Consider the following 230,686-nt stretch of genomic DNA (forward strand, 5'->3'; position numbering starts at 1 on the left):
CTTTAATTCATTTGCCTCTCCCCTCGTATCAGAAAATTCAATGGATCGTTTTGAGACTGATGCTGAGTTCATTTTTTTACGCTCAAATGAAAATCCCTACGGCCCCTCTCCATTAGCACGAAAGGCATTTGCCGACAATGTGAATATCAGCAACCGATACCATTGGGATGTTGCGGAACAACTGATTGCAGACCTTGCAAAGAAAAATAGCGTTAAAGACGAAAACATATTATTAGGAGCCGGTTCTACCGAAATTTTAGATTTGGTGGCAAAATATGCATCACTGGACAAAGGACGCGAACCGAAGGTGACCGGTGCAAATTATGTCATTGCAGACCCAAGCTACGACTATTGGACGGTTACATTGGATAATTTAGGTTTAACGAAAAATAAAGTACCGCTTACAACCGATAAGAAAATTAATTTGCAAGCGATGCTGGAAACTGTAAACCAGGATACAAAACTGGTTTATATCTGTAATCCAAACAATCCAACAGGAACCATTTGTGAAAGGGAAGCATTGGCAGGATTTGTGACCAGGATTCCTCAAAATACCATTATATTGATTGACGAAGCTTATCTGGACTTTACTCAACAGCAATCGCTCAGTAATATGGTAAATGATCACAAAAATATTATTATCGCCAAAACATTTTCCAAAATATATGGGCTGGCCGGAGCAAGGATTGGCTACGCCATCGGGAACAAAGCAATAATTGATGATTTGGCAAATTTGCAGTCCAATACCAACAATAGCGTGAGTGTATTATCAAAACTTGCTGCTATAGCTTCGTTGAAAGATGACAAATTTGTTTCAGATTGCTACTTGCTGAATGAAAATGTAAGGCAATATACTATCAGTGAACTCAGAAAGTTAGATTGCGAGTGTATTTCTTCTAACACAAATTTCATCTATTTTTCACTCGCAAAATACCACAAGGACTATTTCAGGCAATTAGAAGACCACCATATTGAAGGTGGAAGAATATATGAAGAGCAGGGCAAATGGACAAGGATCACAATAGGTAAAATGGACGAAATGAAGGCGTTTATTAAAGCAATGCAATAAAAACTGCTATCGATACGCGCCGGACGCGATCGCTCCCTGCCCGGTTTTGTCCGCTTTTTTCCTATTTTCGTTTTCTCCTGGTGGAGAAATCTCAGTTTCCAAGCCGCGACAGCTTCTGACGCGGGAACGTTAGCCGTAATTTTGCAAACTATGCCAAAATCGAAATCCACAATCAATAAAATAATCCTGACTGCAATTTCTTCATTTGCAAGTTGCATCGTGTATTCCCAAATTAAAGATGTTGAAAAGGTAATTTCTGGAGATTACAGCAGTATTAAAAATAATAATATCAAAATAATCCGCTTAAAATCCGATAGTGGCGAAACAATTAACGAGGTACTTGTAAGCGCGGAAAAAGATGAATTGCTTGTCACGAATAACAATCATTCTTTTCTCTATAAACTAAATGAATTTGGAAATCCGCAATATATCATTATCGGACAAAATTGCTTTTCAATAAACTATTTTGATAAAAGTATGGCTAAAAGTATAACCAAAACCTCGATGGACGGTTATTCAATACAATCCACATGCTATCCTGATTCCAAAAATCTATTAACCGTATACAACAAATCATTAAAAATTTCGGAGAAAAATTCCTTATATGTAAAAAGCCATAATTATATTCACAATGCCATAAATCCCGAATTAAGTTACACGGAAAATATTGACAATTCTAAGATACTCAGAGACTATAAAAATGGAAATAAAGTTGTCCTCATCAATAATGATCAATTTCGCTCCATTGATTCTACCTACCTAAACAACAATAAATATTACAGATATTATCATTTCAAAGAAAATGATAAAGACAGCATTGTTAATGAGAAAGACTCTGTTTTTACGCAAGTAATGAAAAACGGAAAAATTACTTATGAAAATTCGTATTTCGAATCGGATATCATATTCGAAAAAAAATATAGCGATGGCATCTTGATTTCTGATACAGAATATTTTTACAGGCCTTATTTTGAAAATAAAATCGACGCTATTCCTAATGGAATTGTTTTATGGGAAGTAAAGACAACCTTAAAAGACAAAAGATCCGAAAGTGAATTTCCTTTAAAAAAGTATTATAAATTAAAGAATGGGAAATTAATTGAAAACCCAAAAAATAAATTAGTCCATGTACAAGCCTGCGGCGTACCTCAGCGGGAAAATAAGCGCTATTATCGTTTTCAAACTTATAATATATCATCTGTTTCTATAGTATTTGATAAAAAATCTCTGGAAACTATTCAAAGATCAATAAACATCGATAGTGAAAATGAATTAAATTATTGTCGATATGATTTTCAACAGGGCAAGTGCATTTTCCAAATTGGTGAAAAATTCAGAGTAACAAATAGAATAATTACGTTTACTTTAGGCCAAATACAATCAAAAAATTACAAAATTGAAATTATAAAGGACGATAATACAGTTTATCCCTATAAACTAAATGATTTTATTAATTTAATCGGTCCAATTGTTGATATCATAAGCATCGAAGAGGAATAGATAAAACTGATTAACGCCAGTTTAACTCATCAGAGCAACAACGAACAAAGCGACACTAATTGCTGCTTCCGCGTAAAAGGTAAACGCTTTTTCCATAAATTCGTTCTGTGCAGCCGGGTCCCGTCGCTTTTGGTCAGCTTCAAAAGCCGCAACCTCTCAAAACCTCCAAACAACCGATACCATGACATTAAAACTACTCCTTCTTACCTTCCTCACATCCCTATCCGCCACCGCACAAACGGAAGGCTCCATAATCGTATGCAATCCCAAAAACAAAGTGGAACTCAAGACCTTCATGGATACCTATGAGCAATCTGAAACGATATTCAGGACGCTCCACACGACGAAAAAATTACATGCAAATACCTACCTGGCAAGCAGTGACAAGAAGCTGGAGTGTTTTTTCAATATTTATGCGACCGCGTCGGGGTCAGAAATCTATAAATTTTATGACAGCATCATTCCGCAGCCCAATGAAATACTGTTCCTGTTTGAAAACGACGATCCTACAGGCGAGTTTTCAGACCAGTCGATCTTCTTTAAATTCGGTAAGGACATCGTTAGCGCCCTGAAGAACAAAACGCTGAGTGAGGACAAAATCATCGGCTTCCTGAAATGCACCGTTTTTCCTGACGCACCCTTTTTTACAATCGCCAAGGTCAGGCAGGGCTTCAGGAATGGTGTGGAAAAGGCTGGAAATTAGGCTCGATAAAGATACATCCCACCATGAGCAGCAGCGGCAGCGAACAATAAAATAAACCCGATACCGTTTCTTTACAATCATAAACCAACCCTACCAAAATGAAAAAATATTACATTACCCTACCCATCCTAGTTGCAAGCCTTTTCTTCAGCATCAGCAGCCATGCCCAAAACACCGTTAAGGATAAAGTTGTCGGCTGTTGGAAAATCGATGCCGTAATTGCTGCCGACAGCGGCCAAAAAATGGACATCCCGGACAGCCAAAGCAGTCTGGTATGCCTTAAGAAAGACGGCAGGTTTACCACCACCACCTCAGGCCGTACCGTTGAAGGTGATTATAAGGTTTCTGAAGATGGGAAAACCATGACCCAGAAGATGGATGGCGGAATGGAGGAAGAAGGAGCGATTGCAGTTACTGATGCCGCACTCGAAATCAAAACCCCCGAGGTCATCATTAAACTGGTAAGGGTTAAGGAATAAATCAATCCGCCGGTTTTAAACATTATTTTTCGTACAGGCATTTTTTGCTTAATTTTAAATTGAACTTTATATCATAAGACTCCTCATGCAACGAATTTTCACTTTCTTTATCCTATTCCTTAGTTGTTGCCTCGCATCGGCACAGGATGTAAACAGCATCAACCTTTGCGAGCAGACCATTACCTTCGCTGACGGCATCAAGGTCAATCCTGAATTCCAATCCATCTCCGCCGACAATTTCCTGCTGTCATGGATGTATATCGAGAACCACCCCGGAGAAAAAGCAAACGTCCGCCTAAATGAAAATGGGGAAATCATTTACCGTTCCGGGAACAAACTGACTGAAATCATCAAGAGTGGTTTTGACATCGAAAAGCGGCAACAGGACCAGGTCAGTTTTAAAGACATCACGGTTATCGTATTGGGCAAACCGCTTGCTGGCAACAGCGTAACGATAAAGAGGGACAATGAATTGATTTGTTACCTGATCGCCGCCGGAAATATCTGCGGCCGCGATATGCTCTTCCAGGCAAGGCTTGGAAAAGAGCCTGTATCGAATGATGTACTTCCGGAAGCGCTGAAAAAAGTAATCACACTTGGCAAGGAATGATTGCCGAAATCCATAAATTACTGGTGAAGATCATTATATAAGAAAGGAACTATCCATTCATGTTGCATTATCGCTGCCAGGCATTTACTTCATCAGGATTTTTCGCCTGCCTACGATTTTCTTATCCGCATCCATCAATTGCAAGGAATACATCCCTGATGCAAAAGCACTCACGCTGACACTCGGAGTATATTTACCGGCATAAATTTCCTTCCCTTCCATACTGATAATCGAAATCCAGTACACGCCTGTATCAGGCTCGATGTGAATTAAATTGCCAGCCGGGATGGGATAAACCACTGCTTTAGAGGCATCGGGATTTTGAATCCCTAAAGCATTATTCTTCAACTCAATAATCCTGTCGTCGGCAGCAACCGGTGTGCCTGCATAATCCCTATTTGACGTACAGAGGAACACGCGCCCATCCGGTATTACAAGCACATCGCGTAGCCTGCCATAAGTATTTGTAAGGTAAATATTCTGCTGTGTGATTTGTGTGCCGTCCTCACTGAGCTTGAGTTGTATCAGCTGCTTATTTTTCAGAACCGCTACCAACAGCGAATTGTCCCATTCCGGAATGGCCGTATTCTGGTACAAATCGATTCCGGCCGGCGCAATGGATGGCGACCAGGTTTTAATGGGTTCCTTGACGTTGTTGGCGTTGCAGAACGTGATTTCGGCTGCAGTATTGCACACGCCTTCCACAGTAGGCCATCCATAGTTCCTACCTGCTTCAATGATATTGATTTCATCGTTATTGGCGGTTCCATGCTCTGAACTGTACAACATGCCGTTGCCATAACACATGCCCTGTGGATTCCTGTGACCAAGCGTCCATAGATAACTTCCCGCTGTCGGGTTGTCATCCGGAATGCTGCCGTCGAGGTTCATACGTAGTACTTTACCGTTTATGGAGCTGGTATTTTGTGCCACAGCCGGTGTGCTGTAAGTATCCCCGAGGCAAATGAATAATTTATCACCCAATATCACCATACGCGACCCATTGTGCGAAACACCTGCAGGAATATTGCCGAGGATGATTGTGGGGTTGATCAGCGTATTGTTCAGTGCATCATATTCATACCTTACGATTTTCGATGTGGTATTCGTATAAGCATAATGCACGTACAAATAGTGTGTATTATTGAAGTCCGGATCCATTACAATCGAATGCAGCCCCACACTGAACCCGAATAACGCTACGTCGCCAATCGTAAATACCTGCTCGATTTGAAAAGTATCGGGGTTCATCCGCTTGATGTTTCCGCTAAGCTCTGTAAACCAGATCCAGCCATCTGCGCCATAAGCCATGTCCCAGGGCACATTTAAGCCGCTGGCCACAACAGTATGCTGCAAGATGGTGCTACCGAGATTGATCTGCGACCGACTTTCAGCAGCTATAAAAAAAGCGGTCAGGGTAATGAATGTGGTAATTTTTCTCATGCTTTCCGTGTTTTAGGTTGATGGATTCAACATATAAAAACATTGGCAATCCGATTGGCTCCCCCGAAAATACCGGCAACCAATCGGAACAACCAAATAAAGATAAAGCAATTTATTATAGAACAACTTAAAAGTGTTCCACCCTACTTTTCGTTAAAATCCCTTACTTAAGCGTAAGTACTAAAAGTCCGGCAATAATCAGGCCGCCTCCTACTGCAATCTTCCACGTAAACTGTTCGTTCAACAGGAAAAGCGACAACAAAATCGTGATGATGATGCTGCCTTTATCGATCAGGGCTACCTGTGCCACATCGCCTAATTTTACGGCACGGAAATAAAAGACCCACGACAATCCGGCTGTAATTCCCGAAGCGGACAGTATCAGGATGTCATTAGTCGAGAGATTCTTAAAATCCTTTGCCGACTGAAAAAAGAATGCATTGATGGCCACGATGATCACGACTGAGATTGTCCTGACCGCCAATCCGGTATCACTGCTGACATTCTTCAGCCCCATTTTCGCAATAACCGATGTAAGCCCGGCAAAAAACATTGAAATAAGCGCAAGGACGATCCAGTTTTTCATTTGGAAAAATTTAAGGTGTCGGATAAATTTATGAATTTATTCGACACCCTGGATTTTCAGACTCCTTAAGAATTCTTAGATTTTGCCTGTAACGCAACTTGAAATTGAAAACCGGACATTATTTCACTACCAGCTTCTTAACCGTCGACTTTCCTTCCGAAGTCACTTTGGCAACATACACACCCGCAGGCAAATCAATGTTTACCGCATTGTATTCGCTAAATACAGATTTCAAAACCTTCGCGCCGGTCATGCTGTACACTTCAATATCTCCGGCCGCAACCCCTGAAACTGTCAGTTTATCATGGGCGGGATTCGGGTATAAACCCACTTTAACATCTAAATTATCGCTGGTCGATAAAGCGGCGAACCAGGTTTCGCCTGCATGACTGCCCCAGATGTATTCGGCTAAAAGCGGATAGTCAATAAATGGATTTCTGTTCTTTTGCCAGTTGTACACCACATTATTGCGGTTCATTTCATAATCATCGGAGGCATCTGCCATATTCCATGTAAGCAATGTTGCCAAATCACCAATATAACCGTCAGGATCGTTTGCCGGATCGCCGTTCACGACATTCAGTCCGTTGTAGCGCACGCACATGTAGAAAATCGCGCGTGCCACATCGCCATGCCAGCTGCCTGCGCTGCCTGCCGGTCCGTTATAATCTACACCGTAATTGCGCTCGCTCCTCAGGGAATTCTCCGGACTGTCTTCAGCACGGATGTGGTGCCCATCGGCATGGCCGGCCATGATATCGTCGGCATTTGTGGTATTCCAATTATCGATTCCGTTCGCAGTGCTTGATGTGCCGTTTGTAAAACCGCCGCGCGACTGCGCATAAATATGCTCACGGTTCCAGAAACCCGCAGCGCCGCTTGTCCCGGTCTGATAGTCGATTTTAGACCTTGGCTGTTCTACATACATCAGCCAGACCTGGCTGCCGTTCTCCGGATTTTGGTCGGCTTCCTTTAATATATCAAAAATGTCCCCATAATTCTGCGCATGCACCACGGCCGGATTGGCAATAATGTCCTGTATGGCCTGTTTCAATACCGCACCCGATTTTCCTTCGAGCGAAGCATAATAACCCGCTGGCGCGGTACTGGTCGCCAGTCCGTGCGTCGGGTTCAGCGGCGTACCCCATGGCTGCACGATATAATCATTGTCGTGTACACGGAATTCCACATTGTCATTTAATTTGGAATAACCGGATGGTACGCTTCCCATAGACACTTTCATGATTTCATCGCCTTCATCGGCCGCATCGTCCGTAAGCAGGAACGCTTTGTTTACCGTCGTCGCTCCTGCAGGGATCACGGCGGTAAGCGAACCACTGTAATCGGATGTGGTGAAGCTGCCATTGGCCAATGTGAATGAAAAACCAAGATCGGCGGTCACGGCGGTTTGTGTTGTAAAAGTGACGTTGAAAGCACTGCCTTCGACAAGATTCAATGGCGTTACGGAAATCGTGATGCCATTGGCCCCTACCCCGCTGCCGTCATTGTTCATCCCGGGCGTAGGTGCCTTTACTTCAAATGTGCCGTCGTTTTTCCTTTGGATGGATTGTGTTGCGGCAGCACCGTTTACATTCTCATTGGTAAAAGTCGACAAATTCATCGCCGTCATCAACGCCGTAGGCTGCACGGTGTTGCTGTTGCTGTAGGCTACCCCATGAATGAGGTTTGTAGTTGTAGCAACCGTATTGTTTGGAAAATTCGAAGCGTTGCCCAAATAAATCCCGGCTCCGTCCGGGCCATTTTGTATAGCACCGTTATTTACGACAATGGACGGCGAAGGCGAAACCTGTGAATTTCCTATCATGAAAATCCCGTTGGCATCGGTAACGTAACCGTCAAGGTCAAGTGCCAGGTATGAGGTGGCTGCATCGCCATTAGTGGTTCCGTTGAACAGCACCAATACGTAACCGTCGAGGGCGAAATTGGGTGTCGCCGACTTCAGCTCTACAAATTCCATAACATCCGTTGAAGGGGTATCCGCTTCAATCTCATTGATCACGATCTGGGAAAAACCCGTAAAGCCGGTCAGCATGAAGGCTGCCGCAAGTAGTATTTTTTTCATGCCACTGAAAATTAATTATCGGCTGCAAATGTATGTATTAAAATGAATTACAGGCAGGAATTTTAGTTAAGATACTTATTTCCAGTCGCAGTGGGCAGTCGCAGCAGGCAGTGGAAAGCGCTTACATTGACACGGATGCCCTAGCCCTGATGGAAGCGGCATCCTTTTTCCTGCTCCTTTAGCAGGGAAAAGATACAGCGGACAGCAGGAAAAGCTCCTGAATAAACAACAATAATTTAACTTTAAAGCACTTGCATTCAATAAATTAAAAAGTGTACTTTTGCAAAAATTTTTAAAAGGCATTTTGTTGCCGGAATATAAGCATATTATGAAAAAAATCGCTGAATACAGGACGCTGCTCAATGTCGACAAGACTGTGGAACTGAAAGAATTGAAGACCATTTACCGCAACTCGATGAAGGAATGCCATCCTGATAAATTCCAGGGTGACGATGCCGGACTGGCAGCCGCGGAAGCACAGAGTAAAAACGTTATTGAAGCATATCATTTTTTGGTAAGCATCCATCCTGACACTATAAAACTGGGACAGGAAGAGTATAATAATACGATCGCGACGGCTACGTTGGTCGATTTCAATTATGAGAACATCAGGCTCAAAGCGGTTTTTTCAAACGGCAGCAGTTATGAGTATTTCAGCGTGCCAAAAGCGACTTACATCAAGATGATCAACGCCGATTCGCCGAACCGTTTTGCGAAAAGGCATATTTTCCAGGCTTTTCCGTATAGGAAACTGACGAATCAGGAATAATTACGAATTACGAATTATTAATTACGAATTGCGAAATGCTACGTCCGTAATTTCGTAATTCATAATTCGTAATTTCCTCACCTTTTCTACGTAATTTTGCAACCTTAAAACACGATTGTATGAAAATCGAGCAAATTTACACCGGCTGCATTGCGCAGGCCGCCTATTATCTGGAAAGCAACGGAGAGGCTGCCATATTCGACCCGCTCCGGGAAGTGCAGCCATACATAGACAAAGCCAAAAAGGATGAAGCGCAGATCAAATACATTTTTGAGACGCATTTTCATGCCGATTTCGTTTCGGGACATCTGGACCTCGCCAGGAAAACGAATGCTCAAATCGTTTATGGCCCTACGGCATCCCCGAAATTTGATGCCATCATTGCCAGTGACAACCAGGAATTCAAAATAGGGAATTGCACTGTCAAAACGATCCATACGCCAGGACACACTCTGGAAAGCACCTGCTACCTCCTGATTGATGAAAATGATATCCCGCAAGGCATCATTACCGGCGATACCTTATTTATAGGTGATGTAGGGCGTCCGGACCTGGCACAGGAAATGGCTTCAGACCTGACGCAGGAAAAACTCGCATCTGAATTGTTTGATTCGCTTCGCAATAAAATCATGGTTTTGCCTGATGAACTGACGGTTTACCCTAGCCATGGCGCAGGAAGTGCCTGCGGAAAAAACATGAGCAAGGAGACCACCGATAGCCTGGGCAACCAGAAAAAAACCAATTATGCTTTGCGCGCCGATATGACCCGCGAGGAATTCATCACTGAATTATTGGACGGTTTAGGCCTTCCTCCTGCTTATTTCCCCCAGAACGTTGCGATGAATATTGAAGGTTATGAAAGCCTCGATAATATTATAGGTAAAAGCTTAAAAAAACTCGATCCGCAGGCTTTTAAATCGATCGCCGGAGAAACTGATGCCATTGTACTGGATGTGCGCAATGAGAATGACTTCGTAAAATCGCATATCCCGGGATCTGTATTTATAGGTATTGATGGGAATTTTGCGCCATGGGTGGGCGCTTTGGTAATGAATGTCAATCAGCCACTATTAATAGTAACGCCGGAAGGCCGCGAGCAGGAAACCATTACACGGCTATCGCGTGTCGGGTTCGACCATGTCCTGGGATACCTTGAAGGCGGGATTGAAGCCTGGGCTTCGGCAGGATTTGAAACCGATTCTATGGAATCCATCAGCCCTGAAGAATTTGCAGGTCGCTTTGCTGCAGAAAACACCATCGTTGATGCCAGGAAACCGGGTGAATACAGTGCCGAACATATTCCCGGCGCTTTGAACATCGCCCTGGATTCCGTAAATAATGAGATTAACAATATTCCAAAGGAGGCGTTTTACCTGCATTGCGCAGGTGGATACCGCTCGGTGATTATGGGATCGATATTGAAATCAAGGGGCATCCACAATTTCATCAATGTAGAGAAAGGCATCAGCGGGATCCGCAAAACCGATATCCGTTTGTCAAACTTCGTATGCCCTTCGGAAACAAAACAATAAAGGCCGAAAACCATAAATTTTACTAAAAAAAACACCAGTAAACTTAAAAATAAATACTTTTGCACTCTAAAATTAAAATCCAACAAATGAAAAAAGTCCTTTTGATATTACTTGCTTCGATGGCGGCAGTATCGTGTAAAAAAGCAGGTGAGAATGAATTCATAATTACAGCCGACGCTAAAGGTGTAGCGGACGGCACTGAAGTTTTCCTGGTAAAACAAGACTCTACCGGAAGGATTGTCAATGTGGATACCGCAAAAGTGCAGGGCGGTAAATTTGAATTTGAAGGCAAAGTGACAGAGCCGACACAGCATTACATCAAAATGCAGGAAAAAGGAAAAACAGAACAGCAAAGCAAATATGCCAATCAGGGCTTTACTTTAATCCTGGAACAAGGCGATATCAATGTTCAGGTTGACAAAGATACCTTACAGAAAAGTAAAGTTACGGGAACACTCAGCAATGACAGTTTTGCAGAGTACCTTGAATTGCCTGTATTGAAGAAAGTAAAAGCTTACGAACAGGCAAATCAGAAAAAATATACCGCAGCAATGCAGAAAAATGATACCGCCACTATGGGGGAAATCATCAGGAAATATAAGCCTTTGTCAGAGGCAGTGAAAAAAGAATCCCTGAAATTCATCGAAAAAAATCCAAAATCTTACTATTCCTTATTGTTCCTTAGCCAAAACTTAAGGGAAAAGGATGCTGACCTGAACAAACTACAAAAGGATTTTGACAATCTTGACCCTTCCCTGAAGAAGACCTATATCGGTAAAAAAGTGAAGGAAATGATTCCTCAGATCAAGCAATTCCAGGAAGCCAATGCAAAATCAGGCCCGGCTGTAGGGACTGCGGCGCCTGAATTCAGCGCACCAACCCCTGATGGCAAAACCCTTTCACTGAAACAGGCTATGGGAAAAGTGACCTTGGTTGATTTCTGGGCTTCATGGTGTGGACCATGCAGGAAAGAAAGCCCGAATGTAGTAGCGCTTTACAATGAATTTCATGCAAAAGGGCTTAATATCATCAGTGTATCACTGGACCAGGATGCCGCCAAATGGAAAGAAGCTATTGCTGCCGATAAACTGGCATGGGCACACGTTTCGAACCTAAAGCAATGGAAGGAACCTATTGCAATGCAGTATAATGTAAAAAGCATCCCCGCTACCTTCCTGTTGGATTCACGCGGGATAATCGTTGCTAAAGATTTGCAGGGTGAAGCCTTAAAGGAAAAAGTGGCATCACTTTTGAAATAATAAAATTAATGCTGTAATCATGAAAAAAGTAACATTCCTTGTTTTAATGGCCATCGGACTGGTTTCATTTACGGTTCTTGATGCTGATTTTACGATTACGGGAACTGCTGCCGGAATCGAAAACGGCAAGAAAATATACCTGCAGAAACAGGATGAGAAAAAGGCCGGTAGCTTCATCAATGTGGACTCGGCTAAAGTGGAAAACGGAAAATTCGTTTTCAAAGGAAAGACCGTCGAGCCTTCCATCCATTTTTTACAGGTTGATAAGAACGAAGGAAAAGTAGTTTTCATCCTTGAAGGCGGAAAAATCAATTTTACGATATACAAGGACAGTATAGGCAAAAGTAAGATTGGCGGGACACGCAGCAATGATGACCTGCAGGTGTTCAATGCTGCTGCAATGAAAATCCAGGACAAAATGATGAAGTACCAGGAAGCCAATAATACCAAATGGGCTGAAGCCAATAAAGCCAAGGATACCCTGGTGATGAACAAACTGATGGCTGACGTAAAGGTATACCAGGACCAGATGGTGGCACTCTCTTCAGAATTTCCGGAGAAAAACCCGAAGTCTTTCCTATCGGTACTTTTCATAGACAACATGTTTAACAATCCTGAAGTGGATATCCAGAAAATCCGCAAAGCGTTCGACAACCTGGATCCCCCGTTGAAAAACACCAAAACAGGCAAACTTATACAATCGAAAATTTCCAACTTTAAAGCACTTGCTGTCGGCAATGAAGCGCCTGATTTTTCAGGACCAGGCCCGGAAGGGCAAACCGTTTCGCTGAAAAAATCATTGGGCAAAGTGACGATCATCGACTTCTGGGCTTCATGGTGCGGACCCTGCAGAAAGGAAAACCCGAATGTCGTGGCTTTATACAAGGATTACCATGCAAAAGGACTCAACATCGTCAGTGTGTCTCTGGATAAGGATGCTGTGAAATGGAAAGAAGCCATTGCAAAAGACGGGCTGGACTGGATACACCTTTCGAACCTGCAATTCTGGGAAGAACCCATTGCCGTGATGTACAACATCAAGAGCATTCCCGCTACCTACATATTGGATGAAAAGGGAATGATTATTGGTAAAGATTTGCGTGGAGCAGAATTAAGGGCGAAAATTGCTTCAGTTTTAGACAAATAATAATAGATTTAGATATCGATAAAAGGCTTCACGAAATTGAAGCCTTTTTTATTGGCTTAAAATCCAAAAGATTAGAAATAATCCCGAAATATCTGGCATTTAAGTTTGCAAACACCAAAAGTGTTTTTATATTTGCAACCGTCTTACGACACGGGGAGATACTCAAGCGGCCAACGAGGGCAGACTGTAAATCTGCTGTGAGAACTTCGCAGGTTCGAATCCTGCTCTCCCCACACAATATTTTAAATAATAAAAAACCACAAGCTCGCTTGATGGTTTTTTTGTTTTAAAATATTGCGTAAGGGTCCTACCCTTACGGATCATGTAATAATCCTGCTTTCCCCACAAACCAAAATCAGGTAACCTAAAGGGAAATGTATTGTAAATTCCACAAGCCATTGCAATAGGCTTTTTTGTTTCGTTGAATCAGGAACTAAAAAATCACCCTTTTACATCGTAAAGATTTTGTAACGTTTTTTACACTATTTTAGTCGCATATTTAAACTCAAATAATGAAACGCATTATTACTTTTTTATTCCTCGCTTTATCATTTACAGCTTTTTCGCAACAGGCAGATTATGCCCCGAAGCAGTTCATTGCCGACATAAAACTTCCTGCGGGAAAAGATGCGGTAACGTATTTCTTAACCCATGCTGCTTTGTCCAGGCTCAACGATTCATTGAAGCTCGAGTCGGTCCGGGTTATTGGCAATAAGAAAACAAACAGCACGCTATTGCTTAAGTTTAAAGACGAAATAAACGTACTGCCTGCAATTACTGCTTACAGCAAAACAGGGCTTTTCGAATATGTAGAACCTGATTTTATTGGCCACGGGCATGGAATCAAACAAACTACGCCCAATGACCTCTATTTTTCAAGCCGTCAATGGTCGCATGTGAACAATGGTACTTTTGACCTTTCAGCTGTAGCCGATGCTGATATTGATACTGACATGGCCTGGGACATCACACAAGGCGATCCCAACCTGATCGTGGCAGTCCTGGATACCGGCCTAAGGCTGACCCATCCGGAATTTGCCGGGCGGATTGTAGATGGATGGGATTTTGTAAATAATGATAATAATCCTACTGATGATTACGGGCATGGCACAAATGTAACCGGGATTGCATTGGCAACCGGCAATAATGCGGTCGGGTATGCAGGGGTCAACTGGAATTCGAAAATCATGAGTTGTAAGATACTTGACCAAAATAACATCGGCTATTACAGTAACTGGGCAGATGCGATTTACTATGCCGTAGACCATGGCGCTAAAGTTATCAACCTGTCCGCGGGAGGAGACGGCTCGTCAACAACCTTGCTTAATGCTGCCAACTATGCTTATAACAACAATGTCAGCCTTGTCGTATCAACGGGTAACCAAAATGGCACCATACAATATCCTGCAAAATACAACAGCACGATTGCGGTTGGGGCTACCGACTCGAACGATGTACGCAGCAACCCGTTTTTCTGGAGTGCCACCAGCGGCAGTAACTTCGGTCCTGAAATTGACGTGGTAGCTCCGGGAAATTTCATCTATGGTCTGGATTATGCCTCCGATACGCAATACGGATACTATTGGGGTGGTACATCCCAGGCGGCTCCGCATGTGGCCGGAGTAATATCGCTGATGCTTTCCGTCAATCCTGATATTACCGTGAATGAAATCCGGCAGATTTTAATGCAATCAAGTGAAGACCAGGTCGGGGATGTACTCCATGATACCCCCGGATGGGACGAATATTATGGCCACGGCCGATTGAATGCATACAACGCACTTATAAGTCCGCTCTTATCCGGTTCAGAATATATAGCTGAATCTAAAAACATACAGGTATACCCGAATCCAGTCACCTCAGGTAGTTTTGAAATCGGCGGGTTTTCTCCCGAATCGCATTATGATATCAGGCTGCTTACCCTGGATGGCAAAACAATAAAGACTGTAAAATGTACAGGCGCAACAAAAGCCTCAATCGAATGCACCGCTTTATCTCCGGGAACCTACCTTGCCGTTGTAAGCAATACGGCCCGCAAACATACATTCGTAAAAAAGGTAATCAGGAAATAACAGCCAGCGCCTAATTGTCAATCTTCAAAATACTCTTCCTTAAACCCAATCAAATACAACTTGTCTTTTGCCCTTGTCATCGCCGTATAAAGCCAGCGGACATAATCGCGGTTCGGGCCGTCGGGCAGGTATGGCTGCTCGATAAAAACGGTACTCCATTGCCCACCCTGTGATTTGTGGCAGGTGATGGCGTAAGAGAATTTTACCTGCAATGCATTGAAATATTCATTTTCCTTTACTTTGATGAGTTTGCGGAACTGCGCCTTCTCATCTTCATAATCTGCCATCACTTCCTGGTAAAGGCGGTTGGATTCTTCGTAAGTAAGCGATGGCGATTCACTGTGGATCGTGTCCAGCAGTAGCACAGTATCAATCGGGAGCTGGTCAGGATAATCAATCATACGGATGCGTACTTTGGCGAATTTGAAGCCGTAGAGGTCCTTGAAGCCATAAATCTGCAACACTTCCACAATATCTCCATTGGCAATGAAGCCTGCGGCATCAGTGTCCTTAAGCCAGAAATAATTGTTCTTGACGACCATCAGCAAATCGCCTGCCGAGAGGTCGCTTTCCTTATCCAGGATCCTGGTGCGGATTTGCTGATTGTATTGGTTCGCGCGCTTATTTGAACGTACTATAAAAGCGGTGTCCTCGATGCCGATATTGCCGTACGCGGAGTGGATCGCATCCTGGATATCATCGCCATTATTAAGGCGTACAATGTCTTTAAAACCATCAAGGCTGAAATGGAAATCCTCAAAGAAATCTTCCTGCAGCATGTCGCGCAATACCGTGGCGTTGTAAAGTATTCCGGAATTTTCCTCCTGGCGCATGACTTCATCAAGCTCGATATGGAAAATTTCCTTGTAATAATTTGCCGCAAGGCTGTCGGTATCAAGTGCCGGTGAGATTTCGAGATTTACGGGCGGCAACTGCGCCGTATCGCCCAATAAGATCATCTTGCAGCCGCTGCCGGAATAGATATATGAAATCAGGTCATCGAGCAGCGAACCGTTCTGATACATCTTGCTGTCGGAAGCGGAATCAGAGATCATCGAAGCCTCATCGACGATGAAAATGGTATTCTTATGTTTGTTGGGCTGAAGCGTAAAGGATACACCTCCGGCTTGTTTCTTAGGGAAATAAATCTTTTTGTGGATGGTTAAAGCCTGCTTGCGCGAATAATTTGCGATGACTTTTGCGGCGCGGCCGGTGGGTGCCAGCAGCACATACTTCTTCCCTATTTCGGGCAGGTTGTTTACGATGGCGGAAATCACAGTGGTTTTGCCGGTACCGGCGTAGCCTTTGAGGACAAAGATTTCGTCAGGGTTCCTATTGGTCACGAATTCTGATACCTGCTGAAAGAAAATATCCTGCTTGAATGTAGGCTGGAACGGAAAATTTCGGGAAAGGACGGAGTAGAATTCGCGTGCGGTCATAGGCGCAAAGGTAAGGGAATAGTCCGGAAGACTGGAAGTCCGGAAGACCGAAAGTTTTACAAACTTGCTTAAAAATTTACATTTAAAAAATGAATCTATTAGCGCGCCATTCTTTCGGACTTCCGGACTTCGACTTTACCAACTTCTAATAAAAAAACCGTAAGTTTGCCACTCTCAATCCATCCTATGTCGAGCAGCATCACTGAAAAAAATTACCGGAAGTTGATTATCCGTGCGGGGCTTGAAGGCTTTTCGTTTGCCGTGGGCGATACGCTGAATGAGCGCATACTGTCGTTTGAGGAGGTTGATTTTTCAGCTTATACGAAAACCCACAAGGTGGAAGAACATTACTGGAAAGCGTTCCTGGAATACCGTGAACTCACGCGCATGTATGATGAAGTGGTAGTGCTGCACGACAACAACCTGAACACTTTTGTACCGTCGGCGTTGTTTGATGAAGCGTATGCGGGGAGTTACCTGCAATACAATACCAAGGTTTTTGAGACAGATTTATTTGCATTTGATACGATTGAAAGCCCGGAAATAAAAAATGTATATGTGCCTTATGTGAACATCAATAATTTTTTGATTGACCAGTTTGGGCCCTTTGAATACAGGCATTCGAATACCGTTTTGGTTTCAGCTTTGCTTAACCTTTCGAAAAATGTGGAAGAAAAGCTGGTATTTGTGCATTTCGATGAAAAATGCTTTGAGATTGTCGTGGTACAGAACAGGAAATTGTTGCTTTTCAATTCGTTTGAATACCAGAATGCAGCCGATTTCATCTATTATTTATTGTTTACATGCGAGCAACTGAACCTGAATCCTGAAAACCTGAAACTGCAATTGCTCGGAAAGATTACTGAAGAAAGCGAGTTGTTCCGGATGGCTTACAAATATGTACGAAATGTTTCACTGGCAGATGTTTCGACACTGCAACGCCGCAATGATTTTTCAATCAGCCAGAATTTACAGCATTTTATACTGTTCCAATTATGAGAATCATTTCAGGCAAATATAAAGGAAGGCGCATCAGTCCGCCCAAGAACCTGCCGGTGCGCCCTACGACCGACATGAGTAAGGAAGCGCTGTTCAATATCATCAACAACCATTTTAATTTTAACGGATTGAAGGTGCTCGACCTTTTTGCAGGAACCGGCAACATCAGTTATGAGTTTGCATCGCGCGGCAGTGCGCCGATAGTGAGCGTTGACGGTGATTTCGGCTGCATCAGGTTTATAAAGCAGACGGCTTCGGAATTTGATTTTGATATTACCCCGATAAAAAGCGACGTGTTCAAATTCCTTGAAAAGCACAAAACATCCTATGATTTTATTTTCGCCGATCCGCCATATGGATTGGACCAGGCATCGTTTGACAAAATCGTGATGATGATTTTTGAAAATGGATTGCTCGAAGAAGACGGCATGATGGTCATTGAGCATTCCAAATATACGCCGCTGAACCATTTGCCGAATTTCTCATTTCAGAAAAGCTACGGCGGTTCGTTCTTCTCGTTTTTTGAATTTGAATCAGATGGAAACGATCTGGAAGACGAGGAAGATGATTCCGAAGAGGAATAAAATTACGAATTTCAAATTGTGGATTACGTGCAATACGTCATTTGAAATTCATAATTAAAAAAAGCAGGCCTGTAAGCCGGATTCTGTATCCTGATCCCCTTGCGGGAAAGACAAGATCCTTATCATTTATCTGGTCTCGTTGTTACCAGCGAGATCTATCTTTCTACCCTTCGGCAACGGACGGGAAGCCCTTAAATGCCGATATACTTGAAATTTCACCACATAGAGTTTACCTGGTTTCACTACAGCTTAACCTGTACATACTTTCTGTTGCACTTGTCCTTGCCCCGATTTTAATGTCGAGACCGACGGGCGTTACCCGCTATGCTTCCCTATGGTGTCCGGACTTTCCTCTCCCGATTTGCATCGTTAGCGATAAGGCGGCCTGCGGCGCAAAGCTACGATAAATTGCAAAACTATAAGACTGCAAGATTATAAGATTACAGTTCGGGATTTCACAAGTCGGCTATACTTGTATCATTACACTTCCTATCCTACTGTCTTATAATCTTGGTCTTACAGTCCCTATCGATTCAATATGATGGAAATAGTGTAAACCCATAACAAAATCTCATAAACTCATTTAACACTTCATTCATCACATCTGAAAAGTGAAGTTGTAATTTTATGACTACAAGTTTTATCAACCTAAAAATAATCAGTCATGGAACGTCAAATGTATCATTATGCCACTGTTTCTAAGGCATTGGAAGAATTAAAGGAGAAAGGATTTACGACAGATTTTAACATTCAGGAGAAAAGGATTACCGACAATCCTGATGATTTTGAAATCGTGCACATATACCGTTATGAAGGGGAAAGCGATCCCGGCGATGAAGCTACAGTTTATGGCATCAAAGCCAGCGATGGCGAACGCGGCGTATTTGTTGCCGGGGATTTATCGATGGGTGAAAAAAGCGCTACCCGTGTACTAAACGATTTGAGCATCCGTGGCAGGGAAGACCGCCCGGAACAAAATTAAGCATAGCATGAACAGGCTGCAATCCAAACTCGAGAAAATCGGGCGTGATCCAAAAATCACCGCCAAGGCTGTAGGGCTTCGATACGCAGCAAATTTCAACAAAGGCTATCACAGGATCAAAACTGATGATGGCTTTTATTATTTGGATGAAGCACGGAAGAAAGTCAGGAATAAGGCTGTGCTCGAACGTTTTAAGAAACTCGTGATTCCGCCTGCGTGGGAAAACGTCTGGATTTCGCCTTATGAAAACGGCCATCTGCAAGTTACGGGAATAGATGCCAAAGGCAGGAAACAATATCGTTATCATGCCAATTGGAACAAGATCAGGAACCAGTCGAAATTTCACCGCCTGCAAAATTTTGCCGCCGCATTGCCTTTGATACGCGAGCAGGTTGAAGCCGATCTGAACAGAAAGGGACTGCCTTATGAAAAAGTTGTGGCTCTGGTGGTAAAGCTCATTGAGCTTACGAACATCAGGATTGGGAATGATGCGTATAAGAAACTGTACGGATCATTCGGATTGACAACGCTTCAGGACAAACACGTAAAATTTGACAAATCGAACATCTATTTCCAGTTTGTCGGAAAGAAAGGCGTGAAGCATAAAATCGGGCTTAAGAGCGTGAAATTATTAAACCTTGTTAAAAAATGCCGCGACATTCCGGGACAGGATTTGTTCCAGTATTATGATGATGACGGGAATCATCATGTCATAGGCTCAGCGGACATCAACGGTTACCTGAAAAATATTACGCAACAGGATTTTACGGCAAAGGATTTTCGGCTTTGGGCCGGAAGCGTGAATGCTTTGTGTGCGTTTCAATCCATCGGTGAACCAAAAAACGATACTGACTGCAAGCGTAAGATTGTTGAAGTGATGGATTCGGTGGCGCAGAAACTTGGGAATACGCGATCCGTATGCCGCAAATATTATGTCCACCCGACAGTGATTGCAGCTTATGAAAAAGGTTCTATCTGGAAATACAAACCCATCACCAAGCCATCTTCATTGAATGAAGAAGAACGGATATTGATCAATTTACTAGAAAACGAAACCATTGCCGAAGTAATCGCATAATTACCTACATTATGAAAACCTTCTTTTTATTAATTTTTGCCGCTTTAGCCTTCAGTTGCTCAAACCGGGAAAAAACCAATGCCACTGAAAAAAATGACACCATTGCAGCCATAAATACTGCTGCTGAAATCAAGCCTGAATTGCTTATTACACCTGGAATCGCGATAGGACTTACCGCGATAGAGGACAACACCTCAAAACTGGAAACGCTGGGCACACCGGATCAGTCAGATGCGGCTATGGGGAAAGCCTGGATGACCTGGTACGGAAAAAAAACAGATACCACGCGTGATGAACTGAACATTTATACGACTTATAAAGACAATGAACTCAAGGAAAAAGTAGTTCGACAGATCAGGGTAACATCACCTGATTTTAAAACCAAAGACGGCATCAGTACAGAAAGTTCCTTTGCTGAAATCCAACAGCAATATCCCAAATTGCAGACTGTCGGAAAATACGACAATTCCGATACAAAAATTGAGACCACCATTTATGACGACGTAGCATCCGGCATCGCATTTGAAATCAAAAACCCTTACGGAAACAGCCATTGTTCGGCCATTATTGTACATCCAAAAGGTAAAAAAGTCACCGATGAATACATTTACCTGAATCCCTATATGATTGTGCTGTAACCGTGGATAACTTTTGATTTTTTGGCACCTTAAAAAATTTCAATCTTTAAATTTTAAAAGTATATTTGTCGACCAATAGGCATTTATGGAACAATTTGTAGTATCGGCAAGGAAGTACCGCCCACAGACATTCAAGGATGTCGTCGGGCAACAGGCCATTACGAACACTTTGCTCAATGCCATCGAAACCAACCACCTGGCTTCGGCTTTACTTTTTACGGGACCGAGGGGTGTCGGCAAGACCACCTGTGCCAGGATTCTGGCCAGGAAAATCAACCAACCCGGTTATGACGATCCGAACGAGGATTTTGCATTCAATGTTTTTGAACTCGATGCGGCATCTAACAACTCAGTCGATGATATCAGGAACCTCATCGATCAGGTAAGGATTCCGCCACAGACAGGGCAATTTAAGGTCTATATCATCGACGAAGTACACATGCTGTCCTCGGCGGCATTCAATGCTTTCCTGAAAACGCTCGAAGAACCGCCTAAGCATGCCATTTTTATTTTGGCTACGACCGAAAAACATAAAATCATCCCGACGATTTTGTCGCGTTGCCAGATTTTCGACTTTAAAAGGATTACGGTAAAAGATGCCAAAGACCATCTCGCCGAAGTGGCGGCAAGCCAGGGCGTAGTTTTTGAAGACGATGCACTGCATATCATCGCCCAAAAGGCAGATGGCGCGATGCGTGATGCGCTTTCGATCTTTGACCGCGTGGTGTCCTATTGCGGCAATAACCTGACCAGGCAGGCTGTTACAGAAAACCTGAATGTACTTGATTACGAAACTTACATCAACATCACGGGACTTATTTTAGAGAATAAAATCCCGGAATTGCTAGTTGCTTACAATGAAATCCTTGCAAAAGGGTTCGATGGGCATCATTTTATTTCAGGATTGGCTTCACATTTCAGGGATTTGCTGGTTTCCAAAAATCCTGCTACTTTGTCTTTATTGGAGGCAGGAGAACAGGCCCAGAAATTATACGGCGCACAAGCTGTGATAGCATCCCAGGATTTCCTCCTGAAAGCCATTGACATTGCAAATGATTGCGACCTCAAATATAAAGTCTCGCAAAACCAGCGCCTGTTGGTTGAATTGTGCCTGATGCAACTGGCCTCTATCACTTTTGATGGAGAAAAAAAAAAGCTGACGGATATATAATCCCCGCCAATCATTTTTATGGGCGCGTGATGGAAATTGCGGTGGAAGCACCCGAAATCCTTGATTCACCTGTCGTTAAAGAATTGCAATCAGCCATAATCCCTGAGGAAAACCCAATACAGGAAAATATTCAGATTCCAAAAACCAACGCTGATGCTCCCGTTGCAAAAGTTTCTGCATTATCACTGGCCAGCATCCGTGCGAAAAAAGAATTAGAGCAATCCGGAAAAGCCGCCGCAAAAGAAACGACAGAATTACCTACTGAAGCTTTTTCAGAAACCGATATGCTGCTACAGTGGAATAAATATGCGCAACGTTTAAGCGATAAAGGCCACAAGATCATGGAAGCTTTGTTGCTGATCAACGACCCGAAACTGGAAGGAACCACAATCAAGCATGAATTGCCTAATGAAGGTTCGGCCATTGATTTTGAAAGCGGGAAACTCGAACTTTTGGGATATTTACGCGGCAAGCTACACAACCACGACATTACGATTGAAGTTATCGTGAACGAAAATATCAGCAGCCGCAAAGCATTCACCCCGCAGGACCGTTACAACCGATTGAATGAAATCAATCCGAGCCTGGAATTGTTGCGGAAGACTTTTGATTTGGATTTTTAACCTACTGCTTCTCCAGCAGCCTTTCTATACGCTTGTCCGGTACCAGCCACATCAGCGCCACAAAAATATATACCGCTCCCGAAAGCCATTCATTGAAAAAAGAAAAAATGATCCCAATGGTATACAACACGGGTGATGACAAACCTTTAAAATCTTTTCCAATGGCTTTTTTCAGGATTGAATTCTCGCCCTGGCTGCCTATAATCAGGCTTTGCAGCAACCAATAAGCCACACCTGCCATCAGCAATATTACACCATACACTGTCATCGTAGCTTTTGCAAAATGGTTTTCACCCATCCAGCCGGTAGCAAACGGTACCAGCGAAAGCCAGAAAAGCAGGTGCAGGTTGGCCCAGAGAATTTTACCATTCACACGCGTGACACTGTGCAGCATATGGTGGTGGTTGTTCCAATAAATGCCCACATAAATGAAACTCAGGATATAGCTTATGAAAACCGGAAAAACTGCCTTAAGCGCTTCGAATGTCGCTTCCTCAGGAACTTTAAGTTCCAAAACCATAATCGTCAGGATGATGGCCAATACGCCGTCACTGAATGCTTCGAGCCTGTTTTTATTCATAAGTTATATTTTTCCGTAATACATGGCTTTTACGATACCGTCAGAAAGCCCGATCTTAGGCACATATATGCTTCTCGCACCGCTCCATTTCATGGCATTTAGATAGACACGCAACGCCGGAATGATTACATCAGCGCGGTCAGGGTTTAGGCCTAAAACTGAAATGCGCTGCTCGTAAGAAAGGGAATTCAGCATCGCATACTGGGAATTCAGGTGGATGTAGGACAACGGTTTTTCTTCCTGCTTTCCCGACATCTTAAATAGTTTATTGATATTCCCACCGGAACCGATCAAGGTCACAGTATCATATTCCTGTGTATTGGTGCGGATCCATTTTTCGATTTCCTGCCATACAATGTCGCTTACGACTTCATTCAGGAGTCGTACCGTACCGACTTTAAACGATTTTGAGGCTACAATTTTACCATCTGCAAAAAGTGAAAATTCAGTACTGCCGCCGCCCACATCAACATACAGGTATGTCTTGTCTGTTTTCACCAAATGATGCAAATCGGTTGCTGCGATGATGGCCGCTTCTTTTTTACCATCGATAATCTCAATTTTAATGTCGGCTTTTTTCTTGATGAGTTCCGCTACTTCACGCCCATTGTAGGCTTCACGCATTGCAGAAGTAGCGCAGGCCATATATTTTTCAACCTTATGGACTTTCATCAGCAATTTAAAAGCTTTCATCGCGTCAATCATCCGTTCGATATTTTCTTCGGTAATTTCGCCGACGGTGAATGCATCCTGCCCGAGGCGTATCGGCACGCGGACCAGGGCACTTTTAGAGAATTGCGTTTCTTTGCCTTCTTCTTCGATAATATTGGATACGAGCAACCGCATGGCGTTTGAACCGATGTCTATAGCAGCATATTTCTTGACGGTGATCATTAATTGCTTGTATTTATTATAATTCTTCTGTGGACGCTTCGAGCAGATTGCGATAGAAATTGTAGGTCTCCAATTGGGCCCTCCAAACCGGATTTTGTCCGCGGACCCTGTACTTATTATCCAGTTTTTCAGAATGGAGGCGCGCTTTTACATTTCCTTTCCAGCTCACGTGGAAGCTGTCGATCAGCTCCTTACGGACATCAAGATCGTAAATCGGGCAACTCACCTCTACCCTGCCGTCAAGGTTCCTCGTCATGAAATCGGCGGAAGAAATATAGACTTCCGGATTGCCATCATTCCCGAAAATATAAACCCTGGAATGTTCGAGGTAATTGTCTACGATACTGATCGCTTCGATATTATCGCTCATGCCTTTAACGCCCGGAATCAGCGAACAGATCCCACGGACGAGCAATTTAATCTTCACTCCTGCCCTACTCGCTTCATACAATTTATCAACCATCTTAAAATCGGATAAACTGTTCATTTTAAGATGAATGTAGGACTCCCTGCCCAGTTTTGCATACATGATTTCCTTGTCAATCAAACGGTAAAAACGCGTGCGGCTGTAATGCGGCGAGACGATCAGGTGCTTGTAACGGTGGAGCCTGTAATTGACATTGAAGAAGTCAAAGATCTTTGAGACATCCTTTAAAATCTGCTGGTGCGCGGTAAATAAAGTCACATCTGTGTAGACGCTTGCCGTCGCTTCGTTGAAATTCCCGGTGGAAATGAATCCGTATCTCTTGTTTTTTCCGTCTTCAATCCGCTCGATGACGCAAATTTTGCTGTGCACTTTCAGGCCTTTGATCCCGAAAATCAGTTCAATGCCCTCTGTCTGCATCTGTTCAGCATAAGAAATGTTGCTGGCTTCGTCAAAACGCGCCTGCAGCTCAATCTGTACTGTAACTTTCTTACCGTTCTTCGCCGCATTGATCAGCGAGCTGATGACCTGTGAATTCTTCGCCAATCGATACAATGTAATCTTAATGGTGGTTACCTGCGGATCCAAAGCCGCTTCACGGAGGAATTTTATCAGGTATGAAAACGACTGGTACGGTGCATTGACCAGGTAATCCTTCCCGCTGATCTTATCAAGTATACTCCCTTCAAGGCTTAAACCAGGAATTGGCAAAGGCGGATTTTGCTTATAAAGCAGGTCAAAACGGCCCAGATTCGGGAAATCCATATAATCGCGGCGGTTGTGGTAGCGGCCGCCTGGAATAATGCTGTCGGTAGCATCAATTCCCATTTTGCTCAGGAAAAATTGCAGCGTATCCTTGCTGATGGATTGATCGTAAACAAAACGTACCGGCTCACCGATCCTGCGGTCACGCACGCTCGTCGCGATTTTCTCCATCATGCTTTTACTCAGGTCGCTGTCGATTTCGAGCTGTGCATCGCGCGTAATCTTGATCATGTGCGCTTCGACGCTTTCATAATCAAAAATGTTGAAAATCTGTCCGAGATTGTAACGGATCATATCGTCGAGCAGCATCACCGATTGTGTACCTTCTTTTGAAGGCAGGACGACGAAACGATTCAGGGTTTTCGGGATTTCGATCAGCGCATAACGCACTTCAGGTTTCGCTTTCGTAAATCCCAAAAGTGACGGTTTTGCCTTGGTTTTCATGACCAGCTTTACGGCCAGATAGCCGGAATTGTCCTTTAGCATTGGAAATTCAGCCAAATCATTAAGGATAATCGTGACCAGTGCCGGGCTGATTTTCTGTATAAAAAAATCATTGACGAAACTTTCCTGCTCCGCCGAGATTTCATTTTCGTTCAGGATGAAAACATTTTCTGCTTCGAGTTCCTTTTCAATAATGCTTAAGATCCGGAGGCTCTCTGATTGCTGACGGATGACGATTTCAGTGATTTCACGCAGCAGCTTTTCGGCTGAAATCCCACCCAGTATTTTTTCGCCGGAAACCCCGGAAAGGCTCAGGCGGCGCACTGCGGCAAACCGTACCCTGAAAAATTCGTCAAGGTTGTTCGAAAAAATCCCGATGAAGCGCAGCCGGTCCAGCAAAGGCACGGTAGAATCCCCGGCTTCCTGCAACACCCTGGCATTAAATGCCAGCCAGCTTTTTTCGCGGTCTATATATCTGTTTTCTGTCATTATCTTAAATCTCTTGGAAATACTATTTTGTCGGTTTCACCTTTACTGAAATCCCGCCATGAATCGGTGTCAAATTGGAGTGAAACAAAACCCGATGTCGGCACATTATCAATAAAGATGCTTCCAAATGTATTGACAAAATCCGTTATCGCTTCATTGTGCCCGAAAATAATAACACAATCATAACTGTTGGGAATCGTGCGCACGATGCTTTCTAGTTTCGATGAATCAAAAGTGTATAATTCGTCCTTAAATTCTATCGCAATATTTTCCGGGAAAACGGCCTTGAAAAGATTCGCGGTCCCCATGGCCCGTGTCGCTGTACTGCTCCAGGCATGGAATTTTGCAGGCAGGTAATCCGCAATCTTTTCTGCGACAAGCGCAGCATCACGTGCGCCATTTATAGTCAGCGTCCTTTCTTTATCGCTTACCGGAGAATCCCAACTGGATTTTGCATGCCGGATAATAATGAGGTTTTTCATTGATTTTCTGATTAAACTTAAGGGGCAAGCCTGTCAATTTTCCAGGAATAATCATCCTGAAGATGGTACCTGATGCGGTCGTGAAGCCTGTTGGGCCTGCCCTGCCAAAATTCCACCTGAACAGGGCGTACAAGATAACCGCCCCAGTTTTTTGGCCTTGGCACTTCTTTTCCGTCATACTGCTTTTCGAGTGTTGCCAGTTTTTCTTCAAGGAATTCCCGTGAAGGAATCACTTCACTCTGATTGGAAACTGCCGCACCCAGGCGGCTTCCATGTGGGCGGCTGTCGAAATAATTATCGGACAGGGCTTCGGGAACTTTTTCGGCTTTGCCTTTTATAATCACCTGACGTTCTAAAGCCGGCCAGAAGAATGACAGGCACATATTCGGATTTTGAGCAATCGCTTTTCCTTTTTCGGAATTGTAATTGGTATAAAATATAAAGCCGTCTTCGTCATATTTTTTTAGCAAAACCACGCGCGATTTCGGGAAACCGTCAAGCCCGAAAGTAGACACAGTCATGGCATTTGCTTCTCCGGAACCGGTTTCATCGGCCTGGTGGAACCATTTTTGAAATAGGTTCATTGGGTCTTCGGGAATCGCATTTTCGGTTAGCGAATCCTTTTCGTATGATTGTCTGTAATTGCTTAAATCTTCCATAATATCAGCTTTCGCTAAGGTAATGATTAAAATTCAAAAACTTTGCCGTCGTCCGCGAGATCTGTGGCCGGGAAAATGGTTTGGGCTTCTTCCCTGAAACTTTCGATGGAATCGTATCGGGTAGAAAAATGCCCGAGGATCAATTGTTTTGCATGGGCTTTAAGCGCAATTTCAGCAGCCTGTTTTGCGGTACAATGCATCGTTCTTTCAGACAAATGCGCTTCAGTTTCCAGGAAAGTAGATTCATGATACAACACATCGACGTCTTTTATGATATCGAGATAGGATTCAGTGTAAACCGTATCAGAGCAGAAGGCGTAGCTTTTTGGTGCAGGCGGGTCAAAACTCAATTTTTCATTTGGGATTACAGTTCCGTCATCCAGCTTGATATCTTTACCGTTCTTGATGTTCTGGAAATAACAGATCTCGATTTTATGTTCCCTTACGGCATTGGAATCCAGTTTCCTTTCGGCCGGCTTTTCCCTGAAAAGGTAGCCATTCGTATACACACGATGCTTTAGCGGAATGGTGCTCACGATGACCTTATCATCTTCAAAAACCACTTCGGATTCCCTGGATTCCAGTTCGTGGAAGAAAAGCTGGTAACCGGTGTAGGAATTGGCATAGCGTAGTTGCAGCAGGATAATTTCCTTGATGCCTTTCGGGCCGTAAACATGAAGATCGTTGGTACGGTTGAGCAGTGTAAAACTCGAAATCAGTCCAATCAGCCCGTAGAAATGATCGCCGTGCAGGTGCGAGATAAAAATATGGCTGATCTGCGTGAACTTGATTTTATTCTTTCGCAGCTGCACCTGAGTTGCTTCGGCACAATCGATCAGGAAGTGATGGTTACGGATTTCAAGTACCTGTGAAGTGGGATTCGTAAAAGTGCGCGGTGTGGCGGCGTAACAGCCGAGTATGGTGAGTTTCATTTGCAATTAATAATGGATAATTAACGATTAATAATTTGGCAACTTATAATCCTGACTAGTGAAATCAGCCATTATTAATTACTAATTGTTAACTATTATCCTTTAGAATCCGAGGTCGCGTTCGATTTCTTCCATTTCGATGATATCGTGTGCTTCGGTTTTCGTCGGAACTACTGAAAGTTTGTCGGAAACTTTATTGAAATCGATGTCATTTGCAATGACTACGAACGATTTTTTTGCTTTTTTATGTTCTTTTGACAAAGGCAAAAAACCATTGATTTCCTTTACCGAAAGTCCTTTCAGGTTCGAGATATCGATGATCAGGTGTTGCTTTTCAAAAGACTTGTACTCGTGTGTAATTTTCATAAGGAAAGCTGTGAAATCACCTTCAGTTTCCTTGATTGTGGTCATGTTCGCTTTCTTTTCTACTTTCATTTTCGCGGAATTTGTGGAGTAGCTAAGATAGTCATTTTTCGTATTTATTGGATTTTGGAGGCCAAAAGATAAATCACCGCCATGCGTACGGCAACACCGTTTTCGACCTGGTCTAAAATCACGGACTGCCCTGAATCTGCCACATCAGACGTGATTTCGACACCACGGTTTATCGGGCCGGGGTGCATGATTACGATCTCTTTATTTAAGGAATCCAGCAACGCTTTATCGACTCCATATTGTTGTGCATATTCACGCGTGGAGGGAAAATAATTGACATCCATGCGTTCATTTTGCACGCGAAGCATATTCGCTACATCGCACCATTCCAATGCTTTACGTAAGTTCGGCTCCACTTTTACACCAAGGCTCCCTATATATTTCGGGATTAGCGTTTTGGGGCCGCATACTTTTACGTCGGCACCCTGCAGCTGCAATGCATAAATGTTGGATAATGCCACGCGCGAATGCAATATGTCACCTACGATCACTACTTTTTTTCCTGCCACGCCGCCCAACCTTTCACGGATCGAATAACTGTCAAGCAGGCCTTGTGTCGGGTGCTCATGTGCTCCGTCGCCCGCATTGATGATGCTCGCTTTCACATTTTGGGAAAGAAAATAGGCAGCGCCGGGATTCGCATGGCGCATCACGACCATATCGACTTTCATCGCCAGGATATTATTTACCGTATCGATCAGTGTTTCGCCTTTCTTGACTGAAGATTGCGCCGCGGAAAAACTGATAACATCTGCAGAAAGCCTTTTTTGGGCCAGTTCAAAAGACAATTTCGTACGGGTGCTGTTTTCAAAAAAGATGTTGGCAATCGTGATGTCGCGCAACGAAGGCACTTTCTTGATCGGGCGGTTGATGACTTCCTTAAAATGATCGGCGGTTTCAAAAATCAGGTCAATGTCATCTTTGGTGATGTATTTGATTCCCAGTAAATGATTTACGCTTAATTCTTTCATCTTTTTTATTTTTCCCGTAATCGTAATTCCTAATTCTTAATTCCTAATTAAATAAACCGCATCTTCGCCTTCATTTTCGGTCCAGCAGACTTTCACTTTTTCATTATTGATGGCATCCACCTGCCTGCCACGATAATCGGGCTGGATGGGCAGGTCGCGACTGAAACGCCTGTCGATAAGCACCAAGAGTTCGATCACGGACGGCCTTCCGAAGGACTGGATTGCAGTCAAGGCGGAACGGATGCTGCGACCGGTAAACAACACGTCATCTATGAAAATCACCTTTTTTTCTTCCACCAGAAAATTGATATCCGTTTTATTCGCTTCGAGGGGCTTACCCGTACGCCGGAAATCGTCCCTGAAAAAAGTGATATCGAGATAACCCAGTGAAATGTCCGTCACTTTGTATTCCTTTTCGAGCATATCCTTAAGCCTTTCGGCCAGAAATGCGCCACGCGGCTGGATTCCGATAAGGATGGTTTCTGAAAAATCAAGGTGTTTTTCAATCAGCTGGCAGGCCAAACGGTGCAGAATGATATTGACTTCTTTTGAAGTGAGCAATACTTTTTGACTCATGACGAAGCGTGGTGTTTGGTTTGTAAAAGTACTGAAATAAGCAATACCTGAAAAATTTATTTATCTGAAAATTTCATTTTTGATAACCCTATGCGGTATTAAATCTGATTATATTTTACTACTTTTAAAGCCTCGAATCTTTTAGCATAGACCATGACTATTTTCCTTACAGACGATGACAGTGACGACTGCATGCTTTTCTCGGAAGCATTGCGCGAATCGCACTCGGATGTCAGCCTGAACGTTACTACCGACGGAGTGAAGCTGATGGAGATGCTGCATGAAATGCCCCCATCCCCGCCGATGGTTTTATTCCTCGATCTGAACATGCCCAGAAAAAATGGTTTCGAATGCCTTGATGAAATCCGGAAATCCCCGAATTTGAAAGACATCCCGATCATTATCTTTTCGACCTCTTCGAATACGGACATTATTGACCGTACATACAGTCAGGGCGCTAATTATTTCATTTCGAAGCCCAACTCTTTTGTGCTGCTTAAAAAAGCCATCGAACACATATTGTCATTTGATTCCACGCAACTGAATAAAAAGCCCCTGCGTGAAAAATATGTGATTAATGTAGCCTGACAGCAATGAGGAAACCGCGACATATACAAATCAGGGTCATTTTTATATTTGCAGTAATTTTCCTGCTTTCGCTTTCCATTTATTGCTATAACAGGATCAGCGAGCTTACAAAATCCTATTATCTGGTTGACCATACCAATACGGTGAAGCTGGAACTTGAAAAATATGCGTCGACGATAAAAGATATCGAATCGGCACAACGCGGTTTTCTTTTGACAAAAGATTCGATTTATTACAATGAATTCAATGACCACCTCCGCAAGATAAAACCGAAAATAGATTCCGTCAGGCGACTCACAAAAGACAGCAGGTTGCAACAGCTATATGTAAATGTCCTGGAGGACCTTACAGAAAAACGAATTGCTGTAATGCTGCAAACAATGGCATTAGGGGACATCAATAAAATCCCTAAATCGCAACGGCTTAAGAACAGGGCGCAACGCATCTTCTTCCGTAAACATATCAACAAAATGATGGCGGTGGAAGAGTCTTTCTTAAAAAAGCGGACAATTTTGATGGAGCGTCAATCTTCATTAACCCCGCTGTTTACCGTTTTGCTAATGATTTCGGCATTGATTGCATTGATCTTATCCTATTATGCCATAAACCGCGAGCTTAAGATTTCGGACCGCCTGAAAGGCAATCTCGAAGAAAGCAAAAACGAACTGACACAGAAAAACATTACACTCCAGGGAAACAATGAGCAGTTGGAAGCGGTTAATAAGGAACTTGAGGCATTCACTTACATCTCCAGCCATGATTTGCAGGAACCTTTGCGTAAAATCCAGACATTGATTTCTTTGGTGCTTGAAAAAGAATCTGCAACACTTACTGATACCGGAAAAAATTACCTGGAACGCATCCGGAATTCTTCAGAGCGTATGCAGGACCTGATTAAGGATTTGCTGGCTTACTCAAGGGTTACCACAGAACATTTCCATGTTGCTCAAGGCAATTTGAATGACATTGTAAACGAAGTGATTTCCGATCTTGAGGAAGAACTGACAGCTAAAAATGCGGTTATTGAGGTTCAGGGCGAAGAAAAGGTCTTTATGATCGAAACGCAATTCAGGCAATTGCTTACAAACCTGATTTCAAATGCTGTAAAGTTTTCCCGTGAAAACATTACACCACGTATAGTTGTAGAAAATAAAACGATCAAAGGCACCATGGTACCCTTTGAAAAAGCCATTCCTGAAAAAAACTATTCCTTGATTACCATCCGTGACAATGGCATCGGGTTCGACATGCAATACCGGGACCGCATTTTCGAGGTATTCCAGCGGCTTTATTCCAGCCAGCAATATGCAGGAACGGGTATTGGATTGGCTATCGTAAAGAAAATCGTTGAAAACCACTCGGGTTTTATTGCTGCAGAGAGCATTGAAGGTGAAGGCACTGTCTTCAACGTTTATTTGCCTTGCTGATTTTTGTAAGCTTCACCTTATCAAATTCCGTAACAATTTTTACAAATTCCGTAAGGCGATTTTTGATTGATTTTGACAATTTTACAATATCAAAAACAACAGAATCTAACCACTAAATCTGAAAATCATGAAAGCGAAATTATTGAGAATGTTCGTCCTGATCGCAATATTATTCACATTTACGAACTGCGAACTCGTTGAAGGAATATTTAAGGCCGGCGTTGGCGTAGGCGTGTTTATTGTACTGGCGGTGCTCGCCTTTATCATTTACGTCATCAGCCGTTTCGGAAAGAAATAATGGCATGAAAACAAGAAAAAATCCTGCTTTAAAGCGGGATTTTTTTTATCATTTTAAAAAAATTCTACTCCATCAGGCCCCACATATCCGATAAATATATTGTCTTCGTTTTTTATTCCTATTACGAACAAATCTTTTCGCTGCTGGTAGTTTCCGTATACAAAAGACGGCTTTTTCTCAAATACAGCCTCAGAAATGTAAACTTGTCCATAACTTTCATTTACAATTCCATATTTATTATTAGCGGTAAATCTGTAAAATGTATCATAATCAGCTTCAACCAATTCCATTTCATCCTGTGCGACAGGAACCAGTATGTCGTTTTTGAAATTGATTAACCCGAACTTTTCGCCACTTTGTACAATCCACATTTCCAGTGGGAACGCATTCCGTTCTGAGTACCATTTGTCATTCCAGACGATGCTGTCATAAATGATGGGCACGATAACGCTTCCGTCGGCAGCGATACTGCCATATTTTAGTTTTCCATTGCTATCCTTTTTTGAAACGATAAAGCAAATCCTGTCCCCTTCAAAATAAGAAAGCTGGCTTATACTTTCGTAAACTGCAGGAATGACGGTTTCATTACACACCAGGCCATACTTGCCGTTTTGCCTGAACCTGATATAATTTTCATAAACGATTTCATCATTGCCTGATTTGCGATGAAGCTTCTCTTTCAGGTATTTGACCGTTTCTACAACATCCGCTTTGAGCCTGATATCCGGATAACGGGATTGGGATATGATGTCGCTGCCATCGGCATTCTTTAACTGGTTTGGGTTGGCATTCCTTTCAATCTGTTCATCGATTGAAATTTTTCCATTCTCATATTTATATGCGACATTGATATACCTGCCGGCCCCAAATCCTACGCCTACATCCGTCATGACGTTGCTGTCATCAGCGAATGGGTCTTTGTCACGGTCGTTTTCCGTTTGATAAGGCATGATCCTGTATTCCTTGTCCTTGTATGCACCCCAAACGGTCATTTTTGGGGAATCCGCATTTTTCTTCAGTGTAATTTCCCCGGAACGATTGACACCTTCGATCTTGTGGTAATCCTGCAAAATCCACTTTGTGATGGATTCTTTATCCACATCGTATTGGAATAAGCCTTCGAGGCCATTCATTTTCTTACACCAGAATACAATTATCCGTGGCAGGTCACGGTATTTTACGCTATGCCCGAACCGTCCGGCATCAGCAAGATCAATAAATCCTTCGGGGTATACTACCTTGCCTTCAAGCCCGAACAGCATTTCGTGCTTTACCGCAGGAAATCCGGGACCAATGATATCACCCTTACTCTCTTTTCGCTGCTTCCCGATAATGACTGCCTCATGAATAAAGAAGAAGCGGTCATAATTGCTTTGGCTTATGATTTGATTTGATTCGTGAAAAAGTCCTGTTTTGCCCTCTTTTACGCAGAAAAAATAATTTTCCGGAAATTGCTTATCACACTCCATCCTATCATATTGCGGCGCGACCCTGATTATTTTTTTAAGAGTGCACAGCCCCCATTTTTCGGCATTGCGGTAAGGCACTAAAATATCCTGGGCGCTTACTATTGCTGAGGATAAAAATATCAGGAAGCAGCATATATTTTTCAAAAAAATCAGGTTTAAGTTATTTTAAAAATAAAAACTCCCGCAATATAATAACGGGAGTTCAATTTATTTTTTATGAATACATTTTCTTGCGAAGCTCCTGTACTTTTTCATCATCAAGGTATTCATCGAAAGTCATGTAACGGTCGATGGCACCATTCGGGGTCAATTCAATAACCCGGTTTCCTACAGTCTGCGCAAATTCATGGTCATGCGTAGTGAAAATCACCGAACCTTTAAAATTTTTCAGTGAATTGTTGAATGCCGTGATCGATTCCAGGTCGAGGTGGTTCGTAGGTTCATCGATCATCAGGACATTGGCGCGCTCCATCATCATCCTTGACAGCATACAGCGTACTTTTTCTCCACCGGATAATACACGGCTGGTTTTCAGCGCTTCTTCACCGGAGAAAATCATCTTGCCTAAAAATCCGCGGATATACACCTCGTCGCGCTCTTCCTCGGTTTTTGCCCATTGGCGCAGCCAGTCCACCAATGACAAATCATTTTCGAAAAAATCGTGGTTTTCCACCGGAAGGTATGCCTGGTTTGTGGTCACACCCCAATCAAATGTACCGGCGTCCGGTTTAATATTGTTGTTCAGGATTTCGTAAAATGCTGTCGTAGCTCGGGAATCCTTTGAGAAAAGGACAATCTTGTCACCTTTTGCCATATTGACATCGACATCCTTGAAAAGCGTTTCGCCGTCAATGGATGCGCTGAGATTTTTTACATTCAGGATCTGGTCGCCGGCTTCGCGTTCCTGATCGAAAATGATGGCAGGATAACGGCGGCTGGAAGGCTTGATTTCAGAAATGTTCAATTTGCTGATCATTTTCTTACGCGAAGTCGCCTGTTTTGATTTGGCTACGTTGGCACTGAAACGGCGGATGAATTCCTCCAGTTCCGCTTTCTTTTCCTCAGCTTTCTTATTTTGCTGGGCACGCTGTTTGGCGGCCAATTGGCTTGATTCATACCAAAATGTATAATTCCCGGAATAATGGTTGATCTTGCTGAAATCAATATCCGAAATATGAGTACAAACCGCATCCAGGAAGTGACGGTCGTGCGAAACGACAATCACCGTATTTTCATAATTCGCAAGGAAATTCTCAAGCCAGCCAATGGTTTCGAAATCCAGGTCGTTCGTCGGCTCATCCATGATTAACACGTCCGGGCTTCCGAAAAGTGCCTGTGCCAGAAGCACACGTACTTTCAGTTTACCGTCCAGATCTGCCATCATCGTGTAATGCATGTCCTCGCCGATGCCTAGATTAGAAAGCATTGCGGCGGCATCGGAATCGGCATTCCAGCCATTCATTTCCTCAAACTGCACCTGGAGCTCCCCGATACGGTCAGCATTTTTATCGTTGTAATCAAGGTACAATTCGTCCATTTCCTTTTTTACCGCATACAAGACCTTGTTGCCCATCATGACCGTTTCCAGGACGGTGTGCTCATCGAACATGTTGTGGTTCTGGTTCAGCACCGACATCCGCTTGCCGGGCTCAAGGAAAACGTGGCCTGAAGTGGGGTCGATATCTCCGGCAAGGATTTTTAAAAAGGTAGATTTTCCGGCTCCATTTGCCCCGATGACACCATAAATATTGCCATGGGAAAAGGTTGTGTTTACTTCGTCAAACAAAATCCTTTTGCCAAACTGTACCGATAAATTATTTACTGTTAACATGAATTGCTTCTTTATAAAATTTTTGCAAAAGTAGAAAAAATAGTGGAGATTTACCGATAACAATATCTCATGTGATCCCGAACAACAATGAAGCTGCCTTTCGATTTTCCTTTATTTCAAAACCCTGGCCTTGTGCATTATGTTTTCGAGACCATGGCATTTGTTGTCGGGATGCAGGTTTATTATGCCCACCGGAAAAAGATTACGGACCATATTTCAGATAAAAACAGACTGCTGATCCTAGCAGGAGCCATATCAGGAGCATTGTTGGGTTCACGCCTGGTGGCGGTGCTCGAAAATCCCCAGGCCATTGCTTCCCTGACTTTATCGGAAATTTATCAAAGCAAGACTATAGCAGGCGGCCTTGCCGGGGGGCTGTTCGGGGTCGAACTCATTAAAAAATGCATTGGTGTCAATACGGCTTCAGGTGACCTGTATGTGTTGCCGATTATTACCGCAGTCTTTATAGGGCGCATTGGCTGTTTCCTTTCAGGGGTGGCTGAGCCTACTTTTGGTATTGAAACCACATTTTTTACGGGAATGGATCTTGGAGACGGTGTGCAAAGGCATCCTATAGCATTATATGAGATGTTTTTTCTGCTGCTGCTCTGGATCGTATTCAGAAAAATCAAAAATTACAGGATCATAAACGGCGACAGGTTCAAGTTGTTCATGATATTGTATTTCCTGTTTCGGTTCCTGGTTGAATTCCTCAAGCCGTTCCACCCGCTGATTGCCGGCCTGAGCAGCATCCACCTTACATGCCTGTTCATTTACATCTACTATCACCGATTCCTGTTAAGGATCACCAATTTAAAATCGCATGAAGACCAGAGACTACGTTTATTATGATTATACCAAAAGCCTGTGCCCTGATTGCCTGAAGCTTGCCGATGCCAAAATAGTATTTCAGGACGGTGCAGTATGGATGCTGAAGCATTGCCGCGAACATGGCGACAGTAAGGTGATGATTGCTGACGATATTGAATATTACAAACAGATTCGGAATTACAACAAACAATCAGAGATTCCATTGAAATTCAATACCAAGGTGCACTATGGATGTCCTTACGATTGCGGACTTTGTACCGACCACGAGCAACATTCGTGCCTAACGGTCATAGAAGTTACCGACCGCTGCAACCTTTCCTGCCCGACCTGCTATGCCAATTCTGCGCCAAATTACGGCAGGCACCGCACCCTTCAGGAAATCGAATGCATGCTCGATACCGTTGTTGACAACGAGGGCGAACCCGATGTGGTCCAGATTTCGGGTGGTGAGCCAACCGTACATCCTGATTTCTTCAAAATCCTCGACCTGGCCAAGTCGAAGCCCATAAAACACCTGATGGTAAACACCAATGGGATACGAATTGCCAAAGACATAGCATTTGTGGAAAAACTTGCTGCCTACATGCCTGATTTTGAAGTATACCTGCAGTTTGACAGTTTCCGTCCCGAAGTATTGAAAAAACTTCGCGGGGAAGACCTTACCGAGGTCCGGCTTAAAGCCATTGATAACCTGAATGCTTTTAATATATCGACGACATTGGTCATCACGCTTCAGAAAGGGGAAAATGATGATGAAATCGGACAAATCCTCGACTATGCGCTGCAGCAGCGATGTGTCAGGGGTGTCACATTCCAGCCAACGCAGGTTGCAGGCCGGAATGAAAATTACGACGATACGACAGGACGCATCACACTCACCGAGGTAAGGCGTAAGATTTACGAGCAGAGCAGTGTGTTTACGCCCCAGGACCTCATCCCCGTGCCCTGCAATCCTGACGCATTGTGTATGGCCTACGCACTGAAGGTGGATGGCGAAGTGATGCCAATGACACGCTTCATAAACCCGGAAGATTTACTGAACAATTCAAAAAATACTATTGTTTTCGAGCACGACGAACGCCTCAGGGAACATATGCTGACGTTGTTCAGTACGGGAATTTCAGTAGACTGTGCCGAAGATGCCTTCGGGGAATTGCTTTGCTGCCTTCCGCGGGTACAGTCGGACACTTTGGGATACGACAATTTATTTCGTATCATTATCATGAATTTTATGGATGCCCACGATTTTGATGTCAGGGCGGTCAAGAAATCCTGTGTGCACATCGTGAGCGATAAGATGAAGATCATCCCCTTTGAAACGATGAACCTTTTTTACAGGGAAAAACAAATTGATGCATTGCGAAAAGAACTAAAACCTATTTGATATGGGCTTACTGATATTACTCCTGATTCTGGCCATACTGACGCCGCTTACACTTATTATAAGCCTTATCGTATACCTTACGACAAAAAATGAGGCAACGAAGAAAACGGCGCTCACCTGGCTCAATACGAGCCTCATTATCTTCTTGATTGGATTCGGGGGATGTATTGCGATGCTATACAGCTGACATTTTACATTTAACTATGCCTTAACAATATAATCGCCTGTAACTGAATATTTTTGCTTACTATATCTTAAACAATGCGATACCCCTACGTAATCATAAGACTTATTTTCCCTGCTTATTTTGTTCTGTTGTTTGGTTCCTGTAATAAACCATTCGGGAATGATGACTACACCGCGTATTTCGGTGGGGAGGTTTCCAATCCAACAAGTCCTTATGTCCTTTTTTGCAAAGACACGAAAGTGATTGATACGATTATGTTAAAGGATGACAACACTTTCTTCGTAAAATTCGATTCGCTTACACCGGGACTTTATACTTTTAAGAATGAGCCGGAATACCAATACATTTATTTTGACAAAAATGACAGTATTATGGTGCGGATCAACGCAAATGATTTTGATGAATCTATTGTTTTCTGCGGACGCGGCGAAGAAAAAAACAATTTCCTGATGGAGTTGTACCTCAAAAACGAGCATGAGAAGAAAAAGATTTACGACGTTTTTGAATACGATTACCCAAATTTCAAGAAGAACATTGATTCTGCTTACGCTTCAAAGGAAAAATTCTACAAATCCAAAAAAGAATCCATTCAATGGAACGATGATTTTGATTCGTATGCCAAAGCAATGCTGGATTTCAATTATTTTTCTAAAAAGGAAATTTACCCCGTAGTCCATGAGATGCGTACCGGCGTTGAACTGAAAAGGACACTGCCAAAGGACTATTACGCACACCGCAGCAATATAGATTACAACGATGCAAAGCTGACTGAATTTTCGCCTTATGTCAAATACCTGACCTACATGCTCAGCAATATGGCTCTGGAAAAGGATTTCCCGAATGTTTCCGAAGCGGACAAATCACTTGAAATGAGCGTACGCAAGATGGATATCGCCGATTCGCTTTTCAAAAACCAGTCCATCAAGAATACCATCCTGAACAATATCGCCTTTACCTATTTGCTTGAGGACCAGAATATCGTCAATAATAAAAAGTTCCTCGACCAATACCACAGGCTTTCCACCGACAAAAGCAAACACAACGAAATCCTGAAAATCGGGGATGCCATTCAGAACCTGAAAGAAGGCAATGAACTGCCCCAAGTAAGCCTGGTAAACCTCAACAATGAACCGGTCGATTTCAAATCCCTGATCCATAAAAAAACGGTATTGTTTTTCTGGACCCAAAACCTCGAATCACATGTCATTGCAGCCCATAAAATCATTTTGGAACTGATTAGAAAACATCCTGATTATCAATTTATTGCCATCAATGTAGACCGTGATCAGGAAGAATGGAAAAAGGATATGAGTAACTACAAATTTGACGGCATACAGGAATACCGCGCCGCGGATTTCGACAGCATGAAGGAAAAATGGGTCATCAATAAAATCCACCGGACGATGATCCTGAACGCCGACGGCACGATCAACAATGCATTTGTGAGTTTATTTGATGCGAAATTCGAGGAACATTTGAGATAGTTTGCAGTCGCAGTCGTAGTTTTCAGTCTCGACATTGTCTATAAATAAAAAAAGGGATTCAAAAATGAATCCCTTTTTTTATAGGTTCTGATTTGTACTGTTAACCGCGACTGAGACTGCCTACTGATTCCCCTTCTGGTAATCCGCAATAAACTGCGCCAGGCCAATATCCGTCAAAGGATGCTTCAACAATCCAAGGATAGCGGAAAGCGGCCCTGTCATCACATCCGCACCGATTTTTGCACAGTTTACGATGTGCATCGTATGGCGTACCGAAGCGGCAAGGATTTCAGTTTCATAACCGTAGTTATCGTAAATTCCGCGAATTTCCTCAATCAGGTTCAAACCATCCGTAGACACATCATCCAATCGTCCGATGAATGGCGAAACATATGTCGCACCGGCCTTCGCAGCCAATAACGCCTGTCCTGCCGAGAATACCAACGTTACATTGGTCCTTACGCCTTTTTCCGAGAAATATTTACAGGCTTTCACGCCGTCTTTTGTCATCGGGAGTTTCACGACAATTTGGTCGTGCAGGTCTGCGAGTTCTTCGCCTTCACGCACCATTCCGTCATAATCAACGGCATTCACTTCAGCGCTTACATCACCATCGACGATGTTGCAGATGTCTACATAATGCTTCAGGATGTTGTTTTTCCCGGTGATGCCTTCCTTGGCCATCAGCGACGGGTTTGTCGTAACGCCATCCAAAACGCCTAGTGCCTGTGCTTCCTTAATGTCGTTCAGGTTGGCCGTGTCGATAAAAAATTTCATGTTTAAATATTTAGAGAGTTGTGTTTATTTTTTTTGTGGCGATGCCTTCGGCCCGGGCTGTCCGCTTGTATCTTCCGGCTGATGCCGAAAGGATACCGCTTCCATCCCTATCGCAGGCCCGCGGCAAAATTACGATTATCCTTCCAAGTGACAAAGTACGAGTTTAATAAAGTTTCTGAGCTACTGAGTTTCTAAGCAGCTCAGAAACTCAGTAGCTCAGAAACTACAATTTATAATGATTCATCAACATCTTTTCATACATCCTGTCCGGCAAAATACGCTTCAGGATGATTGAAAAACGCTGCATAAAAGTGCCTACCTTGTAATGGATTCCCGGATCTTGTTTTTGTATGATCGCGTACACGGCCAGTCCCATGTCATCAGGGTTTGCGCCACTGTCGACATGCGCATCCATCGTTTTGAGGATGCTTCCGTATGCCTTTTCATAAGCCGACCCTGGGAGCAACGGCGAATGGAAACGTCCTGCGGCAATATTCGTTGCAAAATCCCCCGGAGCGATGTTCGTTACTTTAATCCCGAACGATCTGACTTCCATGCGCAATGCCTCGGTAATCAGTTCGAGTGCGCCTTTTGATGCCGAATAAATTCCGCGGTACGGCAAGCCCATATAACCGGCAATCGATGTGATGTTGATGATGAGCCCGGATTTTTGGGAACGCATCTGCGGCAGCACGGCTTTCATCATTTCAATCGGGCCGAAGAAATTCGTATCGAAATTATTCTTCATTTCTTCCAAAGGCATCTCCTCTATCGGGCCGGTGATGCCTACGCCGGCATTATTGACCAGGACATCAATACGGCCTTCTTTGGAAATCAGTTCGGAAACGGCGTTTTGAATGCTTTGCGGATTGCGAACATCCAGCGCCAATAAGGGGAAAACAGAATCTTTAATCTTATCGGGATTGCGGCTTGTACCGTAAACTTTATAATCTTTAGCGCGCAGGAATTCGCCGATGGCTTTTCCAAGTCCGGAGGAACCGCCGGTAATGAGGACAACTTTGTTCATGGTGGGTCAGGTTTTAGCCCTGATGGAAGCGGCATCCTTTTTCCTGCTCCTTTAGCAGGGAAAAGATACAGCGGACAGCAGGAAAAGCTTCAAATTAATATCTGCCTAAAATAAAAAAATCTTCCTCACGGAAGATCTCAAAAAAAGAAAAAATGGCAAGCGACCTACATCGCACCGCTACAACCGCGTACCCTTGCTATGTTCCCATCCTGGGGGATTCTGCAGGAGCTGGTCGTGTAGGACTTGCCGTTGCAAATATACAATCTTTTTGTATTTTCGCAAGGCTGATACCAATAATCGTTGGCACCATTAACTTTTTGATTTAAAAAATTACCATGAAAAAATATAACCTGCTCGCAGTCATTTCGTTAAACTTACTGATCCTTTCCTGCGGTGATGGGAATAAAACGCATTTTGCTTTTGATGAAACCAAAATAGAGGCCCATTACACGAATTCTGAAACGGTTTCTCTGACGGTTTTGAATGCCGACAATAAGGAAATCGACAGTATTGCTTATTTTGTGAATGATAAAAGGGTGGCCAGCGCAAAAGATTTCAAACCGGTAAGTTTCAAACTGAACGCTTATAAACTGGGCTACCAGGATGTTTTGGCGAAAGTATATTACGAAGGAAGGACCGAGGAAATCACAAGCCGTGTGGAAGTGGTCTCGGAAATCACTCCAAAATTACTGACCTACAAAGTTTTGAATACCTATCCGCATGATATTTCGTCTTTTACGGAAGGTCTGGAGTTTTACCGTGACACTTTACTGGAAGGAACGGGACAATATGGTTCCTCAAAATTACTGAAAGTGGACTATAAAACGGGCAAGATCCTGAAAAGTGCCGATTTGCAAAGCCAGTATTTCGGGGAAGGGATTACGGTAATCAATGGAAAAATCTACCAGTTGACCTACAAGGAGAAAACCGGTTTTATTTACAATGCTGACACCTGGAAAATCGAAAAAACCTTTACGTTCGACAAAGATATCGAAGGCTGGGGCATGACCCACGACGACAAATTCATTTACCAGACTGACGGTACCGAGAAAATCTGGAAAATGGACCCCGCCACGCAGAAAATGGTCGATTATATTAATGTGTATTCTTCCTCGGATAAGATCAAGAGCCTGAACGAGCTGGAACTGATTGACGGCGAAATGTACGGCAACATCTGGCAAAAAGACCTGATTGCCATTATTAATCCTGCAACCGGGGAAGTTACCGCTGCCATTGACTTATCGGAACTCCGCAAATCGCTTACCAATCCTGCGGCGGAAGTGTTGAACGGCATCGCTTACAATCCCAAAACCAAAACGATTTTCGTAACCGGAAAAAACTGGGATAAGGTATTTGAAATTAGCGTGGTGAGATAATAACTGAAATGTTTATCTTCGGGATCATAAACTTTTCCGTTGAAAAACAAGATCCATATATCTGTACCGAAACCTTGTCATGATGTTGGAATCAAAGAGACGGAAATTACAGTAACTCAAAATAACACTTACGATATTAAATTTCAACTTGCGGATTATTCAGTTACAGGGGAAATAATCTTCGTTAAAAACCGTACCTTCTTCGGTCGCATCTTCCACTCCATCGGCAATATATTCCGCCCAACAGATTGATTACCATAAAATACTTAAAAAATAGTTAAATAACTATTTTTATAGTTGTGTAACTAAAAATATAGTTGTAAGTTTGGTTCAAATATTACAGCGATGCAAAACCTCACGAATAAGGAAGAAGAAATCATGCACATCTTATGGAAGCTTAAAAAGGCTTTCGTAAAAGATGTTATGGCGGAAATCACTACAGAACAGCCACATTACAATACTTTGTCCACGATTGTAAGGAATCTGGAAGAAAAGGGTTATGTGGCTCATACCGCTTATGGAAATACACACCAATACTACCCTATTGTCGCTTTAGAGGATTACCGTAAGAAATTCATGAATACCGCAATAGAAAATTATTTCAACAATTCTTATAAGAATATGGTTTCGTTTTTTGCGCAGGAAGAAAAAATTTCTGCGAAGGAACTTCGTGAAATCCTTGATATCATCGAAAAGAAATAGCTATGGAAACGCTGCTGCTTTACCTGATTAAATCCGGGGCTTTGATGGCCCTGTTCTACTGCGGCTATCATTTGTTGCTGCGCCAGGACACTTTTTTCAATGCCAATCGGTGGTATTTGCTGGGCGGATTGTTTATTTCAACAACACTTCCCTTGTTTTTTATCAGAAAAGTGGTTTGGGTTGATGCGCCTAAGTTCACTACGGAACAGCTTACCGCTTTATCACAAACCGCCATGCCGCAGCAGGTCAAAATTCCCGTGGAACCGGCAACCGACTGGACGCAAATGTTATTGTATTTATATATCATCATCTGCGGAGCGCTCACTCTAAAAGTCATTGCCAATGTCATTTCGCTTTTCAGGCTGCTGCACAAGCAGGAAGTGGTGAGGAACGGCACTTTCGCCTTTGTGGATTTAAATAAAAATGTGGCCCCTTTTTCGTTCTTTAATTACATCGTCTACAACTCTGCCTTGTATTCGGAAGAAGAATTGCAAAGCATCCTGAACCATGAAAAAGTCCACAGCAGCCAGAAGCATTCAGTCGACGTATTGCTCATGAAAATATTCAGTATTTTATTCTGGTGCAATCCATTCATCTGGCTGTACAAAAAAGCCGTTCTGCAGAACCTCGAGTACATCGCCGACAGGAAAGCCATCAGTGAAACGCATGATAAAAGGATTTATCAGTTTGCCCTGCTCCGCGCCGTTACCCAACCGAATTGTTTATCAATTACCAATAATTTTAATCAATCATTAATCAAAAAACGAATCGTTATGCTAAACAAAAAACAATCAAAAAACAGGAATCTCTGGAAGTATGCGTTAATTCTTCCGTTATTGGTTGCTTTCATGCTGTATTTCCAGGTGAAAGTGATCGCGCAGCAAAAACAGGCACCCATTGTTGCCGACAAGTCATTTTCAGGCCAGCACGCCGATCCCGATCATTTTAATTTCGTCATCGACAAAAACACTTCCGATGAGGAAATAAAAAACGAAACCAAAAGGCTGAAAAAATATGGCGCTACATTAAAGGTTTCTAAAGTGAAAAGGAACAGCGACGGAGAAATTATCGCAGTAAAGATCAATTACAAGGACAAAACCTCAGCTATTGAAAAACATGTAAACGGCAAAGAGCCGATTGAGCCGATTTATTTCAGTAAAAATAAGGATTTCACGGGATTCGGCGAACCACAAAAACGTTTTGCCATGATGAAAGAACGCCGTAACGGTGATGAAGAAGGAGATTATGATGAGGATTTCTCTTTCTCGTTTAATGATAACGAAGCGCCGGAAGCACCCGAGCCGCCAGAATCAATCGAAGCGCCGGAAGCGCCGGAACCGATGGATTTCAATTTCGATTTCAACAATGACAATGTCATCGTAAAAAGCATTACAGGAAAAGACGGCAAAACAATTGTCACCGTAAATGGCAAAGTAGTCGCTGATGTAGATGTCGATAAAATCATGGCGGATATGGCACCGATTGTTTTAGATGGAGAAACGGTGTATGCAGGAAGCGGAAAAAGCGGAAAAAAAGCCATCGTTATAAAGACTAAAGAACTTAAAGAGCAGGCAAAACGCGCCATGAGGCAGGCAAAAATCCAAATGGAACAAGCTGATATGCAACGGGAATCCAGTGAAGATATGAAGGCCGATTTTCAGGAAATGAAAGCCCAGCAACAGGAACAAATGCAGAAGATGAAAGCCGAAATGGATGCCATGCGCGCAGAGCTGGAAAAGGCAAAAGCTGAAATCAAGAAGCAGAAATAGTTAATCAGACAAGGCCGTATCCAGCGGCCTTTTTTTATTTTTACAGAAAAAGAAGACTATGTTCACGTTATTGGCCAAAATAAACAAATACCTGTTGCCCAGCTTTACCAAAAAAGGGCTTGATCCGGCCAAGGCAAAAAAATGGCAGCTGGCATTGATTGCATGGCGGTATTATGTGACGGTGAGGGCGCTTGAAGAAAAATCTGAGTAAACGGTTCCGCTAAGCATTGAGAGCCGTGTCATGAAAAATATTCAAATTACGTGTAAATGCCAACCAAACGCATAATTACCTTGCAAAGCAACAGCAAATATGACTTTCAAAAAAATATTACTCCAAAGCTTGCAAATATGGTATTTTCACCTATCTTTGCACCCGGAATTAAGGCCTCGTGGCGCAACTGAATAGCGCACTTGATTACGGCTCAAGAGGTTACTGGTTTGAATCCAGTCGAGGTCACAAAATAAATCCTTAAACTATTGATTTTAAATAGTTTAAGGATTTTTTTATTCAATGCAGATTGAATTGAGCTATCGGTTGTCGTATGTTTTACCCATGCCTGCTATAAAACCTCCAATCGCTGCTCATATAAATCATACGTAGGTTTTTCCATTTATCTACGGTGATTGAATCGATGTTAAGGTGCCTGTGGGTCTTATCTTCAAAGATTCTGGAAAAGGTGCTGATGATCTCATCGGTTTTGGAATCTAAATCAACCACACTAAAGACTGAATGCGTAATATTCAGGCTTGCGAAAACACAATCGTGATACTCTGTAACGTCCTTATTAAGGTAATGCATGCCATTTTTATCTTCTTGATATCCAATATATTCTATAATAAAATCACCACTACGGACTAGTTGCAATACGGTATCCATAATGCCCTGCCGGAATTTTTCGCGATTGCCTTCGGGGGGTGTTTCGATGGTTCCGCAAATTTTCACAATCATTGTACTGCTTGCCGGAATTGGTGAATCATTGTAATCTGGTACTTGGTTTTTCATAGCATTTTCCTGGTACTGATGTATCCTTTCACAAAGGGAGCCATTTATTCACTGTAATCCTTATAGGATAAAAACAAATACTTATAAATAACGCATTCTGTTGATTTTCAAGAATTGCTTGCTGTGCCAAAAAATCGAATAGCCCTAGTAAAACCTAATTTTATAATTATTCAGATCCGACCAGTTATTATCTTTAGAAATAGAAATCTGGAAGAAGCAAACAAACCTATTATTGGGTAGAAAATATGAATATCAGTAATCGAACTTTGATCCGCAAGGAAAGATTTTAAGATTTTTACCACTTATTTTGTGCAGATCAAGCATTTTTGTACCGGATCTTTTTTATTAAGGTATTGAAAAATAATTGTTTATTAAAATTGCTTAAAAAACTCGCATTATTCATCCAAACATGCCGCGCGGTAAAAGAAACTTTTTTATATTTACCGTTACAATTTAGACCAAATTGACATTTTTACATGAAATTAAACAGAGAAAAGGTTAATATCATTTTTACGGATGATGATATTGACGACTGCAACATGTTTGCAGATGCATTGAATGAGGTGGGTATAAACCATAAGCTGGATTTGTTCCATGATGGTAAGGATTTGTTGGCTTATCTTAATAAAGAAGAAACGAAGGTCCCGGATATCCTGTTTCTGGATTTGAACATGCCGTTTACAAATGGTCTGGACAGTTTGAAGCAGATCCGGTCGAATAAGAAATACCGTGACCTTACCATTGCGATCTATTCAACATCCTCTTCAGAAAAGGACCAGGAAGAAACTTTTATAGCCGGTGCAAACGTTTACATCCGTAAGCCTAATGAATTTTCAACCTTGAAGCGTGTTTTAAAAGAAGTGCTGGAAATCAACTGGCAATATTATTCCTCAAATTTAAATAAGGATACCTTCTTTCTTACGATATAAGTATTAATGCAGAATAAAAAAAACCAGTTGAGTAAAATCACTGGTTTTTTTTTGAAAAATAAGTACATTTTACAGATCGCAATTATTGCTTAATCACTTTGATGGTCTTCACTTCATCCTGTGCATTAACTTTTACAATATAACTTCCGGCTGCGAGGGCAGACATGTCTATTTGCGCCGCATTGGCATTGATAGTCCTTGTCAGGATCTGCTGCCCTAATATATTAAATACCGATACTGAAGACATATTCACAGCGTTTAGGTTGAGCACATTAGTAACCGGGTTCGGATGGTATGAAAAATTTGCAAAAGCAGGATTTTCAACTCCAAGGCCTGTATTTTCCAAACGCAGGCTGAAAGTCCCTTGTTCTAATGCACTAGACCAAACCTGTATGTAATAAGTCTCTCCCTCGTTAAGGAGGCCTGCAAGATTGGCTGTCGTTTGCTGGGTTAAATCAGTATAGCAGTTGAAACCGACATCAGTAAGGGTACTGCAGTCACCACTGTAAATATTGAAATTCAACGAAGTCATGGTGCCATTAGTTAAAATACAATCCACACTATCAGATGGTGCTATAAAAGAAAACCACACATCCTGTATACTGCCGAAATCATCACAATCCGGCTGCGTAGCGCTAACATCACCGAAGGAATTGTCTGAATCGATTACACTACCATCCGTAGGGATTTCAAGCGCGGTGGCACAGGTTTGATTGGCAACAACCGGAGGCGTTACGACATCACAGCTTATATCCATAGAATAATCACCATTTGCAAAATCAGTATATCCTCTTACATCGATATAATATGTCGTCACACCGTCGGAGATAAAATTGACGAATGAATGTGTCGGATAATCAAAACAGGCTTCTTCTCCCCCATCATCATTCCCTGCAACTACTGTAAGGTTCCCGCTGGTCCCTGTGTAAACCAAAACAGCCGTATCGTATGAGGAGTCGCATAACTGGAGTGTAATGGTTTCAGGACTGGAACCCGTGTAGGAATACCACACATTCCTTGAAGTATCCGTAACGCCAAATGCTACTGGAGCAGATGCCTCGTCAATGGTTGCCAAAGTGGTGCTTCCTGTGACGGTCGACCCGCAATTGATGGGAATGGCATTTGCAAAATTATCATTTACCGGAGGGCATTCGAATTGGTTGAGCTCATCACTTGTAACACTGCAGTCAGGGCTTTGATCATTGGTCACTGAGAAAATCACAGGCGTGTTATTGGCATAAGGCCCAAATTGCACTGTTCCGGTAGCAGTAACCTGTTGTGTAGCACTGTTCTGGTCGTCCGCAATGGATAGCGATGTTGCCGAACCCATATCTGTAATGTCCACATTGATCAGAAACTGGTCGCCGTTGGCACAATCAGGAACTACGCTAAAAGCAGCTGCTGGTTGTATACAGTTGAGTATTGACCAGGCCAGCGTGAAGTTCCCGGCATCGGCATCATATCCGTCCTGTACCCAGTAAACGGTTTGATCGCTACCGGTTTGATTGATCCATGTCACCTGAGTATAATCACCATCATCGAAACAGGCAATCTGTGCAGGATTGCTGCAATCACCATAAAATGCGATATTAGTAGAGTCATAATCGTTATCAGTCTGGCCAATAATGAGTGTTGAGCCATTTGGCACCATGATAGAATAATACACATCAGGCGCAAAGCTTTGCTGTGGATCACCATCGAAATTACAATACGTAAGATTGTCATTCAAAGCATATGCAGTATTGCCAGTAATCGGAGAAATTAAATTGGCAAGGTCGATCGCATTGGCACAGGTATCATTTTGCGGCGGACAGGCGGCTAAATTCTGGGCTGGGCTTACAATAAAACAGTTCGCATCCTGATCGTTTAATGTCGTAAAAACCACATTTGTTCCATTAGCATAAGGTCCAAACTGAACCGTCCCTACTCCAGTAACCTGCTGCGGTGCGCTACCCTGATCGTCTGATACGGTTAATGATGTTGCTGAGCCAAGATCCTGGATGGCTACATCTACCAGGAACTGCTCACCATTGGCACAATCCGGAACAATCGTATATCCTGCCGTAGCGTTGGTACACGCAATTAACGACCATGCTAGTTCGAAACTTCCCTGTTCCGTATCATATCCATCCTGCACCCAATATACGGTTTGATCGGAACCGGTATCGTTTGACCACGTAATGGTTTGGGTATCACTGTCATCAAAGCATGCAAGGGTTGTTTGGGAATTACAATTCCCAAAAAACATGTAGTTTTTTGAGTCATAATCATTGAACGTCTGCCCAATTGTGAGTGTTGAACCGGCCGGCACCAATATATAGTAATAAAGATCTGCTGCAGCATTCTCTCCACATGATGGGTTTGAATCATCAACAGCTCCCGTAGTATTACCTGTGATTGGAGAGCTCAATGCACTCAAATCAATGGCAGTATTGCAAAAATCCCCTGCGGCGAAAGCTGCTGTTGTAAAAGAATATTCCGGTACATTTGCTGCATCTCCATTAGCGTTGTAGGGTGTTATACGTATGAAGTATTGTGTGCTTTCATTCAAATTTCCAGAAATGTCGTAAGTAGTGACATTTCCCACATCGAGGTTATTGACAATTTGATTTCCACCAGACGTTGTCCCCACTGAAAGCTTATAACCCATCACGCCGCCGGATGCATCACTCCATGTCAGGACTCCATTCAGGGCAGCGTCTGTAGCACCGTCTGGCGGGCTGATTAATACCGCATCAGCATTTGGGGAAGTCGCTACGGTGTAATTGACCGTGATGGTTAATGACATGGATATAAAATCATCTGCGGTATCCAGATCTGTTGATGTTATTGACATTGAAGAAAATGTAGTGATGTCCATTCCTATTAAATCTGATGCGCACATACTAGTGACACTTCCATCAATATCTACATTGAACGAATACCATTCCCCGCACCAAAAATCACTTCCAAGGGTTGCATCGCTAATGGTGATCGAATTAATTGTACCACCATAGCAGGCCAGGTCGGCCATGTTCACTGATAATACTAACGGATCGGTATCAAAACCAGCCACCGAAAATGTTTGCTCACAAGTTTGCCCGAAGGATAAAAAACTGATAAGCATTACTACCAGAAATGTAATTTTCTTCATAACTGAAATTATTAGATTATAGCTAACTAAGTTAAATAATAATCTGCATTTTGTGAGTAAAAAAATATCTTAATTCAAAAAAAAACTCCGGAACAAAGTCCGGAGTTCTTGAGTAAAAATACTATTGATTATTTTTTCAGCACTTTGATGGTTTTTGTTCCATCGACTGTATTTACAATAACAAAGTAAGCGCCTGCTGAAATGTTAGACATATCGATTTGTCCCGTATTGGCATTTAACTTTTTAGTCATTACTTGCTGCCCAAGTAAATTGTAAACTGCAACATCAGTAATGTTTTGTCCGTATGATACAGTAAGGATATCAGTTACCGGGTTAGGGTAAGCATTGAATTTGCTGTGATCTACCCCAGTTACCCCTAACATAGACTCATCATAAGCTGTAAGGCCAAAAGCTCCCGCATTGTCGTTGTTGTACTCATAAATCCTCAGGTAAAGCATATCACCTGGTGTTTGTCCTGTAATTACAACTTTTGAGTAAGCCCCTGTGTCAGCATCATCATCGTCACAATCGATTTGGGTAAGATTACCACAAGTGCCGGTATAAACGGTCACTACAGTATCTACACCCGTATCTCCTGAAGAAGAATTCGAAGTTTCGATTATAACGTTTCCTGATGGAGGAACCATAAGCGTGTACCAGACATCGCCTCCGGCATAACCTAAACAAGTTGTAGGAGTAGCTTCAGGCGAACCTGTAGCACCTACATTGGTAAGGTCGTTAATGATTTCATTTACTGCAGATCCTGCAAAAACCTGAATAGCAGCATCACACTCATCATTTGAAGGAGGACAAGCTACCTGGTTTTGTGTTGGACTTGTTAATGTACAGGCTGGATTTTGGTCATTCGCTACAGTAAAGATTACTGGTGTATTGTTTGGGAAAGGGCCAAAAGAATAAGTTCCGGCTGCGCTGGCGGTTTGTGGCGCGCTTCCCTGATCATCACTGATGGTCAATGATGTTGCAGATCCCATATCATTTACGATTACAGTTGCAAAGAATTGCTCGCCATTGGCACAGTCTGAAACCACATCATAAGTGACAGCTGCATTAGTACAATCAAGGTACCAACCGCAAAGGCTCCATGAACCGATTCCGTCGTTTGCATAATCCCACATCCTGTAGTAGTAAGTTTCACCAACTGTCAGGCCAGTGTAAGCTTTTGTCGCAGTATTACCGCAGTTACCAACTTCAGTAAAGTTACCCGGAGTACCTGAGTAAAGTGCTGTGGAAACAGAAAATATGTTCCCCTGGATATCTGAAGTATTTAGAGTAAGTTCACTTGAAGGCGCTACAAAATAGAACCAAAGGTCCCCATTGCCATTTGATGGATTGTATTGGTCCATACAGGTTGGATCAACTTCACTGTTAGAGCCTGAAGTGGATGCATTGGAAATATCGGTGATCTTGTTAGGCCCGCATGAAGTTCCTAAATCCAAAGTCAATAATACTGCTCCGGCTGGCTCATCATTTACAGGTGGGCACTGGATGATGGTCTGTGCTGGGCTTGTGATTACACATGTCGCATCATTATCGTTTGAAATCGTATAGATTACATTGGTGTTATTTGGGTAAGGACCAAAAGTAAAACTTCCGGTTGAAGTAGTCTGTTGCGTTGCACTTCCCTGGTCATCAGCAATGGTAACTGATGTTGCAGTTCCCATGTCTGTAATATTTACATCAACGAAAAATTGCTCGTTTCCATTCGGACAGTCAGATGTAAGTGTATAAGTCGCTGCACCATTGTAACATGTTGGAGGACACTTAATTTTAAAGGTTGCGGTTTTCTCACCTGTTCCTTCGCTATCCAGTAAGAACAAGTAGGTAACTCCGGCATCAAGCATTCCAATCGGGTCTATGCCTGCACCATTATTGTCATCGATACATGTCCAGCCGGTTTCGTCACAGCTTCCTGAAGCCTCTTTCCAGAAATAATCAATATAGCCACCTGTAGCTGCAGTAATTTCAAGACTGTATTCTCCGGTTTCAACAGGAGTGAATGAATAAACAAACTCAGTACCAAGTGTATCATATCCACAGCTTCCTGGATTCCATGCTCCTTCTCCTTCAACAAGAGTTACCATTACTTCATCGCCGCAATTGGCAATTGGCGTGGCAGCGGTACAATCAGGAGGACATGTCGCCTGTGTAAGTGTATTTGAAGTAAGTGTACAAGCAGCATCCTGGTCGTTAGCTATTGTAAATACAACTGGAGTGCCATTAGCAAACGGACCAAACGATAAAACACCTGTAGCCGATGTAGCCTGGGCATCACCCTGGTCGTTGGTTACAGTCAGTGAAGTAGCAGAACCAAGGTTGGTGATGTCTACATCGATCATGAATTGAGGACCGTTAGCACAATCCGAAACCACCGTATACGTTGCCGTAGCATTAATACATGCAATAATTGACCATTCCAGTGTAAAAGAACCACTGTCAGAACCATAACCGTCCTGGATCCAATATACCGTCTGATCGCTTCCGGTATCATTTGCCCAGGTTACTGGTTGCAAATCATCATCGTCAAAACATTTGATCTCTGTACGGTTCGTGCAATCGCCATAAAACAATACGACTGTTGAGTCATAATCATTCGCACTCTGCCTGATGTTCAATGTGGAGCCTGATGGCACCATAATGTAAAAATACTGATCAGGAGAAGTGTTGGTGTAAGCTGTTCCATCGTTTCGACAGCTGATAAGGTTATCATCCGTATTTGTGGAGGTATCTCCATCATAGGGCGATGTAAGTGTTGCTAAATCAATTGCAGTGTCGCATGTTTCCTGGGCTTTTGCCTGAAAACATAGAAATAGCACGATTAGTAATAAGTAAGATTTTTTCATAAAACGTAGTTAGTGTTAATAGTGACGTAATTTACTTAAAATACTTGTCTTAATAAATTATTTTTCCAATTTTATTTACACATTTATTTATATAGCGAAACATCAGATACATTTTACCTGATTTTATTGGGCATCGTAAATTTAAATATCTAACATTATATAAGCCAGGTAATGATATAAAAAAGACTCCGGCATTTCTGCCGGAGTCTTCAGTATAAAAAAACACGTTTGTTACTGTTTTACCACTTTAATGGTTTTCACATGATTTTCTGCTGAAACTTTTACAAAGTAAGTTCCAGAAGCCAGATGTGCCATATCAATCTGACTCTCATTCGCATTCACATTTTTGGTCAGCATTTGCTGTCCAAGCATATTGAAAACGGAAACACTTGAAATATTTTTGGTTCCTGAAAGATTCAATATGTTCTTCACAGGATTAGGATACACCTTAAGCGTAGTAAACACATTGTCTCCAACATTCAATGCCGTGGAAGTTACTTCAATATCCATTACACCTTCAAGACTATTTGTAGCACCGCTGTAATGTCCTGCATTGATATAATACATTGTCCCTGGAACAGAGCCTGTAATAGTGTAAGTCTCAGGATCACCGGCAGCAAAACCGTTATCAACAGTGCCGACACATACCAAAGCTCCGCAGGTTCCTGTATAAACTCCTATTTGAGGATCCCAGGCTGTAGGATTTAAATCAATCGTGATATCTCCACCGTCTCCAACAACTGTATACCATACACCATCGTTCATCGCATTGGTACAGGTAGTAATAAAGCCGGCATTGTTGGTAGCACCAGTTGCATCCTGAGTGTTGCTGTAAGGTAACGACGTTATTGCAATGGCATTGGAACAATCATCATTCGAAGGAGGACACGCAACTTGTATCTGTGCTGCGCTGGTAAGCACACAAGCTGCATTCTGATCATTTTGTACTGTAAAAATCGCAGAAGTTCCGTTAGCGAAAGGACCGAAAGTATAAGTTCCGGCAGCATTTGCTGTCTGAGGAGCACTTCCCTGGTTGTCTGAAATAGTCAGCGATGACGCAGATCCCATATCCGTAACATTCACGTCTACAAGGAATTGCTCGCCATTGGCACAATCAGAAACCACGCTGTAAGTTGCCGTCGCATTGACACAATCAAGGTACCATCCGCAAATACTGAAAGTACCGATGCCGTCATTTCCATAATCCCATACCCTGAAATAATAAGTATCCCCTGCCGTCAGGTCAGTGTAGGTCTTGGTAGCTGCATTTCCGCAAACCCCGACTTCAGTAAAATTACCTGGCGTACCTGAATAAAGCACATTGGATACTGTAAAGATTCCACCCGCAATATCAGAAACATTAAGGGTAACTGTAGAAGATGGCGCTACAAAATAATACCATAGATCGCCATTTCCATTTGAAGGATTGTATTGATCTGTACAAGAAGGATCAACTTCAGCATCTGAACCAGTTGTTGCTGCATTCGATATGCCCGTAATTTTATTAGCACCGCAGGATGTCCCCAGATCAAGTGTCAATTCAATAGCACCTGCAGGGTCATCATTAACAGGAGGACAGGCACTTTGAAGCGTTCCACTGTTAATAGAACAAAAAGTGCTTTGATCATTTGCAATAGTAATCACTACAGATGTTCCTTCAGGATATGGTCCGAAAGTATATGTGCCGGCAGCACTTGCCGACTGGTTTGCACTACCCTGGTCATCAGAAATGGTCAATGATGTTGCAGTACCCAAGTCTGTTACATCAACGTCAACATTGAATTGTGCATTGGCACAGTCGAACGCCGGAGTGAAAGTTGCCGTTGGATTCTCACAATCGATATACCATCCACAGATACTGAATGTACCAATACCGTCATTAGCATAATCCCAAACCCTCAGATAGTAAGTATCACCGGTATTCAGGTTGCTGTATGTCTTTGTAGCGGCATTTCCACAGGTTCCAGTTTCCGTAAGATTTCCAGGTGTCCCCGAATATAGCGCACTTGAAACTGTAATGATCTGTCCGGTAATGTCCGAAATATTAATCGTAAAAGACGTAGCCGGAGCCTGGATCATATACCACATGTCGCCATTCCCGAATGATGGATTGTATTGGTCCATACAGGTAGGATCGATTTCAGCTGATGGTGTCGTATTGGCATTCGAAATCCCAGTAATTTTACCGGCACCACAAGCTGTTCCGATGTCCAGCGTTAACGGAAGTGCTCCGGTAGCATCATCATTTACAGGTGGCGGGCCAAGGGTAGTAAAATCTGTACCTACCCAGGTACTTACATCACCGCCGCCACAATTGGCACGTACCCAGAAATAATAGTGGGTCAGTTCGCTAAGCGCAGAAAAGTCTACCGTCAATGTTCCCGCTGGCAATGTTGCATCAGGCGTTGAATTGGCATCAGGAGCCGTGCTGTCTTGCGTAAGGATATAGTCATAACCGTCAGCAGGCCCCGTGTTTGAGGCATTCCATATCAAGGTAGCGGTATCCAGACCTACAGCAGAAACATCCGCACCGCTCGCAGGCAAACAGCTCGGAGGTGTTCCACAAATCATTTTTCTGACGCGGAAAGTAGTGCCGTCACCCGCACACGTATTGTCTTTATGTGTGTAAAACCTGACCACACCATCCACATCAGATACCCAAAGAACATAACCGTTTTCACCATACGCCAAAGAAGTAGTACCTTCTTCATCCGAAATCGTGATTACGTCGCTGGCAACAGAGCTTGAAAATTGGTAAGTCTCACCAGAAACAACATTCACCTTGGAGTATTCATCCGCGAATCCTAAGGTGGTGACATTGTTTACGGTATTACCATCACAGGTAGCTGCCGTGTAAGTCGCCGCGGGGTATTGCCCGTTGGTTGAATTCAGACATTGCGCCGAAATAAACGACGAAAAGCCTAAAATAAAAGTTAATAAAGTAATTTTTTTCATAAAAAAGTTTTAGATTAAGGGAGCTAAAATATAGAATAAGAAACAAACTCACAATCAAAAAACGGTATGCAAACGTTAAATTTCGATTTTTTAACTAAAAAAAGCGGCTCATTTCTGAACCGCTGCTACTTTTTTCATCAAAAATATGCTTTTTATGGTATGCTTTCCACAGAGACCATTTCGTTTGCATCGGCCATATAATCCACTCCAGCGAATTCAAACCCGAATAAATTCAGGAAATCGTTCTTATATCCCGCCAAATCGCCTATTCCAGGCAGCGTTTCCGTCGTAGACCGCTCCCACAATGCCGCCACTTTTTCCTGCACATCGTCGCGCATTTCCCAGTCGTCGATCCTGATCCGGCCTTGGTCATCAGTCGGGATTCCGCCGTCAGCATAGAGCCTGTCCTGGAACAGCCGCTGGATTTGCTCGATACAGCCTTCGTGAATACCTTTTTCTTTCATGATCTTATAAAGCAGCGAGATATACAGCGGAATCACCGGAATCGCAGAACTCGCCTGCGTCACCAATGCCTTATTCACTGAAACATACGCTTTCCCGCCGATATCCTTCAAACTGTCCGTGATCGAAAATGCCGTCGCCTCAAGGTGGTCCTTCGCACGCCCGATTGTCCCTTTCCTGTACACCGCTTCCGTAACCGCCGGCCCGATATATGAATACGCAATCGTCATCGCACCCTGTGCCAAAAGGCCTGCAGCTTTCAACGCATCGATCCACATCGCCCAGTCTTCTCCGCCCATTACTTTTACTGTATTGGCAATTTCTTCTTCGTTCGCCGGCTCAATACTTACCTGCGTTACGTTTCCGGTATGGAAATCGACGGTCTTGTTTGTAAATGTATTCCCGATCGGCTTCAAAGTCGAACGATGTAGAATGCCCGTCTTCGGATCGGTACGCACCGGCGAAGCCAGGCTGTAAATCACCAGGTCTACCTGGCCTAAATCAGCCTTGATCATATCCATCGCCTGCTGCTTCACCTCGTCAGAAAAGGCATCGCCATTAATGCTTTTGGCATAAAGGCCTGCACTTTTGGCTTCTTTTTCAAATGCCGCCGAATTGTACCAGCCCGGTGAAGCAGTCTTGCCTTCGCTTGGTGGTTTCTCAAAGAAAACCCCAATGGTTGCTGCCCCTGACCCAAAAGCACTTGTAATCCTCGACGCGAGTCCAAATCCTGTAGAAGCCCCGATCACCAAAACCTTTTTGGCACCGTCAACGCTTCCCTTCGATTTCACATATTCAATTTGATTCTTAACACTCTTCGCACAGCCGTCCGGGTGCGCCGTAAGGCAGATAAATCCGCGCATTCTTGGCTCTATTACCATAAATTATATAATTATCGGTTATTGATTTTTAATTTTTTTAGATCGCACGAAGTTAACAAAAAATCCGCATATTGCCTACTGCAACTGCCAACAGTAGGCTGCCGGTGGCGTGCCCCTGCGGGTCGGGCTTTCGGCTTTAGTCCTCGCTGCGCTGCGGGCTATCGCCTTAATCCCTCACGCGGTCCCGTGTCCAAATGATGCATCAGCCCAACAACGCCATCGCGTGGTTCCGCGCCGATTCGGAAATATCTTTACCGGAAAGCATTTCCGCAATTTCCATAATGCGCTCGTCCATGGAAAGTTGTTTCAAATCAGATTGCGTCTGCCCGTCCGACACCGATTTGTACACTTTAAAATGCTCGTCGCCTTTCGCGGCAATCTGCGGCAAATGCGTGATGGCAAAAACCTGCATGTCGGCGCTCATCGCTTTCATGATTTCGCCCATCTTATTCGCAATTTCACCGGAAACGCCCGTATCGATCTCATCAAAGATAATGGCGGGCAGTTTGGAATATTTCGCCAGAATCGCTTTTACAGCCAGCATAATCCTCGACATTTCGCCGCCAGAAGCCACTTTTTTCAACAACCCGAAATCCGAACCTTTATTTGCTGAAAACAGGAATTGCAGTTCGTCTTTCCCATTGCCATAATAATTTGAGGATGCCGTCAACTGCATATTGAATCGGGCATCGGGCATGCCCAGTTGCGACAATATGCCGGTCAATTGCGCTGACAACAACGGAATGGCTTCGCTCCTGCCCCTGTGTATGGCATCAGCCTTTGAATCCAGTTCCGACGCACTTTGCTCAATCTGCCGTTCCAGGTCCCGAATCGCCGACTCGAGATGATCCGCCGCGATTACCTTACCCTCAAGCTGCTCACGGATCGAAATCAATTCCTCGACACCGCCCACCTGGTGCTTTTTCTGCAGATTATAAATCACCTGCAACTGCTGGCCGACCGCTTCGCGCTGGGCAGGGTCATCCACCAGTTTTTCGACGTGTTTGTTGATTTCCGAAACCACATCGTCAATATCAATCAGCGCGATGTTGATTCTTTCGGATAGTGATTCGTAATCTTTTGAAACACCGGCAATCTTTTGTAGTGATGCCCTGACCTCCTTGAGATTTTGCACCACACCGAACTGCTCATTATCTGCAAGCGAAAGCGCTTTTGAAAATGATTCCTTTATATTTTCAACATTGCTTAACTGTTCATGTAAACTTTCCAATTCCTGCTGCAAACCGGGTTTAAGTGTAATCCCCGACAATTCTTCCAGCAAAAAAGCATTATAATCCTGTTCCTTATTCGCCTCCTGAAGCTTAGCGGTAAGTGCTGCAATGTCGCTTTTCTGGCTTTTATAATTTTTCAACAATGCCGCGAATTCACTTATTTTTTCCTGATTTCCCGCAATCGCATCAATAATCCTGAACTGGATCTGCTCGTCAGAAAGTTCCTGTGTCTGGTGTTGCGAATGGATGTCGATCAGGAAATTACCCAAATCCTGGAGTTCCGGCAGGTTTACCGGGCTGTCGTTTATGAAGGCGCGCGATTTTCCTGTAGGAAGGATTTCCCGGCGCAGTATCGTCAGGTGCTCGTAGTCTAAATCGTTTTGTTCGAAAAATTCCTGCAATCCATAAGCAGCAATATCGAAATGGGCTTCAACAACGCATTTTTCTTCTTTTCTACGCAGCGAGGAAAGGTCGGCGCGTTTGCCTAAAACCAATCCCAGCGCACCGAGTAAAATGGATTTACCTGCCCCGGTTTCACCTGTAATAACAGAAAATCCACCGGAAAAATCGATGGATAATTTTTCAATCAGGGCAAAGTTGCGGATGGAAAGCGAAACGAGCATTGTATGGCTTTTAAGTGGATTACAATATTAAGCATTCATCCGAAAAAAACCTACTGATGTAATATGCTAAAATTTAATAGAAGACCATTTACTGGAATTCAGCGGGGAGAGCTTGTTCAGCATTTCCGTAAGGTCTGAAATATTTACCGATGGCCCTGCTGAAAAAATCGACAGGATTTCATCTGCTTTGGCATCGAAAAAAACACGTGTCAAAAACGCATTTGGCCTCAAATCATACACCTTCTGGAGTGACATCAGTGCTGTCTTGATTTTTTCTTTTCCGGCCTTGGTGTTATCGCCAAAAGTATCCAGCGCACCCAAATGATAATCATACATCACTTCACGGATTGGCGCAAAAGTATTCGACAGCAGGTCATTGATCAGGAAATAACGGTTCTGGTTGCCATCCTGCTGGCTCCACCCCTTATAACCGCCTTGCTGCGCGGTACTGGCTATGGATTGCGCAGCAGTAAAATAATCGGTGCCACCCAACGGGGAATAGGTATCGGCATCCATCCCGATGATGATATTGGCATAAAAAGCCATCACCGAAATCAGGTTCGAATCAAAGCTGTTGGGATTGAAAAACAGGTTCTCAAACTCAACATATTTAAAATTAAAGTCCTTATCGTTGAAGTTAAAAACCGGCGTGGCATACGTCGAATTATAAATCGGGCGTGAGGATTGTATCTGCAATGTTGCCGAAAACTGGTCACCACTGTAAGAGGCCACATTGATGAACATCGTGCAATCGATACGCTCTTTTGCCTTATATTCTGTTTCCGACCACTTTGTCTTGTTGATGAATTCGTTCAGGGATTTTTCGAGCGTCCTGAAGATTTGCTGGTTTGTTGCGCCAACACGTTCAGAATTGACCCGAACCTCACAATTGAGCTCCTGCGCATTGGCAAAGCCCGTTACAAGCAATAAAAAACAGATAATTCTACGCATTGAAATGTGTTATTACTTTATTTAAGATATCTTCAGCAACGGCTTCCTTTGATTTGAGATCCATCGGCTCGATATTGAAATCCTTATCTATGAATGTGATCTTGTTTGTTGGCTTACCAAAACCTGCGCCTTCATCACGAAGCGAATTTAAAACAATCAAATCTAAGTTTTTTTTCGTGATTTTCAGCTTGGCATTCTCAATCTCATTTTCAGTTTCCAATGCGAATCCGATCAGGAACTGGTTTTTCTTGATTTGTCCCATCGAAGCAAGGATGTCCTGTGTCTTTTCCATTTCGATCGTAAACGCTTCAGCGGTTTTCTTAATCTTTTCCTCCGCAACAAATTTCGGCCTGTAATCGGCGACTGCAGCTGCGGCAATCGCTACATCTACATCGCCATAAAACTTGTGGCAGGCTTCATACATATCATTTGCAGAAATAATCCTAACAGTGTCAATGTTCGGATTTTTAGCTGAAAAATGCGTCGGACCCGTAATCAAAATCACTGTTGCCCCCAATCCTGCTGCCGTTTCCGCAAGGTCAAAACCCATTTTCCCTGAAGAATGATTCCCTATAAAACGTACAGGATCTATTGCTTCGTATGTAGGACCCGCAGTAATCAGTATTTTTTTTCCTTTTAAGGGTAATTTGGATTCAATATCCTTTTCGATAAACGCAATGATATTCTCGGGTTCGGCCATACGGCCTTCTCCTGAAAGTCCGCTTGCAAGTTCTCCGCTTTCAGCCGGAATCATAATGTTCCCGAATTGTTTCAATGCATGGAAGTTTTGCAGCGTCGATTGATGCCTGTACATATCCAGATCCATGGCCGGGGCAAAGTAAACCGGGCATTTCGCAGACAGATAAGCCGCCATAAGCAGGTTATCGCATGCTCCGGAAGCCATTTTCGATAAGGTATTTGCAGTAGCGGGAGCGATGAGCATAAGGTCTGCCCAAAGTGCTAAATCGACATGATTATTCCAGACGGCCTCTTCGCTGTCTTCATTATAGAAAGTGGAATGAACCGGATTTTTGGAGAGTGTGGAAAGTGTCAGTGGTGTGACAAAATCCTTAGAAGCAGGCGTCATGATCACCTGGACCTGTGCGCCTGCTTTTATAAAAAGTCTTAATAAACCTGCAGTTTTATATGCGGCGATGCCACCAGAAACACCCAGTAATATTTTTTTACCGCTTAAAACTGACATTATATATTATTTAGAGGAATCTTTGTGGTAGATCTTATTATCCAGCCATTCCTGTACTGCCAAAGCATGTGGTTTTGGAAGTTTTTCATAGAATTTAGACACTTCAATCTGTTCTTTATTTTCGAAGATTTCTTCCAGACTGTCATTGTAAGTAGCAAACTCTTCCAATTTTTCTGTCAGTTCCTTTTTGATTTCAGAATTGATCTGGTTTGCCCTTTTAGCCATAATCGTGATTGCCTCATACACATTTCCGGTTGGTTCCTCAATCTGACTTTTGTTATAAGTGATTGTGTTTACCGGAGCATTCGTCTTTTTTAAATCCATGACTTTTTTATTTAGAAAATTGTTTTAAATCTGTTTCAATCCTGGCCAGCATCTCGTCGGCCTTGCTTTTATATTCTGTTGACGCATTAAACTTCATAAGGCTGGCATAAGCGCTTTTTGCTACAACAAGCCTTTCCTGCATTTTTGCAGGCACACTGTTGATGGCAAGATTATAAGCAGAATCCAGTTTATAATACAATGCTTTCTCTTTATAAGGCGTTCCAGGAAAATCGGCTATAAAATTATCCAGCGCGATCAATGCCGATTTATAATCGGAAATCGTATTGTACTGTTTTGCGATTTCGAAGTTCTTCTTTTCAATCTTTTCCCTCAATTCCTTTGCGATACGGTTCGCTTCCGGAAGGAATTCAGAATTCGGGTAATTATTAATAAAAGACTGCAGTTTATCAATCGCTTTGTAAGTATCCACCTGGTCTAGACTGTAACGCGGAGACAGCTTGGAAAAACTGTAAGCGCCCAAATAGGCGGCTTCTTCCGCTTTCTCGCTTTTTGGATAAGTCGATGAAAATTTTTCAAATTGGTAACTCGCAGGATAGTATTGCTTTTCAGCGTAAAATGACTTTGCATACATGTAAAACAATTTTTCAGCCTGCGGCTTTCCCTGATACGAAGGGGCAATCTGTTCGAAAAGCCTCAATGCTTTACTGAATTTGCCTTTTTCGTACATTTTGGTTCCAACCTCAAATTTCTTGGCGATATCGTCATTCTTGAGCGCTTTCTGGTATTCGCTGCAGGAATTCAGTACCAAAAGGACAAAAAGCAGAGAAATAAATTTCTTCATTATAATTTTTAAGTTTAAGATTTTTCGCCTGAATGATATTCGCTGAAAATCAAGCTGCAAATTTAGTTATTAATTACAGACTACAAAACATTTTTTTGAAGCCTGCAAGGCATGGGTAATTGTTATGATTTAGTATCCCAGGGATTTCACGAAACTGTCGATCCTTACCGCAAGTTCCTCGTTTACTTCCACCAACGGCAAACGCACGGTATGTTCCGAAAGCCCCATCGCTTTGTGGATTTGCTTGATGCCGCCCGGATTTCCCTGCTCGAAAATCATATCAATAGAATCGGCAATTTTATAGTGGACTGCATAGGCTTCGTCCGTTTTACGCTGCAACCCGAGACGGATCATTTCCGAAAATTCTTTCGGGAAGCCTTCACCAATTACAGAGATCACTCCTGCCCCACCAGCCAATACCATTGGCAACGCAATCATATCATCACCTGAAATGACCAGGAAATCTTTTGGTTTGTGCTGTATGATTTTCATCGCCTGCACAATGTCTCCTGCCGCTTCTTTTACGGCAATGATGTTATTATACTCATTTGCCAGCCTCAAAATCGTGGACGGCAACACATTACTTCCCGTCCTTGCAGGCACATTGTAAAGGATTACCGGCAAAGGTGAAGCCTGGGCAACTGCGCTGAAATGGCGGTAAATGCCTTCCTGCGTCGGTTTGTTATAATATGGAGAAACTGACAATATCGCTGAAAATCTTGAAAAATCTCGTGTCTTTAATTCGTTGACCACGGCAGCCGTATCATTCCCGCCAACGCCCAATACCAACGGGAGCCTGCCGTTATTGGCTTTAGCTATCGTATCAATCACCAATTCTTTTTCGTCTTCAGTCAGCGTGGCCGGTTCTCCGGTTGTCCCCAGGACTACAAGATATTCAACACCACCTTCGATAACGTGGTTGACGATTCTGACTAAAGCTTCCGTATCGACGGAAAAATCTTTTTTGAAAGGAGTGACCAGCGCGACACCGGTACCGATGAATGATTGCATAGTTAGATTTTGTTTAATATTATAAGGTAACGGAATAACTCGGAGGTGAATACTTCGTAATTTTCCGCTACGGTGTTGATCATGAAATGATTCAGGCGTTTGTCTGTGGTTGAGAAACCAGTCTTAAAAGCGGCTTTTGACCTGTGGGTCACAAATAAAAGCGGGGCCTTTTCCACGTCATAATAGCTGATAAGCAGGTCAAATGGGGTTTGGATAAATGCATTCACAGCCTCGCTTTTGAAAACACCATCCCAATCGATATCTTTTATAGTGAAAACAGGATAGTCAAATTGCTCATTCTTTTTTATCTTATCCTTGTGGGCCAGTACGCTGATATTTTCTTTTTGGACGCCATTGCGCACCAATGCTACGATCAGGGCCTCACGGTTAATAAAATAGCTTTCGTCAATCAACAAGCCTACAGTTTTTATTTTTCCGGCATTAAAATTGTTCTTAACATTCGAAAGGCTATTTTTTAACTTTCTTTTTAATAAAAAATGCTTTAGAAACTTTAAAAACATAGTACTTTTACTTGGTTTACAAATTTACTCAAATAGTGGCTAAAAATCGATGGTAAATCTAAAAAACTATAACGTTACCCTAAGACATTTTGTTTTATTCTTAACATTTCTATGTTTGGCAGGTTGCAGCCAGCAGAAGCAATATGTGACACGTATTGAAGGCAAGCAAATCGGAATTACGGCTGCACAGCCTGAAACCAATTCGATTGAATCATTCATAAAACCTTACCGCGAGCATATTGATGAGGATTTGAGCGCAGTTTTGGCATATTCACCGGAAACACTTGAAAAATCCAAAGGCGAATGGCAGACGAATATCGGGAATTTCATGGCCGATGTGACGCTGAAAAAAGCCAGGCCGGTTTTCGAACAGCGCGAAAAAAAACAGGTTGATATCTGTTTACTCAATCATGGCGGAATCCGTGCCATGATTCCGAAGGGAAACGTGACGGCGAGGACCGCTTACGAAGTGATGCCTTTTGAAAACAGCCTGATCATCATCGCGCTCAAAGGCGAACAATTACAGGAAATAGCGGCATACATCATTAAGGAAAAGAAACCGCATCCTTTGTCAGGATTGACATTTACAATTGCAAAAGATGGCAGCGCCAGGAAGATCCTGGTTAACGGCAAGCCATTGGTTACAGATAACATATATTACGTTGCTACTTCCGATTATTTATCGAACGGTGGCGACAACATGGCTTTCTTTAAAAAAGCGGTCGCCTCCTACGACATGGATTACAAACTACGCAATATACTGATCGATTATTTCAAGGAAACCGATACGCTGGAAGTCAACCATGACAAACGGATATCAATTGAACAATAAACCCTAGCCCGGATGGAAGCGGCATCCTTTTTTATTTTTGCGGAGTGCAACGCAGTAAAATAAAAAAGATATAGCGGACAGCCGGATAAGCTTCTAAAAAAATGAAAAGAAGGGATTTTATACAAAAAACAGCAGCGGGTACCGCCTTTCTAGCATTGCCTGCACCATTGGTATCTTTTACGAACGATGTAAAACACCTCGTCATCCTGCATACGAACGATGTACACAGCCACATCGATCCATTTCCGCCCGATGACCCGCGCAATGCCAATATGGGCGGTGTTTCCAGAAGGGCCTCGCTTATCGAAAGCATCCGGAAAGAAAACGCAAACGTGCTCTTGCTTGATGCCGGTGATGTATTCCAGGGCACGCCTTACTTCAATTATTATGGTGGCGAACTGGAAATGAAACTGATGAGCATGATGCGTTATGACCTGGCTACGATGGGAAACCATGATTTCGACAATGGGATTGAAGGGTTTTACAAACAGTTGCCGCATGCCAGTTTCGATTTTGTTTCAGCGAATTATGATTTTAAACATACCGTGCTCGATACGATCGTGAAGCCTTATAAGATTTTCATGAAAGATGGCATTAAGATTGGAGTTTTCGGGCTGGGAGTAGAATTACAGGGCTTGGTTGATAAAAAGAATTACAAGGAAACGGTATACCTTAATCCTGTCGAAATTGCCACGGATGTAGTGAAGACACTGAAGGATAAAGAAAAATGCGATTTAATCATCTGCCTTTCACATTTGGGATATGCTTACAAGGATGATGCCGAAAAGATCAGCGACCTGAAGCTGGCGGCACAAACCAGGGACATAGACCTGATTATTGGCGGCCATACGCATACTTTTCTCGAAAAGCCTACAGTGGTAAAAAACCTTGCCGGAAAAGAGGTGCTGGTAAACCAGGTGGGCTGTTATGGAATCAACCTTGGACGGATTGATTTTTATTTTGAACACGACGAGCAGAAGGCAAACAATGCCAAGGTAATCACAGTGTAATCAGGAATTGACCATATGATCGGTCCTCAGGAAATAACGTACGATAAAGAAATAGCACAAAACCTGCGCCGAGATGTTAATCAGCTCAAAGATGTAGATGGGGAGGTAAAAATGGTACAGCATATAAAAGATATCTGACAGCGCAAAGCAGGTCCACATCAATACGCTGCTGATGGTTTGGCGGCTGCCCTTGGCGATGTAATTTACGATGGCCAGTTTACCCATTACAGCCAGTACGACCCCATGGAAAAGGAAGAGAAAAAAGAAACGTCGCTCATTCATAAAGTCCAATGTCATCATCGTGACGAGCAGGTAGGTGATAAAAATCAGCGCGACGGCAATCGGGATGGCATCTTTTTTCCTGAGCTTACTGGTGACGAAATCCTTAATTACATATCGGATAATAATAAGGTAGACCATGACCACACAACATTCCGCAACTATAAAAGAACTGTCAAAACCCATTAGTATATACATATCCGCAATAAAAGACAGTATAAACACAGCGGCCTTATCTACGGTTATTTTATGATTATTATTGATGTAATAATAGTAAAAAATTGAGGGCAGTACGGCAGCTTTGGGGTATATCACCCAGTTGTCAAGATTCAGCGAATAAAAAAGTACGCACAGGAAAGATGCTATAAAATAAAGTATTAACGGTGGCGTATGGGGTTTCATTGAAGCATGTTGATAAAATCGGTTTCTGAAATTACCGGAACATTCAGTTTTGTGGCTTTTTCCAGTTTTGCCGGTCCCATATTCTCTCCAGCTACAACAAAATCGGTTTTTGCAGAAATGGAACTTCCTACTTTACCTCCGTTGTCTTCAATGGCTTTCTTGAGTTCATCGCGGGAAAAGGTTTCAAAGACACCTGACACCACGAATGTTTTCCCTTGGAGCTTGTCAGTCGCGTCAGGATTAATGCGTTCGATGGTTTTGAGCTGTACATTATAACTTTGCAGTCTTTGGATAATTATCCTGTTTTCCTCATTTTCAAAGAATTCCAAAACGCTTTGTGCAATCCTTTCCCCAATCTCATCGACCAAAATCAAATCTGTCAGGCTTGCATCGGCCAATGCATTGATATTTTTATAATGTTTTGCCAGTTTTTTAGCTACAGTTTCCCCCACATAACGGATGCCCAAAGCGAACAACACCCTTTCAAACGGAATTTCCTTTGATTTTTCTATGCCTTTGATCAGGTTCTCGGCTGATTTTTGCGCCATACGCTCCAGCGGAAGGACATCTTCCACTTTCAGTTCATACAAATCCGCATAGTTATGGGCCAGCCCATGATTATAAAGCAAGGCCACGGTTTCCCCTCCCAAACCTTCAATATCCATCGCTTTTCTTGAAATAAAGTGCTGGATACGCCCGATAATCTGCGGCGGGCAACCATAAAAATTCGGACAGTAGTGTTGTGCTTCTCCGGCATTCCGAATCAATTCGGTGTGGCATTCAGGGCAATGTGTGATGTATTTTGTAGGTTCAGAATCTGTGTTCCTTTGCGATAAGTCTACAGCAATGATTTTAGGGATGATTTCGCCGCCTTTTTCTACATAAACAGTATCACCAATGCGGATATCGAGTTTTTCAATCTGGTCCGCATTATGGAGCGAGGCGCGTTTTACAACGGTTCCGGCCAATTGCACGGGTTCCAGATTTGCCACAGGAGTAATGGCACCGGTCCTTCCTACCTGGTAAGAAATCGAATTAAGTTTTGTGGAAACCTGTTCTGATTTGAATTTGTAGGCAATGGCCCATCGCGGTGATTTCGCCGTATACCCTAATTCCTCCTGATAATGCAGCGAATTCACCTTGATCACCACGCCGTCCGTTTCATACGGAAGATGGTGGCGGTGGATGTCCCAATAATCTATAAATTCAAAAACTTCCTTGATATTTTTCGTTAATTGTGCTTCTTTAGGGACTTTGAACCCCCAGTCACGTGCATGCTGTAAGCCTTCAAAATGCGTTGTAAAAGGCAGCTTGTTGCCGACAATGGAATACAACAGGCAATCCAACGGACGCTTTGCCACTTCTGAACTGTCCTGCAATTTCAGGCTTCCCGACGCGGTGTTTCTCGGATTGGCGTAAGGTGGCTCACCTATTTCAATAAGCTCCTGGTTCATCTTCTCAAAACCGGCTAAAGGCAGGATGATTTCGCCGCGGATATCAAATTTTTCAGGATGATCGCCTTTAAGGTATAATGGAATCGATCTGATTGTCCGAATGTTCACCGTCACGTCGTCTCCCTGAAAACCATCACCCCGGGTAACGGCTTTATTTAATTTCCCATTTTCATATGTCAGGTTGATCGAGGCCCCGTCATATTTCAGTTCGCAGGTAAATTCGGGATTTACTTCACCCAACACCTTCAATATACGTTTTTCCCAGTCGGCCACGTCTTCTTTGGAATAGGAATTATCGAGGGAATACATCCTTTGCTCATGGACAAGGGTATTGAAATTTTTCGTCACCATACCACCGACACGCTGTGTAGGGGAATTTTCATCAAAAAATTCAGGATGGGCGTTTTCCAGTTCCTGCAACTCCTTCAGCAGCGTATCAAACAAGAAATCAGAAATCACAGGGGCATCGAGAACATAGTAATTGTAGTTATGCCCATTAATTTCTTCGCGAAGCGCCTGAATCTTTTGCCTGATTTCCATAGGTTAACGTTACTGTTTTGAATTTTAAAACAATGCCCAATTTAGTAAATAAATCGCGATATCAGTAGCTCAATAAAAGAATTGCGAATGAAAAAAAGCAACCTTCATTTTTAAGTTTTTTCTTAATAAAAATAAAAACATTTAGTAAGAAATGGAAAAAAAAGTGCTTTTTTTGTAATCAATTTCAAAAGGGTTAATTAATATGTTATATTTGAAGTACTTAATCATAAAATAGACGTTGCATTTTGTGAGTTTGAAAATAGAAACCCCCAAATCTATTTATAAACAGCACAAATAGAGAATTTTACAAATTTTCTGTTTTTTGAAATATTTCTTCCGGGTAAACAGTAGGAGAATTGAATGCCATTAAATGAACACACCTAACACAATTCTCATTTAAACATTTAAGAAATTATGCAAGAAGAAAACATCATCGACGCCGGTTTAATCATTCAGAAACTAAAGAAGGCATTAAAAATTAAGCGTGATATTCACTTATCACAAATCCTTGACATCAGGCCAAACACGATTTCCACATGGAAAAAGAGAAATACGCTTGACTATCCTGCAGTAATTGCGGTTTGTAGGGACTATGACCTGGACCTCAACGAAATTTTACTCGAAAAAAAATCCAGAAAATCAAATGACCTTGAGAATCCGGGTGAAACCAAACTGGTAAGCCGTGAAATGCAGTTCCAATATTGCATGGCTCCGGAAGAATTGCTGGAAAAGCTTCCAAAATACAATTTCCCTTTCATTAAAGGTGATAATACCAGGGCATTCCAGGTTTTGAGCAACAACATGTTCCCGATGATAGAAGAAAATTCGTTTGTCGTTTGTGAAGAAGCGTCGCTCCAGGATATTCCTGACAATAGCCTGACTGTGATTATCAGCAGGACAAAAGGGCTTTTTATCAACCGCATCCACCGCATTGCCGATAAAAAGGATGTGTATTTACTGACAAGCGAGAATACTTTTTTCAATAATGTAAATATGAAGGCTGAGGACATTGATGAAGTCTGGCTTATCAAGGCGGCACTTTCATACAATATGAATGTCGAGAACAAATTCAAGTTCATCAATGACAGCATTAAGGTCATTGACCGCGCTTTGCTGGATTTTAAGAGTTCATAACCGATTTAATCTGCTTATAAAGCTGGCCATCGCTCAAGAAAGCGCCTTGCTGAATTAATGCAAAAAGAGACCCATTGCGATCGGCATCAAAGTTTTTGGTGCCGATTTTCATTTCTATATGGTCCGTGAACATATGGTCTCCGAGCCATTGCAGCCCTGGTTTGGTTAAGAAATCGATATCATTGTCTAGTGATTTCAGGACAATGGAATGGATTTGTGTGTCCCCGCAATGAAAAAGGAAAATATGGCTTTTGGAAAAATGCTCAAGATATTCGGCACGGGTTAAAACACCTTCCCATATCAAATCTGAAAAAACATCGAGTTCCTGTTCAGCAACCTGCGGATTTTCGGATTTGATCTTATCCCATTCGGTTTTGTCGATGGATTGTGTGGCAAGGAAATTTACGAATTCCGGGTGAAGTTCTTCGAATTGTTCTTTGGTGAGGCGGGAGTACTTCATTTTTTGGAGTGGCAAAGTTACAAAGTTGCAAAGTTACAAAGTTTTTTATTGTGACGACAAACTCCTAGCCCCGATGGAAGTGGAAATCCTTTTTGTTTTTTCTTTAAAAACAAAAAGATTGCAATGGACAGCGGGGATTAGCTCCATAAAAAAATCCCGAAATAAATCGGGATTTCTATTCTTAGGCACTAAGGCACTGCTGCGCTTTTTTACTTCTCAGCTACAATCTCATAAGGAAGGTCAACCACAACATCACGGTGCAGACGCACGGTAGCGTTGTATTTCCCTGTACGTTTCACTACACCGCTGGTGATGAATTTTCTGTCGATTTCATGACCCGCCTTAGCCAAAGCTTCAGCAAGGTCGATGTTTGTAATCGAACCGAAAAGCTTCTCTCCACCTGCTTTTGCAGATAATTTGATTTCAAGTGATTTCAGGGTTTCAGCTAAAGCTTTAGCGTCGTTAACGACTTTAGCTTCTTTGTGAGCCCTTTGTTTCAGGTTTTCAGCCAAAACTTTTTTAGCTGAAGGCGTTGCCATGTGGGCAAATCCCTGAGGAATTAAAAAGTTACGCCCGTAACCGGCTTTTACTGTTACGACATCATCTTTAAAACCTAAATTCTGAACGTCTTTTTTTAAGATCAATTCCATGTTGTTGTCCTTTGTTATAGAAGTTAGTCTCGTTGCAATGCAACAAGACAACAACTGTGTTTTTAATTATTTCAATAAATCGGCCACGTATGGCATTAAAGCTAAGTGACGTGCTCTTTTCACAGCTACAGACACTTTCCTTTGGAATTTCAATGAAGTTCCTGTCAAACGACGTGGAAGGATTTTCCCCTGCTCGTTTACGAATTTCAATAGGAAATCCGGATCTTTATAATCTACATATTTGATTCCGGATTTCTTGAAACGGCAATATTTCTTAGTCTTATTGGTTTCAATGTTCAAAGGCGTAAGATATCTGATATCCCCGTCTTTTTTCCCTTTTGCTGATTGCTCTATCGTAGACATAATTATGCTTTTGTTTTGTTTTTAGCTCTTCTTCTCTCAGCCCATGAAACGGCGTGCTTGTCAAGTGTTACAGTTAAGAAACGCATCACTCTTTCGTCACGTCTGAATTCGGTTTCGAAAGCGATCAGGTGCTCTCCGGCAACTTTGAATTCAAATAAATGGTAAAAACCACTTTTTTTGTTCTGGATTTCGTAAGCCATTTTTTTCAGGCCCCAATCCTCTTTTGATACCATCTCAGCTCCTTTTGCCGTAAGAAAATCTTCAAATTTGCTTACTGTTTCCTTTACCTGAACTTCAGATAAAACGGGATTTAAGATGAAAACAGTTTCATAATGATTCATAAAAAATTATTTTAAATTGGGTGCAAAAGTAATCAATTAATTTAATTGCACAAGCATATCTCCATTATTATCGACGAAAGGCAATTTTTGACTATAAATATTAGTTTGTTTAAAATATTTGATATACTTTTAAAATTCCCAAAATTTAAGAACAGAGATTTATGAAGTTGAATTGTGTAATTGTAGATGACAGCTCTATACAAAGGATGATTGTCGGAAAACTGGTCAGCAATCATATCAACCTGAATTTAGTCGGTGAATTTTCAAACGCTATCGAAGCGAAGAATTTTATGTCTTACACCGCAATAGACCTGCTTTTCCTTGATGTTGAAATGCCGATTGTCAGCGGCTTTGACCTGCTTGACGGATTGAAGGCAAAACCCCAGGTAATCTTTATTACCTCGAAACCCGAATATGCAGTAAAGGCTTTCGACTATGATGCTACCGATTATTTGCAAAAACCGATTACGAACCTGCGTTTCGAGTCGGCCATCAAGCGCGCCCTCAACCTGCACAATATGCAGAAGGAAACCAGCGATGAGGAAGGCGATCATATTTTCATTAAGAGTAAACTTAAAAAACTCAAAATATTCACTTCAAAAATCAAGTGGATAGAGGCGTATGGCGATTATGTGAAAGTGGTTACAGAGGACGAAAACCATTTGGTGCTTTCCACCATGAAATCTTTTGAGAATGACTTGCCCGCCGACCGTTTCGTGCGCGTACACAAATCCTATATCGTCAATATTGACAAGGTGGATAAATTCAACAGTAAATTTGCCGAAATCGGGCCGACGAAAATTCCTTTAAGCCGCAATAAGAAAGAGGATCTTAAAAAAGCGCTTGAAGTCACTCAGTAAAAATCAACATTCACGATTACCTTAATACTACGGTATTGTGCAATGGTTTCAAAACTGTTGAGCACTTTACGGATGGTCTTCTTCGTAGTTCCCAAAGCTTTCTCCTGCGGAATCTTCACCATAATGGTGCGGATGTACTCATTTCGGATGCGGCTGATGGAAGGTTCTTCCGGACCTAACACCGGAATATCCAGGTTTTGTTTCAATACTTCATAAAGCCAGGACGAACCCGATTTCAGTCTTTCATAATCCCGGTGCTTCAATGTCAATCGAATCAGCCTGAAATAGGGCGGATATTTGTATATGTGGCGTTCATAAAGCTGTTCCTTATACATGCCCTCATAATCATTCCGTGTCACCTGCTGTATGGTATTATGCATCGGATTAAACGTCTGGATGATCACTTTGCCGCGTTTTTGCGATCTTCCTGATCGTCCTGACACCTGCACCATCATCTGGAAGCTGCGTTCGAAAGCCCTGAAATCGGGATAATACAGCATATTATCGGCATTCATGATTCCTACTAACGACACATTATCGAAATCAAGGCCTTTGGCAAGCATCTGCGTTCCTACCAAAATATCAATCTCACGGTTCTTGAAACTATCGATCAGTTTTTCAAAACTGTATTTGCCACGTGTGGTGTCCTGATCCATACGGGCCGTTTTTGCCTGAGGGAAAATTTCTGATAATTCCTGCTCGATCTGCTCGGTACCGAAACCTTTTGTTGTCAAATCGATACTGCCGCATTGATGGCAATTGACGGGCATCGCAATATGGTGCCCGCAATAATGGCAGCGCAACTGGTTCTTGAATTTATGATACGTAAGGCTAACATCACATTGCGGGCATTGCGGCACATGGCCACACGTCAGGCATTCCACTACAGGCGAATAACCGCGTCGGTTCTGGAATAAAATCACCTGTTCGCCCAACGACAATGCTTCAGCAATATATCCCGTTAAAGTATCGCTGAAATGGCCGGTCATGGCTTTCCGGAAATATTTATCCTTAATATCGACAAGTTCGATATCGGGCATCATCACGTTTCCAAAACGTTCGGTGATTTCAGCGAGACCGTATTTGCCGGATTGTGCGTTATAGTATGTTTCCAGAGAAGGCGTGGCAGAACCCAGTAAAACCTTCGCCTGATGCTGCGATGCCAATACAATGGCTGCGTCACGGGCATGGTATCTTGGTGCGGGATCCTGCTGCTTGAAAGTCTGTTCGTGCTCTTCGTCGATGATAATCAGGCCCAGATCATTAAATGGTAAAAATAAAGCCGACCTTGCTCCTATTACAATTTGCGCTTTATCCGAACTTTCCAACACGCGGTTCCACGTTTCCACCCGTTCGTTGTTGCTGTATTTGGAATGGAAAACGGATACTTTATTACCGAAATGTTTTTGCAATCTTCCGACAAGCTGTGTCGTCAAAGCGATTTCAGGCAAAAGATACAATACCTGTTTTTTGTCCTTAATATATTGCTCAATCAGTCGCAGGTAAATTTCGGTTTTCCCCGAAGCCGTCACACCGTGCAGCAGGCAGACTTCCTTTGCTTCCAAAACCGATTGGATGTCTTTCAAAGCGGTTTGTTGTGCCGGACTGAGATTCAGGGTATTATTCCCCTCATCATCCCCGAAATCCACACGATCTTCACGGATGAAATAGTCTTCGAAAATGCCTTTTTCAACCAAGCCTTTGATTACAGCAGCTGAAGTGCCCGACATTTCGGAAAGGCGTTTCAAAGGAACCGGCTTTTTTTCTGCGGAAAGCTGAAAGTAACTCATGACAGCATCTTTTTGCTTTTTTGCCGATTTTAAAACCTCCAGCAATCCCTGTAAATCGGAAGCTTCACTGTAATCAGGATGCAGGCGGATGTATTTTACAAGCTTCGGAGTGTAGATCTCATGTACTTCCTCGCGGATGGAAATCACATTGTTTTCCATCATTTTCCGCAGTACTGGAAAAATATTTTTTTTATTAAGCAGTGACATGATCTCGGCAACTTTCAGGGAGGACTGATGCATCAATGCCTGGTAGACCAAAAACTCCTGATCACTAAGATTGTCTTTTTCGAAATACGAATCGCCTTTAAGTGAAATAAGGGTCTCACTTTCAAGCAGTAAAGCAGAGGGCATGGCACCGCGGTATACATCGCCTATGGCACACATATAATAAGATGAAATCCAGAACCAGTGCGCCAACTGAATTTCAGTAACTATCGGCTTTTCATCAAGGATTTGGCTGATGGGCCTTGCTTCATACAATGACGGTTCATTTTCATGGAGTTCAATAACCAGGCCCGTATAAATCTTATTCTTCCCGAATGGAACAGCCACGCGCATACCTTTTTGCAAAAAATCCCACTCGGCAGCGGTCACACTGTAAGTGAAAGTGCGGGAAAGGTTTAACGGGAGGATGACTTCGGCGAACATTTCTTTCTATGGAAACAATTAGGATTAATAGGATTGTAAGATATTAAGATTTTCTGCAACTGAACACTGCAACTGCCTACTTTACCCTGTGCCAGTATTGTGTCCTTCCGAACAGCGAAATGCCAATATAGCCGCGTACTTTAAGTTTGTCCTTGTTTTCCAGGTTGATATAGCATTTATACAATTTGCCGCTTTTGGGGTCGAGGATTTTCCCGCCATTGTATTCGTCGCCGTCTTTCTTCAAACCTTTCATGATGGTAAGTCCGAGAATGGGCTTGTCTTTGTCATCGCCTGAACAATTTGTACAGGTTTTGCTCCGGTCCTTTGGGTTCAGGATTTCGAGGACGCGTCCGTAAACCTTGCCCCCTTTTTCATAAATTTCGACGACACCGAGCGCTTTTCCGGTTTCGTCGTCGATGGTTTTCCATTTCCCGATGACCGATTGCGAAAAGAGCAACGGGCATAGGAGCAGTACAATTATGGTAAATATTTTCTTCATGGGTACAATTTAGCCCTGATGGAAGCGGCATCCTTTTCCTGCTTCTTTAGCAGGGAAAAGATATAGCGCACAGCAGGAAACAGCTCCTAATTTAACTTATTCTTCTTTTTAAGCCTGTTGATCGTTACGTTGAGTTCAAACCCAAGCAGCAGTATCATACAATTGATCCAAATATAAAACATTACGATGAGTAATGTCCCGATGGAGCCGTACAATTCGTTGTACTTTGAAAACTCAACGACCCAGATCCCGAAGAAATACGATGATACGATGACCAAAGCGGTTGTAAAAACAGAGCCGACGGAAATAAATGCGCGTTTTGAAGTTCGTTTTGTCCCGAATTTAAAAAGGATTGAAATCCCGATTAAAATCATGAGCACGACAAAAATGTAACGGCCGATGACAATGAGCGGAATGTTATCACTGATGAATTCCGGGATGTCCCTGCTTTGTATGAAAACCTCGAAGATTACGATGATGGCAACGGTCAGGATCAATACGCAGGTGAGCAAAAGCGACATGCCCAGTGCGACCAGATATTGCCGCAAGAAGGTACGCTTGGCTTCGATATGCTGTGATTTCTGGAAACCGACCAGCACCGCATTCAATCCGTTTGCCTGCAAAAATATCGACAATAAAAAACCCGACGACAGCAGTCCCTGGTAACTGTTGTGCATGATATCATTGATGATGGCAGCAATGGCGTCGTAGGTATTCGGCGGTACGCCTTCTTCCACAAACTTCAGGAAATCCTCCTGGAAACCCGAAATCGGGATGTATGGAATGAGGTTCAGGATGAACAGCAAAAACGGAAACAGTGCCATGAAGAAACTGAATGCGATGGCGCTGCAACGGTATGGAAGCGCGCCCTCCCCTATTCCTGTGATGTATAATTCGAGCAGGTCGTAAAGCGTAAACCCGTTGAGCCACGGCAGTTTGATGCGTTGCAACACGTGGACAAGATTCCTGACGATTGGAATTTTCTCGAGTCGGGATGATATTTGGGGTTCAGGGTTCAGGGTTCAGGGTTCAGGGTTGAAAATTAATAAACTTCCGGTCTTTTGACTTTCGGCTTTCTACTAAAAAGCTTTTAGGCTCAGATCCATATTATAAACGGAATGTGTCAAAGCGCCTGAGGAAATATAATCCACTCCGCATTCGGCATATTGCCGGATGGTATTTTCATTAATGTTCCCGGACGATTCAGTTTGGCATCGATCTCCGATGAGCTCGACTGCTTTTTTGGTATCTTCAAAATTGAAATTATCGATCAGGATGCGGTGCACACCGTCGTTTTGAAGTATTTCACGGATTTCGTCGAGTGTACGCGCTTCAACAATGATTTTTAAATCCAGGCCATTTTCTTTCAAATATTTTTTTGTCATGGTGATGGCGTTTGTAATCCCTCCAGCGAAATCGTTGTGGTTGTCCTTAAGCATCACCATATCGTATAGTGCAAAGCGATGGTTTTCGCCACCACCGATCGTGACTGCCCATTTTTCGGCGGCCCGGAAACCGGGTGTGGTTTTCCTGGTATCGAGGATTTTGGTATTTGTTCCTGACAATAATTGCACGTACTGGTTGGTTTTGGTGGCGATGGCGCTCATGCGTTGCATCGAATTGAGCACGACGCGTTCCGATTTCAAAATGGATTGCGAACTGCCGGAAACATGGAAAACGATGTCTCCATATTTCACTGGCGCGCCGTCTTCTATAAAAACTTCGATAACCAATGACGGATCGACATGGTTAAAGACCATTGCCGCGAAAGCGACACCTGCAATGATCCCATCCTGTTTTACAAGCAATTTCGCCTTACCATCTGCGGAAGCGGGAATACACGCCAGCGAACTGTAATCGCCCGGACCGACATCTTCACGGATCGCATTTTCGATGATTAATTGTAATTCGGTGCGGAATTGTGATGCTGAAATCATGGACTTTGAATTTGTGCGGCTAAAATACGAAAAAGCACAATGAGATAATTAGATAATACGCCAATTAGGAAATGTATTAACTTAGTCGTTATTTTATCGGCATGGAAACACATTATCTAATTATTTAATTGAAAAAAGATGGAATACGATCCGCGCATCGACGAATACATAGACAAAGCACAGCCTTTTGCACAACCCATTTTGGAACATTTGCGCGCTTTGGTGCACAAAGCCAATCCAGACGTGACGGAAACCATTAAGTGGGGGTTTGCTTCGTTTGATTATAAAGGACCATATGTAACGATGGCTTCGTTCAAGCAGCATGCCGTTTTTGGGTTTTGGAAATCGTCATTACTGCAGGATCCGCATGGCTATTTGGGTGAGAATTCGAATAATGGAGGCGAAGCGATGGGCAATCTGGGCCGCATTACGTCTCTTGAGGACCTTCCGCCGAATGCTGTGATCATTGATTTCATCCGCCAGGCGAAAAAACTCAACGATGATGCGATCAAAGTGCCTGCCAAACCTAAGGCAGCACCGACAGCGATTGCCGTACCTGATTATTTTACCAAAGCATTAAAAAACAATCCTGCAGCGTTTGAAATCTTTGAAAACTGGCCTGCCGGAAAAAGGAAGGAATACATCCTTTGGATTACCGAAGCCAAAACCGAAAAGACGCGCAACGAACGCATGGCAACAGCTGTGGAATGGATTTCAGAAGGTAAAATCAGGAATTGGAAGTATGTGAAATAGTTTGCAGTCGCAGTCAGGCAATGCCGCTGGCCCATAATACGCGATTGTATATTCCTAAAAAAACTCACCAAAGTGCCACAATACTCCCGAAGGATCATGTAAAAAACACTCCCTTCCCCAAGGCTCATTGCGAATTGGCGTTAACTTTACACCTATATATTTTTCCGGGAGATTCAATGCTGAAAGCGCCTCATAAAACTTGGCTGTATCAGCCACTTCCATAAACAGCATCGTATTATCGACCCAATCCTTGACATAAGCACGTTGCAGGTAAAAACTGAAATCCTGCATCCGGAAAACCGACATTTGCGGACCCAGTTCTGATTCCTCAAACCCCAGATCGCGGTAAAATGACCTTGATACGTCAAAATTTTTGGCACCGATAAACGGACGCAGGGAAAGTATTTTTGTATCCATCATCCGGAATATTATGTAAGTACCATTATTTGAAGTTCGCGCTGCAGCCTGTCAAAATTCTCTTCATTTTTATCGACGACAAATTTCTTCAGCTTTTCGCATTCGGTGGCAGTTTCGAAAATCATCCTGAAGGTAAGCCTAGCCTCTTCCGCTGAAATTTCTTCAAAAGTAGCCTGCACATTGAACAACGGCTGGGAATGCCTTTTCCAGGCAATAAGGTTCGGTTCTTCAATTTTCAGGAACTCGACAAGGTTGTTGTAGTTGCCTTTTTCGGGGCCGTGCATCGTGAAATCCCATTTTCCGCCTTCCCTGAAATCAAATTCATGGAAAGTATTGGTAAAACCTTCCGGCCCCCACCAGTTTTTCAAATGACGCGGATTGCTCCACGCTTCAAATAGCAATGCCTTGGGGAAATTAAAAACCCTTGTGGTTACGATTTCACAGTCGGGTGTGGTCTGGAAGAAATTTGTTGCCATAAATTGTTACTGATATATTATAAATGATCCTGCCCGGTGTTTCCCATATCCAGCGGTATATTGTAAAGCCTGTGGAACGAAAGCTTATCCCAATACCCGCGCTGGAAGATAATCTTGTCATTTTGTATTTGAAAAAAACCGCAGCCGCGCATATCCTTCGGGTCTTTCCATTCCAGGATAGCCCATTCTTTATCCTCAAAAATGTTCTCCGGGATGCAAACCATGTCAGCATTGCCAAATTCGCGCGCAAACATATCGCTAATCGCGGCCTTACCGACAACGGGTTCATTCGCAACCTGATGGTTTACAGCATCTTCGGCATACAGATTCGAGATATTCTCAATATCAGCATTGTTAAAGTGTTCAAGCCATTGCTGTAAAACCTGTTTTGGTGTCATAGTTTCCGATTGTATCGAGGCATTGGGCCTGATGTATGCAAAATAAGCATTAAATCAATAATTAAACAACAGTGCCGGATAATTACTCTATACTTATTTTAGCCGGAGACACTTACAAAAAGCCTCCATAAGCATCTGTGGACAGCCCTGCGGCCCACAGACTTTCTTAATTCTTCCCTAAAAAACAACCCGAATTCATAAAATAATGTAAATTCGCAGGGATTTAGCAGATACGCTCCAAAACTCCCGTATCCGTAATTAGTTGCCAATGAAGAAAGAAGACATTAAGGGCATTCAGCTGTTGCTCTCCACCCCAAAAAGGATTGCAATCATTCCGCACAGAAGCCCCGATGGAGATGCCATGGGATCAACCCTTGGCCTGTATCATTTTTTACTCAAACTCGGACACCAGCCTTTCGTCATCGCGCCTAATGAATTCCCGGATTTCCTCGCCTGGCTCCCTTCTTCGGAAAAAGTCATTATTTTTGAGAAAGACAAGGATGCTGGGATAAAAATACTGAAGGATGCGGAAGTCGTTTTTACGCTCGATTTCAATGCATTGCATCGTACCGGCGAAATGGAACATACATTGGCTACTTTGAAAGCCCCTTTCATCATGATCGATCACCACCAGAAACCTGATGGCTATGCAAAATATATGTATTCCGATACCGCTTTCGGGTCGACCTGCGAGATGCTGTACAATTTTGTCCTGCAGATGGGGGAAGAAAAACTGATCGACAGGACCATCGCAACCTGCATTTATACAGGCATTGTCACAGATTCCGGTTCGTTCCGATATCCTTCAACCACCAGCGCCACGCACCGCATCGTTGCAAACCTGATCGAAATCGGGATTGACAACAGCGAAGTGCATACGCTCCTGTTTGACAACAATTCCTATGATCGCCTGCAACTCATGGGACAGGCGTTGCAAAACATGAGGGTATTTCCGGAATATAAGACGGCGTATATTACGCTTTCGCAAAAGGAACTCGACCAGCATCACTATGTAAAAGGCGATACTGAAGGCATCGTGAATTACGGATTGTCAATAAAAGGCATTATTTTTGCAGCTATTTTTATCGAACATAGAGAGGAAAATATCATCAAGATTTCATTCCGTTCTCAAGGGGATTTTGACGTAAACCAGTTTGCCCGGGAACACTTCAACGGTGGCGGGCACATCAATGCTGCAGGTGGGAAATCTTACCTGACGATGCGTGAAACCATCAAAAAATTCGAAAATATTATCAAAGGCCTGTAATATGAATTGGAGACAAATAATGACAGTAGCAATCGGGATCCTCGCCACAGGATGTTCCCAACAGCAGGCGCGCAAACCGATAACGCATACCGGCGGTAGTTTCATGAAAGAGTCCGTGATGCGCAACAAGAAGCTCATTGCCGGCGAAGAGGCGGTGATTGATTCGATCATCAAAAGCGATACCATCAATAAATATACTGCCTCAAAAAAAGGCTATTGGTATTATTATGTCACGCAAAATACGAAAGACACGCTGCATCCGAAAAAAGGCGACATCGCTTATTTCGATTATGAAGTAAATGACCTGAAAGGAAATGTGATTTACTCTGATGTCGAACTCCGTCCGCAAGTGTACCGTGTCGACAAACAGAACATCATGATGGGCATGCGTGACGCCATTAAACTGATGAAAAAAAATGAGAAGGTAACGTTCCTTTTTCCATCGCATATGGGTTACGGTTACCATGGTGACAACAAACGTATCGGGCCCAACACGCCTTTAATCTGCACTATCACGCTAAACGACTTTAAACCGGACACTGAAAAGGCTGCAGCCAAACCCGGAACACAAACACAAGTAAAACCAGTATTAGATAAACAATGAGGAAACTGATCTTATTATTAGCCTGCATGGGCTTATTGTCATGCCAGGACGAGCACAGTAAATTACAGGATGGCCTTTACGCCGACATCGAAACCGTCAAAGGGCACATTATTGTCGATCTTGACTTTGTAAGGACTCCGGTTACCGTAGCTAATTTCGTTAGCCTTGCAGAAGGTAAAAACCCTTACGTTAAAGCGGAACTGAAAGGAAAGATGTTTTATGACGGCCTGAAGTTTCACCGTGTGGAACCTAATTTCGTGATCCAGGGCGGTGATCCGGATGGCAACGGTTCAGGTGGGCCCGGATACCAGTTTAAGGATGAAATTACAGATTTGAAACACGATCGCGCAGGGACCCTTTCTATGGCCAATTCCGGCCCTGGGACCAATGGGAGCCAGTTTTTCATCACGCACCAGCCGACACCACACCTTGACGGCAGGCATACCGTATTCGGGTATGTTGTAGAAAACGGTATGGAAACCGTCAATAAAATAGTAAAGGATGACGGAATCATTTCTGTAAAAATCATCAGGAAAGGTGCTGCAGCGAAGAAGTTTGATGCCGTAAAAGTATTCACAGACTATTTTGTAAAAGAAACCGAAAATAAGAAAAAAGAAGCCGAAATCAACGCTCAAAAACAACGTGAGTACGAAAAAGAATATGGTGCCGTAATCGCTAAGAAGAAAGTTTATTTCGACGGTCTTAAAGAAGTTGCCAAAATAACGGCTTCTGGATTGCAATATAAAATCATTTCAGCGGGCAGCGGTAAAAAACCGGATCCGGGGTCGACGGTTTACATCAACTACGCAGGGTACTTTGCCAATGCGATTGTCCTCGACACCAATGTTGAAACTACTGCCAGTGCATTCGGGAAATATGATGAAGTGCGTAAAGTAAAAGGCGGATACAGACCAATGCCGTTCCAATATGGGACCAAAACAGGACTTATGCCGGGATTTATTGAAGGCATTGAACTGATGTCAATCGGTGACAAAGCCGTATTTTTCATCCCTGCAGCATTAGGATATGGAGAGGCGGGATCACAGGATGGGTTTATCCCACCCAATTCAGATTTGATTTTTGAATTGGAACTTCTTGCAAATCCAAATAAAAAGTAAAAATATAAAAGGGACAACTCCTGAAAATCCCGCATAGTGCAAACAGAGTAGGGACACTAAAAATTCAAAAATGAAAATCAGACTGATTGCATTGTTGTTTTTAGCGATGTCGGGCAGCATATATGCCCAGGCTAAAAAGCCGGTTGCTAAAACAATCACTTCAAAGACAACAACTACTACCAAAAAAACGATTGCTCCTGTAAAGAAAACCATGCCTGTAAAAGCCACAGCAGCAGCTGCAGGTGACGGTATCTTTGCCGAAATCGAAACCTCGAAAGGTAAAATCCTATTAAGCCTCGAATACCAAAAAGTTCCGATCACGGTGGCAAACTTCATTTCGCTTGCTGAAGGCACGAACGCTTTCGTAACCACACCTGACCGTAAAGGAATTCCGTTCTTCAACGGTTTGAAATTCCATCGTGTTATAGCAGATTTTATGATTCAGGGTGGAGATCCAAACGGTAACGGTTCAGGCAGCCCGGGTTATAAGTTTAAGGACGAGGAAACTACCGATGTTTTCGACAAGCCAGGTGTTTTGGCCATGGCCAACTCAGGACCGGCTACTAATGGAAGCCAGTTTTTCATCACTCATAAGGATACGCCATGGTTAAACCACAAGCATACGATTTTCGGCCATGTGGTTACCGGGCAGGATGTTGTAAATGCCATTAAACAGGACGACCTGATCAAAACCGTCACGATTACGAGAAAAGGTGCTGCTGCAAAAGCTTTTAATGCGCCTAAAGTATTTGCCGATTATTATGGAAATCAGGCCGAAGAAGATAAAAAGCAGGCAGCCATCGCAGCAGAAGCAAAAAAGAAAAAAGAGGAAGAGGCAGCTGCAGCAAAAAAAGCGTACATGGCCCAATATGGTCCTGCAATCAGCGCCAAGCTTGCAGAATTTGCAAAACTCAGGGCTACAGCAACCAAAACCGACAGTGGCCTGCAATATGTGCTTGTAAAAGGAAACGGTGTAAAACCGGCAGAAGGAACCAACGTATTTGTACATTATTCCGGATTCTTTGAAGACGGGACATTATTCCAGAGCAGCCATGCTGACGTAAGCAAAACTTTCGGTACTTATGAGGAATCGCAAGCTGCAAACTACATGCCGTTTCCCTTCTCATATGGTGCAAAGCAAGGATTGATTCCAGGTTTTATTGAGATATTGAACCTGATGTCCATCGGAGATAAAGTAACGGTTTTCATTCCTTCAAACCTGGGCTATGGGGCACGTGGCTACGGAGGTGCGATTCCGCCAAACGCAAACCTGATATTCGAAATCGAATTATTGGATAAAGAACAATAAAAAGAAAAAGGCTTACGATTTGTAAGCCTTTCTTTTTTCCGCCGACCGTTACTGTTGACTGCCTACTTTTTTCCCGCCGGAAACTTCCAGTCAAATTCATCCTTATCGTTGATGATGGCACCGATCTCCACCTTGGTTACCTCCCCGAATTCTGCCTGCAGGATCAGCCAATTGGTTTCATCAAAATGATTTTCGGCCAAATCAAAATCCTCCTGTTCCCATTTGGTCAGCCCGTGCGAAGCTAACGCCTGTTTTACCTGATCAATAGTCCTGCCAATGATGTTCTCCCCGAAAAGATCAAGATCGGGATTTGTACTTATGATATAACCCAGCCTGAAATCCTCATCCTCATAAAAAGTCAGGCGGCATTTTTTATTGTTATAAACATAAATGATGTTTTTATCATCATCCCGGAATTCTTTGTCCGGTTTGCCGTAAATAGCAATGACATCGGCCTCTTTCATCCCGAACAGTAACGAACCAATGCCGTGTTTAGGCTTTATTTCCATAATTTTTATTTTTTGCAAAGGTAAAACTTGGTTTGTAAAATTACCGCGACTTTTTACAGGATTTCCATATTTGGAAACCAAGTCCGCATTTACATCGTAGCTTAAAGTAACATAATCACTATTAACCTTATAAATCAGAAAATTATGCAACAAAATTTCTCTTACAGAAAATTATGGCTGACGACAATGTTCTTAATGGGCACTGTCATTACAAATGCACAGGTTGTCACCAGTTCCGCGGACGACGGTTCAGATGGGACACTCCGTTCAGAAATCGCAGATACACCACCTGGTGGCATCATCACCTTCCTTGTCACTGTCACAAACGTAACTTTAAATTCACCGATTGCCATTGACAAATCGCTCACCATTACCGGGAACGGAATTTCAAATACCATCATTGACGGTGGTGGGAATGGCCGCATTTTCGAAATCACATCGGGTACGGTAATTATCAATGATCTGATTCTCACGAATGGTATTGCCGAAAATGGCGGTGCAATTAATGTTTCCAATGCAGCATTGACCGTAAATAATGCGAGGCTGTTGGCAAATGCCGCAAACGGTCCCAGCGGGAGCGGTGGCGCTATATATGCAGGTACCGGAAGCACTTTAAATGTTTCTAACAGTACCATCTCCGGAAACCGCGCCAACCGCGCCGGCGGCGGTATCGAAGCCGTCGCAGGAACAGTACTTACATTGATAAATGTCAGCCTGAACGCTAACAATGCAGGAGTAGCGCCCGCTACTGCAGCGCCCGGAAATGGCGGCGGACTGCACGTCACTGGAAACGGCACTGTAATGATTACAGGCGGAACCGTAAATAATAATACCGCTGCTGCAGAAGGTGGCGGATTATGGAATGGTTCCGGAACTATGAACATCGACGGAACTGCCATTATCGGCAACACTGCGTCCGGGAATGCCTCTGATAATGGCGGCGGCGGAATATACAACCTCAATGGCGGGACCCTTGAAATCGACAATGCCAATATTGCTGACAATGATGCCGATGGAACGGCAGGCAGTGGCGGCGGAATCTTAAATGATGTTGGCGCTACATTGACAATTTCCAACTCATCTATCACCGGCAATACCTCAAACCGCGCCGGAGGAGGAATCGAAAACAATGTTGGTACGGTTACCCTTACGAATGTAAACCTAAACGGCAATACGACAAATATGTCTCCCGGAAATGGTGGAGGCTTACATGTTACGGGTGCCGGAACTGTGGAAATTAACGGCGGAACCGTAAATACAAATACGGCAGGTGCTGAAGGGGGCGGGCTTTGGAATGGCACCGGAACCATGACCATTCTTGGCACTACCATTTCCGGGAATACCGCAAGTGGTGACGCGGCAGACCAGGGTGGCGGCGGAATTTACAACCTGAATGGAGGCACACTCGAGATCGAGGGCGCGTCCATCAGCAACAATACCGCAAACGGCACTTTGGGCAGCGGCGGCGGAATCCTGAACGATGTCGGCTCACAGCTTTCTGTAACAGATACTTCAATAACCGGGAATACGGCCGTACGGGCTGGCGGCGGTATTGAAGACAATTCCGGAAGCAGCACCATTACACTTGACAATGTCAACCTTAACGGCAATAGCGTATCAGGCCCTCCCGGCAATGGCGGCGGTCTGCATATTACCGGCGGTGGAAACGCCATGATTACCGGCGGGACTGTAAATAATAACAATGCTGCCGCAGAAGGGGGCGGACTGTGGAATGGTACCGGCACAATGACAATCGATGGGACTGTCATCGGAGGAAATACGGCAAGCGGCGCAGCGGCCGACCAGGGCGGTGGCGGAATATACAATCTGAATGCAGGCGTACTGATTATAACGAACGCTACCATAAGTGGCAATACTGCCAATGGAAGTTTGGGAAGCGGTGGCGGAATTTTAAACGATGCCGGCGCGCAATTGACCATTAGCAATTCTGATATAAGCGGAAATACGGCAGTTCGCGCAGGCGGAGGAATTGAGGACAATTCCGGTACGAGCACCATCATCCTGACCGATGTGAGCCTGAATGGCAATACCGTAACAGGCCCTCCCGGAAATGGCGGCGGCTTGCACATTACCGGAGGAGGAAGCGCCATGATTACCGGAGGGACCGTAAACGGAAATTCGGCGGCACTCGAAGGTGGCGGCTTGTGGAATGGTACGGGGACCCTTACCGTTTCAGGCACTGAGATCAATGGCAATACAGCCTCGGGCGCTGCCGCAGATGATGGAGGTGGCGCCATATTCAACACTGCGGGCACGCTGACGATCATCGGTGCAACATTGTCCGGAAATAAAGCTACAGGTATAAGTGGCAGCGGTGGTGCTGTTTTCAGCATGGCGGGAACGGTCAGCATTGATGACACCACTTTTGATACGAATGCTGCGAACCGTGCCGGTGGCGCAATTGAAATCGTAAACGGGACGCTTGATATTGAAAATTCGGATATGATCAATAACGATGTCGATGGTACTGCCGGCACGCCAAATCCCGGAAACGGAGGTGCATTGCACATTTCAGGTGCTGTCACTGCTACAATCAGCGGAGGGACCGTAAACGGTAATGATGCCCGTCGCGAAGGCGGAGGATTATGGAACCAAACTGCAAGCACAATGACTGTGAACAACGTTACAATTGATTCCAATACAGCAAGCGGTCCGGATGCAATGCATGGCGGTGGTGGTATTTTCAATAATGGTGGGGATTTATTCGTAAATAACTCCACCTTATCAAATAATCTTGCTGATGGTGCGCTTGGAAACGGCGGTGGATTGCATATAAAATCAGGAACTGCAACGGTATTTCTGAGTACCGTCTCGGGAAATTCATCGTTGAATAATGGCGGAGGCTTATACAATAACGCCACATTATCCATAAATGCCTCTACAATAGCAGATAATGATGCTGCCATGAACGGCGGAGGAATTGCAAATAACAGCAGCTTGTCGGTAACACTGAAAAACACTTTAGTCGCCACCAATTCAGCCGCGACAGGTTTTGACATATCCAATGCAACCGGAACCTACAATTCGAACGGTTACAACCTGATCGGACAGGATGACAACAATGTTTTCCCAAATCAATCGACAGACATTGAGGGAACAGACAGCAATATCATCGATCCATTAATCGGAATGCTCGAAGATAACGGTGGAGATACTTTCACCCATGCATTATTGGAGAACAGCCCGGCATACAATATGGGCGACCCTAACGACATGTTCAACGACCAGGCCGGCAACAGCGTATTTGCTGGCAGACGGGATATCGGTGCTTCTGAAGCGCAGGCGATCCTGGGAATTGAGGACATCACTTTCAGCAATTCAAAAAAGAGCATCATTTACCCAAATCCGTCAAACCAAGGTTTTATAAATATTGCTTTGGCAACAGATATCGAGGTTAATGCCTCCATTATCGAAGTGGGTTCAGGAAAAATGGTTAGACAAATGCAATTGAAAAACCTGTTAAACCAGGTAAGCCTGAGTGACTTTGCGAGCGGGGTATACATCGTTCAACTCGTATCCAACGATTTCACAGAAACCCATAGGCTGATTATCGCAAAATAAAAATGGTTTAGGTTAGTTTGAAAGCCCTTGTTATAAAAGTAACAGGGGCTTTTTTTATAGTGAATTGTAAATTTTCTGCTTTACCCCCTCATGCCATTCCCGTTTCAGGATGCTCAGCAAGATGCTGTCACGCCGCCCACCTTCCGCTGTTGGCATGTTTGAACGCAGGATGCCATCGACTTTGCAGCCAATACTTTTCATGGCTGCGATGCTTCGGGCATTGTTGTTATCGGCCCGGAATTCTACACGCTCCATACCCAAGGTTTCGAATGCATACCGCAGCAAAAGGTATTTACAGTGTTTGTTGAGTCCGGTGCCCTGGAATTCCTTTCCGTACCAGGTATAACCGAGCTGTAATGTTGCCAATGGAAACTGTATGTCATAAAAACGCGTGCTGCCTGCATACTTTCCAGTCTTCTTATCAAATACGATAAAAGGAAATTCCGACTTATTGCCCCGTGCGTTCAAAGCGATGTTGATGTAATGCTCAAGATTAATCCTGCCATTGGCGCGAATGAGTGAAAAATGCCAGATGTCGGGTTCATTTTCCGAAAAATACAGCAGGTTCCCGACATCGCTGAATTGCAGGGGACGCAACATCACGCGTTCATCCTCAAGGACCAGTTCCTGATTGAAATCGAAATCGTCATTCATGGTGATGTATTTTTAGCCCGGATGGAAGCGTCATCCTTTTTATTTTTCCTTTAAAAATAAAAAGATAGAGCGTACAGCCGGATCAGCTCCTAATACTCAAAAGTACCAAATTCACTATGGATTGTAAGCTTTTTATCATCTGAAGCTTCTACCCTGCCGACGATTTGTGCATCGATATCAAATGATTTCGAGATGGTAATAATATCTGCAGCAATATCAGCCGGCACATACAATTCCATGCGGTGGCCGCAGTTGAACACCTGGTACATTTCCTTCCAGTCGGTTCCTGACTGCTGCTGGATGAGCTTGAACAAAGGGGGCACCGGGAAAAGATTGTCCTTAATCACGTGGAGGTTCTCCACAAAATGCAGGATTTTGGTTTGGGCACCGCCACTGCAATGCACCATGCCATGGATTTGCGAAGCGCTGTATTTTTCAAGGATTTTTTTGATGACCGGTGCATAGGTACGCGTAGGCGAAAGCACCAGTTTCCCGGCATCAACCGGAGAATCTTCTACGGCATCGGTGAGTTTTGCACTTCCTGAATATACCAATTCGGAAGGCACCTGGGCATCGAAACTTTCAGGATATTTTTCAGCCAGGTATTTCGCGAAGACATCGTGGCGCGCCGATGTGAGTCCGTTGCTGCCCATCCCGCCATTGTATTGTTTTTCATAAGTAGCCTGCCCGAACGAAGCCAGACCAACAATCACATCACCAGGCCTGATGTTCGCATTATCAATGATATCATTTCGTTTCATGCGCGCAGTCACAGTGGAATCGACGATAATCGTGCGGACCAAATCCCCGACATCTGCTGTTTCTCCGCCCGTAGAATGGATTGTTACGTCAAATTTGTGCAACTCTGACATCAGTTCCTCAGTACCGTTTATAATCGCGGAAATCACTTCACCAGGAATCAGGTTTTTGTTCCTGCCGATGGTTGAGGAAAGCAGGATATTATCTGTCGCGCCAACACATAATAAATCATCAATATTCATAATCAGTGCGTCTTGTGCAATGCCTTTCCAGACGGAAATATCACCTGTTTCCTTCCAATACAGGTAAGCCAGAGACGATTTTGTGCCAGCACCGTCAGCATGCATAATCAGGCAATAGTCTGCATCGCCTGTAAGGTAATCGGGGATAATTTTGCAGAATGCTTTCGGGAAAAGGCCTTTATCGATTTTTTTTATCGCATTGTGGACGTCTTCCTTTGAAGCGGAAACGCCGCGCAGCGCATAGCGCTTACTGGTATCGGAACTCATAAAAATGTCGTTGTTGTTGCCGTGCAAAGGTAGTCAAAAAAAATCCTGCCATCATGCAGGAATTTAAAGAATGCTTTTCATTTCAAGCTTAAATTTAATGATCTTATCATTGCGCTGCACCTCGAGAAGTAATTTCCGACCGTCGTCTGATTTCAGCAACTCATTGATTTCCTGTAATGTATAACGATAACTTTGCGCATCATTGATGGACAACAGGACATCACCCTGTTGAAGTCCGATGGCTTCAGCCGGTGAACCTTTGCGGATGGAAGCAATTTCATATACAGGCTTGAGTTCAAATTTGTACCTGAGGTTCATTTCCCCGCCCCCGCCGAGTTCTATTTTCACGGAGCTGGTGGTAATATTCTGGCGACTGAGTTCCTGAACGAGTTTCGTACCGGCATGATGCAATTCTATTCCACTGGTATTACAGTGAAATGGCAAGTCGAAATTAGCATTTTTCTTCAGGTAAAATTTACTGTTTGTATAATCGAAAATAATCTGGAAGCGCTTAAGCACTTCACCTCCAACTGACCCCAACCGGTTATCTACCATTTTTACATTGCGCAGTGAAACGGTATCAGGGAAAGATGCTACTGGATTCCTGAACTTGAACCTATTGAGTGCGAAATCACTGATCCGGCCTTTTTTTCCGAAAATCGGGCCGCTGAAACCACGTCCAAGGAAATCATCAAAATGGCGTTCAGGTACGGTTATCTGGCCTGATTTTCTGTCAAAAAGCCAGATCGCATCACTGTTTCCGGTATCAAGCAATAATTTTGCGCTGACCACCTCACCGCCAGCCGTTACTGAAGAAAGAACATAAGGTTTTTTACGTTCCAGCGTAATATCCAAAGGCGTATAATCTTTTGTTATTTTCTTAAGATTCGCTTTGTTGTAATTGTAAATAACCAGTTTCTTCTGGGCATAATTGATTTTTACAAGGTTGCTTTTGAAAAAATGGTAACCGATAATGCCGTTCACAGGAACCCCCAGGCTTGCCGAAAGATTCATTTGTTCATCAATTACGATAAAAATTTCCTGTTTACTGTATTGCAGTGGCCCAATGGAAAGCCTGTTATTTTTTGATTTAAGTCCGTCAACACCATCCTGGCTGCCGAGGCCGCGCAATGTAAGGCTTTCCACATCATGCAGTTGGAGTTCCTTATCTTCCAGGCTGAAGAGTATGGTTTCCTCTACGCCAGTATCCAATAAGAAATTAAGTTCAACACCATTTACGGAAACTGGGACAATGATCAGGTTGTTAACCAGTTGAAAAGGGATGGTGATTTTATTTTTGTTGGGAAAAGCTGCAAAACCCTCCTGTGCCGCAGCAAAATGTATACAGCAAAAGAAACCTATTATTGCTAATAACGCTTTCATTGTAATTTTTTATTAAAGTTATAAAATAAAAGCGAAATATTTCGAAATTGGCAATGTAAAAACACAGTCCGGGATTGTAAGGATTGGAAAAAAATTGCACTTTTGCAGGCAAATCATTTTCATATGCCAAAAGTATCAGACAAAGGAAGCAGGATGCCCGAATCACCAATCAGGAAATTGGTCCCTTATTCGGAAATTGCAAAGAAAAAAGGCCATAAGGTGTATCACCTGAATATCGGACAGCCTGATATCCGCACACCGGAGGTAGCCATGAATTCGATAAAAAATCTCGATATAAAAGTGTTGGAATACAGCCATTCTGCAGGCTTTGAAAGCTACAGGACCAAGCTGTCCCAATATTATAAAGACCACGGCCTTCCGATTGATGTGGCTGATATCATCATTACAACCGGCGGTTCTGAAGCCTTGATGTTTGCCATGGGAAGTACAATGGATGTTGATGATGAGATTATCATCCCGGAGCCTTTTTATGCAAATTACAATGGTTTTTCGACTGCTTCAGGCGTAAAGGTGGTACCGGTGATTTCTACTATCGACACTGGTTTTGCATTGCCCCCGATTGCTGATTTTGAAAAACTGATTACGCCTAAAACCAAAGCCATCCTGATTTGTAATCCAGGGAATCCTACAGGATATCTATATTCCAAAGAAGAAATGCAGCAATTGGCCGATCTTGTGAAAAAGCATGATCTTTTCCTGATTGCCGATGAAGTATACCGCGAGTTTACTTATGACGGCGACCCACATTATTCGGTAATGAACATTCCCGGGATCGAGGAAAATGCCATTATGATTGATTCGGTTTCAAAAAGATACAGCATGTGTGGCGCGAGGATTGGATGTATTGTTTCCAAAAACAAGGAAGTAATGGCGACGGCGATGAAATTTGCACAGGCACGTTTAAGTCCGCCAACATTTGCACAAATTGCAAGTGAAGCGGCTTTGCAAACCCCTAAAAGTTATTTCGACGAAGTGATTACGGAATACCGCGAACGCCGCGACATCCTTATTGAAGCGCTTAATAAGATTGAAGGCGTGAAGGTCGCTACACCAAAAGGCGCATTTTATTGCATTGCACAATTGCCTATCGACGATGCCGACAAATTTGCACAGTGGCTGCTGGAATCCTTTGATTTGAATGGTGAAACGGTAATGGTAGCACCGGCTGCCGGATTTTATTCTACTCCTGGTGTCGGGCTGAATGAAGTCAGGATTGCCTATGTATTGAAGAAAGAAGACCTTATCAAGAGCGTGGATATCCTTAAGGAAGCGATAAAAACGTATAACGCATAGTTAAGTTTTCATGGGGACTGCTTTGGTTCCTGAATAAAAATCGTAGCATATACCGCCAAAACTTCCCCAGGTGAAGTACCATATGATTTCAATCCATGGTATGGATCCGTAGCAACGTATGTCCAGCTTTGTATCTGGCAGCATCCAGTATTTGTTCCAATAGTCGGGTGCGATCAGCTCAAATAAAATGATATAGATAGGGAAAATGATCGCCAGGAAAAGCAAACCTGAGAAAATGGCTTTTTTTAGCAAATCCGGTCGTTGGCAGATGATGTAAATACTACAGCATAAAAAACTTGCAGGGCTTACCAGCATCGTGTTTAATCCCATGGGAGGCAAGGAGACCATCGCAATAAATCCTATGGCGAACATGATGTAGAAAGTGGTTTTACGGGATGGCGTAAATTCGACTTCATTTTGCCTGAAGACAAAATTGTAAATGGACATAGATACCCCGATAATTACAAAACCTACCAGGAAATCTTCAATTGATATTACCGCATTGCCTAAAACTGTAGGCGGCCGCCAATAATCCCTGAGATACCAATATTCAGCTATAAAACCTGAAAAACCGCCTATAAGGCTTGATTTAAGCATCTTCCTCCGCAAATCTTTTTTGACGGTGTAAATGATTATCCATAAAACGGATAAAAATAAACCTAAAAAAAGATAAATATATTGCTCCATGCAAGGCGATTATAATTTCGAGAAAATTAGTCAAAAAAAAAGAGCCTCAAAAATTATTTGAGGCTCTTTTTGAATTAATATAATATGTTACCTTTTTATGGCAAAGTGTGCTTTGAACTCTTTGTTGATTCCTTGTTCAGTATATTTCACCACAAACCAGTAATCATCTGCCGCCATAGGCTGTCCGTTGTAAGTCCCATCCCAACCTGTAGGATTGGTCGTACTGATTTGTTTCAATAATTTTCCGTAACGGTCAAAGATGAAAATTTTCGCATTCGGCTGATTGCTCAAGGTAGAGATATTCCAGGTATCGTGAAATCCATCTCCGTTAGGCGTAAAATACTTTGGATAGTCAATCACTTTTACATCATATGAAAGCTCATCACAAGCCTTTGAATCCCTTACATAAACTGTGTGGTCTCCTGAATTGTCAATTGAAACCACTGTTCTTACACCCGTAAAGATATTATCAGATTGCCATGGCCCATCATCAAGACGGTACTCGTAATCAGTGCTAGCAGGCTGTGCAGTAACTATAATACTTGCATTGTCTGCAAAGAACAAGGTATCCACTTGTGCGGTAATCGTTAATGGTGGCGTTGAAGTAGTGATAGGTGCCATCGCCGAATCAGTACAACCTGTAGCCGTGTCGGTAATAATCACTTTATAACTTCCCTGTGCTACTGCATTGTAAGCCCCTTCCGTAGCGCCAGGAATTTCAACATCATCCAGATACCAGACAAATTCATAACCTTGTGCAGTAGTAAGGCCGGTATTCAATTCATAGAAAGAACCGGTCATGGTTTGGCCTGATACAGGATCAAGACAGATATAACCATCCTGGTCAAGCTCCGGATCAGGGATTTCCTGTACGGTCACTATGGCCTCACCAGTCAAAGCTTTAGGACATGGGGGATTGTTATTTGCAGCAACGCTAACCAGGCTGTATGTAGTGGTTTGACCCAATACACCCGTCAATAACCTGGCAGAACCAGAAGGATTCAGTGTGATAGTCTGATTTTCGCCACCATTTACCGTATAAGTTACAATAGCATTTGGTGTACCAGTGAAAATCACGTCAGTACCGGTATTGTCACAGATGGTCGACTCCATACCATTAGCAATTGTCGCATCAGGAAGCGGACGTACTAACACAGTCACCGGATCACTGTAAACTGCAGGACATGAATCATTTTTAATAATACAACGGTAAACACCTGAATCACTCAGGGCTGCATGTTCAACCTGGTAGGTAGGTGCATTAGTGCCTACATCTACGCCGTCATGCTGCCAACGATAAGTAACATTGCCTGTTACTGTTACCTGAACAGTAAGGTTTATTTGTTCATCAACACAAACTGTTTGCGAAACCGGTTGTTGGTCGATTATTGGTGCCACATTTACTTTTACAAGAACAGGAATGGTCGAAACAGGATCACAGTATGGATTGCTTATGATACAGATGTAACTGTCGCTTACTTCAGTCGCCACAACTGACGGATCAGAATAGGTATTGGAGTTCGTACCCACATTTACTCCATTACGTTGCCATTGGTAGGTTGTGATGTCACCTGATGCCTGAACGGTCAGCGTTAATGGCATTCCCGTACAAAGATCCGATGAAGGGCCTTGTGGCTGCGATACAATGGTTGGTTTTCTAAATATATTTACTACCGTAGCAGTTGAGGTAACAGAAGTTGGTGTACCACAGGTACCTTCTACTATCACATCATAAGTTCCCGAATCTGTCAATACATCAGTATTGTTTACAGTATAGCTATTTGAAGGACCGGACTGTACTACCTGATTGTTGCGCCTCCAAATGTATTGCAGGTGTTCACCAACGGCAGTAACGCTCAGCATCAGCGGGTCGGATTCACAAAGATCCAATGAAGTTACAGGCTGCGTGATGATTTCTGTATTCTTTCCAACATTTACAGTTACAGGGACAGAAGTGATCGAGCCACAACCAGGATTCGTAACAACAACAGTATACTGTGTGCCATTGTCTGCAGCGGTGAGACCAATAATATCCAATGTATCAGTTGTTTCTCCTATAGAAACTCCGTCTTTTCTCCAATCGTAAGTGGTATTATTATCAGTATTGGTAGTTGTAACTGTGAGTTGGATGTCACCTCCGATACAGTTTTCCGCAGGCGCGACAGGCTGCGTAACAAAATGAGGACCCGGAGCAATGCTCACTGTTGCCATTCCTGAAATCGCATCAGGTGTACATTTTCCATGTACTATTACATTATAATCTCCCAGATCGGCCAGTAGCGCGTTGGTTTTTGTATAAGTATTTGATGGTCCGTTTTGAACTGTATTTGTACCATGTTTCCATTCATAAGTCAGGTTGGTTCCCGTAGCGACTACATTTAAAGTGAAAGAGCCTCCTTCACAGATCGCTGGTGGATTTACCGGGTCAGTAGTAATAGACGGCGGCACATCAAGACCTACGGTGATCGATTGTGTCAATGGCGTTACGCATAAATCAGCGCTAGTAATATTATCCAATATATAAGTTGAAGCAGGATACTGTGCTTGTCCCGAACCTCCGGCAGGAATCACATAACTCAAAGGTGTGTTGTTGCTGTCATGGAAATTAACAGTCGCATTAGGAGTACCTACAAAATTAAGCCCTACATTATCACCAGGGCAAACAGTAGGTGTGGCAGGGCTAAACGATTGCAGCACCGGCAATGGATTCACAGTAATGGTAATGCTTTGACCAGTGATAGGCTCAGCAGTTGTAGGGCAGTTAGGATTTGTGATGTCTGTAAGCGTATAAGTGTAAGTGCCTTGCGTGGTCAATGCTTGTGTGCTGAAGGAACCTTTTCCTGTGTTAGGATCAATTACCACAGTACCTGTTCCTGAAGGACCTGTATAATTTACAGTGCCGCCTGCAGTACCCTGAATATTGATCAGTGTGGAGCCGCCAGGACAAAAATCAGAATCATCAGCATCAACAATAGTTGCCGAAGGCGCGTCATTATCAAAGGTAACCGTAGTTCCTGGTGCGAAAACATATTCGCAGGAAGGTGAGGTAGCAGTTGTTACTTTCTGAAGTTCAAAAACCGTTTCTTCATTGATAGGATAGTAGTCAACCGCAGTTCCATTCCCCTGAATGGTTGTCGTATGCGTCTCGATGCCATTTGTGGCATCTGTTTTGGTATAAGTAATGGTAGCGCCGATGGTTCCCGAAAAGGACAAAGGCGAATTAACCCCAGGACACACAGATCCGCTCGTGGAATCAAATTGTGCTGTTGGTGTATCGACAATTGTAAAAGTAAAAGAAGATTTGTAGTTAGGACATTCCGGTGTATAATAATAATCTACAGTATAGGTACCTCCGATGGTCTGGTCTAAATCGATATCACCCGTTACAGGATTCACGAATAAATCCGGAGATGAACCCACAAATTCACCACCTTCAGTAAAGGTAGCCGATTTATGCACCGGGGCAGACGAAGCACTGCTTCTGCATATTACCGGATCATAACTGATCGTTCCTACCGGTTCTTCCTTTTCAAGTGTAAAAGACTGCACCGTATAACAACCAGAACCCGAAGCGATCTCGGTTACCCTTACATAGATTGTTTTGGGAAGATCAGAGGCGTTTACAGGATATGCGTTAATATTTGTGATATAATTATTAGCGTAATCATCTGCATCCTGATAATTTTCATAATATGCAATTTCATAATCTGTCGGATTGGGCACGCCATCCAAAAAGAAACTGTCCTTACTTGCGTTAAATGTATATGGCCCGTTATTTCCCGGGCAAGTGATTTTTTCCACCGGACCTGGCTGTGGCAAAACAAAGTTTGGCTGTACGGTAATCGGTCCACTGGAAAATGAAGCAGGTGCTGCGCCAGGGTTATTATAAGTTACGGTGGCTTCAAGGATATCTCCCGGGACTGTGTTAGGAACCGCGACGTTATCCACATTACTGTTAGGAATAGGGTTGCCGTTCAGGGTCCATTGTATAGTAGCATTTTGAGGTCCGGCAGGTGTAAACCTGAACGCTTTCCCGATGGCGGTAAAATTGGTACCGTTGCATCCGGGCGCTGCAATCCACTGGTTCCCTGCATTGTTTATCAAACCGATAATACCCCTTCCGGCAAACCATGGATTGTAAGGAACGCGTCTTTTAACATATACATCGATAATGTTTGTCGTTTCATACAACACCATCTGGTAGGTCTGTACACCCGCCGCGTTTGTATCGGGATTGGTACCATCTCCGAATTGAAGTACCTTATTGACATTAAAGATAAAAACCCGTCCAGGCGCCACGTTTTGGCCTTGGTCGTAAACATAATAATTGATCGTGGTCACCCCAGGGTAAGGAATGTCGGTAAAATTGATATCCTGCAATATCCCGAAAATAGCATTCCTGATCGTTGTCCCGTTTGGAAGACCACCTGTGACAGGGTATGGGCAATATTCCCCCGGAGCATACGCTCCTGTAGTATTAAAGCAAATGACACCGTTTGATCCTATGGACGTATTCGTGTAACTGTTTCCCCAGAAATTAAACGCAAATGGCAATGTAAACAAATCATCAGCCCAAAAATCATCCTGGTTTCCGGTTGTTGGGATGGGAATCAGCGTAGAACCCGGAACAGGATCAAAAGAATAAGGTGGGTTGTACGGAATCTCCTTAACAGTGTAAGCGGTCGTCTGATTGCCTGGTGTAAAGTTAATAAACGAAGTGGCCACCCCGCTTCCAGGACACCATGCTGCCTGCCCTCCATTACCCGCATCAACATCGGGAGAAGCCAACTGCGCATAGCTTACACCATATAAACAACTAATTAACAACGTAATAAGTAACTTATTTTTCATCATTGCAAGATTTTTTTGACGCGTAAATTTAAAGATTAAATAACAAAAACTTCCCAAAGAAAAGATTTATTTTCTAAATACAACAAGTCAACACAAATTTACCCTACTTTGTTATTTAATATTATTTTATCTTTGCCGGAGTAAAAAATTGCTATTTACTACCTAATCCTATGAGCAGAACAGAAGATTCCCATGACGAAATCGGGAACAACCACATCGCTACAAGCGCAACCAATCCTGTCAGGAAAGATGCTTTTGACCTGACCGACGACCAAAAGATAGAGGCGATCAAAAAAGATGTCGAAAGCATCCTCCTTACCCTGGGAATCGACCTTACCGACGACAGCCTCAAAGGTACACCGAACCGCGTAGCCAAAATGTTCGTCAAAGAGGTTTTCGGCGGATTGAACCCTAATAAAAAACCCGGTGCATCCACGTTCCAGAACCATTACAAATACGGCGAAATGCTGGTCGAGAAAAATATCACTTTATATTCTACCTGCGAACACCATTTGCTTCCCATCATTGGGCGTGCGCACATCGCCTACATTTCCAAAGGCACTGTTGTCGGGCTTTCTAAAATGAACCGCATCGTCGATTATTTCGCCAAAAGGCCGCAGGTGCAGGAAAGGCTCACGATGCAGATTGTCCAGGAACTGCAAAAGGTGTTAAATACCGAAGATGTGGCCTGTGTCATCGATGCAAAACACCTCTGCGTGAATTCCCGCGGCATCCGTGATATTGAAAGCAGTACCGTCACTTCTGAATTTGGGGGTAAATTCAAGGAAGCACAGGCCCGGAGGGAATTCCTCGATTACATTAAGCTCGACACTAAATTTTAAAAAATTATAAATTGCGAATCAGGGATTACGATCTTTTGCCGTAATTCGTAATTCCTAATTTGAAATTTAAACTAACGACCAATGCCACTTTACAAACAACATTCCTTAAAGATTTACAATTCCCTTTCAGGGGAAAAAGAAGTTTTCACGCCGATACACGAAGGCAATGTGGGAATGTATGTATGCGGCCCTACCGTATATAGCAATGTGCATTTGGGAAATGTACGCACATTCATGTCGTTTGATATGATCTTCAGGTATTTTAAACACCTTGATTACAAAGTGCGTTATGTGCGTAACATCACTGATGTCGGGCATATGGTTGACGATATCGATGAAGGCGAAGATAAAATTGCAAAGAAAGCACGGCTCGAGCAGCTCGAACCCATGGAAATCGTGCAGCGTTATACCGTAGATTTTCACGACATCCTGGACAAATTCAATTTTTTACCGCCCAGTATTGAACCCACCGCAACCGGGCATATCATAGAGCAGATTGAAATCGTAAAGGTCATCCTTGAAAAAGGCCTTGCCTATGAATCAAACGGCTCTGTATATTTCGATGTTGTAAAATTCAACGAAAACAACCATTACGGCAAGCTCAGCGGCCGTAACATTGAAGACATGATGGCCAATTCAAGGGACCTTGACGGCCAATCCGATAAAAAGAACCCGCAGGATTTTGCGCTCTGGAAAAAGGCAGAACCGGAACACATCATGAGGTGGCCTTCCCCATGGAGCGATGGTTTTCCCGGCTGGCATTTAGAATGTACCGCGATGAGCACCAAATACCTGGGCAACCATTTTGACATCCACGGTGGTGGTATGGATCTAAAGTTTCCGCACCACGAATGTGAAATCGCGCAAAATGAAGCCGCCACAGGAAATACGCCGGTTAATTACTGGATGCATGCCAACATGCTCACCTTAAACGGCAAGAAAATGGCCAAATCTACCGGGAACAACATCCTGCCCGGGGAAATCCTGAACGGGGACAACGAGTTCCTGAGTAAGGCATTCTCCGCGTCGGTGGCCAGGTTCTTTATGATGCAGGCCCATTACCGCAGCATCCTTGACTTTTCAGATGATGCCATTATTGCAGCAGAGAAAGGTTTTAACAGATTGATGGAAGCGATGGATAATCTCGTAACAATTGATTTTGCAGCGGCATCATCACTGGATATCAGGGCTTGGGAAGATTCCTGCTATGAAGCCATGAATGACGATTTCAATACGCCGATCCTGATCGCCAATCTTTTCGAAGGGGTGCGTTTCATCAACTTAATGAAAGATGGCAGCGCGACATTATCAGAAACCGACCTGAAGCATTTCAGCAAACTGATGCATGCTTTCGTATTCGAAGTGCTTGGATTGGAAAACGAAAAATTACTGAATGGCAACAACGACAAACTAGAAGGCGTGATCAACATGCTTATCGACATGCGCAACCAGGCCAGGGTGAATAAGGATTTTACCTTATCAGACCAGATCCGTGACCGACTCATTGCACTTGGCATCCAACTGAAGGATGGCAAGGAAGGCACTTCATTTTCGTTATAATCAGTGCATTTCAGGAAGGCAGTAATATGGCCGTTTGTGTTTTTAGTGCGTGTTTACCAGACCGTGCTCTCCCCTATCCTGCCCTCAGCCTGCCGCTTCCAGCCTACATGTTCGTCATATATGATTGAAGCTTTACAGGTGCATGGCGTTTTTAAGGGATTGTATTTAGGGACGAAGAGGATCATCAGTTGCAATCCGTGGGGACCTTCAGGATATGATCCGGTACCGCAGAAAAAATGCACCGGAAAACATTAACCTTAATTTTAGTAAACCTTAAGCCGTAAATCCTATTTTTACAACGCTAAAAATCCAAACCAAATTATGACTCCATTTTTATCAATCGTCTGGAACCAGTCGGAAGGCATTGACCTCGGTTTTTTTACAGTGCGTTATTACAGCCTGATGTTCGTCATCGCTTTTGGCCTGGGCTGGTACATCATGAAAAAGATATTCGTACGCGAAAACGAACCGATCGAAAAGCTTGACAGCATTTTTATCTGGACGGCACTGGCCACTTTAGTCGGCGCAAGGTTAGGCCAGGTTTTCTTTTACGACTGGGATTATTTTAAAGAGCATCCTGCGGAGATATTCCTGCCATTCCGGTTCGACCCGTTCCGCTTTACAGGTTTCAGCGGACTGGCAAGCCACGGCGCCGCACTGATGATCATCATCTGCATGTATTTCTTTAGTAAAAAAGTCATGAAACGCCCGTTATTATGGGTACTGGACCGCGTGGTGATCCCTGTGGCCAGTGGCGCGATCTTCGTAAGGATTGGGAATTTCTTCAATTCCGAGATATACGGGCACCAAACGACCGGCGATAAATTCTATTCGGTGAAATTCATACGCGAAAGCGAGTTCTGGAACAGGCATGACCTGCTGAAATTAACTAACAGCACTGATGAACACGAGGCTTTCAATAAACTGACTACAGATCCGGCTTTCGCCAAAATCGTCGAGGCAATTCCGTACCGCCATCCATCGCAATTGTATGAGGCATTCGGATATATTTTCGTATTCCTGATCCTGTTTTACGCGTACTGGCGCACCGATGCGCGCCAAAGGCCCGGATTGCTGTTTGGCCTGTTCCTGATTATGCTGTTCACGGTGCGTTTCATAGTCGAATTTGTAAAAGAAAGCCAGGGCGGTTTTGAAAGCGACCTCGGATTGCTTTCGACAGGACAATGGCTCAGCATTCCTTTTGTGCTTGTCGGGCTGTTCTTCGTGATACGATCCAAAAAAATGGAACAAGGACTTTAACAAGTCCTTTTTTTGTAAATTAAGATTATAAAACTTCATCCCTAGAACCGGGAAAGCGATTACTTGGCTAAAAGCGTGATATACTCATTGGGATGATTCAATCCCTCATTGTATGGTACAACTTCGGTACAAAATTCGTTAATTTTATGCTGAAATTCAGCACCTTAAATCATCAATGTACGCATCTGGAAACAAAATGGAAGGCGGACTGTTATCCAATACCTTCATGACATCAGTATAAAGGGCAAACACTTACCGATTACGGCAGTCTGGAAATTCCGGGGAAGCTGAAAAACGCTAGAGTAAGCACAAAACCAATTACCTTTTGTCATGAAAAAAAAATACAGATGTCATGGATTTCCGGGAGGACAATTCATGAAAGCCATCGTTGCATTGAGTTTCTTCGGATTTAATCAGGCTAAGGCGCAGTACACGGCAATCCCGGATCAGAATTTTGAAGCCGCATTGATAACACTGGGGCTTGACAGCGGAGCCATCGACCATCAGGTCTTAACAGCTAATATCAGTAATGTCCTCTATTTGAATGTTTTAGACAAGAACATCGACGACTTAACCGGGATTGAGGATTTTGTTTCGCTTGTCTCACTGGAATGCTCGGAAAATAATCTTGAAGAATTGAATATCTCAACACTGACCAATCTTTGGTATTTAGACTGTTCGCAGAATTATATTGAAGAATTGAACCTCTCAGCACTCACCAGCCTGAGGTCCTTAAACTGTTGGCTGAACAATTTTATGGCATTGGATTTAACCGGGCTTACCGACTTGCAATACCTGAACTGTGGCCAAACCTCAATCAGCGAACTTGACATTTCAGACGCAACCGATCTTAAGCACCTTGACATAACTGGCACCCAGATTACTGAAATCGACCTGAGCAATGTTAATCTGGAGTTCCTTAATATTTCCACGAATTACATCACCAGTATCGACGTATCTGCCCAAACTGATCTTGAGGAGTTTTATTTGGCTTCTACCCTTGTAACAGCCCTGGACCTGTCAAACAACACTGATCTGAGGGTATTAAACTATTATCATAGCCCGATTCCTGATGTAGATTTTTCCGAAGTTCCTAATCTGGAAACACTTGAGTGTTCTTACAGCGGACCGTTTACTTCTTTCGATTTGTCGCCGTTGACAAAATTAACAAGCCTTGGATGCGGCGGTAACTTCCTGTCAATATTGGATATATCACACAATCCTTTAATACACTTTCTCCATTGTTTTGACAATCCGCTTACAAATATTGATTTAAGCCATCTCACGGTTGACCTTGGTGAATTGGATTGTACCAGCACCAGCATATCGACGCTTGACCTTCACGGACAGAATAGCCTGGCCCTACTTTATGCCAGTTACAATCCAAACCTTACCTGTATTGCCATCGACGACCCAATAGCTGCCGCATCCAATCCCAACTTCCATAAAGATCCGATGGCGTCATATTGGGATAATACCTGCCTGATAACAAAAATCCAAACTGCGGACTGTGGCACTACGGTTTCTTCCATTACAGATACCTACATTACAGCCGACGCGATTACAGGAGCCACTTCCTATCGTTTCGAAATTATAGGTGGGGCTACGAATACCACAATTGACAGGACTGGCAACAATTTTAAGTTCTCGCAGGTTCCGGGAGGTATCATCCGATACAATACGACCTATGCCATCAGGGTAAAAGCGCTGGTTGGAGGCGTATGGCAACCTTATGGGGTGGCTTGTAATGTAAGTACGCCTTCAACGCCGCCATTGACAAAAGTTATCCCAGCGGATTGTAACATCACTACTGCGGATTTAAGATACACTGTCCATTGCAATATCATTAATTACGTGGATGGATATAAGTTCCTGGTGGCGTGCAGCGCCGGGACACTGGAAATCGAAACCACGGCTCCATCTTTCAAGCTCAATCTGGTGGGTACCACTTTGTTGGCTTATGGAACTATATATACGATTTCCGTTGCAACTAAAGCTGGCGGCACGTATGGAAGTTATGGAGATACCTGTACGGTAACCACCGCAACATATTCGCTGCCCGCCCATGTAAAGGACATATGCAACGGGACGATGGCCACCATCGGCAGCAAGGTTTTCAGCACCACGCCAGACCTTGTGGAAGGATACCAGTTTCACGTGTGTATCGGGAGCACTTGTGAAGACATTTATACGGCCAATGCCTATTTCTATCTAAGTAGCCTTACCACGCTTCCGGTATCCTATAGCACCACTTACACCATTTCCGTAGCCACTAAGGTGCTTGGCAACTACGGCAGCCTGGGAAGCAGTTGTACAGTTAGCACACCGGCAGCGCCAAGGATGGCAGCACCCAATACATCGGATCCTGGAAAGGGTTTGATAATAATAAAAGGTTATCCAAACCCTTTCACAAACACTTTTGCATTGCACTATGATGTGCCGACAGCAGCCCACGTTGAAATAAGCGTATTCGATATGAATGGCAGGAAATTGGATTCGTTTTCTGTCAAAAATACCGAAATCGACCAGCTTGCCCTGGGCAGTAAATATGCCAGCGGAGTTTACAATGTGGTAATCAATGAGGGCGAAGAAAGAAAATCGCTGATCATGATCAAGAAATAATATCCTAATGCTGGAATAAATAATGGCCCGGAGTAAACCTCTGGGCTTTTTTATGCCTTGCGCTGAGAAAACCTTTTCAGAAGCATTGGCAAATGGATTAAAATAGGGCAGAAACCGGTATAATAAGATGGATCAGACATCCGGAGTATTAATCAGGTTGCCCGTAGATTCAGATTGCTTTTCCGAAGACTTTTCGAAGTGGTCCGCAGACTCAAACTACCCGTCCGAAGATTTCATCAAGCGTTCAGAAGAGTCTGTCAAGCACTCCGAAGACTTCATCAAGCGCTATCAGACGCTAATTTTGCTGTAGAAAACAGTTAGGAGTAGATTCCCGACGTTTGCATCCTCTTTGGCATGATTCTGCAAAATGTTTTATATTCTTCGAATTACAAATCGTAGTATAAGGAAAAACACATGTAGTTGCAGGAGTCCTTTCTGCGGAAGCGGAATAAAAAAAAATACGATCAAAAAAAATGCCCCGGCTTTCACCAGGGCATTTCAATATAAAAAAGTCTAAAATTTAAGCGTTGTGCTCTGCTTCAATCCTGTCGTGTTCTGCCTTAGAGATGGTATCACACAATACAGGCGTTGCGATGAACAGCGACGAGTAAGTCCCTACCACGATACCCACAAGCATCGCGAAGACGAACCCACGGATGGAATCACCACCGAATATGAACATGATTGCCAATACCATAATCATCGTCAACGAGGTGTTGATAGTCCTTGACATGGTGGTGTTGATCGATTTGTTTACGATCTCATTGAAAGTTCCTTTGGTTTTACCGCCCAGGAATTCCCTTACCCTGTCGAATACGATTACGGTATCGTTCATCGAGTACCCGATAACCGTCAGGATTGCAGCGATGAAGTGCTGGTCGATTTCCATGCCCCATGGCAGGTATTTCCAAAGTAAAGAGTAGATACCCAATACGAAGATTACGTCATGCGCTACCGCAGCGATCGCACCAAGGCTGTACTGCCATTTCCTGAACGAGATCATCAGGTAAAGGAATACGATAGCCATCGCGCCAAGAACCGCCCAGTAAGCATTGGTCTTGATATCGGCAGCCACGGTTGGACCTACTTTAGAGGATTGTACTACCCCTAATGTTTTACCGTCGTATGGGTTGGTGAATTTATCGTAAGTCATGTCGGCACCGTAATGCTTCTTCAATCCTTCGAATAACTTTTGGTTAACCTCCTGGTCTACCTCAGTGCCGTGTTGCTCGATCTTGTATTTGGTCGTAATCTTCAATTGTGAGGGATTACCGAAGACTTTTGCTTCAGCACTTCCGAAAATCACTTTCAATTCGTCTGCAATTTCTTCAGCTGGGACCGCTTTTTCGAAACGCACCTGGAAAGTCCTTCCGCCAAGGAAGTCCGTACCGTAGTTCACGCCATTGGTTGCCAAAGAAGCCACACTTACGATCACTACCGTTGCAGAGAAAATGTAAGTCCATTTCTTGATTCCAAGGAAATCAAAGTGGAAGTTGGTGAACCATTTTTTAGACATATTCGTAACGAAAGTCAGGTTGTTCTTCCTGGCCGTACTCCAGTCAAGCAAAATCCTTGTAATGAAGATGGAAGTAAATAGAGAGGTAATGATACCGATCAATAAGGTGATTGCGAAACCTTTAATTGGTCCTGTACCGAATACTACAAGTACGATACCGGTAAGGATGTGGGTTACGTTGGCATCGATAATCGAACGCATTGCGCCTTTCCATCCGAAAGAGGCCCTGATGGCTTCTTCGAGTGGCTTTCCGGCGCGCAGTTCTTCTTTTGCCCTTTCATAGATAATGATGTTCGCATCCACGGCAGTACCCATGGTCAAAACGATACCGGCAATACCAGGAAGTGTCAGTACAAATCCAAAGCTTACCATTACACCGAAAAGGAATAATAAGTTTACCGCCAATGCGATGTTGGCATACCAACCCGCTTTACCATAATATACGATCATCCACAATGACACCAGCAACAAACCTACGATAGAAGAATTGATACCGTGATCAATCGCTTCCTGTCCTAAGGATGGCCCTACGATTTCAGACTGGATGATTTCAGCAGAAGCAGGTAATTTACCAGCCCTTAACACGTTCGCTAAATCCTTTGTTTCCGTAACGTCAAAGCTACCTGTTATTTCAGATCGGCCACCTGCGATAGCACCGTTACTTACACCCGGGGCAGAATATACGATATCGTCAAGTACGATTGCGATGTTGCTCTTTTGTGTTGAAGCGGTCCCGGTCATCACTTCCCAGATCCTTGCTCCTGTAAGGTTCATCTGCATATTTACAGACGGACGCCCGTATTGGTCAAAGGTATCCTGTGCGTCAGTGATTACACCACCACTCATTGGGGCAACGTCCTCCCTGTTGCCTTTTAAGGCATATAATGCGAAAGTTTCTTCTTCTTTTTTGGTCTTTTCATTGACCTCAGTCACGGGCTTGCCCCAAACGAATTTCACGAAACGCAAGTTGGCAGGCAACAAAGCTTTCATGTCGTTCCTTTTCAGGTAAGCATTTACGGCAGCCGTATCTTTTTTCTCTACATTACCAAGCATCGGTGAAGGCGTTGGCCTCATCTTGTCAAAAAGTGGCCCTCTTGACTGGTCTGCTTTAACGGTATCTTTATTATCTGCTAGCAATTTAGAGACATCGTCTTTTGCTTTTGTAGTATCTACAGCGGTAGCCGTTTTGGTTTCGGTTTTCTTCAGCGTTTCATTGACCGCGTTAAGGTAACCGCCCACTTCGTCAGCTTTATAGGTTTCCCAGAACTCCAATTGTGCAGTACCGGCAACCAGTTTCTTGATACGGTCCTGGTCTTTTGCACCCGGAAGCTCGATAAGAATCCTTCCTGACTCACCCAGTTTCTGGATGTTTGGCTGTGTTACACCGAATTGATCGATACGCTTCCTCAATACGTCAAAGGCACTGTCTACAGATTCACTTACTTTCTTACGGATTACTTTTTCAGCTTCCTTATTGGTCATTTCGAAGTTGATCCCGTCTTTGCCTTCAAGGTTCCTGTTTGCGAAAATATCAGGAGAAGCCAGTTTGATGGTCCCGTTAGAATTTGCAGCGAAAGCCTCGAAGAACGCATCGATGTACGTCTGGTTACCCGCCTGGTTTTTCGTAGCGTCATCAAGAGACTTGTTGAAAACAGGATTTTTGGAGTAGTTTGACAATCCTTTCAGGATGTCCTTGACAGAAATCTGGAGCTGGATGTTCATTCCGCCTTCCAAATCAAGGCCTTTGTTGATTTTCTTGCCTTTTACATCATTGTAGGTGTAAAATAAAAAAACTTTTTCTTTCCCGATGGAATCCAGGTATCTAAGTTCTTTCTGTGAATCACCTTTAGCATACTCTTTTGCCTTGGATTCAACACTGTCTGCCACAAATGTGAAAGAAAGTTGGTAAATACTTACCAATGCAAATATGATTGCAAAAAATTTAACGAGTCCTCTATTCTGCATTATTACTGAAATTAATTAATTTTTGTTCTCTAATTTTGGTGTTATCTGTTAAAATATTTTTATTTCTAAGATTGCTTTAAGAAAAAGATGAAATTGTTGATTTTACCCAATTTTTAAAACCGAGCAAATATATAATTAACCTTATGATTAACCAATTAATTTTATCAATAAATCTCAAAAAAAAGACTGCAAGATTGCAGCCTTCTTTCTTAAACTATTAAAACGTTTATGCTAAAACAGATTTCAGGTCGGCATTCATATTCCTCACCGCATCTGAACTTTTTGCAAACAATGCTTTTTCTTCGTCGTTCAGGCTGATGGAGAGGATTTCCTCGATGCCGTTTTTACCGATGATGCAGGGAACACCCATACAGATATCGCTTTGTCCGTATTCCCCTTCCAGCAGTACCGAACACGCAATCATTTTGCGTTGGTTGTTCAATATGCTGTCCACAAGATACGCCACGGAAGCACCTGGCGCATACCAGGCAGATGTACCCAAAAGGCCTGTCAATGTAGCGCCGCCTACCATCGTATCAGCAGCTACTTTTTCCAGCTGTTCTTTTGAAAGGAATTCTGAAACCGGGATACCGTTATAAGAAGCCAATCTTGTCAAAGGGATCATCGTAGTATCACCATGCCCTCCGATAACCATCGCCGAAATATCGTTAGCCGGTGTATTTAATGCTTTTGAAAGGTAGTACCTGAAGCGCGAGCTGTCCAGTGCACCGCCCATACCGATGATGCGGTTCTTAGGCAAACCGGTCGCTTTCAATGTAAGATACGTCATAGTATCCATTGGGTTTGACACCACAACGATAATCGCGTTTGGGGAATGCGCCAACACGTTTTCGGCTACTGATTTTACGATTCCGGCATTGATACCGATCAACTCCTCACGTGTCATTCCAGGCTTCCTCGGAATCCCGGAAGTGATCACCACGACATCGCTGTTGGCCGTTTTCGAATAATCATTGGTAACACCGCTCAACTGGGTATTGAAACCGGTGTTGGTTGCACATTGCATGATATCCATCGCCTTACCTTCGGCAAAACCTTCCTTGATGTCGAGTAAGACCACTTCTGAAGCGATGCCACGGTAAGAAATTGCGTCTGCACAGGATGCGCCTACGTTTCCGGCGCCAACAATTGTCACTTTCATATGAATTGTATTTATTATTTAAATTTATATTGTAAAGAAATATTCGAGTTCACAAATTTACCGAAAGCAATCGAGGTTTGCAGATAAAAACGGCTAAATTGATACCGCGCCGCAACTTCTCCTATATAATTATATTTGATCTTATCAATTACTGTAAGCCTTTCGTTGACGATGTCATGCAACGGGATGATTTCCTCAATGCTGCCTTTCTCTCCCTGTATTTCATATTCGAAATCACTGTTATTCATAATAATGGCTGCAGAAAGCTCGAGCTTCTTAAATTCTTTGGCCGCGCTTAACTGGAAATGCCATGTATCTATCAGACTGTTCAGCGAAGTAAATCCCAGGTTTCCGTAACTGGTCTGCACATCAAGGAACTCTACGGTAATATCTTCTTTTGAATAAGCCGCTAAGGCTGCAATACTGATTTTTTTTGATTCCAAATACTTGAAATACTGGCTTAAGTTGTGCTTCAAACCCACACCGTATACCTGATAATTCACATGTTTCAGGTTGATTTCCGGGGAATATTTCGCTATAATCTCAGTGCCTTTCCACAATCCTAAAGAACCTTGTATATAAGGGTATATAATGGTTTCGCGATTCACTCCTTCAGGTGATTTAACAACCACCGGGGCGTTATTCAGCATTCCGGTGAGCGTAACGAATTCATCGCTGCCCAGCGCAGATGGCGTCATAGCCGAATCTGTACCATCAATGTTAAAAAAAGAAAAATCGCTGTTTGACAACCTGAATTGCCGGTCTGATTTTGGGACAAGAAAAGTGTTGACATGGACTCCAAGTGTAAAATCCCAGAGATTGCTTTTCCTAGGAGTATTCATCCAGCCTGATGCCGCCTGATATACGGCAGCATCCGTAGCCGGTGTAATATATTTATCGGTAAAGAAAATGGCATCATCAATCAGGCTATTGACTTCCTGAATCGTTTCTACATCCTGGGCATTGGCCGTGAATGAAGAAAAAACGACAGCGATGAATCCGCCTTTTACCAACAGCGATTTACGCATCAATGTTGGCGTAAACGGCGTTCTTTTCAATAAATTCCCTTCTTGGCGGCACTTCGTCACCCATCAGCATGGAAAATACCTGATCGGCTTCAGCAAGGCTGTCGATAGTGACTTGACGTAATGTACGGAAATTCGGATCCATAGTGGTTTCCCACAATTGCTCCGCGTTCATTTCACCAAGACCTTTATAACGCTGGATACCGGCGCTGCCTCCCATACGTTCATTGGCCTGGTCGCGTTGCGTGTCATTCCATGCATATTCTTTCTTGTTTCCTTTTTTGACAAGGTACAATGGCGGAGCTGCGATGTAAACGTGTCCTTCTTCAATCAGTTCACGCATGAAACGGAAGAAGAACGTCAATATTAAGGTAGAGATGTGGCTGCCATCGACATCGGCATCACACATGATAATTACTTTGTGGTAGCGCAGTTTTTCGATATTTAAAGCCTTGCTGTCTTCAGCAGTACCGACAGTTACGCCTAATGCCGTAAAGATATTCCGTATCTCCTCGTTCTCGAAAACCTTGTGGTGCATCGCTTTTTCCACATTCAGGATCTTACCTCTTAAAGGTAAAATTGCCTGGAAGTTACGGTCGCGCCCCTGCTTGGCTGTACCACCCGCCGAATCTCCCTCGACAAGGTACACTTCGCATTTTGCCGGATCCTGCTCAGAACAATCTGACAATTTCCCTGGCAATCCACCGCCACCCATAACGGTCTTGCGCTGTACCATTTCACGCGCTTTCTTTGCAGCGTGGCGCGCCTGCGCCGCAAGGATCACTTTTTGGATGATAATACGTGCATCGTTTGGATTTTCTTCAAGGTAATTTTCAAGCATTTCCCCAACAGCCTGGCTTACTGGAGAAACCACTTCCCTGTTCCCCAGTTTGGTTTTGGTCTGCCCTTCAAACTGCGGCTCGGCTACTTTCACAGAAATAATCGCTGTCAATCCTTCACGGAAGTCATCACCTGAAATCTCAAATTTCAATTTATCCAAAAGCCCGGAAGCATCGGCATATTTCTTTAGCGTACGCGTCAATCCGCTGCGGAAACCCTGAAGGTGCGTCCCGCCTTCGTGGGTGTTGATGTTGTTTACGTAGGAGAAAATATTCTCGGTATAACTGGTATTGTAAATCAGCGCTACTTCAACAGGAATTTCGCCTTTTTCATTATCCATGCTGATGACATGGGAAATGATCGGCTCACGGTTTCCATCAAGGTAACGGATATATTCTTTCAAACCTTCATCGGAATGAAAAACCTCAACTTTGAATTTTCCGTTTTCATCGACTTCCCTTTTATCGGTAAAAGTGATCGTAATGCCTTTATTTAAGAAAGACAGCTCACGCATACGTGCGGAAAGCGTGTCATATGAAAACTCTGTGGTTTGGGTAAAAATCGTATCATCAGGATAAAACGTCTGCATGGTACCACGTTTTGTGGTTTCGCCGATCTGTTTAACAGGATACATGGCTTTTCCACGCTCGTATTCCTGCTCATATATTTTTCCTTCACGGAAAACTGTCGATTTCATATGTACTGAAAGGGCATTTACTACAGAAACACCAACACCGTGAAGACCTCCTGAAACTTTATAGGAATCCTTGTCGAATTTACCTCCGGCACCAATCTTGGTCATAACCACCTCCAATGCGGAAACGCCTTCTTTTTTATGCATGTCGACCGGGATTCCACGACCGTTATCCTCAACGGTTACAGAACCATCTTCATTGATTGCAACTCCAATGGTATCACAATGGCCTCCCATCGCCTCATCAATCGAGTTATCAACAACTTCATAAACCAAGTGGTGGAGTCCGCGTACGCCTACATCCCCTATATACATGGACGGACGCATCCTTACATGCTCCATTCCTTCTAATGCCTGAATACTGTCTGCCGAGTAATTATTCTTCTTGTTTTCGTCGCTCATATTTTAATTGTATCCTGAGATTTTTTGTTTAACGGACAAATATATGGAAATGAGCGAAATTTTGCCTTAAAAAGGCTTGTTTAAAGCGTGAAGTTATCAACATTTCATTGTCGAAAATTTCGATATTTTCAATGATTTAAAAAACTTCGCTTTTGGAATAAAAAAAGCACCGGAAATATCGGTGCTTCTTACAAACAAACTATCTAACAACCTAACTAAACTACGATTCCTGTTTTGGAAATTTCGGTATCCGCTTTCACATGGGCTGCATTCGCCCTGCCGCTCGGATCCTGGTTTTCCTGCCATTTCGGGATCCATTTCCTAACCGTCTGCGCAGCACTCATCTGCGGGTAATGCTTATGGAAAATCGTCCTGTAATAATAGGCTTCCTTGGTGGTTGGGGTATTATAAGGGAACAACTCCCCTGCCCTTTCCAATTGCTCATCGGTGACATGTGATGATGCATATTCAATTAACTGGTCAATCCAGTTGTATCCGACACCGTCTGAAAATTGTTCCTTCTGCCTCCACAATACTTCTGCCGGAAGGTAAGGCTGCTCGGGTGTATCGAATGCTTTACGCAAAATATATTTCTCAACGCCATCATACGTCTTCGGCTGTTTTTCTTCTGATGCTATAGTCATTGCCACGTCCAGGAACGCTTTGTCTAAAAATGGGACGCGTGCTTCGAGTCCGTGCGCCATCGTGGATTTGTCGGCCCTTAATAAATCGGCCGTAAAAAGTTTTTGTACGCGTTCGATGGTTTCTTTCTGGAAATCTTCGGTTGAGGGCGCATTCCTGAAATACAGATAGCCCCCGAAAACCTCATCGGCACCTTCACCGGAAAGCACGACTTTTATACCTTGTTCCGTGATGGCTTTGGCAAGGAAATACATCGGCGTGCTGGCCCTTACGGAAGTCACATCATAGGTTTCCAGATGCCATATCAATTTGTCCAGGATTTCAATTCCCTGTTCGACGGTAAAATGGATTTCGTGGTGTTTCGTCCCTAAAAAATCGGCAACTTTCCTTGCTGCAACTGCGTCCGGTGCAGCTGAATCCAATCCGATGGAAAAGGAATGCAGCGCTTTTCCTTTTTCTTTCAGCAATCTTGCAGCGATGGAAGAAGTGAGTGAGGAATCCAATCCTCCTGAAAGCAAGACACCGATCGGCACATCGCTCATCAGCCTTTTTCTTGTCGCTTCAGTTAAGCTTTCTCTGATTTGGGACAAATCGAGTGGTTGTACGGCTGTTTTATAATCTTCGTACTCCGGCCTGTAATATTTGACGAAACCGGTTTTCGGGGTATAAAAATGTCCAGGAGGGAAGGTGGAAAATGTTTTGCATTGGTCGGCAATCGGTTTCATTTCTGAAGAAAAATAAACCCGCCCCCTTTCGTCCAGTCCGTAATACAGCGGCTTTACACCCAATGGATCGCGGCCTGCAATAAAATCGTCACCGTCGATAACGACAAAAGCGAAATCACCGTCGAGTTTGTCCAGGAAATCATATCCGAATTCTTCATAAAGGTGCACAATCACTTCTGAATCCGATTTGGTACGGAACGTATGGTGCTTTAAAATGCCGTCGCGCAATTCCTGGTGGTTGTAAATTTCCCCATTGTGGACCATATAGGCTGTTTTGGTGCCTTTGATCGGTTGCTTCCCTGAATGCAGGTCGATGATCGATAAACGTTCGTGCGAGAGGATGTGGCCATTTTCAGTGACATGCATGTCGCTTTCATCCGGTCCGCGGTGCGACATCCGTTTTGAAAGTGCTTTCACTAATTCCTTGTCTTTTCCTTTTCCTATAATGGCTAAAATCCCACACATAATCCTGCTTTGTTATCGGTTATTTATTTTGATAAGGCAAAGATGGATTTTAGGTTATACTTTTAAAAGCAAAAGATTATTTTACATTTAAAAATGAAAGTATAAAGAGGAATTAAAACAAATATCAAAAGCAAATCCAATTGATAATTGTTAATAAGGTTAAAATCTGTAATCTGACTATTGTACTTTTTCAATCACGTACGGCGTTCCATTGATTTCAAATGAAAATCCGGCTTCATTTCCCATCAACTGACTGCCCAAAGGCGATTGTGGCGAAATAGCGAATACCGGCTTCCCATCAATTGTAACTTTTGGCAAAGCGGCACAAACGTATAAAAGCATGTGATTGGTGCCCACCAGGCTGCCTAATGCGACTTTGGAATGTGGAATTGAAAAATCGATCTTATCCAGAACCGCCTTCTGCGCCAAAAACTCAGCCAGTTTATAATTGAGTTTTTCCTGCTCGATATGCATCATCGACAAGGCCGTTTCGTGCTTATCTCCGGCCGAGCCTTTGGCATCATTCTTCGAATCTTCGGTCAATGCCGAAATCATATCGCGGAATGCATCAATCTTGTCCTGCACCAATTGGCAATAATGCGTATGGATTTTTTCTTTAGGGGTTATCATGTAGAACTCAGGCGCTTCGCACTAAGGAACTCGGTCACTTTTCTTAAAAATCAAACTTATAATTCGCACCAAGCATCACCTGCAATTGCTGTACCGGATAGCCCAGCCATTTTTCGTATTTCTGGTTTGCGATGTTATTGACTTTCAGGAATGCGGTCCAGCGTTCGTTGCATTTGAAACCAACATGCGCATTGGCATCGATATAGCTGTCCAGCGTCGCAACATCTTCAGAGAAACCGCTATACTGCAGCAGGTCTTTTCTTTCGCCTACAAAAAACAGGGAAGCGCCGGCATACCATTTCGGGGTAATATTCACATCGAGCGTCGTAGCCAGTTTTAAAGCAGGTAAATTCCATGCTTCTTCTTCGATATCGGTGGTGTAGCTGTTAAAAGTCGCATTGACACCGAAAGCGACATTCTTTGAAAAATCGGCTTTCAGTTCTCCGTAAAAACTGATTGTCTTTACGTCATCATAAGCCAGCTGGAACGAATTCCCGAGTTGGTAAGGTTCCAAATCACTTAAAATTTCGTTTGCATCCGGAAACACATTGTTCTTAAACAGCGCCTTATTTTTTTCGCTGGTGTAAGATCCCCTGAGGTTATAACTCACGGTGCTTGACAATTTCCCTTTCAAGCCGGCGAAAATCTCATACTGCCTGTCTGTAGGCGCTATAGCTAATGTCGGCGATACGAACGGATTCTGGTTTGTGACATCGCGATAGGTATTCTGGTCCAGCCCGCCTTCAGCACCGGCATAGAAAACCATCAGGTCACCGACTACTTTGAGCGAGGCATTCACCTGCGGGTACAGGAAGAACTTATTATCGCTGTTTTCAGTATCAAGGCTGAAAAATGCAGCAGCGCCGAGATTTACGGTCCAGGCATCGCGGTTGATCACAAAACTTGGATGCACACCGAAATTGGTATAACCATAACGTAATGCGCCTGTACCGAAATAATTATCCTTAAACTCCCCGCCTACATAATCTACAATGAAATCAGTTTTGATTTTGGTGTCTGAAATATTGAAGTCAAACGACGGTTTTACATAAAAACGGTTTTCCGCAGAATCAAACGAATCCCAGAAACGATCAAACTTCACGCTCGCTTCCTTAAAGAAGCTGTCATTAAAACGAAGTTTCGAACCCAGGTAAAAGTTATGGTACGTATGTTTTGCATCGACACCATCATATAAAGCGGGATCTTGCCCAAAATAATCTTCACGAATCCCATACCAATTGTAAATTTGGTGCTGGTACCCTAAATCCGCAGTCCAGGAAAGATTGCTTTGTTTCACCCCATAGGTAAGATCCAGAGCGGTATTCGAAAATTTGTCCTCCAGCATCAGGTCATTGATGCCGCCCTGCGACGAGAAATGGCGCAACATGCCTCCTACATATCCGGTTTCGCCTACGTTTTCGGTAACGAATAATTCTGCATTGGCGTTGCCATAATTTCCAATGGCCAATGTCACATAATTTTTAAACAGGCGTTCCTGCTCGGTCTTATCGACAGCTGCCGCACGGCCTTTTGAAGGCGTAAAAGTGGACGCTACCGGAAACGAGAAAATATTGTATTCGATATCCTCCTTTTTGGTATTGTCTTCATCTTCAAGCGTAGGGGTTTCCTTTACTTTAAAGGCATCAGAAATGGTCGGGGTGTAAGGCTTTACGACATTCACCACTTCATTGCCTAAGTCTTCATCCTGCTTTTGTGCCAATGCAAATTGCGACAGGGATAATAAAAAAATAAGTGCTGTATATTGGAAATTGATTTTCATAATTCTTGTTTTATTTCGCTGCGCTCCCTACAATCCGGCTGCGCCCCGGTCTTGACTATTGGCTTTTATCTTTTGACTTTTGACTTATTTCTGAATCGATGAATTGGTCTTGGATTCTTCAGCCTGAATAGCATCCTTTTCTTTTTTTGCCTCATCCATCACATCCTGGAAATCGTTGAAATTCTTAATGACGCTGTCCAGTATATAAGTGGCCTGGAAAGAATCTTTCAGTCCGTAGAAGTTTTTGGCCATGACCACCAACCCTTTGGCACCAAAATATTTGTAACCGGAATAATCTTTTGTCAGTTTCTGGACAGCCGCATTCGATGCTTCGAATTTGCCGTCCTTATTTTTGAAATAGGCATCATAATAAAGTGCTTCAGCGGCCACTTCCCCTTTCGCCATTGTAAGCAGTTTTGCGTAAGCCGTCCTTGCCTTTGCCTCATCGTTCGATTTGATGGCGGAACGCGCCACTATAATCTGTGCATCGCTGCGTACTTTATCGTCTGTTTTTGGATTTGCCAGCACTTTCTCGGCCGATGTTACCGCTGAGGCATAATCTTCTTTTTCATAAAACGATTTCATCAGGTTGGCCTGCGCGAACGTGACGTTTTGCGGGTAATCCGCTTCTGATTCCAGGCGTTGCAGTTTCGGGATAGCTTTGTCATAATTTTTCGCTTTGAGGTATACTTGCGAGAGCCTGACCAAAGCCTGTTCCGTATATTCGTTCTTTGCTGCAGCAGCAACAAATTCATATTTCGGCGTGGCATTTTCTTCCAATCCGTCTGCATAATACAATTGGGCCAGGTAGAAATTGGCTTTCAGCGCATGGATTCCGTTAGGGAATTTGGCGATATAGCCGTTGAAGCCTGAAATGGCCTGTTTTGAATTGTTCTGCAAATACTGTTTCTCCGCGGCTTCGTAAGTGTCATTATCCAATTCAGCATCCGATACTTCGACAAACGACAGTGTTTTCACCCAAGTCGCATATTCTTCGACCTGGCCGTTATCTACATATATCAATCTTGCTGTAGCCACAGCTTCAAGCGCTTCGGGCGTGTTGGGGTAATCAGCGGCAACTTTTTTGAATTTGGTCAAAGCCAATTGATCTTTATCAGCGTTATAATATATCAAACCTTGTTTCAGTACTGATTTCGGGGCGTAAATGCCGTTTTTGGCTTCAGAAACGAGTTTATCGTATGTCTTGATCGCCTCATCGGCTTTCTTTTCGGCTACGTAAGTGTTTGCCAGCTCATACAGTGCATCATCACGGTACTGGGACTTTGGGAAAGCCGGAATGAACTTGTTCAGGTCCTCTATTTTCTTTTCATTCCTGCCTACGAACCCGTAACTGATGGCTTTCTGGAATGCGGCATAATCGGCATCAACACCTTTCATTTCAATGGCTTTATTGTAAGCATCCATCGCTGGCCAGTATTTTGTGGAAACGAAATAACTGTCGCCCAGTCGCAGGTAAGCGTCATTGAGCCTGGTCTTATCGTCTTTTGCAGCTTTAACGTAAGCATCGAAATAAGTGGCTGCCTGCTCATATTCCTTTAGTTTGAAATAAGCATAACCCAGATTATAATTGATGTTTTTATTTTCCGGAGTGCTTTTCGCTTCAGCGAAACCGATGAATTGCTTGAAGCTTAATAATGATTCAGAGAAATTATCCAGCACATATTCAGTTTCTCCTTTCCAGAAGGTAGCACGGGCAGTAAATCTTGCATCACGTGGTTCCCCAAGCGATTTTTTGAACATCGCTAAGGCTTCCTGGTAGCTGCCGTCGGTGTACAATTCAAGCCCACGGTAAAAAGTCACTTTCTGGTACGCCTGTTTATTTGCAAAACTTTTATTTTTTTCGAGCAAAGCGAGCGCGCCTTTGTAGTTTTTAGAAGTGATGAATGAATTGATCAAAAGCGTCTCAATCTCAGGCTTATTTGGATTGGAAGGATATTTTTCAAGGAATGCCGACAATACATCGGGGACCGGCTGGTAGGAATTTCCGATATCATAGCTCAGTTTGGCATAATTAAGAAATGCATCTTCCTGGATCTTCAAATCGAAATCCATTTCGGAAGCATTCTTGAAAGCATTCAGCGCCTGTTGTCTGCGGTCGGTCTTCAGGTAGCTTTCCCCTAAATGATAATACGCATTCTGGGCTACGAAATCATTCCCGTCGATGATTTTATTGAATTGGGCAATCGCATTCTCGAAATCTTTCTGCTGGTAATAGGAATAGCCTAAAAGGTAATAGTCGGTATTGTTCCATTTGCCTTTTTTGCCTTTATACTCTTTCAGGTATGGAATGGCCTTGTCATATTGTTTTAAGTTAAAATAACTTTCACCGATGATCTTGTTGAGCTCGGACTTTTCCTGTGCCGTTGATTTTGCCATCGCAGTATTCCCGTCGTCGATGGCTTTCTGGAAATTGCCAAGCTTGAAATTCATATCTGCCTGGAAATATGACATTTTCTCTTTGTATTTTGGCTCATCGCCAACCTGGTCGAATTGTTTCGTCGCTTCTTTATAATCGTCGGATTCGTAGGCCATAAAACCAAGGTAGTATTTGGCCTGCGAGCCATATTCTTTGGAGTTGGCAACGGTATTGAAATATTTGGTGGCCTCTTTCTTATTTTTTGCAGTGAAATAACTGTACCCTTTCTGGAAATTGAATTTCTCTGTATCATCCGGGCTCAACTGGCTTTCATCTACTTTATCAAACCATTCCAGCGCATCGGGATATTGCCCCTGCTCGAAATAATATTCGGCCACTTCGATATAGGCCTGGTTCTGCTTGCTGCTCGTAGGATAATCATTGACGAAATCTTCCATCAACCCGTCGGCTCCGGCCTGGTTGAGCCTGATGGCGCAATTGGCGATATAATAGGCACAATCGGCTTCAACTTCCTGTGCGGTGGCCTGCGCAGAAACTTCGTCTTTTACTTTTTCGAAAATAATCTGTGCCGATTGGTACTGCTTGTCTTTGTAGAGTTCGACCGCTCGGTTGAATTCCTTAAGGTCATTGGTGTAAACAGCGGATTTTTGGGCGGAAATGGTGGCTGACAGTGCCAATACGGGCAATAAGAATAGCTTTCGGAATCTGTGCATTTTTTCTGGTTTAAAATTCAAATATATCATTCCTCGTCTGGATAACGGGCTAAAATCGGGATTTAGTATTAACAGAGTTGTCAACTGTTGGGATTTTGGGAATACTTTAAGAGTATTCAGTAGGCAGCGGCAGTGGGCAGTTTGTGGCGTGAAATACTGCTAACTGCCACTGCCTACTGAATACTCAAAAAAATTTTGAAACCCACCGTTATCTTACTACTTTTACCAACTAACAAAACCGGAAACATGTCACAGGCCGTCGTATCGCTCAAAAACGTTAACATTTACCAGGAAAAGAACCTGATCCTTTCTGATGTCAATCTTGAAGTCAAAGAAGGGGAATTCATTTACATCATCGGGAAATCCGGCACAGGAAAGAGCAGCCTGGTGAAAACGCTGTACGCCGATCTTCCGATTGAAGAAGGTGAAGGCCACGTGGTGGAATATGACCTGATGAAAATGAAGGAATCCCAGATTCCGTTTCTGAGGCGTAAAATCGGGATTGTGTTCCAGGATTTCAAATTGCTTCCGGACCGCAGCATCAATGACAACATGCTTTTCGTACTCAAGGCAACAGGCTGGAAGGATGCCAGGGAAATGCAGGACAAGATTGACGAAGTCCTCGAAAAAGTAGACATGAAAAAGCTTGGCCATAAAATGCCGCACCAATTATCTGGCGGTGAGCAGCAACGTGTCGCCATAGCACGCGCACTGTTAAACGACCCGGAACTGATCCTGGCCGATGAACCCACCGGGAACCTTGACCCGCAAACCAGCGTGGAAGTGCTTGAAGTATTGCGAAAAATCAACGGTAACGGAAAAACGGTGATTATGGCGACGCACGATTATGCCCTGCTGATGAAATTCCCTTCAAAAACACTCAAATGCGAAAATGGCACTATGTTTGAAGTGGTGCAGAAAACGGTTTAATGTCCGGCATGAACAAATTATCCATCATCATTCCGGTTTATAACGAAGGAAATACCATACATCTGATTTTGGATAAGGTCAGGAATGCTGCCCTGCCCAACAATATTTCGAAAGAGATCATCATTGTCAATGATTGTTCAACAAATATATGGAAAACTGTTATAAGGCTTTTTGACACCAAAATTCTACAATCCCTTACACTGAAAGAAAAGCGTTTCGGGTTTGAGCCCGAAGTCACTGCAAAGATTTCCAGGATCCGTAAAATAAGGATTTATGAAGAGGGGATTTCCTATTACGGAGGACTTATGACGAAGGCAAGAAAATCAACTGGAAGGATGGATTCCGCGCGATTTACTGCATTTTCCGCTACGGATTCTGACACTATTCCGGTTTCTTGTACACATGCGGATTTTCCTTAATCCCTTTTCTGAATATTTTCCGGACAAGCATCCTGGCCCAGGTATCGATCTGCAATACGGCGTCAGAAAGCCTGTTTTCAGGCCTGCCGCGGAAAGAGGTCACATGAAAAGTATCGGTGGCTAATAACGGCGATTTGGAAAAATAATAATTCGAAACGCAACACCTGTACCCTTCATACACCACCGGTGATACGGAATGCAGCGAATTGTTGTGCGTCGCCATGACGGCCAGCCGGTTGAATTTACTATGGATTGTCACAGGTTTGTTTTTGAGTCCGCCCGGCCATAATTCCAGGTTCCCGCCATAGCTTTCCTGCCAGTCCGGGGTTACATAATATAAAAGGTTGAGTACACGCCAGCGTTCGCGGTCCTTATCATGGGAATTGTCAAGATGCGGATTCAGGAATTGTTTGTGCCCCATCATCGAAAGGCCGCCTGCATAAAGGTTCTCATCTGGCAAAATATCGTCGATATTGCAGATTTCGCCCACAAGTTTTACAATCCTTTCATCCTGGAAAGCATAAATGATTTCTTCGAGCAACGGATGGTAAAGGTTCATTTGTGCCGCTACATATTTGTCTTCGCGCAGGCTTTTCTTAAGCGTCATTTCCGAAGCTTTCGGGAAAACGGCATTGATCTGGAGCGCCAATTGCTCCGGAAGCAAATCATCAATAAAAAAATAACCGATGGATTTGCCGGAAGCCAAAAACTGCGACTGAAGTGCTGGCTTATGGGACTGGATTTTTTGTAAAATGAGATCGGCTATAGCTTCCCTTGTCATTGATTCCGCAGGATTTTATCAATTAATAACGCATTAGCGCCATCATCAAGGCAGCTCTTCAGGAGGTATTCCCGACGCTCAAAATCTTCAAAAGGCTGATCCTTAAGGAGATTCACGGTTTCAATAAGTTGCTCTTTGTTGTTGGTGGTAATGCAAAGGCTACTAACGTTCGGATCATCTGTAATATTGTCGTTGATGATGCAAAATCTTCCGTTAAAGAGTGCATTGACGGCTTTCAGTTTTGTTCCCGATTGTTGAAAAGACCAACAGATATTGATGTGGGCATCGGCCATCAAAGATTTCAAATGGGGAAAATCCTTTAGCCTGACATATTCGGCGTTGCTTTGGCCGGCAATAATCTTATTCACATAATCTTCTCCCGAACCGGAAGCAATCACCAGTTTAAAATCAGGAATATCTTTAAAAACATTTGCTAAGAAACGTACCGATTCCCGGTTGTCCGCAGTGTTTAAATCGCCGTGGTACAATGCAAATGTCCCTTTTCCGCTTAAATCCCTTACCGTGTCATTTCCATGAAAAACCGGCACATAAGAGGCATTGCCAAATTTTTCGGTGATGTATTGTTCTTCAAAAATGGATAACGCTAAAACTTTATCAAACGAACTGATCGTTTGCTCATACATTTTGTATTTCCTGTATTCAAACCAAAACGCGATTTTCTTCAAAATGGACTTTTCGGTTTTGGAAATGCCTTTGAAATAATCCTGTTCTATGTTGTGCAGGCGTAAAATCTTGGTAAAGCCATCCAGCTTTCCCTTTTTCACAAGATAAGTGGTCTTCAGGCTTTCAAAAAGGATGGGCGCCTCGACGCTTTTCAGGTTTTTATACAGTGCCGCATCATTCCTCGAAGCCACTGAAAAAGGCATCCTGGAAAAGAACAGCAATGGATTTGAAGAGAACCGATAATAAAAAACATGCCCCGTAATGGCCTCAAGCTCAGGGCAGGATTCAGGGATCTTTTCTGCGTAAGCATGCAGGTATATTTTATACCCCAGCTTATGCAACGCCCTGATCTTAAAAAAAACATCGATCACACCGCCGAAATCCGGTGGAAAGGGATGGTCCATACTAATGATGTGAAGGCTTTTTTCCTGCATAGCGTCGTACAAAAATAGCATTTTTAGGCAAGCAAAAGCGATTTGATTATATTTGGGCAAAATAACCGTATGCCATTTTTTTCAGTCATCATTCCGCTTTACAACAAGGAAAGTTTCATTGAAGACACGATTAAAAGTGTTTTGAAGCAAACTTTTACGGATTTTGAATTGATTATCGTAAATGACGGCTCAATCGATCAGAGCGCTGAAAAAGCACAGGCCTTTACTGATTCCAGGATCCGGTATTTCTCAAAAACCAATGAGGGCGTTTCTGTGGCGAGGAATTTCGGGATTGATATCGCGCAGGCAGACTATATTTCGTTCCTGGATGCCGATGATTACTGGTATCCGGATTTCCTGGCAACAATGAAAAACAACATCAGCGCCTTTCCGGGACACCGCGTTTTTTCAGCTGCTATAGAAATTGAAACAGCCCTGAATACGTTTCCCGCACAGTATACCATCCCGAAAACGACCGAGTGCATTGAGGTGGATTTTTTTGAGGCGAGCTCAAAGGAATGTGTCATTTGGACTTCCTGCGCGGTATTCCATAAAAGTGTCTTTGAAAAAGCGGGTCGGTTCGATCCGAAATTAAAAAGCGTACAGGATACCGATTTATGGATCCGTATCGGGTTGCTATATCCCGTAATCTTTTGCTGGAAGATACTTGCGCGCTACGTCTTTGATGCTGGCAGCCTTTCCAAAGAATCGAAATATATTACTGAAAAGCTCCATTTTGAAGATTTCGCTGCTGCAGAAAAAAGCCATTCCGGACTCAAAAAATTCCTTGACCTTAACCGTTATTCGCTTGCCATTAAATCGAAACTCAAAGGCGATATGATGGAATTTAAATCTTTTGCAGATGATATTGACCGCAACGGACTGCCTTTAAAAAAGCGCATTTTACTGTCGCTTCCCGGATTTTTATTAAAAAAACTGATCCTGCTGCAGGTGTATCTGGCCGATAAAGGCTTGGGGTCATCGGTTTTTAAATGACAGGAAATCTTCATATTCCCTGATGTAATCGTCTTCAGAAAATAAATCCGAAGCAATCACCAGGCAAACCGATCCGGAAGAGAAATTCCTGATTTCGCGCCAGATTCCTGTTGGAACCAGCAAACCCTGGCTGGGTTTGTTGAGCATGATCGATTTTTCATCCCTGCCATCCTTCAACACCACATCAAAACTGCCGCTGAGCGCTATCACAACTGCCTGGTTTTCAATATGGGCATGTCCTCCCCTTTCTTCGCCGCCCGGAACATCGTACAGGTAATAAATGCGGTTCATCTTAAAAGGGATCGTGTCGCCTTCCACCACCGACAGGTTCCCGCGCACATCATGCATGATGGGAATGTCAATCAATCGGGCGTCGTTAATGGTGGTGTTTATTTTTTCAGGATGCTGTTCCATTCTTTTAAGATATTTTCAGGCGATAGATGGGCAATACTTTGCTGGGCATTGGTTTTACAAATATGGTATAAATTATGGTCATCCGCAAGGCGGTCCATCGCATCCGCAAGTGCTTCAGGATTATCATTTTCAACCAGTAACCCGTTGATGCCATTTTGTATGATTTCCTTTGGCCCGGAACTGCAATCGACAGAAACTACCGGCGTACCGATGGCAAGTGATTCAATCACAACCCTTGGAAAACCTTCATAACGGCTACTCAGGACGGTAAACAAGGCCGACTTTACATAAGGAAACGGATTGCTTTGTTTAGGCACAAAAATTATTTTATCCGATAAATGAAAGTCCTCCGTTTTATGTTTCAGCTTGTCCAGATCATCGCCATCGCCGAGGATATAAAGCAATATGTTTTTCCGTGGGAGGCCTGATTTGGCGTAGGCTTCAATCAGCAAAGACAAATTTTTACTTTCATCATGCAGGCGGCCATAAGACAAAATAAAATTACCAGGAACCGGGTTTTGATGTGCCATTTCAATAATCTTTTCATTCGCCGCCGGGTTATAAATCGTGATGACATTCTGGTAGCCGTATGTTTTCCGGACCTGCTCCGCCGCTTCCTTAGAAACAGCGACGATATAAGGTGATTCGCGGTAAATCCTTTTGGCAATAAATTTATGGGACGGGAAATAAAAATCAACCCTGAAATTCCTGACGACATAAATCGCTTTTTTTGCAGGATAAATCCATTTCGATATGATCCATTCCGACCAGGAAACGGTACGCGTACGGTTGTCGATGATCCAGTCGAAATTGTGTTTTTTAAGATATTTTCTCAACACCAATAATCGTTTCAGCCTTCCGAAAGCCGAATCATCAGCATTTTTTAATGCCCCAAGATTGAGTAATTCGCCCTTATAATCATATTGGATATCATCGAGTACGCTGACGATATGCACTCCATAACCGGCATCTGAAAGCAGGATGGAAAGCAATGCCGCGGAACGTTCTGCACCGCCTGCACCAAGTGATGACGTTACGATGAGTACTTTAATCCGATTCATGGGTTACTTTCATATATTTGCCAAATATACTAATATATGAACATCTTACTCATAGGAGAATACAGCCGCCTGCACAACTCCCTGAAAGAAGGATTGATGCAAAACGGGCACCGGGTGCAGCTTGCGGGTTTCGGCGACGGCTTCAAGGATTATCCGATGGATTTGAAATTCGAAAAGAAATGGGACCGTGGTTTTTTGAAGAAAGTGAAGGTTTTAATCCATAAAATCACTGGATTCGACATGAGTTCCTATTTGATTTACAGGCATTTTTATAAGAACCGTACCTTCTTTTCGGGCTATGACGCGGTACAGCTTATCAACGAAAACAGTTTTTACTGCGGGTATCATTATGAGCGGAAAATCCTGGAACATATTTTCAGGAATAATAAGAAGGTGTTCCTGCTTTCCTGCGGCGCAGATTATGCGAATGTAACGTATTGCTTTAAAAACCCCGGATTTAAATCGGTGGTGCAACCTTATCTTGCGGGAAAAATCAAAAAGAAAGATTTTCAGCCTGTCTTGAAATTCCGCGAGGAAGAATACCAGAAACTTCACGAGTATGTTTACGATAATATTTCGGGCGTGATTGCTTCAGACCTGGATTACCATGTGCCATTGGAAGCAAATCCGAAATATCTTGGCATCATCCCAAATCCTGTCAACCTTGAAAAATTGAAGCAAAACACTGAAAATCCCAGAGGTAAAATCGTCATTTTCTTAGGCATCAACCATCAGAACTATTTCCAGAAAGGCATTGATTTCTTTGAAAAGGCTTTGGTTGAAATTGAAAAGAAATACCACGACAGGATTGAAATTATTGTCACGCGCAGCCTGCCTTACAAAGATTATATCACTGCTTACCATCGCGCGCACATCATTTTGGACCAGGCCTATTCCATGGATCAGGGGTATAACGCGCTGGAAGCTATGGCGAAAGGTAAAGTGGTATTTACCGGTGCTGAAAAAATATTTGAAACTTTTTACAACCTTACGGAAAAAGTAGCCATAAACGCCCTGCCTGATACCGATTATATCGTTTCGCAACTGGCCTTCCTGATTGAAAATCCGGATGAAATCAAAGCCATCGGAAAGCGTGCTTCGGCATTTATTAAGGCAAATCACGATCATATTGATATTGCAAACCAATACGCCAGGGCATGGCAATAAAGGGTCCGCAAAAATACGGACACCTCATCGATTATGGCCTGGTTGTTTGCATCATCCCGCTGCTGGCTTCGGTATATTACGGCATCATATTGCCGGTTTCGTATGATGAGGCGTGGACTTTCATCCATTTTACAAATAAAGGTTTCATAACTTCCGTGACGCATTATCCGGCGCCAAACAACCATATCCTGCATTCGGTGATTACTAATGTTACAAAGTATATCCCGTGGCTGCCGGTATTGTTCAAGCTTCGCATTTCAAGCATTATCGTCAATTTCTTATCAATGATTGTGCTGTTCAGGATGGTCCGGAAACATTTCAATGTTAAGATGGCTTTCGCGGTAGTGGCCATTTCATCCATGCTTTTCATGAATGTATATTACAGTTATATGTCGCGGGGTTATGCGTTGTATAATTTGTTTTTCATTAGTGCGCTTTACGCAGCTTTTGACATACTAAAAAACATCCACATCCGGAAAAACTGGATTTTTTTCAGTATTTTCTGCGTACTCGGATTGTATACAGTCCCGACATTCCTTTATGCATTTATCATCCTCAATGCTTTCATACTGATTTCAATAAGGAAAATGACGCTGATGCAACTCCTGTCAGGCTGTAGTGTAACGTGTTGTACTTTCCTGCTTTACCTTCCTGTGATGCTGCATGACGGGATCGGCTCGTTAACGAAGGCCTCACACCAGTGGGCGATGGGTTTTTACCAGGCGGCCAAATCGATGCCGGGCTATTACCTCGATATTTTTCGGCAAATTTCCGGAATCCACTGGGGGTTGTTTGCGGTGCTTATCGGTTTTTCATGTTATAAATTATGGAAAAAACGAGACCGGAGCGACATGACTTTTGCCTTCGTTATGCTGGTGATGCCGGCGATTATCTTACCGATCCATCATTTGGTTCCTTATGTGCGCGTATTCAATTACTATAGTGCGGTTTTGGTTTTGATTGCGTTGCTTCCTTATAAAAATCACATCGGGCAATTGCAACAAAAGGTATTGCTTCCTGTTTTAATCGTGATTCAAACCGGGCTTTTGGTCAATTTCAACCATGAAGTCTATCAATTTGAAGAAAAGGACCTCGCGATAAATATCACTGCCGATAAAATCATCCCTAAAGTCATAGGCAATAAAAATTATTTTTTAGACGGTGTGATCCTCAATGCCAATCTTGAATTTCATTTAATCACTGAAGGGTACAGGAATTATAACATTATGTATTGCAAGCCATTCGCGGTCAGCGTGGACACTTTATCGGGTTATGATTATGCATTTGTCCGAAAAGACCTGGATATGTCGCTGAAAAAAACTGTATTTCAAAGCACATTTTATTACAACATTTATAAAATCAGCCGCCGATGATCTATCGCCTCCCGGATAAGAGCCGTTTGATGCTGCTGCTGATCGTTTTGGTTTCAGCAGTGAAGTTGATCCTGATCAACAAAGGGTTCCTTGCCTTCCCCGATGAAGACAGGTATCGCGCGGCCGGGCAAATCCTGAAAAGCCTTGCACATTCCGATTTTCATTCGGCGCTGGAATTCTTATTTTCCACCAAAGGACGTCCCGGTGATGCCGTTGTAAAAATCATTCCTACTGTTCTACAATATCTAAATGCAGAATTGTTCGGGCTCGAAGTATATGAAACTGCCAATTCGTGGCCCGTATTTGCTTATAATTTTGTCATTTATGGTTTGCTGTTGCTCTTGCATTACAAAGTGTCGCTGCATTTGCTGAGGGAAAAATTCTTAAGCCTGTTCAGTGTGCTGGTGTTTGCAACGCTCGTGGTTTCCTATATTTCATTGCGACACGCCGACCCATACGATGCAAGCCTCCTGATCCTCTATTATGTATTTTATAACATCCTTTCCGCAAAAGGTATCACAAACCGGAGAATGCTTTTTTTCGGATTCGTGGCATTCTTCGGATATTTATGCTATCCCGGATATGTGTTGCTGTTTTTAGCGCTCCCGATGTTTTTCGTAATTCGGGAAGCGCTCGAAGGAAAGTGGTTTTCCGGAATCCCACAGGGACTTTTTTTTGTCTCAGGGAGTGTGATTTGCCTGTTGATTTTTGAAGCGCTGGCGCAAATCGGCGGCACCTCGTTTATCGAAAATTCGTTAATGCTCTCAGGAACCATTCTACAGGGTTCGTTTTCCGAATGTTTCTCGTTCCTGTTCAAATACCTTGTGGAAGCAGAAGGAATCAACGGCATTTTCTTATTGACCGGACTTGGGATTTTCCTGTTGCTATTTTTTCGGAATATTAAAAAAATGCCTGCGGAGCCTATTTGCCTTGTCTTTTTGGTATTGCTCCTATTGTTTTTGGTGTATTCCGCTGCCGGATATTATTTGCATAAAGTGGTTTGGTATGCACGCCTGCTCAAACAGTTTTTTCCATTCCTGGTGCTCTTCTGCGTATTTGCGATTAATGCTTCAGTCCGGCATTTCCGGCTCAAGGCTTACCGTACGGCAGTGGTTTTTGTCTTAAGCCTTATGCTATCGGTGTCATTCAGTTTTAAGATATACGACTATAAGAATTGTTTTTACCCCAAAGATATCGCCTGGGAATTTTACAACAAATACCGCTTTCAGAAAACGGAAATGGTTTTGGAATACAACAAAAGCCATTCCTTTATGCCCAATTTCAGTATTGTGAAAAAGAAAATGCCGAGGGACCACGCACCGGAATTGGTATTCGTAAACATCAGTGGGTTTTATCCTTTTACAGACCTTCATGACTACAGGAAGTATGAAAATCCGAACCATTATAAACTGCTTTCGGAGAATCCAAGCTGCCTGCATTTTAAGGCATACCAATTTGAAGGATACAATATACGGGCAAGGGAAAACCTTGATGCGGCCAACTTACAGATTAGAGTATACCGAAAGGACTAAACCTATCTTTCCAGTACTTTTTCAGGTTTTTTTGAAAACGAATGTTGCCGGATATGATAGGCCTCATCCGGCTGCAGGTTCTGAAGCAAAGTAGCGTCCTGGCCCAGGCAGGCAAACAAAACCCTGAAGATATTCACGTTGGAACGCAGTTTTGCATCGTATTTTACATGCGCCTTATCATGCCATTTTATAGCAATAAGGTTGCTGAAGATGGAACGCAGCAATTTAGGATCTTTCGTCGAGAACATTTGCCGGTTGTTTTCAATCCCGACCCATCCGCCGTGATCCCCCACAATCAAAATGATGGCATTTGGATCATTTTTACCGATCATGCTGATGGTTTTCTTAAGCCATTTGTTACAGGTTTCGATGTCATCAAGGTATGATTTCCTTTCATTTGCTACCCCTGAGCCATCAAAAGCGATGTGGTGCGGAAGTAATTTTTCTACAAAATAAAACTTTGGCTGTGCCGAATTCCTTTCCGCAGCAATACATTTTTCCAAATCACGGTACACATCTTTTTTTACGCTGTTGTCATCACTGAAAAATGGGATTTCAGAATTTTGGATATTGTAATAATCGTATTGACCCCTCGAAAAATTCTTCTGAAAATACTCATCTTCAACGATAAAAAACGTCTTATAATCATTCTTCCTGAAAATTTCCACAACCGGATTATCAGCTGAAATGATGTTGCGCGCATCCTGCATTTCAAACGGGGAAGACAGGATTTTGCCGAGATAATGGTGCTTCATCCCAAGCATGGAAGCATTTGAAGCCAGGCTTGCAGGATAATTACTGATGGTTTTTTCGTAAACCGTAAAGGACTGCAATTTAAGGTAATCATACATCGTGTCATGGTACTTATAGGGCACATCGGCCATGGCATCACTTCCGGTATAACCATCGGGTTCGATGAAATAGACATTGGGTTTCTGCACAAATTTCACATTTTTGACATGGTCTGGTTGCCGCATCCATGCTTTTGTATCAACGAATTGCTTTGACAGGAAGGTATTGACCACATTAACAGCAGGAAAAATGCAAAGCAGCATCATGAAAACCAATACTTTTTTATAATGATCGTGGAGTTTCTTCGACAACAAAACCAATACGATCAATAATGCCAGCAATATTTTCTTTTTGAGCGTCAGGTATTGTACCTGCGAAAGGAAAGCGGCGGCAATTTCTATCACCAGGATAAAAAGCAAATGCCTTTTATAAGGCTTCGTTTTACTGAAACGGGAAACCAGTTTATAGGCGGCATAAACGCTCAATGATGGCAGAATCAGGAACAATCCGGCAAAAAAAGCCAGGTGCTGTATCGAATTGATGGATTCATAATTGGCATCATAAAAAAACAGCAGCGGGTAAAATCCCGCGAGAAAACCCGTCAAAACAGGATAATCCTTATCGCTGTTTACAAATTCTTTTATGCTTTTGCCAAAGCCCATATTATATTATTTTCTTTTCATCGTGTATAGCGTCCTGTGCGAAGCCACCAGCGGCTCTTTTTTCAGAATGTCGAAATAGCGGCCGTAGGCGGCTTCGAAATGATCTTCGTTATAGAAATCGAAATGTGCCCTGAAATCCCTTTTACTGTCAAGCAGGAATTTCACCCAGGAATCTTCCCGGTTTGGGAATTCAATTAAAAGATGTTCCGAAACATCGGCAAAAAGCCGTGCCGACATATCAAACGGGATATTCCCGGACAAAGTGATATGATGGATTACAGCCAATGCGATACAGGCATCGACAGGGCATTCCCGGAGCCTGTCCAGCAGTGAAAAACGTTCCGCATTATGAAACCCGATGGCAGGTGCCGGATTCAAAATATCGGCTACTAAAGGGAGGAGTTTCGTTTCCTTATTTTTTAAGATTTTGCGGTAATTCTGCTCCACCGCATTGGGATCGACATCTGCGACGATGACAAAGCCAACAGTTTCGGGCAACTCGCGTGAAAAAGTGCCGTCATTACCGCCCAAATCCAGTACGCTTTGCGCCTTTATGTCACTTGCCCAGGTTTTGGTAAGTTGTTTTTTTTGTTCATAAGCCTGTTTTTCATAATTGGTCTGGTTGTAGTAATCATCCCATTCTGTCTGCTGTTTTACTGTCAGCGATTCAATGTAGGAATACAGTGCATCGATGAGTTTCAGCTGTGATTTCAGCGTCAGCTTACCTGCGGTTTTGGCTTCTGCGGCAGCGTGCTTTTTCTCATACTTTGCCGGCAGGTGGATGTTTGTATACAGTATCGGATTCATGTATGATTTAAATGGAAGTAACGCCGAAATCCTGTCAAGGCTGATCCCGTCGATATTGGCGGAGAGTGTTTTAAGGCAATCAAGTCCGTAATAATGGCTTAAGGCCAACGGCCCTAAAAAATGCATTATAAATTGCTTATAGGCATGCCAGGGCTCATCAGTATTATAAAAATCAAAGGATAAGGTGTCAATAAAAATCGGCTTCCCGTTGTGGAACGTAATATTGAAAGCGGAAGCATCCTTCAGCGTAAAGTTATTTTCAAGTGCAAGCTTCTGGATTTTTAATGTCAGCAGCGCGGCGTGTTTGTATTGCAGGAAACTCCATTCATACGGATAAGATATAAACGGGATTTTTTCGGATCCGATGATGATGGCCTCAGGGCTTTTTGAAATTTCCGAGTGCCTGACCAGGTATTTTTTTTCAAAAAGGGCATTATAGAAACCGCTTTCCGTGAGGCTTTCATATTGCCTAAAGTACAACGGCGTGATGTGCCTTTTTATGGTATTTCCGTCCTTGTAAACATAACCTGAGGGGTCGCGGAAAGAAGAAGGTATTCTATTGGACTCCATTATTTGGTTTGGTCTTTATCAGGATCTTCGTCCATAAAATCATCTGATTCTTTTTGCTTTATGCCGAAAAGGGATTTTACTTTCATCTTGATTGATTTGTAAAACAATAATACTCCCGCCGCTGCTGCCGCGAAGAATTGCACAATCAAGGCTCCGGTTCCGGGATCGAAATAAAGTGAGGTCATTTTTATAATTTTTCCAAAACTAGTCAAATTATTTTCAAACTCCCTGCCTGAAAAGGATTTTCCTGAAAAACACCAACAGCGCAAGCACATATAGAAAATACGTTATACAGTGCGCCATCACCACACCTTCGATACCAAAGGCATCCACAAGATACAAACTCGCGGAATACATGACGGCCATCGAAATGAATTCTGTGACAATAAAGGCCACCGTATGCTTCTTTGCCACCAGATTATAACCCAAAACCATCGAAAATGCCTTGAGTATATCGCCGGAAAGCTGCCATAGGAACAAGTCCCCGACAGGAATAAAGGCTTTGGTAAATAATATCCTGATGACGAAGCTCCTTAAGAAATACAATACCAGAAGCGCCAATGCAAAAAGCGGCAACACATTTTTCCAGAAACTTAAAATGACGTTTTTGGTTTCATTGTTGTTTTTAGCACCTACAAGTTTCGGCAAAAAATACACTGAAACGATGGTACTGACAAACATCATATAATAACCCGAAATGCGGCTCATCGCTTCCCAATAACCAGCATTTGCAATGCCTTCGGTGTGGATGATGCTGTTCCGTATGGCTACAAAAACCAATGGCGAAATTAATGCTGAGACCAACGCCATCAGCGAATAGGAAGACATTTTCCTGATGACCTGAAAAGAGAAATCCTTCAGCTTAAAATATTTTGCCAACGACATTTCCTCAGGCATAAAGAACAAAGCGGCGAAGAACACCAGTGCCGGCGCAACAATCACTGCAAGAAGTGCCCCGACAGTATGGTACTGCGAAATGAAGATCACAGATAGCAATAACCCGATGATATTTCCCGAAATGTTGATGTATACCACTTCACGGAATTTCCCAAGGCCGTTGATCACCGCAACGAGCAGTAATGAACAGGCGTACCAGGGCATCGCGGCTGCAAGCACGCGGAATACGGTTTCATAGTGATAGGCTTCACCGAAAATCATATCGCTCCACAAGCCCGCCAGGAAGAATAACACCAGGCTGAGTATTACAGCTACCACGCCAAGCGACAGGAAAACGGTCGACAATATCCTGTCGAATTCCGGCTTATTGTCTTTATTTTCAGCAGTATACTTGATAATACCGTTCTGGAAACCCAGCGTCCCGATGGTTTCCAGGGACGATAGGAAATTCCGAAGGTTCCCGACCAATGCCATACCCGACGGCCCGACAAAAATGGCTATCACTTTAGAGGTGACCAGGCCAATGGCAATTTTCAGCGCGATGCTGAGCGAGTTTAAAGACGTTGCTTTAAATAAGGATGATTTCCATATGGCCCTCGCGCTACGCAATTAATATTGGTTTAGGACTGAAACGACAAAATGTGCGTCTTCCTCAGTCATTACAGGAGAAATCGGGAGGCTGAGGACTTCTTCATGGATTTTTTCAGTAATCGGGAAAGATAAATGATGCCATTCCTTCAGTGCCTTTTGCCTGTGCGGCGCAATCGGGTAATGGATCTGTGAACTGATGCCCTGACTGGATAAGAATTGCTGCAATGCGTCGCGGTTTCCTGTCCGGATTACATAAAGATGGAACACATGGCTCTGGTCCCCTTCATAAAAAGGCAAAATGATTTTCGGGTTCGAAATTCCTTCAGAATAAATCGCTGCAATCTTCCTGCGATGGGCGTTATCGCGGTCCAATCCGTCGAGCTTTATATTCAGGAAAGCAGCCTGTATTTCATCCAGGCGGGAATTCGTACCGGCAAAATCGTGTTGGTATTTTACCTCGCTGCCGTAATTGTGCAAAGACGAAACCATTGCCGCCAGTGCAGTGTCATTTGTGGTAATCGCGCCTGCATCGCCCAGAGCGCCAAGATTTTTCGCCGGATAAAAACTGAATGCCGCAGCATCTGAAAGGTTTCCTGCCTTGACACCTTTATTGTTTCTTGCGCCATGAGCCTGCGCAGCATCTTCAATCAGCAGTAGGTTGTACTTTTTTGCCATGGCTGAAAATGCATCCATATCTGCAATTTGCCCGTACAGATGCACAACAATAATGGCTTTGGTTTTAGCCGTAATTTTATCTGCGGCCGATTTTGGATCGAGGTTGAATGTCTGCATATCCGGTTCCGCAGCAACGGGCACCAATCCCGCTTCCAGTACCGACAATATCGTAGCAATGAAGGTATTGGCAGGGACAATCACCTCATCGCCTTGCTGCAATTTTCCGATTTGGATGTACGATTTTAAGACCAGGACCAATGCGTCAAGTCCGTTGGCCACACCGATGCAATGCTTCGTGCCGCAATAAGCGGCGTATTTTTTTTCAAAAGCCCCGACCTCATCGCCTAAAATAAACCAGCCTTTCGCAAGGATCTCATCCATTTTTTGGCGGAAGCCCGCTTCATAAGGTTCGTTTATTTTCTTTAAATCCAAAAAAGGTATCATAGGCATCTTTTAAATGAAAACATCATCAAGCAGGGTATAATTTGCTGTCGCCACTTCATAAAAATCTTGGGTAATTGTCGTCGCGCCAAAGCTTTCCTTCCAATAGGAAAGCCCGGAATTCAGTTTCCTACCCTGCATTTCATTTGAAATTCCGAAATCAAAAAACTTCTTTTCCCTGAAAATATTGTGAGTCAGTTCATTGAATAAAAAATCAAGGCTGCCCAGTTCGGCGCGGGTTTCATTCGCAGCGATGTACTGTGCATGTGCCACATTTTCAGTTTCAAAAACGGTGGTGCCGCCGACTATTTTATTTTGATGGTATACATTGAACTGGCGGATGTTTTCCGGAAACCGCGAAGCCAATAATTCAATTTCCTGCAAAGAATGCACCGGTTTTGCCTGATGCCGTGATTCAAGATTCGGGATCAGGATTTGGTTCCAGAAATCTTCGAAATGATTTTCTTCCTTAACCACCAAACCGCTTTTAATGCCCTTTTTAATGCCGCGCTTCCGCAGATCGGAAACTTCATTTTCGCCATTATGGGCCAAAACCGATAATGCATCACGGCGCACGATTTGAGCTTTGGCCAGGAATAAGGCATATTCCACCTCCTGTGCAGGCTTAAGGCAATACACTGACGGAATGGATTTATAGACCAGTTTCAGAATACCCTGCTGCTGCAGGAACAGCAAAATCTCCCGGAAAACCAAAATCACTTCCTGCAATTTAAGATTCCCGTAAACGAGCCCTCCGTACGTGAGCCCCTGATGTGATAAAATCGTCCCGTTATCAATATTCGCGGGCAATAATGCTACGAGCCGTTCCTCATTATAAACCATTAAGGAAAAATCCGGGAAACGGTCTGCGTGATAATCCATGAAGTTCCTGTTGAACAGGAAAGTGGCATTCTTTGCCGTTTTCAGGAAATCGTTCCAGCCTGTAGCCTCAGTGCTTCGGTATCGTATTACGGTATAGTTTTTCAAGCGCATTTGTTAACTTGGGGAAATTACTGATTTTTTTGGTTTTCGGCAGCAGCCTTTTGGTAAAATGACATCCAATAAAAATATTTGTACCTTTAAACCTAAAATTGTACCAGCAGTTGCAGCATGCAGTTCACAACATTTGATAACTGAATGCCGAGACTGCGGCTGCTTACTAACAAAACCAGCTGTGAAACTGAAATTACACGTTGTTTATTGCCTCTTGATGGCATCCACCTGCTGTGGCGTGTATTCGCAAGACATTTCGCTATACCAGCAATTCAACGGGCGATATGATTTTGTTTTTTTTGGCAATACGCTGAACTCTGAAGAAAACAATACCCTGGACGGCCAACCGGCTCCACCCTGCACAATACTTACGGAATCATCCGCTACACTGGCACTCGCCCCTGATGACATTATACAAAGCGCTTACCTTTATTGGGCAGGATCCGGCACAGGCGATTTTGATGTGGCGCTGAACGGGCAGCCTGTTACCGCACAACGCATGTTCAACATCATCAACAGCGCGGGTTTGCCCTGTTTCGGCGGATTTGCAGATATTACACCACAGATCATCGCTACCGGCAATGCCGATTATCTTTTTACCGGCCTGGACCTGACATCGGTTATCGGACCGTATTGCGAGCGTGGCGGGAATTTCGGGGGCTGGGCGATTATCGTCGTTTATGAAAATGCCGGCCTTCCGCTCAACCAATTGAATGTTTATGATGGCATGCAGAAGATTCCGCCTGAAATCGAAATCACGCTCAACAGCCTCAATGTAATTGATAATGACAATGCCAAAATCGGTTTCCTGGCCTGGGAAGGCGATAAGAATATTGATGATGGAGAAAGCCTTTTCATCAACGGGCAGTTGCTGAGCAATGGCCTGAATCCGGCAACCAATGCTTTCAACGGCACCAACAGTTTCACCATTTCGGATACGCTGTACAATATGGACCTGGACGTGTATGATATTCAGGGCAATATCCATGTCGGTGATATTGAAGCAAAGATAAAGCTGGAGTCCGGCCGGGATTTCGTAATGATCAATGCGATTGTGACCAAACTCAACAGCCAGCTTCCCGATGCGGTGATTGTTATAGGTAATACAGAAAAATCGTGTAATTCCAGGCTCATTACCGTGGATTATACCGTATCGAATCCGCAAAGTACCGATCCGTTGCCGGCCCATACACAAATTGCAGTATTCGCCGATGACGTGTATATCGGCGGGGCTTTTACGGTTGCCGAACTCCCGATCGGTGGCAGCGAGGACGGCACCGTTACACTGGAAATCCCGGCTGGTGTACCCTTGGATTTCACCTTGCGGTTTGTGGTCGACAGTGATGCGGCCGGAGTTGGGAGTGTAAAAGAAATTAATGAAACCAACAATACTGCTTCACTTGATTTCTCATTAATTGTTTCGCCAGGGTTCAACCAGCCGCAAAACCTGGTGGCATGCAATGAAGGCGGAAGTCGCGGTACCTTTGATTTTTCAGGATATGCGGACGCAATAAGGATAAACCCCGGCGATGTGGTCGCTTTTTTCAATACGGAAAATGATGCTTCCGCAGATGTCAATCCTATAACCATCACTGAAGGCGTAGTGACGGTAGCGCCGCGCAGGATTTTCGTACGGATCACCAATGAGCACTGTTTCAGCGTGACTTCGTTTGATTTACTGACGCGCAACTGCCCGCCGAAAGTGTACAACCTTGTAGAGCCTTTCCCTGATAATTTTTACGATACTTTCCTGATTGACGGCTTAAGGGATATTTTCCTGAATTTCAAACTGTCGATATTCAACCGCTGGGGAACACTGGTCTGGACCGGAAACAACAGCAAGCAGGACTGGGATGGCACGTCGTCAGAAGGATTCCGGATGTTTGGGAAGGATTTGCCTGCAGGGACTTATTTCTATATATTGGAGCTCAACGACCCGGATTACCCGCAGCCATTGACGGGGTTCGTATATTTGAAGAAATAGGTGCAGGCTACAGGGTGCAGGGTTTGCGTGAGGGATGGCAGCGGCATCCTTTTTATTTTGACGCAGCACAGCGGAGGAAAAATAAAAAGATATAGCGGACAGCCCGACCCGAGGCACGAGGGGCACGCCCAAATTACTGCTCTAAAGGCGATAAATACCACTTAAATTTCACGGCCATCAGCCTCAGGATGATGATGACGCAGGAAGTGATCAGGTAGATGGCATCCTTTTCCAATCCGGTTTTCTTCAGGCCAAAGAACACCATACCGCCGATGATGCAGATGGTTGCGTAAATTTCGCGGCGGAAGATCACCGGGATCTCATTGCATAAGATATCGCGGATCACGCCACCGAAACTCGCCGTCATGGTTCCCAAAGCGATGCAGATCACCGGATGCAGCCCGGTATTGATTCCTTTTTCCAATCCGATCAACGTAAACACGCCCAAACCGATGGTGTCGAATAAGAATAACGAGATGCGGAGGTGGTCCAGTTTCTTTCTGAAAATGATGGCCAGGAAAAAACCAGCCGTAATTAAATACACATAATTGGGATCGCGCATCCAGCCCACAGGCGTGCGGCCTATCATGATGTCGCGCAGCGTCCCGCCTCCTACCGCAGTCACGAAGGCGATGATGTACACCCCGAACGGATCCAGCTTTTTGTTCATCGCCGTCAAGGCGCCGGAGACCGCAAAAGCCATGGTCCCGATGATATCCAACAGGTAAAACAGCGTCACGTCCATTACATTTTCTGGGTATAATAATTGTAATCCATCAGGATAATCCCGATAAAGACCTCGTCGCTGCCGGATTGGTTCTTAATGCCGGTGACTTCCTCGATTTTGCTGCGCAGCTTGGTAAAAATATTGTAATCCCGGTCTTTCACGGCCACGTGAAAGGTTTCCTTTATAATGCGGATGTCGTTGTCGGTGAGTTGTATCACCGTCGGGTAGGTTGGTATGTACTGTGAGTCGATTTCCTGCAATATCGTATGGTCGATGGAAATGTTGTTCTTTAACGTGATGACCGCAGTTCCGGCTGCCAGGTCGCCAAGCCGCTGTGTTTTTTTCGTCACCAATGCCGTAATGAGGCCAATGAGTCCGAATAAGAAAAACAGGTCGATCATACGCAGCAGCCAACGGATCAGGTAATCCCCGAAATCAGCCTGGTAGCCTTCAATTTTTACGACCTTGAGTTTCAGCAGGCGCTTTCCGACAGTTTGCCCTTCAAAAACGCTTTCCATCGTAAGGGTGTAAAACATTACGGGAAGGTAAATCACGGCGTTGAGTGCCATCACGGACCAATAATCCCAGCCGCTGGTCACTTCGGTAAAGTCGAGCACGCCGTAAAGGAACCAATAAATGAAAATGAGGTAAGCGACCTGGATCAATATATCCGCCAGCAACGCCAAAATCCGCACACCTATGGAAGCTGCGGTGAAATTAATATTAACATTTTGGGTGGTCGTAATTGATAATTGAGTCATATTTTCTATTTTAGCCTGCGATGAGAGAAATTGCGTTTATTAAGCAAAATAAAGAAAAATGGCTTGAATTCGAACAGGTCATTTTTGGCAAAACTAAGAAAAATCCGGATGAGATTGCGAGTCTTTACATTCACCTGGTGAATGACCTCTCCTATGCGCAGACCTATTACCCGAAAAGCAAGACGGTCGTTTACCTCAACCACCTGGCTTCGACCATCTACCAGAAAATTTACAAGACCAGGCGGCACGAAACCAATAGGGTAGTGTATTTCTTTAAAACCGAAGTTCCGCTGCTTGTCTACCAATACCGGCGTTACCTGATTTTCGCGTTCGCCTTTTTTTTCCTGACCGTAGCCATTGGTGCGTTATCTGCGGCATATGATGATACCTTCTGCCGGCTGATTCTCGGCGACGGCTATGTCAATACTACTCTGGAGAATATCAAGGACGGGAATCCCGTCGCGATTTATAAGAGCGGCAGCCACCTGGGCGGTTTTATCGCCATCACGTTAAATAACCTGCGGGTTGGCGCGATGTGCTTTGTCTCGGGGATATTGGGTGGATTCGGGACTTTTTACCTCGCATTGAACAATGGCGTGATGCTGGGCTCGTTCCAGTATTTCTTTTACCAGCACGGCGTATTCTGGGAAAGCGTGCGCGGGATATGGATCCACGGCTCAATGGAAATTTTCGCCATCGTCATTGAAACCGCAGCCGGTTTTATCCTTGGCGCTTCGATACTGTTCCCGAGAACCTATTCCAGGATCAATTCCCTGATGATCGGTTTTAAGGTAAGCCTGAAAATATTCCTGGCTACGGTGCCCTTCACGATAGCCGCCGGTTTCCTTGAAGGGTTCATCACGCGATATTCTATCGATATGCCGCATTGGCTGAGTGTTTTCATTATCCTTTCGACCTTATCGGCGATTTCATTTTATTTCCTGATCTATCCCGCAATCGTAAACAAAAAAGTATACAAGGATGCAGCAATTTGACCTTTACAAAAAAAGAAATTTCGGCGATTATATTTCCGATACCATTACATTCCTGAGGACCTACGGCAAGCATTTCTTCGGAAATTATTTCAAAATGAACGGCTGGATCCTGCTCTGCCTTTCCGCGATTATATTCCTGTTGTCGAAAAGTTTTATTTACAATATGCTGAACAGCCTCGAACCCGGCCAGAATGGCATCGTAAATGAAACGGGCGGCGGAGAACTGGCAATGATCGGTGCCGGGGTGATATTGATGCTGGTGCTGCTCACGCTATTGTCGCTCTTTAGCGTAACGTATACGGTGGTTTATTTAAGCCTGGTTGAAAAACACCGTTGCAATGATTTCACATCCAAGCAAATATGGTCGGGGATTAAAAGCGTAATCGGTCGCATGCTCATTTTTTTCCTGGCCTCCATCCTGACGGTCATCCCGCTGACGGTTTTATTCGTCATCCTGTTTTACATCAAGGAAATGGCCATTATCATGATCCCGATATTCTTTGTGCTCGGCCCCGCTTTCCTTTCGTGGGTAAGTGTGAGTTATTTTACTTTTATATTGGAAAAGAAAGGCTTTTTCCCATCGCTCGGACGTGGTTTTGAAATTGTGAGGGACAGGTTCTGGCCCATCGTAGGTTCTACACTGATAATTTCTTTCATCATACAGATATTGCAATCTGCAGTCACGCTGATTCCTTATATTGCAGGAGTGATCATCTTTTTTACGTCTCTCAAAGACCAGTCGCCAACGGAATCCTTTGGTTTTATTTCCATCGGGTTGGCGTTCATATTTGTCGTTTCGGTTTTTGCAGGCTATTTCCTGAACAACCTGCTTGTGGTCAACCAGGGCCTTATTTATTATACGGCACAGGAAAACGAGTTCAACAATGCCGCGCATTTGGAAATAGATAACATCGGGGCCGACATTGACTAAATCCTGCTTCATATTCTTCTTTTTCATACTTTCTTTTTCAGGAAACCATACCGCTTTGGCCTTTGCCGAAAACCCTCCGGCCACCGAGTTAAAAAAGGCAGCAAAACCACTTTTGACCGATCAATCTGACGTTAAAAAGCCATCGTTTCCGGATTTGAAGAAGAAATACAATTCGGACGAATTCATTTATGAAACCCGCTCAAAGAAAAAAAACGCCTGGGAACGCTTCCTGGAGTGGCTCAGGGAAGTTTTCGGCGGGAATGACGGCAATGGAAAATCAAAAAGCGTATTAAACCTTTTTATGAAGATCCTTGCGGGGGCCATCATCCTTTTTGTCATCTTCCTGATCGTAAAAGCGGTAATGAATAAGGAAGGAAAGTGGATTTTCGGTAAAAGATCCGACAAAAGCATACTCCGTTATGACGACCTTGAAAAAGACCTGCAGTCGGTGGATTTTGAAAAGCTGATCCGCGATACTAAAATTTCAGGTGAAAAAAGGCTCATGATCCGCTATTATTATTTGTGGCTGCTTAAGAAAATGTCGGCACAGGGCTACATCGAATGGGATACTGAAAAAACCAATTCCGATTACCTGAATGAATTGAAGCATGCGGATTTCAGGACCAATTTCGAATACCTGTCCTACCTTTACAATTACATCTGGTACGGCGAATTCGACATCGATGAAAAAGCGCTCGCTACAGCCGCTGCGGCATTTGAAAAAACCATCAAATCCATACCATCATGAGCAGGAGCATTAAAATATACCTTTTCCTGATTGTGGTATTGGTGGTGCTGATCGCAGTGATTGACAGTAGCCAGCCCAAACCAATCGACTGGACGCCTACTTACGGTATTACCGAAAAGAAACCCTTCGGATTGTATATTTTTGACCGCGAAATGCGTGGCATCTTTAAAGGAAATGATATTAAGCCCATATCCGTGACGCCTTATGAATATTTTCTTTCCTCATACAGCCAGGATTCAACGATGCATTATGGAGGCCCTAAAAAGACCTTTTTATCAATTGGCGGCGGTGAGGCACTCGACGAACAATCGGTATCTGCGCTATTAAATTTTGTTGCCGACGGAAATCATGCCTTTATCAGCGCGAAGCGAATCCCCGAATGGCTTCTGGACACGCTAAAACTAAAACAAGGCTACGATTTCCAATACCAGAAAGACACTTACAATTGGATCGCAAACCCAAAATTAGGCTCCAAAAAATATAAAATCACCGAAGGCCTTGGCAACGGTTATTTCTCAGGAATCGATACGCTGAAAACACAAATCCTTGGCTACCAGAGTGGCGACACGGCCAGGGTAAATTTCGTAAAAGTCCCGTTTAAGGAAGGTTCATTTATCCTGCATACACAGCCTGCAGCTTTTACCAACTTCCATTTGCTGAAAGAGGATCATGCAGCCTATGCGGAGAAAGTCATGGCTTACATCCCGAAAAATGACATCCTCTGGTATGTCAAAGGCCAGGACGGCAATAAGAAACCGGAGTCGATGCTTCGGGTTATCTTAGGGAATCCGCAACTCACATGGGCCTGGTATATTTTCTTATTCGGACTGCTGGGATTCCTTATTTTTAATGCAAAAAGGAAGCAGCGCATTGTGCCGATCATCAAACCGCTTTCAAACACAACAATAGATTTTGCCAAAACCATCGGGAATTTATATTTCCAGGAGGGCGACCACGACAATATCATTGAGAAGAAGATTATCTACTTCCTTGAGAAAGTACGTCAGGATTATATGATAGACACGACGGTTCTTGACGCGCAGTTCATCAAGAAACTGCAATTGAAATCGGGGAAAAACCCTGAAGATATCGAACATTTGGTGTACCTGATCAATAAAAGCCGCAGCGACTACAAAGCCGTAGAAAGCGATTTGATTGAAATCAGCCAGGCCATCGAAAAAATAGTCAGTTAATGCCGCAAGGCGCAATAACAAAGCATATGGAAAATTTTGAAAACGGGGCGGAAAGCCAAATGCCGGCAGGCGAAAACATCAATTTCGAATCGCGTCTCGACCTCAGGAAACTGCAGGACAGCATTGTTGCCGTCAAGGCGGAACTTGCGTCTGTGATTGTAGGGCAGCACAAAATGGTCGACCAATTGCTCGTTGCTTTTTTATCAAACGGACACGTCCTGCTGGAAGGTGTTCCGGGCGTGGCGAAAACCATTACGGCCAAATTGCTCGCGCGAACATTAAACATTGATTTTGGGCGCATCCAGTTCACGCCTGATCTGATGCCATCGGACATCCTTGGGACTTCAGTCTTTGACCTTAAGAAATCAGAATTCGAATTCCGCAAAGGGCCCATCTTTTCAAACCTGATCCTGATCGACGAAATCAACCGTGCCCCTGCCAAAACCCAGGCCGCACTTTTTGAAGTGATGGAAGAGCGCCAGATTACGATTGACGGGCAATCTTATCCGATGGATGCCCCATTTCTTGTCATCGCCACGCAAAACCCGATCGAGCAGGAAGGTACCTACCGCCTCCCGGAAGCACAACTCGACCGCTTCCTGTTTAAGATTTCTATTGATTATCCCAAGCTGGACGAGGAAATTGCCATCATCCAGCGCGAGCACAATTTGCAGGATCATGGAAAACTCGACAACATCAAAACCCTGCTTTCTGCAGAAGACATCAAGCAGTACCAATCATTGGTAAAACAGATCATCGTCGAGCCGCATTTGCTTGAATATATTGCCAAAATCGTAGTGAACACCCGTGAAAATGCATTCCTGTATCTGGGTGCCTCACCACGGGCTTCAATCGCGATATTGAATGCCGCCAAAGGTTTTGCGGCAATCCGCGGACGTGATTTCGTCACACCTGAAGACATCAAAGAAGCTGCGATCCCTGTCTTGCAACACCGTGTGATTGTCACTCCGGAACGTGAAATGGAAGGCCTTACGAGCACTGCAATTATTAAAACCATACTGGAATCGGTAGAAATTCCAAGATAATTTTATGAGGAACGTATTGAATTTCTTCAGGCGATTGTACATCAACCACCAGTTCTTCTTCATTTTGATGGGGATGATGCTGGTATTTATCTGTGCATTCATATTCCCGTTTTTATTCAATGCGGCACGTTACCTTTTTTTCGGGCTGTTATTCCTGCTTTTACTGGACATCATTATTTTATTTACGACTAAAAATGCCGTCGAAGCCACACGCTCGATGCCTGAAAAATTATCGAACGGCGACGAAAATCCGATTTCCATTAAAATAAAAAATTTCTATACCTTTCCTATCCGGGTGAAAATTGTGGACGAAATTCCGTTTCAGTTTCAAATCCGCAATTTTAATATTGAGAAAAAGATTGATGCCTCTTCGGAAAAAGAACTTGTTTATTACCTGCGGCCTGTGGAGCGTGGCGAATATTCCTTTGGAAACCTGAACATCTTCGTATCATCTCCGCTAGGCATCATCTCAAGGAAGTTCACTTTTGACAAGGACCGGATGGTTCCCACTTATCCCTCATACATCCAACTCAGGAAATACGACCTGATGGCGTTTTCGAACAACCTGTTTCAATACGGTGTGAAGAAAATAAGGCGCATCGGGCACTCGATGGAATTTGAGCAGATCAGGGAATATACCCAGGGCGACGACATCCGTACATTGAACTGGAAGGCCACGGCGAAGAAAAATGCGCTGATGATCAACCAGTTCCAGGATGAAAAATCCCAGTCTGTATACATGATCATCGATAAGGGCCGCGTGATGAAAATGCCGTTCAACGGGTTGAGCCTTTTGGATTATGCGATCAATGCCACGTTGGTTTTGTCCAATGTCATCCTGAAAAAACACGATAAAGCCGGAATGCTGACGTTTTCCAAAAAAGTCGAAAACCGTGTCATTGCCGAGAAAAGGTCATCGCAAATGGAGAAAATCCTCGAAAGCCTTTACAATGTCAAAACTGATTTTTTCGAAAGCGATTACAGCAGGCTCTACGGTGACATCCGTAAAAACATCAACCACCGCAGCCTGATTTTGCTCTATACGAATTTCGAAAGCCTGGATGGATTGCACAGGCAATTGCCCTATCTGAAAGCCATAGCAAAAAACCATTTGCTTGTCGTGATCTTCTTCAACAATACCGAACTCAATGAATTGATCCAGTCAAAAGCCGGAAATATCAGGCAGGTTTATGACAAGGCGATTGCCGAGAAATTTGCATTTGAGAAAAGGCTTATCGTAAACGAGCTCCGCAAATACGGGATCCATTCGGTACTGACACAGCCTGAAAACCTGACTTTGGACACCATCAACAAATATCTTGAGATCAAGGCGCGCGGAATTTTGTAGTTTTGCACCATGACCCGCAACTTAGATTTGATCAATATCCTGCTGATGCTCCTTTCGATGGCAGTCGCACTATTGATCCCGTTTGAGCTGTTCCTGTTCGTCTATGCGATTCTCGGGCCTTTGCACTACCTTACTGAAATCAACTGGCTGCAGGGAAAAAACTTTTTCCTGACGCGCAAAAACGACCATTATTTTATTGTCTTCTTCATATTGCTGTTGCTGGCGGCAAGTATGTTGGATTTAAAAGGATATTCGCCGCTGCTTATTTTCACCACGTTTTTCGGTTCACTGGCATTGCTTTTCATTGAAAACTGGCGCAAAAGATTTCTCGCACTGATTTCGATTTTAATTGCAGGAGCGCTGCTGACCATATTTTTTTACCGTCCGTTCCAATTGGTTTTTTCCATGTTCTTACCGACGATGGTACATGTATTTATTTTCACCGGCCTGTTCCTTTTGTTAGGCGCTTTGAAAGCAAAAAGCAGGATGGGCATCGCCTCAATCATCGTTTTTGTAAGCTGTTCCGTGGTATTGTTACTGGCGAGCAATATCTGGAACCAATCAGCGATTTCCAGCTACCTGATCGACAGTTACCGCATTTTTCGAAACTTAAATGTCCGCCTGATCCAGGTGTTCGATTTTTTCCATTTCACTGAAATCAGGGCAAACCTCAAATCTGCAGAGGATAAAAACCAACTCGTATTCTTTTCTGACCCAGGCATAAAAGTGATGCGTTTTATCGCTTTCGCGTACACATATCACTACTTAAACTGGTTCTCAAAAACATCGATCATCCAATGGCATAAGACTTCGCGCAGCAAACTCGTTGCGATTTTTGCCATCTGGTTTTTATCCATCGGAATTTACATTTACGATTACAATGCCGGATTGCAATGGCTTTACATTTTAAGCATCGCGCATGTACTGCTCGAATTTCCGTTAAACCACAGGAGCTTTATCGACATCCGCAAACATTTAAGCCGGAAAGCCGTAAGCTGATAAAACTTCATTATTTTTAACCAAAATTTTCACTTTGAAACAAATCACTTCGGTACAGAATCCTTTCATAAAGTCTTTGGTACAGCTTCAGGAAAAAGCCAAATCGCGTAGGCAATCCGGTACATTCCTTATTGAAGGCCAGCGTGAAATCGAGCTCGCATTAAAAGGCGGCTATGCATTGGAGGAAGTGTTATTTTATCCTGAGATCTGCACCGAGTCCGAAGCACGTAAATTGTCGCCCGGAAATCTGATCGAAATCAATAAGGAAGTGTACCAGAAGTTGGCCTACCGTGATACTACAGAAGGAATTATAGGAGTGGCCCGAAGCAGGAATCTCTCGCTGGAAACCTTGAAATTAGGAAACAATCCGCTGATACTTGTTGCCGAATCGCCAGAAAAACCCGGAAATATAGGCGCTTTATTGCGTACCGCCGATGCCGCAAAGCTCGATGCCGTGATCATCGCGAACCCAAAAAGCGATTTGTATAATCCGAATGTGGTGCGCTCCAGCGTAGGTTGTATTTTTACCAGTAATATTGCTGTAGGTACTACCGAAGAAGTGATTGATTTCCTTGAGAAGAAAAGCATTGCCATTTACTGCGCGACGTTGCAGGATTCCACTTCCTACCACACACAGGATTATACGACCGCAAGCGCATTGGTTGTCGGTGCTGAAGCCACCGGACTGACGCAGCCGTGGCGCGACGCCGCAAAACAGAATATCATCATCCCGATGCAGGGCGAAATCGACTCGATGAATGTTTCGGTTGCAGCGGCGATATTGATCTTTGAAGCGAAAAGGCAACGCGGGTTTTAAAAAATTATGAATTAGAAATTATGAATTATGAGGAATAAAGTCTGGATTGCCCTATTGCTTGTCACCAACAGCATTTTTGCGCAGCTTACCGAAACACAGGTTGATGAATTGGTAAACCGCTCGCTGACGGCTTTCGATGTGCCGGGCATTGCGGTCGCAATTGTTAAAGATGGAAAAGTAGTGCTTTCGAAAGGATATGGCATCCGATCCATTATTACCAAGGAAAAGGTGGATGCCAATACACTTTTCGGGATTGCCTCAAACAGCAAAGCGTTTACGAGTGCGGCTTTGGCGATGCTGGTGGACGAAAATAAAATCAGCTGGGATGATAAAGTCACTAAATACATTCCTGAATTTAAGATGTATAACGATTATGTGACCAATGAATTTACCATCCGTGATTTGCTGACACACCGAAGCGGCCTTGGACTCGGTGCCGGCGACCTGATGATCTGGCCCGACGGGCATGATTTCACGCCGAAGGACATCATCAGAAACATCCAGTATTTAAAACCCGTTTCGGCGTTCAGGGCAAAATATGATTATGATAATTTATTGTACGTTATTGCCGGTGAAATCGTTGCCAAAGTGAGTGGTGTAAGCTGGAATGATTTCGTTTCCCAACGCATCCTTAAGCCATTGCAGATGGACCACAGCGCACCTTCATGGAACCGTTTAAAAGATACTTCGAACGTGATTGCGCCGCATGTGCCTATTGATGGTAAACTCAAAGTCATCAGGCGTTACCAGAACAATATTTTCGACGCTGCTGCGGGGATTTACACCAGCGCGAACGATTTGAGCAAATGGGTCTTGATGCAATTGAATAAGGGCAAATGGAACGATATCCAGTTCTTTTCTGCCAAAACGCAAAACGAAATGTGGACGCCGCAAACGGTCATCCCTGTAACGACTGCCGCACCTTACCATTCGCATTTCAAGGCTTACGGCCTCGGCTGGTTCCTGAGCGATGTAAAAGGGTACAAACAGGTGACGCATACCGGCGGACTCGAAGGCATCGTGACGCAGGTCATCATGTTCCCCGAACTCAATTTAGGGATTATTGTGCTGACGAACCAGCAATCCGGCTCCGCATTTAACGCCATTTCAAACACGATCAAAGACAGTTATCTCGGTATTCCGCAAAGTGACTGGGTGAAATTTTACAGCGACAAGGACAAACTCAGCGAGGACAGCGCTGATAAAATCACGGATGAAGTCTGGGAAACGGTAGCCAGAAACCAAAAAGAGAAGATTAAACGCGATTTCTCAAAATTCAGCGGAACTTACAAAGACAATTGGTTTGGTGAAATCGTGATTGCTGAGAAAAAAGGCCATCTTTATTTCGCATCAAAACGTTCGCCTCAACTCACTGGAGAAATGTTTTTTTACAAAGACGACCAGTTCGCGATACGCTGGGACAACCGTTATTTCCATGCTGATGCTTTTGTTTTCTTCAAAAACGACAGATTGGATTTTGAGATGAAAGCCATTTCGCCCCTGACAGATTTCAGTTACGACTTCCAGGATTTGTATTTCGTAAAACTGTAGAAACGGACAGGTCGAGACCTGTCCCTACAGGATTTGCACATTCCAATTCTTTATCCTATTTTTAGGGTTGAATCAAAATCGCTATGACGGAAATCGAGATAGAACAGGAAAACAAGGCCATCGCACGCGAGTATAAGGAACTCCTGCGCATCAGTTACCAGACCCTCAGCGTAGAGGACAAAAAACTCATCCGTAAGGCGTTTGATGTCGCTGTTGATGCACATAAGGACCAACGCCGCAAATCTGGCGAAGCCTATATTTTCCATCCCATCGCTGTCGCAAAAATAGTGGCATCGGAAATCGGGCTCGGAGCTACAGCCATCGCCGCCGCGTTGATGCACGATGTTGTTGAAGATACCGACATCACGATTGAGGATATTGAAAAAATCTTCAATCCTAAGATTGCACAGATTGTAGAAGGACTTACCAAAATTTCCCAGGTACAGAAGGACCTCAATATTTCGATGCAGGCCGAGAATTTCCGTAAGATGCTCCTTACACTCAACGATGATGTGCGCGTCATCCTGATCAAACTCGCAGACAGGCTGCACAATATGCAGACCATGGATTCGATGGCGGAGCACAAGCAAACGAAAATCGCTTCAGAGACTTTATATATTTATGCCCCGCTGGCACACCGACTCGGATTGTACAACATCAAAACCAAGCTCGAGGATTTAGGCTTGAAATACACTGAGCCTCAGGTGTATCACGAGATCCTGAGCAAGATGAAAGAGACCAAGGAAGAGCAGGATGAATACATCAAATCCATTTCCGATGTCCTTAAACAATCGCTGGATTCCGAAAATTTGGATTACATCATCAAAGGCCGTCCAAAATCGATTTATTCGATACGGCGGAAAATGAAAGCACAGAATGTAAGCTATGATGAAGTGTACGATAAATTTGCATTGCGGATCGTATACCGTTCAAGCATCCACGATGAAAAATTCGTCGCCTGGAAGATCTATTCGATTGTGACCGATCATTTCCGTCCCAGCCCAAGCCGTTTAAGGGACTGGATCTCATCGCCAAAATCAACCGGTTACGAAGCGCTGCATACCACCGTTATGGGTCCTAAAGGCCGCTGGGTGGAAGTACAGGTGCGCAGTGAACGCATGGATGAGATTGCCGAAAAAGGCTACGCGGCACATTACAAATACAAACAGGGTGCGAATGAGGAAAGCGGCCTCGACATCTGGCTGAACCTGCTGAAGGAAGCGCTGGAAAACCAGGAAACGAATGCGGTGGATTTCGTCGAGGATTTCAAGATGAATCTATATTCGAAGGAAATCTTCGTGTTTACCCCTAAAGGGGAAATCAAATCGTTGCCGAAAGGTGCGACATCACTCGATTTTGCTTTCAGCATCCACTCGGCAATCGGCATAAGGACGCGCGGTACCCGTGTCAATGGCAAGCTCGTGCCACTGAATTATGAACTCAAAAGCGGCGACCAGATTGAAGTGATTACTTCCCAAAACCAGAAGCCGACCATGCACTGGCTTGAATATGTGACCACCGCCAGGGCCAAAAATAAGATCAAGAGCGTCCTGAACGAGGACACCAAAAAAATCGCCGAGGAAGGCAAGGAACTCCTTAACCGAAAATTGCGACACCTCAAGATCAATGTTACGGAAAATACCATCAACGAACTCGTCAGCTTCTTTAAGCTGAAGACCAGCCTGGATTTGTATTACCGTGCGGGCATCGGATCGCTGGAAAATGCGCAATTGAAGGAATATGCATCGCTGAAAAGCAATACGCTGATGAATTTCTTCAAGAACAAAATCAAGCGTACACCGAGTGCCAATCCCGAGCAGGTGCAGAAAGACGAGATCACTAGCAATTATGACATGCTGGTTTTCGGGCCGGAGCATGACAAACTCGATTATAAACTTTCAACGTGCTGCAATCCCATTCCGGGCGATGAAGTGTTTGGGTTTATAACGATCAATGAAGGGATCAAAGTCCACAAAAAGGATTGCCCGAATGCCATCAGTTTGCAATCCAATTACGCTTACCGCATTATCCAGGCCAAATGGATCGACTCGACCCAGCAGGAATTCAAAGCCGTGCTTAACATTACCGGCATGGACAGCCTTGGTCTCACGAACGAACTTACCAAAGTCATTTCTAGCAACATGCACGTAAACATCCAGAGCATTTCGCTGAGTAGCGAAGCCGGGATTTTCAAAGGACAGGTTACCGTTATCGTACAAAATAACTCCATACTGAAGCGTATGGTGGAGAATATACATAAGATTGACGGAATTGATAAGGTGACACGGGTGTACAAATAATTATGAATTTTAAATTATGAATTATGAATTTTCACAAAACTCGTTAAATTCGTGATTCATAATTCCTAATTCGTAATTCGAATGCTCATCTTCGACGACCACATACAAATGCAAAAATCCGACGGCAAAGGCGGTTGGACCTTCATTACCATGCCCATTATGCCGCATCTTCCGAAAAAGAAGAACAGCACCGTGCTCGTACGCGGCACCATTGATGATTATGTGCTGGAAGGCATCCACATCTGGGCAATGAAAAAAGGCACGTTCCTTGCCGTAAAAGCCGAAATCCGAAAAGCCATCAAAAAAGAATCAGGCGACACGGTGAAACTTGTGCTGTACCTCGCCGAGCCGCAATCGGCCATTCCGGAGGACTTCATGACCTGCCTCAGTGAAGAGCCCAAAATACTTGCATATTTCCAGAAATTACCGCAGAAACAGCAACAGGAAATGATCGACTGGATTTTCTCCGCCAGGACTGAAGATGAAAAGATCGACAGGATGGCGAAGGCACTCGAGAAGCTGGAGGTACTGAGTTACTGAACTCTGAGTTACTAAGCAGCTCAGTAACTCAGCAGCTCAGCGACTACTTTCCTTTTGCCACTTCAACTAATTCCACTATCTTTGCCGCATGACACTAATATCAGTAGATAACAGCAAAAACCAGGATATCGTAAAGAACGTTTTTACGAAATACCTGGAAAGCAAAGGCCACCGAAAAACGCCGGAACGCTACGCAATCCTTCAGGAAATTTACGACAGCGAGGAGCATTTTGATATAGAAAACCTCTACATCAAGATGAAGAACAAGAACTACCGCGTGAGCCGCGCGACGTTGTACAACACGATTGAATTGCTGCTGGATTGTGCTTTGGTGCGCAAACATCAGTTCGGGCAAAACCAGGCGCATTACGAGAAATCGTATTTCGACAAGCAGCACGACCACATCATCATGACCGATACCGGCGAGGTGATCGAGTTCTGCGACCCGCGCATCCAGACCATCAAGAAGACGATTGAGGAGATTTTCGATATTGAGATCCACAACCATTCGCTGTACCTGTACGGAAATAAGAAAAAAATCATTACTGACCCGACTCCGCAGGATGAATTGAGCGGAGCTGATAACTAAGATGATTTGGGCGCTGCCTTCGGCCCGGGCTTTACGCGGTGCACGGCACCTTGCTTCAATCCCTAGCGCGGTCCCGACTTAAGATTAAAATATAAACACACAACTAAACACAACAATACATTAATGACCGTAGATTTATTATTAGGCCTCCAATGGGGCGACGAGGGAAAAGGAAAGATTGTCGATGTACTCACGTCAAAGTATGACATTATTGCGCGTTTCCAGGGCGGCCCGAATGCAGGACACACGCTGGAATTTGACGGTATTAAGCATGTCCTGAGGACGATTCCATCCGGGATTTTCCACAAGAACTCGATCAACATCATCGGAAACGGTGTCGTGATTGATCCGGTGGTATTCCAAAAGGAAATCGAAGGGCTTGAGAAATTCAACATCGACATCCAAAGCAGGCTGTTCATCTCCCGTAAGGCACACCTCATTTTACCGACGCATCGCCTGCTCGATGCCGCTTCGGAAGCTGCAAAAGGCAAAGCGAAGATCGGCTCTACCTTAAAAGGCATAGGCCCGACTTATATGGACAAGACCGGACGCAACGGCCTGCGCGTGGGGGATTTGGAATTGGACGATTTCAAGGAGCGTTACCGCAACCTCGCCGACAAGCATGAAGCGATGATCAAATTCTATGATGTCGCGATACAATACAACCTGGCCGAACTCGAAAAGGAATTTTTTGAAGCCGTTACCGAACTTAAAAAGCTGACTTTCATAGACAGCGAGGAATATCTTTACCAGGCGCAAAAAAGTGGAAAATCAATCCTTGCCGAAGGCGCGCAGGGCTCTTTGCTTGACGTGGATTTCGGGACGTATCCTTTTGTAACGTCCTCAAACACCACTGCTGCCGGAGCCTGTACAGGACTTGGTATCGCCCCCAATAAGATCGGTGAAGTATATGGTATTTTCAAGGCATATGCCACACGTGTCGGCAGCGGCCCGTTCCCCACCGAACTGTTTGACGAAGTAGGCGCTGACATGGCACGTATCGGGAACGAATTCGGATCGGTGACCGGCAGGCAAAGGCGTTGCGGCTGGCTGGACCTGGTGGCATTGAAATATGCGATCCGCGTGAACGGTGTAACGCAATTGATGATGATGAAAGGCGACGTGCTTTCAGGATTCCCGACCTTGCAGGTTTGCACCGCTTATGATTACCAGGGCACCAAAATCGACCACCTGCCTTATAACATCGAACCGGAAAACGTAACTCCCGTTTATACAGAATTTAAAGGCTGGCAGGCCGACCTGACCGGTATGACAATCTATGACGAGCTGCCTTCCGAATTGAAATCCTACATCGAATTCATCGAAAAGGAATGCGAAGTCCCGATAAAGATCGTGTCTGTCGGACCGGACAGGAAACAGACGATTATGAAATAAGGAAAGCCGCTGTGAAGCGGCTTTTTCATTTTAGTCCAGAAAGGAAACTATTTAACAGGCAAATTCCACTTCTCAATCAATTCCTGGTTCAAATCTTCCTCTTTTGTATTTGGATTTCCTTTTCCGGTCGTAATCAAATTCTTAAGGCTGCCCTGTATATAGCTTGTCCAGGCATCTTTGCATACATCATAACATTCATATTCCGGCGTGAGGCCAACCTGCGTAAAGACAAGTTTCGTCTGGTTTCCTTCCTGGGTAATCTCGAAAATAATCTTGTTGTCTTTCCACTCGCCTGCATCATTGGTGAAATTGAAATGGTTCTCCAGCACATGCCACACCACGATTTCATCCGGGATGAATTCGATAATCCTGATTTTGCAGATATGCACGTCTTTATAATTGTAAAGGAACACCGAATCCAAAGCGTCGGTAGCGCCTTTAATGTTCTCGCTCCACCATCCTTTGACGTTGTTAATCGCATCAAAAACTGCTTTTGGAGACTCATTTACGAGAAAACTGGTGGTATAATCCTGATTTTTCATATGGAATGGTTTAGTTGTTGGTCATTTGCGAATTGATCAATGGCAGTAACTTATGCTCGAGGTACTGCGACCAGGCTGGTGCACACGAATCATAGCACGGTAGTTCTGGTGTCAGCCCTTCGTGGGTGAAAGTAAGCTGGGTTTCACCATCTTTTTCCGAAATTTCGAAAATGATTTTCGTGCCCACCCATTCGTCCTTTTTTTCAACGAAACTGAGTGCGCCGTCGGTGGTAAGCCACACCACTTTTTTATCTGGTATGACCTCGATGAGTTTATGCTTGCTGTAATGTGCACCATCTCCGGCACGGAAACTGAATTCATCATGCAATTTTTCAGTATCGCCGGTAATTTCCTCATTATAATATCCTGACCACCAGGCACGAACATTCACTATCGCGCGAAATACTGCTGCGGGGCTTTTGTCGGTTTTCAGCACATAAGTAAAATCTGTTGCTGCCATATTTACTTTATTAAAATGAATTGTCCAAGATGGTACGCCAGGTGGCTTGCGCGGGTAACGATAATATTCAGCTTGTTGCGATAGGGCTCGCCAGCAAAATCTTCCGCAGTTACGGCGGTATGCTTTTGAAACCAATCGGAAGGTTGCATGTTGGCAAAAGCTTCGTCCAAAACGTTGCCTACATGCTGCCATTTTTGTCTTAAATCCGCCGCGGAAGGAATTTCCGGAACGGATTTATCAGGCTTATTGATGAAAATTTCCTGCATTTCAGGATAAAGCCTTTCTCCCAGATCCAGTAACGTTACCATACTGTCGTGTACCGCCGTGAGGTGTCCTAAAAGGTATATCCCGCGGTTCCTTCCAGGCGAAATTTCGTGTTGCAGCTGTTCATCGGTAAGGGATTCCAGCGCGGTATTGAATTGTTTCAGTAATGCATTCCAACGGTCGAATGTCATTTTAATCATGGTTTCTTCTAAAGTCATTGTTGCTCAAATTTGGTTAATTTTCTATGAATACAAATTTACAATCTGTTTTACACTTTGAAAGGGTGTAAAAGAGACTTTGCGACGGGTTGATTTGGACAGCATTATTATTTACCTTCGTAAAAAAAAAGATGAAACACCTGACACTATTGGTCCCTGACGGACAAAGCAAACTTTCAAGCATCATATGCACTTATAAAGTATTCCTGAAAGCCAATGCTTTTTGGAAAAACATCCACGGCAGTGACCGGTTTTCGATCCAGCTCGCGGGGATTTCGGATGAAGTGGAATTCTATGACGGATTGTTCTCCGTAAAACCGCATGTCAATATTTCTAAGATTGCAAAAACGGACCTGATCATCATGTCCGCACTCAACAACCACGATTATCCGGGATCCATCAGCCGCAATAAACCGATTACCGATTGGATCGTGAAGCAGTATAAGGATGGCGCGGCGGTTGCAACCATGTGTACAGGAGCTTTCCTGCTGGCATCTTCAGGATTGCTTGACGGAAAAAGTTGTTCGACGCATTGGGCTGCCGAAGGAACCTTCCGGGAAATGTTTCCGAAAGTGAATTTACAGACAAACCTGCTCATTACTGACGAAAACGGTATTTATACCAATGGCGGGGCCTTTTCATTCCTAAACCTGATTTTATATCTGGTCGAAAAATATTATGACAGGGAAACAGCCATTCTTTGTGCAAAGATGTTTCAGATTGAAATGGACCGCAACAGCCAGTCACCGTTCATCATGTTTACCGGACAAAAGCAGCATGGCGACGAGATGGTACTGCAGGCACAATCTTACATCGAAAACAACCTGCAGGAAAAAATCGTGATGGAACAGCTTGCCGATACCTTTGCTATAGGCCGGCGGAATTTTGACAGGCGTTTTATAAAAGCAACCGGGAATACTCCGGTGGAGTATGTACAGCGTGTGCGGATAGAGGCCGCAAAAAAAGCGTTTGAGGCCACACGCAAAACGATTAACGAAGTGATGTATGACGTGGGTTATTCAGATGTAAAGGCATTTCGTGACGTGTTCAGGAAAATTACCGGCATGTCGCCCATTGCCTATCGGGATAAATACAATAAGGAATCGGCTGTTGCATAATCTTGGGCGGTTTCGGGCTTATTTGCTGCAAAGTTTTTCGAAATCCCTCGCATCAGTAACCCTTTTTAGGGATCCGATTACAGCAATCAGGAATTTCTTTACGTCTTCAAACTCCTGCCCTTCAAATTGGGAACTCGACAGCCCAAATATCTTATCACCTGAAATAACATTGACGAATAACTGTGACTTTACCTGGTTATCCGGCATCATTGGCAATTCGAACCACCATAGCAACGCTTCCATGCCATTTGACAACAACGGTTTTTCCATCTTGATATCAATCCATTTCCCGAAAATACCGGAAAGGTACTCCGCTTCGCTTAAAGCATAACGAACCAGTATTTTCAAATCTTCCGCAGCGCCATTTTCCATATGTTTGGACTTGTCTGCGATAACATTTTGCAACACATAATCGCCTACCGAAATCATAGACTTTCGTTCTGTTTCCTTTGCAAAACCAGACAGTTTTACATACTGGTACGGCTCGTCTTTGGAAAAAGCCCAGAACGATTGTGTATCATCGCATTTGTAAAGTTGCTGTGCGTTGATTGCCAGGCTCGTGAACAGGGCTGTAAATAGTAAGAATATCTTTATTTGCATCTTTCTGAATGGATTCAAACAAAGATATTCTTTTTATAAAATATTGCAAATGGCTTAATTAACGGGTTCCCACAATTGTATTTTATTGCCCTCACCATCGAGGATATGTACAAACTTCCCAAAGTCGGAAGCCTCAATGTCGTCTATAATAGTTACGCCTTCACTTTTCAATTGCGCTACCAGCGCCTCAAGATCGGCAACGCGGTAATTGATCATGAAATCACTGGCTGACGGTTCAAAGTATTTGGTTGTATCCGGGAAAGTGCTCCATGCTGTCGAGCCTTTCTTCTCTGGATCGCCTTCTTCGCGCCATTCGAATTTGGCACCCCATGGGCTGCTTTCAATCCCAAGATGTGTTTTATACCATTCATACATCGCTTTTGGGTCTTTTGATTTAAAGAATACACCCCCGATTCCTGTTACTTTTTTCATTTTTGTTTATTTTTTATTGAATTTGAGCTCCTTCGACTGCTGGTTTCTTCTTAAAAGTTAATGAGCTAATCAGCGTTACAATCAGGCCTACGGGCAAAATCTCCGCATAAGTCATCATCGCATTAAAAAATGGATTCCTGTACATGATGGCAAATTCCGCCATCTCTTTTGTTTTAGCATCGATCTTTACCTGGCTCGCACCACTTGCCCTGAGTTCGGCCAGCATGTGTGCTGAATAAGTGTCAATGAAACCCGGAATGAAATAAAAGAAGTCAATCAGCCAGGCGACGACATACATCGTTGAGGCGATCAGTACCATCAAAGATCCAATTTTAAAAGCCAGCCCGAAACTGATGACACCGCCGTTGTGTTTGTCCCTGTAATTCTTAATCCCCACAAACACCAGTGAAAACGCAATCAGCATCGAGGCATACCCGACAACCATACTCGTGCCATAGTCGACGTTCCCGTTGCAATGGCTTAAATAATTCATTGAAAACAGCATCACAACCGATACGACCGTACCGGCAATCAATCCGTACGTAAGTGTAATTTTTTTCATCATATTCGTTTTAAGTTTGGTGCAAATATGTGCATTACCTCATTTTTACCACTCATACTTTCGGCTATTTTTTGCTTTTCATCGATTATTTTTGATACTAAAGCATCATGATTAAGGAATCAGTTGCAGCCTGCGCGCCTTTTCCACCGCCTGTGTCCTGCGCTTCACGTCCAGTTTTTCAAAAAGATTCTGGATGTGCGTTTTTACCGTACTTAATGATACGAAAATTTCGCCTGCAATTTCCTGGTTGCTGTGTCCTGCTGCCAAAAGATTCAATATTTCCATTTCACGTTTGCTGAGCTCGAGTTGCGAGACCAAGGCTGTGTTCAGTGTAAACGCATCATTTTTGACATATACAGGCTTTTCTACGACCACGGTCTGCACTTTCGGTTTGGAGAGTTTCAGGGCAAGCCAAATTCCCAGTGCGGTAAAAATTACTGCTATAAGCCCTGCATACACCTCGAACGAATGCTCGAAGATGATAAAGCGCAGTTCAAGCCATTTTAAAAGAAACATCAGTGCCGCCAGGCTGATGCCGTAAAGGATTATTGAGCGGTATTTGATTAAAAAACCAGTATTGGCTGCCATGTGGCAAATTTGCAAAATTTGTAGATACATCAGGTTTTTTAGTCCATATTTTCAAGAATTTCCTGGAAAGAAATTTGCCGTTGTAAAAGCAACATGCAGAGACAGAAAATTATTTCACTTAAAAAAAACCGCCCCTAAAGGCGGTATATGATCTGGCAATCAATTGAAATGATAAAAGCTTACTGTTTCATTAATTTTCCCTGCTGCGAATAGCCTTTTTCATCAGTGAGGGTGTAAAAATAGATTCCCGAAGCATAATTCGAAAGGCTGATCGGATGGTCCGGCGTATCGTCATCGATGATTTTCCTGCCATTGGCATCAAAAACGGAAATTTTGTATCCGCTTAAATCATCGCCTTCGAAGTTAATTTCAGACTGTGCCGGGTTTGGGTACAGTGTAACGCGCTTTTGGGTTTCGGTCGCTTCAGCAACCGGTGCTTTGCGCTCAAAATTCGCCTCCTTGCAGTCGATGGCAACGGAAGCGATGACGCGGTCCACCAATTTCTCTGAACAGATCATCACTTTTTCGCCCGTTAAAAAACTGATTGGAAAGGAACCTGATGTGCCATCGGTATACCTCACAAACACTTTGTAGCAAAGATGGCATGCCGCATCAAACCGGGTGAATCGTATACAATTCATTTCCCCGCACCTGGTGATTTCATAATTGATGCAGGTGGCCGGTGGAGGCGGTGGTGGAATAGCAGGTGCAGTATTCATTTTAAGCGCTGAAACATTGCCATTTATAGCCGTGAGGATGGTTATTTTTGGATCTTGCTCCAGCATCGGATTTGTAAATGAAGTGGTAAACTCCACCAACCGGTTGTCTGTGTTGAATATACTGCTGCCTGTTTCATAACTGTCGTAGCCACCCTGTAACTCCGGTGACAGGAAGTAAGAAAGCGCACCGCATGGCGATATAATCCGGAAGTGTACCGGCGTATCCCATGGTATGGCTCCCGTGGCCGATTGCACATGGCCTGCGGCATCATACACTGTTTCTGAAAAGATCGTTTTTTTGTCAGGGCTGGTTACCGAGACGGTGCTTCCGCAGCCTGGTTGCCCGTAGGTAAGGCAGGAACAGGCAAGCGCAAGTACAAGCATTGCGTTTGTAATGGTTTTCATAAAAAGTAGGATTTGAGGATTTTGATGTAAACAGATTTTAGAGTCGCTGTTTAACTAATTCCGACTTTGAGAACATAGGCTTTGCATATTCAATTGATTATTCGCAATTACGGAAATTAATTTTAAAATAAATTTCAATAATGATAATTTTATTTCTTTGTTATCAACATACTGCCATTGAAAAAGGCCACCATGGCAGCCTTAAGTAACAGGTGATTTTCCGAGAAGCACGCAGAAAGATTATGGATTATTCTTTTACAACGATAATAGTGGCCTTAAATCCTGTAGCCAGGTTCCAGTTTTTCGCAGAAATCACCTCGCCTTTATCATTGTAAACCACCAGTTGGGCGGTATTCGGACCAGACGAACCCTGGTTCAGCGCTTCAAATTCAATGGTATTGAACCCTGACACCAAAGACAGCTCGAACCCCTGGAACTCACCGCTGAGGGTGACAACAGAGCGCGCAATAATCCCGTTCGAATAAATCCGGATTTGATCGCCATCAACAAACTCATGATCACGGTACATAATATTGACACTTCCGGAATTGGTCTTGACATCACCGAGGTATTGGTTTTTGCGTATGGCCTGCTGATCCTCACTCATTGCATTGGCCTTGTTGAGCTTATCTTCGTAAGGCTTGCCCGGATCTACAAACTGCGGTTGGTCCATCATGCCTTTTTTCGGCATTTCCATGAATGGTTTGGCTTCTTCAGGCTTTTTATTAAAAATAATTGGTGCTGGCGGTATCGGGTTTGGAGTCGTCGGGGTATTGGTGGTGGTATTGGCAGGCAGTATCGGCGTAAATTTCCTTCCGACATCACCCTGGGCATAAGCACCCAGACCACAAACCAATAAGATGTACAACATATTTTTCATACTGACTCATAACGCTTAACGATCCGTAAAAGTATAAAATCCCGCAACCGGCAAAAAAATTTACTGCATCACTTTAAAGATAAATGACTCTGATGGATTAATGGCAACATCAACGGTACCGATGCCTTTCTCCACAATCAGCTTTACGCCTTCCCTTTGGTATAATTGATCCTGCAGCCTGTAGATGCCATCCGGCAATGCCCAGCTCTGGATGACATCAGCCGGGATAACCAGGTTAAAATGGCTTCTCGTCACCCATGAAAAATTATTAATGACCAGCAGTTTTTCGTTATCCGACCATCTTACAAAAGAATAAATGCCTTCGCTGTAACCCTTGGTCTTCTTTCGGTTGATGTTCTGTATATCCTGGTATTTGCCCATCAGCGCGTCGCTCTTGATGGTGAAGTTCAGCAGCCTCGAGTAAAAATCGCGCAATTGTTTTTCCTCGGGCGATAATTGCCCGCCGTCAAATTCTCCGTTATTCATCCACCGCTGATGGCTTGGTACCCCAATGTAATCAAAGATGGAAGTGCGTGACGGCTTCCCGAAACCGGCATCCTCATTTCCTGCTTCTCCTACTTCCTGCCCAAAATAAATCATCGTAGGGGATGTCCCGACTGTAGCGGAATAAACCATCAGCGGTTTTGCTTTTTCCGGCGTGCCGCCAAATTCGGCATTGGCAACCCTTTGCTCATCATGATTGTCGAGGAAATGCAGCATATGGTGCTCGATATCGCTTAATCTTCCCTGGATTTCCGCCAAAGGATCAGGAAGGCTTTTTCCCTGAATTACCGCCTTGAGCATATCGTAGGTCTCCACTTTATCATACAGGTAATCCATCTTGCCGAATTTGATATAATTACGGTATTCTTTCGGATTGTACACTTCCGCCATCAGGAAGGCATCAGGATTGCGCATCTTGATGGCCGAATTCATGTAACTCCAGAATTCATACGGAACCATTTCGGCCATATCATAACGGAAACCGTCGACCCCCATTCCTGTCCAATACAGCGCGATATCGCGGAATTTCTTCCAGGAATCCGGCACATCCTTATTCTGCCAGAACCGGTAATGCTCTTGATAAGAGCGATCTGCTAAACCCGCCGGCAGTTCCGGAAAATCTTTTGTCCCGTCAGGGCGTACGCCATAATTGATTTTTACGGTTTCATACCAATCATCGATATTCGGTTTTGGCTCACGCGAGCCGTTTCCGGTCCACTTGGCAGGATTTTCGGTGAATTTTCCATCCAGTAACGGATTCTTTTCGCCGTTCAGCGGCTTGTAATGTTCAGAAACCGGCACCTCGAAAGGCTTTCCGGGAATATAGTAAAAATTGTTGTTGCGCTTATATTCTACTGAGGTATCGTCATCTGCGCCAAAATCCTTCACGCCTTTTGGATTTGATTTCCCTTCGTATTTACGCGCAATGTGATTCGGTACAATATCAATGATGACTTTCAATCCGTGCTTATGCGTACGTTCAATCAAAGCCTTGAATTCCTGCAGCCTTTGCGAAGGATCATCGGCAAGGTCCGGATCGACATTATAATAATCCTTGACGGCATAAGGCGAACCGGCACGGCCTTTTACAACATCCGGATCATCGTTTGAAATGCCATATGCGGTATAGTCAGCCACCATTGCATGGTGCGGCACGCCAGTATACCAGATGTGTGTGACACCGAGCTTCTTAATCTCGGAAAGTGCCCTGTCTGTAAAATCACTGAATTTCCCTACGCCATTCTGTTCTTTCCTGCCCCATGGCTTATTCGCCGTTTTCTTATTCCCGAACAGGCGTGTAAAAACCTGGTAAACCACTACCTTCTTTTCAGGCGTGGCGGCTTCAATCCTCTTTTCCGGCATAGATCTGGTCTTTTTATCTTGTGCCGAAACCGTTATTGTAGCGATGATCAGGGCAGCAGTGATTAGTTTTTTCATTTGCAAAATTCGTGTGTTCGATGCAAATATAGGAGAAAGTCAGTAAAGTTTGAAAAGTCAGGAAGTCCGGAAGTTTCGAACTTTCAGCTTCCGGACTTTCGGACTTCGGACTTTACTTAATTCTTTCCCAATAAAAATCCCTGTTAACACATTTTACCTAAATTTGGCAAAAAAATAAATTACGTTGAAAAATTACTTTTTCTTCTTTACGTGTTCGCTGCTTTTATTGTCAGTCACATCGGCTTTCGCCCAAAAAGCAAAGCAGATCGAAGTCGAGTATGCCGATCATTTTGATATCGACGAAGCAAAACTCCCCGATGTGGCGTTGCTGACAGGCCATGTACGCGTAAATCATGACGGTGTGATCATGACCTGCAACAAGGCCTATTTCTTCAAAAAAGAAAACTACCTGAAGGCATTTGGCGAATTCCACATGGTACAGGGCGATACCCTGCACATGACGAGTGATTACGCTGAATATAACGGCAATATGAAACAGGCTTTTGCCACCGGGAAACCTGTATTGCGTACACCCGATATGACTTTGACGACTGATACGATACACTTCGACCGGAACATCCAGCAGGCGTATTACAATTCACCGGGAACCATCGTCAATAAGGAAAATACGCTGAAAAGCAAGTCCGGGCGCTATTATGCGAAAGAAAAGAAATTCCAGTTCCTGACGGCCGTGACCATTACCAATCCAAAATACGTGATCAAGTCAAATCATCTGGATTATTACAATAATTCCGGACACGCGTATCTTTTCGGGCCATCCACAATCACAAGTGATAAGGATTATATTTATACGGAAAAAGGCTTTTACGACAACAAAAAAAATGTCGGCCATTTCCTGAATAAATCCTACATCCGTTATAAAGACCGGCTTATAGAAGGTGACAGCCTGTATTATGACAGGACCCGGGAATTCGCCTCAGCAAGCCGCAATGTCAAGATTACCGACTCCATTAATAAAGGACTTGTCAAAGGCCATTATGCGGAAATCTACAAGGCGAAAGACTCGATGTTTGTGACCAAACGCGCTGTAGCCATCAATATTTTGGAAAATGATTCCGTTTTTATCCACGGAAAAAGATTACTCATTACAGGAAAACCCGAGAACCGCATCCTGCGCGCCTATAACAATGCCCGTTTTTACAAAAGCGACATGAGTGGCAAGTGTGATTCCATTCATTCGAGCCAGAAGGATGCACTGACAAAACTGATCGGCAGGCCTGTTATATGGAACGGCAAAAACCAGATGACGGGTGATGTGATGCACCTTATCGGAAATAATAACACTGAAAAACTCGATTCATTGAAAGTACTTAACAACGCTTTCATTATTGCAAAAGACACTGTCGGTACCGGTTTTAACCAGGTAAAAGGGGTCAATCTTTACGGAAAATTCAAGGACAATAAGCTCGATGAGGCTGATGTGGTCAAAAATACTGAAATCGTGTATTTCATGCGCAATGACAAACAGGAGCTGATTGGAATCAACAAAAGCGTGAGCAGCCGCATCAACCTGAAGCTGAAGGACAACGAGATCGACGAAATCACGCAATTTGACAAGCCCGACAGCGATTTGTATCCCGAAAGCAAATTGCCGGAAAATGCACGGAAACTCCGCGGATTTGTTTGGCGCGAAGACGAACGCATTAAATCAAAAGATGACATTTTCCCCGAAGAGGAAAATGAACTCGACGCCAAGATCCAGGCCGAAAAAAAGAAAGCTGACCTCAAACCTGCAGAACCTATGAAGGTGAGGAAAGAGACGAAGGATTATGACAAGAATCATCCTTCCGAGAGTCGCAGTAAGCAGTCACAGTAGGCAGTCATGAAAGAAGATTTTTTAAAATACCAGGCTCAAACCTCCCCTTACCCACTCGGAATGGAAGTTTCCCACGCTGATGGTTCCTATATATATGACACTCAAGGAAAAAAATACCTTGACTTTGTCGCCGGTGTTTCAGCCATACCGCTTGGACATTGCAACAAGCGCGTAAATGATGCGATTAAGGATCAGCTTGACAAATATTCCCATGTTATGGTTTATGGTGAATATGCACAAAGTCCGGCAGTTGAATATTGTAAATTACTGGTAAAACATTTACCAGCTACATTAGACAAAGTATACCTTGTGAATTCAGGTACAGAAGCCACGGAAGGTGCCTTAAAACTTGCCCGTCGCGTCACGGGCCGCAGCCAGTTGATTTCATGCTACAATGCCTATCACGGCAATACGATGGGTTCGATGAGCGTCATGGGTTTTGAGGAACGCAAACAAATCTTCCGCCCTTTAATTCCTGATGTTGATTTTATTACTTTCAACAATGAATCCGATTTAGAAAAAATCACTGAGAAAACTGCAGGCGTTATACTGGAAAGCATTCAGGGCGGCGCAGGATTCATCCAGCCTGAAAATGGTTTTTTAAGAAACGTACGTGAACGATGCACTGAAGTAGGTGCCATCATGATCGTCGACGAAATACAACCCGGTTTCGGCCGCACCGGAAAACTCTTCGGTTTTGAAAACTACGATGCCATTCCTGACGTAATTATAATAGGAAAAGGAATGGGCGGCGGCATGCCCGTCGGTGGTTTCGTAGCGTCTTCAGCAATGATGGATTTATTGAGCCATGACCCGAAACTCGGACACATTACGACTTTCGGCGGACATCCTGTCATAGCGGCAGCCTGCCTCGCTACATTACGTGAAATCACTGAAACCGCGCTGATGCCAGAGGCATTGCAAAAAGAAACCTTAATCCGGTCACTTTTGGTACATCCTTTGATAACAGAGATAAGGGGAAAAGGACTGATGCTTGCCGCGATGACTCCAACCCCGGACATTACAGACAAAGTTATTTTACGTTGCCAGGACAAAGGTTTGATCTTATTCTGGCTGCTCTTTGAAGGACGCGCCATCAGGATTACACCGCCTTTGACGATTTCGGAAGATGAAATCCGGGAAGGCTGCGCGATTCTATTGGAAACGCTTGATGAAATTAATAATGGTTAACCCGCAACCAATTCCTATCATTGCGCATCATTATTAATGAAACGGCATTGTTAATTAAGTTGTTCACAACAATACTTTCCAAAACCAAAACCAACAATAACGTTAGCTATTTTTAGTTAGGATAATTTTAAAGATAAACAGTATGCAATTAAGCAACGAAGAAGAAGACTACAATTTATCCTTATCAAAATTCGAATCCATGTTGAAAACCAACAAGGTATTGTTTTTTGACTCAGAGGAATTTGAAGAAATCATCCTTCATTACCTCGATATGGGTAAAGCGTCTTTAGCAAAAAAAGCCTTAAAATTAGCACTGGAGCAGCATCCCAAATCCACAGGCCTGAAACTTGTGCAGGTAGAAATGCTGGTCTACGATGATAAATTGGACACCGCTGAAAAGTTATTGAACGAACTTTTTGCAATTGAACCACACAACGAAGAAATCTACATCCAGAAAGCCAGCATTTACTCAAAAAGGGATGATCACGAAAAAGCAGTGGAATTCCTGAAAACCGCCTTACAATATACCGATGATTATGCCGATGTGTACAACTTAATGGGCATGGAATACCTGTTTATGGACAACCTCGAAATGGCAAAAGACAGTTTCATCCGCTGCCTTGAAGAGGATTTCGAAGACCAGGCCGCATTGTACAATGTCGTATACTGCTTTGAGTTCCTTGACCAAAACCAGGAAGCCATTGATTATTTAGCCAAATACATTGAAAGAAATCCATACAGTGAAATTGCCTGGCACCAAACCGGCAGATTGCATTATGGATTGAAACAATACGAGCAGGCGTTGCGGGCGTTTGATTACGCCACATTGATTGACGATGAATTCCTCGGCGCTTTCATGGAAAAGGCAAAATCTTTGGAAAGGCTCAAACGTTACGAAGATGCTATCGAAGCCTATAACAGGACCATTGAGCTTGAAGATCCTACCTCTTATGCTTTGCTCCGTATCGGAAAATGCCACGAAAGATTGGGCAACAAGGCCTTGGCATTGAAGTTTTTCAATAAAACCGTGCATGAAGACCCGCTTTTGGATAAAGGCTGGATTGCGATTACTGATTTTTATGTACGCCTTAAAAATTACCAAAAAGCATTATTCTATGTCAATAAAGCACTGAATATCGACAACCAGAACCGTTTGTACTGGAAACGTTATGCAACCATCAACAAGGAGATGAACTTCTATGAGGAAGCGGAATTCGGTTACAGGAAAGCGGTAGAATTTGGCGATACGGAACTCGACACCTGGTTGTTTTGGGTGGATATCCTGCAATTCCTCGGCGAATTTGAAACCGCTATAGACACATTGCTTCAGGCTTCGGAATTTTATACTGATGCATACGAAGTCGAATACCGCCTCGCCGGACTCTATTTCATGCTGCATGAAGATACGAAGGGTAAATTTCATATTGCCAATGCATTGCGCAGCAGTTTCGAAAACCATGTCATGCTCGAAGAACTTTTCCCGGTGATCTGGACGCGCAAAATAGTGCAGAATGCCATTAATAAACACCGTAAGTAATTATTTTTTATACATAGTGAGCTATTCTTTGGCCGGCCAATGCCAAAGAATAGTTTTTTTATACCCAATACCATGTCAGATTTCAGGCAGTTCGGACTCATAGGAAGGAATATCGATTATTCTTTTTCCAAAGCTTATTTCACGGAAAAATTCCGCAGCGAAGGCCTTGAAGGCAACACTTACGAAAACTTCGACATTGCCGATATCACCGGTTTTCAGGATATTATTGAAAATAATCCTGACCTGAGCGGACTTAACGTAACCATTCCCTACAAAGAAACTGTCATGCCTTTTTTAGATAAATTATCGAAGAAAGCCAAAGCCATCGGCGCAGTAAATACGATTAAATTCACCAAAAAAGGCAAGCTCAAAGGCTACAACACAGATTGGTTCGGCTTCACAAAATCCATAGCACCATTGTTAAAAACGGAACATAAAAAAGCATTGATTTTAGGAACTGGAGGCGCATCGAAAGCCGTTGCGTTTGCATTGGAAAAACTCGGTATCGGATATATTTTTGTCTCCCGAAACGAAGGCAGGAATACCATTACTTATGAGCAGCTTTCGCCCTACATGATGTCCGAATATTTAGTGGTAATCAATTGCACGCCTTTAGGCACAAGCCCGGATATTAATGCGTTTCCAGATGTTCCTTACGAATACTTCACCCCTGAACATATCGCTTACGACCTGATTTACAACCCGTCAGAAACAACATTCCTCGCCAAAGCGGCTGCGTTGGGAGCCACCACAAAAAATGGCCATGACATGCTTATTTTCCAGGCAGAAAAGGCATGGGAAATCTGGAATTCCTAAACTGATTATTTTTTCTTCGTGTTTGAAATTTTAATGAAATACGGGCTTTTCCGCTTTTATATCAAGGTTTTTCTTTGAATTTCGGTCTGCCTTTATTACCTTACGCCCTCAAAAATTACGAACGTTATACATTTTAAAAAATGTTAGAAGAAAAGAATGACAACCTGCACGATGCAGACGGAAGTACAGAAAATCACAATCAGGATGCCGCACATGCTGAGAACGGTGACTCTGAAACAATGAGCGAATCAGTTGGAAACCAAGAAAATGAAGCAACTGAATCTGACGAATCTTTAGGCGAAGCGATTGTCGCTGAACACGAAAATGGCGAAGCCCATGAAGAGGAACCTGCAGATTATGACCGTGAATTAGATAAAAATGTAAAATACGAGGCGCCTGCTGCTGAAGAAGCGGTGGAGAAATCAGCGGATGCTGATCAGCCGAAAACAGCAAATGACGCCGCCCAAACAATTGGAAATTCTTTGGAAGATGCCATTGTAGCCGAACATGAAAATGGCGAATCAGATCATGAGGAGCCCATTGTCGAAGCACACGCAAATATTGAAAAAGAACTGGTTGCTGAAACTGAAGCCGAACCTGCTTCTGACGATTCTGCAGAAACTCCTGTAAATGGTTTGCCAATTGACAGCCTTATAGGTACTGCCCAATCTGATGATGACCAGGCTGCAGTTAATGCCATTGCCGAAACCAACGCCGAAGAAGGAGAAGACGAAACACTTGCGGCACGCCATGACATCCCGATGGAAGATTACGAAGCGATGCCCATGGACAAACTCGTTGCAGCACTGGAAACATTGGTTGCCATCGAAAAAGTGATGTCAGTAAAAGACCACGTGGAGCAGATCAGGACGGCTTTCCTTTCAAAATACAATCATTTTATAGACGAGAAAAAAGAAGAATTTCTCGCAGAGAACCCTGATACCACTGAAGAATTCCATTATCATTACCCGCTGAAGTCAAAATTTGATGCCTTATACAATCAATTCCGTGACAAGCGAAATGTGCATTTTAAGAGCCTTCAGAATAATCTACAGGCGAATCTTGACAAAAGGCTTGCCATCGTAAACGAGTTGAAGGAATTGATCAATCCGCAGGAAAACATCAAGGATACGCTGAAACATTTTAACGAACTGCGTGACCGCTGGAAAAATGCGGGTCCAATCCCGAAAGACAAATACAACCACGTTTGGAATAATTATCATTTCCATCTTGAAAATTTCTATGATTACCTGCATCTTGACCGTGATGCGAGGGATCTGGATTTCAAGCACAATCTGGCGCAAAAACTTAAAATCATTGCCCGCACGGAAGAATTGGTCAATGAGGCAGATGTGAATAAAGCGTTTCGTGAATTGCAGGATTTGCATAAAATCTGGAAAGAGGACATTGGGCCGGTTTCCAAAGACTATCGCGAAGAGGTCTGGAACCGTTTTTCTGCATTAACCAAACAAATGCACGACAAGCGCGAACTGATTTTTGAAGGCCAAAGGGAAAGGGAAAACCAAAACCTGGCTAAAAAGAAAGACATTATTTCCAAAATAGAAGCTTTAGCACAGGAAAAAATGTCCGCTCACGCTTCATGGCAAGGGCAGGTTGAAAAAGTGGAAGCCCTGCGCAACGAGTTTTTCTCTGCTGGAAAAGTCCCTACAGAAGTCAACGAGGAAACATGGTCAGCGTTTAAAACGGCGGTGCGTAACTTCAATGCGCTGAAAAACTCTTTTTATAAGGACATCAAAAAAGACCAGAACGATAACCTGAGCAAAAAACAGGCTTTGGTAGAGCGGGCTAAAGCACTTCAGGAAAGTGAAGATTTTGGAGCTACTACGCCTATCATGAAGCAAATCCAGGAAGAGTGGAAACAGGTCGGGCACGTGCCTCGGAAATATTCGGATAAAATCTGGAAGGAATTCAAGGATGCCTGCAACCATTATTTCGAGAGGCTGAAAGCACAAAGGAACGAGGCGAACGAAGAGGAAATGGAAGCTTTTGAAAAGAAGAAAGCATACATTGACGGCATGAAAGATTTCGAGTTTACCGGAAATCATAAGACTGATCTTGATGCGATTAAATTGCATATCGAAACCTGGAAAACACTTGGAAAAGTGCCTATGTCAAGGAGACATATTGACGGAAAATTCAATAAAGTTTTGGATGGTTTGTTTGAGAAATTGAGCTTAAGCAAGAAAGATACTGACATGATGCGTTTCGCAAACAAGGTTGATCAGCTTTCAGAATCAAACGATACCAGGAAAATCGACAATGAGAAAATCTTCCTGATGCGTAAGATTGAGGAGGTACAATCGGAGATATTCCAATTGGAGAACAACATCCAGTTTTTCACCAATACGAAGAATGCGAAAAAGGAAAACTCGATCGTGCTTGAAGTAAGGAAGAATATCGAAAAGCACAAAGAAGAATTGTCAGTGCTTAAGGACAAGCTTAAAAAAGTCCGGAGTTTAAATCAGGAGTAAAGAAATTTACGATAACTAAATAAAAAAAATCCCGTTCAACAGTTGAACGGGATTTTTTATAAGCAACCATATCAGGCTACTTTCTTATTCATAAAGATGTAATAAACCGGAACGCCTAAACCGACAATAATCAGTCCTGCGGTAGTATTTACCGTATCGAAAATCAACAGCGCAACGCAAATTGCAGCCGTTACAAGAATATACAATACCGGGATAACAGGATATCCGAAAGCTTTGTAAGGCCGTTCCGCGTCGGGCTCTTTTTTCCTCAGGATGAAAATGCCGTAAATCGTCAGCATGTAAAACAACAGCGACGCAAAAGTGCAATAATTGACCAAATCATTATACCGCCCTGAAATACACAACACACACGCCCATAAGCACTGAAACCAAAGTGCTTTCGCCGGAACATCATGCTTATTAAGTTCGCCTGCCTTTTTAAAGAACAAGCCGTCTTTTGACATCGCATAGAAAAGTCGGCCGCCGGAAAGCACCAATCCGCTGTTACAACCGAAGGTGGAAACCATAATCAGTCCGGCCATCACAAACACCCCTATATTTCCCATAATGACGCTTGCCGCGGCGGCACCGACACGCTCCTGATCTGCAAATTTTATGCCTTTTTCGATGACCGTCGCACCTTCTGCAATACCATCTACAGGCAATAAAGACATGTAGGCAATATTGGCAAGGATATAAATCACAGTGACGATCAAAGTCCCCAAGAACAAACTGCGCGGTATATTTTTCTGCGGTTCTTTAATCTCTCCGGCAATGAAAGTAACGTTGTTCCAGGCATCACTAGAAAAAAGAGGGTTGATGATGGTGGCCCCCATCACACCTATAAGTGCAAAACCGGTCAATTCAGTCACAGATAACACTTTCCCGTCGACCTTATCAACGATAGTGCGTGTGGCATGCCACATATCTGTGAAATTCTCCGAAATGATATTTGTTTTCAGTCCGAAATACAATCCCAGGATAATGATTGAAAACAATGCAATGAGTTTTGCTGACGTAAACACGACCTGGATGGTCTTACCGGTTTTCACACCTTTGGTGTTGATATACGTGAGCAAGACCACGCTTGCCATCGCCAAAACCTGTTTGTATGTAAAATCCCAACTTTCGCCAATAGCAAAAATTTTGATGTTGAGTTCTGGAAAAAAGACCGCCGTATATTTCGCAAAAGCTACAGCTACTGCGGCAATAACGCCGGTTTGTATTACCGTAAAAACGGTCCAGCCGTAAAGAAACGAAACCATCCGGCCGTAGGCACGCTGAATGTAAACGAATTGCCCGCCGGCCTTTGGCATCATGCCTGCCAACTCGCCGTAACTCAGCGCGGCGGTCATCGTAAGCAAACCTGTAACGAGCCATAACACCAGGATCCATGCTGCGGAGCCTATGTCTTTGGCCATGGTCGATGTGACAATAAAAATTCCCGAACCGATCATTGATCCGGCTACGATGCTCGTGGCATCAAACAAGCCCAGCGTTCGTTGTAAATGGTGTTTTGTTTCAGACATGTTTTGGTTTTTGGTTAGTTAATGATTGCTATTCAAATCCGTATTGACACTCTACAAGCGCAATCCGGACTTTATATTTCTTGTACCAATCGCTGCGGTCCAGTTGCTGTGCCAGTTTGTGATCGGTTTGCTGTTTCCAGTTTTTAATAGATTCCAGGTCTTTCCATTACGAGACGGTGATGCCGATATCATTCCTTGCAGATTCCATTCCTAAGAAACCCGGCTGTGCTTTCGCCAGTACTTCCATTTTGTCGCCCATCACTTTACAACCCTCATGTTCATCGTTCATTTCAGAAGTAAAAATCACTGCGTAATATGGTGGTTTCATAAATACTTATTTAATGTGCGTTATAAAATAGGCAAAATTGTAATCCGTTTATAGAATAAATTTTAACAAATTTTACGCTTTTCACGTAATAAAGTAATGTATTCATTTCGTAGGGACCGCATCATCCCCTCCCCTAAGGAAAAATACAAATTTCCGCAAACATGGCTTTACGGTAAAGACGCAGTTTTTGTTAAATTATAATTTGCCACTATTTACAAAACTTTTAACGCATGACATTTCTATCAAAACCTTTTCGCCTCATTCCAAAACACATCCATCTCCGCCAATGTCATTTCGCTCAGCGGTTTGCCAATTTCACCGGCTTTGCTTTCAAGGTATTGAAATCTTTTGATGAACTTTTTATTGGTACGCTCAAGCGCATCTTCAGGGTTGATGTTTAAAAAACGGGCATAATTGATCATAGAGAAAAGCACGTCCCCAAACTCACCCTCGATCTTATCGTGGTCACCCGATTGCACTTCTTCAGACAGTTCCTGCAATTCCTCCTGTACCTTATCCCAAACCTGTGATGGTTCTTCCCAATCAAAACCAACGCCTTTTGCCTTATCCTGGATGCGGCTTGCTTTTACCAATGCAGGCAGGCTTCTCGGAACACCTTCCAAAACGGATTTCTTGCCTTCCTTAAGTTTCAGTTTCTCCCAGTTTTGCTTGACTTCCTCTTCGTCTTTGACAACCGTATCCGAATAAATGTGGGGATGGCGGTGGATTAGTTTATCACAGATTTCATTGCAAACGCCGGCAATGTCAAAGTCGTTGGTCTCGCTTCCGATTTTTGCATAAAAAACGATGTGAAGCAACAAATCACCCAACTCCTTTTTAACTTCAGGAAGGTTGTTATCCAGGATCGCATCACCGAGTTCATAGGTTTCTTCAATGGTAAGGTGCCGTAAGGATTGCAGCGTCTGTTTCCTGTCCCACGGGCATTTTTCCCTTAAATCATCCATGATGTCGAGCAATCTCCCGAACGCCTGTAGCTGTAAATGCCGGTCTGCCATAAATTTAGTTTTGCATAAAAATAGAAAATCCCGCCACTTGATTTAAATGACGAGATTTTATTTTATAAAAAGATGTTAACTATTCTTCTGCAACCGCTTCTTCTTGTGATTTTACCGGCGCTTCTTTTGAAACCAATCCTTTTGCCTGGAGCTGGTTGTACCAATTTAAAACTTTTTTGATATCCGAAACGTATACACGGTCTTCATCATAATCCGGAAGGATTTCTGCAAAATACGCAACCAGTTTGTCGTTATCTTCTTTGTGGGATAAGGCAGGGCCGTTATCTTCTTTCACTGCGATATTACGCATCACTTCAGCCAGTGGCTTTTCTTCAGAATGCGTATACATCGATATTTCCGAAAGCAAACTCACATTGCTCCTTAATCCTACGGTAATCTTTTTGCCATCCAGCAGCGATTCCGCAACGAATCCTGTACGGGTTTGGATTTTTAATGCATATAAACCCGGTTTTCCGGAAATGGCCAATACTTTCTCTAAATTCATTTTTTATATGTTAATCGTTAAATTGGATATATTTTTACCTGCCTTTTTTGGCAAAGAATTTCATCTTGTAATCTGCCCTGATTTTACCTTCCATGATGTTCAGAAGCCTTTTTTTAATCATTTGCTTTTTAAGTGTCGACACATGATCTGTGAACAAAACACCTTCGATATGATCGTATTCATGCTGGATCACGCGCGCAGCCATGCCGCTGAAATCCTGGGTTTTTTTTACGAAATTTTCGTCGTAATATTCAATTGTAATGCGTTCGTGCCTGTAAACATCTTCACGCACATCGGGAATACTCAGGCAGCCTTCGTTGAAAGCCCACTCCTCGCCTTCTTCCTTCAGCATTTTGGCGTTGATGAATACTTTTTTGAAATCGCCAAGGTTGCTGCGTTCCGCTTCCGACAAATCCTCATCGTCGCTGAAAGGTTCCAGGTCGACAATGAACAAACGTATCGGAAGTCCTATTTGTGGAGCGGCAAGGCCAACACCCGAAGCATTGTACATGGTCTCGAACATATTCGCGATGAGTTGCTTCAGATCAGGATATGCTGCTGAAATCTCTTCACATACTGTCCGTAAAACCGGATCTCCATAACCTATGACTGGTAAAATCATCTTCTCTCTTTTAATCCTGAAGCAATCAATCGATTACTTTTGGGTCAGCAAAAATAATGAAAAATCCATCATCACCTAAAGCGCGACGGATAATTGACATTTTTTTACAATTTTCTCTTAAAACCGGCAACAGGAATCTTTTATCGGTTTAACATTTTTTACCTTTGTAAGGAATCGATAAGGATGATAGCGAAAATCAGGGAATTTACCGGCGGGATGAATTTTGCAAATGCGATGAAAATCACGTTGGCTGCAGTCATTCCGGTAGTGTTGCTTAATGGTTTCGGTTATTTCGAGTACGGCTTTACCATCGCCGTCGGGGCGTTGCTCACTTATCCTTCGGACATCCCCAGCAATAAAACGCATAAGATACGCGGGGTTACGATTGCCGCCTTAATCGTTGCCGGGTCAAACCTGCTGATTAATTTCTTATATCCGATCCCTTTACTGCTTTACCCGGTCTTCACTTTCCTGATATTTTTCCTGGCGATGATTTCGGTTTACGGACAACGCGCCAATATGGTGTCGTTTTCGGGTTTGCTTGCCTTGTCGCTGGCTTTTGCCCATATCCATAAAGGGACGGAAATGTTAATCAACTCCGGACTGATGCTCGCCGGCGGCCTTTTTTACTTACTGATTTCAATTGCTTATGACCTCATATGGCCGCACCGTTATGTGCAGCAGCAAATCGCTGAATGCATCCGCCTGACGGCAAAATACATGAAATTGCGCGGAGACCTTTGGGATATTGATGCCGACCGTGCGAAAATTATCGAAAACCAATTGCACCTCCAGGTGGAGCTGAACACCATCCACGAAAACCTGCGTGAAATCCTGATCCGTTACCGTTCGAAGTCGGGTGCATCAAACCAAAACCGTAAAATGCTGTTGGTGTTCATTTCGTGTGTGGAAATCCTTGAACTGGGCCTATCCACCTCATTCAACCATAACGAGTTACATCAGAAATTCAGCAATTTCCCAAAAGCATTGCCCACATACCAGCAACTGGCTTACAACCTGGCCGCTACTTTGAAACGGATTTCGAAGCGCATTACGAGAAATAAACAATACCAATCCAAACACACGCTCACGAAGGATCTGGAAGCGCTGGAAAAAGTGATTGCCGCATACCGCACGGAATTTGGCGAAACGCAAGCTTCGGAAGGTGTGCTGATGCTTTCCAACATGCTGCATTATGCCGAAAAGCAAATCGAGAAAATCCGCGTCATCGAGCGTGCATTTTCGTCAAAAACAGATTTGAAGGAACTTCCTGTAAAAGACAGGGAACTCGAAAAACTGATTACGCCCGTATATTATCCTTTCAACACTTTTAAGGAAAACCTGAGCTTTTCTTCCCTTATTTTCAGGCATTCCCTAAGGATTACCGTGACGATACTGCTCGGGCTTATAGTGGGAAACCTGTTGCCGCTGCAAAATCCATATTGGATACTTTTGACCATTATTGTGATCATGCGCCCGGGGTACGGACTTACAAAAGAGCGTTCCTACAACCGCATCATCGGGACCGTTTTGGGCGGCGTGATTGCATTTGCATCGCTGCATTTCATACACAACAATATCGCAATCGGGACAATTGCTGTGGTTTCGATGCTGTTCGGGTTTGCCTTTACGCAAATCAATTATAAGGTCGGCGCTACATTTGTAACGATGTATGTCGTATTCATTTATGCGTTGCTGATGCCCGAAAATACGAAAGTGGCCGAATTCAGGATTTTGGATACTGCCATCGGTGGGGCGCTGGCATTTATTGCGAATTACCTGCTGTGGCCTTCCTGGGAATTCCTGAGCCTCCCCGCGTATATCCGCAAATCGATTGAGGCCAATGCGAATTATTTGCGCGAAATCAAACTCTACTATGTTGCCAAAGGCGAAACAACCGCGGCCTACAGGCTTTCGCGTAAAAATGCGTTTGTCGAAACAGGCAACCTCATGGCGTCGTTCCAACGCATGTCCCAGGAACCCAAATCCAAACAGAAACAAATCCAATTGCTTTATAAAATTGTGGAACTCAACCATACGCTGCTCTCGGCTTCGGCTTCCATAGGGACGTATATCCAGACCCACCACACTACAAAGTCGTCGGAAGCGTTTAACGTTGTGATGAATACCGTGATAAAGAATCTTGACAATGCCGTAAAAATCCTGACGCATGAAGTGCAGCCATCATCCATCAATCCTGAATCCAAAGACCATGAGCTGGACCTGCGTTTTACCGAACTTAAAAACCTCCGGGCAAAAGAACTGCGCGCACTGGCCAATGATGACGCGGAATTTTACCTTAAAATGCAGGAATCGCAACTGGTCATTGAGCAATTGGTGTGGCTGATCAATTTATCGGAAAGTATTGTGAAGACGACACTCAAGCTGGAGGAAAAGCTTTAAGAATTTCAAATTAGGAATTATGAATTACGGGTACGCCGTCATTCGTAAGTCAATTCCCTGCCATATATCCCTGCAGCATGATCGTCGCTGCAATTTCGTCAACCAAAGCTTTGTTTTGCCGTTGTTTTTTCTTTAATCCGCTGTCGATCATCGTCTGGAAAGCCATTTTGGATGTAAAACGTTCATCGACGCGGGCTACGGGCATGTCAGGAAATCTTTTTTGGAAGAGCAACACGAATTTCTCGATGACCGCTGCGCTTTCCGAAGGCTGGCCGTTCATCTGTAAAGGTTTGCCTATAATGACCTTTTCTACTTTTTCCTTTGTAAAATAATCCGCAAGGAAATCTATAGCCGTTTCCGATGCAATCGTCGTAAGCCCGGAAGCAATAATCTGGAACTCATCGGTGATGGCGATCCCGGTGCGTTTCATTCCGTAGTCTATAGCAAGCAGGCGTGCCATATTATTTAATTAAAACGTATGTAATGGCCGACTGCATCTGCTCAGGCCAGAAATAATGCATCGCCACAATCAGGCAATAAAGGCCAAACAGCAGGCAAGGCAATAATACAAACATCACCCACAAGACGGAATACAGGAATGGGATATGGTGCTGCAGTTTCGACCGAAGTTTACGCGACAATACGAATGCCGTAGTCAGGATACAAACGCTGTGAAGCACCGCCATAATCTTATAATAAATGAACACATGCCTCGGCGTATAGTAATTCAGGAGCCATGAAGGATAAAAACTCATTTTATAATCCTGCAGGTACACTGCCCGGAAATACAACAAGATCGACATCAGCATCGATACCGCCAAATAAGTAAATGCCGCCCAGAATGCTGAAATGAAAGCATCGTGAAACCGCACTTCATATTTCTTAATGACCTTTCCTATCACCAATAGCGATACTGATGCAGGAATTGCCGCAACCATCGCAGAAGGCACAAATACAATCCCAGTTATTAAAAGCAATATGCCGGCAGACTGGTAAATTTTCGTGTAATCTTTACTCACGGCGATCCGATTAAAATTATGGCTAATATAGTAATTTATGATGAACCAGGTGCATTACTGATTTTGCCTGCCCGCACATTCGAAAAAAATCGCAGGCAGGGAATAATAACCCGAACCTGTTGAATAATAATCGTGCCGCTTTTGATAAAATACATCAGCTATATTTGTCCAGGATAACCAAAATACCAATTGTTTTGAAAAGCTTACTCACTTCCATCACCATACTCGTCGCGGCATGCTGCATCGGCCAAAACAGGGAAACCGACAGCCTGAAGGCAGCCATTACTGTTGCAAAGGCTGATACCACCCGGGTTAACATTTACAATCAGATCGCAGACCGGTTTAAAGAAACCAATCCGGACTCCACGGCATTTTATGCTGCGAAAGCCGCGGTTTTGGCTTCAAAAATCAATTTCATGCCCGGACTGGCCAACGCCCACATCAACACCGGAAACGCAAATATCATTTCCGGCGATTATGATAATGCGCTGAAGGAATTCAGAAAGGCAGCTGCAGCATTTGCGCCACTGGTGGAAGAAAACCCGGCAAACAAGGACTTCATGAATGGGCTGGCGAGGGCCTATGCCAGTATGGGCATCATTTATTCGGAACAAAGCAATTATTACCTAGCACTTGAAAATTACCGCAGGGCGCTGCCTTTTTACCTGAAAATCGGTAACAAAACCAATATTTCCAAAGCATACAACAACATCGGTATCGTTTACAAATCGCAATTGAATTATAAAAAAGCGCTAGCGTATTTCAAAAAGGCCCTGCAGTTGCAGCAGCAAGACAATGACCCATCAGCAGCGGTAACCCTTACAAATATCGGCGTAATTTATTTCGAATCCGGACAGCCGGGAAATGCTTTCACTTATTATCAAAAAGCTGAAAAAGCTTTTAACGGCTATGATAACCATCGCGGTTTAGCATTACTGAACAATTACCTCGGGGATTATTATAACAAAACAAACGATAACATCCAGGCTGAAGCCTACTACAATAAAGCATTGGTTTTATATGAAGGAATGCAGAATAAATTCGGGGCATCATTAGCACTATACAACCTCGGGCTTTTGTACACCGCGCAAAAAAAGTATCGCGAAGCCATGGCATTTGCCGATAAATCGCTGGCTTACGCTAAAGAAATCGGCGTGTTGGACCAGACTTACCATTCGGAAAAGCTGGTGAGCGACCTGTATGGTTTTTTAAACAATCCGACCGAATCGTTGAAGCACTATAAGAATTATATTGCCGCCCGTGACAGCATCATCAATCAGGGAAATGAGAAAAAACTGGCTTTGGCCGAAATGAATTTTGAATACAAACGCAAAGAAGCACTGCTGAAGGAACAAAACAAAAGGCAGATCCAACTGACGCTTTTTTCGATATTGGGAGGACTTTTGCTGATTGGATTAATTTTGGTCCTGAACAACCGCCGCCAGGTAAAAAAGAGCCTTACATTACAGAAAGAAGTAGCCGAATATGAACAGAAAGCACTGCATTTACAGATGAATCCGCATTTTGTATTCAACTGCCTGAGTTCGATTTCGAGTTTTATTGTGCAGAATGGAACCGACTCGGCACTGAAATACCTGTCGAAGTTTTCAAAGCTGATGCGCCTCACTTTGGAATACTCCAAAGGTTCCTTAATCCCGATTGATAAAGAAATTGAAAGCTTGCAGAATTACCTCGAACTCGAACAATTGCGGTTCCATGATAAATTTGACTTCAGTATTGAATCGACCGAAAAAGTGGAATTCAATATGGCACTGCCGCCTTTGCTGATCCAGCCTTTTGTAGAAAATGCGATTTTGCACGGTGTTGTCCCGATGGATCACAAAGGCCTGATTAAAGTGATCTTTGATGTCCAGCACGGGCAACTCCGCTGCACGATCGAAGACAATGGCATCGGGATTACCGAATCGAGGCAGCTGAAGGAAAATTCGATGACGGCACACAAGTCGATGGCGCTCGAAATTACGCGCAAGCGACTCGAAATCATGGAATCCACAACGTTGAAGGCAGCGCAGATCGATATTGAAGACATCTATTCAGACAATAAAACCGGCACCAAAGTAACCTTAAAGCTTCCCATCCAATACATTTTATAACATGATTACAGCATTATTAATAGACGACGACAAACATTTACGGGCCGGGCTGAAGGCTTTGCTTGACCGCTACACGAACGACATCAGCATTGTTGGTGAAGCCGAAAGCGTAAAAACCGGCATCCTTGCGATTGAAAAATGGCGCCCGCAGGTGATATTCCTGGACATTCACCTCAATGACGGCACCGGTTTTGATATATTGGAGAATATCGCAAAAGCTTACGGCAAAATAAACGCACACATTATTTTTATCACCGCACACGAGAAATATGCCGTGAAGGCCTTTAAATTCAGTGCACTGGATTTCATCTTGAAGCCCGTCGATCCTGAGGAATTGCAGCGTACGATTTTGAAGATTAAGGATGCTGTGGGCAAAACCAACTCGTTTGAGCATATCGACCTGTTGCTGGAAAACATCCGGAAAAAGGTAGACAATTTCAAGCGGATTGCACTTTCTACGAGTGACGGCATCCATTTGTTTGAAGTTTCGGATATCATCAGGTGTGAAGCCAAGATTAATTACACCCAGTTTTACATTAAGAACCACAAACCGATCCTGATTTCGCGCACCTTGAAGGAATATGAGGAATTGCTGACTGAGCACGGTTTTGAGCGCATCCATCAATCACACCTCATCAACCTGTCGTACCTGAAATCCTATATCAAGAACGATGGCGGTTATGTGATCATGTCGGACAACACGAACATCCCGATTGCCCAGAGTAAAAAAGAAAAACTACAGGAACTGATCCGTTCCCTTTAAAAAAAATTGTTATGAAACCAATACACCCAAAATCATCAGTTATGAAAAAAATCCTATTCTTATTGTTGCTGTTTTCAGGAATGGCAAAGGCCCAAATCGTTAATATTCCGGATCCGGCGTTCAAGGCCTACTTGCTGAGCGCTGATTTTTCGAATAATATCGCTGTTAACTCTTCGCTTATCAGTGCTAAGATTGACATTAACAACGATGGCGAAATCCAGGTCTCAGAAGCCTCGGATATTGTCAGGTTGTGGATTAACGGACCACAGATTATTAATGTACAGGGACTCGAGGCTTTTACAAACCTTGAGGAGATGACCATTTATGACACAGGGATTGCGTCGTTTGGATTGGCAATGCCTAACCTCCCGAAATTTCAGATCAAATCCAACGCGCTGCTTACAACGGTAAATGTTAGCGGAATGACGGGCCTCACGCAATTGGATTGTAACCTGAACGCTTCGCTGACCGCGTTAAATGTATCAGGCTGTAATGGCATCGTTTCGCTTGCCGCGAACAACAACCTTTTATCAGGTTTGGATGTCAGCGGACTATCAAATCTCGTTAACTTCTCGTGTTATTACAATCAGCTTACTTCACTGAATCTATCAGGCTGCAGCAGCCTTCACGGTCTTAGTGCCAACAATAACCTGCTTACAGCCGTTGATGTGTCGGGGTTAACAAACTTAGCGGCGATGGACCTCAGCAATAATCCGGCACTTACTAACGTCAATGCTGCCGGATGCAGTGCTTTGGACTCCAGTTTCCTGAACCTGACCAATGATTTTAACCTCATCACGCTGAACTTAAGCAACTGCAGCCACCTTACGACCTTTGCTTTGGTGGGCACCTCTTTAAATTATCTGGATGTGTCCGGTTGCAGCAGCCTGAATGATCTGCAGGTGCAGAATAACAACCTCCAAACCTTGCTTCTTGATGGATGTAGCGCGTTGGTGACGCTCGTATGCACTTCAAATCATATTGCATCGCTGGATTTAACCGATGCTGTCGCTTTGCAATACCTCTTTGCAAACGACAATGACCTTTTCGAAGTAGATTTTCATCAGGATGCAAACCTCTCGCAATGCACAGTGTACGACAACGAGTTGACACACTTGGACTTTTCGGGCATGACAAACCTCGTGGTATGCCAGTTCGATAACAACCCGCTGTTGACGCTGGACATTTCCGGTTGCAGTTCGATGCAAACGCTTTCGATTCCGGCGGGAATTACAGGAATATCTTCAATCAATGCGCAGGGATGTACGGCATTGACGCAGTTAAGCGTCCAAAGTCCGCTGATCCAGTCTGTAAATGTTCAGGGATGTACAGGCTTGAACATCCTTGCAATCGGTGGCACGTCTGCCAATCCTGCTCCGATTTCCACTTTAGACCTGACAGGCGTACAGGGCCTTACTTATCTGAATCTGAGTAACGTCAACATTTCTTCAGTAGACCTTACGGCAAATCCTGCTTTGGGATTCGTCAACATCAGCGTTACGCCGCTTACACAGATAGACCTCAGCGGCCAGTCACAAATCACAAACCTGAATTTGAGTGAAACTTCCATCCAAAACCTCGATATTTCAGAGCAGGCTAACATTTCCATTGTGAATGTATACGGGTGTACGCAGCTCGAAACCATTTGGGCAAAAAATGGTGCGAATGAATTTTTCAACTTCGAACCGAATAATGAAACATTGCATTTTATATGCCAGGATGAAGCGTATGTAACTGATTTACAGAGTCAATTAGCAGCATACGGACTTACAGCGGTCTGTAATTCTTATTGCTCGATGACTCCGGGCGGCGATTTCAATACTATCAGTGGTATCGTGCGTTTTGATTCCGGTAACGATGGTTGTGATGAAACTGATGTCGTACAGCCAAATATGAAAATCAACATCACTGACGGAACAGAACAAGGTGCTACGTTTACTGACACGGCCGGGCTTTATCAATTCTTCACCGGAGCCGGAAATTTTGATATAGGCTTAGGCATTGAAAATCCTTCGATATTTAATATTTCTACTTCAGCGCCAACGATCGCTTTCGCAGATAACAATAACAATACCGGCACGTTTAACTTTTGCATCAGCCCGAATGGCAATCAAAATGATGCTGAAATTGTTATCGCTCCGATTACGCCGGCAAGGCCGGGTTTTACGGCACTTTACCAAGTCGTAATTAAAAATAAAGGCAACCAGACGCTGAACGGCAGTTTCAATTTCACTTACGACGACACGTTAATGGATTTTGTCGTGGCCACAACGGCGGTGACTTCTCAAAGCGCCGGCATGCTGAACTGGACTTACAGCAACCTGCTTCCGTTTGAAAACCGCAGCGTGTATGTACTGCTGAACGTCAACTCGCCAACACAGGTGCCACCGGTTAATCAGGATGATATTTTGCCTTTTACTGCAACAATAAACCCGATTGTAAATGACATCAATGCTGCAGACAACCAGTTTATGTACAATCAAAGCGTAGTGAATTCGTTTGACCCAAACGACATCACCTGCATGGAAGGTGAAAACCTATCACCACAAGATATCGGGAAATACCTCCATTATGTCATCAATTTTGAAAATACCGGGACGTATGCTGCGGAGCAGGTTGTCGTAAAAGTGGTGATCGATGATACTAAATACGACATCAATTCCATCCAGTTGCTGAACACCTCACATCCCGTACGACCTGTCATCAAAGGGAATACCGCCGAGTTTTTCTTTGAAGGCATCGACCTTGCCGCTGCAGCTGGTGATCCACCTGTAGGTGGTCATGGCAACATCCTTTTCAAGATCAGGACACAGCCAACATTAGTAAACGGTGATGATGTCATTACAAAAGCCGATATTTTCTTCGATTACAATTTCCCGATTGAAACTAATGACGCAAGAACGGTTTTTGCGACGCTTTCCTCAGGCAATCCTTTGAAAGATGACAGCATTGTGCTCTACCCTAACCCATCGAAAAATTTTGTGACAATACAATGTGACAACAGCATTACATCCGTCAGTTTATATGATATACAGGGAAGGATCCTGGAAATCCTGAAACAAAATGATGACAGTGCCACAATTGACATCTCGGCAAGGGCAAGTGGCATTTATTTTGTAAAGACCACTACGGATAAAGGCGTGAAAGTGATAAAAATGGTGAAGGAATAATTACTGAAAAAGTCTTTAAAGCGGTTAGGAATTAGATCCTAACCGCTTTTTTTTTGCCATATTGCCAAAATTCGTGAAAGGCCCAATACCGAAAATCTTTAGATGACCCGCAGACGGATTGCACACTTGCATCTGCCATGTAAATATTATAAAATTGCACATAGTAATGCGTAAATATTTGATTGTAAAAAAAACGTAAATTGCCCAAAATATCAAAACACCGATCCAAACTAACCCATCAGTTTGAAGACTTATAAAATGGCTGAAAAAACTATTTTAACCACCGATATTTTCCATACGCTGTTCAACTCCATGGACCAAGGGTTCTGCGTTTTGGAAATGATCCACAACGAAACGGGAAAACCCGCGGATTTACTTTATTTGGAATCCAACCCAGCCTTTGACCGCATTGCAGGAACAGCCGTAACAGGCAAAAAAGTCAGTGATTTCGATGGGCGTTTACAGTCTTTTTGGTTTGATATTTATCAAAACGTATTAAATACCGGAGCACCCGCACGGCTTGAATACAAGGCGGTTGAAACGGGGTGTTGGTATGCCGTATTTGTTTCGCGTATCGGAGAGGAAGGCAGCAAACAGATTACCGGCATCTTCACTGATATTACGGAACGCAAACTGGCCGACGAGCGTACAGCCTATTTCGTAAAGCTTAACGATGCCACCCGTTATATACAAAATCCTGTGGCGCTACAGCAAATAGCCATGCAGGTGCTGGGGGAATACTTAGGTGTTAACCGTGCTTTTTATGGTGAATTGCAGGATGACGATACCCTTGTGATTGGGCCGGGTTATGCCGATGGCCTTCCACCCATTGAAGGCCAGCTCAGCATCGACGATTTCGGCAGTGAACTAATGGGGATATTTAACACCGGAAAGAACGTCGTCATCCACGACCTGTATTCTGACTCGCCGATTTTACCGACCGTGAAAGCCGCCTTTGATGGCATTGGGATCCGCGCTGCCATAGGCGTGCCTTTGGTGAAAAGCGGAAAAGCGCATGCTGTGCTGAGCGTCCATCAATCAGAACCAAGGAAATGGACTGAAAATGAAATAAAACTCGTCGAAGAAACCGCGGAACGCACCTGGGCCGCGGTAGAATGGGCAAAAACGGCAGCAATCCTCAGTGAATCTGAACAGAAATACAGGACCTTATTTGAGACCATTGATGATGGCTTTGCGCTGGTAGAACTCGAACGTGATGCTTCAGGAAAAATTACCGATATCATTTACAGGGAGACGAATCCTGCATTTGAATTGCATACGGGATTGAAAGATGTCATTGGAAAAAAGGTTACCGGACTGCTGCCCAATATGAGTGAGAGCGTGTTAAAGATCATCCGGCAGGTTGCCGATACCGGAATTCCGCAGCGGAACGAATACTATCAGGTGGATTTGGGGCGATGGTATAATGTCAGGCATTCCCGTGTAGGCGGACCGGAAAGTGCTTATGTTGTAGCTGTATTCAGCGACATCACAGCGCGAAAGAATGCAGAAAAAGAACTTAATGATTTTAACACCCTACTCGAAACCCAGGTTGCGGAACGCACTGCTACGATACGCAAAAACGAAAATGATCTACGCGACACAAACAAGCACCTGCAGCTCATTATCAACCAACTGGAGTCCTTTAACCATATTGCAAGCCACGATTTACAGGAACCTTTGCGTAAGATACAGATCTTTGCGAGCCGCCTCAGCGAAACGGGTCAGGATGATTTGCGCAGGGGAGTATTCCTGGAAGGCATCCAGAATGCTTCGGGCCGTATGCGCAACCTGATTGATGACCTGCTGGCTTATTCCCGCCTGGGCAGTAAAGAAACCTTCAAGCGTGTCGACCTGAATAAGACGCTGGAGCAGGTACGAAACGATTATGAATTGCTGATTGCAGATAAAAAAGCGGTCATCGAAAGTGATCACTTACCTGTCATCAGTGCAGTACCGTTTCAGATGCGGCAGCTTTTTGCAAACCTGGTTTCAAATTCGCTGAAATTTTCGATCCGAAATCCCGTGATTAAAATCAGTTGCAGGGTGGCCAAAGGACATGATTTCGAATCCACATTCCCTTTAAAGCCTGAAATGGAATATGTACAGATTACTTTTGCAGACAATGGCATCGGGTTTGACAATGAATATAAGGACAAGATTTTCTATTTATTCCAGCGTCTGCCGGCACAGGAAAAGATATCGGGTACCGGAATCGGGCTAAGCATTGTAGAGAAAGCCGTCAAGGAACACCAGGGTTTTATTGATGCCTCAGGTGAAAAAGGAACAGGCGCAGTGTTTACGATTTACCTTCCGTTGAAACAGAAGTAAATAGTTGGCAGTGGCAGTTTCAGTAAATCATTTAATATATTTACCTGAATAAAATGATATATGTAGCCTCCATTCGGCGAGCAATCATATACCCCAAAAATCCTACACCATCAAAACATATACAACACATCTGGCAAGAATATTAACGATACTATTGCTGTTGATCGCCACAACTTCCTTTGCACAGTCTAATGATGTGACTCATTACGGATACCGGCTGATGCAGATGGGGTTCCGGCACGATACCGTCAACATACTTATCAAATCGAAAACTGGCGAGGAACAAATCAGTAAGCCCATATTGCTCTTCTGCCAGGGCAGCCTGCCGCAGCCGCTGATCAAGGTGGATGATAAAGGCGCTTATGATATATTCCCGTTTGCTGTAGAAAAACTGCTGGAGGAGTACCACCTTGTCATCATCGGAAAACCCGGAATTCCCCTGGTGTGTAATGTGAAAGAACTCGGAAGGGATTTCACTTATATGGATGCGAATGGCAACACTCCAGAAAAATACACCCTGAACAACACCCTTGATTATTACGTAAAACGCAACATCCGAGTATTGAAATTCCTGGGCAGGCAACCTTGGGCAGGCAAAGGCAGGGTGGTTGTAGCAGGGCATTCTGAAGGGAGTACCATTGCCGCAAAAATGGCCAGCGCCTACGGCAAAATCACGCACCTGATTTATTCCGGCGGCAACCCGATGGGCAGGATCATGTCGATGATGGCCCAAAGCAGGAAGACAGAAAGCAACGCTGTAGGGGAGCAAAGTGGCGAAGATGACATGGTGCTATGGCAATCAGTCGTAGATGGAAAAAATAATACTGATGGTGCCGGCGGCGACAGCTACAAGACGACTTATGAATTCTCGATACCCCCGATCCGTTATCTTGAAAAGCTTGACATTCCGGTATTGGTATCATACGGAACCAAAGACTGGAGCACACCCTTTAACGATTACCTGCGGGTGGAAATGGTTCGCGAAGGAAAGCACAATTTTGAATTTAAGGCATACATTGGAGCGGAGCACAATTATTTTCCGGTGGATGCACAAGGCAAAGTGGATTACGATACCTACAACTGGGACAAGGTAGCGGAAGACTGGCGGCTATGGCTCAAAGGATAGAGCTGTGGCTAATTGAAAAAAGTTTATATTTAACCTACAGAAAATCAACTATGAAACCAATATTTCTTTTCCTGTTGCTGATTTACAACACCGCCAACTACAGCACTACCGCTGCCAATCCGGGTAAGAAATTTATGGGCGAATGGGAAATACTATCCGTTTCGTGTATGGAATGGGTCGACGGTAATGTATATAAGAACCAGACCAAAGTCTTTGCCACGACAACAAAAATCACGTTCGTCAAGGATCATATCGCTACCGTGATTGCCACCGGCGATACGATTGCGGTTTTCCCATTTACATTTCAGGGCGGCAGGCAGGTTAAGTTTGATTACAAAGGCAAAAATGATGTGCTAAAAAGTTTTAATGGTGAATTTAAAGTAAACTTTACTGAGAGTAAAGGAAAAACATCTGCAATACTGTCGAACTCCAAAGGCTGTTCGATTGCATTGGAACGATAGGATATTTTCAAAATAAAAACGATGTCAAAATGGAATTCGAATACCCAAGAATAAGCACTTTACAGGATCTTTACAGGATGCTGAATGTGCCCGTCACGATCGATTTAGGTGCTAGAAGATACCCGCCGGTTGAAAGCATCGACTGCTACATTACCGGAGGGGAAATGGCGAGTGCCCGGGCAATGGAATCACTCACTGTAGAAACTACGACTGGTGAAACCAGGATCATAAAGACAAGCAAGATTAAAGCAATAAGGCGAAGGAATATGTAATACGGACAGGTATAGACCTGTCCGCATCCTATCTTGATAAATACATTTTCCGCCTCGAATATAATTCATAAAACTGATCGTCCTTCAAATCGTCAATGAACAAAATACTTTCCCCGGTCGATTTCATTTCCGGGCCAAGTGCCTTATTCACATTGTGGAATTTACTGAAGGAGAATACCGGTTGCTTAATCGCATACCCTTTCAATTGCGGATTGAAGGTAAAATCGGTGACTTTATTCTCACCCAGCATGACTTTGGTGGCATAATTTACATAAGGTTCACCATATGCTTTTGCGATAAAAGGTACCGTTCTCGAAGCCCTTGGATTCGCTTCAATAATATAAACCGTATCGTCCTTGATGGCAAACTGTATGTTTATCAACCCGACAGTTCTTAGTGCCAAAGCGATTTTTTTCGTATGGTCCTTGATCTGCTGCATCACAAACTCGCCAAGATTAAACGGCGGCAGTGTCGCATTCGAATCCCCGGAATGGATACCGCAAGGTTCGATATGCTCCATGATGCCTATAATGTAGACGTTTTCGCCGTCGCAAATGGCATCCGCCTCTGCTTCAATGGCACCGTCGAGATAATGGTCTAACAATAATTTATTTCCTGGGATGTTCTTCAGCAGGTCAATGACATGCTCTTCGAGTTCCTGCTTGTTGATGACAATCTTCATCCCTTGTCCGCCCAAAACATACGAAGGGCGGACGAGCAATGGGAAGTCAAGCACATCAGCCAATGCCGAAGCCTGGTCCGCATTTTCCGCCACACCAAACTGTGGAAACGGAATCTTTAATTCGGTTAATAATTCCGAGAATCTTCCGCGGTCTTCAGCCAAATCCAAAGCATCAAATGACGTTCCAAGGATCTTAATGCCATATTTCGACAATTTTTCAGCGAGTTTCAAAGCCGTCTGTCCACCAAGCTGTACGATAACGCCTTCGGGTTTTTCATGACGGATGATGTCGTAAATATGTTCCCAGAATACCGGCTCAAAATACAATTTATCCGCGGTATCGAAATCTGTGGAAACGGTCTCAGGATTGCAATTAATCATGATGGTTTCATAACCGCATTCCTTTGCAGCCAGCACGCCATGCACACAGGAGTAGTCAAATTCAATCCCTTGTCCGATGCGGTTTGGCCCCGACCCTAACACAACTACTTTCTTTTTATCGGAAACGATGCTTTCGTTGGAAACATATCGCTGTCCATCGGCAGTTTCGATTTCTGCTTCGAAAGTAGAATAATAATAAGGGGTTTTCGCTTTAAATTCCGCCGCACAGGTGTCAACCAGTTTGTAGACACGGTTGACTTTCATTTCTTCACGCAGTTTGTAAACCTGGCTTTCGAGACAGCCCATCATATGCGCAATCTGACGATCGCCATAGCCTTTTTGTTTGGCTTCCAATAATAATTCTTTCGGAAGGGTGTCTATTTTATAGGTCGAAATCTCCCTTTCAAGCATATGCAGTTCTTCGTATTGCTTGAGGAACCACATATCGATTTTAGTGATTTCATGGATGCGGCTTAATGGAATACCCATCGCGATCGCATCGTAAATGACAAACACACGATCCCAACTCGCGAAAGTCAGTTTCTCGATAATCTGTTCATAATTCTTATATCCTTTACCATCTGCGCCAATACCATTTCGTTTGATTTCAAGGGATTGTGTCGCTTTATGCAATGCTTCCTGGAAAGATCTTCCGATACCCATCACCTCCCCTACTGATTTCATCTGAAGCCCAAGAGTCCTGTCGGCACCTTCAAATTTATCGAAGTTCCAGCGTGGGATTTTTACGATAACGTAATCCAAAGTTGGCTCGAATAAAGCTGAAGTCGATTTTGTAATCTGGTTTTGCAATTCATCCAGATGATATCCCAATGCCAGTTTCGAAGCGATTTTCGCAATAGGATACCCTGTCGCTTTTGAAGCCAACGCAGATGATCTTGATACCCGCGGGTTGATTTCAATCGCCACAATATCTTCTTTTTCATCCGGCGAAACAGCGAATTGCACGTTACAGCCACCGGCAAAATTCCCGATGGAGCGCATCATTAAGATCGCCATATCACGCATTTTCTGGAAAGTCGTGTCTGACAGCGTCATCGCCGGGGCAACAGTTATTGAGTCCCCGGTATGGATGCCCATCGGATCCATATTTTCGATGGAACAGATGATGACGACATTATCATTTTTATCCCTTAAAAGTTCCAGTTCATATTCTTTCCATCCCAATAAAGCCTTGTCGATTAAAACTTCATGGATTGGTGAGGCTTCTAGTCCGCGTGTGAGCAAATCATCGAAATCTTCTTTTTTATGCACGAAAGCAGCACCGGTCCCGCCCAATGTGAATGACGGACGGATTACGATTGGAAACCCAAATTCCTGTGCGATTTCTTTTCCTTTCAGGAATGAGGTTGCGGTTTTTGCAGGTGCAGCAGGAACACCTATTTTTTCAAGTAATTGTTTAAACTGCTCCCGATCTTCGGTGATGTTGATTGCATTGATATCTACCCCGATTAATTTCACCCCGAAATCTTCCCAGATGCCTTTTTCATCGGCTTCCAGGCACAGGTTCAATGCAGTTTGTCCGCCCATGGTTGGCAATACGGCATCGATCTGCGGATGTTCCTTCAGGATTTCAATGATGGATTTTGTCGTAAGCGGCTTCAGGTATACATGGTCAGCCATCGAAGGATCGGTCATGATCGTCGCAGGATTCGAGTTGATCAGGATCACTTCGATGCCTTCTTCACGGATGGAACGCGCGGATTGGGAACCGGCATAATCGAATTCGCAGGCCTGCCCGATTACGATGGGACCGGAACCTATAATAAGGACGGATTTAATGGAGTTGTCTTTTGGCATTTATATAGTAGTTAGTTGTTGTTGTTTATTGAGATAAACTTGAAAATGAGATAATGAGATAATGTGTAAGCAACTTAAAACTGAGATTTTTAATTTTCTAATTATCTCATTGACACATTGTCTAATTCCTCCCGACAAGATATAAAAAAAGGCGATACTAAATAAAGTAACGCCTTGATGATGTTTTTGTCAAACATTATTTTTTGTGTCTTGGTTCACAGGAAACAGTCAGTTTATGACGTCCTTTGGCCCTACGACGAGCAAGCACCTTTCTTCCATTTGCAGAAGCCATTCTGTCCATAAATCCGTGCTTATTTCTTCTTTTTCTTTTCGATGGTTGAAACGTTCTTTTGCTCATTGTGTGATATCTTTAAACTTTGTTATTCTCTCTTTAAACAGGTTATTCTGAAACCGAGTGCAAATATACAAACTCTTTTTTTTCTGGCAAGTGCTTTTGAAAAAATATTTTTAATTCATTTTACTATCTTTGCTGCCGTTAAAAAACACTCAGATGTACAACAAAAATATAAAATTAATCCTTGCTGCGGCCATTATAGGGACCGGAGTTTGGCAATTTACGGAAGGCGAAATCGGGAATGGGATTTTCCTGATCCTTTTATCACTGATTTTCATATTGTTTTATTTTAAAAACGAGTTCATCATACTGGCATTCCTGAAGCTGAGAAAACAGGATTTTCCGGGGGCTCAGAAATGGCTTTCCAAAATCAAGGACCCGCAGGCGGCATTGGTCAGGAAACAACAAGGTTACTATGAATACCTTCATGGTTTGATGTTGTCGCAAACCAACCTGATGCAGGCCGAGAAGCACTTCAAGAAAGCCATTGAGCTGGGATTATCCATGGATACTGATTTAGCCATCGCAAAACTGAACCTTGCCGGCGTAGCTATGAGCCGCAGAAGGAAACTTGAAGCGACAAACCTGATGAACGAAGCCAAAAAACTAGACAAACAAGGTCTGCTGAAAGACCAGATTAAAATGATGAAGGAGCAGTTGAAGAAAATCTAACTTCCTAAATCTCAATAAAATGAAGCCGTTCAAGATGAGCGGCTTTTTTTATGAGATAAAAAGCATATTTTTCATACAATTATATTGTTATTGTATATTTTTTTATAATTTTGAAATATACTCAAAATTTTTAACTATTGAAATGAAAAATACTTTGCTTTTTATGACATTAATCATCTTTTCCGGTTTTGCCTTCGGGCAACAACGGGAAGAGAAAACATTCAGTGTCGCCGTAAAGCAGAATATCAAGAAATACAATACACTAAGTAGCAAAGCCTATGAATCGGGCGACATAGAGCAGGGGCAATTCCTGTTTGACACCCTGGTGTCCAACCAACTGGCAGGCACGAAGTTTGAAGATTATACACTAAAGAAATTCAGTGGTGGGAAATTGAAACTCAGTGCCATCAAAAAACCCTTAATGATACAAACTTACGCCTCATGGTGCGTCATCAATAAAGGTGAAATCCCGGCATTGAATAAACTTGCACGTAAATACTATAAAGATTTACAGATCGTAGTCGTATTTTGGGACAAAAAACAGGCAGCCAAAAGCCTCGCTTCGCAATTCAACGGTTACATCGAAGTATGTTATGCCAATGAAAATTACAAAAAAGATGAAGCCATGGTAGCCACTTTAAAATATGCCATCGGGTTCCTGACTTCTTATTATTTAGACGAGAATCTTAAAGTTATTTCGATTAAAAAAGGCACTATGGCCCACACCCCTAAAAAAACACCTTTGAAAGAAGCCATAAAGCAAAACTTCGACATTTACAATGAAGCGTTGAGCAGCCTGCTCGTAAAATCAGACATCAAAAAAGAGATCCTGGCAACGCACTGATTTATTTCCCAAAAAGCATTTTCCCGGCAACAATCAATAGTACCACACCAAAAATGCGCTTTAGTGTTTTTTGGTCAATGTTGATGGCAATCTTACTCCCGAAATAACTTCCGACAATAAAGCAAAGCGAAATGATGATAGCATATTTCCATTCGATATTCCCCGCTTTATGATAATTCAAAACCGCCAGGAAAGCAATTGGAGGAAGCATTACGGCAAGGCTGGTGCCCTGAGCTGTTTGTTGTGTAAGCCCAACCATGAGCAACATCGGAACGATAATGATTCCGCCGCCTATTCCAATCAAACCGCTGAGCATCCCGGCTATGAGCCCGATGCATATCAGTACCAAAAAAACTCCTGTAGTCATGTTCTTCATGTTTTAATAACCGGTTGTCGGGATTTCGATGATGTATTTTTTCTTTGCCGTGTTCAGCAGTTTCCTGTCACGCAGCCACGGATTGTGGATTTTAAGGATTTTGTAATTGATTCCTTGCCCCAATGCGAATGAAGCCAAATCATTAATGGTACTATCCACTTCAATTTTCCGTGTAGGGATGCTGGCATACAAATCCTGTTGTGCGATGTTGAAACCGTACAATTGCGGACTTTTCATAATCTCCTTCAGGGCCAATATCCTGAAAACATAACGCGATGTTTCATCATTCAGTAATAAATCGTAATAATCCTTCACTTTCTGGATTTCGATCTGTTTGTTCACGCCGCTCACACCTCCATTATAAGAAGCCGCAGCAAGCGTCCAAGATCCGAATTTATTCTTCGCATCAATTAAATATTTACACGCGGCCTCAGTCGATTTTTCCAAATGATAACGCTCGTCCACAATATCGTTGACTTCCATCCCGCGTTCTTTTGCCGTTTGCGGCATAAACTGCCATACACCGCGCGCTCCCGCAGGCGAAACCGCGTTGACCAACCCGCTTTCGATTACCGCAAGGTATTTGAAATCATCAGGGACATTATATTGTTTCAGGATCGGCTCAATGACGGGAAAAGCCCTGTTTGCCCTTTTGATAATAAGCAAAGTTGTGGCATCAAGATTGGCATTCACTAAAAGTTCCCGCTCGAAACGCTCTTTGACATCGGAAATTTGCAAAGGAGTCTTTTCACCCGCAAAATCTACACTTTCAGGAAAATACTGCGCTGTACCCTTTCGCGCCGACACATCGCCTTCCTCCTTTGAAATACCGTAAACAAATATTCCGCTGATGATTACCAACGAAAAAACCAATGCTAATTTGTGAAGTGTTTTCATAATCATATTCTTGTTTGTAAACCTACAAAAAACTGTTTTGTGATGCTATGCTTTTATGATTTTTGGCAGATTTTCATTCAGCCATTTATATTTGTTCAGGATCATGATGTGCGTACCACCTTTGACAATTATCGGATTTGAAACGTATTTTATTGGAAAAACGTCGTCGGCATCGCCATGGATGTGGATGACATTATCATCAGGATCACAGCGTTCCCATAAAATAACATTCTCAACCGCCCATTCCAGGTATCTCTTATCCCGCACCGACAGGAATTTTTCGTACAATTTCAGTCGTTGGTTCACCTTGCTTCCAAACGAAAATTTAGCCAGTTTCTCCACATTGACCAATAAATCCATTGGGATCAATTTGTATGCTTTGGTCACTTTGGCAATTTTAAAACGGCGTGGGAATTCAGTATTGCATTTTACGCTGGAAATGATGATGACTTTCCGGGCATTGACGAACTTTGACATTTCCTGTACCAAAATGCCTCCGAAAGAAACACCGACCAAAACCGGGCTTTTATGTGTAATTTTTTCAGAAATCCTTTCGGCATAATGGCTTAGGCTTTCATTCTCAAGCGGAATTTCCCATTCCAGTAGAATCATTTCGAACGCCTCTTCGGGCAATGAAATCCTTTCAAAAATCGTCGGGCTGGCTGCCAGTCCGGGCATAAAGTATACCGGTATTTTGTCCATTCTGTTGTTTTAACGCTATGCTAACAGCAACTTCGGTAATTTCTCACGAAATTTGCATAAAATTAATTGTTTTTAATCTTAAACTCCTTTCTTTCAAATATATTTTACCAATAATTTATGATGCGACGCAATTCCCCGGAAATCAGAGGAAGGAAGCGAGATTTAATGTATAACCGGTCGACAATAGAAACATATTGGTCGAATTATCCGCAATCAAACCCAAAAACTATGGAAATCAAGGACAATACTTTTTTAAGGCAATTCGAAGCTTCCGATGACGGCAAGCTGATTTCAGTAGAATATTCATTCCAGGAAAAGAAAATTTTCCTGACGAAAATTATTGCGCCGGAAAATTACGATAACGAGGAATTCATCAATAATTTCCTTAAATCTATTTTGGAAAATGCCGCAGAACGCAAATTCAGGGTGGTTCCCATTCTGCCCAAAATCGCTGCATTCTTCCGTAAAAATCCAGTTTATAAAGAATTGCTTCCGCCGGGAATCAAAATTTAATCAGAAAAGGCCGTTGCGATAATAACGGCTTTTTTTATACATTCACATCCAAATCAAAGGCATGATTCCTGAAGAAAACCGGAATAAGATTATTGAGTTTTTCGAAAACATCAGCAAATATTACGGCTGTAAGACCGAAATTACGGAAGGGTTATACACTGATAACGGGAATCTTGAAGCAGAAAACACTACCTGGAACCTTTCAGAATTTACCTTAATCCGTTCCGCATACCGCAACAATGGCGCGCGTTTGATGATGGAAGGAGAAAAAATGTATTATGAGATTTCGGCCAATATCATCATCGACTTTAAACAGCCAGGTAGGAATTCATTTGAATTTATTGAGCAATATGGAACCGATGTTTTCCGGATAACGAAGATCAGGTTTCATTATAAGTATTAGAATGAATAAAGGATTGCTGAGACAACTTTAAACCAAAACTTCATTAAATTCCATCCTCACAATACCATCCTCATCGATCTTCGTCAACGTAATTCCATGCAAACTATTCACTAATTCCGGATTCCATGGCGTTTTCACCTTTACGTAGTTTTCCGTAAACCCATGAATATAACCTTCCTTGTTTTCCCCTTCGAATAAAACCGTTCTTGAAGTCCCAAGCTGGCTTTCATAAAAGGCACGGCGTTTTTTAACTGAAAGGCCACGTAGCATCTTGCTGCGTTTCGCCCGTACATTCGCAGGAACAACACCATCCATCAAAGCAGCTTCCGTATTGTCGCGTTCAGAATAAGTGAAAACATGTAAATAAGAAATATCAAGGTCGTTTAAGAAATGATAAGTCTCCAGGAAATGGGCATCGGTTTCACCCGGAAAACCAACAATTACATCCACGCCAATACAAGCATGCGGCATCACTTCACGGATTTTATTCACCCGCTCCGTATACACTTCACGCAAATAACGGCGTTTCATTTTCTTCAGGATATCATTGCTTCCTGATTGCAGTGGGATATGGAAATGCGGCACAAACGTGCGGCTTTGTGAAACAAATTCAATCGTTTCATTTCTGAGCAAATTTGGCTCAATGGAAGAAATACGGAGCCTTTCAATGCCTTCGACTTTATCCAATTCCTGCACCAATTCTAAAAATGTATGCTCGTGCTTTTTGTTCCCAAACTCCCCTTTTCCATAATCGCCGATATTCACACCGGTCAGCACAATTTCCTTTATATTCTGTTTCGAAATTTCTTTCGCATTCTTCAGCACATTCTCCAAAGCATCGCTGCGTGAAATCCCACGCGCCAACGGAATCGTACAATAAGTACACTTATAATCACAACCATCCTGCACTTTCAAAAACGCACGCGTACGGTCGCCAATCGAATAACTGCCCACATAAAAATCAGCTTCGGCAATCTCACACGAATGCACTTCACCCATATCATTCTTGGACAAATCGTTGATATAATCTGTAATCTTGAATTTTTCTGTCGCACCCAAAACAAGGTCAACGCCATCAACTGCCGCCAATTCCTCCGGTTTCAATTGCGCATAACAGCCCACAGCGGCCACAAAAGCCTTATCGTTCAGCTTCATGGCTTTCTTTACATACTGCTTAAACTGCTTATCGGCATTTTCAGTAACAGAACAGGTATTGATTACATAAATATCTGCAACTTCCTCAAAATCAACACGCTCAAAACCTTCGTCCTGAAAACTCCGGGCAATAGTCGATGTCTCCGAAAAATTCAGTTTACAGCCTAAAGTATAAAAAGCGACTTTTTTCTTTTCCATATTTTCTGTTGGGCGTGCCCCTGCGGGTCGGGCTTTCGGCGGTACGCGGTACCTTGCCTCAATCCCTCACGCAGTACCTGCAAAAATTGACGTTTTGCAGACCTATTTTAGTATATTTACAACGCTTTAAAAAGCCTGCAAATTTACACACAAAAATCGGTTTGATGAAATTTATAATCCGTTACATATCAATATTTTGTATCACTTTAACGTTTTTCGCCTGCAGTAAAACCGACAACTCCAAAAAAGATCCTCTCGTTTTCCGATATAACGAAATCGCCACGATCAGCTCGCTTGATCCTGCTTTTTCAAAAAACCAGGCGATGATCTGGCCTTGTAATCAATTGTATAACGGACTGGTACAGCTCGACGACAGCCTCCACATCCAGCCTGATATAGCTAAATCATGGCAGATTTCTGAAGACGGAAAAACCTATACTTTTACATTACGCAACGATGTGTATTTCCATAAGGATGTTGCTTTTGGCAAAGATTCAACGCGTACCGTCAAAGCCTCCGATTTTGAATACAGCCTGAAAAGACTGACCGACGAAAAAGTCGCCTCGCCAGGAAGCTGGATTATGCAAAACGTCGAAAACCTCAAAACCGTAAGCGATTCCGTTTTTGAAATCAAACTGACAAAAGCTTTTCCGGCATTTTTAGGTTTGCTTGCAATGAAATATGCTTCCGTAGTCCCTAAAGAAGCTGTTGCGTTTTATGGAAGTGATTTCCGTTCACATCCCGTCGGCACAGGCCCTTTCCGGTTTAAACTTTGGGAAGAAAACGTCAAATTGGTATTGCGCAAAAACCCAATCTATTTCGAAAAAGATGAAAACGGTGTCCGCCTCCCCTATCTCGAAGCCGTTGCCATTACATTCCTTCCCGACCGGCAAAGTGGTTTCCTGCAATTCGTTCAGGGCAATATTGATTTTACTTCAGGCCTAGATCCTTCTTACACAAATGAAATCCTTACACAAAAAGGGCAGCTTCAGCCCAAATATAAAGACAAAGTTAACCTCGTTACCAGTCCATACCTCAACACGGAATATCTTGGTTTCCGGATGGATGGTTCAGACAAAGCCGTTTTGGACAAACGCATCCGCCAGGCACTGAATTATGGTTTTGACCGCAGCAAAATGCTTTTGTATTTGCGGAATAATATGGGAATTCCTGCAGTAAACGGCATGATTCCAGCAGGGCTTCCTGGCTTCAATAACATTAAAGGTTATGATTATAATCTGGAGAAAGCGAGACAATTGGTCGCCGATTATAAAAAATCTACCGGTGATAAAAATCCAAAAATCACTTTAAGCACAAACGCTTCTTATATAGATATTGGTGAATTCCTGCAACGCGAGTGGCAAAAAACCGGATTGAATGTCGAAGTTGACGTAAGTCCGCCGGCCACCTTAAGAACCGCCATCTCCACAGGAAAAGTTTATTTTTTCCGCGCGAGCTGGATTGCGGATTATCCTGATGCCGAGAATTACCTGTCGCTTTTCTACAGCAAGAACTTCGCCCCGGACGGCCCGAATTACACTCATTTCAAAAACGCTGAATTTGACCGCCTTTACGAACTGGCATCAAAAGAAACCCATAACGAAAAACGTTACGCACTTTACGAAAAAATGGATAAGCTTGTCATTGATGAAGCACCAGTAATTCCTTTGTTTTACGATAAAGTAGCACGCTTTACCTTGAAAAATGTGCAGGGATTGGGTATTAATCCGTTGAATCTTGTGTCTTTGAAAAAAGTGAAGAAAATTAATTAGAAAATGTGAAAATTAAATAATATGATAATGCCAGGATTCGTAGAAATGCGACATCCTTATCAAAGGATATATTATTAGTTCCTATACAATTTTCTAATTATCACATTTTCTAATTACTCCTTCCGCCACTTTTTAGTTTCCTCAAAAACATGCTCTAAAATCCGCGCTTCTTTTTCATCGAATTCTACATTGCGGCGTGACATGACGATTCTTGCAGTCTCAAAAGCTTTTTTGGTAATGTACGTTGTAAACCCGGATGCGCCGCCCCAGGAGAAACTCGGGACAAAATTGCGCGGGAATCCGCTTCCGAAAATATTGCTGCTTACGCCTACAACCGTTCCCGTATTGAACATCGTATTGATCCCACATTTACTGTGGTCACCCATCATCAGACCGCAGAATTGGAGTCCGGTTTTAGCAAAACCTTCCGTTTCATAACTCCACAGTTTTACTTCTTCATAATTATTTTTAAGGTTGGAATTGTTCGTGTCGGCACCTAGATTACACCATTCACCCAACACCGAATTGCCTAAAAATCCATCATGCCCTTTGTTGGAATAGGCAAATAAAACGGAATTGCTCACTTCACCGCCAATTCTTGAAAAAGGACCAACTGTTGTTGCGCCATATACTTTCGTCGCCAGTTTCACCTGAGCGCCTTCGCAAAGTGCAAACGGCCCGCGGATTACCGAACCTTCCATGATTTCGGAATTTTTCCCGATATAAATTGGTCCGGTTGATGCATTTAAGGTTACAAATTCCAATTTCGCTCCTTCTTCGATAAAAATATTTTCGGCAGCAATAACATTCACGCTTTGCGGAATGGGTGCCGACTTTCGGTCTTCGGTAATCAATTCAAAATCTTCCCGCAGCGCCGCGTCATTCTTCGCAAAAATATCCCACGGTTTGGCAATAGTAAGGCAATCATCGCTGTACTCAATAATCTCATAAGCATCAAAATCGACTTCTTCCTGCGTATCCTGCGTAAAGAAAGCGATGACTTCTTCTCCTTTAAATATGGCTTGTTTCGGCTCGAGGCTGTTTACCATTTCCGCCAAAACATCATTTGGCAGAAAAGAGGCATTGATCATCACGTTTTCTTCCATTTCCACCATTGGGAATTTTTCTGACAGATATTCTTCCGTCAGAGTTGTCGTTGTTGAACCTAAATATTTTTCCCACTTCTCACGAATAGTCAGGATTCCAACACGGATATCAGCCACAGGCCTTGTAAATGTAAATGGAAGTAAAGCGTTACGGACCGTGCCGTCAAAAAGAATATAGTTCATGTTTATAGGTAGCAAGGTTACAGAGTACCAAAGTAGCAAAGTTTTTCCGGAGGTGAAAATAAAAAAGCCTCCCAAATGGAAGGCTTTACTTTATTTTGAAACACGTAAAGATTATTTAATGTGTTTTGCGTACTTGGTTTTGAACTTGTCGATGCGTCCTGCAGTATCGATAAGTTTGGATTTACCTGTGTAAAAAGGGTGAGAAGTTCTTGAGATCTCCATTTTCACTACTGGGTATTCAACACCTTCGTGAGTGATCGTTTCTCTTGTGTCAGCTGTAGATTTAGTGATAAAAACCTCGTCATTTGACATGTCTTTAAAAGCAACTAATCTGTAATTTTCCGGGTGGATTCCTTTTTTCATGGTAAATTATTTTACTTTAATGGCTGTTTTTTGTTTTGCGGCTTCCATTTTTAGAAGGTATAAACGCCGAACAGCTTTTTGTTTACTTTATTATTTTAAGCCTGCAAATTTACAATTATTTTTTAATAAACAAACTGTTGCGTTTATTTTTTTGAATAATATGCCTTCCTGTTTTTTTCGGCTGTGAGCAGCGGAATTATTATATTTGCAGATTAAAACCACAAAACACCAATGACTGCAATCGTCAAGAAGACCGGATTACAATTCGGAATTGCTTTAGGAACATTATTAATCTTATTGTCGGCCTATATTTATTTTAAGGACTTGAGTTGGTTTAACAATGTGGTTGTCGGTATGTTAACTTTGCTGGTCATCGTGCTTTTCGGAACCGTTGCAGGCATTATCGTCCGGAAAAAACTGGGAGGATTTATCACTTTCAGGGAGGCATTCGCTACTTATTTCCTTACTATTTTCATTGCCCACGCCATGCAGTGTGTGTTTGCTGTGTTCGTGACTTCATTCATGCTGACTCCTGAAACGAAGGTTTCGATGAAACAGGAAATGTATGCGTTCAACCTGAACCTGATGAAGCAAAACCTGGCTCCCGAAGCCGACAAGGAAAAAATGACCAAAGCGTGGCCAGCCTACGATCCGTTTTCCGTAAAAGAAGTCATCACGCCATCCATATTGTATTTACTGCGGGATTGCCTGTTCGGGTTCCTTGCGGCATTAGTAATCCGAAATAAAAGAGCCTTAATTTAATGAATATTTCCGTCGTCATACCGCTCCTGAACGAGGAAGAATCACTCGTGGAACTCCACAAATGGATTGTCACCGTGATGAAATCGCACCATTTCTCATACGAAGTCGTTTTTATCGATGATGGAAGCACGGATCGTTCCTGGGAAATCATTGAAAAATTATCTTCTGAAAACCCGGAAGTGAAAGGCATCCGTTTCCTTACGAATTTCGGGAAATCACAGGCGTTGCATGCCGGTTTCGCCAAAGCTGAAGGCGATGTCATCATCACTATGGATGCCGATTTACAGGACAATCCTGAAGAAATCCCGGAATTGTATGACATGATTGTCAAGCAAAAATTCGACCTGGTTTCTGGTTGGAAGAAGAAAAGGTATGATTCTGTGGTTTCAAAAAATTTACCGTCGAAGTTATTCAACTGGGCCGCAAGGAAAACTTCCGGCGTACAATTAAATGATTTCAACTGCGGATTGAAAGCCTATAAAAAAGTAGTCGTAAAGAACATTGAAGTTTCCGGCGAAATGCACCGTTACATCCCTGTTCTGGCAAAGAATGCCGGATTCGGGAAAATCGGGGAAAAAGTCGTGAAGCACCAGGCCCGGAAATATGGCGAGACGAAATTCGGGATGGACCGGTTCATCAACGGTTTCCTGGATTTGATTACGATTTGGTTTTTATCACGGTTCGGCAAACGCCCGATGCACCTTTTCGGGGCGCTGGGATCGATGATGTTTATCATTGGATTTCTTGCCGCGGGATTTATCGGAATCAATAAGTTAATTCGTTTATACAATCACAAACCGACGGTTTTGGTAACAGAAAACCCGTGGTTTTATATCGCGCTGGCAACAATGATTATCGGAACGCAATTGTTTCTCGCGGGATTTTTGGGCGAGATTATCTTGCGTACGAAAAGCAATGAAGGACGGTACAAGATATCTGAAACACTGAATTTACAATAAGACGGGGAACGCTTAGCCCCGATTGAAGCGGCATCCTTTTTCCTGTTCCTTTAACAGGAAAAAGATACAGCGGAAAGCGGGAACGGCTCCAAAAAAATAAAAATACAATGGACAAACAAATCTTAGACAAGGCAAACGAATGGCTCACGCCCGTTTTTGACAATGCGACTCAGGAAGCCATCAAAAAAATGATCGCGGATTCGCCAAAGGAACTCGAAGAAAGTTTTTACAAAAACCTGGAATTCGGGACCGGCGGGATGCGCGGCGTAATGGGTGTGGGTACCAACCGCATCAATAAATACACTTTAGGAAAAAACACGCAGGGACTTTCGGATTATATGCACAGTGTTTTTGCGGGAAGGGAACTAAAAGTGGCGATTGCTTATGATTGCCGTCACAACAGTGATACTTTGGCAAAGACCGTTGCGGATGTTTTTTCTGCGAATGGCATCAAAGTATACCTTTTTTCAGAATTAAGGCCGACACCTGAATTGTCGTTTGCATTGAAATACCTGAAATGCCAGGCTGGAATTGTATTGACTGCCTCGCACAATCCACCGGAATATAACGGCTATAAAGTATATTGGGAAGATGGCGGGCAGCTTGTGCCACCGCAGGATGGCGAAATCATCAAAGTGATCGAGGCTACGGAATACGGCGCTATTAAATTTGAAGCAAACAACGATCTGATTGAATATATTGATCACGAAGTGGATGAGGCATTTAAGAAATCCTCTATCGAAAATGCCAGTTTCAATACACCGCAGGAGGCAAAGGACGCGCTGCAGATTGTATTTACGCCTTTACACGGTACGTCAATCACCGCAGTTCCGGGCGTTTTGGAAAGTGCAGGGTATAAAAACGTGCATATCGTTCCGGAGCAGGCCGTTCCAAATGGCGATTTCCCTACTGTAAAATCCCCGAATCCCGAAGAGCCCGAAGCTTTGACGATGGCTTTGGCCCTGGCCGATAAATTAAATGCCGATATTGTTGTGGGAACCGACCCGGATTGTGACCGACTCGGTGTTGCCGTGCGTAACAATGACGGCAGGATGATATTGCTGAACGGAAACCAGACGATGGTGCTGATGACGCATTTCCTTTTAGAGCAATGGCGGAAAGCCGGGAAAATCAACGGAAAGCAATTCATAGGGTCTACGATTGTTTCCACCCCGATGATGATGGAACTGGGCAGCGCATATGGCGTGGAATGCAAGGTGGGGCTGACCGGTTTCAAATGGATTGCCAAAATGATCAAGGATTTTCCCGAATTGCTGTTTATTGGTGGTGGCGAGGAAAGTTTCGGGTTTATGGTAGGTGATGCGGTTCGTGATAAAGATGCTGTGGCAGCAACATTACTGGTTTGTGAAATCGCAGCATTGGCAAAAGCCAAGGACAGTTCAGTTTACAAGGAATTGTTACAGATGTATGTCGATTTCGGGTTTTACAAAGAACATTTGGTGTCGCTGACGAAAAAGGGCATTGAAGGATTGGCGGAAATCAACCGCATGATGGTCAATATGCGCAACAACCCGGTGCAGGAGATTAACGGTGAAAGGGTAATTGTCGTGGAGGATTACAAAAACTCAACAGCCAAAAACCTGCTCACAGGTGAAGCTGAAACGATGTCCATCCCAAAATCAGACGTATTGATCTATTATACCGAAGACGGTGCGAAAATTGCAGCCAGGCCTTCGGGAACCGAGCCGAAAATCAAATTCTACATCAGCGTGAATGCTGAAATTTCCAGCACAGACGATTTTGCGGAAGCGGAAAAACAGCTTGATGCCAAAATAAAAAATATCATTTCCGATTTAGGGATACAATAGATGGATGAAAATATAAAAAAGATTATCCCTTTTGCGAAAAAGTACAAGGCGAATGTAGTTTGGAATATCATCCACAACATTTTATATGCGCTTTTCGGGACGATTGGTATGGTGATGATTTTTCCGGTGCTGAAAGTACTTTTCGGTCACGGGGAAAAAGTAACACAATTGCCTGAATACAATGGATTACTGCATATTGACACCTACCTGAATGATACGCTTTTTTATTATGTAAACTATTTATCGAGCAAATACGATCCAAATTATGCATTGCTGCTGACGGTTTCTTTGGTGATCATTACGTTTCTTTTCAAGAACCTTTTCGGATATCTTGGATTGCAGCACCTGACAAAAGTCAAAACCGGCGTGCTTCGGGACTTACGCGAAAAAATGTTCAAAAAAATCATCGAGCTTCCCGTACCTTATTATTCTGAGAAGCGGAAAGGCGATGTGATGGCGCGCATGCTCGGTGACGTGAACGAAGTACAAAATTCATTTTTCATGGTTTTGGAACTTATCGTAAAAGAACCGCTGACCATCCTGTTTTCGTTGATTGCCATGATTAATATCAGTTGGAAACTCACATTGTTTGTGTTTATATTCATCCCGATTTCCGGATTTGTAATTTCAAAAATCGGAAAGTCGCTTAAAAGCAAATCCGCAAAGGCACAACAGGAAAACGGACACCTGATTTCAGTAGTCGAGGAGACACTTTCTGGATTGAAGGTCGTAAAAGGCTACAATGCGGAGCATTATTTCACGACGACTTTTAACGATTCCATCAACCGACTTTACAGGATCACCAACAGCATCGGGAAGAAAAACAACCTGGCTTCGCCCATGTCGGAATTCCTGGGCATCATCGTGATTTCGATTTTGCTTTTTTATGGCGGTAACCTCGTATTGGTTGATAAATCTTTGGATGGCGAATTGTTTATAGCTTACATTGCGCTGGCTTACAACATCCTTACACCCGCAAAATCCATATCCAAAGCATCTTATCAGGTGAAAAATGGCCTTGCCGCTGCCGAAAGGGTCTTTGAGGTCCTTGAAGTGGAAAATTCCATCACAGACAAACCTGATGCGATTGCCTTACAGGATTTCGGGCATGAAATCCAATTGAAGAATATCAATTTTTCTTACGAAAAAGAGACCGTTTTAAAGGATTTTTCGCTTACCATCCCCAAAGGGAAAACTGTCGCATTGGTAGGGCAATCCGGAAGCGGAAAAAGCACCATTGCCAATCTGCTGACGCGTTTTTATGATGTCCAGCAAGGCGAAATCCTGATCGACGGACACAACATTAAAGATGTCACGATGCAGTCATTACGTGGCCTTACCGGACTGGTGACACAGGACAGCATCATGTTCAATGGCACCATTAAAGATAACATACGCCTTGGAAAACTGGATGCCACTGACGAAGATGTCATTGAAGCCCTGAAAATCGCCAACGCCTATGAGTTCGTAAAGGATTTGCCGGAAGGCATCCATACGAACATCGGCGACAGTGGAAATAAATTGTCAGGCGGGCAGAAACAAAGGCTGAGTATTGCGCGCGCCGTGCTGAAGAATCCGCCGATCATGATATTGGATGAAGCTACGTCCGCATTGGACACCGAAAGCGAAAAATTCGTACAGGTGGCTTTGGAAAATATGATGCAGCACCGCACTTCGGTAGTTATTGCACACAGGCTTTCGACCATCCAGAAAGCAGATGTCATCGTTGTCATGCAAAAAGGACAGATTGTCGAAATGGGCAAACACGAAGAGTTGATGCTGTACAACGGTATTTATAAGAAACTGGTTGAAATGCAAAGTTTTGAATCCTAAAAGACAATCTATGAAAAGGGAATATTTCGGAATGCTATTTATCATCATTTTTACTGGTATATTGATTTTAAGCGACTACCTTTTCGGAGGCGCGGCGTGGGATTATTTCCAGAAGTACATTGTCATCTGGGTATTGATTGCATTTTATGCCGGCCAATATTCGATGAAATTCCCTAAAGCCTTTTAAAATGTACATCCATGACGACAATATCAAGTTGCCAGACGATCCGGAAACGGTAGTATGGAAATACCTTGATTTGTCGAAATTCGTCGATTTGCTGCTTTACAAAAAACTGTTCATGTCGCGTTCCGATAAATTCGAGGACCAATATGAAGGTACTTTCAGCGAACCCACCTTCGAGGAAATCCGGAAACTCTCGATCAACAACCCGGAATTCCTTGATTATTACAAAATCCACCGGCAGCAGGTGGTCATCAGCAGCTGGCATATCAATGAATACGAATCGTTTGCGATGTGGCAGATCTTTACCCAGAAAAGCGAAGGCCTTGCCATACAATCGACCCTGGGAAGACTGCAGGAATCGCTATCCGAAGAAAAAGACTACGAACAGCATATCGGCGAAGTGAATTATATCGATTACAAAAAAGAATACATCCCGTTTGAAAATGCGTTCTTCCCGTTTTTATTTAAGCGGAAAAGTTTCCAGTATGAGCGTGAAGTCCGCATCATTTCCGACATGACACCTTACAGCATGAAAATCGATAACGGCGTGAAGATCGACATCGACATCTGCAAACTCATCGAAAAAATCTACATCCACCCGAAATCGGAAAACTGGTACAAAAACCTCGTCATCGAACTGGTAAATCGCCTGGGCTTCAATTTTGATATTGAAAAATCGGATTTGGAGAGCGAGATTTTGATTTGAATTTTCATGAGCTATTCCGGCTGTCCGCTATATCTTTTGTGCCGAACCCCGGCTCAAAAGGATGCCGCTCCCATCCGGGCTAAGCGCACTTCCTCCCAAAACATTTCGCGAAATTTTTCCTAAAATAATCTTTCTTATAAGCTTTTGCGTATGTAAAGTTTTTTCTACATTTGCACCCTATTCTTAAACAGTCTAAATAAAATGAAAAACATTTATTTGTTTTTATTGCTCTTCGCCTTCGCCTCCCATGCCCAAACCCAACAGGAAATTGACCGTCAAAAACTTAAGGAGGAAATCAAAAAGGAATTAAAAGAAGAGCTCAAAGCTGAAGTTAAGAAAGAGATCGCCAACGAAAATTTATCGGTATTCAACTGGGGGAAATTTGACCTCAATGGCTATGGCGTGGTCAATTACTACAACTACAATTATGACACGGACAGGAACCTGAAGGACAAGCTCGACGCGGAAAGGCTGAACCTGTACCTCGGTTACCAATACAACAGATGGATCCGTTTCCAGTCCGAAATTGAATTCGAACACAACGGTACCGGCTCGACGCTGGAGCTCGACACCCAGGAGGAATTCGGGGAATACGAATCTGAAATTGAAGCCGGCGGTGAAGTAAAAGTAGAGCAGGCTTACATTGAATTTGGCATTACTCCTGCCTTTACCATCCGTGCAGGGCGCGTAAAGGTCATGTTCGGGCTTGCACAAAGCCTCGACGATCCAGATGATTATTTCACAACGCACCGTCCTGAAATGGAGAATGAAATCTTACCATTGGGGTGGTACGAAAACGGGATTGAGTTCAGCGGGAATTTTTACAAAAATAAGTTCGAATACCGTTTTTCCATTACCGGCGGACTCGACGCAACCGGCTTCAGCTCGCGCGGATGGATCAAGGATGGTTACCAGCAGCGTTTTGAAATGGCCAATGCAGAGTCCTTCGCATTCATGGGGCGCCTCGATTATAAATTTGGAAGAAGCGGTAAAAACTACGTCGGGATAGCGGGTTATGTAAACGATGCCGCAGCCAACCGCCCGAAGAACGATATGAAGGAAACTGCCTACGTCAAGATGGGTGAGGTACACGTCACTTACGACCAGAACTATTTAAGGTTCAATTCCATTTTTCTTTTCGGCGATTTGGAAAATTCAGATATCGTGTCCAGGAGGAACGCCAGCCTATCCAATACTTTAGGTGTAAAACGCACTCCCGTTGCCAAAAACATGATCGGTTTTTCTGCGGAAGCGGGCTACGACTTAAGGCACTTCTGGGAGCCAAAAACAAGAAGATACATCTACCCGTTCGTGCGCTACGATTATTATGACACGATGCGCAACGTGGAAGGCAATGTGGTCGACAATCCGCGCTGGGAAAGAAGTTCCATCACCGGCGGGGTGAACTGGTACGTGCTTCCGCAGATTATCGTAAAGGCACAATACTCGAACCGCAGGCTGGGCTCGCAGAATGTCAACCCATCCACACTGCTGTTCACGGGTGAAAGGCAAAAAGAAAACACATTTTCAACAGGAATCTCATACGTATTTTAATAACAAACTATTTTTATTATGAAAAAAAGAATCTTCACCCTGGCGATGTTTGCAATGGCTTCTGCAGCTTTTGTAAATTGCAGCAATAACAACGATGGCACTATAGAAAACCCGAACGGCGCTTTATATGATGAAGTCCTTACAAACGTCGCAAATAACGTCATTGTTGAGACTTACGACGAACTGAATACCAAAGCCACTGCGCTGAAAGCGGCAATAAATGCCATGACATTCCCTGTAACTGAAAACCAGCTTGAAGCGGTTAAGGCGGCCTGGCAGGCTACACGCGCACCGTGGGAACAGTCTGAAAGTTTTCTTTACGGACCGGTAGGAATCGAGGAAGTAGTAGATCCTGCAATAGATTCATGGCCAGTGGATGTGGCTGCGATCGAGGTAATCAAAAACAACGGTGCTGCCATTACGGCAAGTTCTTTAGCCACCAATGATGATGCGCGCGGTTTCCATACTATCGAATATTTCATCTGGGGCATCAACAGCAACAAAGCAGCAGCGGATATCACTGCAAGGGAAGTGGAATTCCTGAAAGCGGCTGCAGATGATTTACAGCAAAACACTCAAAAACTATACGATGCCTGGAAAACAGGCGGTGGCAATTATGCGGCCAATTTCTCTAACGCAGGTGGCACTGGAAGTGTATACCCTTCGCAAAAAGCAGCTTTGGATGAGATTTCGCAAGGGCTTTCCGGTATCGCAACCGAAGTGGCCACAGGAAAAATCGAAGAGCCTTTGAACGGGAACGGCAACGCTCCAAAACCCGAAGCAGAAGAGTCACGCTTCAGCAACAACTCTAAACTGGATTTTGCAAACAACATCCGCAGCATCCAGAATATTTACAGTGGTGACTTTAATGGTGCGACAGGCAAAGGCCTTACCGATGTCGTTTCTCTTGTAAATCCAACCCTTGATAATACCATCAAGACCAAAATTGCTGACGCTATCAGCGCTATTGATGCCATTCCGGGTACTTTCACCAATGCCATCACAAACAACAGGACTGCAGTACAAAATGCGCAAACCAAAGTGAACGAACTCAAGACACTCCTGGAAAGCCAACTGCAACCGCTGATCACTAACTTACAGTAAAACCAGGGAAGCTCCTTCCGGGGCTTGCCACTTTTCAATTTGCAAAATGATTCGAAAACTGTATCCAATCCTTTTATTGTCACTAGCTTTAACTTCCTGTTCAGAAGACCATGACAGTGACTATGAAAACATCGATTTGACTGAACGCATCAATGCCGGCGGCGAAACCACTATTTTCTCCACCACCACGAATGCCTTCAGCAGCCCCGCCCCTAACCTTACGGCGGCGGAAACTGACAATCATTTCATAGGGGATTTGCTTTTCGAAGCCAGTTTTGTGACTGCTCCGGCACAGGTCAATCCTGGCTTAGGTAGCATTTATAACAATTCTGCCTGCATCAATTGCCATCCGCGTGATGGGCGCGCTAAACATCCGACCAATGTAAATTCGGCTAACGGATTATTGATGCGCGCCAGTATCTTCGGCACAGACGAGCATGGCGGGCCTGTGGCTGTTCCGGGATTCGGATTGCAGATACAAAACCGTGCCATCAGCGGATACACTCCTGAGGCGGAATATATCGTTACTTATACAACCAAAACGGAGACTTTTGCCGACGGTACCACAATAACGCTAAGGAAACCTGACATTACATTAACTGACACGTATATCCCGCTTCCTGCCGGGGTGATGCTTTCCACGAGGTTGGGCACCCCGATTTTCGGATTGGGATTATTGGAAGAAGTGCCTGAAGCAAACATCACTGCACTGCAGGACATCAATGATGCCGATGGCGATGGGATTTCAGGAAAGGCCAATTTTGTATGGAATCCATTCACGCATCAGACGGAACTCGGCCGTTTCGGATGGAAAGCTAATACTGCCAGCGTGATTGTGCAATGTGCCGGGGCTTATGTGGAAGATATGGGGATTACCAATCCTATTTTTACGTTGGAATCCGGCCATGGGCAAACCAATGGCGGCATACCTGGCACTGAACCTGAAGTATCTATGGAGACGCTTGAAAAAGTGGCGCTTTACTGCAAAACCCTTGGCGTGCCTGCTGCACGGAATACCGATAAGAAGGAAGTAAAAAACGGCGCGAAACTCTTTGCACAACTGGATTGTGCCAAATGCCACGTGCCCAAGCAGGTTACCGGCAATGCATCGGTTGCCGCGCTGTCAAATCAGACTTTCTTTCCTTACACCGATTTACTCCTGCATGATATGGGGGAAGGCCTGGCAGACAACCGTCCGGATTTTATGGCAACGGGCACCGAATGGAAAACACGCCCGCTTTGGGGCATCGGGCTGACGAACCTCGTGAACGGCCACACCGATTTCCTGCATGACGGCCGCGCAAAAAACATCGAGGAAGCCATCCTGTGGCATGGTGGAGAGGCAGAAAATTCCAAAAACAAATACAAGAACCTCAACGCGAAACAGCGCAGCGACTTACTGGAATTTATCAATTCATTATAAAAAGAAAATCCGGCATTCACCGGATTTTTTTTTGCTTCACGTATCAACGAAGGGCTTAAGCAGGCTTCCTTATGTCAATCACCCGGCGAATACATGCTGCCGCAGCAGGACGAGATCCATAAAAATGTATCTATTACGTAAGCACGATATGCTATTACGTAACGGAAACAGGTGATTTCGTAACAGCGACGTTCTATTGCGTAACAACGGTAAGTGATTTCGTAAAGGCAATGTTCTATTACGTAATGGCAATAGGTGATTTCGTAACCGGGACGTTCTATTACGTAAAAACGAGTATATATTACGTATTTTTAATTGATTGTCAGGAATTTTATAACAATGCAGAATTTTCAGGCTTTACTGTGTAAAAAAATTGTCTGCTTTTTAATTTATCAACTACATGATACATAGGCTTTACTATATGACTATGTGGTAAAATAACCATGGACAATTTTTCGCAAAATTCCGATGGTCATTTAAGTTTGCCTCCTGCTGCAGGTGATAAAAAAAACCTTCCAGAAAATAACTGAAAGGTTTTGATTATTAGGGTTGTTGCCGTGTTAATTTACAGGATCGTAATTCTCAGGTTTCCATTCCTTTGTCATCAGGTCTACGAAATGGTATTTTACGACATCGTCCTTGTCAAATTCACCGTTCTTGTTGGTGTCCTCAATAGTACGGAAATACAGGCGGTTCTTTGACTCGACCACATTCCAGTCGATGAGTTCCTGGAAATCGCCCGAAAGCTTTGTAAACCTAGTCCCGCTGATGTCGCTGATGTATAAGGTCTTGATATCGCTGGCATCGAGCCTGCCGTCTTTGTTGGTGTCCATATCAGACAATGAATAGACCATCAGCTGCAGCCTGGATTTTGCCGCAACGGTATTCAGGTAGGCTGCGGTCTGGATGCACACGGGTTTTGTGGCCAGTGGACGGATTGTGGTAGAATCGATGTGCTGGAATTTCAGGTTTTGCAGAAATCCTGTGATTTCAAAAAGGTTGTAATTCGAAACAGAAAAGCTCACACGCTCCGCAGCCGATGAATTGGCAGCCGTCTTGGACCGCCCTTCGTAAATCCTGTAATCGCCGATGGGGTGGATCAGGTATTTGGTGCCCTCCATCTGGATGGGGAGGTCGGCAATCTTGATCTGGGACGAATCGGATTTTACCTCCGCCTGTTTTCCTTTGTTATTGTCGGTATACGTGACCTTTGGCTTCTCGGGCTCATTTTCTTTACAGGCGGCCGCCAGGAATAATAACCCCAGTGCGATATATCTTGGTGTGAATTTCATATGCATAATTTATAAGGATATCAAATATACCATTTTCAGGTGATAAAAACGAATCAGTTTGGGTTAAAGCCTGGCGCTTACTTTTATGTTAAAAACCCTTGAAGTAAGGTAATTCGGTACGGCATATTGTGATTTAGTGTACACATCCCTCACCCACGTATTGGTGATGGAATTCTGATTGTCAAAAACATTGAAGATTTCAAAACCGATCGACAAATCCTTGAATTTCCTGAGCCAATGCCCTTCAGGACGGTTCGGGTTGTTTTCGGTCATTACGTAAGAAAACCCGACATCGGCACGGCGGTAATCATTCAACCGGCTTTGGTACACATAAGGGTCAGCATAAGAAGGGGAACCTCCTGGCAAACCGGTATTGTACACGAGATTGAGGTATAGTTTCATGCTGGGAATTTTTTTCATGAAATCCTGAAAAAGGATGCCGAATTTCAGCCTTTGGTCCGTCGGCCTGGCGATATAGCCTTTATTGTTGATGTTTTCTTCTGTTTTCATATACCCGAAACTGAGCCATGATTCGGTCCCTTTGACAAATTCCCCATTCAGCCTCATATCAAATCCCTGCGCAAAGGCTTTGGCATTATTATCGGCAGCATAACGGATCCTGACGTTTTCCAGCGTGTAAGGATTTACGTCAGACATCGATTTATAATACGCTTCTGAAACGAGCTTGAAAGGTTTTTCGCCCCACATCTGGAAACTGTATTCATTCCCGATAACGATATGCGCCGATTGCTGTGCTTTTACATCGGTATTGACAGCACCATCGGCATCCCGCAGTTCCCTGTAAAACGGTGGCTGGTGGTATAATCCGCCGGAAATACGGAACACCATATCTGTTCCTGCCCAATTCGGCTTGATGGCAAACTGCGCACGCGGACTGAATACAGACTGGCTTTTTGATTCCAATCCGTCGCCTGAAACCTGCCATTGGTGCATCCTGACACCGGCGTTGATGGAAAATTCATGTGCCCCGAGCATGCCTTTGCGGTTCCATTGTGCATATCCTGAAATCCTGTCTATGGTGACGTAATTCGTGGCGCGTACATTTTGATAAGGCACCAAAGGACCTGTATATGGAACGTAAGGTTGCTGGTTGTGTGGCAAATCGACTACCGGCGGGTTCAGTGAAAATCCTGCGGAATCGATTACTTCCCATTCTACTACACGGTCGCGGATGTCTTCTTTGGTGTATTTGATGCCCCATTCGATCATGTTGTTCTTGCGCTGCTCGCTCATTTTACTGCTGATGTCGAGGATTCCCTTCACTTCGGCATTGACAATCATGGCATCGAGGTCATTTCGTGCGTGGTTCAATTGCGAGCCAATGCCTTCGGTAAATTTCACCTCGCCGAAATCTTCGGAACCGATATTACTGTCGACTTCACCCAAACGGTATTGCGCAAGGATATCGAAATATTCCTGCTCCACAGTATGGTAGGCCGAGCCGATGAATTTTAAGGTAAACCTGTCCGTGGCCTTGAATTCTGACTTAACCGCGCCGAAGAACGTCTGGTAACGGTCTTTTTCCTGGCCTTCATAAAATATCTGCAATGCAATCGGTTCATCAATTGTACCGAAATTGGTCTGCCTGGTCAGTGGGGTATAGTCGTATTTATTCTGTGAAATGTTCCCAAGGAAACTCCACTGCCATTTGGTGGATGGTGTAAAAGTGACGTAGGTCTGCGCATCAACAAACGACGGATGGTAATTGGTTTCGGTCTCTTTACTGTTCACCAAAAGGCTGTTGTCACGGTAACGCACACCCGTTACGGCGGTCCATTTGCGGTTTTTGGAAACCAGGTCGACGGACATGGCCCCGCCGAGCAGGCTGGCATCGATCGAAGCACCGAATTTCGACGGGATCCTGTACGTAATATCCAATACAGATGATAATTTATCACCGTATTTTGCCTGGAAACCACCGGCGGAGAAATCGACATTTGAAACCAGGTCGGTGTTGGTGAAGCTTAAGCCTTCCTGTTGGCCTGAGCGCACAAGGAACGGGCGATAGACTTCGATTTCGTTGACGTATACAAGGTTTTCGTCATAATTCCCGCCGCGTGCCGAGTATTGCGAACTCAGCTCATCGTTGCCGCTTACGCCCCCCATAGTTTTCAGGATGCTTTCCACTCCAGGCATGGCGCTTGGGTTTTTACTGATGGTCCTCGGATCAATATTAACGATTCCTTCAAGTCTGGTGCGGGTTTTGGTATTGATGACGACTTCGGGCAATTGTTCCTCGTTGGTTTTCAGCACCGGGTTGAACTCGAAATTTTCGTTGGCTTTGAGGTTTAAGATAATCCTGGCCTTCTTTAACGTGACGTGGGTGAATTCCACGTAAACATCAGCATCAGCAGGGATGTTGATCACGTAATAACCGTTTTTATCTGTGGTTGCAGAAACGGTTGTTGTTTTCACATTCACGTTTGGCACCGGTTTCTGGCTTTCGTCAAGGACAATTCCCTGAACCCTTGCCGTTTGTGCCAAAGCGTTAAACCCTATCAATAAAAATAATGAATATATGAAGCTGAATCTTGTTTTCAAAGGCGAAGTTTTTATTGTTTTTTCCTAAAAAAATGCGTTTCAAAGATAGCAGAATTTCCCACATTATCTGAAACAACCACTTTTAAATCATTCCTGCCGTCCTGGAACATATTGTCTGCAAAACGGTGTATGATCCTCCTGTTTTTATAATCATATTCGAAAAGGATCCACTGCCCGTTAAGCCAGCCGTTATAGGTTTTAATACCGCTGAGGTTGTCCCTGATCGTCAGCTCAAGCGTGCTTTGCTTCGTAATCCATTTGCCTTCCTTGAAATTTGGATGTGAGATCACCGGCGCAACGGTATCTTTTGCGAGAACGAATTCCCCTAAATTCTTGGTGTATGATATGAAATTATTGCCTTTTCGGGTGGTGGGGTTGTAACTGAGTTTTTTACCTTCAATCGAGGCGATGAACATCTTATCGCGGTCTTTCTCAGGGGTCGACGTGTCTTCAAAAGTGATGGTAAAATTGGAATGTACCGGTACGGAGTCATCGGCGAGGGTAAGCTTTCCATCCTTAACATCAAAATTCAGGTAAAAATCATCGTAAAAAGTGTTGGCAGGAATAAAAACCGACACATTGTCTTTGGTATAATTATTATCATTGGCTGATTTAAGCAGGTAGGCTGTCTTTTTAACCCCAACCTTTTCATCGATTGCAGGCAGGTCCGAATATTCAATAGGCACATCAATTGAAATCGCATTACGATGCGCATCGCTGATTTTAATTTTATAATTCTGCGCGAGATTCGGTGTCGCTTCAATAATCCCGTTGCTTTTATCAGTGCGTATGATGCTCAGCGGATACGGCTGCTCCATATACAATTGCTGGATGCGCATTCCGGTGTTTTTGAGTTTGCCGTAATCCAGTAGCGCATTTACATAACGCCCTTCATCAAATGCAAAAGTGTCGAGCTGGTAACTGAAAACCGGACTTCCATTATTAAGTGCTTCTACCTGGTAAACGCCGCTTTTGGTATAGTTTGAATCCGTCAGATCATAAGTGCTGATCCCGAAGCCGACTTTGCCACTGACCAGGATTTTATCTGCAATATAGCTGCCATCGGGCTGTAGAGCCATATTGACAGTTTGCGGTTTGTGACATTGATTTACTACAGATTCCGCACCGATCGGGTAGACCATTAATGTGGTGATGACGGGCAGGCGCGTATCGGCAACCTGCTTATCAAACCCGAAAAGCATGGGGTTCAGGATTTTTTCAGAGATCGTATTGCGGATTTCAAAATGCAGGTGCGGACCGCCGGAACCGCCCGTATTTCCTGAAAAGGCAATCGTATCGCCTTTCATCACAGGTAATTCACCGGGGGCAGGGAACATTTCCACTTCGAAATTCTGCTGATCGTACTGCGCTTTTTTAATGTAAGCTTCAATAGCACCATTGGCTTTGGAAAGGTGTCCGTAAACTGTGGTGAAGCCGTTTGGATGATTGACGTAAATGGCTTTACCGTAACCGTAAGGAGAAATCTTGATCCGTGCCACATACCCATCTGCGGCAGCGTGGACAGGCCAGCCTTCCTTCTGCTGGGTCTTAAAATCGAGGCCGGCATGGAAATGATTGGCACGGATCTCACCGAAAGAACCCGAAAGGAATAAAGGAATATCAAGCGGCGAACGGAAATAATCTGTAGGATAGGGATTTTGGGCAAACAAACTGGCGGATAATAACAGGAAAAATAATAAGGTTTTCATAAGTGATTGGTTTTGGCTAATATATATCCCGCAATATAAAAATAAACTGTGGCTTACGGAACAAAACCTGCGGTTTAAAACTGCTTATTGCGTAAAATATTACGTTGCCTTCCAATAAAGTTTTGAAAAAATCCTGAAAATTATTGGTATAATAAAATAGAATACTAACTTTGTGAGATTAAGCGACGAATGGCAACTTTATGAGCGAAATCGCGGAAATTATTGATACTCTGGAAGCTAGGCTGCAGAAACTTTTGACAAAACTGGAAAGTCTTGAGAAAAGTGCTGAAGGATTAAAGCAGGAGTTAAAGCAAGCCACGGTGACCATAGAGGACCAATCCAGGGAAATTGAAACGCTGAAATCACAGCACGACACGCTCAGGATCGCCAATTCATTGCTTGGCAGTGATGAAAATAAAAGAGATACAAAGCTTAAGATAAATTCATTAATCCGGGAAATTGATTATTGCATTGCGCAATTATCCGATTAGCAGGTATGGACGAAAAGCTGAAAATTAAGATATCGATTGCTGACAGGGTGTATCCGCTTACGGTGGATTTCTCGCAGGAAGAAGGGCTCAGGAGCGCTTCGAGGAAAATCGATGTGATGATTAAGCAGTTTGAACAGAATTATGCTGTCCGTGACAAACAGGATGTTTTGGCCATGTGTGCGTTGCAGTTCGCGTCGCAATTGGAACAAAAACAGATTGACAACACTACGGGAAGTGATGAAACGAATGAAAGATTAAGGAAAATCAGCGATATGCTGGGTGACTATCTCGATAAGTAATACGTTCTTTACATAGACTAAGATACTGCCTACATTAGTTCAATTTGGTAAACTCAACACTAACAATTTAGAATGAGCAAATCACCGTTACTAAAGCAAGCTGCCATTACGGGCAGATCCTTGAACAACGGGTTAGCTCAAAACTTGTCTTTTCGAGTTTATTCATTCACCCTAATGTAGGCTTTTTTTATACATAAACACTAAACAAAAATGGACACAATTTTATTCATAATCATTTCCGTGATCGCTGGTATCGGCGGAGGATTCTTAATCGCTAAAACCCTGGAGAAGAAGAATGTCTCCACCCTTATCAAAAATGCCAGGAAAGAAGCCGCGCTGATCTTAAAGGATGCGAATGTTGAAGCAGAAAACAACAAAAAAGACAAGATGCTCCAGGCTAAAGAAAAATTCATCGAATTAAAGGCCGAACACGAACAGGTAATCCTGAATCGTGAGAAAAAGGTAGCCGAAATAGAGAAAAGGATCCGTGACAAGGAATCTTTAGTATCCAATGAACTGGCAAAAGCCAAGAAAATCAATGATGATTTTGAAAGCAAAACCAACGAGTATAATAATAAGATTGAAGTTCTTGATAAGAAACAGATCGAAGTTGAACGCATGCACAAAAGCCAGTTGGAACAACTTGAAGTGATTTCCGGGCTTTCTACAGAAGATGCCAAGAACCAACTGATTGAAGGGCTTAAAGCTGAAGCTAAAAGCAATGCGATGTCTTACATTCAGGACACTTTGGAAGAAGCCAAACTGACCGCACAGCAGGAAGCCAAGAAAATCATCATCAATACCATCCAGCGCGTTGGGACGGAAGAAGCAGTGGAAAACTGCGTTTCGGTATTCAACATTGAATCTGATGATGTAAAAGGAAGGATCATCGGTCGTGAAGGGCGTAACATCCGCGCGATTGAAGCAGCAACAGGCGTTGAGATTATCGTTGATGATACTCCGGAAGCGATTATCTTATCGTGTTTCGATCCTGTAAGAAGGGAAATCGCAAGATTGTCATTGCATAAGTTAGTTACCGACGGTCGTATTCACCCGGCAAGAATTGAAGAAGTGGTTGCCAAAACGACTAAGCAGATTGACGATGAGATTGCTGAAGTTGGAAAACGCACTGTGATTGATCTTGGCATCCACGGATTGCACCCGGAACTGATTAAAGTGGTTGGAAGGATGAAATACCGTTCATCATATGGACAAAACCTACTACAGCACTCGCGCGAAGTGTCAAAACTTTGTGGCATCATGGCGGCTGAATTAGGTTTGAACGTAAAACTGGCAAAAAGGGCCGGATTACTGCACGATATAGGAAAAGTGCCGGATACGGAAAGTGATCTGCCACACGCACTTTTAGGAATGCAATGGGCAGAAAAATATGGTGAGAAAGAAGAAGTTTGCAACGCCATCGGGGCGCACCACGACGAAATCGAGATGAAGTCACTCCTCTCTCCTATCGTTCAGGTCTGTGATGCGATTTCAGGCGCAAGGCCAGGCGCACGCCGCCAGGTATTGGATTCTTACATCCAGAGGCTGAAAGACCTTGAGGACATCGCATTCGGGTTCCACGGTGTAAAAAATGCTTATGCCATCCAGGCCGGACGTGAACTGCGCGTCATTGTGGAAAGTGAAAAAGTATCTGACGACCATGCAGCAAGCCTTTCGTTCGATATTTCACAGAAAATCCAGACCGAGATGACTTATCCGGGCCAGGTAAAAATTACAGTAATCAGGGAAACAAGGGCGGTAAACATCGCGAAGTAATTTCCCCCTTTATATAAAAAATAAAAAAGCTCCTTAAACGGAGCTTTTTTTATGCAGTAAATATTTTATATATATCCGATTCGTTGATCGGCTTCAGGAAGTAATTTGCAATTTCGCTTTCAAAATCCTTGGCCTTGTTGATGTCAATATTATCATTTGATGAAGTGACGACATAAATATCAGTATGAAGTTCAAATTCTTCACGGAACTTCCGGAATTCCTCCAGGAACTGCCAGCCATCCATAATCGGCATGTTAATGTCGAGCAGGATCAAATCAGGAAATTCATTGGCATGTAATTTTTGTTTTAAGGTGTCTATCGCATCCGATCCATTTTCAAAAAAAGAAGGCGTCAGCCTGATGTCATTCTTGTTTAATAAATTCTTTAAAATAAAATGGTAGATTTTATCGTCGTCCACCACGAACAGGTCTTTGTATTTAATCATTAAAATATATTTTGAAAATGGTGCCTTTATTCACCTCGCTGTCCACGGTAATCCTACCCCCCATGGCTTCAATCTGGTTTTTTGACATGAATAATCCCAATCCTCTTGAATTGGGGTGTTTATGAAAAGTTTTATACATTCCGAAAAGCGCATTCCCATGCTTTTCCAAATTAATTCCCAATCCATTGTCGGCGATGGAAAGCACTTTTTTGCCATCCTCGCGGTAAAAATTGTAATGGATCAGCGGCGTTTTATCAGGATGTGAATATTTTACAGCATTGGTTGAAAAATTCAAAAGGACGCTTTCGAGATAAGCAGGATTAAAATATACAGTTTCCTCACCTGGGATATCGATGCGGTACTCGACGTTATGGCGCGCAAACTCCTCCGTAAGCAGCGTCAGCATTTTCCTGAGGTAATCGCGCAGATTCAAGTGTTCCCGCACCGGCTTGAGATCCGATTGTATTTCGACGAGTTCCTTAAGATTTGCAATGGTTTCCGCAAGATGGTTTGAATTCGTCCGAAGGTGCATCATGCTTTCATTGCGCAGCTCCTCATCATTTTCATTTTCAATCAAATCCAGCAGCATCTTGAAATTCCCGGCGTGCGAACGCAGGTTGTGAGAGACGATGTGGGCAAAATTGAGTAATTTCTTGTTCTGCTCACTCAAAAGCTGCAAAGTCTTCTGCAATTCGTTTTCCTTCTCAATCCGCGCCGATATGTTGCTGTGCGTCCCGATAACACGTAATGGTACACCGTTAATATCGCGATCGATGATTTTGCCACGGCTCAAAACCCAGCGGTATTCTTCGTTTTTCGTAAGAACCCTTTGCAGATTCTCATAAAAAGGGGTGTGGTTTTCTAAATGAAGCTGAATGTCATTCCGGTATTTTTCCTTGTCTTCAGGATGGATCCTGTCGTCCCAGACATCAATGTCAAGAATGGTATCTTTTTCATCGAAATCGAGCATTTTCATCGATTGTGAAGAAAAGAAGACCTTGTTCGTACGCACATCCAGGTCCCAGATTCCTTCGGAAGACGCTTCAAGCGCAAACTGGTAGCGTTCTTCTGAAATCTTCAGTTTCAAAGCCTGTATGCGGCTGTCGGTATGGTCATTGATGCGGCCGTAAAAAACCAGGCCGCCTTTCAGGTCTTCTTCGACGGTAGCCCTGACCTTGAACCATCGCAAACCTTTTACAGGCAGATTGCAGCGGAATTCAAAAACAAGGTTGTGCATGTTTTTCCTGGCATTGGCTATCGCTTCCATCAGCCTGTCAAAATCTTCCGGGATAATCTTGTTCCTTAAAACATCGATGGTGTAATAGTTTATTTCCTCATCTGTAAGCTCGAAGTGGTTGATTACCGATTCGCTCATAAAAGGGAAATTAATCCTTCCTTCCCCAGAAATGGTCATCTGGAAAATGAGGTCGGGAACCTGGGATAAGAGTTTATTGTAGAAATTGATCTTATCGTCCTGCTGTAAAGAATCCGCAAAGAAATCTAATTTCATCTATCGATTTAAAATAGGACGGGCTTCCGAACTATCATTGGTTTTAAGATTTTTACAAAAATAGAAAAAATCCGTTAAAAACCTATTTTCTCGGATGAAATGCATTAATTACCTGCGCAAGGTGCTTTCTGTCAAGATGAACATAAATTTCTGTAGTCGTAATGCTCTCATGCCCAAGCATCAACTGGATCGATCGAAGATCGGCACCGTTCTCGAGCAAATGCGTGGCGAAAGAATGCCGGAAGGTATGCGGACTGATTGATTTATTGAGATTGATTTTTTCGGCAAGTTTCTTTATGATCGTAAAAACCATGGCCCGGGTCAGCTTGCGCCCGCGACGGTTCAGGTACAAAGTATCTTCGTGCCCTTTTTGTATGGGCAAATTCGGCCTGACATTTACCCTGTACAGTTCAATATATTTTTGAGTATGATTGCCAATGGGCACAAAACGCTGCTTATTTCCTTTTCCGGTAATACGGATAAAACCTTCATCAAAAAATAGGTCTGAGATTTTCAAATCGACTAATTCGGAAACGCGCAAACCGCAACCGTATAATGTTTCGAGCATCGAGCGGTTCCTTTCAGCTTCATTATTGTCTTTCTTACCAAACCCGATAGCACCGATCAGCCTGTCAATATCTTGAACAGAAAGCGTAGCAGGCAATTTCCGACCGATTTTGGGCGCTTCAATGAGCTCCATCGGGCTGTCTTTGCGGTAATCTTCAAAAATTAGATAGCTGAAAAAGCTTTTCAAACCGGAAATGGTACGCGCCTGGGAACGGGCATTTACAGCTTTGGAAATATGGTAAATGAATTGCTGTATTTGTTCCGAATCAATTTTTACCGGAGAGATATCGATTTGATTTTCGTCCAGGAAAAGGCATAACTTTTCAATATCAAGCGTATAATTATTTATCGTATTGGCCGACAATCCCCTTTCTATACGAAGGTAGGACTGGTAACTCTTAATGAATGGAAGCCATTTGTTCATAGTACAAATAACGTATTTATTGCGCATAAAAAAAGCCTCCGTTGGGAGGCTTTCATTTTTTATTGTCTGCAAATACTAGAAGTGCAAAGCAAATCCAACACATACCTGGAACATACCGTCTTCAGTATATTTATCATTCAGGCTTGAGTTATACCTTACACCTGGCTCGATAGATACATTTTCGCCAAGGAACCAAGCATATCCAGCCTGTACACCTAGGTAAGAAGGCGTTTCAGCGTCTGGTCCTGCCTCATAGATATCTCCTGAAGCACCAGTGTAATCAACCTGTACTGGAATCATTCCCAGGATATAGTATTTTGCACCAATTTTGTAAGCAAAACCACTTCCGTCAACTGTTCCGTCATCGAAAGAGTTGTAACCGATACCTGCTTTAATAGCAAGGTTATCCATAATGAAATAACCAGCTTCAGCACCAAGGTTCATTTCTTTAATGTCTCCTTGTGAATTGTAGCTGAAACTTGTGTTAGCACCACGGATAGCACCAAAACCTGTGTTAGCTTCAATTAACCATTTTCCTTTTGCAGTCTGCGTGCCAGTGCTGGCAGCTTCCTGAGCATTTGCAAAACCGAAAGCCAATAATGCAACAGCTGATAAAATAATTTTTTTCATAATTCTGTTTTGTTTTTAAATTAACTGAAACAAATTTATAGCGTTTCCATTTTGCAAAAATTAACAAGTATTAGGAGTTATCAACAGAGTTGTTAACAAGTTATAAACAGCGGCACTGATTTAAAATATTGTTAATTTACTTGACCTCCTAATCTAATCGGATTAAATTCGTAGGAAAGTTGTAAAAACCATTTAACCTAAAAAATGCAATTATGAAAAAAGTAATCTTGTTAACAATGTTTCTGATCTTAGGCTCTGTGTCACATGCCCAGGGTGTACATTTCGGTATTAAAGGAGGAGCTAACTTTGCCAACGTGGACGGTGACCTTAGCAACAGTAAAAGCATCACCAGCTTTCACGGCGGTATTTTTGTAGAGCTCAACCTGACGCCGAATTTCTCAATCCAGCCGGAAGCGCTTTATTCTTCGCAGGGCGCAAAAGTGGAAGGTTTTGATGATGTAAATTTCAATTATGTCAACATTCCGGTGATGGCACGGTTTTATGTTTTGCCAAAAGTACTGAGTATCGACGCAGGTCCCCAATTCGGTTTCCTGGTTGATGATGATTATGGGAATATCCCGGGCGATTACAAGTCAAAGTCTTTTGATTTTGCCATCGGTGCCGGTGCCACTGTAAACATCGCAGCAGGCTTTTTCGCTTCGGCCCGTTACAATGTCGGATTGACAGATGCTTCGGACGAACCGGGAACAGAAATCAAGAATATGACCGCCCAGTTATCGCTTGGTTATAAATTCTAAGCTCAGATTAAAAATATTAAAAGCCGATTCTTTCCGAATCGGCTTTTTTATTTAAACCCAAAAACATATTTTTACCAAAACAACCCAAACCATGAAAATAGCCATCATCAATGGCCCAAACCTGAACCTTTTAGGGAAGCGAGAACCTGAAATTTATGGCAGCCAGACTTTTGAAGATTATTTTGACAGCCTGAAAAATCAATTCCCAAACGTCGAGCTTACCTTTTACCAAAGCAACATTGAAGGCGAGATTATCAATTTCATCCAGCAATCCGGATTCCATTGTGACGGCATAATCCTCAATGCTGCGGCCTATACACACACTTCTATAGGTATAGGCGATGCCGTAAAAGCCATTGCAGCGCCAGTAATTGAACTACACATTTCCAACACATTCGCAAGGGAAGAATTCCGCCATCAATCGTTTGTTTCCCCAAACGCAAAAGGCATTATTATCGGTTTCGGATTGCAGGGTTATGCCCTGGCGATCCAATCTTTTTTATAGCCTGGTGCAACCATTTCCTTACTGATCTCGTCAACATACAAAACAAAAAACCAATAACCCACATGAAACAATTATTTACGCTCTTACTTTTATGCCTTGCCTTTACCTCATCGGCACAGATCCGGGGAACGGTTACAGACGACCAGAACGTTCCGCTTCCTTTGGTCACCGTACTGATTGAAAACACTTACAACGGCACATCAGCCAATGACCAGGGACAATATGAACTTAACATCACCAGGCCAGGCAAATACACGCTCATTTTTCAATATTTAGGATTTAAGACTAAGAAAGTTACCGTCAATATCGACAAATTCCCATTTATTCAAAATGCGGTGCTTTCAGAAGAAAACCTGTCCCTTTCCGAAGTGGTAATTAACACCAAAGACAATCCCGCAGACCGCCTGATTAAAAAAGCCATCGCGGCCAAAAAGGAAAATTCATCAAAAACCGCGCGTTATACAGCCGATTTTTATTCGCGCGGAATTTTCAAACTTAAAGATATGCCGAAGAAAATTTTCGGTGAAGAAGTAGGCGATATGGACGGCATGCTCGATTCAACCGGAACCGGCATCTTATACCTTTCTGAAACGGTTTCAAAAATCACTTTTGAAAAACCGGACAACCTTAAGGAACGCATCATTGCTTCAAAAATCAGCGGAAATGACAATGGTTTCAGTTACAATACGGCTGGAGCGACGGTTTATGATTTTTATGACAATACGCTGAAATTCGGGATTAATGTGATTTCCCCGATTGCAGACAACGCCTTTAATTATTATAAATACAAACTCGAGGGTAATTTTACGGATGAAAACAACAATATCATCAGTAAAGTACGTGTAATCCCGCGTCGTGATTCCGAACCGGTTTTTGATGGATTTATTTATATCGTGGAAGATTCCTGGGCGATTTATGCAGTCGACGTTGATATAAAAGGATACCGCATCAAGCAGGAATTCCTCGATACGATGAAACTGGTGCAGAATTTCGGTTACAACCAAAACAATAAGATTTGGTCGAAGAATACACAAAGCCTTGAGTTTACGGCGGGTATTTTCGGGATTAAATTCAATGGTAAATTCAGTTATGTATACACCAATTATGATTTCAAAGATGCTTTTGCCAAAAAAACTTTCACCAATGAGATCGTAAGTTTCGAAGACAATTCGAATAAAAAAGATGACACGTACTGGAACAGCAACAGGCAGATTCCGCTGTCAGATGAGGAAAGTAAGGATTATGTCAAAAAAGACAGCATCTATAAAGTGCGCAATTCGAAAACGTACCTCGACTCGATTGACAAAAAAAATAACAGGTTCCGCTTTTTGAGCCCGATAACGGGTTACCGTTATGCTAACAGCTATGAGAAACGATCTTTTAATTACCAGGGATTGCTTAACCTCGGTTCATTAAGTTTTAATACCGTACAGGGCTGGAATATCGGCTCCGGATTTTCATACCGCAACTGGAAAGATGAGGAAAAAGGCAGGTACACTTCGGCAAATGCTGTTTTCAATTATGGCTTCGCCGAAGACAGGCTGCGTGTAAAGGGCGACTATTACCATCGTTTCAACAACCAGAATTATGCGTTTGTGGCTGTTTCGGGAGGAAGTACGGTGAGCCAGTACAATCCCGAAGAACCGATCGGGAAGTTGGTAAACTTGATCAGCACGCTGTTCTTCAAGGACAATTACATGAAACTATACAATAAGGAATATGCGGGGATTACTTACGGCAGGGATATCGCAAACGGACTCAATCTTGCAGGGCGTATCGAATACCAGCAGCGTAAGGCCTTGGTAAATAATACAGATTATACGGTCCTTAAAAACGACGATTTGTATACTTCGAACAATCCGCTGGATCCTTTCAATGATGTGCCGGCTTTTGCTACGCATCATTTGACAAAAGGATCGGTGTATGCAAGGATCAATTTCGGCAATAAATACATTACAAGGCCGGATGGGAAAATCAATTTACGCAACCAGGATTACCCGACACTTTTCCTGACTTACGATAATGCTTTCGGTGCAAGTAAAAAGGAATATGAATACCAATTGCTTTCAGGTCGTATTTATTATGATTTTACGGCGGGGAACAAAGGCACTTTTTCATTCAATATTAAAGGTGGAAAGTTCTTTAACGCCGATGATATTTCGTTTATCGATTACAAACATTTCAACGGAAACCAGACCCATATTGGCAAAGACGAGCGTTACCTGAATGTATTCAACCTGTTGCCATATTATGCAGCAAGCACGAATGATTCTTATTCTGAAACCCATATCGAATATGACGACAAAGGGTATATCATCAACAAACTTCCTTTATTGAACCTGCTTAAGGCGAAACTGATCCTCGGCGCGCACAACCTTGCCGTTCCGGACAGGAAACCGTACCAGGAATTTACGGTAGGACTGGACAATCTTGGTTTTGGGAAATTCAGGATGCTGCGCGTAGATTATGTCAGATCATACCAAAACGGCTTTATAGGCGATGGTGTGGTTTTTGGGTTAAAGTTTTTGAATATTCTGGAGTAAATTGATAATGAGAAAATTAAATAATTAGATATAATTTGACATAGTCAATAAAAAATCCCGTCACTGCGACGGGATTTTTATTTATACATAACGATAAGCATTATCTCATTTTCTAATCATCTTATTTTTAATTTTCTAATTGGATTAATCCTCCCGCTGGATCCTCGCACCAATTGCCCTCAACCTCGCTTCAATATCCTCATAACCGCGGTCAATCTGCTCTATATTCTGTATGGTACTGGTCCCTTTTGCGGAAAGCGCGGCGATCAGCAGGGAAATTCCGGCACGGATATCAGGGGATGACATCGTAGTGGCTTTAAGTTGCGATTTAAAATCATGCCCGATAACAACAGCACGGTGTGGGTCACATAACATAATTTTCGCACCCATATCAATCAGCTTGTCTGTAAAAAACAAACGGCTTTCAAACATCTTCTGGTGGATTAAAACGTCTCCTTTTGCCTGCGTCGCCACGACGAGAACAATACTCAATAAATCCGGCGTAAAGCCCGGCCATGGCGCATCGGCAATAGTAAGGATGGAACCATCAATATCGGTTTTGACTTCATAGCCATTGGTGTGTGCGGGAATATAAATATCGTCGCCTTTCCTTTCCAAAGTGATGCCCAGTTTACGGAACGTATTTGGGATAATCCCCAGATTGTCCCAGCTGACATTCTTAATCGTGATTTCACTTTTGGTCATCGCGGCAAGCCCGATCCAGGAACCGATTTCAATCATGTCGGGTAAAATAGTATGCGTACAGCCGCTTAATTTTTCAACGCCTTCAATCTTCAGTAAATTGGATCCGACACCGGTAATTTTGGCACCCATCGAGTTTAGCATTTTTGACAATTGCTGCAAATAAGGTTCGCAGGCTGCGTTATAAATCGTAGTGGTCCCTTTGGCCAAAACCGCTGCCATGACAATATTCGCAGTCCCTGTAACCGATGCTTCGTCTAACAACATATCGGTTCCCTGCAATCCGTCTGCGGCTTCTACGCCATAAAAATGGTCCTCACGGTTGTAGCGGAATTTAGCACCCAGGTTGATGAATCCTTCAAAATGCGTATCGAGCCTCCTGCGCCCGATTTTATCACCGCCAGGCTTTGGAATATAACCACGCCCGTAACGCGCCAATAAAGGCCCGACGATCATAATCGATCCACGCAGCGAACCGCCTTCTTTCTTAAAAGCTTCGGTTTCGAGATAGCCCACATTTACTTCATCGGATTGAAACGTATAAGAACCTTTACCGATTTTTTCAACTTTTACGCCAAGGTTCTTAAGCAGCGTAATGAGTTTATTGACATCAATAATGTCGGGTATATTATTAATCGTAATTTTTTCGGGCGTAAGCAATACAGCGCATAAAATCTGTAAAGCTTCATTTTTTGCGCCTTGTGGCGTAATTTCTCCTTTCAGCGCAACCCCGCCTTCAATCTTAAAAGTTCCCATCTTATTAATTGTGAATTTTGAAATACGAATTATGGATCGGCTTTGCCAAACCTATCATTCGTAATTCCGAATTTGAAATTGTTATTGTATTTTCCTGTTTTGGTTTTTGTATGTGGGATTTTGCTTCCCGTTTTTATTGATTTTCGGCTTTTGCGCAACCGGTTGTTGGTTTTTGTTTGATACTTTTTTATTGGTACGCATCAGGTCAACCGTATCGAGCAATTCCTCGGAGCCGTTCAGCAGGTCGATTTTCCCGCCCGAAAGTTCATACAAATGCTCAAAAATCACATCATCTTTCACTGTATCCTTATTCCAGCTGAGGTATGATTTTTTCATATGGTTGGCAATCACCTTTATCAGCGCATTTTTCAGATCCGTATCTTCCCAACTGTTGGCGACATCGATCATGTATTTGATGTTGTTGCCGTAAAAGCGATATTTCGGGTAGTTTTGCGGATAAGGCAATCCGTCCGGTCTCAGCTGCAGTACTTCGCGCGACGGGATCGGATATGGGGAATCGACATCAAGCTTAAAATCAGACATAATGAAGATCTGGTCCCATAATTTATGCTGAAAATCTGGCACATCCCGTAAATGCGGATTGAGGCTACCCATCACCTGGATGATATATTTTGCCGCCTTATTGCGTTCCTCACGGTCTTCAATAACGACGGCCTGCTCTATCAGTTTTTGCAGGTGGCGGCCGTACTCCCTGATGATCAGGTGCGGACGTTCGGCGTTGTATTCGAGTTCATTTACAACGTCATTTGCGTTTTCCTTGATATATTTCTGGTTCATTTATAAAGAAATTATGCCTTCAATGTTAGACAGCGCAACATATTTTTCAATCACCGCTTCAGGGTTGCTCATCGTGACATTCACGGAAACAGACGTGTATTTTCCTGTTTTTGACTGATGTGTCGAAATTACGGCACCAAGGTTGTTAAAGGCATTCTCCACTTCCCTGATTTTTGCAGCATCCGTCGGGACGATAAATTTATATAAATATTCTGAAGGCCAGCTGCTTGTTGTGGATAATTCTTCCTTTAAGCGCACGTAAAATTCTTCTGTTTTCTTATCCATTTAATTAAAATAAACGCAAATATACAGTTTTAGAATAGATTTCAGGTTAAGCGTTCCACCAATCCGCTTTTATCTCATTTTCCAATTATCGAATTTTCTAATTATCAAATTATTAAATTTTCTAATTATCTCACTATCTTTGCGCCTTATTTTCAAAAAGTGGATAAGGAAATTGTTGTGATTATCGGCGGTCCCGGAACTGGTAAAACTACCATCATTGACGGGCTCACGGCAAAAGGATACTGCTGCTATCCCGAGATTTCGCGCGAAGTGACCCTTGAAGCAAAAAAACAGGGTATCGAACAATTGTTCCTTGAAAATCCACTGCTGTTCAGCGAATTGTTGCTTGAAGGCCGCAAGAAACAATTTGTCAATGCCTGCGCAGAATCACACGACATTGTATTCCTTGACCGCGGCATTCCCGATGTTTTGGCTTATATGCATTATATTGGTGACAGTTATCCGGCACATTTTGATGCCGCCTGCCGCGAAAACACCTACACTAAAATTTTCATCCTGCCACCCTGGGAGGAAATTTATGAAAGCGATGACGAGCGCTACGAAAATTTTGAACAGGCAAAACTCATTTACAGCCATTTAACCGAAACTTACGAAGGTTACGGATACCATCTGATTGACGTACCGAAAGGAACCGTTGAAGAACGCATCGGTTTTATTCTGGAAAACCTGAAGGTCAAGGCCTAAAGTCTCGTTTGCAATTTTCCTTTCAGAAAGGATTATCTTTATCCTGATAAAATTTACTGAACCCCGAATTTACAATTCGCAATCCTTTAATTCCTGATTATTCCCGCCATGTCCACAGCCGTAGAAATCCTCAAAAAATATTGGAATCATGACAGTTTCCGCAGTGCGCAGCAGGAGATCATCGATTCGGTTCTGGAAGGCCGCGATACTTTTGCGCTTTTACCCACCGGTGGCGGAAAATCGATTTGCTTCCAGGTTCCGGCCATGATGAAAGACGGGATTTGCCTGGTCATTTCGCCTTTGGTCGCCTTGATGAAAGACCAGGTTTCGAATCTTGACAAAAGAAACATCAAAGCCATTGCACTGACCGGCGGGCTCCATACTGATGAAATATCCGATCTGCTTGACAATTGTGAGTTCGGGAATTATAAATTCCTGTATTTATCGCCGGAAAGGCTGCAGTCAGACTGGATCATCGAGCGCCTGAAAAACCTTCCCATAAACCTTATCGCGATTGATGAAGCGCATTGTGTCTCGCAATGGGGGCATGATTTCCGTCCGGCATATCTTAAAATCATCAATCTCAAAACACATTTCCATAAAATCCCTTTTCTGGCACTTACCGCTTCTGCCACTGAAAAAGTTCGGGGGGACATCATTTCACAATTGGGAATGGAGCAGGTTGCCGTTTTCCAAAAATCGTTTGAGCGCAACAATATCGCCTATATGGTTTTTGAAGCGGAAGACAAGCTACACCACATTTCCCGGATCCTGAAAAAAAACCCGCAGCCTTCAATCATTTACGTCCGAAACCGCAAATCCTGCCACGATACCGCTTCGCAACTGCAATCGCTGGGGTTTTCGGCCACCTATTACCATGGAGGGCTTTCGGCATCTGAAAAATCAAAGAACATGGCGTCCTGGATGGACGAAAAAAAGCAGGTTATTGTAGCCACCAACGCGTTCGGAATGGGCATTGACAAAGCAAATGTCAAAACTGTTATCCACATCCAGCTTCCTGAAAACATAGAGAATTATTACCAGGAATCCGGGCGCGCGGGACGGAATGAAGAAAAGGCCTTCGCGGTGCTTTTGTTCAGCCCGTCGGATCCGGTACAGGCGGGAAATCAGTTCATTTCAGTATTGCCGGATAAGGAATTCCTGACCAGGATGTTTATTAAATTGTGTAATTATTTACGCATTGCTTACGGAGAAGGCATCGATGAAAATTTTGGTTTTAACCTGAATCATTTTTGCAGCCA

204 protein-coding genes, 2 tRNA genes and 3 other RNA genes (2 of these 209 only partly in view) are annotated in these 230,686 nt (G+C 43.4%); 104 read left to right on the forward strand and 105 right to left on the reverse strand.

Translation table 11 applies throughout. The features are described 5' to 3' along the window. From HYN49_RS13940 to HYN49_RS13960, 5 genes are all read left to right on the forward strand, one after another. Positions 1–1,069: the 3' portion of a pyridoxal phosphate-dependent aminotransferase gene (locus HYN49_RS13940; RefSeq protein WP_108904688.1), read on the forward strand. Its footprint begins 68 nt before the window's first position; only the last 1,069 of its 1,137 coding nucleotides appear in the window; its start codon lies off the left edge, out of view; it ends in the stop codon at positions 1,067–1,069. Positions 1,070–1,219: 150 nt separating this feature from the next. Next, on the forward strand, positions 1,220–2,569 hold the full coding sequence (locus HYN49_RS13945; protein ID WP_108904689.1) for a hypothetical protein: 1,350 nt from the start codon (positions 1,220–1,222) through the stop codon (positions 2,567–2,569). Positions 2,570–2,750: 181 nt separating this feature from the next. Next, a complete protein-coding gene (locus tag HYN49_RS13950; protein WP_108904690.1) occupies positions 2,751–3,272 on the forward strand; it encodes a hypothetical protein in 522 nt (173 codons plus the stop codon). Between the two features lie 98 nt (positions 3,273–3,370). Beyond that, the gene (locus HYN49_RS13955) at positions 3,371–3,751 is read left to right on the forward strand and encodes a hypothetical protein (protein WP_108904691.1); all 381 of its coding nucleotides are present in this window, start codon (positions 3,371–3,373) and stop codon (positions 3,749–3,751) included. 85 nt (positions 3,752–3,836) lie between these two features. Beyond that, entirely contained in the window at positions 3,837–4,361 is a 525-nt protein-coding gene (locus HYN49_RS13960) for a hypothetical protein (RefSeq protein ID WP_108904692.1), read from the forward strand. 84 nt (positions 4,362–4,445) lie between these two features. On the opposite strand, the gene HYN49_RS13965 is transcribed toward HYN49_RS13960, so the two are convergent. The 3 genes from HYN49_RS13965 to HYN49_RS13975 form a co-directional block, all read right to left on the reverse strand. Beyond that, positions 4,446–5,804 (reverse strand): PQQ-dependent sugar dehydrogenase, encoded by a 1,359-nt coding sequence (locus HYN49_RS13965; RefSeq protein WP_108904693.1) that lies wholly within the window; start codon positions 5,802–5,804, stop codon positions 4,446–4,448. A 163-nt stretch (positions 5,805–5,967) separates the two neighbouring features. Beyond that, complete coding sequence (locus HYN49_RS13970) at positions 5,968–6,390, reverse strand: EamA family transporter (RefSeq protein ID WP_108904694.1); 423 nt, start codon at positions 6,388–6,390, stop codon at positions 5,968–5,970. 118 nt (positions 6,391–6,508) lie between these two features. Beyond that, on the reverse strand, positions 6,509–8,473 hold the full coding sequence (locus HYN49_RS13975) for an endonuclease (RefSeq protein WP_108904695.1): 1,965 nt from the start codon (positions 8,471–8,473) through the stop codon (positions 6,509–6,511). Positions 8,474–8,801: 328 nt separating this feature from the next. Between HYN49_RS13975 and HYN49_RS13980 the strand changes: the two genes are divergently transcribed. The 6 genes from HYN49_RS13980 to HYN49_RS14005 all read left to right on the forward strand — a co-directional run bounded on the left by HYN49_RS13980 (position 8,802) and on the right by HYN49_RS14005 (position 15,252). After that, the gene (locus HYN49_RS13980; protein ID WP_108905089.1) at positions 8,802–9,242 is read left to right on the forward strand and encodes a KTSC domain-containing protein; all 441 of its coding nucleotides are present in this window, start codon (positions 8,802–8,804) and stop codon (positions 9,240–9,242) included. A 119-nt stretch (positions 9,243–9,361) separates the two neighbouring features. Beyond that, positions 9,362–10,774, forward strand: a complete 1,413-nt coding sequence (locus tag HYN49_RS13985) for an MBL fold metallo-hydrolase (RefSeq protein ID WP_108904696.1) — start codon at positions 9,362–9,364, stop codon at positions 10,772–10,774. Between the two features lie 86 nt (positions 10,775–10,860). After that, complete coding sequence (locus HYN49_RS13990) at positions 10,861–12,033, forward strand: TlpA disulfide reductase family protein (protein ID WP_108904697.1); 1,173 nt, start codon at positions 10,861–10,863, stop codon at positions 12,031–12,033. Positions 12,034–12,052: 19 nt separating this feature from the next. Then, positions 12,053–13,180 carry a TlpA disulfide reductase family protein gene (locus HYN49_RS13995; RefSeq protein WP_108904698.1) on the forward strand — a complete coding sequence of 376 codons (1,128 nt, stop codon included), beginning with the start codon at positions 12,053–12,055 and terminating at the stop codon, positions 13,178–13,180. Between the two features lie 152 nt (positions 13,181–13,332). Beyond that, positions 13,333–13,413 (forward strand) — tRNA-Tyr (locus tag HYN49_RS14000). Between the two features lie 279 nt (positions 13,414–13,692). Further along, positions 13,693–15,252, forward strand: coding sequence for a S8 family peptidase (locus tag HYN49_RS14005; RefSeq protein WP_108904699.1), 1,560 nt, complete (start codon positions 13,693–13,695; stop codon positions 15,250–15,252). A gap of 17 nt (positions 15,253–15,269) precedes the next feature. Here the strand turns inward: HYN49_RS14005 and HYN49_RS14010 are convergent, their stop codons facing one another. After that, the gene (locus HYN49_RS14010) at positions 15,270–16,691 is read right to left on the reverse strand and encodes an ATP-dependent DNA helicase (protein WP_108904700.1); all 1,422 of its coding nucleotides are present in this window, start codon (positions 16,689–16,691) and stop codon (positions 15,270–15,272) included. 165 nt (positions 16,692–16,856) lie between these two features. On the opposite strand from HYN49_RS14010, the gene HYN49_RS14015 reads away from it, so the two are divergent. Then, the gene (locus HYN49_RS14015) at positions 16,857–17,690 is read left to right on the forward strand and encodes a DUF3822 family protein (RefSeq protein WP_245892203.1); all 834 of its coding nucleotides are present in this window, start codon (positions 16,857–16,859) and stop codon (positions 17,688–17,690) included. Next, positions 17,687–18,274, forward strand: coding sequence for an RsmD family RNA methyltransferase (locus HYN49_RS14020; RefSeq protein WP_108904701.1), 588 nt, complete (start codon positions 17,687–17,689; stop codon positions 18,272–18,274). The genes HYN49_RS14015 and HYN49_RS14020 overlap by 4 nt, the downstream gene beginning before the upstream one ends. A 56-nt stretch (positions 18,275–18,330) precedes the next feature. On the opposite strand, the gene rnpB is transcribed toward HYN49_RS14020, so the two are convergent. Then, positions 18,331–18,666, reverse strand: an RNA gene (gene rnpB, locus HYN49_RS14025) — RNase P RNA component class A. A 272-nt stretch (positions 18,667–18,938) separates the two neighbouring features. Here rnpB and HYN49_RS14030 point away from each other — a divergent pair. The 5 genes from HYN49_RS14030 (at position 18,939) to HYN49_RS14050 (ending at position 22,766) form a co-directional block, all read left to right on the forward strand. Further along, positions 18,939–19,256 carry a hypothetical protein gene (locus HYN49_RS14030; protein ID WP_108904702.1) on the forward strand — a complete coding sequence of 106 codons (318 nt, stop codon included), beginning with the start codon at positions 18,939–18,941 and terminating at the stop codon, positions 19,254–19,256. Between the two features lie 7 nt (positions 19,257–19,263). Continuing rightward, a complete protein-coding gene (locus HYN49_RS14035; protein ID WP_108904703.1) occupies positions 19,264–20,334 on the forward strand; it encodes a DNA topoisomerase IB in 1,071 nt (356 codons plus the stop codon). Between the two features lie 11 nt (positions 20,335–20,345). Continuing rightward, complete coding sequence (locus HYN49_RS14040; RefSeq protein WP_108904704.1) at positions 20,346–20,972, forward strand: hypothetical protein; 627 nt, start codon at positions 20,346–20,348, stop codon at positions 20,970–20,972. 85 nt (positions 20,973–21,057) lie between these two features. Then, positions 21,058–22,143 carry a DNA polymerase III subunit gamma/tau gene (gene dnaX / locus HYN49_RS14045; RefSeq protein ID WP_108904705.1) on the forward strand — a complete coding sequence of 362 codons (1,086 nt, stop codon included), beginning with the start codon at positions 21,058–21,060 and terminating at the stop codon, positions 22,141–22,143. A gap of 29 nt (positions 22,144–22,172) precedes the next feature. Then, on the forward strand, positions 22,173–22,766 hold the full coding sequence (locus HYN49_RS14050; RefSeq protein ID WP_245892303.1) for a DNA polymerase III subunit gamma/tau: 594 nt from the start codon (positions 22,173–22,175) through the stop codon (positions 22,764–22,766). A 1-nt stretch (position 22,767) separates the two neighbouring features. Here the strand turns inward: HYN49_RS14050 and HYN49_RS14055 are convergent, their stop codons facing one another. From HYN49_RS14055 to pyrR, 9 genes are all read right to left on the reverse strand, one after another. Further along, positions 22,768–23,346: a TMEM175 family protein gene (locus tag HYN49_RS14055; protein WP_108904706.1), complete on the reverse strand. Its 579-nt coding sequence runs from the start codon at positions 23,344–23,346 to the stop codon at positions 22,768–22,770. Positions 23,347–23,349: 3 nt separating this feature from the next. Further along, a complete protein-coding gene (locus HYN49_RS14060) occupies positions 23,350–24,240 on the reverse strand; it encodes a Ppx/GppA phosphatase family protein (RefSeq protein WP_108904707.1) in 891 nt (296 codons plus the stop codon). A 16-nt stretch (positions 24,241–24,256) separates the two neighbouring features. Then, positions 24,257–26,362 (reverse strand): polyphosphate kinase 1, encoded by a 2,106-nt coding sequence (ppk1, locus tag HYN49_RS14065; protein ID WP_108904708.1) that lies wholly within the window; start codon positions 26,360–26,362, stop codon positions 24,257–24,259. Beyond that, on the reverse strand, positions 26,362–26,844 hold the full coding sequence (locus HYN49_RS14070) for a SixA phosphatase family protein (protein WP_108904709.1): 483 nt from the start codon (positions 26,842–26,844) through the stop codon (positions 26,362–26,364). Before HYN49_RS14070 ends, ppk1 begins: the two co-directional genes overlap by 1 nt. A 17-nt stretch (positions 26,845–26,861) precedes the next feature. Beyond that, positions 26,862–27,503, reverse strand: coding sequence for a pyridoxamine 5'-phosphate oxidase (gene pdxH, locus HYN49_RS14075; RefSeq protein ID WP_108904710.1), 642 nt, complete (start codon positions 27,501–27,503; stop codon positions 26,862–26,864). A 26-nt stretch (positions 27,504–27,529) separates the two neighbouring features. Continuing rightward, positions 27,530–28,435, reverse strand: coding sequence for a ribonuclease Z (locus HYN49_RS14080; RefSeq protein ID WP_108904711.1), 906 nt, complete (start codon positions 28,433–28,435; stop codon positions 27,530–27,532). Between the two features lie 102 nt (positions 28,436–28,537). Continuing rightward, positions 28,538–28,870: a ribonuclease Z gene (locus HYN49_RS14085; protein WP_108904712.1), complete on the reverse strand. Its 333-nt coding sequence runs from the start codon at positions 28,868–28,870 to the stop codon at positions 28,538–28,540. Positions 28,871–28,914: 44 nt separating this feature from the next. Continuing rightward, positions 28,915–29,841, reverse strand: a complete 927-nt coding sequence (locus tag HYN49_RS14090) for an aspartate carbamoyltransferase catalytic subunit (protein WP_108904713.1) — start codon at positions 29,839–29,841, stop codon at positions 28,915–28,917. A gap of 36 nt (positions 29,842–29,877) precedes the next feature. Further along, positions 29,878–30,417 (reverse strand): bifunctional pyr operon transcriptional regulator/uracil phosphoribosyltransferase PyrR, encoded by a 540-nt coding sequence (gene pyrR / locus HYN49_RS14095; protein ID WP_108904714.1) that lies wholly within the window; start codon positions 30,415–30,417, stop codon positions 29,878–29,880. A gap of 153 nt (positions 30,418–30,570) precedes the next feature. Here pyrR and HYN49_RS14100 point away from each other — a divergent pair, with 153 nt between their 5' ends. From HYN49_RS14100 to HYN49_RS15200, 3 genes are all read left to right on the forward strand, one after another. Next, positions 30,571–31,005: a response regulator gene (locus tag HYN49_RS14100; RefSeq protein ID WP_108904715.1), complete on the forward strand. Its 435-nt coding sequence runs from the start codon at positions 30,571–30,573 to the stop codon at positions 31,003–31,005. Between the two features lie 5 nt (positions 31,006–31,010). Beyond that, entirely contained in the window at positions 31,011–32,432 is a 1,422-nt protein-coding gene (locus HYN49_RS14105) for a sensor histidine kinase (RefSeq protein ID WP_108904716.1), read from the forward strand. A 127-nt stretch (positions 32,433–32,559) separates the two neighbouring features. Next, complete coding sequence (locus HYN49_RS15200; protein WP_181368972.1) at positions 32,560–32,730, forward strand: hypothetical protein; 171 nt, start codon at positions 32,560–32,562, stop codon at positions 32,728–32,730. Positions 32,731–32,783: 53 nt separating this feature from the next. Here the strand turns inward: HYN49_RS15200 and HYN49_RS14110 are convergent, their stop codons facing one another. Next, positions 32,784–34,343, reverse strand: coding sequence for a hypothetical protein (locus HYN49_RS14110; protein WP_146185122.1), 1,560 nt, complete (start codon positions 34,341–34,343; stop codon positions 32,784–32,786). Between the two features lie 70 nt (positions 34,344–34,413). Beyond that, entirely contained in the window at positions 34,414–36,030 is a 1,617-nt protein-coding gene (locus tag HYN49_RS14115; RefSeq protein WP_108904718.1) for an ABC-F family ATP-binding cassette domain-containing protein, read from the reverse strand. 87 nt (positions 36,031–36,117) lie between these two features. Between HYN49_RS14115 and HYN49_RS14120 the strand changes: the two genes are divergently transcribed. The 4 genes from HYN49_RS14120 to HYN49_RS14135 all read left to right on the forward strand — a co-directional run bounded on the left by HYN49_RS14120 (position 36,118) and on the right by HYN49_RS14135 (position 39,916). After that, positions 36,118–36,882, forward strand: a complete 765-nt coding sequence (locus tag HYN49_RS14120) for a prolipoprotein diacylglyceryl transferase (protein ID WP_108904719.1) — start codon at positions 36,118–36,120, stop codon at positions 36,880–36,882. Next, positions 36,854–38,245 carry a radical SAM protein gene (locus tag HYN49_RS14125; RefSeq protein ID WP_108904720.1) on the forward strand — a complete coding sequence of 464 codons (1,392 nt, stop codon included), beginning with the start codon at positions 36,854–36,856 and terminating at the stop codon, positions 38,243–38,245. Before HYN49_RS14120 ends, HYN49_RS14125 begins: the two co-directional genes overlap by 29 nt. A gap of 1 nt (position 38,246) precedes the next feature. Then, positions 38,247–38,432 (forward strand): hypothetical protein, encoded by a 186-nt coding sequence (locus tag HYN49_RS14130; protein WP_108904721.1) that lies wholly within the window; start codon positions 38,247–38,249, stop codon positions 38,430–38,432. Between the two features lie 74 nt (positions 38,433–38,506). Next, positions 38,507–39,916: a TlpA family protein disulfide reductase gene (locus HYN49_RS14135; RefSeq protein WP_108904722.1), complete on the forward strand. Its 1,410-nt coding sequence runs from the start codon at positions 38,507–38,509 to the stop codon at positions 39,914–39,916. Positions 39,917–40,036: 120 nt separating this feature from the next. Here the strand turns inward: HYN49_RS14135 and fsa are convergent, their stop codons facing one another. The 3 genes from fsa to ffs all read right to left on the reverse strand — a co-directional run bounded on the left by fsa (position 40,037) and on the right by ffs (position 41,969). Next, the gene (fsa, locus tag HYN49_RS14140; RefSeq protein ID WP_108904723.1) at positions 40,037–40,693 is read right to left on the reverse strand and encodes a fructose-6-phosphate aldolase; all 657 of its coding nucleotides are present in this window, start codon (positions 40,691–40,693) and stop codon (positions 40,037–40,039) included. Between the two features lie 223 nt (positions 40,694–40,916). After that, positions 40,917–41,720 (reverse strand): SDR family oxidoreductase, encoded by an 804-nt coding sequence (locus tag HYN49_RS14145; RefSeq protein ID WP_108904724.1) that lies wholly within the window; start codon positions 41,718–41,720, stop codon positions 40,917–40,919. A 150-nt stretch (positions 41,721–41,870) separates the two neighbouring features. After that, positions 41,871–41,969: signal recognition particle sRNA small type (gene ffs / locus HYN49_RS14150), an RNA gene on the reverse strand. An 86-nt stretch (positions 41,970–42,055) separates the two neighbouring features. Here ffs and HYN49_RS14155 point away from each other — a divergent pair. From HYN49_RS14155 to HYN49_RS14175, 5 genes are all read left to right on the forward strand, one after another. After that, the gene (locus HYN49_RS14155) at positions 42,056–43,096 is read left to right on the forward strand and encodes a glutaminyl-peptide cyclotransferase (protein ID WP_108904725.1); all 1,041 of its coding nucleotides are present in this window, start codon (positions 42,056–42,058) and stop codon (positions 43,094–43,096) included. A 345-nt stretch (positions 43,097–43,441) separates the two neighbouring features. Next, entirely contained in the window at positions 43,442–43,798 is a 357-nt protein-coding gene (locus tag HYN49_RS14160; protein ID WP_108904726.1) for a BlaI/MecI/CopY family transcriptional regulator, read from the forward strand. A gap of 2 nt (positions 43,799–43,800) precedes the next feature. Beyond that, positions 43,801–45,567 carry a M56 family metallopeptidase gene (locus HYN49_RS14165; RefSeq protein ID WP_108904727.1) on the forward strand — a complete coding sequence of 589 codons (1,767 nt, stop codon included), beginning with the start codon at positions 43,801–43,803 and terminating at the stop codon, positions 45,565–45,567. 58 nt (positions 45,568–45,625) lie between these two features. Next, complete coding sequence (locus HYN49_RS14170; RefSeq protein ID WP_108904728.1) at positions 45,626–45,778, forward strand: SsrA-binding protein; 153 nt, start codon at positions 45,626–45,628, stop codon at positions 45,776–45,778. A gap of 172 nt (positions 45,779–45,950) precedes the next feature. Then, positions 45,951–46,024 (forward strand) — tRNA-Arg (locus HYN49_RS14175). Positions 46,025–46,114: 90 nt separating this feature from the next. Here the strand turns inward: HYN49_RS14175 and HYN49_RS14180 are convergent. After that, a complete protein-coding gene (locus HYN49_RS14180; protein WP_108904729.1) occupies positions 46,115–46,570 on the reverse strand; it encodes a hypothetical protein in 456 nt (151 codons plus the stop codon). A 476-nt stretch (positions 46,571–47,046) separates the two neighbouring features. On the opposite strand from HYN49_RS14180, the gene HYN49_RS14185 reads away from it, so the two are divergent. Further along, on the forward strand, positions 47,047–47,499 hold the full coding sequence (locus tag HYN49_RS14185; RefSeq protein ID WP_108904730.1) for a response regulator: 453 nt from the start codon (positions 47,047–47,049) through the stop codon (positions 47,497–47,499). Between the two features lie 82 nt (positions 47,500–47,581). On the opposite strand, the gene HYN49_RS14190 is transcribed toward HYN49_RS14185, so the two are convergent. The 11 genes from HYN49_RS14190 to HYN49_RS14240 all read right to left on the reverse strand — a co-directional run bounded on the left by HYN49_RS14190 (position 47,582) and on the right by HYN49_RS14240 (position 64,459). Next, positions 47,582–50,632 (reverse strand): T9SS type A sorting domain-containing protein, encoded by a 3,051-nt coding sequence (locus HYN49_RS14190; RefSeq protein WP_108904731.1) that lies wholly within the window; start codon positions 50,630–50,632, stop codon positions 47,582–47,584. Between the two features lie 128 nt (positions 50,633–50,760). Further along, positions 50,761–53,493 (reverse strand): T9SS type A sorting domain-containing protein, encoded by a 2,733-nt coding sequence (locus HYN49_RS14195; protein WP_108904732.1) that lies wholly within the window; start codon positions 53,491–53,493, stop codon positions 50,761–50,763. A 231-nt stretch (positions 53,494–53,724) separates the two neighbouring features. Then, a complete protein-coding gene (locus HYN49_RS14200) occupies positions 53,725–56,448 on the reverse strand; it encodes a T9SS type A sorting domain-containing protein (RefSeq protein WP_108904733.1) in 2,724 nt (907 codons plus the stop codon). A gap of 152 nt (positions 56,449–56,600) precedes the next feature. Then, positions 56,601–57,791 carry an enoyl-ACP reductase FabV gene (gene fabV, locus HYN49_RS14205; RefSeq protein ID WP_108904734.1) on the reverse strand — a complete coding sequence of 397 codons (1,191 nt, stop codon included), beginning with the start codon at positions 57,789–57,791 and terminating at the stop codon, positions 56,601–56,603. Positions 57,792–57,993: 202 nt separating this feature from the next. Next, positions 57,994–59,646 carry a DNA repair protein RecN gene (gene recN, locus HYN49_RS14210; RefSeq protein ID WP_108904735.1) on the reverse strand — a complete coding sequence of 551 codons (1,653 nt, stop codon included), beginning with the start codon at positions 59,644–59,646 and terminating at the stop codon, positions 57,994–57,996. Positions 59,647–59,712: 66 nt separating this feature from the next. Further along, positions 59,713–60,597, reverse strand: a complete 885-nt coding sequence (gene porD, locus HYN49_RS14215; protein WP_108904736.1) for a type IX secretion system protein PorD — start codon at positions 60,595–60,597, stop codon at positions 59,713–59,715. Next, positions 60,590–61,801 (reverse strand): bifunctional phosphopantothenoylcysteine decarboxylase/phosphopantothenate--cysteine ligase CoaBC, encoded by a 1,212-nt coding sequence (coaBC, locus tag HYN49_RS14220; RefSeq protein ID WP_108904737.1) that lies wholly within the window; start codon positions 61,799–61,801, stop codon positions 60,590–60,592. Before coaBC ends, porD begins: the two co-directional genes overlap by 8 nt. Positions 61,802–61,807: 6 nt before the next feature. Further along, the gene (locus tag HYN49_RS14225) at positions 61,808–62,125 is read right to left on the reverse strand and encodes a DNA-directed RNA polymerase subunit omega (protein WP_108372913.1); all 318 of its coding nucleotides are present in this window, start codon (positions 62,123–62,125) and stop codon (positions 61,808–61,810) included. A 7-nt stretch (positions 62,126–62,132) separates the two neighbouring features. Further along, a complete protein-coding gene (locus HYN49_RS14230) occupies positions 62,133–62,927 on the reverse strand; it encodes an outer membrane protein assembly factor BamD (protein ID WP_108904738.1) in 795 nt (264 codons plus the stop codon). A 129-nt stretch (positions 62,928–63,056) separates the two neighbouring features. After that, positions 63,057–63,938 carry a 4-hydroxy-tetrahydrodipicolinate synthase gene (dapA, locus tag HYN49_RS14235; protein ID WP_108904739.1) on the reverse strand — a complete coding sequence of 294 codons (882 nt, stop codon included), beginning with the start codon at positions 63,936–63,938 and terminating at the stop codon, positions 63,057–63,059. A 2-nt stretch (positions 63,939–63,940) separates the two neighbouring features. Next, the gene (locus HYN49_RS14240; protein WP_108904740.1) at positions 63,941–64,459 is read right to left on the reverse strand and encodes a DUF6913 domain-containing protein; all 519 of its coding nucleotides are present in this window, start codon (positions 64,457–64,459) and stop codon (positions 63,941–63,943) included. Between the two features lie 115 nt (positions 64,460–64,574). Between HYN49_RS14240 and HYN49_RS14245 the strand changes: the two genes are divergently transcribed. Together HYN49_RS14245 and HYN49_RS14250 are read left to right on the forward strand one after the other, a co-directional pair. Then, positions 64,575–65,291: a 5'-nucleotidase gene (locus HYN49_RS14245; RefSeq protein ID WP_317045843.1), complete on the forward strand. Its 717-nt coding sequence runs from the start codon at positions 64,575–64,577 to the stop codon at positions 65,289–65,291. Positions 65,292–65,392: 101 nt separating this feature from the next. Continuing rightward, a complete protein-coding gene (locus tag HYN49_RS14250; RefSeq protein WP_108904742.1) occupies positions 65,393–66,301 on the forward strand; it encodes a bifunctional metallophosphatase/5'-nucleotidase in 909 nt (302 codons plus the stop codon). Here HYN49_RS14250 and HYN49_RS14255 read toward each other — a convergent pair whose 3' ends face one another. Next, a complete protein-coding gene (locus HYN49_RS14255) occupies positions 66,302–66,982 on the reverse strand; it encodes a hypothetical protein (protein WP_108904743.1) in 681 nt (226 codons plus the stop codon). Then, positions 66,979–68,976, reverse strand: coding sequence for an NAD-dependent DNA ligase LigA (gene ligA, locus HYN49_RS14260; protein WP_108904744.1), 1,998 nt, complete (start codon positions 68,974–68,976; stop codon positions 66,979–66,981). The genes HYN49_RS14255 and ligA overlap by 4 nt, the downstream gene beginning before the upstream one ends. 414 nt (positions 68,977–69,390) lie before the next feature. Between ligA and HYN49_RS14265 the strand changes: the two genes are divergently transcribed. Then, positions 69,391–70,110 carry a LexA family transcriptional regulator gene (locus HYN49_RS14265; RefSeq protein ID WP_108904745.1) on the forward strand — a complete coding sequence of 240 codons (720 nt, stop codon included), beginning with the start codon at positions 69,391–69,393 and terminating at the stop codon, positions 70,108–70,110. Here the strand turns inward: HYN49_RS14265 and HYN49_RS14270 are convergent. The 4 genes from HYN49_RS14270 to rpsF all read right to left on the reverse strand — a co-directional run bounded on the left by HYN49_RS14270 (position 70,097) and on the right by rpsF (position 71,924). Continuing rightward, positions 70,097–70,570 carry a DUF6495 family protein gene (locus HYN49_RS14270; protein ID WP_108904746.1) on the reverse strand — a complete coding sequence of 158 codons (474 nt, stop codon included), beginning with the start codon at positions 70,568–70,570 and terminating at the stop codon, positions 70,097–70,099. The genes HYN49_RS14265 and HYN49_RS14270 overlap by 14 nt on opposite strands. Positions 70,571–70,779: 209 nt before the next feature. Beyond that, positions 70,780–71,220: a 50S ribosomal protein L9 gene (rplI, locus tag HYN49_RS14275; RefSeq protein ID WP_108904747.1), complete on the reverse strand. Its 441-nt coding sequence runs from the start codon at positions 71,218–71,220 to the stop codon at positions 70,780–70,782. Positions 71,221–71,286: 66 nt separating this feature from the next. Then, positions 71,287–71,586 carry a 30S ribosomal protein S18 gene (gene rpsR, locus HYN49_RS14280; protein ID WP_181369019.1) on the reverse strand — a complete coding sequence of 100 codons (300 nt, stop codon included), beginning with the start codon at positions 71,584–71,586 and terminating at the stop codon, positions 71,287–71,289. Beyond that, on the reverse strand, positions 71,586–71,924 hold the full coding sequence (gene rpsF, locus HYN49_RS14285; protein WP_108904749.1) for a 30S ribosomal protein S6: 339 nt from the start codon (positions 71,922–71,924) through the stop codon (positions 71,586–71,588). The genes rpsR and rpsF overlap by 1 nt, the downstream gene beginning before the upstream one ends. A 161-nt stretch (positions 71,925–72,085) precedes the next feature. Between rpsF and HYN49_RS14290 the strand changes: the two genes are divergently transcribed. After that, positions 72,086–72,784: a LytR/AlgR family response regulator transcription factor gene (locus tag HYN49_RS14290; RefSeq protein WP_108904750.1), complete on the forward strand. Its 699-nt coding sequence runs from the start codon at positions 72,086–72,088 to the stop codon at positions 72,782–72,784. Here the strand turns inward: HYN49_RS14290 and priA are convergent. From priA to nadC, 4 genes are all read right to left on the reverse strand, one after another. Further along, on the reverse strand, positions 72,778–75,222 hold the full coding sequence (gene priA / locus HYN49_RS14295) for a replication restart helicase PriA (protein ID WP_108904751.1): 2,445 nt from the start codon (positions 75,220–75,222) through the stop codon (positions 72,778–72,780). The genes HYN49_RS14290 and priA overlap by 7 nt on opposite strands. A gap of 76 nt (positions 75,223–75,298) precedes the next feature. Beyond that, positions 75,299–75,721, reverse strand: coding sequence for a DUF2147 domain-containing protein (locus tag HYN49_RS14300; RefSeq protein WP_108904752.1), 423 nt, complete (start codon positions 75,719–75,721; stop codon positions 75,299–75,301). Positions 75,722–75,807: 86 nt separating this feature from the next. Then, positions 75,808–76,671 (reverse strand): YihY/virulence factor BrkB family protein, encoded by an 864-nt coding sequence (locus HYN49_RS14305; RefSeq protein WP_245892207.1) that lies wholly within the window; start codon positions 76,669–76,671, stop codon positions 75,808–75,810. Between the two features lie 129 nt (positions 76,672–76,800). Continuing rightward, positions 76,801–77,658 carry a carboxylating nicotinate-nucleotide diphosphorylase gene (nadC, locus tag HYN49_RS14310; RefSeq protein WP_108904754.1) on the reverse strand — a complete coding sequence of 286 codons (858 nt, stop codon included), beginning with the start codon at positions 77,656–77,658 and terminating at the stop codon, positions 76,801–76,803. A gap of 138 nt (positions 77,659–77,796) precedes the next feature. Here nadC and HYN49_RS14315 point away from each other — a divergent pair, with 138 nt between their 5' ends. Beyond that, positions 77,797–78,411 (forward strand): YdeI/OmpD-associated family protein, encoded by a 615-nt coding sequence (locus tag HYN49_RS14315; protein WP_108904755.1) that lies wholly within the window; start codon positions 77,797–77,799, stop codon positions 78,409–78,411. Between the two features lie 54 nt (positions 78,412–78,465). Here HYN49_RS14315 and HYN49_RS14320 read toward each other — a convergent pair whose 3' ends face one another. From HYN49_RS14320 to HYN49_RS14330, 3 genes are read right to left on the reverse strand one after another with little or no spacing between them, the layout of a single operon-like run. Further along, complete coding sequence (locus tag HYN49_RS14320; protein ID WP_108904756.1) at positions 78,466–78,828, reverse strand: VOC family protein; 363 nt, start codon at positions 78,826–78,828, stop codon at positions 78,466–78,468. A gap of 11 nt (positions 78,829–78,839) precedes the next feature. Continuing rightward, the gene (locus HYN49_RS14325; protein ID WP_108904757.1) at positions 78,840–79,304 is read right to left on the reverse strand and encodes an SRPBCC family protein; all 465 of its coding nucleotides are present in this window, start codon (positions 79,302–79,304) and stop codon (positions 78,840–78,842) included. Positions 79,305–79,321: 17 nt separating this feature from the next. Next, complete coding sequence (locus HYN49_RS14330) at positions 79,322–79,702, reverse strand: nuclear transport factor 2 family protein (RefSeq protein ID WP_108904758.1); 381 nt, start codon at positions 79,700–79,702, stop codon at positions 79,322–79,324. Positions 79,703–79,970: 268 nt separating this feature from the next. Here HYN49_RS14330 and HYN49_RS14335 point away from each other — a divergent pair, with 268 nt between their 5' ends. The 4 genes from HYN49_RS14335 to HYN49_RS14350 all read left to right on the forward strand — a co-directional run bounded on the left by HYN49_RS14335 (position 79,971) and on the right by HYN49_RS14350 (position 84,000). Beyond that, a complete protein-coding gene (locus tag HYN49_RS14335) occupies positions 79,971–80,969 on the forward strand; it encodes a DHH family phosphoesterase (protein ID WP_108904759.1) in 999 nt (332 codons plus the stop codon). Between the two features lie 19 nt (positions 80,970–80,988). Then, positions 80,989–81,573 carry a gliding motility-associated peptidyl-prolyl isomerase GldI gene (gldI, locus tag HYN49_RS14340; protein WP_245892209.1) on the forward strand — a complete coding sequence of 195 codons (585 nt, stop codon included), beginning with the start codon at positions 80,989–80,991 and terminating at the stop codon, positions 81,571–81,573. Further along, complete coding sequence (locus HYN49_RS14345) at positions 81,570–82,691, forward strand: peptidylprolyl isomerase (protein ID WP_108904761.1); 1,122 nt, start codon at positions 81,570–81,572, stop codon at positions 82,689–82,691. Before gldI ends, HYN49_RS14345 begins: the two co-directional genes overlap by 4 nt. Positions 82,692–82,761: 70 nt before the next feature. Then, positions 82,762–84,000, forward strand: a complete 1,239-nt coding sequence (locus HYN49_RS14350) for a peptidylprolyl isomerase (RefSeq protein WP_108904762.1) — start codon at positions 82,762–82,764, stop codon at positions 83,998–84,000. A gap of 62 nt (positions 84,001–84,062) precedes the next feature. Here the strand turns inward: HYN49_RS14350 and HYN49_RS14355 are convergent, their stop codons facing one another. Further along, positions 84,063–84,509: a hypothetical protein gene (locus tag HYN49_RS14355; RefSeq protein WP_108905092.1), complete on the reverse strand. Its 447-nt coding sequence runs from the start codon at positions 84,507–84,509 to the stop codon at positions 84,063–84,065. A gap of 144 nt (positions 84,510–84,653) precedes the next feature. Between HYN49_RS14355 and HYN49_RS14360 the strand changes: the two genes are divergently transcribed. After that, positions 84,654–88,091 carry a choice-of-anchor Q domain-containing protein gene (locus tag HYN49_RS14360; RefSeq protein WP_108904763.1) on the forward strand — a complete coding sequence of 1,146 codons (3,438 nt, stop codon included), beginning with the start codon at positions 84,654–84,656 and terminating at the stop codon, positions 88,089–88,091. 54 nt (positions 88,092–88,145) lie between these two features. On the opposite strand, the gene HYN49_RS14365 is transcribed toward HYN49_RS14360, so the two are convergent. From HYN49_RS14365 to HYN49_RS14375, 3 genes are all read right to left on the reverse strand, one after another. Next, the gene (locus tag HYN49_RS14365) at positions 88,146–88,745 is read right to left on the reverse strand and encodes a GNAT family N-acetyltransferase (protein WP_108904764.1); all 600 of its coding nucleotides are present in this window, start codon (positions 88,743–88,745) and stop codon (positions 88,146–88,148) included. An 89-nt stretch (positions 88,746–88,834) separates the two neighbouring features. Beyond that, positions 88,835–90,013, reverse strand: coding sequence for an AIR synthase related protein (locus HYN49_RS14370; RefSeq protein ID WP_108904765.1), 1,179 nt, complete (start codon positions 90,011–90,013; stop codon positions 88,835–88,837). Positions 90,014–90,076: 63 nt separating this feature from the next. Next, positions 90,077–91,396 (reverse strand): aspartyl protease family protein, encoded by a 1,320-nt coding sequence (locus tag HYN49_RS14375; protein ID WP_108904766.1) that lies wholly within the window; start codon positions 91,394–91,396, stop codon positions 90,077–90,079. 123 nt (positions 91,397–91,519) lie between these two features. Here HYN49_RS14375 and HYN49_RS14380 point away from each other — a divergent pair, with 123 nt between their 5' ends. Continuing rightward, positions 91,520–92,710, forward strand: a complete 1,191-nt coding sequence (locus HYN49_RS14380; protein WP_108904767.1) for a pyridoxal phosphate-dependent aminotransferase — start codon at positions 91,520–91,522, stop codon at positions 92,708–92,710. On the opposite strand, the gene HYN49_RS14385 is transcribed toward HYN49_RS14380, so the two are convergent. Both HYN49_RS14385 and HYN49_RS14390 read right to left on the reverse strand, forming a co-directional pair. Continuing rightward, positions 92,711–93,307: a lycopene cyclase domain-containing protein gene (locus HYN49_RS14385; RefSeq protein ID WP_146185123.1), complete on the reverse strand. Its 597-nt coding sequence runs from the start codon at positions 93,305–93,307 to the stop codon at positions 92,711–92,713. A 177-nt stretch (positions 93,308–93,484) separates the two neighbouring features. Next, positions 93,485–98,251 carry a T9SS type B sorting domain-containing protein gene (locus HYN49_RS14390; RefSeq protein ID WP_108904769.1) on the reverse strand — a complete coding sequence of 1,589 codons (4,767 nt, stop codon included), beginning with the start codon at positions 98,249–98,251 and terminating at the stop codon, positions 93,485–93,487. A 167-nt stretch (positions 98,252–98,418) separates the two neighbouring features. Between HYN49_RS14390 and folE the strand changes: the two genes are divergently transcribed. From folE to HYN49_RS14415, 5 genes are all read left to right on the forward strand, one after another. After that, complete coding sequence (gene folE, locus HYN49_RS14395) at positions 98,419–99,090, forward strand: GTP cyclohydrolase I FolE (RefSeq protein ID WP_108904770.1); 672 nt, start codon at positions 98,419–98,421, stop codon at positions 99,088–99,090. An 81-nt stretch (positions 99,091–99,171) separates the two neighbouring features. Then, a complete protein-coding gene (gene cysS, locus HYN49_RS14400; RefSeq protein ID WP_108904771.1) occupies positions 99,172–100,650 on the forward strand; it encodes a cysteine--tRNA ligase in 1,479 nt (492 codons plus the stop codon). A 3-nt stretch (positions 100,651–100,653) separates the two neighbouring features. Beyond that, positions 100,654–100,905 (forward strand): membrane protein insertion efficiency factor YidD, encoded by a 252-nt coding sequence (gene yidD, locus HYN49_RS14405; RefSeq protein WP_108904772.1) that lies wholly within the window; start codon positions 100,654–100,656, stop codon positions 100,903–100,905. 66 nt (positions 100,906–100,971) lie between these two features. Then, positions 100,972–101,910 carry a prolipoprotein diacylglyceryl transferase gene (gene lgt, locus HYN49_RS14410; protein ID WP_108904773.1) on the forward strand — a complete coding sequence of 313 codons (939 nt, stop codon included), beginning with the start codon at positions 100,972–100,974 and terminating at the stop codon, positions 101,908–101,910. A 330-nt stretch (positions 101,911–102,240) separates the two neighbouring features. Further along, on the forward strand, positions 102,241–104,532 hold the full coding sequence (locus HYN49_RS14415) for a T9SS type A sorting domain-containing protein (RefSeq protein WP_108904774.1): 2,292 nt from the start codon (positions 102,241–102,243) through the stop codon (positions 104,530–104,532). Positions 104,533–105,052: 520 nt separating this feature from the next. Here the strand turns inward: HYN49_RS14415 and secDF are convergent. From secDF to HYN49_RS14455, 8 genes are all read right to left on the reverse strand, one after another. Then, positions 105,053–108,013: a protein translocase subunit SecDF gene (secDF, locus tag HYN49_RS14420; RefSeq protein WP_108904775.1), complete on the reverse strand. Its 2,961-nt coding sequence runs from the start codon at positions 108,011–108,013 to the stop codon at positions 105,053–105,055. Between the two features lie 226 nt (positions 108,014–108,239). Further along, the gene (locus HYN49_RS14425; protein ID WP_108904776.1) at positions 108,240–109,175 is read right to left on the reverse strand and encodes a malate dehydrogenase; all 936 of its coding nucleotides are present in this window, start codon (positions 109,173–109,175) and stop codon (positions 108,240–108,242) included. Between the two features lie 14 nt (positions 109,176–109,189). Next, positions 109,190–110,233 (reverse strand): DUF6588 family protein, encoded by a 1,044-nt coding sequence (locus HYN49_RS14430; protein ID WP_245892211.1) that lies wholly within the window; start codon positions 110,231–110,233, stop codon positions 109,190–109,192. After that, positions 110,196–112,136, reverse strand: a complete 1,941-nt coding sequence (gene gyrB, locus HYN49_RS14435) for a DNA topoisomerase (ATP-hydrolyzing) subunit B (protein WP_108904778.1) — start codon at positions 112,134–112,136, stop codon at positions 110,196–110,198. The genes HYN49_RS14430 and gyrB overlap by 38 nt, the downstream gene beginning before the upstream one ends. Positions 112,137–112,351: 215 nt before the next feature. Beyond that, positions 112,352–113,968 carry an asparagine synthase B gene (gene asnB, locus HYN49_RS14440; RefSeq protein WP_108904779.1) on the reverse strand — a complete coding sequence of 539 codons (1,617 nt, stop codon included), beginning with the start codon at positions 113,966–113,968 and terminating at the stop codon, positions 112,352–112,354. Positions 113,969–114,145: 177 nt separating this feature from the next. Further along, entirely contained in the window at positions 114,146–114,595 is a 450-nt protein-coding gene (locus HYN49_RS14445; RefSeq protein ID WP_108905093.1) for a hypothetical protein, read from the reverse strand. Positions 114,596–114,641: 46 nt separating this feature from the next. Next, entirely contained in the window at positions 114,642–116,378 is a 1,737-nt protein-coding gene (locus tag HYN49_RS14450; protein ID WP_108904780.1) for a TonB-dependent receptor, read from the reverse strand. Positions 116,379–116,462: 84 nt separating this feature from the next. Next, complete coding sequence (locus HYN49_RS14455; protein ID WP_108905094.1) at positions 116,463–119,489, reverse strand: tetratricopeptide repeat protein; 3,027 nt, start codon at positions 119,487–119,489, stop codon at positions 116,463–116,465. Between the two features lie 246 nt (positions 119,490–119,735). Between HYN49_RS14455 and HYN49_RS14460 the strand changes: the two genes are divergently transcribed. Then, positions 119,736–120,419: a cell division ATP-binding protein FtsE gene (locus HYN49_RS14460; RefSeq protein WP_108904781.1), complete on the forward strand. Its 684-nt coding sequence runs from the start codon at positions 119,736–119,738 to the stop codon at positions 120,417–120,419. 8 nt (positions 120,420–120,427) lie between these two features. Beyond that, a complete protein-coding gene (locus HYN49_RS14465; protein WP_317045845.1) occupies positions 120,428–120,838 on the forward strand; it encodes a glycosyltransferase family 2 protein in 411 nt (136 codons plus the stop codon). Here the strand turns inward: HYN49_RS14465 and HYN49_RS14470 are convergent. Then, positions 120,801–121,619: a 2OG-Fe(II) oxygenase gene (locus tag HYN49_RS14470; protein ID WP_108904782.1), complete on the reverse strand. Its 819-nt coding sequence runs from the start codon at positions 121,617–121,619 to the stop codon at positions 120,801–120,803. The genes HYN49_RS14465 and HYN49_RS14470 overlap by 38 nt on opposite strands. Continuing rightward, a complete protein-coding gene (locus HYN49_RS14475) occupies positions 121,616–122,749 on the reverse strand; it encodes a glycosyltransferase family 4 protein (RefSeq protein WP_146185124.1) in 1,134 nt (377 codons plus the stop codon). The genes HYN49_RS14470 and HYN49_RS14475 overlap by 4 nt, the downstream gene beginning before the upstream one ends. 57 nt (positions 122,750–122,806) lie before the next feature. Between HYN49_RS14475 and HYN49_RS14480 the strand changes: the two genes are divergently transcribed. Then, complete coding sequence (locus tag HYN49_RS14480; protein WP_108904784.1) at positions 122,807–123,733, forward strand: glycosyltransferase family 2 protein; 927 nt, start codon at positions 122,807–122,809, stop codon at positions 123,731–123,733. Here the strand turns inward: HYN49_RS14480 and HYN49_RS14485 are convergent. Further along, on the reverse strand, positions 123,716–124,147 hold the full coding sequence (locus tag HYN49_RS14485) for a sugar 3,4-ketoisomerase (RefSeq protein WP_108904785.1): 432 nt from the start codon (positions 124,145–124,147) through the stop codon (positions 123,716–123,718). The two genes, HYN49_RS14480 and HYN49_RS14485, sit on opposite strands and share 18 nt — an antisense overlap. Then, positions 124,123–125,208, reverse strand: coding sequence for a glycosyltransferase (locus HYN49_RS14490; protein ID WP_108904786.1), 1,086 nt, complete (start codon positions 125,206–125,208; stop codon positions 124,123–124,125). The genes HYN49_RS14485 and HYN49_RS14490 overlap by 25 nt, the downstream gene beginning before the upstream one ends. 36 nt (positions 125,209–125,244) lie before the next feature. Here HYN49_RS14490 and HYN49_RS14495 point away from each other — a divergent pair, with 36 nt between their 5' ends. The 3 genes from HYN49_RS14495 to HYN49_RS14505 are packed head-to-tail and all read left to right on the forward strand — an operon-like array spanning position 125,245 to position 129,280. After that, on the forward strand, positions 125,245–126,375 hold the full coding sequence (locus HYN49_RS14495) for a glycosyltransferase (protein WP_108904787.1): 1,131 nt from the start codon (positions 125,245–125,247) through the stop codon (positions 126,373–126,375). Next, the gene (locus HYN49_RS14500; RefSeq protein WP_108904788.1) at positions 126,366–127,748 is read left to right on the forward strand and encodes a hypothetical protein; all 1,383 of its coding nucleotides are present in this window, start codon (positions 126,366–126,368) and stop codon (positions 127,746–127,748) included. The genes HYN49_RS14495 and HYN49_RS14500 overlap by 10 nt, the downstream gene beginning before the upstream one ends. Next, complete coding sequence (locus HYN49_RS14505) at positions 127,745–129,280, forward strand: hypothetical protein (RefSeq protein WP_108904789.1); 1,536 nt, start codon at positions 127,745–127,747, stop codon at positions 129,278–129,280. The genes HYN49_RS14500 and HYN49_RS14505 overlap by 4 nt, the downstream gene beginning before the upstream one ends. 2 nt (positions 129,281–129,282) lie before the next feature. On the opposite strand, the gene HYN49_RS14510 is transcribed toward HYN49_RS14505, so the two are convergent. The 6 genes from HYN49_RS14510 to HYN49_RS14535 are packed head-to-tail and all read right to left on the reverse strand — an operon-like array spanning position 129,283 to position 135,708. Then, on the reverse strand, positions 129,283–130,734 hold the full coding sequence (locus HYN49_RS14510; RefSeq protein ID WP_108904790.1) for a hypothetical protein: 1,452 nt from the start codon (positions 130,732–130,734) through the stop codon (positions 129,283–129,285). Positions 130,735–130,740: 6 nt separating this feature from the next. Further along, a complete protein-coding gene (locus tag HYN49_RS14515; protein WP_108904791.1) occupies positions 130,741–132,111 on the reverse strand; it encodes a class I SAM-dependent methyltransferase in 1,371 nt (456 codons plus the stop codon). Beyond that, a complete protein-coding gene (locus HYN49_RS14520) occupies positions 132,111–132,296 on the reverse strand; it encodes a hypothetical protein (protein ID WP_108904792.1) in 186 nt (61 codons plus the stop codon). The genes HYN49_RS14515 and HYN49_RS14520 overlap by 1 nt, the downstream gene beginning before the upstream one ends. Positions 132,297–132,330: 34 nt before the next feature. Next, positions 132,331–133,617 (reverse strand): O-antigen translocase, encoded by a 1,287-nt coding sequence (locus tag HYN49_RS14525; RefSeq protein WP_108904793.1) that lies wholly within the window; start codon positions 133,615–133,617, stop codon positions 132,331–132,333. Next, positions 133,618–134,718: a DegT/DnrJ/EryC1/StrS family aminotransferase gene (locus HYN49_RS14530; RefSeq protein ID WP_108904794.1), complete on the reverse strand. Its 1,101-nt coding sequence runs from the start codon at positions 134,716–134,718 to the stop codon at positions 133,618–133,620. It lies immediately after the preceding gene. A 9-nt stretch (positions 134,719–134,727) separates the two neighbouring features. Continuing rightward, positions 134,728–135,708, reverse strand: coding sequence for a GNAT family N-acetyltransferase (locus HYN49_RS14535; protein WP_317045846.1), 981 nt, complete (start codon positions 135,706–135,708; stop codon positions 134,728–134,730). Between the two features lie 217 nt (positions 135,709–135,925). Between HYN49_RS14535 and HYN49_RS14540 the strand changes: the two genes are divergently transcribed. Continuing rightward, positions 135,926–137,692 (forward strand): T9SS type B sorting domain-containing protein, encoded by a 1,767-nt coding sequence (locus HYN49_RS14540; RefSeq protein WP_108904795.1) that lies wholly within the window; start codon positions 135,926–135,928, stop codon positions 137,690–137,692. 133 nt (positions 137,693–137,825) lie between these two features. Here the strand turns inward: HYN49_RS14540 and HYN49_RS14545 are convergent, their stop codons facing one another. Next, entirely contained in the window at positions 137,826–138,425 is a 600-nt protein-coding gene (locus tag HYN49_RS14545) for a trimeric intracellular cation channel family protein (protein ID WP_108905096.1), read from the reverse strand. A gap of 11 nt (positions 138,426–138,436) precedes the next feature. After that, entirely contained in the window at positions 138,437–139,180 is a 744-nt protein-coding gene (locus HYN49_RS14550) for an RDD family protein (protein WP_108904796.1), read from the reverse strand. Between the two features lie 20 nt (positions 139,181–139,200). Here HYN49_RS14550 and HYN49_RS14555 point away from each other — a divergent pair, with 20 nt between their 5' ends. The 13 genes from HYN49_RS14555 (at position 139,201) to HYN49_RS14615 (ending at position 153,632) form a co-directional block, all read left to right on the forward strand. Beyond that, positions 139,201–140,175, forward strand: coding sequence for a stage II sporulation protein M (locus HYN49_RS14555; protein WP_108904797.1), 975 nt, complete (start codon positions 139,201–139,203; stop codon positions 140,173–140,175). Beyond that, on the forward strand, positions 140,162–141,106 hold the full coding sequence (locus HYN49_RS14560) for a hypothetical protein (protein WP_108904798.1): 945 nt from the start codon (positions 140,162–140,164) through the stop codon (positions 141,104–141,106). The genes HYN49_RS14555 and HYN49_RS14560 overlap by 14 nt, the downstream gene beginning before the upstream one ends. Positions 141,107–141,218: 112 nt before the next feature. Further along, positions 141,219–141,854, forward strand: a complete 636-nt coding sequence (locus tag HYN49_RS14565; protein WP_146185125.1) for a DUF4129 domain-containing protein — start codon at positions 141,219–141,221, stop codon at positions 141,852–141,854. After that, positions 141,851–143,047, forward strand: coding sequence for a DUF4350 domain-containing protein (locus HYN49_RS14570; RefSeq protein ID WP_108904800.1), 1,197 nt, complete (start codon positions 141,851–141,853; stop codon positions 143,045–143,047). Before HYN49_RS14565 ends, HYN49_RS14570 begins: the two co-directional genes overlap by 4 nt. A 26-nt stretch (positions 143,048–143,073) precedes the next feature. Continuing rightward, positions 143,074–144,093 carry an AAA family ATPase gene (locus HYN49_RS14575; RefSeq protein WP_245892212.1) on the forward strand — a complete coding sequence of 340 codons (1,020 nt, stop codon included), beginning with the start codon at positions 143,074–143,076 and terminating at the stop codon, positions 144,091–144,093. Positions 144,094–144,097: 4 nt separating this feature from the next. Next, positions 144,098–145,441: a DUF58 domain-containing protein gene (locus HYN49_RS14580; RefSeq protein ID WP_245892213.1), complete on the forward strand. Its 1,344-nt coding sequence runs from the start codon at positions 144,098–144,100 to the stop codon at positions 145,439–145,441. A gap of 9 nt (positions 145,442–145,450) precedes the next feature. Then, on the forward strand, positions 145,451–146,440 hold the full coding sequence (locus HYN49_RS14585; RefSeq protein WP_108904802.1) for a hypothetical protein: 990 nt from the start codon (positions 145,451–145,453) through the stop codon (positions 146,438–146,440). A 34-nt stretch (positions 146,441–146,474) separates the two neighbouring features. After that, the gene (locus tag HYN49_RS14590) at positions 146,475–147,257 is read left to right on the forward strand and encodes a TrmH family RNA methyltransferase (RefSeq protein ID WP_108904803.1); all 783 of its coding nucleotides are present in this window, start codon (positions 146,475–146,477) and stop codon (positions 147,255–147,257) included. A 27-nt stretch (positions 147,258–147,284) separates the two neighbouring features. Next, the gene (locus tag HYN49_RS14595; RefSeq protein WP_108904804.1) at positions 147,285–148,808 is read left to right on the forward strand and encodes a serine hydrolase; all 1,524 of its coding nucleotides are present in this window, start codon (positions 147,285–147,287) and stop codon (positions 148,806–148,808) included. Between the two features lie 83 nt (positions 148,809–148,891). Further along, on the forward strand, positions 148,892–151,108 hold the full coding sequence (locus HYN49_RS14600) for a RelA/SpoT family protein (RefSeq protein ID WP_108904805.1): 2,217 nt from the start codon (positions 148,892–148,894) through the stop codon (positions 151,106–151,108). An 81-nt stretch (positions 151,109–151,189) separates the two neighbouring features. Further along, complete coding sequence (locus HYN49_RS14605) at positions 151,190–151,648, forward strand: YdeI/OmpD-associated family protein (RefSeq protein ID WP_108904806.1); 459 nt, start codon at positions 151,190–151,192, stop codon at positions 151,646–151,648. 88 nt (positions 151,649–151,736) lie between these two features. After that, complete coding sequence (locus HYN49_RS14610; RefSeq protein ID WP_108904807.1) at positions 151,737–152,237, forward strand: Fur family transcriptional regulator; 501 nt, start codon at positions 151,737–151,739, stop codon at positions 152,235–152,237. 123 nt (positions 152,238–152,360) lie between these two features. Further along, positions 152,361–153,632 carry an adenylosuccinate synthase gene (locus HYN49_RS14615; RefSeq protein ID WP_108904808.1) on the forward strand — a complete coding sequence of 424 codons (1,272 nt, stop codon included), beginning with the start codon at positions 152,361–152,363 and terminating at the stop codon, positions 153,630–153,632. A gap of 47 nt (positions 153,633–153,679) precedes the next feature. On the opposite strand, the gene HYN49_RS14620 is transcribed toward HYN49_RS14615, so the two are convergent. The 3 genes from HYN49_RS14620 to HYN49_RS14630 are packed head-to-tail and all read right to left on the reverse strand — an operon-like array spanning position 153,680 to position 155,116. Then, positions 153,680–154,174 (reverse strand): SRPBCC family protein, encoded by a 495-nt coding sequence (locus HYN49_RS14620; protein ID WP_108904809.1) that lies wholly within the window; start codon positions 154,172–154,174, stop codon positions 153,680–153,682. Positions 154,175–154,184: 10 nt separating this feature from the next. Further along, the gene (locus HYN49_RS14625; protein ID WP_108904810.1) at positions 154,185–154,634 is read right to left on the reverse strand and encodes an SRPBCC family protein; all 450 of its coding nucleotides are present in this window, start codon (positions 154,632–154,634) and stop codon (positions 154,185–154,187) included. A gap of 2 nt (positions 154,635–154,636) precedes the next feature. After that, positions 154,637–155,116, reverse strand: coding sequence for a DinB family protein (locus HYN49_RS14630; protein ID WP_108904811.1), 480 nt, complete (start codon positions 155,114–155,116; stop codon positions 154,637–154,639). Positions 155,117–155,247: 131 nt separating this feature from the next. Between HYN49_RS14630 and HYN49_RS14635 the strand changes: the two genes are divergently transcribed. After that, positions 155,248–156,234 (forward strand): GlxA family transcriptional regulator, encoded by a 987-nt coding sequence (locus tag HYN49_RS14635; protein ID WP_108905098.1) that lies wholly within the window; start codon positions 155,248–155,250, stop codon positions 156,232–156,234. 18 nt (positions 156,235–156,252) lie between these two features. Here the strand turns inward: HYN49_RS14635 and HYN49_RS14640 are convergent, their stop codons facing one another. From HYN49_RS14640 to HYN49_RS14670, 7 genes are all read right to left on the reverse strand, one after another. After that, positions 156,253–156,834 (reverse strand): hypothetical protein, encoded by a 582-nt coding sequence (locus HYN49_RS14640; protein WP_108904812.1) that lies wholly within the window; start codon positions 156,832–156,834, stop codon positions 156,253–156,255. A gap of 54 nt (positions 156,835–156,888) precedes the next feature. Then, positions 156,889–157,266 carry a VOC family protein gene (locus HYN49_RS14645; protein ID WP_108904813.1) on the reverse strand — a complete coding sequence of 126 codons (378 nt, stop codon included), beginning with the start codon at positions 157,264–157,266 and terminating at the stop codon, positions 156,889–156,891. A 13-nt stretch (positions 157,267–157,279) separates the two neighbouring features. Then, positions 157,280–157,828 carry a DUF4199 domain-containing protein gene (locus tag HYN49_RS14650; protein WP_108905099.1) on the reverse strand — a complete coding sequence of 183 codons (549 nt, stop codon included), beginning with the start codon at positions 157,826–157,828 and terminating at the stop codon, positions 157,280–157,282. Positions 157,829–157,939: 111 nt separating this feature from the next. Next, complete coding sequence (locus tag HYN49_RS14655; protein WP_108904814.1) at positions 157,940–158,416, reverse strand: helix-turn-helix transcriptional regulator; 477 nt, start codon at positions 158,414–158,416, stop codon at positions 157,940–157,942. A 179-nt stretch (positions 158,417–158,595) separates the two neighbouring features. After that, the gene (locus HYN49_RS14660; RefSeq protein ID WP_108904815.1) at positions 158,596–159,540 is read right to left on the reverse strand and encodes a T9SS type A sorting domain-containing protein; all 945 of its coding nucleotides are present in this window, start codon (positions 159,538–159,540) and stop codon (positions 158,596–158,598) included. 247 nt (positions 159,541–159,787) lie between these two features. After that, complete coding sequence (locus tag HYN49_RS14665) at positions 159,788–160,420, reverse strand: hypothetical protein (RefSeq protein ID WP_108904816.1); 633 nt, start codon at positions 160,418–160,420, stop codon at positions 159,788–159,790. Positions 160,421–160,480: 60 nt separating this feature from the next. After that, a complete protein-coding gene (locus HYN49_RS14670; protein WP_108904817.1) occupies positions 160,481–162,361 on the reverse strand; it encodes an alpha-amylase family protein in 1,881 nt (626 codons plus the stop codon). A 184-nt stretch (positions 162,362–162,545) separates the two neighbouring features. Between HYN49_RS14670 and HYN49_RS14675 the strand changes: the two genes are divergently transcribed. From HYN49_RS14675 to HYN49_RS14695, 5 genes are all read left to right on the forward strand, one after another. Continuing rightward, complete coding sequence (locus tag HYN49_RS14675) at positions 162,546–164,198, forward strand: OstA-like protein (protein ID WP_394336397.1); 1,653 nt, start codon at positions 162,546–162,548, stop codon at positions 164,196–164,198. A gap of 6 nt (positions 164,199–164,204) precedes the next feature. After that, a complete protein-coding gene (locus HYN49_RS14680; protein ID WP_108904818.1) occupies positions 164,205–165,389 on the forward strand; it encodes an aspartate aminotransferase family protein in 1,185 nt (394 codons plus the stop codon). Positions 165,390–165,531: 142 nt separating this feature from the next. Further along, positions 165,532–166,926 carry a tetratricopeptide repeat protein gene (locus tag HYN49_RS14685; RefSeq protein WP_108904819.1) on the forward strand — a complete coding sequence of 465 codons (1,395 nt, stop codon included), beginning with the start codon at positions 165,532–165,534 and terminating at the stop codon, positions 166,924–166,926. Positions 166,927–166,998: 72 nt separating this feature from the next. Further along, positions 166,999–167,742 (forward strand): shikimate dehydrogenase family protein, encoded by a 744-nt coding sequence (locus tag HYN49_RS14690; RefSeq protein ID WP_108904820.1) that lies wholly within the window; start codon positions 166,999–167,001, stop codon positions 167,740–167,742. A 140-nt stretch (positions 167,743–167,882) separates the two neighbouring features. After that, positions 167,883–170,234, forward strand: a complete 2,352-nt coding sequence (locus HYN49_RS14695; RefSeq protein ID WP_245892214.1) for a DUF349 domain-containing protein — start codon at positions 167,883–167,885, stop codon at positions 170,232–170,234. Positions 170,235–170,305: 71 nt separating this feature from the next. On the opposite strand, the gene HYN49_RS14700 is transcribed toward HYN49_RS14695, so the two are convergent. From HYN49_RS14700 to def, 5 genes are all read right to left on the reverse strand, one after another. Further along, positions 170,306–171,763 carry an APC family permease gene (locus HYN49_RS14700; RefSeq protein ID WP_108904821.1) on the reverse strand — a complete coding sequence of 486 codons (1,458 nt, stop codon included), beginning with the start codon at positions 171,761–171,763 and terminating at the stop codon, positions 170,306–170,308. A 166-nt stretch (positions 171,764–171,929) separates the two neighbouring features. Beyond that, positions 171,930–172,091: an antibiotic biosynthesis monooxygenase family protein gene (locus tag HYN49_RS15265; RefSeq protein ID WP_317045847.1), complete on the reverse strand. Its 162-nt coding sequence runs from the start codon at positions 172,089–172,091 to the stop codon at positions 171,930–171,932. Between the two features lie 242 nt (positions 172,092–172,333). After that, a complete protein-coding gene (gene mazG, locus HYN49_RS14710) occupies positions 172,334–173,107 on the reverse strand; it encodes a nucleoside triphosphate pyrophosphohydrolase (RefSeq protein ID WP_108904822.1) in 774 nt (257 codons plus the stop codon). Positions 173,108–173,186: 79 nt separating this feature from the next. Then, positions 173,187–173,612 carry a DUF5606 family protein gene (locus tag HYN49_RS14715; protein WP_108904823.1) on the reverse strand — a complete coding sequence of 142 codons (426 nt, stop codon included), beginning with the start codon at positions 173,610–173,612 and terminating at the stop codon, positions 173,187–173,189. A gap of 34 nt (positions 173,613–173,646) precedes the next feature. Beyond that, positions 173,647–174,234, reverse strand: a complete 588-nt coding sequence (gene def, locus HYN49_RS14720) for a peptide deformylase (RefSeq protein WP_108904824.1) — start codon at positions 174,232–174,234, stop codon at positions 173,647–173,649. 183 nt (positions 174,235–174,417) lie between these two features. Here def and HYN49_RS14725 point away from each other — a divergent pair, with 183 nt between their 5' ends. Beyond that, entirely contained in the window at positions 174,418–176,637 is a 2,220-nt protein-coding gene (locus HYN49_RS14725; protein ID WP_108904825.1) for an FUSC family protein, read from the forward strand. A 49-nt stretch (positions 176,638–176,686) separates the two neighbouring features. Here the strand turns inward: HYN49_RS14725 and ruvX are convergent, their stop codons facing one another. Both ruvX and HYN49_RS14735 read right to left on the reverse strand, forming a co-directional pair. Further along, positions 176,687–177,097 (reverse strand): Holliday junction resolvase RuvX, encoded by a 411-nt coding sequence (ruvX, locus tag HYN49_RS14730; protein WP_108904826.1) that lies wholly within the window; start codon positions 177,095–177,097, stop codon positions 176,687–176,689. 1 nt (position 177,098) lies between these two features. After that, entirely contained in the window at positions 177,099–177,656 is a 558-nt protein-coding gene (locus tag HYN49_RS14735) for a hypothetical protein (RefSeq protein WP_108904827.1), read from the reverse strand. Between the two features lie 194 nt (positions 177,657–177,850). On the opposite strand from HYN49_RS14735, the gene HYN49_RS14740 reads away from it, so the two are divergent. From HYN49_RS14740 to HYN49_RS14770, 7 genes are all read left to right on the forward strand, one after another. Then, entirely contained in the window at positions 177,851–179,770 is a 1,920-nt protein-coding gene (locus tag HYN49_RS14740) for a tetratricopeptide repeat-containing sensor histidine kinase (RefSeq protein WP_108904828.1), read from the forward strand. A 1-nt stretch (position 179,771) separates the two neighbouring features. Then, positions 179,772–180,533: a LytR/AlgR family response regulator transcription factor gene (locus HYN49_RS14745; protein ID WP_108904829.1), complete on the forward strand. Its 762-nt coding sequence runs from the start codon at positions 179,772–179,774 to the stop codon at positions 180,531–180,533. A gap of 41 nt (positions 180,534–180,574) precedes the next feature. Next, positions 180,575–183,703: a DUF7619 domain-containing protein gene (locus HYN49_RS14750; RefSeq protein ID WP_181368973.1), complete on the forward strand. Its 3,129-nt coding sequence runs from the start codon at positions 180,575–180,577 to the stop codon at positions 183,701–183,703. 258 nt (positions 183,704–183,961) lie between these two features. Then, a complete protein-coding gene (locus HYN49_RS14755) occupies positions 183,962–186,034 on the forward strand; it encodes a GAF domain-containing sensor histidine kinase (RefSeq protein ID WP_108904831.1) in 2,073 nt (690 codons plus the stop codon). A gap of 160 nt (positions 186,035–186,194) precedes the next feature. Next, the gene (locus HYN49_RS14760; RefSeq protein ID WP_146185126.1) at positions 186,195–187,160 is read left to right on the forward strand and encodes an alpha/beta hydrolase family protein; all 966 of its coding nucleotides are present in this window, start codon (positions 186,195–186,197) and stop codon (positions 187,158–187,160) included. Between the two features lie 50 nt (positions 187,161–187,210). Continuing rightward, entirely contained in the window at positions 187,211–187,621 is a 411-nt protein-coding gene (locus HYN49_RS14765) for a hypothetical protein (protein WP_108904833.1), read from the forward strand. Between the two features lie 29 nt (positions 187,622–187,650). Further along, positions 187,651–187,893: a hypothetical protein gene (locus HYN49_RS14770; protein ID WP_108904834.1), complete on the forward strand. Its 243-nt coding sequence runs from the start codon at positions 187,651–187,653 to the stop codon at positions 187,891–187,893. Between the two features lie 28 nt (positions 187,894–187,921). On the opposite strand, the gene carB is transcribed toward HYN49_RS14770, so the two are convergent. Then, a complete protein-coding gene (carB, locus tag HYN49_RS14775; RefSeq protein ID WP_108904835.1) occupies positions 187,922–190,774 on the reverse strand; it encodes a carbamoyl-phosphate synthase large subunit in 2,853 nt (950 codons plus the stop codon). Positions 190,775–190,970: 196 nt separating this feature from the next. Further along, positions 190,971–191,132 (reverse strand): 50S ribosomal protein L34, encoded by a 162-nt coding sequence (gene rpmH, locus HYN49_RS14780; RefSeq protein ID WP_007136275.1) that lies wholly within the window; start codon positions 191,130–191,132, stop codon positions 190,971–190,973. Positions 191,133–191,285: 153 nt separating this feature from the next. Between rpmH and HYN49_RS14785 the strand changes: the two genes are divergently transcribed. Then, on the forward strand, positions 191,286–191,801 hold the full coding sequence (locus HYN49_RS14785) for a hypothetical protein (protein ID WP_108904836.1): 516 nt from the start codon (positions 191,286–191,288) through the stop codon (positions 191,799–191,801). A gap of 163 nt (positions 191,802–191,964) precedes the next feature. Further along, positions 191,965–192,645, forward strand: coding sequence for a TlpA family protein disulfide reductase (locus tag HYN49_RS14790; RefSeq protein ID WP_219928753.1), 681 nt, complete (start codon positions 191,965–191,967; stop codon positions 192,643–192,645). A 1-nt stretch (position 192,646) separates the two neighbouring features. Here HYN49_RS14790 and HYN49_RS14795 read toward each other — a convergent pair whose 3' ends face one another. From HYN49_RS14795 to HYN49_RS14805, 3 genes are read right to left on the reverse strand one after another with little or no spacing between them, the layout of a single operon-like run. Then, the gene (locus HYN49_RS14795) at positions 192,647–193,021 is read right to left on the reverse strand and encodes a sulfite exporter TauE/SafE family protein (protein WP_317045848.1); all 375 of its coding nucleotides are present in this window, start codon (positions 193,019–193,021) and stop codon (positions 192,647–192,649) included. A gap of 3 nt (positions 193,022–193,024) precedes the next feature. Then, entirely contained in the window at positions 193,025–193,918 is an 894-nt protein-coding gene (locus tag HYN49_RS14800) for a lytic transglycosylase domain-containing protein (RefSeq protein WP_108905103.1), read from the reverse strand. Positions 193,919–193,963: 45 nt separating this feature from the next. Continuing rightward, complete coding sequence (locus HYN49_RS14805) at positions 193,964–194,620, reverse strand: lipase family protein (RefSeq protein WP_108904838.1); 657 nt, start codon at positions 194,618–194,620, stop codon at positions 193,964–193,966. A gap of 228 nt (positions 194,621–194,848) precedes the next feature. Between HYN49_RS14805 and HYN49_RS14810 the strand changes: the two genes are divergently transcribed. After that, positions 194,849–195,133, forward strand: a complete 285-nt coding sequence (locus tag HYN49_RS14810) for a GNAT family N-acetyltransferase (protein ID WP_108904839.1) — start codon at positions 194,849–194,851, stop codon at positions 195,131–195,133. A gap of 61 nt (positions 195,134–195,194) precedes the next feature. Continuing rightward, the gene (locus tag HYN49_RS14815) at positions 195,195–195,536 is read left to right on the forward strand and encodes a hypothetical protein (protein ID WP_108904840.1); all 342 of its coding nucleotides are present in this window, start codon (positions 195,195–195,197) and stop codon (positions 195,534–195,536) included. Between the two features lie 27 nt (positions 195,537–195,563). On the opposite strand, the gene mtaB is transcribed toward HYN49_RS14815, so the two are convergent. After that, entirely contained in the window at positions 195,564–196,889 is a 1,326-nt protein-coding gene (mtaB, locus tag HYN49_RS14820; RefSeq protein WP_108904841.1) for a tRNA (N(6)-L-threonylcarbamoyladenosine(37)-C(2))-methylthiotransferase MtaB, read from the reverse strand. Positions 196,890–197,053: 164 nt separating this feature from the next. Here mtaB and HYN49_RS14825 point away from each other — a divergent pair, with 164 nt between their 5' ends. Further along, the gene (locus HYN49_RS14825; protein ID WP_108904842.1) at positions 197,054–198,661 is read left to right on the forward strand and encodes an ABC transporter substrate-binding protein; all 1,608 of its coding nucleotides are present in this window, start codon (positions 197,054–197,056) and stop codon (positions 198,659–198,661) included. 113 nt (positions 198,662–198,774) lie between these two features. On the opposite strand, the gene HYN49_RS14830 is transcribed toward HYN49_RS14825, so the two are convergent. Both HYN49_RS14830 and HYN49_RS14835 read right to left on the reverse strand, forming a co-directional pair. Further along, positions 198,775–199,950, reverse strand: a complete 1,176-nt coding sequence (locus HYN49_RS14830; protein ID WP_108904843.1) for a GlmU family protein — start codon at positions 199,948–199,950, stop codon at positions 198,775–198,777. A 111-nt stretch (positions 199,951–200,061) separates the two neighbouring features. Then, complete coding sequence (locus HYN49_RS14835; protein WP_108904844.1) at positions 200,062–200,313, reverse strand: type B 50S ribosomal protein L31; 252 nt, start codon at positions 200,311–200,313, stop codon at positions 200,062–200,064. A gap of 231 nt (positions 200,314–200,544) precedes the next feature. Between HYN49_RS14835 and HYN49_RS14845 the strand changes: the two genes are divergently transcribed. The 9 genes from HYN49_RS14845 (at position 200,545) to HYN49_RS14880 (ending at position 210,667) form a co-directional block, all read left to right on the forward strand. Beyond that, positions 200,545–201,075, forward strand: coding sequence for a DUF4199 domain-containing protein (locus HYN49_RS14845; protein ID WP_108904846.1), 531 nt, complete (start codon positions 200,545–200,547; stop codon positions 201,073–201,075). Next, complete coding sequence (locus HYN49_RS14850) at positions 201,075–202,034, forward strand: glycosyltransferase family 2 protein (RefSeq protein ID WP_108904847.1); 960 nt, start codon at positions 201,075–201,077, stop codon at positions 202,032–202,034. The genes HYN49_RS14845 and HYN49_RS14850 overlap by 1 nt, the downstream gene beginning before the upstream one ends. 107 nt (positions 202,035–202,141) lie before the next feature. Further along, a complete protein-coding gene (locus HYN49_RS14855) occupies positions 202,142–203,863 on the forward strand; it encodes a phospho-sugar mutase (protein WP_108904848.1) in 1,722 nt (573 codons plus the stop codon). Continuing rightward, the gene (locus tag HYN49_RS14860) at positions 203,864–205,696 is read left to right on the forward strand and encodes an ABC transporter ATP-binding protein (RefSeq protein WP_108904849.1); all 1,833 of its coding nucleotides are present in this window, start codon (positions 203,864–203,866) and stop codon (positions 205,694–205,696) included. A 10-nt stretch (positions 205,697–205,706) separates the two neighbouring features. Further along, on the forward strand, positions 205,707–205,883 hold the full coding sequence (locus HYN49_RS15205) for a hypothetical protein (RefSeq protein ID WP_181368975.1): 177 nt from the start codon (positions 205,707–205,709) through the stop codon (positions 205,881–205,883). 1 nt (position 205,884) lies between these two features. Beyond that, on the forward strand, positions 205,885–206,586 hold the full coding sequence (locus HYN49_RS14865; protein ID WP_108904850.1) for a DUF2971 domain-containing protein: 702 nt from the start codon (positions 205,885–205,887) through the stop codon (positions 206,584–206,586). Between the two features lie 201 nt (positions 206,587–206,787). Continuing rightward, positions 206,788–208,140: a porin gene (locus tag HYN49_RS14870; RefSeq protein WP_108904851.1), complete on the forward strand. Its 1,353-nt coding sequence runs from the start codon at positions 206,788–206,790 to the stop codon at positions 208,138–208,140. A gap of 18 nt (positions 208,141–208,158) precedes the next feature. After that, positions 208,159–209,244, forward strand: coding sequence for an imelysin family protein (locus tag HYN49_RS14875; RefSeq protein WP_108904852.1), 1,086 nt, complete (start codon positions 208,159–208,161; stop codon positions 209,242–209,244). A gap of 76 nt (positions 209,245–209,320) precedes the next feature. Beyond that, the gene (locus tag HYN49_RS14880; RefSeq protein ID WP_317045849.1) at positions 209,321–210,667 is read left to right on the forward strand and encodes a di-heme oxidoreductase family protein; all 1,347 of its coding nucleotides are present in this window, start codon (positions 209,321–209,323) and stop codon (positions 210,665–210,667) included. 560 nt (positions 210,668–211,227) lie between these two features. Here the strand turns inward: HYN49_RS14880 and HYN49_RS14885 are convergent. The 3 genes from HYN49_RS14885 to HYN49_RS14895 all read right to left on the reverse strand — a co-directional run bounded on the left by HYN49_RS14885 (position 211,228) and on the right by HYN49_RS14895 (position 216,230). Next, complete coding sequence (locus tag HYN49_RS14885) at positions 211,228–211,959, reverse strand: CREC-EF hand family protein (protein WP_108904854.1); 732 nt, start codon at positions 211,957–211,959, stop codon at positions 211,228–211,230. 63 nt (positions 211,960–212,022) lie between these two features. Then, entirely contained in the window at positions 212,023–214,521 is a 2,499-nt protein-coding gene (locus tag HYN49_RS14890; protein WP_108904855.1) for a TonB-dependent receptor, read from the reverse strand. An 11-nt stretch (positions 214,522–214,532) separates the two neighbouring features. Then, positions 214,533–216,230: a M23 family metallopeptidase gene (locus HYN49_RS14895; protein ID WP_108904856.1), complete on the reverse strand. Its 1,698-nt coding sequence runs from the start codon at positions 216,228–216,230 to the stop codon at positions 214,533–214,535. A gap of 200 nt (positions 216,231–216,430) precedes the next feature. Between HYN49_RS14895 and HYN49_RS14900 the strand changes: the two genes are divergently transcribed. From HYN49_RS14900 to rny, 4 genes are all read left to right on the forward strand, one after another. Then, positions 216,431–216,721, forward strand: coding sequence for a hypothetical protein (locus HYN49_RS14900; protein ID WP_108904857.1), 291 nt, complete (start codon positions 216,431–216,433; stop codon positions 216,719–216,721). A 5-nt stretch (positions 216,722–216,726) separates the two neighbouring features. Next, entirely contained in the window at positions 216,727–217,020 is a 294-nt protein-coding gene (locus HYN49_RS14905) for a cell division protein ZapA (RefSeq protein ID WP_108904858.1), read from the forward strand. A gap of 51 nt (positions 217,021–217,071) precedes the next feature. Continuing rightward, positions 217,072–217,180, forward strand: a non-coding RNA gene (gene ssrS, locus HYN49_RS14910) — 6S RNA. Between the two features lie 50 nt (positions 217,181–217,230). Next, positions 217,231–218,796 carry a ribonuclease Y gene (rny, locus tag HYN49_RS14915; protein WP_108904859.1) on the forward strand — a complete coding sequence of 522 codons (1,566 nt, stop codon included), beginning with the start codon at positions 217,231–217,233 and terminating at the stop codon, positions 218,794–218,796. 49 nt (positions 218,797–218,845) lie between these two features. Here the strand turns inward: rny and HYN49_RS14920 are convergent, their stop codons facing one another. From HYN49_RS14920 to HYN49_RS14935, 4 genes are all read right to left on the reverse strand, one after another. Next, on the reverse strand, positions 218,846–219,241 hold the full coding sequence (locus HYN49_RS14920; RefSeq protein ID WP_108904860.1) for a response regulator: 396 nt from the start codon (positions 219,239–219,241) through the stop codon (positions 218,846–218,848). Further along, complete coding sequence (locus HYN49_RS14925) at positions 219,234–220,751, reverse strand: PAS domain-containing sensor histidine kinase (RefSeq protein ID WP_108904861.1); 1,518 nt, start codon at positions 220,749–220,751, stop codon at positions 219,234–219,236. The genes HYN49_RS14920 and HYN49_RS14925 overlap by 8 nt, the downstream gene beginning before the upstream one ends. A gap of 82 nt (positions 220,752–220,833) precedes the next feature. Further along, positions 220,834–221,742 carry a site-specific tyrosine recombinase XerD gene (gene xerD / locus HYN49_RS14930; RefSeq protein ID WP_108904862.1) on the reverse strand — a complete coding sequence of 303 codons (909 nt, stop codon included), beginning with the start codon at positions 221,740–221,742 and terminating at the stop codon, positions 220,834–220,836. A 75-nt stretch (positions 221,743–221,817) separates the two neighbouring features. Next, on the reverse strand, positions 221,818–222,372 hold the full coding sequence (locus HYN49_RS14935; protein WP_108904863.1) for an outer membrane beta-barrel protein: 555 nt from the start codon (positions 222,370–222,372) through the stop codon (positions 221,818–221,820). Positions 222,373–222,584: 212 nt separating this feature from the next. Between HYN49_RS14935 and HYN49_RS14940 the strand changes: the two genes are divergently transcribed. The 3 genes from HYN49_RS14940 (at position 222,585) to HYN49_RS14950 (ending at position 226,178) form a co-directional block, all read left to right on the forward strand. Next, complete coding sequence (locus HYN49_RS14940; RefSeq protein ID WP_108904864.1) at positions 222,585–223,130, forward strand: porin family protein; 546 nt, start codon at positions 222,585–222,587, stop codon at positions 223,128–223,130. A 91-nt stretch (positions 223,131–223,221) separates the two neighbouring features. Further along, positions 223,222–223,635 (forward strand): type II 3-dehydroquinate dehydratase, encoded by a 414-nt coding sequence (gene aroQ, locus HYN49_RS14945; protein WP_108904865.1) that lies wholly within the window; start codon positions 223,222–223,224, stop codon positions 223,633–223,635. A 62-nt stretch (positions 223,636–223,697) separates the two neighbouring features. Further along, positions 223,698–226,178 (forward strand): DUF5686 and carboxypeptidase regulatory-like domain-containing protein, encoded by a 2,481-nt coding sequence (locus HYN49_RS14950; protein WP_108904866.1) that lies wholly within the window; start codon positions 223,698–223,700, stop codon positions 226,176–226,178. A gap of 144 nt (positions 226,179–226,322) precedes the next feature. On the opposite strand, the gene murA is transcribed toward HYN49_RS14950, so the two are convergent. From murA to HYN49_RS14965, 3 genes are all read right to left on the reverse strand, one after another. Continuing rightward, on the reverse strand, positions 226,323–227,636 hold the full coding sequence (gene murA, locus HYN49_RS14955) for a UDP-N-acetylglucosamine 1-carboxyvinyltransferase (protein ID WP_108904867.1): 1,314 nt from the start codon (positions 227,634–227,636) through the stop codon (positions 226,323–226,325). Between the two features lie 81 nt (positions 227,637–227,717). Beyond that, on the reverse strand, positions 227,718–228,434 hold the full coding sequence (locus tag HYN49_RS14960; protein ID WP_108904868.1) for a DUF4290 domain-containing protein: 717 nt from the start codon (positions 228,432–228,434) through the stop codon (positions 227,718–227,720). Then, positions 228,435–228,719, reverse strand: a complete 285-nt coding sequence (locus HYN49_RS14965) for a DUF493 family protein (protein ID WP_108904869.1) — start codon at positions 228,717–228,719, stop codon at positions 228,435–228,437. Between the two features lie 159 nt (positions 228,720–228,878). Between HYN49_RS14965 and HYN49_RS14970 the strand changes: the two genes are divergently transcribed. Together HYN49_RS14970 and HYN49_RS14975 are read left to right on the forward strand one after the other, a co-directional pair. After that, entirely contained in the window at positions 228,879–229,424 is a 546-nt protein-coding gene (locus HYN49_RS14970; RefSeq protein ID WP_108904870.1) for an AAA family ATPase, read from the forward strand. Positions 229,425–229,532: 108 nt separating this feature from the next. After that, positions 229,533–230,686 carry the 5' portion of a RecQ family ATP-dependent DNA helicase gene (locus tag HYN49_RS14975; RefSeq protein WP_108904871.1) on the forward strand. Its footprint extends 745 nt past the window's final position, so the window shows 1,154 of its 1,899 coding nt (coding positions 1–1,154); its start codon is at positions 229,533–229,535; its stop codon lies beyond the right edge, outside the window.

Origin of the sequence: Flavobacterium pallidum (assembly GCF_003097535.1) — a bacterium.
In the GTDB taxonomy this organism is placed as follows: Bacteria; Bacteroidota; Bacteroidia; order Flavobacteriales; family Flavobacteriaceae; genus Flavobacterium; species Flavobacterium pallidum.

Coding starts and splice junctions, on each gene's coding strand:
- HYN49_RS14255 (WP_108904743.1), bottom strand. CDS start 66,982: ATGAAACCCCATACGCCACCGTTAATACTTTATTTTATAGCATCTTTC.
- secDF (WP_108904775.1), bottom strand. CDS start 108,013: ATGCAGAATAGAGGACTCGTTAAATTTTTTGCAATCATATTTGCATTG.
- HYN49_RS14510 (WP_108904790.1), bottom strand. CDS start 130,734: ATGGGCTTTGGCAAAAGCATAAAAGAATTTGTAAACAGCGATAAGGAT.
- HYN49_RS14005 (WP_108904699.1), top strand. CDS start 13,693: ATGAAACGCATTATTACTTTTTTATTCCTCGCTTTATCATTTACAGCT.
- HYN49_RS14900 (WP_108904857.1), top strand. CDS start 216,431: ATGAGCGAAATCGCGGAAATTATTGATACTCTGGAAGCTAGGCTGCAG.
- HYN49_RS14335 (WP_108904759.1), top strand. CDS start 79,971: ATGAAGAAAGAAGACATTAAGGGCATTCAGCTGTTGCTCTCCACCCCA.
- HYN49_RS14755 (WP_108904831.1), top strand. CDS start 183,962: ATGGCTGAAAAAACTATTTTAACCACCGATATTTTCCATACGCTGTTC.
- HYN49_RS14145 (WP_108904724.1), bottom strand. CDS start 41,720: ATGAACAAAGTTGTCCTCATTACCGGCGGTTCCTCCGGACTTGGAAAA.
- HYN49_RS14595 (WP_108904804.1), top strand. CDS start 147,285: ATGAGGAATAAAGTCTGGATTGCCCTATTGCTTGTCACCAACAGCATT.
- HYN49_RS14940 (WP_108904864.1), top strand. CDS start 222,585: ATGAAAAAAGTAATCTTGTTAACAATGTTTCTGATCTTAGGCTCTGTG.
- HYN49_RS14920 (WP_108904860.1), bottom strand. CDS start 219,241: ATGATTAAATACAAAGACCTGTTCGTGGTGGACGACGATAAAATCTAC.
- HYN49_RS14320 (WP_108904756.1), bottom strand. CDS start 78,828: ATGGATACAAAAATACTTTCCCTGCGTCCGTTTATCGGTGCCAAAAAT.
- HYN49_RS13945 (WP_108904689.1), top strand. CDS start 1,220: ATGCCAAAATCGAAATCCACAATCAATAAAATAATCCTGACTGCAATT.
- HYN49_RS14960 (WP_108904868.1), bottom strand. CDS start 228,434: ATGAACCAGAAATATATCAAGGAAAACGCAAATGACGTTGTAAATGAA.
- HYN49_RS14800 (WP_108905103.1), bottom strand. CDS start 193,918: ATGAAAACACTTCACAAATTAGCATTGGTTTTTTCGTTGGTAATCATC.
- HYN49_RS14455 (WP_108905094.1), bottom strand. CDS start 119,489: ATGCACAGATTCCGAAAGCTATTCTTATTGCCCGTATTGGCACTGTCA.
- HYN49_RS14060 (WP_108904707.1), bottom strand. CDS start 24,240: ATGATCACCGTCAAGAAATATGCTGCTATAGACATCGGTTCAAACGCC.
- HYN49_RS14055 (WP_108904706.1), bottom strand. CDS start 23,346: ATGAATAAAAACAGGCTCGAAGCATTCAGTGACGGCGTATTGGCCATC.
- HYN49_RS14170 (WP_108904728.1), top strand. CDS start 45,626: ATGTTCACGTTATTGGCCAAAATAAACAAATACCTGTTGCCCAGCTTT.
- HYN49_RS14490 (WP_108904786.1), bottom strand. CDS start 125,208: ATGAATCGGATTAAAGTACTCATCGTAACGTCATCACTTGGTGCAGGC.
- cysS (WP_108904771.1), top strand. CDS start 99,172: ATGCCACTTTACAAACAACATTCCTTAAAGATTTACAATTCCCTTTCA.
- HYN49_RS14375 (WP_108904766.1), bottom strand. CDS start 91,396: ATGAAAGCGTTATTAGCAATAATAGGTTTCTTTTGCTGTATACATTTT.
- HYN49_RS14465 (WP_317045845.1), top strand. CDS start 120,428: ATGAACAAATTATCCATCATCATTCCGGTTTATAACGAAGGAAATACC.
- HYN49_RS15200 (WP_181368972.1), top strand. CDS start 32,560: ATGAAAGCGAAATTATTGAGAATGTTCGTCCTGATCGCAATATTATTC.
- pyrR (WP_108904714.1), bottom strand. CDS start 30,417: ATGAGTCAAAAAGTATTGCTCACTTCAAAAGAAGTCAATATCATTCTG.
- HYN49_RS14795 (WP_317045848.1), bottom strand. CDS start 193,021: ATGAAGAACATGACTACAGGAGTTTTTTTGGTACTGATATGCATCGGG.
- HYN49_RS14585 (WP_108904802.1), top strand. CDS start 145,451: ATGACCCGCAACTTAGATTTGATCAATATCCTGCTGATGCTCCTTTCG.
- HYN49_RS14835 (WP_108904844.1), bottom strand. CDS start 200,313: ATGAAAAAAGGAATCCACCCGGAAAATTACAGATTAGTTGCTTTTAAA.
- porD (WP_108904736.1), bottom strand. CDS start 60,597: ATGCGTAGAATTATCTGTTTTTTATTGCTTGTAACGGGCTTTGCCAAT.
- HYN49_RS14185 (WP_108904730.1), top strand. CDS start 47,047: ATGAAATTAAACAGAGAAAAGGTTAATATCATTTTTACGGATGATGAT.
- HYN49_RS14810 (WP_108904839.1), top strand. CDS start 194,849: ATGGAAATCAAGGACAATACTTTTTTAAGGCAATTCGAAGCTTCCGAT.
- HYN49_RS14515 (WP_108904791.1), bottom strand. CDS start 132,111: ATGGAGTCCAATAGAATACCTTCTTCTTTCCGCGACCCCTCAGGTTAT.
- HYN49_RS14535 (WP_317045846.1), bottom strand. CDS start 135,708: ATGCGCTTGAAAAACTATACCGTAATACGATACCGAAGCACTGAGGCT.
- ligA (WP_108904744.1), bottom strand. CDS start 68,976: ATGGAAATCAGGCAAAAGATTCAGGCGCTTCGCGAAGAAATTAATGGG.
- HYN49_RS14635 (WP_108905098.1), top strand. CDS start 155,248: ATGAAACACCTGACACTATTGGTCCCTGACGGACAAAGCAAACTTTCA.
- HYN49_RS14160 (WP_108904726.1), top strand. CDS start 43,442: ATGCAAAACCTCACGAATAAGGAAGAAGAAATCATGCACATCTTATGG.
- ruvX (WP_108904826.1), bottom strand. CDS start 177,097: ATGGCACGCCTGCTTGCTATAGACTACGGAATGAAACGCACCGGGATC.
- HYN49_RS14860 (WP_108904849.1), top strand. CDS start 203,864: ATGGATGAAAATATAAAAAAGATTATCCCTTTTGCGAAAAAGTACAAG.
- gyrB (WP_108904778.1), bottom strand. CDS start 112,136: ATGAGCGACGAAAACAAGAAGAATAATTACTCGGCAGACAGTATTCAG.
- folE (WP_108904770.1), top strand. CDS start 98,419: ATGAGCAGAACAGAAGATTCCCATGACGAAATCGGGAACAACCACATC.
- HYN49_RS13965 (WP_108904693.1), bottom strand. CDS start 5,804: ATGAGAAAAATTACCACATTCATTACCCTGACCGCTTTTTTTATAGCT.
- HYN49_RS14950 (WP_108904866.1), top strand. CDS start 223,698: ATGAAACAATTATTTACGCTCTTACTTTTATGCCTTGCCTTTACCTCA.
- HYN49_RS14345 (WP_108904761.1), top strand. CDS start 81,570: ATGAGGAAACTGATCTTATTATTAGCCTGCATGGGCTTATTGTCATGC.
- HYN49_RS14365 (WP_108904764.1), bottom strand. CDS start 88,745: ATGAATGACGATTTCGATTTCAATCAGGAACTGGTCCTTGAGGATGAA.
- HYN49_RS14530 (WP_108904794.1), bottom strand. CDS start 134,718: ATGATACCTTTTTTGGATTTAAAGAAAATAAACGAACCTTATGAAGCG.
- HYN49_RS14350 (WP_108904762.1), top strand. CDS start 82,762: ATGAAAATCAGACTGATTGCATTGTTGTTTTTAGCGATGTCGGGCAGC.
- HYN49_RS14425 (WP_108904776.1), bottom strand. CDS start 109,175: ATGAAAGTGACAATTGTTGGCGCCGGAAACGTAGGCGCATCCTGTGCA.
- HYN49_RS14715 (WP_108904823.1), bottom strand. CDS start 173,612: ATGAATTTAGAGAAAGTATTGGCCATTTCCGGAAAACCGGGTTTATAT.
- HYN49_RS14040 (WP_108904704.1), top strand. CDS start 20,346: ATGAAAACCTTCTTTTTATTAATTTTTGCCGCTTTAGCCTTCAGTTGC.
- HYN49_RS14500 (WP_108904788.1), top strand. CDS start 126,366: ATGGCAATAAAGGGTCCGCAAAAATACGGACACCTCATCGATTATGGC.
- HYN49_RS14265 (WP_108904745.1), top strand. CDS start 69,391: ATGCAAGAAGAAAACATCATCGACGCCGGTTTAATCATTCAGAAACTA.
- HYN49_RS14575 (WP_245892212.1), top strand. CDS start 143,074: ATGGAAAATTTTGAAAACGGGGCGGAAAGCCAAATGCCGGCAGGCGAA.
- HYN49_RS14600 (WP_108904805.1), top strand. CDS start 148,892: ATGACGGAAATCGAGATAGAACAGGAAAACAAGGCCATCGCACGCGAG.
- HYN49_RS14100 (WP_108904715.1), top strand. CDS start 30,571: ATGACTATTTTCCTTACAGACGATGACAGTGACGACTGCATGCTTTTC.
- murA (WP_108904867.1), bottom strand. CDS start 227,636: ATGGGAACTTTTAAGATTGAAGGCGGGGTTGCGCTGAAAGGAGAAATT.
- HYN49_RS14330 (WP_108904758.1), bottom strand. CDS start 79,702: ATGACACCAAAACAGGTTTTACAGCAATGGCTTGAACACTTTAACAAT.
- HYN49_RS13990 (WP_108904697.1), top strand. CDS start 10,861: ATGAAAAAAGTCCTTTTGATATTACTTGCTTCGATGGCGGCAGTATCG.
- HYN49_RS14470 (WP_108904782.1), bottom strand. CDS start 121,619: ATGACAAGGGAAGCTATAGCCGATCTCATTTTACAAAAAATCCAGTCC.
- HYN49_RS14180 (WP_108904729.1), bottom strand. CDS start 46,570: ATGAAAAACCAAGTACCAGATTACAATGATTCACCAATTCCGGCAAGC.
- rny (WP_108904859.1), top strand. CDS start 217,231: ATGGACACAATTTTATTCATAATCATTTCCGTGATCGCTGGTATCGGC.
- HYN49_RS14125 (WP_108904720.1), top strand. CDS start 36,854: ATGAAGACCAGAGACTACGTTTATTATGATTATACCAAAAGCCTGTGC.
- HYN49_RS13970 (WP_108904694.1), bottom strand. CDS start 6,390: ATGAAAAACTGGATCGTCCTTGCGCTTATTTCAATGTTTTTTGCCGGG.
- HYN49_RS14685 (WP_108904819.1), top strand. CDS start 165,532: ATGCAATTAAGCAACGAAGAAGAAGACTACAATTTATCCTTATCAAAA.
- HYN49_RS14750 (WP_181368973.1), top strand. CDS start 180,575: ATGAAAAAAATCCTATTCTTATTGTTGCTGTTTTCAGGAATGGCAAAG.
- HYN49_RS14605 (WP_108904806.1), top strand. CDS start 151,190: ATGCTCATCTTCGACGACCACATACAAATGCAAAAATCCGACGGCAAA.
- HYN49_RS14560 (WP_108904798.1), top strand. CDS start 140,162: ATGCAGCAATTTGACCTTTACAAAAAAAGAAATTTCGGCGATTATATT.
- HYN49_RS14460 (WP_108904781.1), top strand. CDS start 119,736: ATGTCACAGGCCGTCGTATCGCTCAAAAACGTTAACATTTACCAGGAA.
- HYN49_RS14885 (WP_108904854.1), bottom strand. CDS start 211,959: ATGAAATTCACACCAAGATATATCGCACTGGGGTTATTATTCCTGGCG.
- rpmH (WP_007136275.1), bottom strand. CDS start 191,132: ATGAGCAAAAGAACGTTTCAACCATCGAAAAGAAAAAGAAGAAATAAG.
- HYN49_RS14650 (WP_108905099.1), bottom strand. CDS start 157,828: ATGAAAAAAATTACACTTACGTACGGATTGATTGCCGGTACGGTCGTA.
- fsa (WP_108904723.1), bottom strand. CDS start 40,693: ATGAAATTTTTTATCGACACGGCCAACCTGAACGACATTAAGGAAGCA.
- HYN49_RS14485 (WP_108904785.1), bottom strand. CDS start 124,147: ATGGAACAGCATCCTGAAAAAATAAACACCACCATTAACGACGCCCGA.
- HYN49_RS14855 (WP_108904848.1), top strand. CDS start 202,142: ATGGACAAACAAATCTTAGACAAGGCAAACGAATGGCTCACGCCCGTT.
- HYN49_RS14925 (WP_108904861.1), bottom strand. CDS start 220,751: ATGAAATTAGATTTCTTTGCGGATTCTTTACAGCAGGACGATAAGATC.
- HYN49_RS14325 (WP_108904757.1), bottom strand. CDS start 79,304: ATGGCAACAAATTTCTTCCAGACCACACCCGACTGTGAAATCGTAACC.
- HYN49_RS13975 (WP_108904695.1), bottom strand. CDS start 8,473: ATGAAAAAAATACTACTTGCGGCAGCCTTCATGCTGACCGGCTTTACG.
- HYN49_RS14370 (WP_108904765.1), bottom strand. CDS start 90,013: ATGAGTTCCGATACCAGTAAGCGCTATGCGCTGCGCGGCGTTTCCGCT.
- HYN49_RS14195 (WP_108904732.1), bottom strand. CDS start 53,493: ATGAAAAAATCTTACTTATTACTAATCGTGCTATTTCTATGTTTTCAG.
- HYN49_RS14645 (WP_108904813.1), bottom strand. CDS start 157,266: ATGAAAAAAGTAACAGGAATCGGGGGTGTATTCTTTAAATCAAAAGAC.
- ppk1 (WP_108904708.1), bottom strand. CDS start 26,362: ATGACAGAAAACAGATATATAGACCGCGAAAAAAGCTGGCTGGCATTT.
- HYN49_RS14770 (WP_108904834.1), top strand. CDS start 187,651: ATGGAATTCGAATACCCAAGAATAAGCACTTTACAGGATCTTTACAGG.
- HYN49_RS13960 (WP_108904692.1), top strand. CDS start 3,837: ATGCAACGAATTTTCACTTTCTTTATCCTATTCCTTAGTTGTTGCCTC.
- HYN49_RS14165 (WP_108904727.1), top strand. CDS start 43,801: ATGGAAACGCTGCTGCTTTACCTGATTAAATCCGGGGCTTTGATGGCC.
- HYN49_RS14905 (WP_108904858.1), top strand. CDS start 216,727: ATGGACGAAAAGCTGAAAATTAAGATATCGATTGCTGACAGGGTGTAT.
- HYN49_RS14380 (WP_108904767.1), top strand. CDS start 91,520: ATGCCAAAAGTATCAGACAAAGGAAGCAGGATGCCCGAATCACCAATC.
- HYN49_RS14415 (WP_108904774.1), top strand. CDS start 102,241: ATGAAAAAAAAATACAGATGTCATGGATTTCCGGGAGGACAATTCATG.
- mazG (WP_108904822.1), bottom strand. CDS start 173,107: ATGGCAGACCGGCATTTACAGCTACAGGCGTTCGGGAGATTGCTCGAC.
- recN (WP_108904735.1), bottom strand. CDS start 59,646: ATGCTCGTTTCGCTTTCCATCCGCAACTTTGCCCTGATTGAAAAATTA.
- coaBC (WP_108904737.1), bottom strand. CDS start 61,801: ATGTCAGTTTTAAGCGGTAAAAAAATATTACTGGGTGTTTCTGGTGGC.
- HYN49_RS14450 (WP_108904780.1), bottom strand. CDS start 116,378: ATGAAAATCAATTTCCAATATACAGCACTTATTTTTTTATTATCCCTG.
- HYN49_RS14050 (WP_245892303.1), top strand. CDS start 22,173: ATGGAAATTGCGGTGGAAGCACCCGAAATCCTTGATTCACCTGTCGTT.
- HYN49_RS14615 (WP_108904808.1), top strand. CDS start 152,361: ATGACCGTAGATTTATTATTAGGCCTCCAATGGGGCGACGAGGGAAAA.
- dnaX (WP_108904705.1), top strand. CDS start 21,058: ATGGAACAATTTGTAGTATCGGCAAGGAAGTACCGCCCACAGACATTC.
- HYN49_RS14240 (WP_108904740.1), bottom strand. CDS start 64,459: ATGTTTTTAAAGTTTCTAAAGCATTTTTTATTAAAAAGAAAGTTAAAA.
- HYN49_RS15205 (WP_181368975.1), top strand. CDS start 205,707: ATGAAAAGGGAATATTTCGGAATGCTATTTATCATCATTTTTACTGGT.
- HYN49_RS14520 (WP_108904792.1), bottom strand. CDS start 132,296: ATGACCTCACTTTATTTCGATCCCGGAACCGGAGCCTTGATTGTGCAA.
- HYN49_RS14680 (WP_108904818.1), top strand. CDS start 164,205: ATGAAAGAAGATTTTTTAAAATACCAGGCTCAAACCTCCCCTTACCCA.
- HYN49_RS13950 (WP_108904690.1), top strand. CDS start 2,751: ATGACATTAAAACTACTCCTTCTTACCTTCCTCACATCCCTATCCGCC.
- HYN49_RS14830 (WP_108904843.1), bottom strand. CDS start 199,950: ATGAACTATATTCTTTTTGACGGCACGGTCCGTAACGCTTTACTTCCA.
- HYN49_RS14725 (WP_108904825.1), top strand. CDS start 174,418: ATGATAGCGAAAATCAGGGAATTTACCGGCGGGATGAATTTTGCAAAT.
- HYN49_RS14965 (WP_108904869.1), bottom strand. CDS start 228,719: ATGGATAAGAAAACAGAAGAATTTTACGTGCGCTTAAAGGAAGAATTA.
- HYN49_RS14480 (WP_108904784.1), top strand. CDS start 122,807: ATGCCATTTTTTTCAGTCATCATTCCGCTTTACAACAAGGAAAGTTTC.
- HYN49_RS14010 (WP_108904700.1), bottom strand. CDS start 16,691: ATGACCGCACGCGAATTCTACTCCGTCCTTTCCCGAAATTTTCCGTTC.
- HYN49_RS14640 (WP_108904812.1), bottom strand. CDS start 156,834: ATGCAAATAAAGATATTCTTACTATTTACAGCCCTGTTCACGAGCCTG.
- HYN49_RS14315 (WP_108904755.1), top strand. CDS start 77,797: ATGGAATACGATCCGCGCATCGACGAATACATAGACAAAGCACAGCCT.
- HYN49_RS14105 (WP_108904716.1), top strand. CDS start 31,011: ATGAGGAAACCGCGACATATACAAATCAGGGTCATTTTTATATTTGCA.
- HYN49_RS14570 (WP_108904800.1), top strand. CDS start 141,851: ATGAGCAGGAGCATTAAAATATACCTTTTCCTGATTGTGGTATTGGTG.
- HYN49_RS14355 (WP_108905092.1), bottom strand. CDS start 84,509: ATGGAAATAAAGCCTAAACACGGCATTGGTTCGTTACTGTTCGGGATG.
- HYN49_RS14875 (WP_108904852.1), top strand. CDS start 208,159: ATGAAAAAAAGAATCTTCACCCTGGCGATGTTTGCAATGGCTTCTGCA.
- HYN49_RS14815 (WP_108904840.1), top strand. CDS start 195,195: ATGATTCCTGAAGAAAACCGGAATAAGATTATTGAGTTTTTCGAAAAC.
- asnB (WP_108904779.1), bottom strand. CDS start 113,968: ATGTGTGGGATTTTAGCCATTATAGGAAAAGGAAAAGACAAGGAATTA.
- HYN49_RS14620 (WP_108904809.1), bottom strand. CDS start 154,174: ATGAAAAATCAGGATTATACCACCAGTTTTCTCGTAAATGAGTCTCCA.
- HYN49_RS14250 (WP_108904742.1), top strand. CDS start 65,393: ATGAAAAGAAGGGATTTTATACAAAAAACAGCAGCGGGTACCGCCTTT.
- dapA (WP_108904739.1), bottom strand. CDS start 63,938: ATGCAATCATTCATCGGTACCGGTGTCGCGCTGGTCACTCCTTTCAAA.
- HYN49_RS14085 (WP_108904712.1), bottom strand. CDS start 28,870: ATGAAAGTAGAAAAGAAAGCGAACATGACCACAATCAAGGAAACTGAA.
- HYN49_RS13955 (WP_108904691.1), top strand. CDS start 3,371: ATGAAAAAATATTACATTACCCTACCCATCCTAGTTGCAAGCCTTTTC.
- xerD (WP_108904862.1), bottom strand. CDS start 221,742: ATGAACAAATGGCTTCCATTCATTAAGAGTTACCAGTCCTACCTTCGT.
- HYN49_RS14580 (WP_245892213.1), top strand. CDS start 144,098: ATGAGGAACGTATTGAATTTCTTCAGGCGATTGTACATCAACCACCAG.
- carB (WP_108904835.1), bottom strand. CDS start 190,774: ATGCCAAAAGACAACTCCATTAAATCCGTCCTTATTATAGGTTCCGGT.
- rpsF (WP_108904749.1), bottom strand. CDS start 71,924: ATGAATCATTATGAAACTGTTTTCATCTTAAATCCCGTTTTATCTGAA.
- HYN49_RS14845 (WP_108904846.1), top strand. CDS start 200,545: ATGACTGCAATCGTCAAGAAGACCGGATTACAATTCGGAATTGCTTTA.
- HYN49_RS14385 (WP_146185123.1), bottom strand. CDS start 93,307: ATGCTTAAATCAAGCCTTATAGGCGGTTTTTCAGGTTTTATAGCTGAA.
- pdxH (WP_108904710.1), bottom strand. CDS start 27,503: ATGGAAGATTTAAGCAATTACAGACAATCATACGAAAAGGATTCGCTA.
- HYN49_RS14695 (WP_245892214.1), top strand. CDS start 167,883: ATGTTAGAAGAAAAGAATGACAACCTGCACGATGCAGACGGAAGTACA.
- HYN49_RS15265 (WP_317045847.1), bottom strand. CDS start 172,091: ATGAAACCACCATATTACGCAGTGATTTTTACTTCTGAAATGAACGAT.
- HYN49_RS14270 (WP_108904746.1), bottom strand. CDS start 70,570: ATGAAGTACTCCCGCCTCACCAAAGAACAATTCGAAGAACTTCACCCG.
- mtaB (WP_108904841.1), bottom strand. CDS start 196,889: ATGGAAAAGAAAAAAGTCGCTTTTTATACTTTAGGCTGTAAACTGAAT.
- HYN49_RS14625 (WP_108904810.1), bottom strand. CDS start 154,634: ATGGCAGCAACAGATTTTACTTATGTGCTGAAAACCGACAAAAGCCCC.
- HYN49_RS14765 (WP_108904833.1), top strand. CDS start 187,211: ATGAAACCAATATTTCTTTTCCTGTTGCTGATTTACAACACCGCCAAC.
- HYN49_RS14790 (WP_219928753.1), top strand. CDS start 191,965: ATGACATTAATCATCTTTTCCGGTTTTGCCTTCGGGCAACAACGGGAA.
- HYN49_RS14610 (WP_108904807.1), top strand. CDS start 151,737: ATGACACTAATATCAGTAGATAACAGCAAAAACCAGGATATCGTAAAG.
- HYN49_RS14745 (WP_108904829.1), top strand. CDS start 179,772: ATGATTACAGCATTATTAATAGACGACGACAAACATTTACGGGCCGGG.
- HYN49_RS14390 (WP_108904769.1), bottom strand. CDS start 98,251: ATGATGAAAAATAAGTTACTTATTACGTTGTTAATTAGTTGTTTATAT.
- HYN49_RS14300 (WP_108904752.1), bottom strand. CDS start 75,721: ATGAAGAAAATATTTACCATAATTGTACTGCTCCTATGCCCGTTGCTC.
- HYN49_RS14115 (WP_108904718.1), bottom strand. CDS start 36,030: ATGTTAACAGTAAATAATTTATCGGTACAGTTTGGCAAAAGGATTTTG.
- HYN49_RS14660 (WP_108904815.1), bottom strand. CDS start 159,540: ATGAAAACCATTACAAACGCAATGCTTGTACTTGCGCTTGCCTGTTCC.
- HYN49_RS14130 (WP_108904721.1), top strand. CDS start 38,247: ATGGGCTTACTGATATTACTCCTGATTCTGGCCATACTGACGCCGCTT.
- HYN49_RS14935 (WP_108904863.1), bottom strand. CDS start 222,372: ATGAAAAAAATTATTTTATCAGCTGTTGCATTATTGGCTTTCGGTTTT.
- HYN49_RS14020 (WP_108904701.1), top strand. CDS start 17,687: ATGAGAATCATTTCAGGCAAATATAAAGGAAGGCGCATCAGTCCGCCC.
- HYN49_RS14155 (WP_108904725.1), top strand. CDS start 42,056: ATGAAAAAATATAACCTGCTCGCAGTCATTTCGTTAAACTTACTGATC.
- HYN49_RS13995 (WP_108904698.1), top strand. CDS start 12,053: ATGAAAAAAGTAACATTCCTTGTTTTAATGGCCATCGGACTGGTTTCA.
- HYN49_RS14825 (WP_108904842.1), top strand. CDS start 197,054: ATGAAATTTATAATCCGTTACATATCAATATTTTGTATCACTTTAACG.
- HYN49_RS13980 (WP_108905089.1), top strand. CDS start 8,802: ATGAAAAAAATCGCTGAATACAGGACGCTGCTCAATGTCGACAAGACT.
- priA (WP_108904751.1), bottom strand. CDS start 75,222: ATGTTCGCCGAAGTCATCCTCCCGTTAAACCTTTCCCGCACTTTCACT.
- HYN49_RS14035 (WP_108904703.1), top strand. CDS start 19,264: ATGAACAGGCTGCAATCCAAACTCGAGAAAATCGGGCGTGATCCAAAA.
- HYN49_RS14090 (WP_108904713.1), bottom strand. CDS start 29,841: ATGAAAGAATTAAGCGTAAATCATTTACTGGGAATCAAATACATCACC.
- HYN49_RS14030 (WP_108904702.1), top strand. CDS start 18,939: ATGGAACGTCAAATGTATCATTATGCCACTGTTTCTAAGGCATTGGAA.
- HYN49_RS13985 (WP_108904696.1), top strand. CDS start 9,362: ATGAAAATCGAGCAAATTTACACCGGCTGCATTGCGCAGGCCGCCTAT.
- HYN49_RS14230 (WP_108904738.1), bottom strand. CDS start 62,927: ATGAAGAAATTTATTTCTCTGCTTTTTGTCCTTTTGGTACTGAATTCC.
- rplI (WP_108904747.1), bottom strand. CDS start 71,220: ATGGAATTGATCTTAAAAAAAGACGTTCAGAATTTAGGTTTTAAAGAT.
- HYN49_RS14505 (WP_108904789.1), top strand. CDS start 127,745: ATGATCTATCGCCTCCCGGATAAGAGCCGTTTGATGCTGCTGCTGATC.
- HYN49_RS14630 (WP_108904811.1), bottom strand. CDS start 155,116: ATGACTTTAGAAGAAACCATGATTAAAATGACATTCGACCGTTGGAAT.
- HYN49_RS14200 (WP_108904733.1), bottom strand. CDS start 56,448: ATGAAAAAAATTACTTTATTAACTTTTATTTTAGGCTTTTCGTCGTTT.
- HYN49_RS14360 (WP_108904763.1), top strand. CDS start 84,654: ATGCAACAAAATTTCTCTTACAGAAAATTATGGCTGACGACAATGTTC.
- HYN49_RS14865 (WP_108904850.1), top strand. CDS start 205,885: ATGTACATCCATGACGACAATATCAAGTTGCCAGACGATCCGGAAACG.
- HYN49_RS14190 (WP_108904731.1), bottom strand. CDS start 50,632: ATGAAGAAAATTACATTTCTGGTAGTAATGCTTATCAGTTTTTTATCC.
- HYN49_RS14070 (WP_108904709.1), bottom strand. CDS start 26,844: ATGAAAAACCTCATTATTATCCGGCATGCAAAATCCAGTTGGGATTCT.
- HYN49_RS14690 (WP_108904820.1), top strand. CDS start 166,999: ATGTCAGATTTCAGGCAGTTCGGACTCATAGGAAGGAATATCGATTAT.
- HYN49_RS14655 (WP_108904814.1), bottom strand. CDS start 158,416: ATGGCAGCCAATACTGGTTTTTTAATCAAATACCGCTCAATAATCCTT.
- HYN49_RS14495 (WP_108904787.1), top strand. CDS start 125,245: ATGAACATCTTACTCATAGGAGAATACAGCCGCCTGCACAACTCCCTG.
- HYN49_RS14665 (WP_108904816.1), bottom strand. CDS start 160,420: ATGAAAAATATGTTGTACATCTTATTGGTTTGTGGTCTGGGTGCTTAT.
- HYN49_RS14540 (WP_108904795.1), top strand. CDS start 135,926: ATGGCATCCACCTGCTGTGGCGTGTATTCGCAAGACATTTCGCTATAC.
- HYN49_RS14670 (WP_108904817.1), bottom strand. CDS start 162,361: ATGAAAAAACTAATCACTGCTGCCCTGATCATCGCTACAATAACGGTT.
- HYN49_RS14785 (WP_108904836.1), top strand. CDS start 191,286: ATGTACAACAAAAATATAAAATTAATCCTTGCTGCGGCCATTATAGGG.
- HYN49_RS14290 (WP_108904750.1), top strand. CDS start 72,086: ATGAAGTTGAATTGTGTAATTGTAGATGACAGCTCTATACAAAGGATG.
- HYN49_RS14225 (WP_108372913.1), bottom strand. CDS start 62,125: ATGGATTTAAAAAAGACGAATGCTCCGGTAAACACAATCACTTATAAC.
- HYN49_RS14700 (WP_108904821.1), bottom strand. CDS start 171,763: ATGTCTGAAACAAAACACCATTTACAACGAACGCTGGGCTTGTTTGAT.
- HYN49_RS14895 (WP_108904856.1), bottom strand. CDS start 216,230: ATGAAAACCTTATTATTTTTCCTGTTATTATCCGCCAGTTTGTTTGCC.
- gldI (WP_245892209.1), top strand. CDS start 80,989: ATGACAGTAGCAATCGGGATCCTCGCCACAGGATGTTCCCAACAGCAG.
- fabV (WP_108904734.1), bottom strand. CDS start 57,791: ATGGTAATAGAGCCAAGAATGCGCGGATTTATCTGCCTTACGGCGCAC.
- HYN49_RS14850 (WP_108904847.1), top strand. CDS start 201,075: ATGAATATTTCCGTCGTCATACCGCTCCTGAACGAGGAAGAATCACTC.
- HYN49_RS14805 (WP_108904838.1), bottom strand. CDS start 194,620: ATGGACAAAATACCGGTATACTTTATGCCCGGACTGGCAGCCAGCCCG.
- def (WP_108904824.1), bottom strand. CDS start 174,234: ATGATTTTACCAGTCATAGGTTATGGAGATCCGGTTTTACGGACAGTA.
- HYN49_RS14120 (WP_108904719.1), top strand. CDS start 36,118: ATGAAGCTGCCTTTCGATTTTCCTTTATTTCAAAACCCTGGCCTTGTG.
- aroQ (WP_108904865.1), top strand. CDS start 223,222: ATGAAAATAGCCATCATCAATGGCCCAAACCTGAACCTTTTAGGGAAG.
- nadC (WP_108904754.1), bottom strand. CDS start 77,658: ATGATTTCAGCATCACAATTCCGCACCGAATTACAATTAATCATCGAA.
- HYN49_RS14555 (WP_108904797.1), top strand. CDS start 139,201: ATGAGAGAAATTGCGTTTATTAAGCAAAATAAAGAAAAATGGCTTGAA.
- lgt (WP_108904773.1), top strand. CDS start 100,972: ATGACTCCATTTTTATCAATCGTCTGGAACCAGTCGGAAGGCATTGAC.
- HYN49_RS14870 (WP_108904851.1), top strand. CDS start 206,788: ATGAAAAACATTTATTTGTTTTTATTGCTCTTCGCCTTCGCCTCCCAT.
- HYN49_RS14080 (WP_108904711.1), bottom strand. CDS start 28,435: ATGAAACTCACCATACTCGGCTGTTACGCCGCCACACCGCGCACTTTT.
- HYN49_RS14135 (WP_108904722.1), top strand. CDS start 38,507: ATGCGATACCCCTACGTAATCATAAGACTTATTTTCCCTGCTTATTTT.
- HYN49_RS14550 (WP_108904796.1), bottom strand. CDS start 139,180: ATGACTCAATTATCAATTACGACCACCCAAAATGTTAATATTAATTTC.